We start from the raw sequence: 230,686 nt of genomic DNA on the forward strand, positions 1-230,686 counted from the left end.
GCGAGGTTTCCTTTCACAGATGAAAGAAAGCTCGATTGACTATGCCGCCTCGCTCCAGTCTTTTGAAAACAACGTGTGTTTGCCCGGGGCAAGCCAATAACATGGCCAAGCTTCGTGGAGGGAGTAGCCAAGCGATGCGTCAGGGCTAGACCCGCTTTGCACTCGACCACACGGCGGCGGCACGAGTTCACGTCGGAGCATATTCGCGCGTGCCCGCGACGTCGCGGGCGCACATGCCGCCAGCCTAGATTTGATGGCGCGAGATCGAGGATCACATGCACCACAACATTAGCAAGTCAGAACAGAATGCCCGCGACTGCGGCATATCGCTGCCGAATGCGATAAAGGGTTGTCCAAAGCCCGACACGAATCCTGCGAATGTGGCATTGCACGAGCGCGCGCTAACCGGCATCTTCGAAATATCGAAAGTACTCGCCGATGCCGCCCGGCTCGAACTCAAGTTGGCCAAGGTAGTCGACCTCCTGCACTCGTTTGTGCAGATGCGGCACGGCATCATCGCTCTCTGCGATGCCGAGGGCGGACTGGACATCACAGTGGCCAGCGGCTGCGGCACGAACGGCAATGAGCCCTCCCGGTCGCGCCTGCCGCGCAACGCCATCGATCAGATTGTGACGACCGACACGCCGCTCGTCGCCGACGACATAGCGATGCATCCGACCTTCACTGCCACTGATATCGAGGTGCTTGGGGCCTCCGACACCGTGTCGTTCATCGGCGTTCCCATTCGTGTTGATGGGAACGCCATAGGCGCGCTGACTTTGGACCGGGTTTTGGAAAGCAGGTCAAGCTATGGGCTCGACGATGATGTCCGGCTGCTCACCATGATTGCCAACATGGTGGGACAGACAGTCAAGTTGCATCGCTTCTCCGCGGCCGACAGCGAGCGAGCGCCGGAGCTGGAACATCGGCTGCAAACGAAATTTTCTGATGTTAAGCACCCTGCACCCCGGCGCAAAAAGGTTCACGTCGAGGGGATGATTGGTGACAGTCCGGCGATAAGCGCCCTGCTGGAGAAGATCGCGGTCGTAGCGAAGGCAAAAACCACAGTTCTGTTGCGAGGTGAGTCCGGTACCGGGAAGGAGCTGGCTGCCAAGGCAATTCACGAGTTGTCGCCGCGCTCCAAGCGGCCCTTCGTTAAACTCAATTGTGCAGCGCTCCCAGAGACAGTCCTGGAATCCGAATTGTTCGGTCATGAGAAGGGTGCCTTCACAAGCGCATTCAATTCCCGCAAGGGGCGCTTTGAGCTCGCTGACAAGGGGACGTTGTTTCTGGATGAGATTGGCGAGATCTCGGCCTCGTTCCAGGCAAAGCTACTGCGCGTGCTGCAGGAGCAGGAGTTTGAGCGCGTCGGCAGCAATCAGACCATCAAGGTCGATGTTCGCGTGATTGCCGCCACGAACAGGAACCTGGAAGAGGCGGTTGCAAGGAATGAGTTCCGCGCCGACCTGTACTACCGCATCAACGTGGTTCCCTTGCTGGTACCAGCATTGCGCCAAAGGCGCAGCGATATTCCGCTCCTCGCAGCTGAGTTTCTCAAGAAGTTCAACGACGAGAACGGCTGTACGCTCACCTTCGATCCGCGTGCGATTGAAGTGCTGATGAAATGTGAGTTTCCCGGCAACATTCGCGAGCTTGAAAATTGCGTGCACCGGACAGCGATCCTGGCCGAGGGACTGTCAATCGGGAGAAACGACTTTGCCTGCTCCCAAGGCCAATGCTTTGCCGAGGCGCTGTGGAAGTGCAGATCGGGCAAGGCCGCGCTGCAACCACCGCCGATCCTGCCGGAGTCAGCGAATTTGGCCACGCCCCCGGACGAGGCCGCCAGTTCGGCCGCGACTAACCCGCTTGCCGGCGCAACCCACCCAATTGGCGCGAGGACGCCCGATATAGAGCGCGTCATTGCTGCCATGGAAAGATGTGGCTGGGTGCAGGCAAAGGCAGCGCGCTTGCTTGGGCTGACCCCGCGACAGATTGGCTACGTGCTGAGGAAATACGGCGTCGAGATCAAGCGTCTTTGAAAGCATGACCCTGGGCATGAGCTGAGCCGCTTAGCGCCTTGGCGCCGCGCAGCGATGCAGATCCGCGTGCGCGTCAACTCGATTCGACCGAGGACAGCCTGGCTGAATTCCCATGTCAGCCGGCGCTGCGACCATTGTGTGAAAGGCAACCCTGCCATCGTCAATCCCGTCCGCCATGTTGCTCTCGTTGCGAGCTCATACGGATGCCCCTGTGTGACTGAAACGGAGTTAAATATGTCCGATGCAAAACTGCAAACTGTGCTTTCGGCTCTTTCGCAAGTGACACGACAGTTGGATGCTCTGCCGTCCAACGGACCAGCGCCGGACGCAAATTTTATCAAGCTGAATACGAATGAGAACCCGTTTCCGTTGCCGCCAATCATAATGCAAAGTGCAGTGGCGGCCCTCAAGCGCCAGTATCTATATCCGGATGACGATAACTTCAGATTGAGGGAAGCAGCGTCCAGCACCTATGGCGTTTCCAGGGATCAGGTCATCGCTGGCAACGGGTCGTCTGAACTGCTCGGACTGATCTACAGAGCTTTCCTCGCACCCGGCGACAAGGTTGCGATGATGTCGCCAGGGTTTTCGTTCAACCGCAAACTTGCCATGCTTCAGGGCGCTGAGTTCCTCGAAATCGGATGTCAAGCTCATTCCCTGCCAATGGAGCAATTGCTTTCCGGTCCGGCAAAAGACGCCAAGTTTATTATGTTGGCCAATCCAAACAATCCGACCGGAACATTCCTCCCGATCAGCGATATCGAACGCCTCGTAGCACAATCGGACCGCTTGATTGTCCTTGATGAGGCATACGTCGACTTTGCACCCGATCACGGACTGCGCCTCATCAACCGGTATTCGAACCTTCTGATCTTGAGGTCATTCTCGAAAAGCTATGCCGCCGCCGGCATTCGCGTCGGTTTCGGTTTCGGTCACCCTGAAATTATTGGAAGGCTGCGAAACATCCAGAACGTCTTCAACATGAACGTGATCGGGCATGCCGTTGGTATCAGCGTGCTTGCGCATCGCGGCGCCTACGCAGACAACCACAAGCACATCAAGGATGAACGAGAGCGAGTGACAGTTGCACTATCGCAACTCGGATTTTCCGTAACACCCTCCCGCGCAAATTTCTTGCTGGCCCGTGTGCCCGCGGGACAGGACGGCTCATGGTGGCAAGCAGCATTGGAGAGGCAAAAGATACTTGTCGCGTTTTTTCCGGACAAAGGCTTGGAACACTGTATCCGCGTCAGCATCGGCACAAAAGAGCAGATGGATGAATTTCTTGCTGCCGCTGGCGACATTGCTGGAAGCTTAACGGTGCCAAGCTCCAGGGGCAGGGAAGCGTCAGGCTCTGCTTCTTCGTTACGCTGACGCTAATCGGCGATCACACACATCTCTTCCGACTTGCGGGTGATCCCAGCAAGAAAACAGCCTGCTTTTAAAATCGGGGACTTAAAGAGTGACAAACGTCTTTCCTTCAAACCTGGCTTTCGGCATCTTCGATCATTTGGATGAGGATGGCCGCGATATAGGCCGGCAGTACGAAGATCGCCTGATATTAGCAGAGGCGTGCGATCAGCTAGGGTTCTATGCCTATCACCTCGCAGAACACCACTGTACTCCCCATGGGAGAGGTCCATCGCCGAATCTGTTCTTATCGAGCGTCGCCCAGCGCACCCGGCGCTTGCGTCTCGGACCCTTGGTGATGCTGCTTGCGCTTTATCATCCGCTGCGTGCGTTCGAAGAGATCTGTATGCTGGACCAGTTGAGCGGTGGCAGGCTCGAACTGGGCATAGGGCGCGGTGCTCTCCCGACCGAATTGGGCTACTTCGGGATTGGTGCGGACGCGGTGCCGGGCCGTTATGCCGAAGCCAGCGAAATTCTTATGCAAATACTTGTTAATTCGAGGGAGGTCGGCACGCTATGCTATCAAGGCCGCCATTTTGATCTCAATGACGTTCCTTTGACGCTAAGACCTCATCAGCGTCCACATCCGCCCACATGGGTCGCTGCCAATCGACCCGAGTCCACAGCTTGGGCCGCTGCGAATGGAACAAATATCGCGTGTGTAGGACCTTCCTCTTCTGTTCGCAAAACTACTGATGCGTTCCGCGCCTATCGAGAGGACAACGCAGGCGGGGGGGATCAAGGGAGATTTGTCGGATTGCTCCGCATGGTCGTGATTGGGCGTTGTGACACACATGCCTATTCGCTCGCGGCACCTGCTTACGCACGCTGGCTCAAGAGCTTTCAATTCCTTTACGAGCTTAACGCTATCCCCACTCCACCAAACTTGCCGCTGACCTTCGATGCGGCAGTCGAGAGTGAATTGTGCGTGGTAGGATCAGCAGAGTCTGTGCGAAAAGCTCTGCTAGATCAGTTGGAAGAGGCAGGTGCCAACTACCTGCTTTGTCAAATGGCATTTGGAAATCTGCCGCTAGATGCTTCCCTTTACACCGCGAGGACGATTCAGTCCGAAATCATGGCTCGACTTGGCTGACCATGAAATTCGCGGTCTGAGGTTAAATCGTTGTGCAGCGCTCTCACACTCACGTGATCGAGCGTGCACGTGGTGGGGCGGGCAATCGAGAGGAGGCCAAACTGACGACGAGCAGGCGGCAGGATACCAGCTTGTGCGTTGGCTGGCGTCTGGGCCATCGTGTGAACATCCACGATCCTAAGGAGAGGGTAGCCGAGCGCGTCACGATGCCGGCACGCGTCTGCTCGTCGCGCTGGCGCTAGTCGTTGCCCAGCCAGCCGCAGGAGGTTCTTCTCGCCCGGGGCGGCGTCGGTGCGGCGCCCACTAATCCAGCTTCATCAGCGGCCCGTCGGTGGCAAAGCCGTCACTCGCTACAGCGCTATTGAGGGCGCGCTCGCGAGCGGCTTTGCGACGCCCAGCCAACACCTCCAGCGAGCTCGCCCGATGATGGTGGTGCACCGCGGTCGGATACGATGCTGGAGGAAATCGTTCGCAGCCGGTCTTCACGAATTGCGAGGAGTGCTCGTTCTTGAATGCTGGCTGCTGGCCGGATGCGGTGGCCTGAGTGGTCTGCCGACACGCCCGAAAGTCAACGCCACTACCACAAGGCCGCCAAGATGTCAGGTCTGAGAGCCAGCTTGGACGGTGGTATCGTGTTAGGGAAGGTCGTCGAAGGAGGCGTAGTTGAGATAGTAGAGTTTGGAATACAGGCCGCCCATGGCTATTAGCTCATCGTGGTTGCCAGTCGCAATAACTTGGCCATTCTGAAGCACGATGATGCGGTCGGCCTCCCGGACCGTGGCGAGACGGTGGGCGATGACGAGGCCAGTCCGCCCTTCAAGCAGCTTGATCAGAGCCTTCTGAATCTGCAATTCCGTGTAGCTGTCGATATTGGCGGTAGCTTCGTCGAGCACGAGGATCTTGGCGTCAGCGACGAGGGCGCGGGCGAAACTGATAAGCTGGCGCTGGCCGAGAGATAAGTTGTCGCCGCGTTCGCCAAGTTGGGTCTCATACCCGTCGGCGAGGCTCATGACGAAGTCATGCGCGCCGACAGCCTTGGCCGCCTCGATCACCTTGTCGCGCGTGGCTTCCGTCTTCTGGTATCGAATGTTCTCGAAGACCGTCCCGGTGAACAGGAATGGCTCCTGCAGCACCATGGCGACCTGGCGGCCGAGCGATTCCTGGGTGAGGTCGCGTACATCATGTCCGCCGACCAGCACCTGACCCTGCTGAACATCATAGAAGCGGTGGACCAGGGCCATCGCACTCGATTTGCCTGAACCGCTCGGTCCGACTAGTGCGACCGTCTCGCCCGGATTGACCTTGAACGAGACATTTTTCAGAACCGAACGGTTCGGATCGTAGCCGAAGGTGACGTCCCTAAACTCGACCGAGCCGTCCATTTCGGGCGAAAGCACCTCGGCATTGGGTTTGTCCTTAACATCGATCTTGACGTCGAGCACATCGGTCAGGCGCTTGCCTGAGGCCATGGCGCGCTGCATGACCGAATATTGCAGGGTGAGTGAGCGGATCGGGTCAAAGAAGCGCTGGATGTAAAATAGGTAGGCTACCAACACGCCCACATCTATACGGCTATTCATGACCATCGAGCCGCCGACCACAATAACGGCGGCCAAGGCGAGGCCGGTGATGCCATCGACGATGGGCACCATGACCAGTGCATATCTGGCAGCGATCAGGTGGGTCCTGAGGTTGGCATGGGCCCGATCGTCAAAAAGACTGAAATTCACCTGCTGGCGGTCCATTGACTGTATGGTCCGCACGCCGTGAATGGCTTCGGCCAGCGCGCCATTGACGACGGAATTGGTTTCGTGTGCAGCCATGAAGGCGTCGCGGGCACGCGGCAACCAGACAATGCGGACGATCACCAGGATCGGCAGAACCGATAGCGTCAGGAGGCCGAGGCGAAAGTCGAGCCACAGCATTACGAAAACGATGCCGAAGAGAAGCGCAACATCGCCTAGGGAATATACCGAGGTTTCCAGGAACTCCTGTATGGAGTTAACGTCGCCTTGCAGGCGCGACATCAGGCGTCCGACCTCGGTCTTGTCCATGAAAGAGAGCGAAACCTTTTGCAGATGGCCAAACATGGCGCGGCGGATGTCGAACAGGACAGTTTCGGCCATTTTCCCATCCAAGGCTTCCTGCATGTAGCCGGCGGCGAAATTGACCAAAATCGCCGAAAGGAACGCGCCGACGGCCGCAAGCTGGGCTGAGCGATCGGGCCTTGCCGGGTTCATGCCGAGGTCGATCGCGTAGCGGATGATCAAGGGGATGAGAAGCTGCGTCCCGGTGAAGATCAGCATCGCGACAATCGTGACAACTACCTTTGCCCGGTAGGGATGGACGAAGCCCCAGATGCGACGGAGGATGCTCTTGTCGAAAGCCCGGCCGAACATCTCCTCCTCGATCCGGTGCGAGCCGACGACCGCGCGCGGAGGGCGTCTCCCGTCGTCAGGTTCGGCTTCGAGTTCGCCGCGGCCCTGGTCCATCAGCGGGCGCCCCCATCCTGGCTAATAATGCTATCACCCGGGCACGTCTGGAGATCGTAAAGGGCCCTGTAGCGTCCCCGCTTCGCCAGAAGCTCTTCATGCGTGCCGCGTTCTACGATTTCGCCGTTATCGACAAAAAGGATTTGATCGGCATGCTTAAGCGCACTCAGCCGGTGCGCGATGATGATCGTCACCCGATCCTTTGCGAAGCGCCGCATCGCCGCGCGAATGCGCAGCTCGGTGCCGGCATCGATCGCGGCCATCGAGTCGTCGAAAATGATGACGGAGGGGCGCAGCATCATGGTGCGAGCAATCGTGAGACGCTGGCGCTGGCCGCCAGAGAGAGAAACGCCGCGTTCGCCCACGACCGTCTCATACCCTGCCGGGAGCCCGAGGATGTAGTCGTGGAGCTGGGCGAATTCTCCAGCGCGTTCAATTCGCTGTCTCTTCGCCCAGGGATCGCCATAAGCGATGTTGTTCTCGATCGTTGTGGTGAATAGGAACGCATCCTGCTGTACAACCGCGACCGCCTTGCGAAGGCTCTCGAGGGTGACATTGCGTATGTCCTGGCCGTCCAACGTGATGGCGCCACCGGTCACGTCGTAAAAGCGGGGGACCAGATGAGCCATCGTCGATTTGCCGGAACCCGGCGGACCGACGATCGCGATCGTCTCGCCTCTCCGGGCCTCAAAGCTGAGGTTCTTCAGAATGGCGCGGTTTTCGGCGTTGGGGTAGGCAAATGAGACATTGTGGAAGCGCAGAGTGCCGTCACTTATCTCAAGCGGTCTGGCCTCGAGAGCATCCCTGATGGTGATCTCCTGATCGAGGAGACCGAAAAGCCGCGAACCGCAGCTAGAAGCGCGGGCAAACGCATTGACCATGAGACCGATCTGGCGGACTGGCATTTGCAGCATGGTCATGAAGGTCAGGAAGGTCGCCATGGTTCCGACGCTGATCTCGCCAGCGACGAGCTTGTTGCCACCGATCCCAAGCACCAATCCCATTGCGAAAAAGTAGGACAAGGTCATCGCCGACGTGTTGGGTACGTAGATGTCAACGAGATCGTTGGCGAGGTCGAGCGCGTTCTTGGAAGCGCCGTCGAACTTCAGCATCTCATAGGATTGAGCCGCAAAAGCTCGGACCACACGGATACCTGCGAGATTTTCCTTCATCACGCGGCTTAGTACCGAAAGGCTCTCATAGAGGTCGAGCCAGGTGGCGCGCAGCTTAAGCTGTGTGGTCGATGAGCGCCAAGCGACAAAAGGCACGAAGCTGAGCGCGGCCAAGCCGAGCACGGGATCGGTCGAGATCATCATGTAAGCGCCAATCCCGATCAGCATCGTCAGCAGGAGCACCCGCATGAGCCCGGTGGAAAAATACATCCGCACGCCTTCGAGATCGAGCATTCCGGCGGTTATCAGATCGCCTGAATGGGCCCGGTCGTGAAAGGAAAAGCTGAGACGCTGGATCTTGTCGTAGTAGGCGAGCCGCAATTCGTACGCGACATGATGCCCGACGGCTTCGGCAAAATAGTTCTGCGCCATCGTGAAAACGCCGCGTAGCGCGCTGACGGCGAGCAGCAGGAGAGCCGGGGCCCAGAGCGCTTGTCCTGCCGCAGCCCCCGCGACACCGCCCCCGATAGCTGTCTGGGTCTGGTCGACAGCCCGGCCGAGAAGCTGGGGAATGAGCAACTGGAGGATTGCCGCCATGATCGTCGAGCCCATAGCGAGGGCAACCTGCCACGGATGGCGCAGATTCATACGCGTGATGCGCAACAGCGTACTCAAATCCCGGCCCCAGCGCTCCGCTTCAACATGGGCCAACGAATTCAGTGCGTTCGTTGCGCCGCTGACAGCTTCACTGTTCACGGGTGTATTCCCGACTGCATTTTGCGCCTTCGAGGAAAGCCGAAGTAGACATCATCAAAGGCATCCGCCATTGTTAATCCCGTCCTCAACCTGCAGCCGTGCCCGTTCCCACAAGCCGAGCCGCCGCTTGACTTAGTGGCATGTCGATCACCGTGATTCCGCTTGCCGCAAGAAAACGCGCTTCGTTTCTGGTCAGGGTTTCCGCGTCCATTACGGTGCAATAGGGACCGCGGGAGCGCTTCATGATCTGTCTGGCGTAGGTGCGCAGCATCTGATCGTTGAAGCGGCAGCCAACGAAGAAAAATCCACGGGTGATGCGCCGTTCCTTCACAGCGTCTGGGATCGGTGTCTGGATATCAATTTCGGACAGGACTTCGACGTAGTCGGAATCTGCGACGAGAAAGTTTTGCGCGGGCTTAATACTCCCGTGAGGTGAATAGAGAACCGTCTTGGCCCCCAATCGGGGGTCGAGCTCCCTCCCGGACAAATCGTAGGTTTTCGTCCAAATGTTGCCGATTTCATTCGCGCGCGTGACGCCTTGTATCTCAACGACGTCCGTTCGGCCGGTCTCTACCAGAGCCGTGCGCACCGCGCTGTCATACCAGCTGTCGATGATGAGGGAGAGTGGCAGCCTTGCGAGCCAGGCGTGGAAGGGGGTCGGCCCCACAGGCGCTGCGAATATGTCGGTCATCCAAGCTTGAAGCGTCCGGCGATGCCGGCGCTGTTCGATGAACTGTGCAACCGACCACATATTGGTGCGGATCCTGGAAGGGGCTGGAGCCCGTGCATTGAGTGCCGCGGCAACAACCTCCGGGGTATGCGGCACAGGCGGTTCCACACAGTTCAACTCAAGAAGACCCGGACCGAGATAGGGGATCACCTCATCGGCGGCGAGCGCTCCCTTCGCCAGGTCAAGCAGCTTTTCAGCAAAACTGTCCCGCACAATGACGAGGTGGCCCGATGTCAGGATCGTGTTCATCTCGTTTCCTCGCGACGCACCTAGGGGCAGCATCAGCCCTCTTCGGAAATCTTCCTTGCCTCGACGGTGATCGGCAGACGCGTATCATGTGGGAGATCGGGTAGGAGGAGCCGCCACCCGTTCCTGAGCGTGACCGTTCCGCCCCACAACTCTTCCTTCTCGAGTTTGATGATCGGCTCTTCGAGGTCCTTTTTGGGGACATACGCCGACAAACCAGCATCGGTCCTGCGGATCATGACTTTCATCTGGCCGTCCCTTCATTGGTATTGCTTTCAGCACTGCAGGGCGCCTCGGCCTTGTCGAGGCTCATCAGTTCACGCGCTCGCATACCGACGACGGTGCCACGGTCGATCCACTCGACCGCATAGATGAAGAACTGCTGGAGGAAGGTGCCAATGTCGCGCACATATCCCTCGTCCCCCTTCCGCACGAGATTTTCGCCGATCTCCCTGCCAGGATAGGTGCCGTCATTCTTTATGTGGCGAGTGGCACGTACCCGCTCTCCCGGCATGAATCGTGGAGGCCTGCGGATTTCGATCTCCTCTTCGCGTCCGAGCGACATGTCCGTTCCCTGATTTCTCTTGCGGCTGAGATTGCGAACAAGGCGTTCCAGGCGTCCTGCGTAGGCAGCCCCCAACCATGTCGGCAGTCCAATGTCCGTTACGCAGGAACGCAGGTCTTCGGCACCGGACATACCGAGGCACATTGCTGCGCATCGAAGACCCCCTCGCATTCGGTACACTTCTGTGACTCGATCACGTAGCTCTCGCCTTTGAACTTGATCGCGCCGGAAGGACATTCGAATTCGCAGGCGCCGCATTGGGTGCATTGGGATGCGATGATCTTGAAAGCCATTTTAACTCCTGGTCCGAATGAATGAGACAGCTCAGGCCGTCGCCGCGAGTGTGGGGGTCCCAGATGCGGCGATGTAAATCGCGCTGATTGCTGTCTCGATATAGTCATGGGCACAGGCGTCGGTGGCTCTGATTCCAGCCTCCGCGAGCTGATCCCGCGGGCAATTTCCAATCTTGGCGCACAGCACGATATCTATGCCTTGAAGCGCTGCGATGACGCCATCGAGGGCGGCTTCTGCGCCCCAGCCGCCAAGGCAATACTTGTCCACCTTCCGATGCCCGACGAAGCTGATCCCTTTCAGCGAGGCTTGATAAACCTGGAATTCCTTCGCATGGCCGAAATGCTCATTGACGCGGCCGCCGCCCTTGGTCGCCACCGCGAAGAGAAGGGACTTGCCGGGGCTCGCTGCCTTGACCAATCCGATCGCTTCTCTCCTAGCCTCGACGTGATCACGGCGCTCCTCCGCGACCAGCTCCCGATAGGCCTTGCGTTTGCTGGCATCGTAGGTGACCTCGCCGGGAATCCGGTCGACTGTGAATTCCTGGCCACGATCTTCTCCGAGCAGGCCCACGGCATCTGCCCGGCACTGCCGGCAGTGGCGCATCAACTGGGCGCCGTTTTCGACACGATCCTGAAGAGCCTTCATCTCCATTGCGTTTGGGCCGCGCTGCCCGCTCAGACCGTAGTGCGTGCCGTGGGCCGGGTCCGAAATCAGCGGCATAAGGTTGTGCAGGAACGCGCCTCGCTCCTTAATCCATCTATTCACCTCGATCAGATGCTCATCATTCACGCCCGGGATCACCACCGAGTTGATTTTGGTGAGGATGCCCCGCGCGGTCAGCATCTCCAGGCCCAACATCTGCCGCTGGTGCAGGATCCGGGTGGCTTCAATGCCGATGTAGCGGCGATGATCGTGAAAGATCCAAGGATAGATCTTTGCACCGACCTCAGGGTCGACCATGTTGATCGTGATCGTCACGTGATCGACATTCATGTCAGCAAGCTCATCGACATGGTCGGGCAGCGCCAGCCCATTCGTGGATATGCAAAACTTGATGTCTGGGATTTCCCTGGCGACCCTGGCGAAGGTCGCCTTCGTCTTCTTCCAGTCGTAGCAGGCGTCGCCCGGTCCGGCGATGCCGAGCACGGAAAGCTGCGGCACCTCGTTGGCGACCGCGATCACCTTGCGTAGCGCCTGGTCGGGCGTCAGCTTTTCAGAGGCCACCCCAGGCCGGCTTTCGTTGGCGCAGTCATATTTGCGATTGCAGTAGTTGCACTGGATGTTGCAGCCCGGCGCGACCGCGACGTGCATACGCGCGAAATAGTGATGCGCCTCTTCTGAAAAGCAGGGGTGATCCTTGATCTTCTCCCAGACAGCCGGATCCGTGTCGTCGGGCTTTGTCGACGAGCCGCAGGACGAAGACGCGCAGCCCCCGAGTTTCATGGTGCCAAGCAACTGGTCACCGAATGTCGTGCTGAGGCTCTCAAGCGAAATTGCCGGTGCAGACATGAACGGCTCCGTTGCTGCGTGATGTCGCAGTTCAAAGCGCAAGAGCTATGCCAGCCCAAAGAGCTGTTTCGGTTCATGAATAGGCTTCCCGTGTCACATTCCTTCGGATTGCTCCGACACACCTGTCGGGCTTACGACAGTGGACAGGCAAATAGGGTGGCGAGGCTAGCAGCCTCGGGCGCGCAGAGTGTGAGCGAGACCACTCCGGGCTGCTTACGCTTGACGTCATCACGACGTCCCGAATTTCTTAACCTTGATACCATGCCGGCGCAGGGCGTAGCCGATTATCCAGGGCGTGAGGCCAGGGATACGAGCCGCCCTGGCAAAACCCAACCGGCCTTGTCAATCGCGTCGATCAGCCACTAGCGTTCCGTCAGATGCGGGCGACAAGCGGCATGGTTCGGACGCCGGCCGTAAGGGGAGATACCTTGCTGCGGAGGCGCCGATGCGACTGGCCGGCAGCCGCAATCCGCTCGATCTGGTACAGCCTGTGGTATGAGGCGGCGAGTGCCTGATTGAGGTGCGTGGGTGTTGCCGGCAGTGGCGGCAATCTCCGGCTCTCCTTCAGCGTCCAGACGACGACTTCTCCATCACCCGTCTGCAGAAACGTGGGCAGGACGTTCACGACAATTGCCCAGCGTATGGCGAGCGTAATCTCCAGCTCGCTTGGCGCGGTCAGCACCTTCACATATCGTAGAGTCCCTGAGCACTGTATCTGCTTAGGGCATGCGTGCGCCGGTCATCCGAATTTAAAGAGGATTCCGAAACCGCCGCGTGGATAGTTCCACTCGATCTCACCAGTCGTCCCGCACAAAATCCGGCAGGTGCCGCACTCCATGCAGCCGTCGGCAGTGATCTCCACTTGACCCTTGTCGTTCAACTCATAACATTTCGCCGGGCAGACGTGGGTCAGCGCGAGCAAATTCGCGCTCGGCTTCTGGTGCGGTCGCACTTTGATGTGCGGGCGGCCGGAATCCACCAAGTAGCGGTTCTGGTAAAGCTTGTCCTCGACACGTGACTTCGTCGCTGCGCTGGTCATTTCGTCTCCCCTCAGCGCCACGCCAATGCAAGGCGGACCGCGTCGCTGACCAGCCCCCAGCGCGAGCGCGCCTTGATGAAGGCCGCCGTGGTCGCCTTTTCCTTCTCGATCTTCGGCGTGCCGTCGACACGCATGAAGTTCTGCGCAGCTTGCGACATCAACCGCGGATAAGTCGTGAAATAATTGCATGAATTGGTGTGGAGCAAGGCCGGCATGTCTTTGTATTTCCTCAGGTCCTTGACCACGAAGGACTTGTCCAGCATGGCTTTGTAAAGGGCGAGATTCCGTTTGTTCATCGGACCGTTGCGGCTCTTGACCTCGACGATTGCCTCAGCCGCAATGCGGCCGGAGGTCATGGCGAGGTTCGAACCCTCGCGGTGAATGGCGTTGTTCAGTTGCGCGGCATCGCCGACCACGACCCAACCATCGCCAAAGAGCTGCGGAATAGCCTTGTAGCCGCCTTCGGGAATGAGGTGTGCGGAATATTCTTTCACTTCCGAGCCGGCGATCAGCGGCCGGATCGAAGGATGGCTCTTCAAGGCATCAAGGAGAACGTAGGGGCTCTCGACCATCGCGGCAAAATCGGAGACGAGGCAGCCAATGCCCAGTGAGATGGACTCCTTGTTGGTATAGAGGAAGCCGAGCCCGGCCATGCTGCGGGAGGTCGTGCCCACCGCCTCGATCACGCAGCCCTCATCGCCCTTTACGCCGAACCGCTGCTCAATGACCTCTTCGGGCAAGAAATGCATTTCCTTGACGGCGAGGGCCACGGTTTGCGGCTTTGGCATCTCGCGCAGGCCGGCTCGAGTGCCAAGCAGTCCGCAGACACCTTCTGCGAGAACGACCACGTCCGCGTAGATGGCTCCGCCCGCCCGGTCTGTGCGGACGCCGATCACCCTGTCATTGGCATCACGGATGAGTTCCGTCACGGTCGTCTCGCACAGAACGGTCGCGCCGGCCGCGCGCACCTTACGCGAAAACCATTTATCGAACTGGGCACGGATGATCGTGTACCGGTTGGGCTTCGCCTCATTGAAGTCGTCCGACCTATAGTGAATCCCTGTATGGGATGTGTCGTCCATCACCCAAAGCCGCTGTTCAACCAAATGCCGCTCGAGAGGCGCATCATCCCGGAAATCCGGGATGATCTTCTCCAGCATGTTCGCGTACATGATGGCACCCTGGACATTCTTGGAGCCCGGATATTCACCCCGCTCCAACTGCAGCACCTTCAGGCCATGGCTGGCCATGGTGTAAGCAGCTGCGTTTCCGGACATGCCTGCCCCAACAACAATGGCGTCGAAGTTTTCCTCGATCATGTCCATCCCCTTAGCTCGAAAGCTTATCGCGACTGTGGGGCGACAGCCGCCGGGTGAAGGCTTCCGTCAGTGCGGGCAGGAAGCGGATCGCGTCGGTGACGATTCCGAGGTGAGCGAAATCGAAAATCGGCGCGTTCGGGTCGGTGTTGATGGCCACGATGAGATCCGCCCCCTCCACGCCAACCCGATGCTGGACGGCGCCGGAAATCCCGGCCGCTATGTAAAGCTTCGGCCGGATCGTCTTGCCAGTTTGGCCGATCTGCCGATCAGCTGGCATCCAGCTCTTCTGGACCAACGGACGCGAACAGCCGTGCTCGGCGCCGATTGCTCGTGCGAGGTTCTTCACAAGCTGCAGGTTCTCCGCCGCGCCAAGACCAAGGCCTCCCGCAACCACGACGTCGGCATAGGCAAGGTTTGCCTTCGCCGACTGATTGTCCGGCAGGAAGCCGAGGACTTTGGTAGCGATCTCGTCCTCGGCAAGCGAAAGCTTGTGCCGGATGACACGCCCGACCGGTTTATCCGTCCGCTGCGGCATGGGCATGACCCTCGGCCGCACGGTCGCCATCTGCGGGCGGAAATTGAGCGTATAGATCGTGCACAACAAGGAACCGCCGAAAGTCGGACGCGTGGCGGCGAGCGAACTGTCGGTATCCACATCGAGTTCGGTGCAGTCGGCCGTGAGCCCCGTCTGCAAGGTCGTCGCCACGGAGCCGGCAAGATCCCTGCCCAGTGTGGTGGCACCGAGAAGAAGGATTTCGGGTTTGTGGGTATCGACCAGATCCGTCAGCGCCTTGGTGAAAGGTTCATTCCGATAGTCGGCGAGCAGGGGCGCCTCGGCGATGTAGACAAGGTCAGCGCCATACGCGAATGCTTCGGCAACGGCGTTCCCGACGGCCTCTCCCGGCGGTCCAAGCACGACGCCTGCAAGCTGGACCTGAAGCTTGTCTGCTAAGTTGCGGCCTTCGCCGAGCAGTTCGAATGATACCGGATGGACCTCGCCACGTTCGAGCTCGATGAAAACCCAAACGTGCCGATAGTCCTTGAAACGGGCGGGCAATTCCTTCTTTATGCCGGCGCGGCCGGCGGCAGGGCGAGGGGTTTCTCCGTTCGCGGTCGACATCGTTTTGCTCCTTGCCGTCACGCGCCGCCGTTAAAGGCGAGCTCATGTTCCAGCGCCGGCTGGCGGGTGAAGATTGCGGTGATGAGTTCGTCAGCGACATCGCGCAAGGCCTTCTCGGCGGTGTCGATTTGTGCCGCCTTTTCAGCTCGAGCAGGAGGGGCGAAAACACGTTTGACGACCGTCGGTGAACCGCGCAGACCGCATTTGGTGAGATCCTCAATGCCGGCGTCGGCCGCGCTCCATTTCAAGACCTGGCTGCGCGCGGCGCACAAGGCGTCCTGGATCGAGCCCCGGCGGATCTCGTTTGTGCCTTCCAGCATGGTGATGAGGCAAGGGAGCCTGCTCTTCAGCATCTGTGTGCCGCCTTCGGAACGGCGCTCGACCTTGATCTCGCGTGCAGCAAGGTCGACAGAAGGGATCTTCGCGACATAGGTCAGTTGCAGGAGTCCGAGGCGCTTGGCGATGCCGGGCCCGACCTGGGCGGTGTCGCCATCGATCGTCTGCTTGCCGGTGAAGACGAGGTCTGGCGTGCCGAACGTCTCGCCAATCTTCGCGATTGCCTGGGAAAGGGCGAACGAGGTTGCCAGCGTGTCGGAGCCGGCAAAATAGCGGTCGGTCAAGAGCACCGCTCGGTCGGCGCCGTAACCGAGCGCCTTGCGCAGCGCGTCCTCTGCCATGGGCGGACCCATGGTGAGCACAGTGACTTCGCCGCCATGTGCGTCGCGCAGTCTGAGCGCTTCTTCGAGGGCGAACAGGTCGTAAGGGTTGATGATGGTCGGAACACCCTGGCGCATGATCGTGTTCGTGACCGGATGGACCCTTATCTGTGCCGAGTCCGGCACCTGCTTGATGCAGATTACGATGTGCATTGGCGGTTCTCTAGGCTCCTGTCCGGGTCCGGCATTGCGGTTATCTCCTTTGTCCGCATTATTCGTGCCAAGTCTCTTGCGCTCCCCCTTTCCTACAACTTCGGCTGGTTGCTTCTGACGGCGCTGTGGTGATGACCGCATTTGGCGGCTGCTCGACATTGTCGCGTCGCACCCTTGTCGCCGATCAATCCCGTCCGAACCGCTTCAGTACCGAGTCGAACGGAACAAAGGTGTGACCCGGCGCGGCAGGTTTGTTCGGATCGTGGTCCTTGAGCACCTTGAAAATCCGATGCGTGAGCGGCGAGGAAATCGCAAAGTCCTCGTAAGCTCGTTCGAGCGTCGCGCGCACCCTCGCGGCAATCACCTGGTCGGGCAGACCGGAGAAATCTTCTTCGGCGAGGTATTGGCCCATACGCTTCATGATATGGAGCCGCGAGACATTCAGTACCTTCGGGTCATAGGCGACGCCTAGGACTGAGAAGAATTCCTCTGCAGCCGACAAGCGCTTCAGTCGTGCGAGGATGTCGGTGACATCCATGGGGCGGCTGTCAGCGGAACAATTCATTGCATTCTTCCTGGTCGCAAAACTGTGGCCTCTGTGCGCTCGCGCACGGCTGACTTGGACCCGCACAGCTCGATGAGGGATGCCTCGCTGCACATTCCATCGTAGAGCTCGACCAGTCGAGTTGCAGTGACGGTCGATTTGGTCTCGGCCGCCTCGCGTCGGACGCGGGCCACCATCGCGGCTGCCAGATCCGGGTCGAGATCGCGACCGCTTTCGCTCAGCACATGGGCAATCGCAGTGGCGCCGGAATGCTTGCCGATGACGATCCGCCGGCAGCGGCCCACGAGAGTCGGATCGAGCCCCTGATAAGTACGCGAGTCCTTCAGCAGCCCTGCGACGTGAATGCCGGATTCGTGGGTGAAAACATCGGCGCCGACGACCGGCTTAGTGGCTGCGGTCTGCCGGCGGGCGGCCCAAGCCACCTGGGCGGCGAGGCCGGGCAATGCGGTCAGCTCAATGCCGGTGTCTGCGCCGTCGAAGACTGCCATTGCGGCGGCCACCTCCTCCAGCGCGGCATTGCCCGCACGCTCGCCGAGCCCCAGGACGGTGACGGAGGCATGGCGCGCGCCTGCGCGGATCGCCGCCAGCGTGTTGGCGCCAGCAAGTCCGAGATCGTTGTGCGCATGAAATTCAAGGTCGATTGGAGACTGCACCACGAGCTGGGCGACAAGTTCGAAGGTCGAAAACGGGTCGAGAACACCGACTGTGTCGGCCAGCCTCACGCGGCTTGCGCCGGCGCGTGCGGCCGTCTCGATGACGCGGGCGAGATGATCCCGATTGGCCCGCGAGGCATCCTCGCAGCCCACCGCGACGAAGAAGCCGGCATCGGCGGCGCGCCTGACCATATGATCGATGACCTGGAGCGCTCCCGCCTTGTCGAGGCCGAGCTTGGCGGCAAGTTGGATGTCCGACGCAGGCAGCGACAAATTGACCGCTTGGACGCCGCTCTCGATCGCTGCATCGAGATCCAACGACGTCATCCGGCACCAGGCCATGAGCCGAACCGGAAGACGCCGCGCTACCACGGCGCGAATTGTTTCCATCTCGTCGACGCCCATGACCGGCGTGCCGATCTCGATCTCTGTCACGCCAGCCGCCGCAAGAGACTCAGCGATCTCCAGCTTTTCCGTCGTGGTGAAGGCGACGCCCGGCGCCTGCTCGCCATCGCGCAAGGTCGTATCGTTGAGGGAGACATGACCGGTCATGACAGGCAGCCTGTTCTTCTGCGGCTCACGCATAGACCGGACTACCCGGCCCAGAACCGGAAAAGCTGCGCAGCTTCCCCACGATTCCCGGCATGACCTCGAGCACCCGGTCGATGTCCTCTTCGCTGTTGTCCCGCGCCAAGGAGAAGCGGACTGCCGCGTGTGGCGTTTTCATCGCGCTTAGGACATGGCTTGGTTCCAGAGAGCCGGAGGTGCAGGCCGAGCCAGAGGAACACGCGATGCCAATGCGGCTGAGGAGAAGTGGAATTCCATCACTTTCGACATGTTCGAAGGAGATGTTTGCGGTGTTGGGCAACCGTTGCAAGGGATCACCAGTGACACAGGTGCTTGGGATGCGCTGGAGGATCCCGCCCTCCAGGCGATCGCGGAGCGACTTTACCCGTGTGGTCTCGTCGTCCATGAATTTCAAGGCGAGTTCGGCCGCCGTGCCGAGCCCGGCTATGCCGGGCGTATTCTCGGTGCCAGCACGCCGGTTGTGCTCTTGGTGACCCCCCTTGATCAGCGAATGGAAATCGACGCCACGTTTTACGAAAAGCGCACCGATCCCTTTCGGCCCGTGCAGCTTGTGGCCGGAGAGCGACAGCATGTCGATTGCGGTCGACTTCAGGTCCATCGGAAGCTTGCCGACCGCCTGCACAGCATCGGTATGGAATAGGGCGCCCACTTCCTTGGCCAACTCGGAAAGCCTTGCCACGGGGAAGATCACACCAGTCTCGTTGTTCGCCCACATTATTGACACGATTGCAACCTGTGGGGTGAGGGCGGCCATATAGGCGTCGAGATCGAGCCGACCACGGCAATCCACCGGGATCCTGTGCACCTTGAGGCGGCGGGTCTTCTCAAGATGCGCGCAGAGCGTCAGCACGGCGGGATGCTCGACCGCGGACGTCACGATCTCGGTTCGGTTGGGCGCCGCCTCGAGCGCTGAAAGAAGCGCTGCATTGTCGCTTTCTGTCCCACCCGAGGTGAAAGTGATCTCATCCTCGAACTCCGCGCCGATCAGAGCTTGCAACTGCCTCCGCGCCTTTCTCACCGCCGCACTGACTGAGGCGCCAAGAGCGTGTGCCGACGAAGGGTTGCCGAATTGATCCCTAAAGAACGGCAACATCGCTTGCACGACCTCAGGATCGACCCGTGTGGTTGCGTTGTTGTCGAGGTAGACAGGCTTCATAGGTGCGATCCTCAGTTAAACAGAATGACGCGAGCGCTAGACCGACTCGTTGAGCCTCTGGCGCATGCCGTTGATGATCATTTGAACTGGCAGCGCGCGCAGGCGCCCGAAGTGTTTGACGTAAACCGGATCTCCGTCGATATGGACATGTTCGCAGTGGCCGTAGGTCAGCCCGCAGGTAAGGACGCCCGAACGCGATAACGCTACCGATGAGCCGAATTTGGCGCAGCGGCGCGATTTGTCCGCAAGCAGCTCGGGTGCCACCAGGAACCGAGCTGCTTCGGGAGGCGACGTTCTTTGAATCCTACTGGGAGCGAATGGCGGTCCCGAGATCGGCTTTGACCTTGTCTTGTTTTTTAGGACGGGGACATCTGTTGTGCCGGCCATATAAGTCTCCTCTGCCGCAAAATCACTCTGTCGGCCGCACAGACGCTTCGGGCGTTTAACTGAAGGACTTGCCGCAGCCGCACTTTTCGCGCGCATTGGGGTTATCGAAGACAAAACCGGAAGATTGGAGCCCGGTGAGGAAGTCGACGGTCATGCCGGCTACATGGGGTTGGGAGCCCGCGTCCACGAACAGCTTGACCCCATCTGTGTCAGTGATCGCGTCGCCCTCGCGCGACACGCTCTCCAGGCCCATTAAGTATTTGAAGCCTGCGCAGCCGCCGGCCTCGACCATAATGCGAAAGCCTTCCGCCGGCTCGCTGGCACGGCAAAGAGCAGTCTTGAAGGCGGCAACAGCGTTGTCGGTGAGCGTAATCATGGCTCCATTCTCCTCAGTCCGCGACCTGCTTGCCCATCACGTTGCATGCACCGTGCCAAAGCCAAAAAACGTTTCAACACAGCGCGGCATCTCTCGCACTGGTGCCTCTTGATTGCTGATAAGGTGTCGGCCAATCGACACGTGCTGTCGGGTTTGTCGGGTCCGGCACGAGGGATGTTGGCCTGAGTTCTTGGGTGAACTCACATCACCAAGGACAGAACTTCTTCTGAGCTTGCCTCGGCGCAATTGGCACGGTTTTTGAAGCTCCGTTTGGCGAGACGGCAAGAGCATGCCGATCCACAACCATGCCGTGGGTGCCATCGCGATGGATGGGGCGAAGCAAGGGAGTAACATGTCAGGACCGTGGTCAGATACGCGTTGTTGGCAAAGCAGCGCCGCTCGTGGCATCCGAATGCCCGCTTGGCCGATTGCGACAACATCCATACTGGCTCACCACCGCCCAGTAGCCGCCGACCGGCTCGATGGGATGCCATCGGCATGTGGCTGCTCGCCGGTTTTCGCATCGGTGCGACGCCGTGCGCACGCTGTCCAGCGACACCTTGTTCATGGGCCAGCAGCAGATCAGGATCGAGCATTTCGGCGCGCCTTATCGGCTGAAGGTTCCCGGGCAGGGCAGATGATCCTCACACGTCGTAGAAACAGGGGTAAGCATGGACCAACGCGAGAAACCGTCGCCCGACGAAATCCGGCGGGCGTGCAAAGACAATCCGAAGATCCGGGAGCATGATCTCGCCGCTCGATTGGGCATTTCGGAAGCCGAGTTGGTCGCGGCGCATTGTGGTCACGGCGCGGTGCGCATCGAGCCGCGCGTCGATGATCTGCTGACCGGCCTCGAAGCGGTCGGCGAGGTGATGGCGGTCACCAGCAACGAAAGTGCCGTGCACCAAAAGATTGGCGTCTACGGCAAAGTGGTCACCGGCAACCAGCATGCCATACTGCTCGGCGACGAGATCGACCTGCGCATCTTCCCGAAAGCGTGGGCGTATGGCTTCGCCGTCGAGAAGCGCGAGGGGGCCGAGATCCGCCGCAACCTGCAATTCTTTGATGCCACCGGCGAGGCGATGCACAAAGCTCATCTCACGCCCGCCTCGAACCTGCAGGCCTATCAGGATCTGACGGCAGAGCTTGTATCCCCCGACCAGGAGCCGATCATATCGCTCGAGGCGAGCGGGGCGCGCGATAACGCAGTGAGTCCAGACCACGCCACCACGGTCGACGACCTACGCGAGCACTGGGGCCGGCTAAGCGACGTGCATCAGTTCTACCATATGTTGAAGACACTGAAGCTCAGCCGCTGCCAGGCGATGCGTATGGCCGACGAGGATGACGCCTGGCTACTCGACAATGATGCCATTGGCGCCCTGTTCCAACAGGCGGCCGAAGACGAGATGCCGATCATGTGCTTTGTCGGCAATCGTGGTTGCATTCAGATCCATTCCGGCCCGATCAGGTCGGTCAAGCAGATCGGGCCGCGGATCAATGTGCTCGAAGAGACCTTCCATCTGCATCTTAGGACCCATCGCATCCGCGAGGTCTGGGCCGTGCGCAAGCCGACGAGGGATGGTCACGTTACGTCCATTGAAGCCTATGGCGCGGACGGCAAGATGATCATCCAGTTCTTCGGCACGCGCAAGGAAGGCGAACGCGAGGGCAGCGACTGGCGGTTTCTGGCCGAGAGTCTGCCACGCGTTCCCGGTCCGACCTCCAGGGGTGTGTTGACTGCCGACAGGTCCTCGGATTGAATTGGCCGCGATAGGACTCAGCACCACGTTCCGACAGCGGCTCGCGAGCAAATCTAGGTCCATGAGCGGAAAGGATGCCGTCGTAGCGCATGCGCATGGTCAGGTGATGCACGCCGGAATGGACCGCATCTATACAGTCAAGCTGGTCGCCGGTCGGCACCGGTGCGCACGAGTGCATCGCCGTCTGCCGGAAAAGCCTTGCAGCGCCTGCGAGCGATAAAACGCATACGCCATTAGCGCCGAACCGAAGCGCGGCTTGACCTTTTTGATATTTCCGATCGTCTCGCGCAAGCGCCGTCGGGTCTTCTCGGACCGCACCCGATCCTTGCGCTGGATCGCGTCATTGCTCAATCCGGGCCGTGCGAGCGATCTACTCGCTCGTCGACCGGCAGGCTGTGCAGCAACAGCCAAGCCGAACAGCCCGATGTCGCGGGCTCGACAAAACCGACCACGGATGTCGGTTGTCGGACGTTGTCATAAGAATGATGGACAGGTGATCATCAGCGGCAGACCCAGCGCAGGCTGGCATTGCTTGGTGCACCGCCATGGCTACCCTATCCGGCACGCGACTTGCTTCGACAATTTGATCAGCAGGGCAGAGGTGATTGACCAGTCTCTCAACCCTAACGGGGAAGCGGCCGCTTTGCTTCATGACCGGAGCGCGGCGGAGATGCCCTTCTGATCGACTTCGCAACCCATCTCATCCGCGCTGGTGCAGGTGGGCTGTATCAGGCGACAGAATCTAGAAGGCGCCCGACAAGAGACGTGCCCATGCTGGAAATCGACTTTATGAACAGCGGTGCAATCTCAATTGAGCCATGAACGCCAATGTAGAGAAAACAAAATGGCGACCAACCCCGTTCCAGATCATGTCCCGCCCGAAATGGTGAGGGACTTCAGCCTGTTTACATCGCCAGGGATGCCACCAACACCCAACGGGGATCCACACGCAGCTGTCGCTTGCGTACATGACGGGCCTCCGATCTTTTACTCCCGCTACAACACGCAAGATGGCCGGGGTACCTGGGTCATCACCCGTGCCGCGGACCAGCGGAAGGTGCTGCAGGACGCAGAGACTTTTTCCAGCCATCGCAGCATCTTCTCCTCCATACTGGGTGAGAACTGGCCGACGATCCCGCTTGAGCTCGATCCACCGGCCCATGGCGTCTTTCGCTCACTGCTTAATCCGCTGCTTTCGCCAAAGCGGGTGTTGGCTTTGGAACCGGCTGTCCGCGAACGGGCGGTCGAGCTGATCGAAAGGATCGCCGCGTCGCGCACAAGCTGCGACGTGATGAAGGATTTTGCCTTTCCTTTCGCGGTGAGCACCTTTCTTCGCTTTCTGGGGTTGCCTGATGACCGACTCGATACATTCGTCGGCTGGGGGAAAGATCTGCTCCACGGCGACGATAAGGAACGACCTGTGGCTGCCCGGACGATCGTGGCATTCATCGACGAACTTGCAGCCATGCGCCGCGATGAGGCGGTTGACGATTTCATGACCTTTATAGTGCAGGCACAGGTCGAGGGCCGCCGGCTGACTGACACCCAAGTCCGCGGCATCGGCGTGCTTGTCTTCGTCGCTGGGCTCGACACGGTCGCAGCAGCTATAGGCTTTGACTTGGCGTACCTCGCACGCAACCTCAAAGATCAGCAATTGCTGCGGAGCGAACCGGACCGCATCCCGCTCGCAACCGAAGAATTGCTGCGGGCCTATCCGCCCATTCAGTTGATCCGCGTGGCCACGAAAGATATCGACTTCGAAGGCGCGCCGATCCGGAAGGGGGACTATGTTTCCTGCGCCACGATGATTGCCAATCGTGACCCGGCGGAATTCGAATGCCCCAACACGATTGATTTGGAGCGGGAGGACAACCGCCACGCAGCGTTTGGCTATGGTCCCCACCGTTGCCTTGGCTCACACCTTGCCCGGCGCGAGATTGTCATTGGCCTGGAGGAGTGGCTGGCGCGCATCCCGGCTTTCAGGATCAAGCAGGGTACGGCGCCGATAACTTCTGGCGGCCATGTGTTCGGGATCGAAAATTTGATCCTGGACTGGTCTTAGGCCCGCCCCGAGCCCGGGCACAGACAATGGAGGCAGCGCCATGCGCATCATCGTCCAAAAGGCCAAATGCCAGGGCCACGCGCGATGCGCGGCGCAAGCGCCGGACATCTTTAAACTCGATAATGACGGTTACATCCTGCCTGGTGACATTGAAGTTGCGGAAGGGGAGGAACTGGCTGCATCACGAGGCGCGCGATCCTGTCCTGAACGTGCGCTGGAACTCACTCGCTGACGCTCTGGATGAGACGGCATTCAACCGTGAGTCTGGCGGCTTGAACCATGTGGCCGCACTCAGCACGCGACCTCTGTCCCGCACGGTTCACGTCCAACTCTGCGGGGCAAATTCCGGCGCCAGTGTTCCCCGTGAGGCGCAAACGGCAGGGCCGGGGTTCGCGAACCTCTTCGAATCACAGAATTTGCGCCAGAGCCGATGGACCAGACGAGAATTGCCGAACTACTCGACGCGAGGCGACCCGGAGTGCCGTACCGAAGAACTGCCCGACCCATGTTGCGGCAGGCCGGGTCTCTGCATGATTTGATAGGGCGAAACCAGGAGAACGCACCATATTTGCCCAACATTATGCCCGGCTCAGCACCGGCCAATGGCCGCAGCTGGAGAGAAGGTTCGACCAGCATGTGCTTGCCTGTGTGCTTTCACGTGCGCTCGAGGAGATCGAGGCCGGCGAGGCGACGGCGACGGAGGCAACCGGACTTTCGCGCGCCGAGTTGCGCGATGTCCTGTCCCGCTGTTTCCCTGCTTTTCCTATCAACGCGTTTGCCTTGGAAGAGGGGAGCGAGCCTGAGCCGGATCTGGAAGAAGAACTTCTGCGCGGACTGCTGCTGGCGCATGCCCGGCCCGACGACAAGGCAAGCGCCTGCTTCGCCAAGATCATCGCCCGGCGTGCCATGCGCAATGACCACCTCTGGCAAGACCTTGGCCTTTTTAGTCGAAGCGACCTCGGCCGCCTGCTCGCCTCGCATTTTCCGACGCTGGCGGCCGGCAACACCCAAAACATGAAATGGAAAAAATACTTTTACCGAAAGCTCTGCGAGGCCGAAGGCTTTTCGCTGTGCAGCTCCCCCAGTTGCCGGGACTGCAATGATTTCGAAAGCTGCTTCGGCCCGGAGGAAGGCGAAAGCCGCCTCACACGGACCAAGGACAACGCCCAGGATTGAGAGCCGCTTGCGTCAGTCGTACAGCGTCAGAGCTCGCGCCGCGCCATCTGTCTGTTGTCAAATCTCGACGGACGCCTTGGGGGATTTGAATACTGTGCGCTCGCGATGCTCGCTTCGGCGGGTCGTCGTCATGGCAGGCGCGAGTCGAATGTTTGTTAGATGCCGCCACAACCTAAGCCGGCATCATCAATCGCTACAAGCGCAAGGAGTTGAAGGACACGTTGCGCGATCTTGAGCAGGCCGGACTTGGTGACCAGCTCGTTAGGTTTTCCAAACATGAGTGGCTAGAGCGATGGCTGTACTGGCGTTCGATCTCGTCTATTTTTCCGGCCTGACGGCAGACCAACTGCTAGGCAGCGTCATCTCACTTCTGGCGTGTTTGCTCCTTTATAACGCTCTGGCTCCGGACCGAGTTAATCGATAGGTCGGCGGCCGCTCGGCGTCACTGCTAATGCCCTGATACGATTTTAGGAAACGGGGTCTGCAGTGTTTTCTTCCGCTTCGGCGCCACATAGCTTTCAACCAGGCGAAATGCTCGACGTCGACAGTTACCAGCGGCCGTAGGTTGATGGTCACCGTGTTTGGCGCTCAGAACTTCCTCCGTGCTAGTCAATGGCGAGCATCGGAAGCGATTTTGCAGGTTTTGCGCTGACGGGATTCTGGCTCGGCCCGCCGGTCGGGTTCGTCAAAAGGTGCTAATATAGCGTTGTATGTCCGATCGGCGGTAGTAGCCGCTTACTGATCGCCGGACGGTCATCCCTGAACCTTGTTGCACCGCACCTGGAGTGCTTAGGGAATGATATTATCTGACAAATGGAAAAATCACGTAGGAGCCAAAGTAAAATTTTATTATATATGACTCCTGAGAATTACCAAGTAATGATCCAAGAGCGAATCTTTCGCGGGCCGTTAAGTTGTTTTTCAACTCTAGTGCGTCACTATGGGGTCCGTAGGTCCCAAAAAATGTCCCATCCTTTGCAGGGCAACAAGGAGGCGTACTATGGCAAGAATTTTTGAAATTCTTACGGGCAGTCTGACTGCCGGATGTGTTCTCGTAATTCTTTGCATGCCAGCGACTGCAGCTGGAATTAATGTCGGAGGCGTCGGCGGGGTATCCGTCGGCAGCGGAGGCGCCAGCGCTAATGTGGGCGGCAACAGCGGCGCTACGGCTAGCGTATCCCTAGGCGGTTCTGGGGCAAATGCCGCAGCCTCCGTCGGCGGCACTGGCGGAGCGACTGCTTCCATCGGCACCGGCCGCGCCAATGTCGGTGTCGTCACCGGGGTCGGTGCCGACGTAAATGTCGGCGTTGGAACCAATCCAGCCGCCAACCCCAGCAACCCGACCGCTTCGAGCAACCCGAATCTGGCTAGCGTTGTCGGCGATATGTCGAACGCCCAGGTCACTCGGATGAAGAAGCGCTGCGTCGAAGTGCTTAGCAACGAAGATACCTATGATCGTGAGCTGCGCCGGCTCTGCTTGCTGATCTCGCGCCGCTAACCAGCGACCCCTTTCCGACCTGTCGGGGCTGTCGACATGACACTCTCCAGTTCCGGCAGTGGAAGCCCGCCCGCCGAAAGGTTGGCGGGCTTTTACAGTCAGCGTTTTTCCATCCGCAGCAGGCAGGATGTTTAGGCACTTTCGCGTATGTAAACGTTGACACCTAAGGCGCTTCCGCCTCGTAGGCAAGTTGTGTAACGCCTTGTTCTTGAACAAAAAATGTGAGAACGCCTAGTTGCTTAAGCGAAAAGCGCCTTACCGAGCGGATATCAAAAATAAACATTGTAGCGATCTTGCAACCGCCCGAGGCCGCTTTTACGCGTCCGGAGCAAGTCTAAGGCCGATAAGTCATCGTTTTGCTTATGTTTCTTCACGTCACGGTGGCGGTAGGTGTAGCCGGGAATGTCCTGCAAATGGAACGTATTGCCGGGAGGCGAGTAGCGGTAGATAAATCCGAATTGGTCGGTGATCCCGTTGACGCTCGTATAAGTGATCTCGCCATACAGATACATATGGAAGGGAACCCGCCCCTATGTGAGTATCGGACAGGAAAAGCTCATTCAGCACATTGTTTGTGATAGGGCCGCCGCGATCAAAAGCTGCAGGGCTAAGAGCATCGTCTGCCCCGAGCACCCGTTCAACGTCATTGATTTCTCCGGGATGGTAATGCGGAGTTGGCGGCAAGTTGCAAAGCCGGAGGCTCGCCCGAATCTTGTTTATGATGGCAGGAGTGCGTCCGAAATTCTTGATCGAGTATGCCGCTTCCGGAATTGGTCTTTTGTTGTCGGGCTTGTCAGCCCAATCGTGCGTCACCCCCACCAACGGTTTGGTGGCGGTGACGAACAGATACGGGCGCTCGATATCGAGCAAAGCCTTTTCGGCAATGTCGGCGCTGCGCTGGATGTGCCTAGCAGCCTCTTTGGCGTAGTAAGCAGCGGCCATAGCAGCGGCGAGCGTGAAAGCACCCACGATAGCGCCAATGGTGGTCCAGTTCGCCGACTGTTGGGCAGCGTCGGCAGCGTTCCACTGGGCACACAGATCGGAACTGCGATCATCGTGACCTGCTTGGCATGGGTTAGTGTAACTTGGGGGTTCATTTGCCTGTTGGACTGGCGGAGGGCTTGCCGCAACAGGGTTGCCTATGGTCTCTTGATGCTGTTCGGAATGTTGGGGCTGAGTGCTCTTGCGCTCGTCTGGCGGTAAAGCCGCCCCGAGTAAAACTACTCCGAAAGCCGCAATGAGGATGCCCCCGATAGCGTCTAAGCATTGCAGTAAGAACGCAGCGCTAAAGCCCCCCGGCTTATTTTGTTGTTCAAATTACGCTCGGTTTCGTGAATGTCCATAGTCGCCAATTTTTCGGCGAGTTGGGCATAGGTAACGCCCTTCCGCTTCAACTCTGACTTCAAAAGGTTCTTGGCTTCGTCTCGTATTCGACGGTCTGCGGGTCGTCCTTGCCTGCCATAGCCTCGCCTCAAAAAATATCATCACAGTCGGTGGTACAGGCCCCTGTATTTGGCGATACAAGCCCCGCATATAACCGGATATGATGACAACAGCCCAACACTTCCTCCTTTCCGCCGAAAGCCGCTCCCTTTCTCTGAAAGAGATTTACAAGGGTGGCGAGGAAAAGGCTTACGACGCGTTCAAGCGCCTTCGCTGGGCTTCGACTCAAGGCGAGCCTGTTTGCCGGAAATGCGGGTGCCTGGATCATTACGACATTCCGACCCGTCGCAAGTTCAAGTGCGCCGCTTGCGGGGGCGCAGTTCTCGGTTACGAGGGCACGATCTTCGCCTTGGCGCAAGCTGTCGTTTGTCGATCTGCTCGCCGCGATCTGCCTGTTTGTTAACGGCGCGAAGGGCATGTCGGCGGTCCAGTTCTCTCGCGATCTGGACGTGCAGTACAAGACCGCCTTTGTGCTGGCTCACAAACTGCGCGAAGCCTGTCGGCTGAAACCAAGAACGAAACCCTTGAAGGCGAGGTCGAGATTGACGGCGCTTACTTTGGTGGCGTGGTGCGCGCCGAGGGCGCGCGCTTCTGCTACTGCGCGAACGCCTCTGGAGTCGATTTTTAGCAGCTCATTGGCGTGATCTTCAGTTCCTTCGCCACAAAGCCCGGCGGAGAAGAGTATGCTGCCTGGCCTATTCATTGGCCCAAGTCCGCTTGCCACGGCAGCTATCGTTGTCATTTTTACATCAGACGATCGTCTCGTGAGCAGTGGACCGCAAAGTTGCGAAGACGCAGTTGCCCTTTGCTTCTACTGTGCATAGAAGCCATTTGTGCGGGCAGAGGTACAAAAATGGGTGCGGTGCTGTGGGAATAAAATTCGAAAAGCTAAATAAACTGCGGGAGTCTCTACTAGAGGCAAATCACGATTTCCGCGCCAGCACCCAATTGTTCAATAGCTTGGATGTCGCGAAAATTGATCGCGAAATGGATCTTGAAGGTCGTGGAACGCAGCGAGGCGAGGCTAACCAGCCCCCGAAAACGGCCAAGAATTTCGACGATATAGAGCACACAGTTATCGAGAGGGTCGAGGACGAAAAGAAGGCCGCACATCACACACTCGAAGACAGCCTACAGCTACTCTCCGGCCGATTGGCTGGCCTCGACTTTGAAGAGCAGTTTGGTCTGATCCGTCAGGCGAACGCCGCCAGTGTTTCCGATTTCAAGGCCTCGATCGCGGTGGGCCTGGACGAACTTCACGGATTGCGCAAATCGCTCAACGATGCGGAGAAAGAACACGACTGGTTCAAACAGAAGCACGGGCTTGTCCGGGCTGTGAGGGTTCAACACGGAGCGGCCCATGTTTTCCGAGTGTCCCTGCTAATCTTCCTGTTCCTCATTGAAACGGCGATGAACGGAAATTTCCTCGCAAAGGGAAATGAACAGGGATTCTTTGGCGGGCTCCTCGAAGCCGCCGCTTTCTCGTTTTTGAACATCGGCGCCGCTCTGCTGTTCGCAATATTCTGTGCACGCCTGGTGACTCACAGATCGCTTTTTGTGAAGTTGATCGGCGCGCTGTCGATAGTGGCCTATATCGGCTTGGCATTGACCATAAACCTAGCGCTTGCGCATTACCGCGAGGCTAGCGGGTCCTTTGTGGACGGAGCCGGCGTCGAGGTCGTGCGCAGCATGCTCGCCAATCCGGCTGGCCTTATGGACGTGAAATCCTGGCTTCTGTTCGGCATTGGTCTCATGTTTTCGATCTTTGCGTTTATCGACGGCTGGTTCGTTCTCGACCCATACCCGGGCTATGCGGGTGTCGAAAACAGATTGGTGGCTCGCCGGGAAGACTACATCGAGCGCAAGAGCGAGCTCATCGAGGCTCTGCAAGAGGTGCGCGATGAGCACAACGAGAAGGTGGAGGACATCGTCAAGCGGCTGGGGAGCAGACGCAGGGAGCATCGAGCGATCATCGACCATCGGTCGAGGCTGCTGACGCTCTTTGCGCAGCATCAAGACCAGCTGGAGCGAGCCTGCAACCAGCTTCTCTCAAAGTACAGGGAGGCCAATTTCCAGGCCCGCACAGAGCCAGCGCCAAAACATTTTGCCACACCCTACAAACTTGAGCGCATAAAACCCCTGATATCGTCCGACGATGAATGGAGCGAGAAGGAACTGGGCGCCTCAATTCGTGACGCGCAGGAAGAACTCAACGCTCAGGTGCGGCTCATCGGGCTGGAATGCGAGCGCGGGATCGAACAGTACCGAGATCTCGACAAGCTTCATCCGGATAGCGTGAATGGCTAGGCCGGGTCGCAGAAGAAAGAAAGGCAGTGGCGGCACAATTGTCGCAGCAGCCGGATTGGCCGTGCTGTCGGCTGTGATGCTGGCCGGTTTTGTTTGGATGTGGTCGAGATCCGGGAAGGACCAAATCGACATCAGCACGAATTGCCCACTGAACGGACCTGTGAGCCTGACAGCGGTCTTGATCGACGCCACCGACCCGATTTCGCCGATAACCATGGCGGATCTGAAGAATGAATTCCGCAAGACCATTGGGCGCGTCGAGCCTGGCGGCTATCTCAAGATATTGACGCTGGGCGCGAGGCCCGGCGACCTGACTGTGATGTTTGATGGATGCAATCCGGGCGACGGCTCGACGGTCGACAGCTGGACGAACAATCCGTCTCGGCGGCAGAAGAAATGGGAAGATGCGTTCGAGGACCCTTTGACGAACCTTCCCGACCAGATTCCCAATGGAGAATCCGCGAGCCAATCTCCGATCATGGCCGGAATTCAGAAAATCAAACTGTCGCTATTCGACAGCAGTTTGGCGAAAGAGAAGACCGCTAAGCGAATAATAGTCGCGTCAGATATGATCGAACATACGGCGCTGTACTCACAATATCGTTCGGGTCTCGATTATCAGAAGTACCTTGATAGCGCGGCTGACAGGACTTACGGGACATCGCTCGATGGCGTCGGGTTTACGATACTCTACGTCGATAGGGCGAAGAAGCCATTTGGCTCTTTCGAACATGCAGAGTTCTGGACCCGGTGGGTTCAAAGCCATCATGGTGATTTTGAGAAGCTGGTAGGGTTGGAGGGGTTAAACTAATGGCCAAGAAGCGAGGGGAGTCGTTCTTAGGACATCCGAGCCTGCCCCTTTTCGTCTTTGCGACGCTAACCCTGGGTGGCTGCGTGTTCATCGCAATAGCCAAGCTGTCGGGCGTAGACCCTATAATGGCGGCGAGCGCACCGGTGTGCCTGATGCTCATCTATCTTGCCGCGTCCGTCTTCACCGGCAAGCTACGGCTCCACGATGAGCAAACAGGCGACAATCTCTACTACATGGGTTTCCTGTTTACGTTGACGAGTCTCGGCGTATCGCTGTTTCAGTTTGGTTCCGAAGGATCCACCGACACAATCGTGAGGAACTTTGGTATCGCGGTGACGTCGACGATCACGGGCATTGCTTTGCGGATCTTTTACAATCAGATGCGCCGCGATCCTGCCGACATCGAACGGACGGTCAGGCACGAACTCGCGGATATGACGCGGCGTGTAAGAGCCGAGATGGAAAGTGTAACCAGGGAATTCGCTGACTTTCGCCGCGTAAGCAATCAGATGTTGGAGGAGGGTTTTGCCGAAATCGCCGTTCAAGCGGAGCGGAACGGAGAGCACATAAGATCGGCCCTGGATAAAATCGCGATGGAATCGATCAGACCAGTTCAAGAGGCCTCGGGAAAGCTCAGCAATGCTTTGAGCCACAATTTTGGGCAGATCGAAAGTCAGTTCTCGTCGATCGCACAGCGCGTCGAGGCGGCAGCCGATCTGCTCGACAAAGCCAACAGCTCAATGTCCTCTTCAGTTGGCAGACTGGGTGAACAGGCCGAAAGCGTAGCCACCAAGTTGGAGAAGGTTGTCGTCCCTGATGAGGTCCTTAAGAACGATCTGGCGCCGATGGTGAAACTTCTTGGCAGCGCGGTCGCTCAGTATGCTGTCAAAACAGAGACGGCTTCGCAGGAACAGCAAGCCCGCATGGCGGGCATCGTTGATGCTGTGGCTAAAGTGGCCGCAGGTGTGGAAAAGGCTGTGGCAGCCGCAGAGCAAACAGCGGAGAGCGTCCAAGCGCAACAACGCTTGACCCAGGCGCTTGCCGCAGTGGTGCAAAAGCAAAGCAAGGACACCGGAGACCTTGTCGCAACCTTGGCAGGAAGAACCCTTCACGCGCCGAGGCCTGTTCCCCCTCTCAACGCTCCTATCGCGATTGAACAGCCACTGGCAGATCTGGCCGCAAATGACACCGTCGAGAGCGCACCAATTCGGGTCGAGCCTGAGCCCCAACCAGACGCTTTCCAAACTCTGGGAAGCGAGCCTCCCGCCGAACGAACGGAACCGCCTAAGCGAACCAGTTGGTGGGGCAGGTGAGTGACGCTGGCGGGACTTCGGTCGCCTTCGAGCGCAAGGGTTTTGGCCGCGGTTTGATACTGGGCCTGACCATGGCCGAGACGATGCTGCTTTTGGTGTTCTGCCTGTTGCTAGCAGCCGGTGCTATCATCACGAAAAAGCAGAAAGAGACCGATGAGGCACTGCGAGCCACTCAATCAAACAAGGAAAACGTGCAGAGGCTCGAAGCCGAGAACAAGCGGCTTCTGGCTCAGATAAAAGCGGTGTTTCAGCCCACGAGGGGAGGAACCGTTCCCGACGAACAATGGCGCGAGCTGGTCCTGGCCAAGGATGCTGTTAAGTCGGTCAAGGAAACAGGTATTTCTCTGGAGGAGGTCGTGCGAAATGCCCCTGTCGCGAAAGTCCTTGCGGACAACGACATAAGCATTGATCAGACCAAGGCCATGATAGATGCGGCGAAGGTCTTGAGAGAATTTGGTTACGCCGGCACCGACAAAGGGCTGCAGGATCTGGCTGATGTGCTCAAGGAGGCTGCAGAGCCGACGCAAGCAGCAAAACCTCACGATTGGCCGCCGATCATCAGTCTCAGCGAACTGGATGGCTATAATTTCGATACCGGAAGCGCAGAGCTTTCGAATGCCTTCAAAACAAAGTTGCGCGATCTTGCGAAGACCATCGCCGGGACTGCGACCTCGTACGGTGTCGACGTGATTGAGGTAATTGGACACACGGACGAACAGGCAATGGCGGGCGAATCTTCCAACATGGACAAGGGGCTCCAACCGGTCCTGTCAGGGAAAGTGGAAATCGGCTCACTCCATCCCGCCGACAATGCCGGTCTTGGGCTGGCCCGCGCGATTTCAGTTACAAGTGTGCTCAGTGACATGCCCGCATTAAAGGGGTTTACGATTTTGCCGATGTCTGGTGGTCAGCTCATCCTGCCCGGCGATCATCTCACCGACGGAGCGCAGATTGGCGATGTACGGGCTCGAAGGCGCATCGAGATTAGGGTGAGGCAGCGATCAAAATTGGCGCCGGTTGCTGGCGCCAAGCCATGAATGGGGACGAGAGACTGGCGCCTTAGTCGGTACGGCAGTTGAGTTGGGGGGATTGGGCTATGGGGTTTTACGTTCGAAAATCGATCAGTGCGGGACCATTCCGCTTTAACTTTTCGTCCGGTGGGGTTGGCGCTTCCGTTGGCGTGAAGGGCCTCCGCATCGGCACTGGGCCAAGAGGTCACTACATCCACGCCGGCGTGGGTGGGCTCTACTATCGTGGCACTTTAGGCAAGGCCAGCGCGAAGAAGGTAGTTCAGCTCTCTCAGACCCCATCTGCGCCGCAACCCCGTCCACAATCCTCGCGCCCGGAATACGTCTCTGACGGCGTCGTGATGAGAGAAATCGAGTCCCGCGATGTGGTGGAAATGCGTGACGAGACATTCGCCAATGTGCTCGATGAAATCAATGCCAGGCAATCGCAGACGCGGCTGTCCGTAGCACTCGCGGTTTTGTTCGGGATTGCAGGTTTCCTTGTGGGGACCAAGCTCGGAGGTGCCGCACCGGTGCTGGGCATCGGTGCCTTTGTGCCGGGTATGCTCATTGGCAAATGGTTTGACAGTTACCGCCGGGTGAGCGTGCTCTATTACGATCTGGAAAAAGACGCGGAGGCCGCCTACGGGCGACTTGTCGGCGCGTTCGAAACTCTCACCGGCTGCGCAGGGAGATGGCATGTCGCTGCCGGCGGCAAGATAGAGGATCTGACTGCTTGGAAGCGAAATGCCGGGGCCAGCATGCTGGTCGACAAAAAGCCCACGACACTTACAAGCTCCTTGCCGAAGGTTGTACGCAGCAACGTTACTCCTCCTTCAATCCATGTGGGTCGGCAGGTGCTCTTCTTCATGCCTGACCTAGTGCTGGTGAAGGACGGAAACCGATACGGCGCAGTCGGATATGCCGATCTGCAGACCCAATTCGCCCCGAGTAATTTTATCGAGACCGGCAAAGTTCCATCTGATGCGGAGATCGTGAGCTACACCTGGGCTCACCCAAACAAAAACGGCGGGCCTGACAAGCGCTTCAAAGACAATCGGCAGATCCCTGTATGCCGCTACGAAGCGTTGCGGTTTTCTAGCCCGTCCGGACTTAACGAGCTGGTGGAATTTTCCAAGACAAACGTCAGCCAGCCATTTTGCCAAGCTCTATCGGCACTCGCGCAATTGCATCGAAGCTCCGACCGCCAATTCATAACGCTAAATGCGCACACTAGGGAGTGATGGTTGGGGATGGGTTCAAAGCGTGAGCCCAGGTCAGCAAACGCCTTCGCACGGAATCCCGTCGCTATCTCGATCCAACTTGCTCCCCCATGAGCAGTTGGCGAGATACCAACGTGCTTCTTCGCAAGATGAAATCTGCGTGCACAAGCGGCGAGGTTGGCATGAGTAGCTCTGTGCTACTTGGCGACGGCTGACAAGCCCAAGGGGGCTTTTGGTTGGGCTCGCAGATTCGGCATGTTGTTCGCGCCAATCCCAAGGGTTGTCAAACGTCCCAATCCAGATTCCAACCTTTGCGGTTTCAGCATTAGTTTGCTGTTGCGCATAGGCGCCGTGGCTATAGCGGGGCCAGTCCAAGGCTTGGCCATGTTCGACCATCCAGGACGCGGCGCTGACACCGTCCGCGCGCCGACAATCACCGACGAAGCGACGGTACCGATCCCATGAAACAAATGTGCATTGGACAGGCTGCGAAGCCGCAAGGAAATTCGCCAATGCTTCGGCCGCCCGGCGCCCGCAGGGGTATTGATGTGCGCTAGCGTCTTTGCAGTATTGGCGGCTTTCGGGTGCATCGATGCCGTTGAAGCGGACGCGCTGCCCGTGGATCTCTATCGTGTCTCCATCAATCACCGATGCTATGCCTACTATCGGCGCCCGTCTCGACCCGGCCGAGTTTGCTATATCGAGACCATGTAACTGGTCACCCGAGCCTGTAAAATAGTGGGTCGCGTAAGCAGCCAAGGCCACCACGATCACCAGGATCAGAGGCAAGCGCACATCTGGAGAGAAACGTCTGCGGACGATTGGTTCAGCGCCGCGCCTTGGTCGCGCGCGGCGACGATGAGAATAGCGATTGTTATTCAATTTCCGATCCTTTGCGAAACGCAAGCTGCATGATTTGTAACGTGCCTCTGCACCATTCATAGGCGCCTTTTTCGCTGGCGCTGGTTTGCCTTGTAGTTCGGCGCTTTGAACACCATGGTGCCTTCGCAGATCAGCCCGAAGTCACGACTTTGTAGTTACCTTTTCCGTAAACACGACCATCTTTCCGCGCTGGAGCCTACAAGTTTTCTCGGAATGAAATTAGGAGGCCGATTCAAAAAGAAGTCGGCTTGTGCGCCAGTTGGTCGTGGCCGGCGAGGCGGATGCCAGAGCTGCCAACACCTCGTCCACACGTATGATGGCATTTTGTCTGAAAGGGAACCTCGAGATCAAGGTGGGGATGCGAAGTGTCCGGAACATTAAACAAACATCCGCAATTTTTCCACCAAGCCGCAGTGCTCACAATACTAAACGATTGAAGTGTTGGTGGCAGCCATTCGAGGTTGAAAAACCAGCATTTTATGTTGCGGACAGCCCTTGTCTAGGCTCTATGTGTCCAGCCTATCAGGGGGGTGTGAGTGTCGGAAGTTGAAAAATCGGTCTTCCAAAGCGATCTGCCTTTAAAGGAAAAGCTCGAGCGAGCCAGGATGGAATTGCTCGACCTTTCTGCTCGCAACCGACTTTTGAATGTGCCACGGTTTTCAAAGAGCGCGAAGACGATCGATATTGTCGACGAGAGGTCGTCTGAGATCTATCGATTGCTGGTGAGCGAAGGAAAGGCTTTTACCTTCCTGGCCGGCAAGCCGGATCGGCCGAAGGCAGGCCAGGTTGAAAGCAGCCCTCCAGACGAGGAAATCGACTATTCCCCCGTTGCTCTTGCTCAGCCTGAGGACGAAGGATTCGACGACAGAGGGGTATCTGCGCGACATTCTGACACCAAGCTTCAGACGAGGATGACCCCAACGGGGCTGCAGCGCCGGCTCCTTGATCTCTACCATGATGCCCGCACACTTGAGGAAGAGCAGGGCGTCAATATCCTCTTTCTGGCCCTTGGCATGCTGAAGTGGATTGACCCGAGCAACAAAGAAAACATCCGTCAGGCTCCTCTCATTTTGGTCCCGGTACGGCTGGAGCGAGGGGCCGCTGGAGAAAAGTTTCGGCTGCGAGCTCGTACGGAAGATCTTACCGCAAACCTCTCCTTGGAACTCTATCTCGACCGCATTCACAAGCTCGCCCTGCCGCGTTTTGAAGTAGGAGACGACTTCGACGTCTCGGCCTATCTCGAAGCCGTTGCCGAAGCAGTGTCGACCAAAGAGGGTTGGCAGGTTCTTGCCGATGATATGGTGCTCGGCTTCTTCTCGTTCGCTAAGTTCTTGATGTACCGTGACCTGGATCCGGATCTCTGGCCGGATGGCGCAAAGATTATCGAACAACCGAAGATCCGCTCGCTTCTTTCAGATGGTTTCGAAACACGCGAACCGCTGATGTCGGACAACATTGCGATTGATCCGCATATCGCGCCTGCCGAAATGTTGCATATCGTCGACAGTGACAGTTCTCAGACGCTGGCGATCCATGATGCAAGAAAGGGTCGCGACCTCGTTATCCAAGGTCCTCCCGGGACAGGAAAATCGCAGACGATCGCAAACATTATCGGGTCGGCCGTTGCCGATGGAAAGACCGTGCTGTTCGTTGCGGAAAAAATGGCCGCACTTGAGGTCGTGAAGCGACGGCTTGACACTGCGGGGGTGGGGGACGCCTGCCTTGAGCTCCATAGCAACAAGGCAAACAAGCGCATGATGCTGGAAGAGTTGCGGCGCACCTGGCAACTCGGATCGCCTCGCGGACAGCTTGCTTCTTCCCTTACTGAACGCCTGCTGGAGGCTAGGGACAAACTCAATGCACATGCTACAAGGATGCATGTTCCATTTGGAACGTCCGAACTCACTCCATACCAGGTTCTTGGCCAGCTAACCCGACTAAGGCAGAACGGGCAAAAGCCAGTTGACATTGAACTTGAGGATGCCACCGCTTGGACGAATGACGGTGTCTCGCAACGTCGCAAACTTCTCGATGACGTGTCTCAGCGGATCAACGAGATCGGCTTGCCGATCCACCACCCATGGCGGGGAGTTGGCCTGGATGTCGTCCTACCAACGACCATTGAGAGGCTCGTCCCACGCATTGCGTCGTCGCTGGATCAAGCAAAGGCTCTGCACGCCAAACTGGCCGATATTGCTGAGCGGATCGAGGCGAAGCCTCCGCAAATCCTCAGCGACAGCGGCGAGGTAGAAGATCGCGCTGAGCTTCTCGCGTCCGCACCTGGACTTCCTGCCGAGGCGCTAGTCTCGCCGGTTTGGGATGAGCGTCCAAAGGACATTGCATCGCTTCTCTGGACAGGAACAGATTTCAACCGCAAATCCGAGGAACTGTCGGAGCAGTTGGTGGCGACGGCTATCGACACGCCAATTGAAGGTCTCGAGACAGAGCTTGCTAAGCTTCCTTCAGACTTTCCGAAAGATGGTTTCGTTCGTGCGCGCCAGCTAACCGTGTTGCTCCCACGCTTAAGAGAAGAAGCTGAGCGGCTAAATCAAGAACTGAGGTCTACGGTTTTACCGGACACGCTTGCAGGACTCCTCAGGTTAGTGATGACCGGCGAGAGAGTTGCGGCAGCCCCCGATGCGAGCCCTGAGGCATTCGCAGCCACAGTTTGGGACTCCGGGCTGGAACAGGCTGGTGACCTTGCCGACAGCGTAGCAACGCTAGAGACTGCTAGAGCCGAGCTTCAGGGCAAAGTTGTTGATGCCGCGTGGAGTACCAACGTGGCCGCGGCGCGGCAAGCGCTCGCCGAGCACACGGGAATATTGAAAGCATTGAATGGCGACTACCGTCGTGCCACTGCACTTGTGCGGACTATTTTGGTGGCCCCTAGCGCTCCTGCGGCGGAGATAGTGGGTCTCCTCGACATTCTAATGAAGGGCCAAGCGGCCGCAGCAAAAGTGCGCGAAGGCGACGCCTTTGGCGGTTCCGCCTTCGGAGCCGATTGGCGCGGTGAGAGATCGTCTTCGGCACCACTCCAGGCCTTAGTGGAGTGGATGCGCACGCTGAGGGGACTTGGCTCGGAACCGCGAATTATAGCCGGGCGGATGGCGGAGCGCTCTGAAGCGGGCGCGCGTGCGGTCCGAGTTCGTAAGGTGATCGACATCGGTCAGCCGATTATCGAGGGGTTTTGGAACGATTTAGGCCACCTTGCCTCATCCCTGCAAGGTGACGTGGCTTCCGCCGAGCGGGCCTCGCTGCAAATGATGGAAGCGAAGGCAAGCACTGTAGCTCAAGCCGATGACGCGTCACGACAGGTTCTGACTGACGTTCCAGATCTGATCAGTGAGCGGGTGGAGATACTACGCCGACTAGGCAGACTACAAGCGCTTGATCAAGAGATCGAGGACGGGGAAAGCCTTGGCAAGTTCGCATTCGGCTCGTCGTGGCTCGGTCGAGGATCCGATTGGGCCGCTCTCGCGCAAGCCGAACTTTGGCTGAGAGAAAATGGCTCAATCCGGCATTTGGCTGCGCGGTTGCCTGAAAGAAAAGAGATCGCAAACTTGGCGCGTTCAGCGCGTGAAGCGGCCCAAGCGGCAGCGCGGGAATTGAAGGCGCTTGCAGGGGATTTGAAAGCCGATGCTCCCTCCTTGTTTGGAGTAGACGATTTTCCAGACGTCGCGATAGTCGAGGTTGTTTCTCGACTGGAGGGGTGGCTTGATCATCAGGAACAGCTCTCAAAATGGGTTGCCTATGGAGAGCGATCCGAAACAGCCCGAAAGGCTGGACTGGGACAGTTGATAGACGGCTTGGCCAACGGCCAGATTACAACAGGATCGGCGCGATCAGTCTTCGATATGGCCTACTACGAACGAATGTTTCTAGCGATGGCGACCGATGAGCCGGAGCTGGCAAGGTTCGACGGGGAATTGCATTCCAGGGCTGTACGTGACTTCGCGGATCTGGACCGACAGAGGATCAAGGCCGGTGCCATCGAAGTTGTGACGGCTCATCACCGAAAAATTCCTTCAAGAGACGGCGGAGCTGGACCAGTCGGACTGCTTCGTTCTGAGATGGCGCGCAGACGGGGCCACATGCCTATCCGGCAGTTGATGCAGAAGGCAGGGCCTGCCATCCAGGCACTCAAGCCAGTGTTCATGATGAGCCCGCTTTCGGTGGCCCAATTCCTGTCGCCCGGCAGGATGTCCTTCGATCTTCTTGTGATGGACGAGGCGTCTCAGATACAGCCTGTGGACGCGCTCGGCTCGATCGCCAGGGCCAATCAGGTGGTCGTTGTTGGCGACGAACGCCAACTACCACCCACGACATTCTTCGCCAAGGTGACAGGCTCGCAGTCTGAAGATGACGAGGGTGAGGGCGCGCAGGTCGCCGACATCGAAAGCATCCTCGGCCTGTTCACGGCCCGCGGCTTGCCGCAGCGTATGCTCCGCTGGCATTACCGTAGCCGTCACCAATCTCTGATCGCCGTATCGAACAGCCAGTTCTACGAGAACCGGCTTTTCATCGTGCCAAGCCCCTATACCCAAGAGGCAGGCATGGGGTTGCGGTTTCATCATGTGCCAGAGGGGGTCTTCGATTCCGGTGGCACAGGAACCAATCCGGTAGAGGCGAGAGCAGTAGCCGAAGCGATCATCCGTCATGCGAAGGTGAACCCGCGAGAGACTCTAGGCGTTGCAACATTTTCGGTTAGCCAACGCCGCGCGATCCAGGATGAACTCGAAGGGCTGCGGCGACTAAATCCCGATACGGAGGAGTTCTTTCACGCGCACCTCAGCGAGCCATTCTTCGTCAAGAGCCTTGAAAATGTTCAAGGCGATGAGCGCGACGTGATCATGATCTCAGTGGGGTATGCCAAGAATGCGCAGGGGTACATGGCCATGCGTTTCGGCCCTCTTGGTGCGGAAGGCGGCGAGCGTCGGCTCAACGTCCTCATAAGCCGCGCCAAGCGCAGCTGCGAAGTATTCGCGTCCATCACAGACGAGGACATCGACCTGGAGCGTGGCAAAGGGAAAGGCATCTTCGCCTTCAAGCTCTTCTTGCACTACGCGAGAACAGGACGAATTTCGCTTGCCCAGGCCACGGTTCGCGAAATGGATTCAATCTTTGAAGAGCAGGTAGCCAACGCGCTGATCGGAAAGGGTTACCAGGTTCATGCTCAGGTTGGCATTGCAGGCTTCTTCATCGATCTCGCGGTTGCTGATCCGGAGAGGCCAGGCCGCTATATTCTTGGCATCGAATGTGATGGCGCAGAATATCATTCATCGCGCTCGGCCCGAGATCGAGACCGGCTACGGCAGTCTGTTCTGGAAGACCATGGTTGGATAATCCATCGCATCTGGAACGCTGACTGGTTTCAGAGGCCACGCGAGCAGCTGGAGCGAACCATATTAGCGATTGAGGCTGCGAGAAAAGAGCTCGATGAGCGGGCCGAATTGGGGGTCCAGAGAAATCGTGCTGTAGCCGTGCAGGTTGTTACGGTCGACAGAGGCAACGTGACGGAAATCGGTCTCGAAAGCACAAAGGGATCCGAGATACCCAATCGAGCCTACGAAGAGGCCGAACTAAACCGACCGGGATCGTTCGAACTCCACGAGACGCCCAGCGGAATCATGGCCGGACTGGTCGAGCAGGTGGTGGCTATAGAAACACCAATCCATGTCGACGAAATAGTTTCGCGTATTCGGGGCGCGTGGGGTCTGCAGCGGGCCGGTGGCAGGATTCAGGATGCAATCGAGCGAGGGGTAGGCCTAGCGCAGAGAGGTGGTGCAGTAGCCCGTCGAGGCAGCTTCTGCTTCAAGCCAGGTGCTCCTGTTCGTCTCAGGGATCGCAGCGGCGTCGTGTCCGCTGGATTGCGCAAGCCCGAAATGATTGCGCAGGACGAAGTCGCCCAAGGCGCCATGGAAGTCGTGAAATCCAACCTCGGTGCGACGGAGGAAGAAATCGCAATAACCGTTGCGAGAATGCTGGGCTTCAAAGCCACAAGTGCACAATTGCGGCAGTTGATTTCAGCTGGGGTCGCCGATTTGATTGCCAAGGGCTTGCTGCGGCCCCAAGACGGTTTGTTGGTGGCCGGCGAGTCCGCGAGCGAGGCATTAGCTGAAGTGTGACCGGGCATTGTAGAGCCCTCGTTGCAATCTCTGTTGAAGCTCGGAACACCTCTTTTGCTGGCGGAGGCCGAATGGCATTTCGATTCGTACACACGGCCGATATTCATCTCGACTCGCCGCTGCGTTCGCTCGCGATGCGTAATCCCGATCTTGCCGGGCTCGTGGGCGACGCCAGCCGCCAGGCATTCGTTTCGATAGTGGATCTCTGCCTAGAGGAACGCGTGGATGCGTTGGTAATAGCCGGCGACCTATACGATGGTGATCAAACCTCGATGAAGACGGCGCGGTTCCTGGCAGCGCAGATGACACGCCTGCACCAGGCCGGCATCAGGGTTTTCAAGATCCGCGGCAATCATGACGCCCTGTCGCGGATTTCCAAACAGCTGGTGTTTCCTGACACCGTGACCATTTTTGGCGGTCGTGCTCAGTCGGTATTGCAGACAGCCGGCGGTGTGGACGTCGTTTTCCATGGTTTGAGCTTTGCGAACCCTAAGGCGCCGGACAGCCTGCTGCCCAAATATCCGGCTGCTCGCGAAGGAGCCGTCAATATTGGCATCATGCATACCAGTCTGGCCGGATCGCCCGGTCACGACGTTTACGCGCCCTGCAGCATCGCTGACCTGCACGCCCACGGTTTCGACTATTGGGGGCTTGGCCACATTCATCTTCGCCAAGTCCATTCCGGCGCAAGCACGGTGGTGATGCCGGGAATACCGCAGGGGAGGGATATCAACGAGGCCGGCGAGAAATCAGTCACCCTTGTGACGGTGCGAGACGACCGTTCGGTGGAGATCGAGGAAAGGCTGACCAGCGTTGCGCAGTTCGAAAGGGTCAGCGTCGACCTTACGGGAGCAGTGGAGTGGTCCGAGGCCGTCGCGCGTGTTCGAAACGCACTCGAAGAGATGCGGGCCGCCGTCCGGTCGCGTCATGCTGTGGCCCGCGTTGGCCTAACAGGAACATCACCATTGTTATGGGCGCTGATCCGCGACAGAGATCTCCTTCTTGCCGAAGCCGAACAGGCTGCGGAACAGCTAGGCCATACGTGGGTGGAGAAGCTCGAGCTTGACCTCGCGCCACCTCGGGCGGAGACGGCCGAGGATATTGCTGATCCGATTTTCGAACTCGAGCAATCCATGCGCGCCGATGCCACCTCGGATACCTTCCGCGCCGAGGCGAGGGCGTTCGTCCAAAGGATGGTCGCCGACCTTCCGGCCGACGGACGGGATTTTGCTGGGAAGGACGAAGCCGGGCTGGAACGGTTCCTCGATCAGGTGCTTTCCAAGGGCGCAGACTTGGTGACTTCCCGCCTTAAGTCCGGTGGAGCGTCATGAGGCTGCAGCGCCTTGACCTCATTCGCTATGGAAAGTTCACCGATGGTACGATCGACTTCGGACCCAAACCGGAATCCGGACCTGATCTGCATATCGTGTTTGGCCTGAATGAGGCCGGCAAATCGACAGCGCTTTCCGCCTATCTAGATTTGCTGTTCGGCATCGAGGAACGGAGCCGCTACAACTTCCTGCATGAGTACAGCGCCATGCGCATCGGTGGGGTTCTGGAACTGGCCGGCTCCGAGCACACGTTCACGCGTACGAAACAGCGTACTAATTCGCTATTGAACGCGACGGGCCAATCAATGAGCGAGGTGGCGATCACGGCGCATCTCGCCGGACTGTCGCGTGACGCTTACACGACTATGTTTTCACTCGATGACGAGACGCTGGAAGCCGGCGGAAAATCGATCCTGGAATCGCGGGGCGACCTCGGCAAGCTCCTCTTCACGGCCAGCGCCGGTCTTGGGAACGCAAGCGATACGTTGAACGCCCTCGAGGCCGAAGCAGACGCGCTGTATCGGAAGCAGGCGCATGGCACCGAACTGGCGCTGCTGAAGAAGCGCCTTGTTGACGTGAAGTCGCGCAGGGATGCGATCGACACACTTGCATCGACCTATGAGGGGCTGGAGGCCGAACGTCTCGATGCATCGCAGCAGTACGGCCGAACCATCAGCGATCGGGCGGTGCTGGTGGCCAGGCTGGATACCATTGCTCGTCACGTACGTGCTGCGCCGATGCTGGCGGATATGCGCCGCAAGATTGCCCGGCTGGATCAGCTGCCGGACATCACCTCCCCAGCCCGGACATGGACGGGAAGTGTCACCGAACTAATCGATGACGATGCCAGCCTCAGAACGCGACTGTCCGCAAACATCGATGAGGTCGAGCGGCTGTCGGCAAAAGTCACTGCGGTCGACGAGGACGAACGGATCCTGTCGATTTCCGAACGCATTCGCAGCCTTGCGGAGGGCAAGGTGCGCCATACCGCGGCTGGCTTTGACTTGCCCACTCGCAGGATGGGGCTGCAAATCCTCAACAACACCGTGGCAAGCTGCCTTGCCGCCTTGGGCCGGTCTTCCGAGCCGGATCCTGCCGCACTGCTTCTGCCTGCCGTCACAGTTGGCGTCGTTCGCGCTATGGTCGAGCAGAGGTCCGGTATTGCTACGGGCGCGCGCGCCGCCCGCGACGAGGCGGCGGCAGCACTCGATGCGTTGCAGGTGGCAAGGCAGCGGGTCGGCGAGGAAAGGGCGGTGCCCGAACCCGCCAGGGCAAGGCTGGGCTCGGCTTTGTCGAAAGCGCGAGCAAGCGGACACAAGGCAGAGATCAAGACGGCTCGCGAGGCGGGAGATGCGGGAACAATCCGATGGAAGGCATCGCTGGCTCGCTTGCGTCCATGGAACGGAGATGCCCTCGCTCTCGTCAACGTTGCGGTTCCGAGCGCCGGGCAGATTGCCGCCTGGAAGACAGTAGCGTCAGTACTGGCAAGGAACACCGCGGTGCTTGCCGAACGCCTCGCCGAATACGAGGGCCACCATGCAATGCTCGCCGCACGATTGGATGCCCTTCGAGCCTCGGTCGACGTTGTCGACGATGAAGCGGCTGCCGCCATCCGCCGTCTCCGCGATGATGCGTGGGCAACGCACCGCGCAGTGTTGACTGGTGACACCGCTGACGATTTCGCCGTGGCACTGACGCGCGATGACGTTGCCAGCGCAGGCCGGCTGGCCGGCGCGGCGGATCTGGCCGAGATCCGGGCAATGACGCGTGCCCTGGCCGAGGCCACGGCCAACCTGTCACGAAACGGCATCCAAAGCCAACAGCTCGTCAAGGATGCGGATACCCAATTGTTGGAAATCCGTGTGGCCGCCAGCGACCTCCTCGGAGAAGCCCTGGAACCTTCGTCTGAGCGCCTGATCGAAAGGATCGAGGATCAGATCGAGGCGCGCAGCGATGCGCTCGCTGCCTGGGAGCAGATCGAACTTGCTCGCTTGAAAGCCGAGCGAGCCGCTGACGCCGGCGAGCAGATACACTTGGAAATGAGAGCGGCGCTGGAAAGTGTCGGCATAGTATCAGAGCCCGGCGACACCCTCGAAGCAATCATGGCCATCGCGGAGCTGTTTCTGGACCGGCAGCGCAAGGTGGACGCCGAGTATGCCGAGGCGCTCAGGATGGTGAGTTCCAAAGAAGAGGATCTAGCTGCCCGACGGGTTGCGGTAGGGGTGGCGGAGCGTCGCGAGGAGGAATGGCTGGCCGGCATTACCGAAGCGCTCAAGGGAACGTGGCTCGAAAGCGGTCTGTCCGCGTCAGGCGTTGGCGCTGTGCTCGATCAATTGGCCGAACTGTCAAGAAGCCTGCAGGAACGGGAGGATCTGCAGCTGCGTATCGACAAGATGGAGGCCGACAGGGCCAATTTTCTGGTCGAGGTCATCGCCGTTGCGGTCGAAGCCGACGAGCCGACGAAGGATGGCGAGCCGGAGCAGTTGGCCACCCGCCTTGCCGAGCGCCTGGAGCGTGCCGAGCGGACACGTGAAACGAAGGCAAGCCTCGGCAACGAGCTGAAGCGCCTCAAGGAGGCGCGCGAAATCCTCGACACCGAGATTTCGGCACACGAACGCCGCAAGAATGAAGTGCTGGGCGTCTTTGGCGTCGCCACTCTGTCCGAGGTAGTCGAACGCGACGAGCTGCTGCGTGAGCGCGACGGCTTGCGCACTACCGTCGCCGAACTTGAGGAACGGGTAGTGGCGGAACTCGCAGTCGATGGATTCGACCAGGCACGCTCGATCCTGGACGCGATCGATTTCGACAGCCTCGCGGTCGAGAAGGCTGAGGGCGAGCAGCGGCTTCGCCAGTTCGATGAAATCATCCAGCAACAGCTGATCCGACAGACCCGCGCGGCAGACAAGTTGGACGCCATCGGCGGTGACAGCGCGGTTGCCCGCCTGGATGCCGAACGGCGCACAACCCTGTTGGAAATCGAGGAGAAGGCCGTTCGCTACATTGAGCTGAAACTTGGTATCATGTCGGCTGGAAATGCTTTGCGGATCTACCGTGAGAACCACCGTTCGGGGATGATGGCGCGTGCATCAGACGCATTCAAGCTAATGACCCGTGGCCAGTATTCAGGCCTTACAACCCAGCCCGTCAAAGGCGAGGAGGTTCTCATCGCGGTGCAGCGCGACGGGCAATCCAAGCTCGCTGAAGCGCTTTCGAAGGGCGCGCGCTTTCAGCTCTACCTAGCACTGAGGCTCGCCGGTTATTACGAGTTCGCCCAATTCCGGCCCTCGGTTCCCTTCATCGCCGACGACATCATGGAAACCTTTGACCATATTCGCTCGGAGGAAGTTTTTAGATTGTTTGGGGAGATGGCGAACACAGGTCAGGTCATCTATCTCACGCACCACAAGCACCTATGTGAAATCGCCAAGGCTGTTGTGCCACAATCTACCATTCACCAGCTGGATTAGGCTCGATTAGAATTCGCGTCAAAACGGTTCAACTAACCAACTCGGCTGACATAGGAACCTTCGATCGAATCCATCATGACGTCCCATAGAGGCTGAGAAATGCCTATTTTGTTCTGCAATGTTGCGTGGATGAACGACTACTCCGGGCGGAGCGCGGATGACCCGCCTCTCGGTGGCGGGGCATTTCGAGTAAGCAGGCTTATTGCGCCGAAGAATGCAACTTTGTTGCAGCCAATGACGGGTACGTTTACGTCGCTTCGAGACGATTAAGGGCGAATTGGATCGGCAGGTGCGCCCACAATATGGGTTCAGTTCAAGGGGCGTAACCCGCCCAGCACTACAAGGATAAGATCAGGTCGTTCAGGGCTAGGACGCTCGCCGAAAATGCATTCGTGCTGCCCCGGAGGGATAGGCACCGTGTCAAAGGGTGAGTGGCCAGGCAAGCTGATGGTATGCGAACGATACGACAGATCGATCCGCCAGAGCATTCGTCAAGAGAGTAAAGGCATTATCGAAGGCGAGCCAGTCGCTCCCGTCGGGGCATCGCCCGCAAGCGGAGGATCGCGCCGCGCCGTGCATGCGATTGGACCTCTCGTCCCGCTGCGCTGCTGAGATCTCTCCTGTCAGGCGATCTAGGTTCCGCGCTTCGGGCCGAGCAGGAAAACTATGAGGGCAGCGACGAACGTGGCAACAGCGCTGTAGGCAATGGCGCTGGCGATCCCCGCATTCTCCACCAATAGCCCGCCGAAAATCGCGCCGGCTGCGATTGCCACTTGGAATGCTACGACCATCAGCACACCGGCGCTTTCGGCCTGCTCGGGAACGGCCCGCCGCACCATCCACGTCTGTAATCCCACCGGCACCGCGCCGAAGGCAAAGCCCCACGCGCCAACCGCAATCCCCGAGGCGAAGGCCGATGCTCCCGCCGTCAGTAGCGAAACAGCCGCTATCCCTATGAGCAGCGGTGCAAGGGCCGCGACTGCCTTGAGACTGTACTCGGCCAGAAGCCCGCCGGCCAAATTGCCGAAGAATCCGCCGATGCCAAAAGCAAGCAACACAAGCGAGATCGTCTCGACGTCAAGCGCGGGTATCTTTTCGAGGAAGGCGCGGATATAGGTGATTCCGGCGAAGTGGCCGGAAGCGACCAGCAGGATGACAAAAAGCGCAACCTTGACCATCGGAATCTTTGCCACATCCAGCAGGCTGCGGACGCTAGTCACTCCAATCGGAGGCAGTCTCGGAATGGTTATGAGCTGCACGAGCAGTGTAGCGACACCGCCGGCTGCGGCGAGCATGAAGGCGCTTCGCCATCCCCAGATATCGCTGACATAAGCGCCGATTGGAGCTGCGCAGACGGTAGCTACGGAAACGCCGGTGAGGATGATCGACATAGCGCGAGGCAGGAGGTGGCTTGGAACGAGCCGCATCGCCAGTGCTGCCGACATCGACCAGAAGCCTCCGAGCGCTATGCCGAGCACGACGCGTGCAGTCAGGAGAACCGCCAGCGACCACGCGCCGGCCGCCAGAACGTCCGACAGGATCAGCAGCAGCGTCATGCTCCACATGACGGTCCTGCGGTCCAGGCGCTTTGTGATGATGGCCACCGTCGGCGCCGAGATCGCCCCGACGATAGCTGTCGCCGTCATCGCCTGTCCAGCCGCTCCCTCGCTGATAGCGAGATCATGCGCGAGGGGCGTGAGCAGGCTGACAGGCAGAAACTCTGCCGTGACCAGCCCGAAGGTGCCCAAGGAAAGCGAAATGATTGCACCCCATGCGGGACCAGACGGTGGGACAGGCTTTTCTGGGTCGTGCAGAACAGCGTTCATGACGCCTGCTGCGGATCGGGTCATGAACGAAGCCTCCATTTTGATGCAATGCAAGGTGATGTAGGCTGCCTTGACCCAAATCTAAAAACACAAGCGCATTTCCCGGCGGCGTTGCACTGAGGAGGGGATGTTCATTGCTTCGCGATACTTTGTGACGGTGCGGCGCGCAACATCAATGCCGGTTTCCTTCAGCCGGACAGCGATGTCCTCGTCGGAAAGCACGTCGCCGGGAGATTCTGCGGCAATGATCGCTTTGATCCGATGCCGGACAGCTTCGGCGGAGTGCGCATCGCCGCCTTGGCAGGACGCGATCGCGACGGTGAAAAAATACTTCAGTTCAAAAACGCCGCGCGGGGTAAGCATGTACTTGTTCGAGGTCACCCGGCTTACCGTCGACTCGTGCACGCCGATCGCGTCAGCGACGGTTCTAAGATTGAGAGGCCGCAGGTGGGCGACGCCATGTTCCAAAAAGGCATCCTGCTGACGCACGATTTCAGCCGCAACCTTAACAATCGTCTTGGCGCGCTGATCGAGGCTGCGGATTAGCCAGTTCGCGTTTTGCAAGCATTCTTCGAGAAATGCTTGATCTTTCGAATTTTGGGCAGTCTGACGCGTGACTTCGGCATAGTAGGTTTGGTTGATCAGCAGCTTCGGCAGCGTGGCGGGATCAAGTTCGATCTGCCACCCGCCTTGCGGCGAGGGTGTGACCCAGACGTCGGGTATGATTGATTCAGAGGCACCGGATTGGAATCTGTTCCCAGGCTTTGGATCGAGCGCACGAACCTCATGCATCATGTCGAGAAGGTCTTCTTCATCGACGCCGCAATGCTGCTTCAGCGCCTCAAAATCGCGTCGCGCAAGCATTTCAAGATGGGCAACCAAAGCTGCCATTGCTGGGTCGAGCCGGTTTCGCTGGCGCAACTGAATCTCGAGGCATTCTCTGAGACTTCGCGCAAAAACTCCCGGTGGATCAAATTGTTGCAAGGTTCCGAGAACCCGTTCCACAACAGCCTCATGGACATTTAGGCTCTCGGCCAGCTCCAAAAGGTTTGCCCGAAGGTAGCCAGTGTCTTCCAGATCGGCGGCAAGCTGGCCAGCGATCAGCCGCTCCTGTGGTGTGAACGCAGTGAGGGCGATCTGACGAGCGACATGGTCGTGCAATGTTTCGGCGAGTGTGGCAAACTCGTCGAGGGAAGGGCCATTGCCCGGCGGGTTGTTGGTCGTGTTGCGAAGTGATTTCCATTGCCCGAGCCGTTCAGGCGACCCTGCCCCGGTCGGACCTCCAACGGCGTTTGCCCCAAAGCCGACAGGCTGATCCGCTCCCGAAATCGAAGCATCGTCAAAAGGCCCGCCATCGTTTGACGCAGATTCCAAGAGCGGGTTCTTCTCGATTTCCCCCTCCACGAACTGATGCAGTTCGGTATGCGCCAGTTGCAGCAAGCGAATCGACTCAATGAGTTGAGGCGATGCGACGATGGATTGCTTCTGGCGCTGAAACAGGCTTGCTGAAGATTGCATGGTGTGTGCGATAATCCCGTCGAGGAGCCTCTTGGGGCCTGCAATGGCGCCAGTGAGACGTTTTCTAGGTCATGCGGCGGCTTTCATCGTTTCGAGAACGTTTTGCGGGGATGAGACGCCATACGGGTCGGCCTCGCAGTTGTCGGAGAAACCTTCCTCCTCGAACCAGTGCTCCACCACGCCATTGTTGATCAGGGCGGCGTAGCGCCATGAGCGCATCCCGAATCCGAGATTGTCCTTGGCAACCAGCATGCCCATCTTGCGTGTGAACTCGCCTGAGCCATCGGGGATGAGCTGGACCTGCTTCAGGCCCAAGGACTTCCCCCACGCATTCATGACAAAGGCATCGTTGACTGAGAGGCAGTAAATCGCGTCAATTCCCTGCTTCGCAAACTCATCATAGAGCTCTTCGAACTTGGGCAATTGGTAGGTCGAGCAGGTCGGGGTGAAGGCGCCCGGCAGCGAGAACAGGATGACCCGCTTGCCGGCAAAGTAGTCGTCAGATGTTTTTTCTTGCCAGCGATATGGATTTGGCCCCTGGACTGACTTATCGTGAACACGCGTGAGAAAGGTGACGAAGGGAACTTTGTTTCGAACTGTCATCAAGTTGCTCCTGAAGAAGACTGCGCTGAATTCTGGCAGAGGCTGGCGCAATACCGGGCAAAGGCTCGTATCCCCGGCACGGATGAGGGCCTCGCGGCTCGCAACCTCCTTTTTTTCCCTCCCGACGTATGGGAACGTCTTGGCGGTTGGTCTTGGCCACCCGAACGCAATCGATCTGAGCGAGCTGGACACCGTCGAGCCGGTTGCTTTCCACGGCTATGGCGCCGGAAGCGGGATCGGTCACTAGCGATAGTGCGTTTGGAAAAGGGATAGCGGCCGGAAGGAGCCAATATCGCAAAGCATGTGGGGGCCTGAAATGTCACTTCACGCAACAGACCCGCTTCACTGGATTCCGCGTCACTGGACTGGTTCAGCATGTTGTCGATATGTGGCAGTGACCCGCCGGCTTTGGCTTGGGTGACGACCCTTTGACAAGGCTTTTCGGCACTCACATGCTGAACAGAACCGGCAAACCGCATTTGCGCGCGCGGCCCGTGTTGGCGTGCCGGCATCGGACCAGCCATGCGCAAAGCGGCCATCCAGAACGGACTTCCGGAGGAGACGATGCCCCGATGTTCAGCTGCAAGGGGCACCGTCTCCTCAGGCCACGGTCTAGAGCTTCGCGTATCGGGCATGGCACAAGTCGCTTTCATCGTGATTTGATGGTGCTCTAACCAGGAGCAGCAAGCGGCGTGCCATTTGGAATAGAGGTGCCGTTGGACCGCCCCTCCTTCTCGGAGGCCGTGTCTTGGAAGATCGGGCGCGCGCTTTAACCGCCTCGTCACACAGGCAACAACGATGCTGTGTGGTGCGGATATTCGGCGCTTCGGCCCCGGCTGGGCAAAGAAGACCGGAAGCCGAGCCGATGCACTACCTGAGGCTGGCGGGCACTCCAGTCATTGCGTAGCGTGTGCCGCTAGCATTCATGGGTGCGCAGGCACCGCGAACACGCGCCTGTCGCGGCAACACGAGCGCGCGCTCTTGGGCAAGCGCCTTGGCCCCGTGAGGATCGAATTCCCCAATCGTGTCTGTTTGCCGCCCTCTTATGTTCGAAACTGGACCAGAATGTCGCAAGCCCGACCTAAAGGTCGCCGAGGCGTTCTGTCCGACACTGTTCGGTCGCCTTTGTTGGCCCGCGACACCGGCCTATTTCGCCTAGCTCTTCTCTGGCCTCAGGCTAAGCCCCTAAAAGCATCACAGATTTTTTTCTTCGGTCGGCCAAATTGGCACGAGTTTTGAAGCCTCTTCGTTGCGGGCCGGGAGCCGCCGACCGACTTTCATTTCGTGGATGGCACGAATGGAACGAAGAAAGAAAAGCAAAATGTCAAATCCGCGTCGGATAGCGTCTATGGGCATGGTGTGCTCGGCGAAACCGCCCTTACCCAACTGCTCGCCGCCCTTGTCGACCCTTGCGCAGGAAAGCTTGGCCGGCGGCGGCTCAAATGCCCACCGCGCCGACTTTGTCCTGACCTAGAAGGTGCAAGATAACGTTCCGCATCTCGCCGCGCGATGTGCCTAGACAGTTACGCGTTAGCCGTTCTTGATAATCGGTCTGCCTTCGGAGGACGTCATCTATATGCCGTCTTAGGTCTTCGCTGCCGCAGCGCCCGCCGGTCACCTTCCGCCCTCGCTATTGAGTGAAGTGCCACCATGTCCGAACAACCCTTGCCGACGCTGCCGATGTGGCGCCTCGATCACATTGAGCCATCGCCCGAGATGTTGGCGCTACGCACCAATGGTCCGATCCACCACGTGCGCTTCCCGTCCGGGCACGAAGGCTGGTGGGTCACAGGCTATGACGAGGCCAAGGCGGTGTTGACCGACGCGGCGTTCCGGCCCGCGGGAATGCCGCCGGCGGCATTCACCCCGGATTCGGTGATTCTCGGTTCGCCAGGATGGCTGGTCTCGCACGAGGGGGGCGAGCATACGCGGCTACGCACGATCGTGGCGCCGGCCTTCAGCAACGGCAGGGTGAAGCAGCTCGCGCAGCAGGTGGAGGCGATCGCCGCGCAGTTGTTCGAGACGCTGGCGGCCCAGCCCCAGCCCGCCGATCTGCGGCGCCACCTCTCCTTTCCGCTTCCTGCGATGGTAATTGGCGCGCTGATGGGCGTGCTCTACGAGGATCACGCTTTCTTTGCAGGGCTGTCCGACGAGGTGATGACGCACCAGCATGAAAGCGGCCCGCGAAGCGCGTCGCGCTTGGCCTGGGAAGAACTCCGCGCCTACATTCGCGGCAAGATGCGGGACAAGCGCCAGGATCCGGGCGACAACGTGCTGACGGATCTGCTCGCGGCGGTCGACCAGGGCAAGGCGACCGAGGAAGAGGCGATCGGCCTGGCGGCAGGCATGCTGGTGGCGGGGCACGAGAGCACCGTGGCACAGATCGAATTTGGCCTGCTGGCCATGTTCCGCCATCCGCAACAGCGCGAACGCCTGGTGGGCGATCCATCCCTGGTGGACAAGGCCGTGGAGGAAATCCTGCGCATGTACCCGCCGGGCGCCGGCTGGGACGGCATCATGCGCTATCCGAGGACCGACGTGACCATCGCGGGCGTGCATGTTCCCGCAGAGAGCAAGGTGCTGGTCGGCCTGCCGGCGACGTCGTTCGATCCGCGCCATTTCGACGACCCGGAAATCTTCGACATCGGACGTGACGAAAACCCGCACCTGGCGTTCTCCTACGGGCCGCACAGCTGCATCGGCTTGGCGCTGGCCAGGCTGGAACTAAAAGCGGTGTTCGGTTCGATCTTCCAGTGCTTTCCCGCGCTGCGCCTGGCGGTGGCGCCCGAAGAACTGGAGTTGCGCAAGGAGATCATCACTGGCGGGTTCGTGGAGTTCCCGGTGCTCTGGTGATGCGCGGACGCCACGAGGAATCGCGATGTCCTCGAATTGCCGGCGCCCCTGCCGCGCGCCGATCAGATCAGCCAACCAACAGGTGACCAAGATGGACGTGCAAGAAACCACGGCAGCATGCCGGGACGCCTTCGCCGAACTCGCGTCGCCAGCGTGCATTCAGGACCCGTACCCATTCATGCGGTGGTTGCGCGAGCACGATCCGGTACATCGCGCGGCGTCGGGCCTCTTTCTGTTGAGCCGCCACGCCGACATCTACTGGGCGCTTAAAGCCACTGGCGATGCTTTTCGGGGGCCGGCACCAGGCGAACTGGCGCGCTATTTCCCGCGTGCGGCGACCAGCCTGTCGCTAAGTCTGCTGGCGTCCACTTTGGCGATGAAGGAACCTCCAACGCATACGCGTCTGCGCCGGCTGATCTCGCGCGATTTCACCATCGGCCAGATCGACAAGCTGAGGCCGGCCATCGCTCGCATTGTCGCAGCGCGCCTGGACGGCATGGCGCCCGCACTGGAGCGCGGGGAGGCAGTGGACCTGCATCAGGAATTCGCGCTGGCCTTGCCCATGCTGGTTTTCGGCGAACTGTTCGGCATGCCCCCGGACGACATTCTCGGGCTCGTCACCGGCATCAGCGCCATTCTGGAAGGCCTGAGCCCGCACGCCAGCGATCCCCAGCTCGCCGCGGCGGACTCGGCCAGCGCCAGGGTTCAGGCCTACTTCGGCGACCTCATACAGCGCAAGCGCTCCGATTCCAGCCACGACATCGTGTCAATGCTGGTCGGCGCACACGACGGCGATGCCGAGATGCTGTCGGATACGGAATTGATCAGCATGCTCTGGGGCATGTTGCTGGGCGGCTTCGCCACCACTGCCGCGGCCATCGGCCATGCTGTCCTGGCGATGCTGGCGTATCCCGAACAGCGGCACTGGCTGAAAGGAGATGCCATGGGGGTAAAGGCATTCGTCGAAGAAGCCCTGCGCTACGACGCGCCCGCCATGTTCAGCTCCATTCCGCGTATCGCCCAGCGCGACATCGAACTGGGCGGCGTGGTGATCCCGAAGAACGCGGACGTGCGCGTTCTGATCGCGGCCGGCAATCGTGACCCGGACGCCTTCGCCGATCCGGACCGCTTCGATCCCGTGCGGTTCTACGGCACCAGTCCTGGCATATCGATCGACGGGAAGATCATGCTGGCCTTCGGCCACGGCATCCACTTCTGCCTTGGTGCGCAACTGGCCCGGGTGCAGTTGGCCGAGAGCCTGCCGCGGATCCAGGCGCGCTTCCCCACGCTGGCATTGGCCGAGCAGCCGACCCGGGAGCCTTCCGCGTTCCTTAGGACGTTCCGCGCGCTGCCGGTGCGGCTGCATCGGCAGGAGGGCTGAGATGCGCGTCGTGGTCGATCAGGATCTGTGCGGAACTACCGGGCAGTGCGTGCTGACGCTGCCGGGCGCCTTTCGCCGGCGCGAACCGGACGGGGTGGCCGAAGTGTGCGTGGCGACGGTCCCGCAGGCGCTGCACGCCGCCGTGCGGCTTGCGGCCAACCAGTGCCCGGTCGCCGCCATTCGGGTCATCGAAAGCGATGCTGGCCATGACGAGCGCGCCAGCGCGGACCCTGCGCCTTCTCCGGCGCAGGCCGAGCGGCATGCTGCGAAAGACCAATGCAATTCAGGAGACACGATGGCAAGGTTTGAAGGCAAGGTGGCCGTGGTGACCGGCGCCGGCGCCGGCATCGGCAAGGCATGCGCTCTCGCCATCGCGCGCGGGGGCGGCAGAGTGGTGGTGGCCGACATTGATGGCTCGGCGGCCATCGCCTGCACCGCGCAGATCGCGGCCGAAGCAGGCCACGCGCTGCCCATAGCCATGGATATCGCCGATGAGCAGGCGGTGGCAGCGCTGTTCGAGACGGCGGAGCGGCACTTCGGGGGGGTCGACCTGCTGGTGAACAATGCGAGCGCCATGCATCTGACCCCGCGCGACTGCGCGATCCTCGACCTGGACCTGGCAGTCTGGGACCAGACCATGGCGACCAATCTGCGCGGCACGCTGCTCTGCTGCCGGCAGGCCATCCCACGGATGATCGACCGCGGCGGTGGCGCGATCGTCAACATGTCGTCGTGCCAAGGGCTCAGCGGTGACACGGCGCAGACGTCCTACGGCGCCTCGAAGGCGGCGATGAACATGCTCTCGGCTTCGCTCGCCACCCAGTACGGTCATGCGCAGATTCGCTGCAACGCGGTTGCGCCGGGTCTTATCATGACCGAGCGTCTCCTCGCCAAGCTGGACGAGTGCATGCAACGGCATCTGCGCCGGCACCAGCTCCTGCAGCGCGTCGGCCGCCCCGAGGACGTGGCCGCGCTCGTGGCGTTCCTGCTCTCCGCCGATGCTGCGTTCATCACCGGCCAGGTCGTGTGCATCGATGGCGGCATGCTGGCGCATGTGCCGACATACGCCGACGGTGGCAACAGCTGCGCCGCGCGCCCTGCCGGCGACACCGAATCGGCGACGGCGGCGCGCTGCTGATGGACATACTGCTCAACCCACTCAACCGTCGGCACCGGCTGCGATCCGACATCCCGGTCATGCCCGGCGCTTTCCCCTTGGTCGGGCATCTTCCCGCCATTGTTTGCGACCTGCCGCGCCTGCTGCAACGCGCAGAACGGACGCTGGGCAGCCACTTCTGGCTGGATTTCGGCCCTGCCGGACATCTGATGACCTGTGTGGATCCGGACGCATTCTCTCTGCTCAAGCACAAGGACGTGTCCTCGGCGCTGATCGAAGAGATCGCGCCCGAATTGCTTGGCGGAACGTTGGTTGCCCTGGACGGCGGCGCGCACCGGCAGGCGCGCGATGCCATCAAGGCAGCGTTCTTGCCCAAGGGGCTGACCCAGGCCGGGATCGGCGACCTGTTCGCGCCGGTCATCCAGGCGCGGGTGCAGGCGTGGCGCGCCCGCGGCGAGGTACCTATCCTGCGCGAGACCGGCAACCTGATGCTGAAGCTCATCTTCAGCCTCATGGGAATCCCCGCGCAGGACCTGCCGGGATGGCATCGCAAGTACCGGCAATTGCTGCAGTTGATCATCGCGCCACCGGTCGACCTGCCCGGATTGCCTTTGCGGCGCGGCCGCTCCGCCCGCGACTGGATCGACGCGCAGTTGCGCCGGTTCGTCCGCGATGCGCGCGCGCATGCCGCGCGCACCGGGTTCATCAACGACATGGTGAGCGCTTTTGACAGCAGCGACGGTCCGCTCTCCGATGACGTCCTGGTCGCGAACATTCGCTTGCTGCTGCTTGCCGGTCACGACACCACTGCCTCGACGATGGCCTGGATCGTGATCGAGCTGGCGAGGCAGCCTGTGCTGTGGGACGCCCTGGTCGAGGAGGCGCAACGCGTGGGCGCGGTGCCGACCCGGCACGCGGACCTGGCGCAGTGTCCGGTCGCCGAGGCCCTGTTCCGCGAGACACTGCGCCTGCATCCGGCGACCACGCTCCTGCCGCGTCGCGCGCTGCAGGAATTGCAACTCGGCCAACGGCGTATTCCCGCGGGCACCCACCTATGCATCCCGCTGCTGCATTTCTCGACCTCGGCGCTGCTGCACGAGGCGCCTGATCAGTTCCGCCTGGCGCGGTGGCTGCTACGCACAGAACCGGTCCGGCCCGTGGACATGCTGCAGTTCGGTACCGGCCCACACGTCTGCATCGGCTACCACCTGGTATGGCTGGAAATGGTGCAGTTCTGCATCGCCTTGGCGCTGATCATGCACAAGGCCGGGGTGCGGCCGCAGTTGCTGAGCGACGTCGAAAAAGGCCGGCGCTATTACCCGACCGCACATCCGTCCATGGCAATCCGCATAGGCTTCTCATGAGCTGCCTTCGCACGCCCTGTGTGGCAAGGCAGCGGCGCCGGCGGGGCGCGGCATTGCTGCACTCAGCGCACGCACTCGTGTGACGACTTGCGCTCGCCGTGGCCGTCTCAGCTACAAGGACATGAACAACATGCAAACCGGTTCCACAATACACGATGACCGAACTGGCGTTTCCGCATTCGGCGGGTTGGGCGCGCAGGCGCGTGGCGCATCCGGCGGGCTGCTCCCGGAGATCTGGATGCAGGACGGCGCAAAGCGGGTCGAACAGGCGCTGGCGCGTCTGCTCTGCGCCGAAGACGACGGTAAGACAGAGCTGATGGCAGCCATGCGCTACGCCACCTTGCATGGCGGGAAGCGCACCAGAGCCTTGCTCTGTCTGGCTGCCGGCGCACTGGCGGGCACGCCGGCGCACATGCTCGACGACGTCGGCGCCGCCATCGAGATGATGCACGCCTGTACCCTGGTCCACGACGACCTGCCCGCGATGGACGACGACGTGCTTCGCCGCGGCCTTCCGACCGTGCACGTAAAGTTCGGCGAAGCCACTGCGATCCTGGTCGGCGATGCGCTGCAGGCCCACGCCTTCCTGACCCTGGCGAGCCTGGATGCGCCGGGCGACAATCGTATAGCGCTCGTGCGCGAACTGGCGCATGCGGTGTCCGCCGAGGGTGCCGCAGGCGGGCAGGCCATGGATCTGTCGCTGGTCGGAAAGCACGCCGGGCTGGACAGGGTCCTGGGGATGCACCGGATGAAAACCGGAGCGCTAGTGCGCGCGTCGGTTCGCATGGGCGCGCTATACTCCATCGCGGAGGATGCCGCGCACGCTGCACTGTACTGTGCGCTCGATCGCTACACTGCCTGTTATGGCCTGGCGTTGCAGGTGGCCGACGACATTCTCGACGCGACGGCGGATACCGCGACTCTTGGCAAGACCCCCGGCAAGGACGCGGCCGCGCAGAAGCCGACCTGCGCGTCGATCATGGGGCTGCAGGCAGCGCGCCAGTTCGCGCTGTACTTGTTGCACGAGGCCGGGGAGGCCATCGCCCCTCTGGGGCCGCGTGCGGAAGGGTTGGCGCAGATGCTGCAGCGGGCCAACGTCTATCTGTCCGCGCCATACGCATGAGCGCGCCCATCCGTAAGGACTCGCCCCTGTCCTGGTGCGATCGGCCGGCGGGCGCTGCATGCTGCACTGTGTCCGTGTCGGCGGCGACGTGCGCGGCGTCTGCCCGTTTCTGTTCTCGTTGGCCCTCTGCAGAAGGAACATCCCCCGTGAACGCGCTGTCCGAACAGATCCTTTCCGAATTGCGCCACCTGCTGAGCGAGATGAGCGACGGCGGCAGCGTCGGTCCGTCCGTATACGACACGGCGCGAGCTCTGCAGTTCGACGGCAAAGTCACCGGTCGGCACGAGGCATACGCGTGGCTCATCGCGCAGCAACAGGCCGATGGCGGATGGGGAGGTGCGGACTTCCCGCTGTTTCGCCATGCGCCCACCTGGGCGGCGCTGCTGGCATTGCAGCGTGCCGATCCTCTTCCCGGCGCCGCCGACGCAGTCCAGGCTGCAATCCGGTTCCTCGAGCGCCAGCCCGATCCCTACGCGCATTCGGTGCCGGAAGACGCGCCCATCGGCGCGGAGCTGATCCTGCCGCAGTTGTGCAACGAGGCCGCATCGTTGCTGGGCGGCTTGGCGTTTCCGCGCCACCCGGCGCTGTTGCCGTTGCGGCAAGCACGCCTGGTCAAGCTGGGGGATGTGGCGACGTTGCCGAGCGGCCATCCGTTGCTGCACTCCTGGGAAGCCTGGGGGACGTCGCCGGCCACCGCATGCCCGGACGACGACGGCAGCATCGGCATCAGTCCAGCGGCCACCGCCGCGTGGCGTGCCCACGCCGTGACGCAGGGGAACACGCAGCAGGTCGGGCGCGCCGACGGGTATCTGCAGGCGGCATCGCGGGCGACGCGCAGCGGCATCGAAGGTGTCGTTCCCAACGTCTGGCCGATCAATGTCTTCGAGCCATGCTGGTCGCTGTACACCTTGCATCTGGCCGGTCTGTTCGCGCATCCCGCTTTCGCCGAGGCGGTGCAAGTGATCATCGCCCAGCTCGACGCCCGCCTCGGAGCGCGCGGTCTGGGCCCGGCCTTGCACTTCGCGGCCGATGCGGACGACACCGCCGTTGCGTTGTGCGTCCTTCGCCTTGCAGGCCGCGACCCGGCGGCCGACGCGTTGCGCCATTTCGAAACCGGCGAGCTGTTCGTCACCTTCCCCGGCGAGCGCAATGCCTCGGTGTCGACCAACATCCATGCCCTGCATGCGTTGCGAATGTTGGGAAAACCCGCCGCCGGCACCAGCGCCTACGTCGAGGCCAATCGCAACCCGCACGGTCTATGGGACAACGAAAAATGGCACGTCTCGTGGCTGTATCCCACCGCGCATGCGGTCGCTGCGCTGTCGCAAGGCAAGCCGCAGTGGCGCGACGAGCGCGCGCTGGCAGCGCTGCTGCAGACGCAGCGCGACGACGGCGGCTGGGGCGCCGGTCGCACGTCTACATTCGAGGAAACCGCCTATGCGCTGTTCGCGTTGCACGTGATAGACGGGACCGAAGAGCCGGCAGGGCGACGGCGCATCGCGCAGGCGGTGGCGCGCGCGCTGAAGTGGATGCTCGCCCGCCACGCAGCCCATGCATTGCCCCAGACGCCGCTGTGGATCGGAAAGGAACTGTATTGCCCCACCCGGGTGGTGCGCGTGGCCGAACTAGCCGGGTTGTGGCTGGCGCTTCGTTGGGGGCGGCGCGTCTCGGCCGAGGGAGCAGGAGCCGGGCCATGATCCCGACCGATCGCGCGCTGCAGCAGGTGCTGGAGTGGGGACGTTCCCTGACCGGGTTCGCCGACGAGCATGCCGTGGAAGCAGTCCGGGGCGGCCAGTACATCCTGCAGCGCATCCAGCCGAGCCTGCGCGACACCAGCGCCCGCACCGGCCGCGATCCGCTGGACGAGACGCTGATCGTGGCGTTCTATCGCGAACTGGCGCTGCTGTTCTGGCTGGACGATTGCAACGACCTTGACCTGATCGCGCCGGAGCAGCTCGCCGCGGTGGAGCAGGCGCTGGGGCAGGGCGTGCCGTGCGCGCTCCCCGGATTCGATGGCTGTGCCGTGCTGCGCGCTTCGCTCGCCGCGCTCGCCTACGATCGTCGCGACTATGCCCAGCTTCTCGAGGATACCCGGTGCTACTGCGCGGCGCTGCGTGCCGGACACGCGCAGGCGGCAGGGGCAGAGCGCTGGTCCTACGCCGAGTACTTGCAGAACGGCGTGGAATCGATCGCCTACACGAACGTGTTCTGTTGCCTGTCGTTGCTGTGGGGGCTGGACATGGCGACCTTGCGCGCGCATCCGGCGTTTCGCCAGGTCCTGCGGCTCATCTCCGCGATAGGGCGCTTGCAGAACGATCTGCATGGACGCGAAAAGGATAGATCGGCCGGCGAGGCCGACAACGCGGCGATCCTGCTCCTGCAGCGCTATCCGGCCATGCCTGTGGTGGAGTTCCTCAAGGACGAGTTGGCCGGCCACACACGCATGCTGCACCGGGTGATGGCGGAAGAACGTTTTCCCGCGCCGTGGGGACCGTTGATCGACGCCATGGCGGCAGTCCGCGCGCAGTACTACGAGACCTCGACCAGCCGCTACCGCAGCGACGCTGCAGGCGGAGGTCAGCGTGCGCCGGCCTGAACTCGGGGGAAACGGCGGCGTGCGCGCGCTGCCGTCGGTCCGGCCCGACGCAACGCCGTCGCTCGATGCGGCGGAAGGAGCGAGCATCTGCGACACCAACCTGAGCCGGCGCAAGGACGACCACCTGGACATCGTGCTGGATCGGCGAACGGCACGGGCCAAGGCCGCTGGCTGGGAGTACATTCGTTTCGAACACTGCGCATTGCCCGAGTTGGACCTGACGCAGATCGACCTCAGCGCCTCGCTGCTGGGCAAGACCATGCGTGCGCCTCTGCTGATCAGCTCCATGACCGGCGGCATGCCACGCGCCGAGGCCATTAACCGCCATCTGAGCGAGGCAGCGCAAGCCTTGGGGATCGCCATGTGCGTCGGTTCGCAGCGCGTGAGCCTGCAATCCCGCAACTCCCAGGGGCTGACGCGCGCGCTGCGCCGCCTGGCCCCAGACGTTCCCTTGCTGGCCAATATCGGCGCCGCGCAACTGCGCGAGGCCGACGGCCTGGACCTCGCGCGCCGGGCGGTGGATGCACTGGAGGCCGATGGACTCATCGTCCATCTCAATCCGCTGCAGGAAGCGGTACAGCCGGAAGGCGACCGCGACTGGCGCGGCGTCCTGGCGCAGATCGCTCGCGCCGCGCGCAGCGTGGGCGTGCCGATTGTGGCCAAGGAAGTCGGATCGGGCCTGTCCGCCTCGGTGGCCCGTGCGCTCGTCGAGGCGGGCGTGGCGGTGATCGATGTCGCCGGCGCCGGCGGCACCAGTTGGGCCGCGGTTGAGGGCGAGCGCGCCCCCGATGCCGCCGACCGCGCAGTGGCAATGGCATTCGCGGATTGGGGGATTGCGACCCCGGCCAGCGTGCAGGCGGTCCGTCGGGCGCTGCCAGCGGTGAAGCTGATCGCGTCGGGCGGGATCAGCGACGGCGTCGACGTGGCCAAGGCTATCCGCCTGGGCGCGGACATCGCCGGGCAGGCAGCCGGCGTGCTGCGCGCGGCTACGCAATCCACCGAGGCGGTTGTCGCGCATTTCGAGATCGTCATTCGCCAGTTGGCCGTCGCCTGCTTCTGCACCGGCTCGGCTGATCTGGCGGCGTTGCGTCAGGCGCGCTTGTTGCCCTTGGCTCATCTGCCCGCCGGTTGATGCCGGCGTCGCCCGCACGTCGCGGCGGGCGCCTAGTCTTATCTGGGTCGGAAAGTCTCGGAAGCGGGGGGATTCGCGCTAGTCGCGGATTGTTATGGTGCTGCTGCGTGATCAGGGAAGCGCCCCGCCATGCCCGACTGGCCAGCCGAGAGTGAAGCCGCATTTCGGCGCCTATGTCGATGCTTTGATCGGGGTGATCGGTCACGCCGACCGAGCTGTGCCCCTGAAGGGGTCGAACAAGGTGCGCCGGGAGGCCGGCAAGGAGTAGATGGTAATCCATTGCAATGAAGGAGTAGCGATCCACATTGACCCCGAGTCATGCGCGGTCGGTCGTGAGGAGACCGGTAACTTCTCTGGGGTCAAACACGGGTTGTTAGGCTCGAGCAGTTCATCAGCATCGTTTTGAGACAAAGCGATGGCGGTGGAATGGACGGTTACGATCGAGGGCCGGAACGAATTCGCGACACATGCCGGAAGGAGGTCCGCATAGACAAGACATGGGAGAGCCTGTTGCACGGCGATATCGGCCTGTCGATCGGCGATAGCAAGAAGAACATGGCAGCACTGCAGAACGCGGTCGTGAATCATGAGGCGGCTTAGGGGCACCAAATCGGACCGCCGACAAAGTCCCATTTACCGCTTTGATTGCCGTGACTTAGGCTGGTGCCTCGCAGAGACCAAATTCCGATGTTGTGGACCTCGTGCGATCCCAATGTGGACCGCGCGTCACGCCTCAGGCAATCGATATTGCCGCCCACGGGCAGCGGATCATTTCTGGTTGATGAACCGCAAGGCACCAGTCAAAACTCTTGCCCCCGCCGGTTGCACTGGTCATAACTTCGCTCGCGGAGCGATAGGGGGAAGTCATGGAAAAAATCCAGGTAAACGTCAGCCAACTTCTGTTGGACCTTGAAAATCCCCGAATTGTGAGTGCCGACACGCAACCTGATGCATTGCGCTCCATGATCGAGTTCGATCCGCGCCACTTCAAAACCATGATGGAGAGTATCAAGCACCACGGCCTTGATCCGGGAGATGCGTTCTACGTTATCGCAAGTGAGATCGATCCGGACGAATTTATTGTCGTGGACGGAAACCGGAGGCTCGCGGCCCTTATGGCGCTACGCCAGCCGTCCCTATTACAGGGTATCCCGATTTCTGCAAACTTGCGGCAGAAGTTGGCAGCGGTATCGAACGGGTATGACCCGGCGTCGAATGAGGAAGTGGATGCCGTTTTGTTCGAGGAGCGGGCGGCCGCCGACGAATGGATACTACGGCGGCATGGTCGCGGAATGGAAGGTGAGGCCCGCATATACTGGGGGCCGCTTGAGATACAGCGCTTTCAGAGAGACCGCAGCGTCTTAGATGTCATCGAATTTGTCAAAAAGAACTCGACCTTTGGTGATGATGAATGGGCGCGGATCGAGGAGAAGCTGACGGATAAGGCCAGCGTCCTCCGGCGGTTTCTGGAGGCGAAGCCCATTCGTGAATTGCTCGGCTTAACGGTCAGCAAATCTGGCGATGAGACCATACCCGAGTTCTCCGCCAAGCCGGTGACAGCCATTGAAGTCCTGAGTGCAATTGTGTCTGACGTGGCTGACGGCACTGTGACTACCCGAACGCACAATAGGAAGGAGAACTTTGAAGAGTATGTCGCCGACCTTCCCGACGGCCTGAAGAATAGCAAACCGGGAAGCAAAAAGGTTCGGTTCAGGGATGCAACCGTTTCCGGCGGGGGAACTCGGCCACGACAAAAGGCGAAACCAACCGCAACCCCGCAGCCGGTAAAGCGGTCCAAGGCAAAACCGCCTCGCATCACCCTTGCACCTCGCAGCCATCGTTTTGCGGTGCCCCCATCCGAGAAGGCGGAACGCCTTCTTTTTGAAGCGTCAAAGATCAATTTGAAGCTCACGCCGCTGGCGTGTGCTTATGTACTCCGAGCCTTTATCGAAAATACGATAGACGGCTACATCGCAGACAAGAGGCTTTCCGACTGGAACTCGGCCAAGAACCAGCGCTACGACCTGAAACAGCGATCACAAATCGTGATGGATGATTTGGTGGCGAAGAGGGCTGCGAAAAAGGACGATCTTCGGAGCATTACACGAATTCTAACCAATTCAACCGATCCTGCGTCAATCCAGGCCCTTAACGACTACGTACATGGGAAATATCACGTGCCTTCTGTCGACACGCTGCGAAACGTGTGGGACGTTGCCGAACCCCTTTTCATAGCGGTCTACGGGCCTGCAAAATGAGGGACGGCGGCTCATTGGTCCCGACCGGCCGGTTTTCACCGCTGCGTTATCCAGGAGGCAAAGGAAAACTAGCCTCGTTTGTCGCGGCGATTGTCAGGGACAACGGATTAGTGGACGGCCGCTACGTCGAACCGTATGCCGGAGGCGCTTCCGTCGCGTGGGAGTTGCTTCTGACCGGGCTCGTCCGGCGAGTTGAGATAAACGACATCAGCAGGCCGATTTTTGCCTTCTGGTCCTGCGTCGTCAATGAGACGGAGCACCTTTGCCGGCTGATCCGTGATTGCACCATCGACATTGACACGTGGGATCGGTGCAAATCAGCGTTTCATCGGGCAAATCTGGACGAACTTATTGAACTTGGATTTGCAACTTTCTTTCTCAATCGTACTAACCGATCCGGCATTCTTAATGGCGGCATCATCGGCGGCAGAGACCAGACCGGCCCTTGGAAGATCGATGCGCGGTTCAATAAGGCCGAGCTGATAGAGCGTATCCAGCGGATAGCCCTCCTGCGGTCCCGCATACGGTTGACCAACTTGGATGCCGTGGAATTTTTGCGCACTCGCGCCGAGAGCTGGAATGACAAGACGCTGGTCTATCTCGACCCGCCATATTTCCTCAAAGGAGGCCAGCTCTATTTCAACTCCTACGGGCCGGGAGACCACGATGACGTGTCGAAGTCGGTACGTTCATTGCTGCACGGCATTCACTGGGTTGTGTCCTATGACGATGTGGAGCCGATCCGGGGCCTTTACCGCCACGAGAGGGCGCTTTTTTACTCAATCGGCTACAGCGCGAGAAACAGAGGGCAGGGGAACGAGGCAATGTTCTTTAGCCCTGACTTGACTGTCCCTCCCGTCGCGGGCTCGATGGTCGAACTATCCCGCCGGGACGCATTGCCCGACAATGAAGATGCGACCGCCTCAATTGGGCGGCAAAATCCGAGCGGCCTAACTCGATAATTGTGGCCGCGCGATCCCCATCACCCGCCTCGCCCATTCTCAACAACAAGCGCGGCGGCATCGGTCCCCTGCTTGAAGTCTCCGGCTACACGGACAAGGGCCTCGGCCTCATATCCCGTGCCGAGACGGAGCAGCAGCAGGCCGCGAACGCCAAGAGCTTTACCGCCCGAACTAAGCTCGATGAGGACGCAATGTACGTCGTCTTGCCGAGGAACAGGTCAAGGCGATCCAGAGGGCCAAGGGCAACGAGTGGCTTGCCGATTGCAAGGCGGCCGAGTACCTCGAAAGCTCCAAACGCAGCAAGGCCCAGCTCCTTACGGGGCAAGCCAAGGAGGAGGAGAAGCGCCGCACGGTCTACCGGACAGCGCACCCAAGCCTATGCGAACGCCTATGCCGAGTTGGAGACCCTTGGGGGTGCCCGCCAACTCTTGCGCCGGTCGCTCTGCCATCCGGTGGACTTCCAACGGGGTTGCGGCAGACAGGCCAGAGGCGTGTCGGCGGCGGGCTTCGATCACCAGCCGCTCAAATTCAGAGTGGACCTTCGGGTAGTTTCGTAACGCCTTCCGCTCCGTGGAGCCGAGAAGACGCTTGAACTCTCCCTTCCGAACGAACGTTGCAACCTCTCTAGGAAGTCTTCGCCGGTAATGCCAAGTGCCGGCCTTAGTCTGGACAACGTGCTTCAAAACAAGTCCCAATGTGGACCTCCAGTGTACAGGAATGTGGATCGGAGGGAAAGGTTAAGGCTTGAAATCCTTGAGAAATGGGGACTTCCGGGGAAGGGATGGTGCCCAGAGGCGGAGACGTATGCCCTTCTTCGCTGGGTTTGCCCGGATTGCCATACGTTCCGACCGGTGGGACTATACGACACGCCGGATCCGAACCGTCTTCGGCACCGTTGAGGTTCATCCCGATGGATGCTGTGCCCGGAATGCCATCCAGGGATGGTCGGTGCCTTCGCGCCGCTGAAGGAAATTTGTCCCGATCGAGCGACACCGGAGCTAATGGAACTGACCGCGCGACTAGGAAGCATGCTGCCCTACCGGCAGGCGGAGAAGGTGCTGGCCGATTTCCTGCCCACTGAACCGACTGAGACGCATGCGACCGTGCGGAAGCGTACCATCAGGATCGGCGAGCGGCTCGACGACCAGGTCATGCAACTTGGCGCGCGAGGTCCCAAACGGATGACCGATGCCAGCTTGAGATGCAGCTTCCCGGAGATCGTCGCAAAGAGTTCGTCATCAGCATTGATACGGTGCACGTTCGAAGCGCTGATCAACATTCGGCGCGAAATTTCGAGCTCGTCGTGGCCAGATGCGGCCCCGGGGAAGGGGCGAAAGGGGCGGTCGCTATTTCGTTACCGGCAGCACCGACCAGCAGGCAATCCGCGATCATGCTCTTCACTCTCTCCAGGAAGGATATAGCGGCTTTGGGGATGTGACGGTGATCTCGGACGGCGCCAAATCCTAAAGCGGCTGCCCGCGCCGTGCCCAAACCGACGACCACATCATCCACTGGTTTCATATTGCCATGAAGATCCAGCCCATGCAGCAGATCGCCGATCACATCGTGCGATCCCGATCCGGCCCCTTTTAAGCGCTTCCAACCGTCGACAGGACATCAGAGCCGTGAAGTGGCGTCTGCTGTCCATAGCAGCTGTTCTCGGAGGAACGCCGTTCGTCGCGGCGCTAAAGGCGGGGAGATCATAGAATGAAGGATTGATCTCTTTGCATATCATTTTCTTCATATATGATACGCGAACAGATCATAAAAGTTTTGACTCGCTCGCTGGATGAGATACGTTTGCGTATCATCGCGCATTGGAATAGATCGTATAGGTATCATGATGGACTCTGAATCGGAGATTCTGCGCGAAATCGGTGGGCTTTTCAGGCAGGCGAGGCTGGCCGCTGCGATGACGCAGGAGCAGGTCGCTGATTTGGCGGGTATATCCCGTCCCCGATATCGCGACATCGAAAAGGGAGCCGCAGCAGCGCGTGCAACGACTCTCATGAATATCGCTCGCGCGCTCGGCTTGGAAATGATGCTGGTTCCGCAAGTCATGGTGCCGGCTGTTCAGGCTCTGTTGCGTCCGCATGATGATGACGATCGACCCGCCTTTGTTTCTCAACCTGACGATGACGATCATGCGTCCAGTCTTTCGCGCACCTAAGACGATCCCGTCGCTGGACGTGCTCTTGAACGCAGTGAAGATCGGCACAATCGTCAGGACGCCGGGCGATTTCAATGCATTCAACTTCGATGAGGCCTACCGCGCGACGGGCGGCCTTCCGGTTCTCAGCCTGTCGTTCCGGGCAGCGACGGGAGGATTGCGGAAAGATCCGAAGCCTCTGGCAAGCGCCTTGCCCGCTTTCTTCGCGAACCTCCTGCCGGAGGAGAAATTGCGCGAGGCGATGGAAAGGCACCACGAAGGCAATGTGCGGCCAGGCAATGATTTCGACCTTTTAGCGGCACTGGGCGCCGATCTGCCGGGAGCCGTACGGGCGTTGCCCAGTGACGGTGCGATAGCGGTTTCGCAGGACGCTTCAAAGGATCAGCCCAAGGCACGGTTCTCGCTTGCCGGCGTGCAGATGAAGCTGTCGGTCATGAAGAACATTGGAAAAGGCGGCGGCCTTACCTTGCCGATGGACGACGAGCAGGGCCGGTACATTGCCAAGTTCCCTTCGACGGCCTTTCCGGGCGTTTCCGAGAACGAATTCGCCAACCTGGCGCTGGCAGCAGCAATCGGCATGGACGTTCCTGAATGCGAACTGGTCGAGAAGTCCGATTTTGAGGGCGTTCCCGAAGAATTCAATACGCTGTCGGAGGGCAAGGTCCTTCTCGTCAAACGCTTCGATCGCGGCGCCGGTGGCGAGAGGATACACATCGAGGATTTCGCTCAGGTCTTCGGTGTCTACCCCTCGCGCAAATATGAGGGGGCCGCTTATCACGACATAGCCTTGGCTCTTGGCGTGGCCGTCTCGCCTACGGCGGCTCTCGATTTCGTCCGCCGCCTGGCACTGAGCGTCATCACCGGCAATGGCGACATGCACCTGAAGAACTGGTCTTTGATGTATCCCGGAAACGGCGACAAGCCGGCGCTTGCACCAATCTACGACGTCCTATCCACTGTGCCATATATTCCCGCCGACGCCATGGCGCTGTCGCTTGGAGGAGAGCGCTCGTTCAAGGCGCTAGCAGCACCGCGATGGAAAGCATTTGCGAACCGCGCAAGGCTTCCGGAGCCGGCAGTCCTAAAGGCAGTGGTCGAGACGGTCAAACTCGTCAACGAACACTGGTGGCATCTGCCTGAGCGTGATGTCGTCGCAGCGAAAGTGCTCGAGCGGATCGACGAACATGTGGAGGCGATGACGCCGATACTGAACTCCTGCGCCGAGAAGTAAACCGAGTCCCTCGGGTTGATATAGCGGAACTATTCGCCCGTGCCCCGGATGAGTGGCCGTGGATCGGTGGCATGCTAGGATCGCGCGCAAAGTCGGCGGAGTGTCCACTTGGACACGCGTTGAGCAAGCACGTCAGCTCGCGGGCACAGAAGAGTTCGCAGCATCCCGCAGAGGGTCGAGATGCTGTTCGTCCACCTCAATACAACGATGCGGTTCAACCGAATGCGGTGACTGAGGATCACGATCCGACGCTTTGTGTCGCCAATGTCGCGTCCGCTACACGGGCTGTTCCGACGATCCTTTCTTGGAACTCAAGCTAAACCCCTGAAAAGCAACCGCGAAATTATTCTTCGGTTGGATCAGCCAAATTGGCACGAGTCTTGAGATCCTTAGGTGCGAGGCGGCTACAGCTGCCCGACCGGCATTCAAGTCGCGGCAGCCGCGATGAATGGGAACGAAGGAAGGAAAGCTACATGTCAGGTTTGCGTCAGATCGCCTTTTACGGCAAGGGCGGCATCGGCAAGTCCACCACCTCCCAAAATACGCTCGCCGCCCTGGTCGACCTCGGGCAGAGAATCCTCATCGTCGGCTGCGACCCCAAAGCCGACTCCACCCGCCTGATCCTGAACGCGAAGGCGCAGGATACGGTCCTGCATCTCGCGGCAGAGGAAGGTTCGGTGGAAGACCTGGAACTCGCGGACGTGCTCAAGGTCGGGTACAAAGGCATCAAATGCGTGGAGTCGGGCGGGCCCGAGCCGGGTGTCGGCTGCGCCGGCCGCGGCGTGATCACCTCAATCAACTTCCTCGAGGAGAACGGCGCCTACGACGACGTCGACTATGTCTCCTACGACGTGCTCGGGGATGTGGTGTGTGGCGGTTTCGCGATGCCGATCCGCGAGAACAAGGCCCAGGAAATCTATATCGTCATGTCCGGCGAGATGATGGCGCTCTATGCCGCCAACAACATCGCCAAGGGTATCCTGAAATACGCCCATTCGGGCGGCGTGCGGCTCGGCGGCCTGATCTGCAACGAGCGCCAAACCGACCGCGAACTCGACCTCGCCGAGGCGCTTGCTTCCAGGCTCAATTCCAAACTTATCCACTTCGTGCCGCGCGACAACATCGTCCAGCACGCCGAGCTCAGGAAGATGTCTGTGATCCAGTATGCGCCGGACTCCAAGCAGGCCGGGGAATACAGGGCGCTGGCCGAGAAGATCCATGGGAATTCGGGCCAGGGCACCATCCCGACCCCGATCACCATGGAGGAGCTCGAGGACATGCTGCTCGACTTCGGCATCATGAAGACCGACGAGCAGATGCTTGCCGAGCTTCAGGTCAAGGAAGCGGCTAAGGCGGCCGCACAGTAGCGACCGCTGCGACATAAGGCGCCGCCTGACCTGGTGCGCCTTTCAAAGAACGGCGCCTCGTCGGTGAGGCGTCCCTGAACCTTGAAAGGGGTCCCATGAGCCTGGAATACGAGAATGACGGTGCCCTCCATGCGAAGCTTATCGAGGAAGTGCTGTCGCAATATCCTGACAAGTCGGCGAAGCGCCGCAAAAAGCACCTCAGCGTCGCAAAAAGCGGCGACGAGGCTGGCGAGGAAAGCGAGGTCCTTTCTGAATGCGATGTCAAATCGAACATCAAGTCCATCCCCGGCGTGATGACAATTCGCGGCTGCGCCTATGCCGGCTCGAAAGGCGTGGTGTGGGGTCCAGTCAAGGATATGGTCCATATCTCGCACGGCCCGGTAGGCTGCGGGCAATATTCCTGGTCTCAGCGCCGCAACTACTACATCGGCACGACCGGCATTGACACGTTCGTCACCATGCAGTTCACCTCCGATTTCCAGGAGAAGGACATTGTTTTCGGCGGCGACAAGAAGCTCGAACGGATCATCGACGAGATCGAGGAACTGTTTCCGCTGAACAAGGGCATGACTGTGCAATCCGAATGCCCGATTGGCCTGATTGGCGACGACACCGAAGCTGTGTCCCGCAACAAGGCCAAGGAGCACGAAAAGACAATCGTGCCGGTGCGCTGCGAGGGCTTCCGCGGCGTCTCGCAATCCCTCGGCCACCACATCGCCAACGACGCGATCCGCGACTGGGTGTTCGAGAAGAAGGACCTCGAGTTCGAGGCCGGCCCGTACGATGTCAATGTGGTCGGCGACTACAATATCGGCGGCGACGCCTGGGCTTCGCGCATCCTGCTCGAAGAGATGGGTCTGCGCGTGGTCGGCAACTGGTCGGGCGACGCTACGCTGGCCGAAATAGAGCGGGCGCCAAAGGCGAAACTCAATCTCATCCATTGCTACAGGTCGATGAACTACATCTGCCGGCACATGGAGGAAAAGTATGGCATCGCCTGGATGGAGTACAATTTCTTCGGCCCCTCCCAGACTGAAGCCTCTCTGCGCAAGATAGCCAAGCACTTCGGGCCGGAAATCGAGGCCAAGGCCGAGGTGGTCATCGCCAAATACCGGCCGTTGGTCGATGCCGTAATCGCCAAGTACCGGCCGCGCCTCGAAGGCAGGACGGTGATGCTCTATGTCGGCGGGCTGCGCCCCCGTCACGTCGTCACGGCATATGAGGACCTGGGCATGGTGATCGTCGGCACTGGGTACGAATTTGGCCATAACGACGACTATCAGCGCACCGGCCACTACGTGAAAAAGGGCACGCTGATCTATGACGACGTGACTGGTTACGAGCTGGAGAAGTTCATCGAGGGGATCCGTCCTGATCTCGTGGGCTCCGGCATCAAAGAAAAGTACCCGGTCCAGAAGATGGGCATACCGTTCCGTCAAATGCATTCCTGGGATTATTCCGGCCCGTATCATGGCTACGACGGGTTCGCCATCTTCGCGCGCGATATGGACCTGGCCATCAACAACCCGGTCTGGAACCTCTACGACGCCCCCTGGAAGAAAAAAGCCGAGCCGTCGGCGGCGATCGCAGCCGAATGAAACCCTGGCCTCCCGGAAGCCGGGAGGCCGCGAACGCCTGTGGCCGCTTGTCCGCGGGAGACCTGAAAACGTTTCGACGTCCCTGTGCCGCCGTATGGCGGGCCAGATGGAAAGAGGTAACCACCCATGCCGCAGTCGGCTGAAAAAGTTCTCGACCACGCGCCCCTGTTCCGCGAGCCGGAATACAGGCAGATGCTCGCCGAGAAGAGGCTGAATTTCGAATGTCCTCACCCGGACCAGATCGTTACCGACCAAGGCGAATTCACCAAGACGTGGGAATACCGCGAAAAGAACCTTGCTCGCCAAGCCCTGGTCGTGAACCCCGCCAAGGCCTGCCAGCCGCTCGGCGCGGTGTTCGCGGCCGCAGGCTTCGAGCGAACCATGTCCTTCGTCCATGGCAGCCAAGGCTGCGTGGCATATTACCGCTCGCACCTGTCGCGCCATTTCAAGGAGCCTGCATCGGCGGTTTCCTCCTCGATGACCGAGGACGCGGCAGTGTTCGGCGGCCTGAAGAACCTGGTCGATGGGCTCGCCAACACGTACCAACTCTACGACCCAAAGATGATCGCCGTCTCGACCACTTGTATGGCGGAGGTCATTGGCGACGATCTGCACAGCTTCATCGAGAACGCCAAGGACGAAGGCTCGGTCCCGCGCGACTTCGACGTCCCCTTCGCCCATACGCCGGCCTTCGTCGGCAGTCACGTCGATGGCTACGACGTCACGCTCAAGGGGATTTTGGAGCATTTCTGGAAGGGCGAGGAGCGAACGGAAGCCGAGGGAACCATCAACATCATTCCGGGCTTCGACGGGTTCTGTGTCGGCAACAACCGGGAACTCAAGCGCCTGCTCGATCTGATAGGCGTGTCCTATACTTTCATACAAGACGCCTCTGACCAGTTCGACACGCCGTCCGACGGCGAATACCGCATGTATGACGGCGGCACGAAGATCGAAGACGTGAGCAAGGCACTCAACGCCGAGGCGACACTTTCGCTACAGCATTACAACACCCGAAAAACACTGGAGTATTGCGAGGGGGTGGGGCAGGCGACGGCCTCGTTCCATTACCCGCTCGGAGTCCAGGCAACCGACGACTTCCTCGTGGAGGTCTCCGCGATTTCCGGCAAGCAAATCCCCGAGGCAATCCGCCTGGAGCGCGGCCGACTTGTCGACGCCATGGCGGACAGCCAATCCTGGCTGCACGGTAAGAAATACGCCATCTACGGCGATCCGGACTTTGTCTACGCCATGGCCCGCTTCATCATGGAGACGGGCGGCGAGCCGACCCATTGCCTCTCCACCAACGGCACGTCGGCATGGGAAGCGGAGTTGAAGGAACTGCTTGCATCATCGCCCTTCGGCAAGGATGCTCAAGTCTGGGCGGGCAAGGACCTCTGGGCGATGCGCTCGCTGCTCTTCACCGAGCCGGTGGACCTGCTGATCGGCAACTCCTATGGCAAGTATCTGGAGCGCGACACGGGCACGCCGCTGATCCGGCTGACGTTTCCGATCTTCGATCGCCACCATCACCATCGGTTCGCGCTGATGGGCTACCAAGGCGGGTTGCGCGTGCTGACGACGATCCTCGACAAGATCTTCGACAAACTCGATCGCGAGACAAGCGAGACGGGCGTGACGGACTATTCGTATGACCTCACCCGCTAAACGTGACGGTCGGCTTTGGCCGGTCGTCTTCCCGAGGGACTTTGGAGACCGACGCAATGTCCTTGCTCAGAGCCAAAATCCAGGATGTCTTCAACGAGCCTGGCTGCGAAAAGAACCGCGGCAAGGATGCCAAGGCGCGCAAGGTGGGCTGTTCGAAGCCACTGACCCCCGGGGCGGCGGCCGGTGGCTGTGCCTTCGATGGCGCCAAGATCGTGCTGCAGCCGATCACCGACGTCGCACACCTGGTCCATGGGCCGCTCGCCTGCGAGGGCAATTCCTGGGACAACCGCGGTGCGGCTTCGTCCGGGCCAACGCTGTGGCGCACGAGCTTCACGACCGACCTCACCGAACTCGATGTTGTCATGGGCAGGGCGAGCGGAAGCTCTTCAAAGCGATCCGCGAGATCAAGGAAGGGTATGGGCCGCCGGCGATCTTCGTCTATCCAACCTGCGTGACGGCGCTGATCGGCGACGACATAGAGGCCGTCTGCCAGCGCGCGGCGGAAAAGTTCGGCTTGGCCGTTGTACCGGTCAATGCGCCGGGCTTCGTCGGCTCCAAGAATCTTGGCAACAAGCTTGCCGGCGAGGCATTGCTCGAGCATGTCATCGGCACGGCCGAGCCCGACGATCCCGGCCCTTACGACATCAACATCCTTGGCGAATTCAACCTCTCAGGCGAATTCTGGCTGGTGAAGCCGCTGCTGGATCGGCTCGGGATCCGGGTGCGCGCCTGCATTCCGGGTGACGCGCGTTACTTCGACATTGCCTGCGCGCACCGCGCCCAGGCGGCTATGATGGTGTGCTCGACCGCGCTCATCAATCTCGCCCGCAAGATGGAGCAGCGTTGGGGCATCCCGTTTTTCGAGGGCTCCTTCTACGGCATCACCGACACCTCGGAAGCGCTCCGACAGATCTCTCAGCTGCTCGTGAAGAAGGGTGCCGATCCGGAGATCCTCGGCCGCACCGAGGCATTGATTGCTGAGGAGGAGGCGATCGCTTGGAAGAAGCTCGCGGCCTACCGGCCGAGGCTCGATGGCAAGCGCGTGCTGCTCAACACCGGCGGCGTGAAGTCCTGGTCGGTCGTCCGTGCGCTGATGGAGATCGGGATCGACATCGTCGGCACCTCTGTCAAGAAGTCGACCGTCGAAGACAAGGAACGCATCAAGCAGATTCTCAAGGACGACAACCACATATTCGAGCAGATGGCGCCGCGCGAGCTTTACGCCATGCTCTCAGAACGCAAGGCCGATATCCTGCTGTCGGGCGGCCGCACGCAATTCATCGCGCTGAAGGCCAAGACACCCTGGCTGGATATCAACCAGGAGCGCCAACACCCTTACGCCGGCTATGACGGCATGGTGGAACTCGTACGCCAGATCGACATCGCCATTCACAACCCGATCTGGGGGCAGGTGCGGGAGCCGGCACCATGGGATTGCCAGCGTGCGGTGAGGGAGGAACTGCCGCGCACGAAAAGCGAGACCGTGACCTTGCATGCTGTCCAGGAATTCTCCGGCACGACGGCCGCTGATTTCGGCGAGTGTTGAGGAAGCCAATGGGCCGCATCCTTCCCCAGACCAAAGCGGCGACGGTCAATCCGCTGAAGTCATCGCAGCCATTGGGTGCCGCCTTGGCCTTTCTTGGCGTCGACGGCGCGATGCCGTTGTTCCACGGCAGCCAGGGGTGCACCAGCTTCGCGCTCGTGCTGTTCGTGCGGCATTACAAGGAAGCCATTCCCTTGCAGACAACCGCGATGGACGAGATGGCGACGATCCTCGGCGGGGCAGACCATCTGGAAGAGGCGATCCTCAACCTCAAGGCCCGCACAAAGCCAACGCTGATCGGGGTTTGCACGACCGCGCTGGTGGAAACCCGGGGCGAAGACTGCGCAGGAGATATCGCCAATATCAGGCTGAAGCGCACCAAAGAACTCGCGGGTACGGAGGTGGTGCTGGCCAACACACCAGATTTCGACGGTGCGATCGAAGAGGGCTGGGCCAAAGCTGTCACCGCGATGATCGAAGGGATTACACGGCCCGGCGAGCAGGCGCGGCAATCGAAGAAGATCGTGATCCTGCCTGGCTGGAACCTCACTGTGGCTGACATCGAGCATTTGCGTGAGATGGTTGAGAGCTTTGGACTGAAGCCGGTGATTTTGCCGGACGTCTCCGGCTCGCTCGACGGTACGCTGCCCGACCGCTGGGTCACGACCACCTATGGCGGCACCAGCGTCGAGGATATCCGCGAGCTAGGCACGGCCGAGCGATGCATTGTCATCGGTGAGCATATGCGCCGCCCGGCCGAGGTGCTGCAGAGGTTGACCGGGGTTTCTTACGTGCTGTTCCGGTCGTTGACTGGATTGAGGGACGCCGACCGGTTCGTCTCGCTGTTGTCCGCAGTTTCGGGCGAGGCGGCGCCGGCTGAGGTGCGCCGTCGGCGGGCGCAGTTGCAGGACGCTTTGCTCGACGGACATTTCCACTTTGGAGGTAAGAAAATTGCGATCGCTGCTGAACCAGACCAACTCTACCAACTCGCGAGCTTCTTCATCGGCATGGGCTCCGAGATCGCGGCGGCGGTCACAACGACCGCTATGTCGAAAATTCTGGAGGAAGTTCCGGCGCAGTCGGTTCAAATCGGCGATCTCGGCGATTTGGAAGCGCTTGGCGCCGGCGCTGATCTTCTCGTTACTCATTCCCACGGCCGCCAGGCGGCGCAGCGCCTCGGCATTCCGCTCATGCGGGTCGGCTTCCCGATCTTCGACCGGCTCGGGGCCCAGCACAAGCTCACAATCCTCTACCAAGGGACCCGCGACCTGATCTTCGAGGTTGCCAACATTTTCGAAGCCAACGGGCACGCGCCGACGCCTGAGGCGCTTGATCCACTCCGTAAGCGGGAAATGCCAGATGAGCTCCGTCCGTCGCCTCTCGCTCGTCACTGACCAGGTTCACGCACCGACGCCGGAACGTCAGGCCGGCGCATTGCGCGTGGCGATCGCCACGCAGGACATGAAGAACCTCAACGCACATTTCGGGTCGGCCAGGCGCTTTGCTGTCTACGATGTGATGCGCGAGGAGTGGAATCTCGTGGAAGCCGTGGCCTTCGATGATGTTTCCGACGAGAGCGGGAAGCACCGAACCGAGGGCGACGACCGCATCACCCCGAAGGTGGAGGCGCTAAAGGGCTGTCATCTCCTGTTTTGTCTGGCGATCGGCGGACCTTCGGCAGCCAAACTTGTTTCCGCAAAGATCCATCCGATCAAAGTGCCGCAGCCCCAGACCATCCAAGAGGTGTTGTTGCGCACGCAGATGATGCTCAGGACGTGTCCTCCCCCTTGGCTGCGCAAGGTGCTGGCGCAGGCAGGTGTCGCTGAACAGAAACCCTCCTTCGAGGACGAGGACTGAAATGAGGAGTGGGCGAAATGTTTGAAGCCGCTGTTAGCCCTGCCGCCACCGAGGACGAGGCGGCCCTTGCCACCCCATTCGTCAAATGCCTCGTGCGGCTGATCCGTGCCAATGATTCCCACGGATCATGGGAAGGCAAATCGGACGCCGAGCTGCTGGGCGACTTCATCATCACCAGAGAACAGCGCCGTGCAATTCCAATCATCGGCGATCCCGATCCGGACGTGCTGTGGAGGCTCGACAAGTTCTACACCGCCGTCGGGCTTGCGATTGAGGAACGCTCCGGCCTGATGGCATCCCCGATCATGGAGATGAGCCATGAGGGCTTCGGGCGCGTGCTTTTCACGGCCGGGCGGTTGGTCGTTCTGTCCAAAACCCTGCGCGACGTCCACCGGTTCGGTTTCGAGACGTTCTGGAAACTCGCCGCGGCCGGTACTCAACTGGCCGGCGATGCCACCGCAGCCATTGAGGCTTATCCCGAGGTGGCGCGGGCGTGATGGAACCGATTTTCGATCGAGGGGATCATGTCAGGCTTTGAGGACATGCGAGCCCTCTCAATCGAGGCGGTCGAAGCCGATGTGGTTCTTGGGGTAGCGCTGATGAAGCCAGTGGTACTGATCTGTTCGCAAGATGCGGAGTTGTATCTGTTCCTCAGCCACATTCTGGGGGTGGACGGCTTCACGAGTGAGCCGGCAGGCGGCGTGAAGGAAGCACTTGCATTGGCCCATCAACGGGAGCTCCAGGCGGCAGTCCTGGACTGCGGGCCAGCAAGCGCGGCAGGCTCCACAATCTGCGCCCGGTTGAAGGGGGAGCCCCGGACCGGCCGCCTGCCCGTCATTGCGTTGATCGCGCCCGGCGCCGAGAACCAGCACCTCGATCTCTTGAAGGCAGGTGTTGACGAGAGCTTTGTGCGGCCCTTCGCACCGGCCAAGCTGCTTGACTGTCTACGCACGAAGTTGGCGCTGCCACAGCCGGGTTCAAACGGGATAAAAAACGGCAGCTGGCTCTGTTGCGGCAGCCTTGAGATGAAGCTCGATGCTCACCGCGTTCGAGGTAATGGCCACGACATCCATCTCGGACCTCTCGAATTCAACCTGCTGCGGCAATTTCTTGAGGCTCCCGGCAAGGTCTTCAGCCGAGACGAGCTGATCGACGCGGCCTGGCCGGACAATATCCATGTCGGTGAACGCACTGTCGACGTCCATATCAGCCGGATCAGAAAGGCGCTGAAGGCGGCCTCGCCAGGTAGCGTCATTCATACTGTCAGGTCTGCGGGCTACTCGCTCGAGAAGCTGGACGACTGAATCGCGAACGGACGGTGTGCCACTCTCGATCTTCGTTGGAAGGCAAGTCTTTGCGGTTCGAAACGCGCACGGGCGCGGCATCTCAGGGGGAAGCAGTCAGATGGCCTTCAAGAAAATACTCAGTGTGACGGGAGCTGACCATTCCGATCAGGACGTCGCAATAGCTGCTCGCTTGTGCGCCGAGGTCGGCGCGTATCTTTCCGTATTAATTATATCGCCTCCGCCTCTCCTGATGTCGCCACGGGTTATTGGGTCCCCTCTGCCGTTGGGCGGTGGCATCGCCGAGTGGTCTACACATCGCGCACACCACATTGCCGCACGGGAATTTTCACAGGACATGGCCAACCTGGAAAAGACATCGAGGGAAATTCACAAAGTGCTGAGAGCCACGTGGCGCTGCTATGATGTCGACAACGAACACTGCGTCAAGGCTGGCGTCGGTGACGCGGTGCGACAGCGGGCGCTCTGCACCGACCTGACAATCGTCGGCCCCGCACTTCTCAATGAGACTAGTTTGGGACCGCTTGTTATCAACGGCAGCTTGTTCGATACGGGAAAGCCGGTGCTTGTCGTACCGGAGGGCGCTGGGGCGACTCTGTCCCCACGGCGCGTCCTGGTCGGCTGGGATTCGCGAGTCGAGGCGTCCCGTTCGGTTCGGGAAGCGCTGGATCTGCTATCCGGTGCTGAGGAAGTTCGTGTCGCAGTCGTCGATCCGGAGGCGACCTGCACCGGAAACGGCGCCGAGCCGGGAGCCGATATCGCTGCCTATCTCACTCGGCACGGTGCTAGGGTTTCGGTCGACCGGCTGACGAGCCGCGGCAAACCGGTGGCGACGGTGCTAGCGCAGCACGCAATCGACACGTCTGCCGACGTGATCGTCATGGGCGCTTATGGCAGCCGCCGGCTGCGCGAGCGGCTCTTCGGTAGCGTGACAAGATGGATAGTTGGCAAGCCGCCATTGCCGCTGTTTTTGGCCCGCTGACGGGTTCTGAAGTGGCACCGACGCTGTTCCAAGCTCTACTCCGCTGGTCACCTACCCTGATACCAAGTCGCAGGAAGGTCGCCGCAAACGAGCAGGTTTCGCGAGCAACTTGCGAGCGCCGTCGCGAAGAACATTCCCGGGCGCCTCTAACGCGCTCGGTGTCTGCTCGCCGAGACAACCCGTAACGCCGCATACAAACGGCCGGGCAGAAGCCCAGGCGTCCTCAATGCGCTCAGCGATACTCGAGCCGGCGTCAGGTCGAGAAAGAGAGTCGTTTCAGCGCGGCAGGCCGCGTTCGCACCGTAGCCTCATCGTATTGGCGTTATCGCGATTTCGTTCGCCACTGGCCGGGAACGGAACACGGCAACGACCGTGCCGCGGCCACGGCACCGACCTTCGGGTCCGACGGTCAGGCTCTTGCCGGCCGTCGGCGCGCGAACGGTGGCATCAATCACGTGTCATCGCCCTGGGATGGTAGCCGGGTCAGCGGCGAGGGCGGCCGCATCTTCAGCGTTTTAGTCTGCCCGGCCCACCGCGTGGCGACCGAGCGGCCTTGAGGCTGGTCAAAGTTCCGACAACGCTCACATTCGCACCAGGCGGTCCCTGTAGGACCTGTGCACATGGATACAGAACAACAAAAGCAGGAATCCGGGAGAGTTCACCCGGCCCGGCACATGCCGGCAGATCCCGGCTCTCTTCGGCACGATCATCATCGTCGATCTGGCGTTATTCGCGACACGCAGCCGGACATGACCGGCTTCGTCGTGAAACTCTGGCGTTGCGAGCCAGGAATTCAAGCGCAAAGCGGAAGAGGTAGGGCAGAGGCGATGCTCGGAGGGAGCGGCCCTGCAATCGCAATGGCGTTCCGCTGAGCGACCGGAGCGGCAAGAAGCTCAAGCAAGGCTTGAGGCGGACGATGATGACGTGGCTGGCGCTAGCCAATGCAGTCATGATGTCCATCTGTTCGTCCCTATATGTCGAGACGTCCGTGGCCACGCTTCTTTGCCGACGCGAAGCGGGTGGCGCGTCCAAGAGCTGACAATGGCAGAAAACATGTCGCGACTGATACAACCGGCTATCTGAGCGCCCCGGAAGCTTTTTTAAGTGAAATCAAGCGATTACTGCACGCTGAGCGCGTTGGCATGGCCTTTGCGAATTAAGATTCAGCAACACTGAGTGAAGGCTGACTGCACGCAGATGCGCAAGACAAGCGATGCCTCTCCCTTCATTGAACCCTCGTGCCCCGTCTCAAAAGGGGAACAAGCTTGCGCATGAGGCCACGCAAGCTTTGGCAACAGCTTTGGAGGCCAAGATATGTTGCGGATGGGGTCTCCGGCTCCTTCGATCAAAGTGGGGGACTGGCTGCGTGGCGAGCCCCTTGCGGACTTCCACCCCGGCAAAGTTTATATCGCCCAGTTTTGGGCAACTTGGTGCGAACTATGTGCGGCGGAGATGCTCGAATTGATGCAGCTACAGGAGAAATATAAGGACAGCGGACTTGAGGTCGTCGGGATCGCGGCTGATGAAGACGCTCCAACGGCCGTCGAGGCCCGGACCAAGTTGGACGCGTGGTTGGCCGAAAAGTGCCCGGATCTGAATCATCGGATTGCGTTCGACTTCACAGGCGAAATGAAGAAACTTTGGAGGGAACCCAGCTTTTGCGTCGGGGTTCCGACCTCGTTCGTAGTCGACCGAGACGGCTGCATCGCCTTTATCGGTCATCCGAGCCAACTAGGTGAGGTTTTGCCGAAAGTGCTCAACGGCAGCTGGCGTACCAGCAAGAAAGCGAAAGCCGCCGATCATGAGCGGATCGCCACAAGCGAACCCCTGGCGCGCGAACAAGCGTTGAAGAAGCCGATGGATGACAGGTTCTGGGCGGCGGTGAAGTTGGAAGATTGGAAGACGGCGCTCTGGGCGATCGAACAGGGCATTGCCTTGATGCCGGACGACCAACTTTTCCATCCGGCCAATGACCATTCGCGCCTTCCCCCTGCTGAGCGCTTCGCGATGGGCAAGGAGCTGTCCGAACACATCCTGGCGCTGAATCCCCCGCAAGGCGACAGTCCTAAGTTCCGATCCTATCCCGCGGTCGCCCGGTACTATCACGAGAACGGCAACAATGATCGCGCGATCGAGTTGGTCGAAGTGGCACTGACGTCGCTGGACGGGCCGGAGCCTATCCCGGCCGAATTGAAAGAGCAGCATCTGCCGCATTTGCTGCAGGCGCTCGCCAAGTACAGGGGTGCAAGCCGAGGCCGGTACGAAACTGGTCGACGATTCGACTTCAGCCATCGAAGCCACGTGGCACGGGCGTGAAGAAACCGATTTCGAGGAAGGGTTTATGTCAAAGCTAGACGAGATGGGGAAGAAAGTCCGAAGGCTTCAGCTGCGCGCGGCAGTTGCCAAGATGCGCTTGCGACCTTGCAGAGGATCTCCCGGGAAATGGACTGAGATAGAGGAAGTTGCTCAGGAAACGTCGGCGGTTTTTGCCGAGTTGGATGGTGCCAAGAGAGCGCTCGCTGCAATGAAGAAGTTACGATGACGAACACATTTATCACCCGCGACGGCTCCCGATGGGTGCCGGAATATCTCACCGCTATAGACGTCACGACCTGCATCGGCTGCGGCCGCTGTTTCAAAGTCTGCTCTCGCGAGGTCATGCATCTTTACGGCGTCGATGACGCGGGTGAAATCCTGGGCGCCTGCGACGGCGAAGACGACGATTTCGATGGCGAGCTCAATCGCATGATCATGGTCGTCGATCATGCCGGCCGCTGCATTGGCTGCGGGGCCTGCGACCGCGTCTGCCCGAAGAACTGCCAGACCCATGTTGCGGCCGATCAGGTCGCAGCGTGATCTGAGGAGACAAAACCAGGAGAACGGCGTTGCCCTTTAGAATGTTTTGTCGAGTCCTGGGGGTGGTGCTGTGCAGCACCGCACTGACTGTCTACTTCGCATCTCATTCAATCGGCACAGTAGTCGTCACGACCCTGGCTTGTTCCCTGCTCCTTCAGCTGGCGTTTTTCGCAAGCGTGCTCTTTCTGATCTGGCGGTCTGGCTCCGATAGCCGAGTTGGCCAAAGGGCTGAGCATTTCGGCAGTTGCAAGGAAGTTGGATCCGAGCCGCCAGACCTTGATGAGGTGACGAATGAATCCGCAGATTTGCTCCAGCGCGACAAAATGCTGGCCATATCGCTGCTGCTGCCTTGAGGTGCCATGAAAGGTCAGCGCTCAAGCTGGCACCACTTTGGACCAACCCTAGTATTGAGCAGATATTCGAAGGAACACTTTGCTTGAGAAGTCGATTGGCGATCGCAATCGGGTCATTCTAGTATTCCAGGAGATGCAGTTCTTGAATGCCAAACCATCGTAGCCCTCTCGCAGTACGCCGGCGTGCGGTTGCAACTCTCAATGACGGAAATAGTAATGGGACTCTTCGGCGCCGGATAACGCAGATGACGTCAAACCAAAGACACCTCTAGAATGACTCATGCATGGCTAATTCAGCTCCATCGCGTGTTGCCGGAGAGAACATGCTGGAAAAGTTCGAACGCTCTCCGCTCACCTTTGGGCCCACGCCCACTGAGAAGCTCGACCGCCTCTCCAAGCAGCTGGGGGCAGGGTGGAAATCTACGCCGAGCGCGAGGACGGCAACTCCGGTCTCGCATTCGGCGGAAACAAGCTCCGTCAGCTCGAATACATTATCCCCGACGCGATCGTGTCAGATGCCGATACGCTTATCACAATCGGGGGTGTGCAGTCCAACCACACCGCGCATGGTCGCCGCGGTCGCCGCCAAGATCGGCATGAAATGTCTCCTGGTTCAGGAGAGCTGGGTACCGCATGAGGATGCCGTCTACGACCGCGTCGGCAACATTCTCTTGAGCCGCATCATGGGAGCAGAGGTGCGCCTGGTCGGCGAGGGCTTTGACATCGGTATCCGCCGCAGTTGGGAAAGGCGCTTTATTAGGCCAAGGCAAGGGGCGGCAGACCCTATGCGGTCCCAGCCGGAGCGTCTGTTCACCCGAACGGCGGCCTCGGCTATGTAGGGTTCGCGGAGGAGGTGCGCGCCCAGGAAAAACAGCTTGGGTTTGCCTTCGATTACATCGTTGTTTGCACGGTCACAGGTTCAACGCAATGCCGGCATGCTCGTCGGATTCGCCGAGGACGGTCGACAGCGCAATGTGACGGTATCGATGCCGCCGCCACCCCCGCAAAGACCAAGGCGCAGGTGCTAAAAGATTGCCCAAAATACAGCGGAGCTCCTCAATCGCGGAACGGAACTTGTCGAGGATGATGGTGTTGCTCGAGGACTACGCATACCCGCATTATGGCATTCCGTCCGAGGAAACGAAGGAGGCCATCCGCCTGTGTGCGCGGCTCGAGGGTATGATTACTGAGCCCGTTTAGGAGGGCAAATCGATGCAAGGGATGATCGACCTCGTCCAGAAGGGCTTGTTTCCGGAGGGATCGAGGATTCTCTACGCCCATCTCGGCGGCACGCCGGCTATCAACGGGTAGGGTTACATCTTCCGCAACGGCTGACGCTCGACAAGCTTCAAGGCGAAGTCTTAGTTTTTCATTAGCATGTGGCACTTGGAAATTGTTCCAGCATGCTCATGATTAGGTGCCACGCGATATCAGGCCTGCCGCCCCTGGCCATGGAGCCCAACGCCATTCGGACGCCCGGACCTCCTTGCTATCCTTTTGCGTGTTCGTCGTTTCAGATCGTGAGGCTCACGTTGTAATCGGTCAGGAAATCCTGCAAGGTCAGGATATTCTCTACCCCCCTGAGTTGTCGGTCACATTGAGCAACCCGCGAGAACTGTCGACGGACAACAGCGGTGCCACTGCCGCATTGCGGTCGTTCAGCAGCGCGGTGAACCGCGTGCGCAGCATTCTGTCACAGGAGGGATCCTGGATAGCCGGATACGCACTCTTCACTCGCTGCACCACCGACAGCGGGAGCAGGTCCGCGGTGGCGGCCCGCAGTAGACTCTTCTCGCGCCCGTCGAAAGTCTTGTGGGCCCATGGGTGCCGAACACGTACTCAACAGGGCGGTGGTCGCAGAAAGGGACCCGCACCTCGAGGCCCAAAGCCATGCTCATCCGGTCCTTGCGGTCGAGCAGCGTCGGCAGGTGACGCGTGAGAGAGAGGTAGCAGACCTCGCGCATACGACGCTCGTGCGGATCGGCCGAGGCCGGCCCGGTCAGGGCGGGTACTTCGGCAAGTGCCCTGCGGTACTGCTCGTCCAGGTAGCCGGGGAGGTCGAGTTTTTCGACCAGTCCGGGGTCTAGGGACCGCCGTACGAGATCGTCGCTGTCTTCGTTCCAGAGAAACGTGTCGCGCTGAACATTCGCGGGATCGTGGAAAAACCAGTAGCCGCCGAAAAGCACATCGGCCGACTCGCCAGACAGGGCCACCGTCGAGTGTTGCCGGATGACCCGGAACAGCAGGTAGAGCTCTCTAGGTTGCCTAGGGTCAACGGCAGGTCGCGGGCGTGGAGAGTGGCGGCTCGCACCTTCGGGTCCATGAGTTCGTGCGCGGACAACGTTATGTCCCTGTGGTCGGTACCAACGTATTTCGCGACCCCTGCACGTACGGCCCGTCGGGTGTGGGGCGCCACGGGCCGGAGATAAAGTTGTCAGCGTAGCCGACGAAGTCGACGGCGAAGGACCGGATCCGTTCGTTGCTGAAGTGCGCGGCCAGTGCGGTCATGGCCGAGGAATCAAGCCCGCCCGACAAAAGTGTGCACAGCGGCACGTCCGCGATGAGCTGCCGCTGGATCGTGTCCTCGAGCAACTCGCGGACCGCCGAACGGTGGTAGGCACGTCGTCGGTGTGCCCGCTGTCGGTGAGATGCCAGTAGCTCGTCTCCTTAATGCCGTCGCGGGTCACGCGGACGATGTGGCCGGGCCGTACTCACGCATGCCGCGGAACACGGTGCTCCCCGGGTCGGGTATGAAGGACAGGGTGCGACGAAGCCCGTCGGCGTCCATGGCCAGTTCCGCGAGACTATTGGCGAGGATCGCCTTTGGCTCGGAGCCGAATAACACTCCGTGCTCGGTGGGGTAGTAGTAAAGCGGCTTGATGCCAAGCCAGTCACGTATGAGAAGCAGTTCGCGCTTGGCGGCGTCCCAGAGTGCCTAGGCGAACATCCCGTTGAGTTCGCTCACGGCGCTGCGGGCGTCGCGGTGGCCCCACTCGCGGTGGGCGCGCAGCATCACCTCGGTGTCACTGCTCGTTTCGAACCGATGGCCAAGGGCGGCAAGCCGTTGAAGCAGCTCCCGGTAGTTGTAAGTCTCGCCCGTGTAGACGACCACCAACGCCGGCCGGCCTTCTTCCCGATGTGTCATCGGCTGGCAACCGCCCTGGATATCGATGATCGCCAGGCGGCGGTGTCCCAGTGCCGCAGGCCCGTCGATCCAAGTCCCTCGTCGGCCGGACCACGATAGGCCATGGTGGCCGACATGTCGGCAAGCTCCCTGCGCGCGTCGGGACTTCCTAGGTCACGATCGAAATCAATCTCGATGAGTTCGTGGCGGTGAGCGGCTTTCACCGAAGCATACGATGCGCCTATTGCGCAACGGACCGCAGGTGGGCCGTTCGGGGCCGCGGCCGGAGCGGCGGCTTTATGATGATGCGGTTGGTGAAGCGCTGATCGTGCTGTGGGGGGCCTCGGACCGGATCTGCAGGAAGCGGCTGAAAGCGTTGATGCCGATCCTGGTCGAGGCGATGGATCGTCACGGGCATCTTCAGCTCGCGCCGGACATCCGGACGCGGCTTTCGGCGATGAGTGCGGCAACGATTGATCGTGCGCTTCACGCGGTTCGCGAGACCGCAGTTGGCAGGAAGCGGCGCCGGCCCGCGGCATCCTCGGCGCTGCGGCGGAGCATACCGATCCGCACCTTCTCCGACTGGTAGGATCCGCCGCCCGGCTTTGTGGAGGCCGACCTGGTGGCGCACAGCGGCCCGGTGATGAGCGGCAGCTTTGTGCAGAGGCTGGTCCTTACCGACGTTGCGAGCGGATGGACGGAATGCGCGCCTTTGCTGGTCCGCGAGCAGAAGCTGCTGAGCGAGGTGCTGACGGAATTGCGGCGGCTGCTGCCGTTCGACCTTGTCGGCTTCGACACCCAATGACAGCGTGTTCCTGAACGAGACACTGCGCGATTATTGTCAGGAGGCCGGTATCGCGTTCACGCGCTGCCGGCCGTACCGCAAGAATGATCGGGCTTTGTCGAGCAGAAGAACGGTGCCGTGGTGCGCCGCATCACCGGCTATCGCCGGCTGGCGGGGCTTGAAGCCGCCGCAGCCCTGGCGCAGCTCTATGCGACGGTGCGGCTGTTCGTAAACTTCTTCCAGCCCTCCTTCAAGCTGGCCGCAAAGGAGCGGGACGGCGCCCGCGTGCGCAAGCGCTTTGCCTTCACGCGCCTTTTCGGTGTCTTGTTCCCAGTTGAAGCCCTAAGTCCCTGTAAATCCGACAGGTCCGCTTCATTGTTGATGTCCCAGCCCTCGCGCGTGAGCATCACGTGCACGCGCCGGTAGCCATAACGAACCCGCGTTGCACAGATGTCTTTGATCCGAGCTTCGATGCCGGCCTGATCGCGGCGACGGGACTTGTAGTGGTAGGTTGATGTGTCGAACTCCAGAACCCGGCAGGCTCGCCGGATCGACACGTTCCACTCAGTACAGGTATCCGCCACCAGCTCGCGTTTGCGACCAGCCTCACAGTTTTCGGCGGATCACGTCCTGCAGCATCTCCTTGTCCAGCGACAGGTCGGCGACCAGCTTCCTGAGCTTGCCGTTCTCCTCCTCAAGCTGCTTCAGCCGCTTATCTCCGTCGGCAGCAGCCCGTCATATTTCTTTTTCCAGTTGAAGTAGGTCGCCTGGCTGGTCCCCGCGCGGCGGAATCTCCGCCACCGGGATGCCGTCCGCTCCCTGCTTCAGAATGAACGCCTTCTGTGCGTCCGAAAACTTCGATGCCTTCATTGCTCTCCGCTCCTCTCCCAACCGGGAAATTACAGCGGAAAACTCCAATTCTGAACGGTCCAATTTCCGGGGTTCAGATCAGTATCGGATCAAACCCGCCGAGGCTCCAATTGCCGCTGGAAGAAAATTCGGTGGCAGGTCAGGGGTTGTATATTCAATGGCTACCGGCCGAGTGCGCGTCAGCGCAACAAGGCGCATCGCAAAGTGAACGTCGCACGTAATGCAGCCAGGCCGCTCACGAAGATCATTGGAGTCCCGTCATCAGATGCTGGCCTCCTGTTCCATTAAGGGTGAATGTAGCACGGGCGAAGCCGTTCGAGGTGCGTTTCGCGGCCGGCCATCAGGTGCAGCTGGACTTCGCCCGCTTCGTCAGGACCTCACTGACGAACTGGGCAGGCCTGCTTTGTCGGATGGTCGTTGTGATCCAACAAAGGGATATCCAACCGCCACGTCCTTTTTGCTGAACTTGATGCAGACAAATTAATCAAAGTTGCAACGGATCCGTCAGATTAATTTACAAAAACTTTGCGAACACAAATCTCCGAAATGGGTAGGTTCTCCGCAAAGTCTGAGACCATTCACGGAGAACTAAGCTGATGCCTGTTTCCGCTCGGACTGCCGCACACCACGCGACGGAGGTCGACGCCAATGGCAAGAAGAGCGCTGATTCTAGTTGAAGGTCACAGGGGTAATGGTCCGCGATACGTCCAAGCGGCTCAGCGTCTTGGTCTTCATCCAATTACCCTGGCGGCTGATCCAGCTCAGTACGATTATCTCGCGGTGGAAGGGGTTGAAGCAATCCGCGTGGATACAGAGAATCTCGATGCGCTGATCCACGAATTTTCCCTGCTACGTGGAACGTATGACATTGCTGGCATTACCGGCTTTACGGGCCGCGATGAATCGCTCTATGTGACAGTTAGCAAGCTCTGCCGGCATTTCGATCTACCAGGGCCGAACCCCGCATCCGTTGAACAATGCTGCGACAAATTCAGTCAGCGTCAGCTTCTCGCGCAGGCCGGCGTTCCAATACCTGTTTATCGCTTGGCAGCGAATGCGGCGGAGGTTGCAAGCTCTGCCGCGGAAATCGGCCTGCCGGTGGTTCTTAAGCCAGCCGCAGGCAGCGGCAGCACCAGCGTCCGATTGTGCCGCACCGTCGATGAGTTGGCCGAACATACGACCCATCTCTTGGGCGGGAGGCACATATGGCGGTCTTCGCCGAGGATACTGGTCGAAGAATTCGCACAAGGCCCATTCTATAGCGCCGACACAATGGGAAATGAGGTCATCGGGATCGAGGCCGCAGACTTCGATCGTCCACCGCATTTCGTCATTCGTGAATGCAGCTTTCCTGCCCCGCTAACTGATGAGGAGTATAAACGGATCGCCGATGTTTCGCTGAGCTGTTTACAAGCTCTCGGCCTTGGCTGGGGGCCAACGAACATTGAATTACGGTGGACGAAGCGAGGCCCAGTCGTCATCGAGGTCAATCCGCGTCTTCCGGGTGGGGCCAATCCTAAATTGGTTTGGTTGGCTTACGGTGTCGATCTGATCACAGAGCACATCAAGCTTGTTATCGGCGCGGAATGGGACTTGCGCAGAAGGCGTTCGCAAACTGCGGCCGCACGGTTCCTGCTTCCTGATCGCGACGGCACCCTCGATTGGATCGGTGGTGACAATCAGGCGGCTGATGTAGCAGGCGTCACTGAGATCGAATTGTATGTTAAACCCAAAATGCCGATCCTTAGGAAAGGTGATGACCGAGACTACATCGGACATGTGATTGCCGCTTCACCCAGCTTTGCTCGGACGGAGGCGATACTTCAGCGTGCCGTCGACCTAATCGATTGGTCAATCACGCCATTTCCGGCGCAGGCCGAATAGGAACAATCTGGGACCGGCTAGCTTGCCCCACTAGACGTCATGTTCCGAGGCGGAGAACGGTGGCCCGCCCTTTCGTGAGATTAAAAGACGAGGCTTGCTCGGATGCGCCGAGCAGATCCTCACGCACGGAGGGCGAGCCATGGGAGAGTATAGCGAAGCATTTGTCGCGTTTGATGTAGCCAAGAAGAAGCACGCGGTTGCGATCGCGGAGGGCGGCCGCACGGGCGAGATCCGGTTAGTCGGCGAGGTCGAGAATAGTCCGGCGGCGATAGAGCGGACTATCAAGAAGCTGGGAAAAAAGTATGATCGACTGCACGTCTGCTTCGAGGCTGGGTCGACGGGTTATGGGTTGTGCCGGCAGGTCCGCGATCTTGGTCACGACTGCATGGTGGTTGCGCCGGCCCTGATCCCGAAGCGGCCGGGCGAGCGCGTCAAGACCAACCGGCGGGACGCGGTCACGCTGGCGCGACTGCATCGGGCGGGCGAACTGATCGTGGTGTGCCGGACGTTGGTCCACGAGGCTGTCCGCGATTTGGTCCGGGCCGCGAAGCCGCCGCCGACGACCTGCGCCGCAAACGCCAGCAGCTACTTTCCTTCCTCCTGCGCCATGGGCGGATTTACGAGAACGGCGGTCATTGGACATTGGCGCACCGGGCGCTGGCTTGCCCGCCAGAGCTTCGAGCAACCGCGCAGCAGATCGTGTTCCAGGAGAAGATCGACGCGATCGAGGACGCGGCTCAGCGACTACACCGCCTGGATGAGCAGTTGCGCGCCGTCGCGCCAACCTGGTCCATGGGTCGTCGAGGCCTATCAGCCATGCGCAGCGCCTCGTTCCTGGTCGCAGTGATATTTGCGGCCGAGATTGGGGATGTGCGTCGCTTCGATACGCCGCTGCAGTTGATGGCCTTTCTCGGCCTTGTCCCGGGGGGAGCGCTCGACCGGTGACACGGTTCGCCAGTCGAGCCTTACGCTCGCCGGCAATCGATGCGCCCGCCGCGCCCTGGTCGAAGCGGCATGAACTTACCGCTATCCTGCCAGGGTCAGTGAGACCCTGAGGTGCGGCTCGAGGGGCTGTCCAAGGCTGTCCGCGATATTGCCTGGAAGGGGCAGGTCCGGCTCTGCGCCCGCTATCGTCGCCTCAGCGCCGCCGGCAAGAAGCTGCCGGTGGTCGTGGCTGCGATCGCACGCGAGATGGCCGCCTTCTTGTGGGCCATCGGCCGGGAGGTCGCGCCGTCATAGCCGGTCTCGGCCCAACCCGCTGCACAGTGTTGGCGGTGGGGCCACGGTGGGGAACTCCCGCCGCTAGTTATGTGGCCGAGCCGATGCGCCCGACGCCCGCCCTCTAGACCGAGGACAGCCCCGAGACGAAGACGCGGAAGGCCGGTACCCAACCCGCGGATGAGAGTCTGATCAACTGTCGTCTCTGAGTTCCACCCCCAGCCCTGTGCAGCTTCAGCCGATCCGACTGCTTCGCAAACCTGCCAAGCAGGCGAGCCTTCTTGCCTTCAACTTTGAAAGGGAACATCAGAGACGCAGGTATCGCTAAATAAGAAGTGGGGTCGTTCTGGAATATTGACGCAATTGTATGAGGTAGACGCAGGTTGACGATACACTTACCTTCATTTCTGGCACATCTATGCTATCGCAGAATAGATGCGCTCCAGTCGCGAACGACGATCGTTTTATAGCTATAGCCGCACGATGAACATGCAAGGTAGGATCGGTGCCGCTCAGAAACGCATACTTCCGCTTCGACAGACGGACCATCGAACCACACCCACAATATATGGCCTGGCTCGGCGCGGAGACAGTTCGCACTGCCCGTCCTGACCCAGGCGCACGATTCCAGATTTCCCGTCGCCATCGCCGCCTGGCCAGATTGAAGCGGAGCCGCGGCAGCTTGAGCGGCAGTGGCCGCCGCGACGCGATCGGACGAGCTGTGAAGCGGAAAGAGCACGACGCCAATATGAGGCGACCGAATGGCTACGAACGCTGGCCGCGCGAGGAGCCAGTCGGTCAAGCGAACCGGGGCGCTGCGAAAGTTGGGCAAAGATTTCGGCTGGCATCTGGCCACTCGCCTCGTCAAGGGCGAGGTCGCCTAGTCAGAAGCATTTAATTGCCATGGCTAGTTCCAGACCTTGGCCGAGACGTCCGCTGCTGAGCCAGGAGCTCGATGCCAAGCGTAATTGCAGCATGAAATGGGCTTCAAATTCCATCCTAAAGAGTTGCGTTGCCTTCGCGGAAGGTAGGACGATCCTTACATTCAAAATGCCCGCGTGCTCGAGTTGACGAGCTTGCGCGACATCGGGCCGCGATGGTTGAAGTTTCGCCGCTTTGCACTGGCTTTGTCATGTCAGCCGAGGCCCGGGTCATCGGGGCTGCCCGCCGACGCTCTGCGCCTCGGCCCGTTGGGGTAACGGATTGCGCATATACTTAGTTAGACGAGATCGCAGCGCTGATTTAGGCGGCTGCCTGGCTGAAGCCAGCAGTCACGATCAGGCCTCAAATGTACGAAGGCCCTGTTTACCGCCACCGGCATGCGCATTGCCGGAGCCTTCGCTCTTCAGCCTTATGATGTGACTGCCGATGTCTTGGTCGTCCGACAGATCAACTTCCAAAAAAGTCAATTGTCGCTCCACACTCACGACATGGGTCGCTTTGGACCGATATTGGCAGCACACTGTCGGGTCGGCGCGTTGAAAAGTGCGATGTTCGTCTCCGCCAAGGCGCTCCACCTGCCTGCAGCACCATGATTAATGTTCCTTCGGCTCGCGCGCTCGATCGGCTATGGCGCGACAATCTGGACGAGTCTCACCTTGTTTGTCGCCGCGGACGATCGGCCTACGCGGGAGCTTCGGCCAACTGGTCCCATGCAGTTAAAGCTCTCTCGTGCATGCGAAGGTCGCCATTCGACCTTCGTGTCCGTGTTCAGCCTGTCCGGTTGAAGACTCTATGTTCGAAACCTGACGCATTGAGGCACTAGTATTCCGCCGCTGCGGCGAGAACACATGGTTTTGCCCCTCGTGCTCGCACAACTTCGCGGTGGCACGCCGATTGCGTGGGATACGGTGAAGTGTCCGTTCGTCCCATAGCGCTCTCACGGTCTCCGGCCGAGAAGGTCAACATGAAACTTGCTCCAAGTACCCAAATCAATGCGATAGACGCTGCACTGTTGAGTGCGGTCCCGCCATTTCAAGCTTTGCCGCGACCGGCGCGGGTGCCGCTGTCAATCCCCCAGCAGCGGCTTTGGGTCCTTTCGCATCTAGCGGACGGCAACGAGGTCTGTCACATCCACAAGGGGCTTCGGCTTCGCGGCGAACTGGACGAGGCGGCCCTTCCGTCGGCCTTGGACCGGTTTGTGGCGCGTCATGAGGTCCTCCGCACCACCTTCGGAGTGGAGGACGGCGAGCCGTTCGAGCGGATCGGACCGGCGGATGTCGGCCAGCCGTTGAAACGAGACGATCTGAGGACGACGGATATGGAAGCAACAGTCGGAGATCTAATGCACCATGACGCGCAGGCGACGTTCGACCTGGAAGCCGGGCCGCTGATCCGCACACGACTGGCGCGCTTGGCGATGGACGATCATGTGCTGCTGATCACGACGCACCGCATCGTCTCGGACGACTGGTCGCAAAAGATCCTGCCACGCGAACTCAGCGAGCGCTACGCTGCGGCCCGGGAGGGTCGCGCGGATCGGCTGCCGCCATTGCCTATGCAGTATGCGGACTACGCGGTTTGGCAGCGCCGTTGGCTGACAGGAGAGGTGCTAAAACGTCAGTCGGAATACATGCTCCGCATGCTGGCTGGCGCGCCAACGGTGCTGAAGCTAGCGACGGACCGGCCGCGGCCAGCGCAGCAGAACTACAGCGGCAGCTACGTCAAGTTCGCGTTGTACGAGCCGCTGACCACGCAACTCAAGGCGCTGAGCCGACTTCATGGAACGACACTGTTTGTGACTCTGCTGGCAGGCTGGGCGCTCGTGTTGGCGCGGTTGTCGGGTCAGGACGAGCTGATGATCGGCACGCCGTGCGCCAACAGCACACGCTCTGAGATTCAGAGGCTGTGCGGCCTTTTTGCCAACACCCTGGCGCTGCGGATCGATCTGTCGGGCGATCCGACGACGGCGACATTGCTGGAGCGGGTGAATGCCGCCGCGCTTGGAGCGCAAGAAAACCAGGACCTGCCGTTTGAGCAAGTGGTGGAACTCGTCAATCCGCCCCGCGCCTTGGCTCACCGCCCGATCTTCCAGGTTGTACTTGGATGGCAAATCAACGGCGCGGAGACCACCACGGGGCTGCCAGGGCTTGAGCTTAAGCACGCCGCCTTTGACGACAGTGTCGCGCGACATGATCTTGCGCTTGAGCTTGCTGAGGTCGGCGAGGCCATTCATGGAAGGCTGATCTACGCGACGTTGCCACTTAAGCGGAGCACCGTCGAGCGGTTTACGAGCTATTTGCAGCAGGCGCTAAGCCAGATGGCGGCCAACCCCGGGCAGCGGGTTTGGTCGCTGCGGCTTCGATTGGCGGAGGAACGTCACCGTCTTCTGGTACAGTCGAACCTGACGGAAGCGGCCCATCCGCCGAGGCGCTGCATTCATAAACCAATTGAGGTGCAGGCGGAGCGGGATCCGAAGACGATCACGGTCATCTGCGGAGATCAAGGCATGCGCTGTCTCGAGCCGAGCGCCAGAGCGACTTCGCCGGCGTCTCGCGTTTGCCCGCCTCAATCACCGCCAGCCAACTCGGGCCCGCGGGTCCAGACTGCGGTCATGAATTTCATCGAGGGGACGCGGGTCGTTTCCGCAGGTGAGCTACAAGCGAACAACATCACGCGTTATCACGTTACAAATTCCTATCGTGAACAGATCACCACCAGTGGTTACTACGACCAACTTAAGTACATCGTCGAGCCTTCATTCAACGAGTTCGAGAGCCCCGGCAATCTTGATACGAGCGGCGAGCATGATAATACGGTCGTGCCCGGGTTTCAGCATAAGTACGCCCAGACCGGGCTGATGCTGGTAACGGACCGTTGCGCTTCTTATTGCCGCTATTGTTTTCGCAAACGCATTGTCGGCAAAAACTCCGATGAGATCGCAGCCGATTTCGCTCAGATTGCACAATACATCGTGGACCATCCTGAAATGACGAACGTGCTGCTATCGGGAGGCGACCCGTTCATGCTCAGCACCGCTCAACTCGACAAAATTGTTGATCATCTGCTGCCGATCCCAAATTTGGATTCGATTCGATTCGGCACAAAAGCAGTCGCCTATCAGCCTAAGCGGTTCGAAGATTCCGCTCTCCCTGGCTTGTTCCGACGGATCCAGGAAGCGGGCAAGGCCGCAGTGATCGTCACACATTTCGATCACATCGGCGAAATTTCCGCCGATGCGGAGCACACCATCCGCTTCTTGCGCACACAAGGCGTGCAGTTCCTCAACCAGTCGGTACTTCTCGCGAAAGTCAACGATGATCCCGAGATATTGACTGCGACCTTCGCCAAGTGTCACCAAATGGGAGTCCGTCCTTATTATCTCTTTCAGGGAAGACCAGTGAAAGGCGCATCGCATTTTCAAGTTCCGCTATCCCGCGGACTAGAGATTACGCGCAGCATCACCAAGCATCTTAGCGGCATTCAAAAGACATTCAAATACATCATGTCACATTATACCGGGAAGATCGAGATCCTCGACCTCGCAGGCGATGGGCGCGTGTATATGCGATATCATCAACACAAGGACCTGGAAAAGATCGGAAAGATCTTTTCCCGGCCGCACCGCGAAGGCGCCTGCTGGTTGGACGATTTGCCCGAAGGATGAGATCAAAAGATGCGCAATGCTGATTACCGGCACACAGCCAACGGAAGTACAAAAGCTTAAGCGGCAGCCAAACGCTTTCGTCGGAAGGTGCTTACACTCCATGGCCGATCGAAGCGCCTCGGCATTGAAAAACGGCGGGCGATCGTCTCTCGCGACGTTGAAAACTGCCTCCGGAATCGGCGGACGCTGAAACCGATCCGCATTCGCATCAGCAAGATTTGAGCATCAGACGCATAAGCGCCGGGTGCGACCACCAATGTTGGGTTTCAGGACCTTCCAAACCGCGATCGCTGTCTATCCGGTACCCTCGCTCGGATCGTAGTTCAAGCCAATCGCCGTCTGTATCGTGTCCGATGACGGCGTGCAGCGTGGCAAATCCAGAATTTGAAGCACAACTAGGTGGCATGCCTATGGAACAAGGACCACTCACGGAGGAAATCCTCAACGGTCTCAATGGCATGCCGGAGCAGATGCAGAACGCTGCGCGCTTCGTGCTCGACAGGCCACGTGATGTCGCTCTGCTTTCGATGCGTAAACAGGCGCGGCTGGCCGGCGTACAACCTTCAACAATGACGCGTCTTGCAAAGCATCTTGGCCTAGGGGGGTTCGATAATATCCGCAACATGTATGCTGAAGCCTTGCGGGATGCAGCGGCTGGACGTCCTGGGAGGATAGGAAAGCCCGTTGCAATGCCGAAGCTGAAGGGTGACCTTGCGGTAGTTGCAGAGATGCTCAAGTCAATCGCAAGGCAGGTCACACAGCTTGCGGAGCCACGATCCCTCGAGCGCGTGGTGACAGCAGCGGTATCGCTGGCTAAAGCCCGCAGGATCTACTGCCTTGGACTGCGCTCCAGTCACGCCATAGCCTGGCAGCTGCAGTATATTCTCAGGCTTGTCGGGGAGAAATCGGTATTTCTCGACGGCATTGGAGGCACCGGGAGCGACGCTATCGTGAGCGCTTGTAAGGGTGACGTCCTACTTGTCGCGAGTGTCTACTCCTACACGCGGACGACCGTTCAACTAACGAAGTTCGCGAAATCTCGGGGAATCTCAGTTGTTGCTATAACCGATAGCGAGGTCGCCCCATTGGCGCTGATTGCAGAAACCACCGTCGTGGTTCCGACCAATGGTCTATCGTTCTTCAATACGATGACCCCTGCCTTTGCAATCGCCGAGGTTCTAGGGGCTTTGATTGCAGGTCATGGTGGTGACGAAGCGCTGGAAGCCATTGAGCGCTACGATAAACAACTTGCAGCGCTCAACATCCATTTAAAGCCTCGCATTTCCAACAGACGGCTATGACCTACAGCCTCATTCGCGCCATTCACAACGGCAACGTAGTTGCCGAGAATCAGGAGAGACATGACGAAGCGCACGCGCCGGAATTACACACCGGCTTTGAAGGCCATGGTAGCTTTGACTGCCATCAAGGGCGAAAGACGCTGGCCGAGTTGCCTCAGCTTTTCGATGTTCACTTGGAAGGCGTGCTCATCAAGGCCGGCATGCTGAGCGTAAAGCGATGATCGACCGCAACCACGACCTTCCCATCGTCCGTCAGGCCAAGGATCTGAACATCAGCCGCGCCAGCGCCTACTATAAGCTGCGGTCGGCCGAGGAAGTTTCGCGCTGATACGCCGCATCGATGAACTGCATCTGGAATACCCGTTCGCGGGCAGCCGGATGTTGCGCAACCTTCTCAACCGCGAGGGCGTCGAGATCGGCCACCGCCACGTCGCCACGCTGATGAAGCGCGTGGGCGTCGAGGCGATCTGTGGCCGACCGAACACCTCGAAACCCGCGCCGGGGCAACAAAATCTATTCCTATCTCCTGCGCGACTACAGGTCGGTCGTCCGAACCAGGTCTGGGCGATGGACATCACCTATACCCCGAGGGCGCGCGGCTTTGTCTATCTGGCCGCCTCGTTGACTGGTTCAGCCGGCGCTCCTCACCTATCGCGTGTCGATCACGATGAAGCGGACTTCGAGCTATGTCGAGGCGCTGGAGGAAGCCCTGACAAAATATGGCGCGCCTGGACGCGGTGGCGGAGGCTCGTGCGCGACTAGAGAAGCGCATTGACGTCTCTCACGCCATGATCCTCGTCGCTATGGGCGGCAATCTTATCCGCAGAAACGCCCATCCCTCACAGATGGGGTTCTCTGATCGCGGAGCTGATTGCAAGTTCCTTTTCGGCCTATCCATGTTCCTGCCGGCTCTGTGGTTCTCTTCGCGGTTAACACTCTAGGTCGCCGCCTGTTAGCGTTCGGGACGTGGGTGCCTCAATGTAATCGAATCAGGGCTGCCTCCCCATCTACCAGTTCACCAACGCCATCCTCCCGGCATATGTGGACGGCTCCCTCCTCGCAAGATGTCGAGAGGAAATTTGATCTTATCGCTTGCGTGCATATGTCCGGCCTGTTGTCGCGCTCCCATATCAACACTGGCCAAGATGGGCTCCGCGACGCGTGTTCCAACAGGGACGCAACCTACGAAAGCCACTGCCGGGGACGGATTATCACGCGTCTTGGATCGATCGATTACGTCATCTGCTCTCTTCTTGCAAGTTCACGCATCAGATCAGCGCGGTAGCTTCCCAGCTCACCATGACTGACTGATTCCTTATGCTGCACAAGCCAACGCCGCCGACACAGTATTTTTTCGATAGGGTTCGCCGGTCGCCATCATTTTCCAGGCGGTGCGGGCGATTTTGTTGGCCAGTGCCACTTGCGGCCAGCTTCGGCGACTTGCGCTTGAGCAGCTCAAGAAGATAAGCTGAAGTATTTCTGCGGCGCCTCTCCCGCCGCCCCACTTGGCCGCTTGGCCGGTCGCAGGACAGCAGCCACGAACCGGCCGTCGCCGTCGAACACAACAATCGGCTGGAAGCCGTACTCGTGGTGATGGGCATTGAAGAGGCGGAACTGCTGGTGCCGTGCACGGCGTCAAACGTGTCGTCGATGTCGAGCACGATCCGCTTCGGAATCTGCCGGAAGGAGGCGCAGTAGAGGTCGACCATCGTCCGGCCCATGGCGAGCAGCGAGCGCACATCGGGTAGGTTCTCCAGCCGACACATCGTCGATTGCGACGCCAGATCCCGACCCGAAGGGGGCGCATCCTGGGCCATCTTGAAGACCGGGTCGGAACGCAGCCGGTTGGCGTCGTTGCCATCCTCGTAACCGGCGGCGATCATCTTCATGCGGAAGCCGATCATATCTGTAAAGTTGTGGATGACCTGGTCCGGGCTGCGTGGATCATCGATGCAGCGCGCCAGACGGTCGGCCACCCGCAGTCGTTTCTCCACCTCTGCTAGAGCCAGAACGCCACTGTCCGACGACAGCATGCCGCCGTCGAAACGGGCGACGACGGACTTGCCGCCGACAGATGACAAGCCGCTCAGCGGCAGCGTGGGATCATCATGGCGGGTGTGGTCTCCGGAAATGATTCGGATCGGCCTTAGCAACCAAATTCTACGTCATTTCAACGGCTTGAACCACATCCGCCAACCCACCGTGAATTTTTCAGGCTAGATCATCCCGCCTTTAGCCCACGGGCAGCGGAAAGTCTCACCGTAGGCTGCCTACTATGCTTGGTAGGTTCGTTGCCGTCGGTTCTCACGTAGGTTTGCTCGTCTGTATGGGAGCCGCTTCGGGAGAGGAACGCCGTGAATGCGCGGTATCTGCCTTCCACGACAGTCTAGTAATGCCGCTTCAAAGAAAAGTGCCCACCGCTGAATGCAGTGCGCGAACATAGCTAAATTGATCGGAGGTGCCGTATGGGACGCAGTGATGAAATGGCGCTCGGACTCTATCTCTGTCCGTCGGGATATCATGAAGGTGCATGGCTCGACCCCAGCGTGCCAGCAAATGGCGGAGCTGATATCGACCAACATTCACACGTCGCAGCACTTGCCGAAGGTGCAGCATTTCACTTTGTATTTCTCGCCGACCACCAAGGTGTGATAACCGATCGCGCAGCCATACCTCGTGTGAGTCGCAACTATGGATTCGAGCCAATTTCGCTGTTATCGGCGCTTTCAATGATAACACGGGACATCGGTCTTATTGCGACAGCCTCGACGACGTATTACCAGCCCTATCATCTTGCGCGCATGTTCGCATCACTTGACCACTTATCCAGAGGACGGGCAGCTTGGAACATTGTTACCTCGGCAAGTGATTACGAAGCTAAAAATTTTGGTGAAGAGGAACTCCCAGCTCATGACATGCGCTACGCTCGAGCGAAGGAATTTGTAGAAGTCGTCAAAGGCCTTTGGGATACTTGGGAGGACGATGCTTTCATTTGCGACAAGGAAAGTGGAATTTACGCTGATACGACGAAACTGCATCTGCTTAACCACCAAGGGAACCACTTTTCAGTCAGAGGTCCGCTGAACGTCGCCAGGCCGCCGCAAGGCTACCCAGTCTTGGTTCAGGCTGGCGCATCAGATGCCGGAATTGCGTTTGCCGCGGAAGTGGGCGAGGTCGTATTCACCGCCGAGCCGTCTTTCGACAACGGCAAACGATACTACGCTGCTCTCAAAGAGAGAGCTCGCGCACTTGGACGAGAAGAAGGCCAGGTGTTGGTCATGCCGGGTATTGTCCCAATAGTCGGAAATACAAAAGAAGAAGCATCTGAGAAGCTTCAAAGACTGCAATCGTATACACACTTTGATGTTCTGATTGGGCAGGCCCAGCTCTGGCTGGGGTCTGTGATCGATTTACGATCAGTGAATCTTGACTCATCGGTGCCTGAGACTCTACAGGAGACGAATTTCATTCGCAGCCGTCAGAAACTCCTGCTCGACTTGGCCGCACGCCAAAAATTCACTTGGAGACAGTTGATCCGCTTGGTGTCGGACAGCCGGGGCCATCTGATGGCTGTTGGAACACCGGATGAGATTGCCAACACCATGGTCGACCTATTTGATAATCGTGCGGCTGACGGATTCAACGTATTGCCAGCGACAATTCCTGGCGGACTCACTGATTTTATTGAACTCGTCGTCCCCGAATTGCGGCGACGGGGAAAATTCAGGTCAAGATACTCCTACGGAAAAACCCTAAGAGAGAACCTCGGTCTCAAGCGGCCAATCAATCGATTCACGCAAGCAGACTGACCTGATAGAGTTGTCTAATCGCCGTGGGGACGTCAAGTATCTTCGCGCTTGGAGATGCGTTTGCCGGGCACACGGTTTTCTTCGCGGTCAGCATCGGTCGCCGCATGATGGAGGTTCGCGGGAGGAGCCTTCAATTTGGACGACGCTCTATGCTGGGTCAGCGGTGCAACCCATCAGCAGAATGGCTCGGCCCCAGGTCCCGTTATATGTGGACGGTTCCTCCTCGCTAGATGTCGAGCGGTGATTTGACCGTAAGCGCGCGGTCAAAACCCCGGGGTCTTACCGGCCATCGTTTTGACCGCTGCCGTGGCTTTGTGCTCCCGGATGAAGTCGGTCAGGCTTTCTAGGCCGAAGTCTGTGAAGGCGGGATTTGCTAATCGTCAGGCCCATAGACCCAGGGGCAGCCGTCCTCCGGCTCATTGTCGACATGGACCTCCCACAGCAGATCGACGTCCACGCCGAGCATTTCGGCGGCAAGCGGGAGGATGTAGACTCGGGTGATCGCGGCCAAGGTCAGGCCGCCAGTCTGGAGTCGGATCGGGGGCGCCGGCTCCAGGGGAGAAGTTCGTCGATGCGATTGGCCGGATGATTGCTGATGCGGCCGATCAGGTCGGCGAGATAGGCCTCCGGGTTGATAGCGTTGCTGTTGCAGCCCGCCGGCGTGGCCAAGGGGAATGATCATTGCGAATACTGATCTTCTTCCAGCCACGGTGCGCAAACGCAAAGCCGTGGTCTATGTCGCCAATTACCCCAATCTTGAGAGCCAGCGTTGGCTATATGATCTGGTGGCTGAAGCGCGAGTGGGGGTTTCAAGAAGTCGAGGCGATCGACAATGACCTCGGTCCATCGGCGAGCGGCATGGCCGCGAGACCGGGTTTCGACCGCCTGGTCGCCTGGCTTTGCTCGGGCACCGTCGGAGCGGTGGTTTGCTTTGATGCGTCCCGACTTGCCCACAATGGCCGCGATTCGCATCATTTGCTCGGACTATGCGGTATGGTGAGGCTCGCGTAATCGATCTGGAAGGGGTCTATGTGCAAATTCCGAGGGAATGCCGCCCCCGCGTTCCGAGAAATAGCCGCCCCCTGATTCCAAGATTATTCCGCCCCTGAGGCAGTGTTTGGACTGGGTGCTCTGCCGGTTGAAGGTCCTTTCTTGGGCTTGCCGAGAAAGGACCGAGATGCGGCGGAGAGACTGAGCATGGGGCGTGTCCGCGAGATTTCGAGATATCGTTTTGGGGAGGGACTGGGCCACAAGGCGATCTCCTATCGGGTGGGAGGCGCGCCATCATCAGAGCAGCCTTGATGCGCCGACTTTCGCGCAGGGTAGTTCTTCCACCAGAAGTTCGTCGAACGCCTGGATGCCGTCGATCTCGCCCTGCTCAATGCGCCGCAGGGTCGCGTCAAGCGCTTCGAGCGCCCGCGGCACTCCTTGAGCGCCGTTGCCAAGCCCTTGCGGTCCTTCCAGGACACGAAGTCCATGGAGTTGCGCAGCAGATGGACGATGCAGGTCTGCACGATCGCCTCGGGGAACACGGCGGTGATCGCTTCGGGGAAGCCCTTGAGGCCATCGACGATGGCAAGCAGGATATCTTCCGTGCCGCGGTTGCGGAGTTCGTTCATACCCCGCAGCCAGAACTTGGCGCCTTCATTCTGCTCGAGCCACAGACCCAGAACCTCCTTGGCGTCTGCGCAGCGATAGCGATGGCAATTTGGTCAGGTTAAAATGCCTTCAGGAGGGTTTGGGCGACCAACTCATCTACTGCGGGCGCCCGAACCTCCTGACAGAGAGAGCTGCCGGTCTGGTTGCGGTCCGCCAGGCAGCAGTAAACGGGGCATGCACTGTCGGGGCCGCTGTAGCGCACGGTCATCCGCCGTCTGCATTGGCCGCAGACCGCCAAGCCCTGCAGCAAAGCAATGCCCTTGCGCGGCGCGCCGCGGTGGCCGGCCCGTATCGATTGGTGTTGTCGGCGAGGCGTCGCTGATTGGCCATGAACTCCTCCCAGTTATATAACCAGGGTGTGCGTCTTTGATGCAAATATCCCAGTCGTCAATGGCCACCTTCGGAGGTTGCGCGGTGCGAGCCCGGACCTCGGCGGACCGCATTTAGTCGGCGCCGGCCGTAGACATATGCGCCGGCATAGGCCGGGTTGTGCAAAAATAGGCGATGGTGGCGTCTGGCGACACCAGCTCATGGGGCGCCGGCCCGCGAAGCGGCCGCACCAATACGCGTAGGTCGTGCGTGCGCAGGTAACGCATAACGCGTCGCGCGCTCTGAAGCTCTCTAAATTTGTCGAAGATCAGACGCAGCCGAGCCTGAACCTCTTCATCAGGGTTGAACACGATGTGGCCGGAGCGGTTGTAGGCCAAGCCACCTGGCAGCGGTATGCGAAGCTCGCCCCCGCGCCGCCTTCTGCCGCTCCCCTTGATGCGTCCGACGTTCAAAGTTCGCTTACGTGTATGTGCGCCAATCCTCAATAAACCAGGTTCGCCACCACCAGGAAAGCACCGAACTTCAGTACAGCTTGGTGGACCGCGCCGTCAGATTGGGCTGGCCGGATCGTGTCGTCGTCGTCGACGAGGACCTTGGAAAATCAGGAAACGGCCAAGTCGAGCGCGGCGGCTTCCAACGGCTCATCGCCGAGATCGAGCTCGGCAACGCGGGTCTGGTGGTCAGCCTCGATGCATCTCGATTGGCGCGCAACAACCGGGACTGGCATCAACTCCTCGAGTTGTGTTCGTTGTTCGGCGTTGTCATCGCCGATGGTGAACGTCTATATGATCCCTGCGCTTATCACGACCGGCTGCTGTTAGGGCTCTCGGGGATCATGAGCGAAGCGGAGTTGCACCAGATCCGCATCCGCCTGGCTCTGTACAGGGCGCAGCCGCTGCAATCGGGCCGTGACGGCTCAAACCATATCGACTACATCGCCCAGGGCCTTGTCCACGGTCGGCAAAGCACGGAAGGCCAGCCTTGGCAGATCAGCCTTTCCAGCGACCAGATTGGTCAACTTCAACGCCGACTGCAACGGACCAGGCGATCAAGGAAAGGTGCATCATGAAGCATTCGCGGACCCTACTCGCCGCGCCATTCTCGACAGGATCGTTCACAACGCCTGCCGGATCGTGCTCCAGGGCGATAGCATGCGAATGCAAAAGGCAGCGCCCCTCTTGACCGGCACCGAAAACGGCGAGATCAATCATCGATGAACGCGACAAGGCACCCCAGGACCGTCGCCGCCAAACTGTCCCGACATTAGCGAAACCACTGTCCGGGAATTAGCGGAACCCCTGTCCGGCTTTTGCGAAATGCGAAGTTGCAGATCAAACCCGGCCTCGAAGCCATGGTGGAGGGCAAAAAAGCACGACCGAGATCGAGGCCGCCTATGTGGCGCCTGTTCGATCGCGATATGGAGATCCATGAATTATGTATCGATACCGGGGAATAGATCGTTCCGACCCCAGTTGTTGGATGCTTCACCAGTCATCCGGGCGACAGCTACCGTCACCTCGAAGGCGTCGGGGCACGATCATTGGCGCCGATCAGTTGAATGAAGCGCGGCAATGGGGCAGTTTGCCATCCGGTGGCGCTTTGCGGGGGCACCGCGCCGATCCCCGCATGCGCATCTGGCCCTCACAGAGGCTTCTTACGCGAAGATCCGACATTCTCTTGATGGGGTGCTGCCCGATCTTGCGAACGGCACATGCAATGATTCTAGCTGAGCGCACACTGCATTGCGCATTTATGGGGCCGATGCGCCGGCACTCTGTCGGCGCAGTCTTACGACTTTCGAAGCCATGCATTTGAAGCACAAGTAACATTGTTCCCAAACGCGTCCGTATAATAAGTATCTATTAAGAATCCAGCCTTCTCTATCAGATCAAACCCATCAATTATTTCTCTATTTGCATATACAGGATTGTCTTCTATCACATAGTAGTCTCCTGATACAAGAAAGTTGTTCAGATAGGAAAACACCGAAAATATGTTCACGTGTGCATCGTCGATCACAAGCCATGGGTGAGGCAAATTCATAAGTAGAGTTTCATCGAAGTTGGTGACATCAGAAAGATCAAGTTGATGAAAAGTAAGTAATGGATGCGATATTGCATTTTTATGAACGAGTTTGCTATACAAATCAAAGGAGTGAACCTCGCCGGCATTCTCACAAAGTACTGACATTTTATCGGCGAGCCAAAGTCCGCTGCCACCCTGAGCTGAACCGAGTTCTATAATTGTTCTCGGCTGAATTTCCCAAATTAACCTTGGATACAGAGCAAGATCAAAAGGACTCTTGTAAATTATCAGCCCTCTGTAAGTCATCGCCAAAGCTCCAATTTTTGTGAAGCGCTGGTCAGCAATAAATGGATAAATTGACGATATCCAATCTCGATCGGATGGCTTTGCAAAACGGTCAGAGTCCGTTTTGAAATTCACGGATGAGCGTTTCGGCGGATGAGATTGCCGCCCATAGCGACAAGGATCATGGCTTGCGAGACGTCGATGCGCTGCTCGTAGTCGCGCACGAGGCGGCGCCATCTTGTCATCCAGCCGAAGGTCCGCTCGACGACCCAGCGGCGGGGCAGGATCTGGAAGCCCTTCTGGTCGTCGGATCGACGGATGATCTCGACCACGAAGTCGAGATAGGTGGCTTTGTCCATGAGCTTCAGCCGGTCATAGGCGCCGTCGGCGAACAGATGCTTCACCCAGGGCCAGCGCCTGCGGATACCATCCAGGATCGCCTGAGCGCCGGCACTGTCGGAGATGTCGGCGGTGGTGAGATTGACCATCAACAGCCGCCCATCCGTATCCACGGCAATGTGTCGCTTGCGGCCGACAATCTTCTTGCCGGCGTCATAACCCCTTGTTTCAGCTTGCGGAGCCTTGACCGACTGGCTGTCGATCACACCAGCCGTGGGACTGGCCTCGCGCCCGGCTCGTTCGCGATCCAGCATCAGCGCCACGTCGTGGATGGTCTGGAACAGAAAGCGCCGAGCCAACTCGCGGAACCAGCCGTAGACCGTTTGCCAGGGTCCGAAATGGATCGGCAGCATCCGCCAACCGCAACCCGAGCGGACCAGGTAGCGCACGGCGTTGACCACCTCCCGGAAATCAACCTCGCGCGGACGGCCGCGACGCCCAGGTTTGGGCATCAGCGGTGCGAACTGCTCCCACTCCTCGTCCGTCAAATCAGACGGGTAGCGCTTGGTCTTCTTGGCGATCTGGGCCATCCGGCCACGGCTCTGCTTTGTCCACATCTAAAGCTTGAATCATAACCCAGCCTCAGACGAAACCCCCGGCAAGCCGATTTTCAAAACGGTCTCTCAGAATGATCAGCGTTCAGGACGGCGTTTATTCCTGCATTCGTCCTCTGGCCAAGAAGTTGTCCGCCAAATCCGCCAGGCCTCATCTCATCGGGGTAGTTCTTGTGACAGGCGTCCCAAAAAGCCTTGTGTTCGGAAGCCAGTTTCATAGGTCGATCTCCATGCTGCGTCTGCCTTCTTGTCGAAGCAAGCGGCGTGCCAAGGTGCGCGATTCGCAGAACGAGAGTGAGAAACGCCTCAGTGCCAGCATTCCCACAGGAATGGTCGGCCGCTTTGTCGGGTTCGGCACATCGGTGTCATCAATCGGACATGGACGATACAACAAAGCTGGTACTTAAGACGGTGCTGGTCGTTGGTCGTCATCATAGCCCAGATGATCCGAGCCACCCGCACGGTCGCGCTCGGCGGCAAGGCGCTCGCCGATCTCGGCAAGCGTGATGTCCGGCGCGTCCTAGATGAGGCCAGAAATGAAGGCCTCATACGCATCCAGCTCTGAACGCGACGGCTGGCCCTGCTTGCCGATCCGCAGGCTTCCAATCCGACGAGGCATGGCTCGAGGCGGCCGAGGAATAAAAGAACCTCTTTCCGACGCAGCCGGCGCCGGACAGTGGCGTTCGCCTCAGCATCGACACCGTGAACCTGAGACGTTCTTGGCCAAATCCAAGCCGATCGTGGTAATCTTCATATGGATGGCTCCTCTCGACTGTGGGTCTGTGGTCACTACACAACCTACCATCTGGCACCTTGATGCCGGGGAGCAGGAGCCATCCACATGGGGTATTCGCGGGAGCGCATCGCCCAGAGAACCAATCATATCCTTGGAAGGTGGCTGTTCCCCGATAAGATGGAAATACGGGATCGTGTCCCGCGGCGTGGTGTAGCTGGCGGCATTAGTCGCCGTGCTCTCCGGCATGGGCCGGGCTGATCAGCGCGCCACGGCTGGCAGGCTGATCAGGGGATCATCGCTCATCTGGCTGATCGTTTCCAGAGTCATATATCTGGCCCGCTGCACTGCCCATTCATCGTTCTGTTCGAGCAGGATTGCGCCGACGAGGCGCACGATCGCACCGTCGTTCGGAAGATTCCGACGACCTCGGTGCGCCGCTTGATCTCGCCGTTGAGACGTTCGATCGGATTGGTCGAGTGGAGCTTGGCGCGATGTTCCTTGGGGAAGGTCATGTAGGCCAGCACGTCGGGCTCGGCGTCGTCCATGATTGTCGCCAGCTTCGGCACCTTCGGCCGGATCTGGTCGGCGACGGCGCGCCATTGTACGGACGCGGCCTCGGGCGTTTCCTGGGCGAAAGCGGTGGCGATGAAGGCTGAGACGACCCTGCGGCCGCTCTTGCCGGCATGGGCCAGCACGTTCCTCATGAAGTGGACGCGGCACCTCTGCCATGTCGCGCACAGCACCTTGGTGACGGCCGCCTTGAGGCCTTCGTGAGCATCGGAGACAACGAGCTTGACGCCGCGCAGGCCGCGACGTGTCAGCTTGCGCAGGAACTCTGTCCAGATCGGCTCGGCCTCCGAGGTGCCAATCTCCATGCCCAGTACCTCGCGCCGGCCGTCCGCGTTGACGCCGACGGCGATGATAACGGCGACCGAGACGATCCGCCCACCGCGGCGGACCTTCAGGTAAGTGGCGTCGATCCACAGGTATGGCCAATCGCCCTCGATCGGCCGCTCGAGGAAGGCCTTCACCTACCCGTCGATCTCCTCGCACAGCGGCGAGACCTGGCTCTTGGATATGCCGCTCATACCCATGGCCTTGACCAGGTCGTCAACCGACCGGGTCGAGATGCCTTGCACATAAGCTTCCTGGATGACGGCGGTTAGCGCCTTCTCGGCCATGCGGCGCGGTTCGAGGAAACCTGGGAAGTAGCTTCCCTTCCTGAGCTTCGGGATGCGCAGCTCGACCGTGCCGGCCCGCGTCTCCCAGTCCCGGTCGCGGTAGCCATTGCGCTGGGCGAGCCGCAGCGGGTTCTCTCGCCATAGCTGGCGCCGGTGGCCGCGCCCACCTCCATTTCCATCAGTCGCTCGGCGGCAAAGCCGATCATCTCCCGCAGCAGATCGGCATCCGGGGTCTTCTCCACGAGCGTGCGCAGGTTCATCATGTCGTCGGTCATCGGTGGTCCTTCCGAAATGGGTTGGCGTCAACAACCAAACCCTACCGGGAAAGCGCCGATGACCACCCACACTACTAACGGCGCGCTCGTGAGCGGCTTCGCTACCGCCGAGCTACACCACCTGATGGGACACGACCAAATACCGGGCTCACGACCTACGCCCGGCCCAACCATATGATGGAGAACAGCCATGGAAGAATGTATCGGTCTCGACGTTTCGATGAAAGAGACAGCGTTGTCGATTCTCACGTGAAGGCAAGCGCGTCTGGCGCGGGAAGTGCGCCTCTGTCCCAAAGATCATTGCCGAGCTTATCCATAAGCGGGCGCCGGTCGCCAAACGCATGGTGTTCGAGACTGGACCCTTTCCGTCTGGTTCTATCACGCGCTACGCGCGGAAAGGGTGCCAGCGATCTGCATCGATGCTCGCCATGCCAAAGCTGCGCTCGATATGGCGCCGAATAAGACCGACGCGAACGACGCCGACGGTTGGCGCATCTTGCAGAGGTGGGGTTCTTCCGCGAGGTGCGGGTGAAAGGATTTGACAGTATGCTGACCCGCACGCTCGTGGCGGCACGCACCCGGCTGGTCCGGATCACCACCGATCTGGGACTGTCAGGATTTCCGTGTGCGGGCGGGCATAATGGGTAAGAAGGAGTCCCACTATGTCGCGACGCAAAAGAACCTGCGATACCGAATGAGCTTCTCGACCAGTTGCTGGCGGGCGGTGCCGCCAGCGCTGCCTTTGAACAAGGTGGCCTGCTGGATTCGCTGAAGAAGGCGCTGACCGAACGCGCCTTGAACGCGGAGATGGATCATCACCTGGCTGGCGACGAGAGCGTCGGCAACACGCGCAACGGCTATGGTCGAAAGACCGTAACCACCGAGACCGGCAAGCTGCAGATCGACGTCCCGCGCGACCGCCAGTCGAGCCTCGACCCGCAACTGATGTATCAGCGCCGCTTCCCTGGATTCGATGACAAGATTGTGTCGATGTACGCGCCAGGGATGAGCACCCGCGAGATCACCGGGCATATGCACGATCTGTATGGCCTCGACGTGTCGCCAGATCTGATCTCAACAGTGACGGACGCCGTGCTCGAAGAGGTCGCCACCTGGCAGCAGCGGCCGCTCGATCCGGTATACCCGCTCATTTTCTTCGATGCGATCCGGGTCAAGATCCGCGACGAGGGGATGGTCCGCAACAAGGCGATACACATCGCGCTGGGCGTGCGCGCCGATGGCGCCAAGGAGGTTCTGGGTCTGTGGCTCGAGCAGAATGAAGGCGCCAAGTTCTGGCTGCGGGGTATGAACGAACTCCGCAACCGCGGCACGGAAGATATCCTGCTTGCCATCGTCGATGGCCTCAAGGGCTTCCCCGAAGCGATCACCGCCGTGTTCCCCGAGGCGATCGTGCAGACCTGCATCGTCCATCTGCTGCGCAACTCCATGGACTTCGTGTCCTGGAAGGACCGCAAGGGCTTGGCAACGGCGCTCAAGGAGATCTACCGCGCGCAAAGCGCCGACGCCGCCGAACAGGCACTGACCGCGTTCGAAGCCGGCTCCTGGGGCCAGCGTTACCCCGCTATCGGGCAGAGCTGGCGGCGCGCATGGAGCGAGGTGATCCCGTTCTTCGCCTTCCCCGAAGCGGTGCGCAGGATCGTCTACACGACGAATGCCATCGAGGCGCTGAACTCGAAGCTCAGGCGGGCAGTCAGGGCCAGGGGCCACTTCCCGAGCGACGATGCCGCCACAAAACTGCTCTATCTGATCTTGAACCGATCCGAGAAAGAGTGGAAAATGCCGCCACGCGAATGGTCCATGGCAAAGGCTCAGTTCGCCGTAATCTTCGGTGAGCGCTTCATCAGGGCCATGGCGGCATAATGTTCAACCGCCCGCTCGCACATGGAAATCCTGACAGTACCCACCGAACTTTCCAACCAGATTCGTGGAATCATGAAAACGTTCGGCCTGCTCGTTCGTGCAGGTAAGGGAACCACCTTCGAGAAGAACGCTAGGAGCCTTCTTATCGACCACGAGGAACTTACTCTCATCGTGCTGCCGATGTTGGAGGCCTGGCGCGGCATTCGCATCCGTGCCGCCGAGCTTGGGCGCCAGCTCGTCGCAGATGCACGTCAGAGCCAGGCATGCCGCATGCTCATGTCGATCCCTGGCATCGGCGCCATCACAGCAACCTCGTTCGCCACTGCCATTGAAGATCCGGGCAACTTCAAGACGTCCCGATCTGGTGGCGCCTGGATAGGCCGGACGACGCGCCGCTACCAATCCGAGAAGTCGATTATGGCGGCCATATATCCCGACGCGGCGACCGCCATTTGTGAGAGACCGTTTTGAAAATCGGCTTGCCGGGGGTTTCGTCTGAGGCTGGGTTATGATTCAAGCTTTAGATGTGGACAAAGCAGAGCCGTGGCCGGATGGCCCAGATCGCCAAGAAGACCAAGCGCTACCCGTCTGATTTGACGGACGAGGAGTGGGAGCAGTTCGCACCGCTGATGCCCAAACCTGGGCGTCGCGGCCGTCCGCGCGAGGTTGATTTCCGGGAGGTGGTCAACGCCGTGCGCTACCTGGTCCGCTCGGGTTGCGGTTGGCGGATGCTGCCGATCCATTTCGGACCCTGGCAAACGGTCTACGGCTGGTTCCGCGAGTTGGCTCGGCGCTTTCTGTTCCAGACCATCCACGACGTGGCGCTGATGCTGGATCGCGAACGAGCCGGGCGCGAGGCCAGTCCCACGGCTGGTGTGATCGACAGCCAGTCGGTCAAGGCTCCGCAAGCTGAAACAAGGGGTTATGACGCCGGCAAGAAGATTGTCGGCCGCAAGCGACACATTGCCGTGGATACGGATGGGCGGCTGTTGATGGTCAATCTCACCACCGCCGACATCTCCGACAGTGCCGGCGCTCAGGCGATCCTGGATGGTATCCGCAGGCGCTGGCCCTGGGTGAAGCATCTGTTCGCCGACGGCGCCTATGACCGGCTGAAGCTCATGGACAAAGCCACCTATCTCGACTTCGTGGTCGAGATCATCCGTCGATCCGACGACCAGAAGGGCTTCCAGATCCTGCCCCGCCGCTGGGTCGTCGAGCGGACCTTCGGCTGGATGACAAGATGGCGCCGCCTCGTGCGCGACTACGAGCAGCGCATCGACGTCTCGCAAGCCATGATCCTTGTCGCTATGGGCGGCAATCTCATCCGCCGAAACGCTCATCCGTGAATTTCAAAACGGACTCTGAGAGCTTCTCTACGAAGCGGCGTCGGTTATTCTGACGGGTAGCTCATTCGAGAGCACCCTGCGGACATGGAGTCTCCAGCTCCGGGAGAGGATCGGCTTCAAACGAGCTGCCGTGGCTGTGGCGCGCAAACTGGCGGTGATTATGCATTCAATGCTTAAAACCGGTGAGCTCTTTAATCCGAATGCAGGAGCCACATCGTAAATCCGGATAGCGTTCAGAATCTGAACGCCTGAGGCGTCCCTGCCGGGACCTGAGCCGAGCCATTCCGCTGATGGGGTGCGTCGTCCACATTGAAGGCTCGTCCCGCGATCTCCATTATGCGGCGACCGATGTTGACCGCGAAGACAACCGTGTACCCGGCCAACGCATCTCCGAGCGCGAAGATACTTGACGTCACCACCGCGATTAGACAACTCCATCATTATTGCAGCCCGCAGATCATCGACTGGTGCCGCGCCAACGACGTCGACGGCCTCGCGTTCACCACGACCTTGCGCAAGCATCCAGCACGACGCGCATTGAAGCGTCACCGAAGACGAACAAGGTCCGCAGGTTCAAGGAGTTCCTGGATGGGACTGCGTCGAGCGCATCATAGCGCGGGTCGAGGCCGGCGCCCAAGGTGCTGACACCCGCTTCATCGTCACCAACCTCGCCGGTGGAAAGGCCAAGGCGCTCTACGAGGATGTCTACTGCCGGCGCGGAGCGGCCGAGAACCACATCAAGTCCTGGAAGACGCATCTCGCCGCCGACCGAACGTCCTGCACAAGAGCGACGGCCAACCAGTTCCGGCTGTTCCTGCATGCCGGCGCCTACTGGCTCATGTGGTGCCTGCGCGCTGCGATGCCGAAACGCGCCGCGCAATTCGACACGCTGCGTTTGCCCCTCATCAAGATCGCTGCGCGGGTGGTCGAGATGAAGACGCAAATCCGCCTGCACCTGCCGACATCCTGCCCCGACCAACGCATCCTGCGCATCGTCCTCGATCGCATTCCGCGGCTCGCGACATTACCATGGGGCGCAGACGCCCCGAAACGAACCCGCCGACCGCAACCTGAAAACCCCACCTGCCATCACGACGGGTCACCGCCGGCGCCTGACGAGGTTCGCGGAAAAGCGCCCAACAGCGGCCACATCGCCGCTTCAGGCCGCCAAAACCTCATCGCCGTGCATCAAGGCGGCTGGGTGCTGGCGAGTGGTTACAGTGTAGGCCATCTGATTCTCCGTCGTCTTCGCAACCACTGTCAAATAAGTGTTCTGAACACGCCACACTTAACCTTCCTTACGGCCGATTTACAGTTCGTTTTACAATTCAATAATTCTAAATTTTACTGCTTTTAGGGCAGCGAGCGTTCTACTGCGAGCGTCCAATTTCCGCATCACGTTTTTGACGTGGAAATTTACAGTATTCACTGAGATCCCCAGAATAATTCCTATTTCCCACGATGACTTCCCTCTAGCTGTCCATAGAATACACTCCCTTTCTCTTGTAGAAAGGTCGGGTGCCTCTTCGGCGTCGTACGATTTCGCGAAATTCGCGACTCCTGTATGGAAATGTAAGGCGCCCAATTGTAAGTAAGTGAGAGCTTTATTTTGGAACTGGCGGTCCCAGGGGCGAGCAAAGCTCATAATCGCAAAGCTGCCATCGGGGCCGTGCAATGGAACGCTAATGCCTGACCTTAGGCCGAACGTCGCAGCTTCATCGAAAACGCGCCGTTCACCTTCCGTCGTGCTAGCTTCATTGTACACCTCACTCCATCGAAAAGCGCATGCCCGTTTTCTGCTCGTTTTAACGAGGGGGTCTATCTTGTCATAACCCATTTCGAAGCAGCGCTGCTGCCATTCATTAGGATAATTCAACATGGCCGGTGGATCGCGTCGGACCGGCGTTAAAATCCTTTGGTCGGATGTAAGAGAGCCATAGGCGATCCAACGGCAATCAAAATTCAGGGCAAAAGCTGATAACAGGTCGAACAGCCGCTTGGATTGAGTTACACCAACGGTCTGGTCGAGAAATCGACCGAACTCGGCCGCAAACGTCTCCCTGGGTGCCGGGAAATGCATCGACGGGACCAAAGAAAACTGGTGGGACAGTCTGGTTTCCAGTCTTCGAAATTGTGAGACCGCAGTCATCGGGGGTGGGGCCATAGTTCTCCTCCGCCGCCATTACGTGGGACATGGTCATAAGTGCACAGAGCAGCGGGCTGTAGGCTTTAGCTCTGAGCCCGCCAGCGTCGCCAGGATTATCACGTCAGCTTAGAGAGAACCGTTATTTTATTTTAAATGATTTTTGCTAGATGGTCACGAAACTGCAAACCAAGCCATCAATATGCAATGCGTATGACATTCGTCCGGCGGAAGTCGGAGATTATATTTAGATTAGTTGTTTTAGACACTCTTTCTTTGTTGATTGTTGACTGGTCGCCATTGCGTCACTTTACTAGGCTCCAAGTCCGCGCAATGTCGTAGTGCGTTTCTTTCAACAAGTGTGCTTCATCTGGATGGATGACGGGCTGGCGCCAATTCTCACCTGAAAATCCCTTTAGAACGTCAAAATCGCGCCAAACCATCACCATCGAAAATTCTGTCGGTGATGTTTCGTGGGGCAATCCAACAGAAACCGACTCGAGGCCAGTGTGCGAGCGCACTACCGGCAATGCTGCGCCGTGGAAAAATTAGCGAAATTCGGATTGTTTGCCCTCATGCTCTATAGCTCGGAAAAAGCGAAGTATCATGGCTGCCTTCTTGATTGAGATGCATACTCATAACCAATAGCCCACTATTGCAGCTAAGCAGACGGCGGCGAGGAGGTTATGGGCTAGGCGGTCGTATCGGGTTGCGATTCTGCGAGAATTCTTGAGGCGTCCGAACATGCGCTCAATGGCGTTGCGCTCACGGTAGAGGTAGGGCGAGAAGCAGTTCTTCCAGCGTCGGTTGACCTTGGGTGGAACATTCGGGGCGGCGCCCTTGCTTTCGATCTTGCGGCGGACGGCGTCGCTGTCATACCCTTTGTCGCCGTGCAGGATCACAGCCGCAGGCATTTGGTCGAGCAGAGTGTCGGCGGCAGTGCAATCCGCCACTTGGCCGCCGGTGAGCAGGAACGCGATGGGGCGGCAGAAGCGATCGGTCAGAGCGTAAATTTTGGTGGTTCGCCCACCGCGAGAGCGGCCGATCGCCTGGGTAAGTTCCCCCCTTTTGCGCCCGAGGCGCAGCGATGAGCCTTCACCGCCGAAGAGTCGATCAGCACCTGCTCCGGCGGACCACCCGCGATGCCAAGGCATGGAGATGTCCTCCCAAATGCCTTTGGCTGCCCAGCGCACGAAGCGATTGTAGAGAGTTTTACGCGGGCCGTAGACGGAAGGGGCATCGACCCAGCGACAGCCGGACTTCAAAACATGGACAATCCCACTGACGACGCGGCAATGGTCGCCCCTTGGCTTGCCGCGCGTATCGCTCGGAAGATGCGACTCAAGCCGTTCGAACTGTTCCTTGCTCAGCCAGAAATAATCCCGATACATCAACAGTGTCCCTTCGGAGACCTTGAATCACGAAACGTCTCGATTGGGAATCCTGTTTATGGGTCCGGAGCCTAGTACTGCTGCGTCATAAATTGGGAGCCTGACGCGGACTGTCCATTGCCCTTATGCAGCCGGACATTGTTGCAGACGGTTGGCCAGGGCCGCAGTCAGGCGTCGCCTGAGGGTTGGGATCGAGGTCGGGACGTGCCGCTCGGAAGTGAGGCAGCGTCATTTGCGATGGACAGGCTAACCGCAATCTGACAGTTGTCCTGCTTGCCCCAAAAGGGCAAGCACTCGGTGCGCGTAGCGCGCCAGTATTCGGCCAGTTGGGGAAAGCCGGTGTCGTCGACCATCCACGCCCGGATCGGTCCACTCTGCTCGATCTGTGGGAAGAACCCAGTGTACCCATCCGGTCTCGCTCCCGATTACCCACATCGTCGGCTTGATCCAATGGAGATGCCGAAGGCGATCTCGTGCAAGCGGGTCATGCCGCGCCAGACGACCATGTTGCCGGGAGGCGGATCATGTTTGCGGGCGAGATAGCCGCCAAGCATGGCGATTTGCAGCAGGTAGACGGCGAGCGTGGGCCGTTGGAGGCGTGGCCGCGTTCGGGATGCGTCGATCTGGTCGAGCGCAGTGATCTCGGCGAAGGTGAGAACGCTGTCGGGCGCGGCGTCTGGCTTGGCGCGCGCCGACATAGCGACGAAGAATATGCGCCAACTGACCACTGCGATGAGGGCGAGGAACTTCGCCAGCCTCTCGGCGGTCTCCAGTCTCGCCTCTTCGGCACGGCATCCGGACTTCATGACCTTGTGGAACACCTCCGCCTTCCAGCGCAGGGCGTACCAGCCGAGCTTCTCGACCGCCGCGGAGAGATCGTCGACCGGCAAGTTGGTCACCAGCTTCCAGTCGATCGGATCGCGTCCGGGCGGCGGATCCTCTTCGAGAGCGTGGATGTATGTCAGAACCTGCGGACTCTAGCGCTTTTGCTTGCCCACGGGCGGCAAGGTGTTGATGCGGCGAACTTCACCTGCAGCCGGGCCGTCTCGTTCTGATCGACCGTAATGCGATGACGCGTCGCCGCACGTTGGGCAAAGACGCGATGAGCAGGATCGTGTGGGGCAGCATCGGCAGGTCGCTCGGCCGGCTTGTTCGTCTGCACCCGCACGATGAAGCTTGTACCAAGGTCTTGCGCCGTGCAATAGAGCTCGTGGATATCGCTCTCCCGGGCACCCACATGCGCAGCGCTCGGGCGCGCCGACGAGCGCGATGAATTGGCGCAGGTTCTCCAGCCAGCGGTAGCTCTCTTTCGTCTCGATCGGCACGCGCGTGGGATTGATGTGCCGCTTGAGCGCGAGCGTTCCCTTGTATTTCGTTCGTGTCCAGAACTTCACTGCCGTCAGACTGAGGGTGTGCCGGTCAGGGTGACGGCCAGGCTCGAATGCATCAGCATCCCGCATAAGGTCAGCACGTTCGGCTGCCCAGCCTTGTAGCGCCCGGCGTTGATGGTCTTGGTGAAGCCGATTTTGCCCGGCTGCGCGGGGCTGTAGATAAATTCGGTCGTGTGCTGCAGGATAAGGATCGGACCTTCGCTCGCCGCGACGCGCGCCGCGGTCGCGGCGAAATGGCACGGCCAGAACGCTGTGTTCGGTCACACGCGGGTTGTCAAAGAAGCGGTAGGCCGCCTTCGCCGCCGCCCAGTCGCCACAGCCCGCCGGGATTGGCTTGCCCGGCGCAGCTGACATCTGATCCAGCAACCGTCGCAGCCGCCGGGCCAGACGCTTGTCGGGAAGGGCCGCAGCGGAAAGCTCCTCCTCCTGCCAAGCGGCTTCGCTGCTGCTGGTCTTGTCTCGCATCCGTGACGCCTCCATGATTCGGCGTCACGGACAGAATCACGGCAGATTGATATGGGACAATAGGCCCGCGGACGACGTGGGTAATCGGAAGCCTCGCCGAATGGGTACGGTCTAAGTAGCATTTCCTTAACAACAAAGGGATGGGCGACCGACCAGCTCTCCCATGACGGGCCAAAAAAGCAACGCCCGCGAAACGAATAAAAGCAATGGGTCCAAAGGTCATCGCGGGTGAACTGTTCGCTCAATAAGAGAATCCTCCAGGGAGCTACGGTTCTCGCGCTTGCGGCGCTATAGAGCCCCGATCGCTTTAGGTGCTTGCGTGGATAGAGCTATCAAGAATGTCCAGACCACGTTGAAGCGTCTGCTCGTCAATCGTCAAAGGAGGAAGAAGCTTGACAACCTGGTCCTCCGCGCCGCACCGCTCTATCACAAGCCCATCTTCAAAGGCTTTGCGGACGATTCTTTCAGCGAGGTCACCTGTACCGCAATCGAGCCCCAGAATCATGCCCCTTCCGCGGACGGAAAGGTTAAGATTTGGGCTCCTTTGAGCGACCTGCCGAAGGCGCGCGCTCAGGATGCGCCCTGTTTTCGCAACGCCTTCAGACAGCTTTTCATTCGTCCAGTATTTTCGCAATGCAGCAGTTCCCGTCACGAACGCAAGGTTGTTACCTCTGAAAGTGCCATTGTGTTCACCCGGCCGCCAAACGTCCAGTTCGGGTTTGAGCAGCAGGAGGGACAGCGGCAGCCCAGAGCCGCTAAGAGACTTGGACAAAACAATTATGTCTGGGGATAAATCTGCGAATTCGAAACTAAAGAAACTGCCCGTTCGCCCGCAACCTGCTTGAATGTCATCAACAATGAGGAGGATGCCATTCTTGCTGCAAAGCTTCTGGAGCGACTGTAGCCAACCCTTACTCGCAGCGTTGATGCCCCCCTCGCCTTGTACGGTTTCCAGAATGATGGCTGCCGGGAAGTCGACGCCGCTGCTTGCGTCACCAAGCACCCTCTCCAGGTATCGCGTAGTGTCGTTGTCCACTCCCCAATACCCGTCATAGGGCATGAACGCTGCGCCGGCAGGAGGAAGGCCTGCCGCATCCCGGTAGTATCGATTAGCCGTAACCGCAAGCGCCCCCAAGCTCACTCCGTGAAAGCTATTGGTAAATGCAATTATTCCATGCCGACCGGTGACCTTGCGTGCAAGTTTCAAAGCCGCTTCCACCGCATTGGCGCCGGTGGGACCTGGAAACTGAAATTTGAATGTTAGGCCGCGTGGACGCAGTATTATCGCGTCAAAATACTCCATAAAATCTCGTTTTGCCGACGTAGCCATGTCCAACGCGTGGATGATTCCGTTTGTCGTCAAGTATTGTATCGCTTCGTTTTTGATATCGGGATCATTGTGACCATAGTTAAGAGCCCCCGCGCCGGAAAGAAAATCGACAAACTCGAAGCCACTCTCATCCTCGATAATGGCTCCTGCGGCCTTCCTGAACACAACCGGAAAGGTTCGCGAATATGACCGCACGTTCGATTCGAGGTTTTCGAAGGCGATTAGCGAGTTGAAGCTATTCTCTTGAAGCATGGTTTTTCCTAAATCAGACGATAACTAGCACCGCGCCATCTTCTTCAATTGGTCGCCCCGAGCTTCCAAGTGCGCCTTTCAGTGTCAGATTTCTGGCGATGGCTCTGCCGTTTTTAAACGGCAACCTCGGCCAATGCGCCTACCCAAGATGGTAGTTTCGCGACGGGCTGTTCCGAGTAGCATAAGAAACAGCACGTTGGACGTTGTAGCTCATGTCCGGTGTGAAAGTCCCTGCGCTTGCGGTGATGTGCAATCCATTGAAGTGACCCAGGATTTGGTTGTGCTTAGACTGGCCGATCTGCACTATGTCTCGGAGACCACACACGCCAAAATTGATCCTACGCTGCCGCTGACGGGTTTGGCATCTGTTTGCAGCAAGTCTGTCGTCGCCCGTTTCGACGGTCCTGCTGTCGTCCAACAGCGGCGTTCTGGCTCTGGCCGAGGCGGAAACTGGCTCTGGCCGAGGCGGAAAGCGGCTGCGTGGCGCCGAGCGTCTGGCGCGCTGCATCGACGCTTCGCGCTGTGCGGACCAGACCGTCCACAGCTTGGCCGACATGATCGGCTTTCGCATAAAGGATGATCGCCTATGACGAGGATGGCAATGACGCCAACCGGCCCCCCTACGACCGGCTGTTTAAGATGGCCTGGGATGCGCTGCCGTCAGTTCGGGATCTGACCTCGCAATCGACGAGGTGGAGGCCAAAGAAGCTACCCGGCGTGCGCGAGCTGGTCGCCGTTGGGCGGGCGGTGGTCGACCTCTGGGTAGGTGCCGAAGCGGATCGTGCTCGACATGATACCCTCGTGCATGAAGACCAGCAGCTCCGCCTCTTCAATGCCCATTACGACGAATACCAGTTCCAGCCGATTGGTGTATTCGATGACGCCGGCCGGTTCGTTGGGGCGCTCCTACGACCGGCTAAGCGGGCAGAGATCGCCCCATCTGTGCCGCCCGGTGCGGGTGATCCAGAGCAATTGCCCGGGTCGTGTCCCGCGAGGTGGTGAAGCTCGGCGGTAGCGAAGCCGCTCGCGAGCGCGCCCTCAACAGCGGCGCAGCGGCGGCCATCGATGTTCTTCCGTTTGGGTCGGGTTGCTGACACCAACCTGATTCGAGGGAACCACCGATGACCGACGACATGATGAACCTGCGCGCTCGTGGAGAACACCCCCCGATGTCGATCTCCTGCGCGAGATGATCGGTTTTGCCGCCGAGGCTGATGGAGCTTGAGGTGGGCGCCGCGACGGGCGCTGGCTATGGCCAAAAGAGCGCGCTGCGGACCGTCCCGCGCAACGGCTACCGCGACCGGGATTGGGAGACACGGGCCGGAACGGTGAAGCTGCGCATCCCCAAGCTGAGGAAGGGCTCCTACTTCCCCAGCTTCCTAGAGCCGCGCCGCATGGCCGGGAAGGCACTGACGGCCGCTATCCAGGAGGCCAACGTCCAAGGTATCTCGACCCGCTCGGTCGACGACCTGGTTAAGGCGATGGGCATGAGCGGCATCTGCAAGAGCCAGGCGTCGCGGCTGTGCGAAGAGATCGACGGGAAGGTGAAGGCCTTCCTCGAACGGCCGATCGAAGGTGATTGGCCGTATCTGTGGATTGATGCCGACCTATCTCAAGGTGCGCCGCGGCGGGCGCATCGTCTCGGTCGCCGTCATGGTCAAGGAGGCCCGCAGGTGCACTGCTCAGCAGCTCGAAGCGTCCTTGACGGCCCTGAGTACGGCGCTTGAATCTCGGGTCGAGCGGGCCGAGGCGATCAGAGGCGGAGCAGGTTTGCGGGGCGCACAAGGTGCGCTGCGCCTTGTATTCGGTTAAGCTCGATCATAATGCAGTCATCCGCATCGACAACCAAGCTCCGGGCGGCGGTCCCCTATCTCGAAAGCGGTGTTGGAACCATGTCATGTAACGGCGCCCGCCACCTCGGACTCGCTAACACACCGACGGAACTCTTGGCCGCCGTCCTGTTCGCAACTATGCGTCGCTGCTTGTGGCATGCGGTTTGACGCGCACGCCCTCAGCACCTCGCCGGTCTTCACCATTCGCCACAGCGTCAGCAGCTTGCGGGCAAGGGCAACGATCATCGCCATTCGCGTGCGGGTCCGACCGTCGTTGCGCTCCCGGCACCACGTCACGAAGGCGCTCTCCTGAAGACAAAAAATCGCCAAGCCAGTTGGACCATGCCCGTGCAGACCCGGGCGTTACCGGCACGAGATAGCCCGCGCTCGCGTCGGCGAGCCCCGCTCTCGTCAGGTGACACAGTAAGTCCGGCGTAACGAGCAACAGCTCGACGATCGCGCAGATTGCGAAGTAGGATCTCATGTATCAGCATGTCGGCCATTTTCCACGCCGAGGCCCACGGCGCGCGAAAGCATATGGACCATGACGGGGGCGAGGCTGCGCTCCGGATTGGCCTCCGCGAGCCGCTGCAGGCGCTCGCGCTCGGTCTCGGCGATCTCCTCTTCAACGAGCCGCAGCCGCGTGATATCGCGGCGCATCTCCGCCAGCGCATTGCCAGAATCCCGGCACCCTCCGGAGTGTATAGCGCCTGGAGATGACCCGCCGTCTTGCGCAAGGCCGGGCTGACGTCACGAATGCCGGAAGCGCTGCCTTTCCGGTTCATCAGACGGGTGCGCTCGGCGACGAGGTTCTCGCGTTCTCTTGTCTGGCGCTTGGCATTCTCCTCGTTGATTCCCAGTACGGCGGCCATCGTACCCCGACACCTCTCCTCGAAGCCAACCGAGAAGAACACGCATCAGAACGGCGGTGTCGAGCCGATCAGTCTTGGCGCGGCGGCGGTCACGTGACACGGTGACACTGGTTGCGTAATCACGTGGCCCTCGATGCCGCGGGCCCGCAGCCATTGGGCAAGCCCAAAGCCGACCCATCCCGATTCGTAGGCCACCAACACACCCGCGATCGTGCGACAATAGCAAGAGCTTCTTGGCGCCAGCTTTCCAGCAGGCGCATCAGATCATTCTCATCTAGCTTGAGCTTCTTCAGAGAACGCGGTCGACGCCGGGAAGGAGTCCGGCGACGAGCCAGGTGAACGACTCATCTCTATGACAAAGACGAGGGTCTCATCCGAAGCGAAGGGACCGTCGAGCGGCCGACGTCGGGTTGCTGCAACATGGCGGGTCTCCATAAGCTATTGAAAGGCAACTAGCATGCAACGACTCTGGTGCTCCTCATAGCATCTGGAAACCATCAGCCAGATGAGCGATGATCCGCTCATCAGCCTGCCAGCCGTGGCGCGCTGATCAACCCTGCTTCCCGCCGGAGAGCGCGGCGACCAATGCCGTCAGCTACACCACTTCCTGAGACACGATCATTGGCCGAACACGCGAATCCTGATCCGGGCCGACAGTTGTAGTCCGCCGGTCATCGACTGGTGCCTGCCAGCGATGTCGTCTCGACTGGCACCCCCGACTCTGCGCAAACATGTCGCGTACGTGGAGCGCTCGGTGGCGCGCTTTGAAGCATCGAAGACGAACAGGTTGCTCGCGGGTCTCTGCGGCTCATCCTATCAACTTACATAGCTCAGGTAGGGTCTGTACAATGGAAAGGTCACAAGCTCAGGTATTTTGGCGATTACCGCCAACGCCGTGATCGCGTTATAATGGATGACTTCTCTCGGCATTCCTTTTTCTGCCTGTGCCAGTGCACTCAATACGCTCTGGTTTGTGTGAAAATCGATATTGAAGGAAATCGAGGTCGATAAGCTGCGTACGTGGTGGAGGGTGCCGGGCGGCATATACAGGATGTCTCCAGCACCTACAGTGATGACCACGGGTGTCGCTTGCTCATACTGCGGATAGAGCACATGGTCGGGTTGCTCGGGGTCCACGTCAAACCACCTCCAACCGCGGCGTCCACATCGCCCAGCTTGGCTAGGTGGAAGAATGGTGAACTGCTTGGCGCCGTAAATTTGGAAGAAGAGGTTGTGACTCAACAAGGTGTCGAAGTGGAGCGGGGTAACGGTGCCTGCCGGGCCCATGAAGAACTGCGAGTAGCGCCACCAATGCGAGCGATACGACGGCTCAAGAAAATTTGCCGGAAAAGGCTGACAATCGCCCGCCAGATTTTCCATTAGGCCGAGTAGGGGAATGTCATGGCAGTACGGAGTTCCTCTCGCGTCATATGAGGCATTCTCCCCCGGCTGCGCCATGACAAACCGAGCATAATCTGCGAGCAGCCAAGACGAAACCTTGATCTCCCTCCTATTAAGCGTCTTGACGGGCACAGTGAGTGAACCGGCGACCTTCACAAAATACTGCGGCGACCAGCGCTCGCAGGCGCTCCATGCTGCACAGCCGCGACGAAGGACAACCGGCCGCATAGCATCTCGGTAATTCGTCGCAAATTCCCCGTCAGATAGCTCTGTTACGGCGGGAACCCCCGACCAGCCAGAGTCTTCTAGGGTCCAGAATGAGTGATCACGTGACGCGGACGTCGCCTTGGGTTCAGCCATTTTTGCTTTCCTTTACTACGTGACTACGTTGAACGGCGCTTTCGACGGCAAGCGAATCGATTTCGCTGGTCGGCAGCAATTCGGCAGCATGCGCCACGTTCAGCGCTGCGACCGGGTCATGTAGACCAAGCGAGCTCGCCACCGCGAAAGTCGCGGCACGGCAGACCCGCCGCAGCGAGTTCCGTGCTCTCGTAGGGTTTGTACCCATAGTCTCAACTCTCGCGGAAGTGCGTATGCATAGGCGTCACCCGGTATTTCCAACGGGAGGGTACTATAGTCATAAAATGGCGTTTCACCGTTCTCAACTATCGGTTTTGGTAGTTGTCGAAGTCCATGCTCATCGTCAACGGCGTCGCGTTGTGAGCGTGACGATATCTGTGAGCTGTTTCGTCCCACCTCAGCGTCAGCGCAGTCCGGGCAGGATCGCGGCCGAAATGTCGGTGCTCCTGGCGGCGATCTGCGATTCTTCCGCATATTTGCTGCAGGACTACTTTTTCGGGTGTACCTTTGTCCGGTTGGGTCAAGTGGCTGCCAGCAGTCGGCTCCGGAGGATTGGATAGGCGGCGCGCCCGTACATCTGGAGCTTGATGGTTTTGAGGCGGTTGATATGGCCTTCGACCGGGCTCGTATACTCCAGGGCTGAGTGATTGCCGCCGGAGCCCGGCTCGCCACCCACCGCAAAGCCGATCTCCATCTGGCTTTCGCCGAGCCGCACCGTGCGCCGAGCTTTCGGTCGAACCCTCTGATCGTGTCCCGCGGCGTGGTGTAGCTGGCGGCATTAGTCGCCGTGCTCTCCGGCATGGGCCGGGCTGATCAGCGCGCCACGGCCGGCGACGAGCCGATCATACTGGCGCGGCTTTCAGACGGTTTGCCAAGGTCGGATTCCAAGGCACGGGCCAGGATGTTAAGGCTCTCGTAAGTTTGGGTGTTCTGGGCGCCGCGCCACCCCTTGACGTCCAACTTCGGCAAATGCGCTTACCGGCTCATATTTTCCGCCGTGGAATGGAGGTAGCGTATGTGTTCATCGCAGAAAGATGCCGGTCGGCGCGCTGGAGTTCTTCCAGAGCCTCTGCACGGTCGTGGCTTGCCAGCAGGCCACATAAGACCTCCGAGGCGGCGAGAGCCGGCGCCAAGGTATGAAAGAAGGTCTGGCTCTCCGTTGGGCACAGGACCACGTGCTCGGCGATCGCAACCAAAGGGGAAACTTCGCTGTCGGTAATCGCAACAATTCCCATTCCTTTCTCGCGGGCGGTCTCGGCAAGCTCGAGCGTGTAACGCGAGTAAGGGCTTATCGAAATTGCCAGTAGAATATCTTCGGCGCTGGCGCGAATGAGCGCATCTCCGCTTGTGCCGGCTGGAGCATCGAGATGAACGGTCTTTTCGCCAAGCAATGTCATGACATAATGGAAATGCCAGCCCACCGAATGGCAGGAACGTAGCCCGAGAACATAAATCCTTCGCGCTTTGTTCAATCGGTCCGCCATCGTGCAAAGATGCGAGAGCGTATCGGGTTCGCACATGCGGGCAATCTGTGCGGAAAGGCTCTGGAGCATGCGTCGCGCCAGTCCCTCGCCGTCCGTCTCACCTTCGTCTCTCTGCAATGCCCGGGCGGCAAACCCATCGGCGCTGACCCGTATGACGTCTGCATGGTGACCACGAAAATCCTCATAGCCGGAGAATTCGAGGAACTTCGCCAAACGTGTCATCGTAGAAGGCTGCACGCCTGCATTGCGCGCCAACTCTCGCATCGAAACGAGCGCCACCTCCTGAGGATGTTCCAAGATGTGGCGAGCTGCCTGCTGCAACTGCTGAGGCATGTCGTCGAACCGTTCGACGATATGAGCGTGCAGGGGCCCCTTTTGCAACACTTGCCTCACGTAGCGCGCCATGGATCATTCGAACTATCTCTAGCGGATGGAAAAGTCAAGCTTAAACGGGACTAATAGAACTCCTGCGCGGCACCAGCCTTGGCTCGATCGTTCCAGGCATAGAAAACAGATGCGTCAAAAATCATGTTATCAAACAGTTGTTGCATTTTCTCGTCGGACCTGCGAATTAATGGCGCGACGCGCGGAACGCCGGCGACCCAGACAGACCGAGACATCACAATGACCAAAATCCTCCATCGATCCATCGGTACAGATCTGCCAAGAGCCGTAGCAGGAGAAGGCATCTTTATCTCGGACAGCGAAGGTCGGAACTACATAGATGGATCGGGCGGCGCAGCAGTAAGCTGCTTAGGCCATAATCATCCAGAAGTTTTGGAAGCAATGAAGGCGCAGATGGGACGTATCAGCTACGCTCATACGTCATTCTTCACCACCGACGTGGCTGAGCAGCTTGCTGAGCAACTGGTTGAACTAGCGCCCAAAGGCCTTGACTATGTCTACCTGGTTTCAGGCGGGTCCGAAGCTGTCGAGGCCGCGCTCAAGATGGCGCGCCAGTATTTCGTCGAAATTGGCCAGCCGCAGCGACGCCACATCATTGCACGCCGACAGAGCTATCACGGAAATACCATTGGCGCACTGGCGGCCGGTGGGAATGCATGGCGGCGCGCGCAATTCAAACCAATCTTGCCCGAAACCCACCATGTTTCGCCCTGCTATGCTTATCGCGACATGCAGGATGGCGAAACGCCGGACGCCTACGCCGAGCGTCTCGCCGCTGAGTTGGAGGCCAAGATCATAGAGCTGGGGACGGATCAGGTCATGGCTTTCGTGGCGGAACCGGTGGTGGGTGCGACGCTCGGTGCAGTTGGGCCCGTCGCCCACTACTTCAAGCGGGTTCGGCAGGTCTGTGATAAGTACGGCATCTTGTTGATCCTCGATGAAGTGATGTGCGGCATGGGGCGCACCGGCACAATTTTCGCAGTGGAGCAGGAAGGGATCGTCCCTGACCTGGTAACCATTGCAAAGGGGCTGGGCGGAGGCTTCCAACCAATCGGCGCTGTGATCCTGTCTGAGAAAATTTATCGTGCGTTTGCCGAAGGTTCAGGCCTTTTCCAGCATGGCCATACCTATATTGGCCATCCAATCGCTGCAGCGGCGGCCAACAAGGTCGTCGAAATCCTGAGGCGACCGGAGCTTATGCAAAACGTAGTCAAAATGGGCGAACGCCTCCAGACGGCTCTCGATGCAGCACTGGGGCAATCGCCCTATGTCGGCGACATCCGCGGCCGAGGCCTGTTCCGCGGTATCGAAATTGTGGCGGATAGGGACACAAAGGTACCATTCGATCCGGCCCGGAAAATCAACTCCAAGATCAAGAAGGAGGCGATGCAGCGTGGCCTGATGTGCTACCCGATGGGTGGCACGCTCGACGGTTTGCACGGCGACCATGTGCTGCTGGCGCCTCCGTACATCATTCAGCCCGAACAGATCGACCTGATCGTAGAACGGCTCGCCGCAGCGATAAATGCCGCGGTTAAGAGCTGAGGCTTTGGATCTGCATGAAAGTCTCTCCTAAGACGACATCTCCCTGTCAGCCCATAACCGACGAACACTGGCCCGCCGAAATCGCGGATATGAAGAGCGGCTTTGCCGGCGCACTTAACGTCTATCGCACAATGGCCCATCATCCGGCATTGCTGAAGGCCTGGGCTCCACTGCGCGAACATATCGTCAAAGACAGCGCTCTGGGGGCTGTCCGGTCAGAGCTCGTTATCCTGCGGGCAGCCCATCGGATGGGTTCGGCCTATGAGTGGGCTCATCATGTCAGCCGCGCCCGGGTTCTAGGTATTTCGGACGTGCGCATTCAGGCAATGCGTGGCATGCCAGGTGGAGAGGACGGGCTGATTGCCCGAGCTGTCGACGCACTTTTCGATGGATCGTGCTTGCCTTCAGATATCGAAGGCGCGGTTTCTGCCACCATGGGGAAGCAAGCCGTACTCGACCTCATGGCGACAGTCGGCTTCTATTCCGTACTGGGCTTCATATTGATGACCTTTGATACGCCCATAGATGAAGCCGTCGCGGGCGAGATCGCAAATCATCCTATCTAGGCAATTGCATAGCAATGTTGAGTTGCATTGGAACGCGTGTACCTAGACTCTGCATCCTCTGCGACACGTGTGTGTCACGAATCTATTAGTAAAACATTTGTTGCAATGCAAGTTCGGTTGAGATAGCATAGTTTCGGAACTAGCGTTGCTCAGCTGAGTGGTCGGTCCGGGTTCCAAATTGGATCTGTGGTGCGGGAGCAAGCCGTATCCATGGTCGAGAAGCACAAACAAAGGGGAACATCGCATGAATAAGATGATGACAACGCTTGCAGCAGCATCGTTTGCAATGGCGTCAGCCGCTCTCTCAACGGCGAGTCATGCCGGCGAGGTGCTTGATCGTGTGCTGTCGGCGAAGACGTTGACAGTGGCGGTGGGAACGGATTGGGGTCCCATTTCACACCTCAACGAGAAGCACGAACTCGACGGCTATGATGTGGAGCTCGTCAAGGGCATTGCAAAGTCCCTCGGGGTAGAGGTCAAGTTCGTGACGCCAGGCTGGGACATCATTACAGCCGGCAAGTGGGAGGGCCGTTGGGACATCGCCATGGGCCAGATGGTGCCGACCAAGGCCAGAGCAGAAGTATTTGATTTCCCATCCCTCTATCTTTGGGGGCCGAATGTCGCCGTCGTTCACAAGGATAGTAAAGCAACCAAGCCTTCTGACCTTGAGGGTAAAGTTGTCGGCGCCGCGGGAGGCACGGCGGCAGAGTCCTATGCCAATCACAAACTGACGCCGGCCTGGGAAAACGCAAAGCCAATAGAATATCAATTCAAGCCGGGCGAGGTGAAGACCTACACAAGCACTAATATTGGACTCGATGATCTTCGCCTAGGCGATGGCGTTCGCCTTGATGCGGTCCTCACTGACGATTCGATCGCTCGTGATGCGATCAAGGCCGGGTATGCCTTGCGGATCCTGGAGCCTGCGTTGTTCTTCTCGCCGGGAGCTATCGCGATTTTGCCTGGCGACAAGGATTTCCATGACAAAGTTGCGGCGGCCGTCCAGAAAATGAAGGATGATGGCACGCTCGCGAAGCTGTCGATCAAGTGGTACGGCGTGGATTATACCGAGGAAAAGTAAGATCAGACGCGTTAAGGCGGCTCGGGGTAGCCGGGCCGCCTATGTCGTAGAGGATTCGCCATGCTCTATTTGGATACAGTTGAATCCGAGGTGCTCGTTCACAAGCCTTGGTTTGTTGCCTCAATCTTTGCCGTCGTGCTCGTGGTTTTTCTCGTGGTCAACCTTACTGGCACCACGTTTGGCGAGCTCATGCGGCCGGTCATCGGCGACCCGATGCAAAGCGGCATCTATGGGCGCGTCGCGATCGCCTTTGTGACTGCAGTCATGTTCTGCCTCAATATCGTGCTGATCGGTTTTGCTCCTTTGAAGCTACAGATCTGCATAGTTTGGATTGAGCTGCTGGCCCTGTTCCTTACCTTCTTCAAGGCATTTAACCTAAGCATGCCCTTCATTTGGGAGAATCTGCCATATTTGATCACGCAGGGGGTAGTGACAACGATTTATGTTTCGGCGGCTTCACTTATTTTCGCATCGATCATTGCGATTGTTGCGGCGATTGCAAAGCTTTCAAGCAATGGTTTCGCCTACGCCATCGCCAGCTTTTACACCTCTTTTTTTCGCGGTCTGCCGCTTCTCATACAGATTTACCTGATTTACCTCGGGCTTCCGCAACTTGGTATCATCATCAATGCCGTTCCTTCAGGTATATTGGCATTGTCGCTTTGTGTCGGTGCCTATATGACGGAAATCTTCCGCTCGGGGATCCAGAGCATCGACCGCGGCCAATGGGAAGCTTCACGATCCATAGGTTTCGGCTTCGGCCTCACCATGCGCAAGATCATCCTGCCGCAGGCGCTTCCGGTAATTATTCCCCCGATGGGAAACACGTTCATTGCAATGCTGAAGGACAGCTCGCTCATCTCTGTCCTCGGCGTGTGGGAACTGACGTTCCTTGCTCGCACAATCGGCCAGCCGACCTTCCATCACATGGAGATGCTGATCACAGCCGCAATGATCTACTGGATCATGTCGGCTTGTCTTGAAGTAGGTCAATCACGGCTCGAGCGTCATTTCGCAAGGAGTAAAGCTCGATGACTGCTACCAGCATAGATCACTTGAAAGGCCTCGATGGCGCCGATCCCTCGCAGGCGATTGGCAATGTGCTGCGCGTACCACTTTCATGCCAGGAGTCCAGTCAGAAGCAGGTACCAATGAGTGCGGACAAAATTATCGAAGCGACGAACGTCTCCAAATGGTACAGCACCTTCAGAGCATTGACTGACGTCAACCTCACCGTCCGCAAAGGCGAACGCATCGTAATCTGCGGCCCCTCCGGATCCGGAAAATCGACGCTGATCCGCTGCTTCAACCGGCTTGAGGCGCATCAGGAGGGAGAGATAACCGTCAACGGGATTAGGTTGCACAACAAAATGCGCGATGTGACTGCAGTTCGCAAGAATGTCGGCATGGTATTCCAGCACTTCAATCTTTTCCCGCACATGACCGTGCTGATGAACTGCATGGCCGGTCCAATGTGGATCAAGGGCGTGCCCGAAACCGAGGCCAAGAAGACCGCGCTAAAGTTCCTCGAGCGCGTGCGAATACCGGAGCAGGCCAACAAGTTTCCCGGTCAGCTCTCCGGAGGCCAGCAGCAGCGTGTCGCAATTGCTCGGTCCTTGTGTATGGCACCTGCGGTCATGCTGTTCGACGAGCCGACCTCGTCACTCGATCCGGAGATGGTCGCCGAAGTGCTCGAGACGATGACCAGTCTGGCGCGCGACGGCATGACCATGGTCTGTGTCACCCACGAGATGGGCTTCGCGCGCGCCGTTGCCGACCGGGTTATCTTTATGGATTGGGGCCAGATCGTTGAAGAGGGTAAGCCGAACGACTTCTTTACCAATCCCCAGCACGACAGAACAAAGCTCTTCCTCAGCCAGATTCTGAAAAGCTGAGGGACGCCTTCATGGGATGGTTGTTGTAGGCGCTCACGCCTTCTCAGGACCGCAAACGGTAGCAATCGACAGAATGTAGGACTTACCATAATGATAAAGCTTCCGAGCAACTTCCCGGACTTTGGTCTGACTCCCGAGGAAAGGCGGTTCGCCACCCGGAGCCACTTTTACGAATGGCCAGGCATGGATGGCGCGCGTGGAGAGATCTGGTGCTACAGCGACCGGATTTCCTACCGTTCGGGCGAAACGGTGCGGCTGCAGGTGAGTTCAACTGCGCCAAGTTTTACCATTGAGATCATGCGCGATGGTGCGACCGAGACGAAAGCGTTTGAGCAAAGCGGCATCGCGGCGCGCTGGCAGGAAACACCGGACCAATGCTCGGTCGAGGGCTGCGGCTGGGAAACAGCGTTCGAGTTCAAGGTTAGCGAGGACTGGCCGTCCGGCGGCTATCGCGTCAAGTTGACGGCGGAAGGTCGCGACGGTAGACCGATACATTGTCATCACGTCGTGATCGTGCTGCCTCAAGCCGGACGCAAGCCTGGCCGCGTCCTGCAGGTGGCAGCGACCGGCACATGGCGTGCTTACAATACCTGGGGTGGTTCAAACCATTACGAGGGCATCACAGGGCCGGATCGCAATCAGTGGTCCCCTATCGTTTCCACGCAACGACCATGGGGGCGGGGCTTTGTCGTTCTGCCGCCGGATGCGCCTCGTGTGCCGCTCGAAATGATGATGCCACCCAAGTCCGTACCGCGTCATCCACACAAGGAATGGGCCTACGCTACCGGCCATTCGAAAAAATACGCCTCGGCCGGTTGGGCGACCTACGACTGCCACTTTTTCCATTTCGCCGAGCGCGCCGGGTATAACGTGGATCTCGTCAGCCAAGATGAACTGCACTTCTCTTCCGAGATCCTGCTTGATTATGACTGTGTGACCTTCGTGGGCCACGATGAGTATTGGACATGGGAGATGCGCGATGCCGTCGACGCATATGTCGACCAGGGAGGTCGTGTGGCACGGCTTGCCGGCAACTTTTGTTTACAGACCAGGCTTGAGGACGAAGGGCGTCGGCAGGTGTGTTATAAGACTCGTGCCCGCGCAGAGGATCCAATCTATAAAAGCGGCGACACAAGCCGCACGACTACGCTTTGGGAGGCACCTGAGGTCGGCCGCCCAGAGGCACAGACTTTTGGTCTAAACTCTACCAGAGGCGTTTATGCAGGCTGGCTTGGCTGTGCACCACGGGGAGCCCGCGGCTTCCCTATCTACAGACCAGAGCACTGGGCTTTTGCCGACACCGGTCTTTTCTATGGTGATGTGCTCGGTGCCGAGAGCCACATATTCGGCTACGAGGTGGACGGGCTGGACTATGAAATTCGCGATGGCCTGCCATACCCTTCGGCTACGAGCAACGCGCCGGAAGGAACCGAGATCCTTGCGATCGGAATGGCTGCCCAGATGGAGTGGAGTGCCGATCTGGCGCCGGAAGACCTCGTGCTGCACGACGAAGTTCGCGAGACTGCCGAGGCGGTGTTCGGTGAGGCAAACAGCGAAAATGTGGAAAAGCTCAAGCGGGGAAATGGTATGATTGTCAATTTCAGCCGCGGCAAGGGCGAGGTGTTCCATGCCGGAAGTTGCGAGTGGGTAGCAGGCTTGCTGAGGCATGATGCGATGGTGGAGCAGGTAACCTGCAATGTGCTCAACCGGTATCTTAGTCGCGGATAATATCTTAGCCGCGCGATCTTTAACTCGCTTTTGAAACAATTGTCGCTAGCGGAGCACGGCGGAACGTGTCCGATTGGTCATCCGAGCCATGGCTATCTAGTTTTATACGGAGACAAGATGATAAGAGAACTGCATTTCGGACTAAGCGAGTTTCAAGCCCGTCTTGCCGCCGTTAAGAAGGAAATGACAAAGAGAGGACTAGACATCCTCCTTCTTTCGGAGCCGCCCAATCAAAATTACCTCACCGGCTACAATGCGTATTCATACTATACGCCTCAAATGGTGATTGTGGCCCAGGACCACGAAGAACCCATCTGGATTGGCCGTTTCATGGACCGTGTTTCGGCCTCCATGACCACTTATCTCACTGAGGAGAACATCCGAGCTTACCCCGACACGTATGTTCAATCCACGACACTTTCGGCCTACGCCTTCATGGCCGATGTCGTGAAGGAAGTAGGAGGTGAAAAGGCGCGCATTGGCGTGGAGATGGGCGGTTATTATTATCCCGCCCGTGCGCACGCCGATCTCACCCGCGCGTTGCCCTATGCCGAGTTCGTGGATGCCGACCTCCTTGTGGGCTGGCTCCGGCTCGTGAAGAGCCGGGCTGAAGTCGCTGTCATGCGTCAAGCTGGTCAACTTGCAGATGTCGCCATGAAGCGTGTCATCGAAACGGTGGAAGCCGGCGTCCGTGAATGCGATATCGCGGCTGCAATCTATCACCAACAAATATCGGGCACTGCTGAGTTCGGTGGTGACTACCCTTGTTGCCCCCCTGATCTTTGTATTGGTGAGCGGTCAATCGCTCCGCACGCTGCATGGACTGACGACCCGTTGCCAAGTTCCACGGTGGTCAATTTGGAGCTGTCGGGATGCCGGCACCGTTACCAAGTCAACCTGGCTCGTACAATTGTCCTCGGCAAGCCGTCACCCGCTTTCCAAGACCTATCGGAAATTGCTGTCGAAGCTTTGAATGTCGGCCTTGACGCAGTCCGTCCTGGTCGGACTTGCTCTGAGGTAGATAGCGAATTTCGGAAAGCTCTTGCCCGCCACGGAATTGAGAAAGAGTCTCGCATCGGATACCCGACTGGCATCGGGTTCCCCCCCGCCTCGGGGGAACGCACGGCAAGTATTCGCAAGGGTGATGAAACCGTCCTTCAGCCAGGTATGGTGTTCCATATGATGCCCGGCCTATGGCTTGACAACGTTGGGATCACGATCACACAGAGCTTCGCAGTCTCTGATACTGGTTTTGAGCCTCTAACGATGACTCCGCGCAAACTATTCGTCAAATAGAGATCGAAACCTGTGCACAATCATCTGATGCCAGCGTGTCTTGTTCGCTTTCGAAATGGCGTGGCTGGGTCGGGTGAGTATCTGCGCCAGCAGCTAACGAGCGATGGGAATTTGCGGCGCCTTGTTCGGCCCTGCATGTGCTTTCCGAGCGTTTTCGCAACATGGCGGCTTTTGGAGGGTTAAGCGATGACCGAACTCGATCGGGCGGACATCGCGCTTCTCCAAGCCGTTCAAAAGAACAACCGACTGACCTCAGAGGAACTTTCAGACGTAGTCCACCTTTCGCCGACCGCATGCCAGCGGCGTTTGAGACGGTTACGCAACGAGGGCGTAATTCAGGCGGATGTTTCCATCGTCTCGCCCAAAGCAGTTGGACGACATATCACCATGATCGTTCTGGTCTCCCTCGAACGAGAAAGAGCTGACATCGTCGATCGGTTCAAGGCCGCGATACGAAATACGCGTGAGGTAATGATGGGATATTACGTAACGGGGGATGCCGACTTTATGCTCGTCGTTACCGCAAAAGACATGGAGGACTACGAGCACTTTACGCGGCGCTTCTTCTACGAGAACCACGATATCAAGGGGTTCAAGACAATGGTGGTGATGGATCGCCTGAAGGCGAGCTTCGCTATTCCTATCGAGGCGTAGCACCCCTGGCGGTGAGGGATACTCCGGACGGGTCGAGGTGATCTAGGTACTGGCGCCAGAGAGAGCGCTGGATCGCCAGGTCGGCGAGGTTAAGTGCACGGCGCCTGGTGTTTTGCAGAGACACCTGCATAACGAGCGTCCAAGTCGGCGCTTCTTTCCGCCCAGCCGCTGCTAGCGTCTGTATCAGGCATCGTTGATGAACGAGCTCGGTCAAGCTGCCGTCGGAGCCCTTGCCGACGCATAACAGTAACCAGATCACGATCTGGCGAGACAAGCATTCAAGAGACCGCCATTTCCAGCCTCGGCTTTCACAGGATACTTTAAGCAAAGGTTGGAACCGACGTCCAGATTTGATTAGGCAGCTAAGATGCAGTCCCACAATCCGCCACACTTTGTTGGCTCCTGGAGCGGAGACTTTGGAATCTCGACTCACCACCCAGCTGCCACAGCGGCGGCGAATGCTATCCGCCTTCAAGGCGGGAACGTGTTTGACATCGCAGCGCTGGCCTGCGCTTGGGTAACTGATCCCGCTAACTGTAGCCCTTTCGGACGCATGCAAGGCATCTACTCTCTCGCCGGTGTGGTCGGTTGCCTGGGCGCCGCTACTCGCATGCGGTCTGTCACAGACTCTACAATTCCCGTACCAGGCAACATCGCCGCCTGGTTCTGGTTTCGAGACAGCGGTCGTTTGCGCCTTTCGTTTCGCGATCTCGTCGCACCAGCAATCGTTGTAGCAAGGCAGGGCTTCACCCTTTCTCCCGCCTTGGCTACCGCCTTGCACCTCTCATCATCGGATCTGACGCAAGACCTTCGCACGATATATTTGGGCGATAGCGCATCCCTTCGTGCGCTGGTTCGAAATCCCGCACTCTCTGAACTTCTTCGAGTTCTTGCGGAATCGACCTGCGAAGATCAGTTCTGGCGCATCCTCCGGAGCAGCGACCCGGGTCCTTGGCAGGCGGAAGAAGGTCTGGAAAATCCCGTCCGCGATGTAACTCCACGCTCGCTCGATGCTATTCTCGGGCCGAACGGGGAAGTCGAGCGTCTTTTTTGTACAGGAAACTTGGAGACTTGGGGAACGTGGACACTTGTTGGCGCTGCGGTAGCCGTCGAACTCCGCAAGTGCCGGGCGCTGGATGATTTCGGACGGGCCATGGAGGCGTACGTCCTTGCGACAATACTCGATCGGACCTTGGTTCGGCTCAAGGAATCATGGTGGCGCGCCGCGCTCGGCTTCAGTTACGCCATGCAATCGCGTGTAGTGTTTGAGGGCCAAAAACACGACGTCACCGAGATGTCGCCGCTCATTCTTGAAACGACCAATCGCCCGCGCCTCGCGATCGGCGCCGCGGGTAGCGAGCGGATCTTGGGCGCGCTAACTTATCTGCTTTTTCTACGGTTTGGGCTTGGGCTTCGAGAAGACATGACGCGTCTTATGTCACAGCCCACGCTCTTTCCGAAGGACGGCGGCATCCGAGTTCATCGGGAATTCTGTCAAGCTGCGCGCTCACATTTGGAGAGTCGTGGGTTTACGCTCACGCTGGCAGACTACAGCGTGGAGCATCACTTGGGGATTGTTAATCTTGTCGAGCGGCTCGACAGCGGTAGCTACAAGAGCGGAACTGATCTTTCAGGTGATGGCTGGGCAGTTTGATGACTCTGCAAGACGCGTCCGAAGAGGAGGATAGACGTGAGTGAAAAGGAAGCGCTGCTTGCAGCCATCGACAAAGATCGCGACGAGATTATAGAATTTCTACGTGCGTTCATCCGGGTCAGGAGTCCTAATCCTCCCGGGGATACACAAGAGGCAGCGCGTTACGTCGGCGAGTTCCTGGAGGCTGAAGGACTGGACTACCGCGTTGTCGCACCGAACAAGCTATTCCCGAATATCGTTGCCAGTTTTGCAGCGCCGCAACCTCGGCGTCACCTAGTGCTTAACGGCCACATCGATGTTTTCCCGGTAGACCCAGTCGGCTGGACCAAGGATCCTTGGGGCGGGGAGTTGGTTGACGGCAAGATTTTCGGACGTGGCGCATGCGACATGAAAGCTGGCACCTCCGCCTCAATCTTCACGTATCGCTATCTACATCGCATACGCGACAAACTGAAGGGCCGGCTGACGCTGACCTGTGTATCTGACGAGGAAACGTTCGGTCCTTGGGGTTCGCGCTACCTAGTTGATAACTGCCCGGAGGTTCTCGGCGACTGTATGCTCAGCGGGGAACCCAGCGGCCACAGCGCTATTCGCTTCGGCGAGAAGGGGCTACTCTGGGTTACCCTCAACGTGAGGAGTCCTGGCGCACACGGGGCTTACACCCACGCATCTGAGAGCGCCATCAAGATTGCCTGTCGGATAATCGCGGATCTCGAGATTTTAACCAATATCCCTGCTACCCTGCCACATGACGTCGAACAAGCAATTAGGAAGGCAGCGGCGGCGGTCGATCAGGTGTGGGGCAAAGGCGCCGCCGATATTGTGCCGAAGGTAACCTTGAATATCGGCGTGATAGCCGGCGGATTGAAAATCAACATGATACCCACTCATTGCAGATTTGAGGCCGACATTCGCGTCCCGCTCGGGGTCGATAAAGACACGATTGTTAAAGAACTAGGCCAGATTGTTGGGCGCTATCCACTGGCAACGTTCGAAGAAAACCACTTCACTCCGCCGGCTTATTGTGACCCGTACGGCGACCTGTCCGAGTTGCTTCGGCGAAACGTCGCTCAATTATCCGGTATCTCGACAACACCGATTGTTAGCCTGGCTGGGACAGACGCACGGCTTTGGCGATATCGCAATGTTCCCGCCTACATCTACGGGCCGCCGCCCATTGGAATAGCCTCCCACGACGAATATGTGTCGATCGACGATTACTTGCATGTGGTTCGCGCGCACGTGATGTCGTCCTACGACTATTTGTCATAAAATTGGAGCACTGAGAAAACGCAAGCCCGTGCCCTGCTCAGGTCCATAGCCCCGGCCAGGAGCGACTAGGCGCACCGATGCCCTGTTGCCGATCCTCAATCTCAGTTCCCATGGGCGTACCCGGCCGACGACGATGCAGCAAGTACGCTTAAATCGCCGGGTCGCCCGGGACCACATGAGCCGAATTCCTCAGCCGCGAAAAATCACGGGATCGGGGCGCAACGGTATCGGGATCCACCCCCAAATACGGTTGCAGGTCACGCGGCGTGAGCGGATGGCCTTTTCGTAAATTCGGACGCAGACGAGTGCGTTATTTTCAATAACCCAGAGTTAGATCGACTTCTCGAGTTATTGGCTTGCCACCGACAAAATCCGCAACGCTCTGCGTTCCCCAGCGGAGGTCCCGCTCCAGAACGTCGTCTGCGTTTGCAGCTTGGTCATTGGAACAGATTACATTCGGAAGCTTATGCACTTCCAACCTGGGTAAGAAGCTAGTGGGAAAGCTTCTTCCGAACTCATATCGATTCCAAACGTCGGCGGCATAGCCCCGCAAACGCCCAGAGGTCAGCGCCTCGTAAAGTGGCTTTTCCTGGATTAGGCCGCTGCGAGAGACGTTAATGAGAAAGGCAGTTCGCTTCATCGCGGAAAACTCTGGAACACCGAACATTTGCGTAGTTTCGTTCGTATCTGGCATCGTCAATACAACGTAATCGCATTGCCCGAGGACGGAGTGCAATTCATCGACCCCATGCATGGAATCGACATGTTCTGCCGGCCGATCCTTATTGCGGCGTACGCCTAGCACCCGCATGTCAAAGCCTTTCGCATGCTTCGCGATGCGGCTCCCGATGCTGCCCACGCCCATAATGCCCATCGTGCGACCGTCAAGCATCGCGGAGCGGTACTCATCATCAAAGAGGGGAAACAATCGCCGGCCCTCTAATGTCACTTTGTGTTTGAATAAGGTCTTCTTTGCCAACGCCAAGGCGAACATCATGGCTTGCTCGGCAACTGCGTGCGCATTTGCACCGCGAATATTTGCGAGCTTGGTGCCATGCTGTCGAAAGTGCGAGAGAGCGCCAATGTGTTCGAGATCGTCACAGCCTGAATGGACCCAGCAAAAGAACTTAAGATTGTTTGCCATCTCTAAAATGCGCTTGGGAAGGGCAAATCCGATGAACACATCGGCGTCAACCGCATGAGCTGCCAAATCCGAATAGCTGGCCTCAAAGCGAGAGAAGTATTCTCCTTTGGGTGCCACGACCTCTGTGCCATCTGGAAGGGCGTTTCTGAGATTGCCGAGTTCGTCGTCCGTCGCATGCCACAGGCAAAGAACTTTCATAGTGTTAAATCTCCTCCTTCTATCGGTGACTGATGGGGTCTCAACCCCGGGGATGACGCGAGTTCAAGCTTAAGCGGTTCCCCGAGTTGGCGGCTTCAAAACCTGCCTGCCGTCCAGCGGAATCCTGCGAAAACAGGGCATTCATGCAGGATTTCAGCAGAAGTGGATTTGCGCTTCTCTGCCGATCCTCTCGTCGAGCGGTCGTCCGCTGGCCGGCACACGCAGATGGTTGCAGTGGCACGCTCTGCACTCGGTTCATTGGTAAACGCAAACAGGAATGGTCGCCGGTGGCGACTGACTTTCTATTGATCAAGAAGATGTGGTGCGGCGCGCTATTTCGCTCACGCTGTTCCAGCCATGTTAAAAATAGAGGCCGTGACGAGAAAGACATGGCGCCCCCATCCCGAGGTGATGCTGCGCGCCCCACATAGCTCGACGCGCGCCTGGATCAGACGCTCGACCAGCGAGCGGGTTGTTATTCGAAGCGATGGCCTTCACCGCACAGAGCCACGCCGCGAAGGCCAGTTTCGAAGGTCACCCCTCTTGTTTGTCGTAAGCTGCTACGTGTCCGCGCATTATGCCTTCGGCGTCAACGTAAATGAACGTCATTGTCAGGACCTTCCCATCAGACGAGACCGTGCGGGTTCCCGCTCCGACGACTTTATCCGCCTTCTTCGCCGTAAGGACGAGGGTGTTGGCGTTGACCCGCTCCTGGGACATCGTGTCCATCATGGAGTTGCCGGTGTGGGAGTAGTATTCGCCGTCTTGTTTGGAGATTAGCTGCTCGGAGAACGGTGACCCATCGGGCAGAACCGCGTGGACTGTGCCAGTGATGGTGCCATCTGGGTTCTGCGTATATGTGCGCGTCGCAGATTTGTAACTGAACGGTGTTGGCTCGTTGATAAATTTTGACTTCGCCAGATTCAACTTCCATTCGCCTATGGCCGGATCTATCGATTCCATGTACGTTTACCTCCCTTGCTGTAGTGAAGAAGCTGGTTTCACTCTGCTGCTGCAAAATATTCTCAGAACAGCATCAGGACACGGATCCTATGCGCTGTAGGGTGACAGTTTACGTCGTATTGGGTGGTCTACGGGTTCATTTCCTGCAAAAGATCGCGTGTCGGCGCTCTGTTAGAACACGCGATAGATCGATACGAATGAGTCAACCTAATGATCCTACAACATTTGTTGCAAATCAAGCTAGGTTGGGGTAGAGTCAGCGCCTGCAGGACTGATGAGGTCCGATCTGCCCCGAGAGGTACCGACAGACAAATCTAGCCGTGGGACACTCGTGAGAAGATGCCATCGCTCGCGCATAAAAACGGGCCAGCATTGGGACCTGCGCTCGAGTCTGCGAAATACCTCGTTTTGAAGGGTTACGCGATGATCCAACTCGATCAGGTAGACCTCGCGCTTCTCCAAGCCGTTTCAAGAACAGCCAACTGAGGAGAGGGTCGCTCTCGCTCGACCGCATCCAAGGGCGTTCAACGTGGATATGCAGCGAGAGGCAGGAAAGACGCACAATCATGGGCTCGAGATCGACCTCGCTCCAGATCCTGAAAAGTGCACCTCGAACCCTTGTTTTGCAGAAACCCTGCATAGCGAACGTCCAAATCGGCGCTTCTTGCCACCAGGCAGCTGCTAGGGTTGATATCAGGCATTGATGATGAATGACCGTGGGATCAGAATGAAAGCAATCACCAACAATTTACTCTCTGAAGTCGAGCGTGAAGCCGTGGTCGGAATGCGGCACGCGATGCATCGCGAGCCCGAACTTTCGAACAACGAGTGGAAGACTCAGAAGCGGATTATCGAGACCCTGGCCGGCTTCGGTTTGAACGAAGCGAAGACGTTCCACAAGACCGGTGTCTATATCGATATCCAGGGCTCGGCTTCTGGTGCAAATCGCTCGATCGCGCTACGCGGAGACATTGACGCCCTTCCTATCGAGGAAGCCCGTGAGGACCTATCGTACAGGTCGCAGGTGCCGGGAGTGATGCACGCGTGCGGTCACGACATGCACGGCTCAATCGCTTTGGGCACGGCCCTTGCGTTTCATCGCATGCGAGATCGATTCTCCGGGATGGTACGTGTATTCTTTCAGCCGGCGGAAGAAGAAGAGCCGCTTGGTGGCCGATCCGTGGCAGAGGGAAATCTGCTGGATGGCTTTGACGCTGCAGTCGGTTTTCATGTTCGCACCGATATCCCGGTCGGCTCCTATGGGGCTCGCGCAGGGGCGGTAACAAATTCATCAGACCAGTTTACCCTGGTAGTTCAAGGAACCATGGCCCATGGCGCGAAGCCTCATCTTGGGGTGGATACGATCGCAATCGCTGCGGCCTTCATCAATGAGGTTCAGAAGGTCGTCTCCCGCGAAATGCCGGTCGACGATCGGGTGATTGTAACGATCGGCACCATCCACGGCGGAGACGCGAGAAACATCATTTGCCCAGAGGTCACGCTGGAAGGCACCATTCGGACCGCCAGTCCTGAGCGGCGGGCTCAGTTGGTACGACGCGTGCGCGAGGTCGCCGAGGGAGTTGCTACAATGCATCGTGGAAGTGCGGAGTTTCGCTCCCAATTCGGTGACCCGCCTGTTATCAACGATCACGCTATGGTCGAACAGTTCCGTCGGCTTGTTTGTCAGTCGGTGGGTGATGGCAAATATATTGAAGGATCGGCCAGTACCGGTAGCGATGACTTTGGCTTCTACTCAAGTTGTGTTCCGTCAATATATTTCTGGTTTGGAAGCAAGGAGCCTGGTTATGAGGCGGGCGTTCACACGTCCACATTCGGCGTGTCCGACAAAGTTCTAATCCCGACAACCGAACTGGCGATTCAATACTGCTGGGATCTTCTGCACCCCTCATCGTCCTAAGTAGGTACATTCTATACAAGACACCGTCGTCGCCCATGATCCGCTTGGCAATGGAGTGGTGTAGGTGGCACTGGAGGCCGGCTAGTCGGGTAAAAATGATCGAGCTCAAACATATCGAAGGTGCGCGTAATCGGATCGGAGATCGGATACTCCGTACGCCGATCGTGCTTTCATCTCCGCTATCTGCCATCTGTGACGTTCCTGTATATCTTAAACTCGAACATCAACAGACGACGGGTAGCTTCAAACTTCGCGGCGCCTTCAACGCGGTTCTCCAGTTGTCTAGAGATGAGCGGTCACGAGGTGTTGTTGCTGTCTCAACCGGAAATCACGGCAGAGCACTTTCGTTCGCAGCCAATACATGTGGTGTGAAGGCAACGATTTGTATGTCGGCTTTGGTGCCAGAAAATAAGGTATCCGAGATCCGGCGCCTCGGTGCAGAGGTCCGCATTATTGGAAGATCGCAGGATGAGGCCCAGGAAGAAGCCGAGCGGTTGGCTAGCAACGAAGGGCTGTGCTTGCTACCCCCGTTCGATCATCCGGCGATCATCGCAGGTCAAGGCACGCTTGGGCTGGAGATCGCCGAGGCGCTGCCGGATGTCGCGACCGTGCTGATTGGACTGTCGGGCGGGGGCTTGGCGTCGGGTGTCGCGCTCGCAATCAAAGGTTGGCGGCCGAAGGCGCGAGTCATTGGCCTCACGATGGATCGCGGCGCCGCGATGAAGGCCAGTCTTGATGCCCGCCGCCCGGTCCAAGTGGCAGAATTCGAAAGTCTCGCGGACTCACTCGGCGGCGGTATAGGACTCGCCAACAAGTGGACGTTTGCCATGTGCCGGGACCTGCTGGACGACGTTGTCTTGCTTAGCGAGACGGAAATCGCGGCTGGTATGCAGCACGCATACATGGAGGAGCGCGAGGTTGTGGAGGGCGCTGGAGCGGTTGGGATTGCAGCTCTCTTGGCAAACAAAGTGGCCAACCTGCGTGGCCCGGTCGTGACAGTCTTGTCGGGCCGAAATGTTGACATGCACTTACATCGTCGGGTCGTGAGCGGCGCGACAGTTAATTTTCGAGGATGACGTCATGAGAACGACCACGATATTGACTGAAGATCAACTGAGAAATCTGGTGCGCCTGGATGTGAAGGCAGTCGCTTGCGTGGAAGGAGCGTTTCGCACCCTCGCGACAGAAAAAGTCGTTATGCCGTCAATTCTGCGGCTCGATATTCCCGAATACCGCGGCGAAGTGGACGTCAAGACGGCTTATGTGCCCGGCCTCGATGGCTTTTGCGTAAAGATTAGCCCTGGATTTTTCGGCAACCCCGAAGTCGGCTTGCCCAGTACCAACGGCCTGATGATATTGCTGTCCAGCAAAACGGGCTTGTTACAGGCGCTGTTGCTGGACAACGGCTATCTGACGAATGTGCGTACAGCCGCCGCTGGCGCGGTATCTGCGAAGTACCTTGCCCGCGAAGATGCGTCGGTCGCTGCCGTTTTCGGTGCCGGGGGGCAAGCGCGTCTGCAGTTGAAGGCTCTTATGTTGGTGCGGCCAATTCGTGCGGCCCGTATATGGGCTCGTGATATAGCCAAGGCTGAAATGGCTTCACGAGAGTTGACCGATGATTTGGGCATCACCGTCACTGCATGCGCAACTCAGGAACAGGCGGTCGCCGGCGCGCATGTGATCATTACTACGACACCAGCTGATAGTCCCATCCTAAAGGGCCAATGGCTCGAACCCGGGCAGCACATCACCGCCATGGGTTCAGATGCAGAACACAAGAACGAAATCGAACCGCAGGCCATTGTCCGTGCTGACCTCTATGTGGCGGACAGTCTCACGCAAACTCGCCGCCTTGGTGAGTTACACCACGCAATTGCGGCAGGTGCGGTTGCTGAAGGTCTACCTTTACCTGAGCTCGGTCAAATTGTTGCAGGCGCGATCGCCGGCCGCACCGACAACAAACAGATTACGATAGCTGATCTAACCGGGACAGGCATTCAGGACACCGCCATTGCTAACCTGGCTTTCGCAAGAGCGGTTGCCGCGAAAGTCGGAACTAAGATCGAGGGATGACTTGGCGCAAAGCTTGGGTGCCCAAGCCGAAATGAATGCAGGTCACGGTGTTGAGGTCCCCAGTCGTCACTTTGCTGCACGCGATTCAATTGAACACGTTCATATTCACGAGCAAAGCCAGACGAAGTTTGGGAAATCTTCTGCACCGCGGTAACTGCCGTTTGAAATCAAGGAGCCACATTCATGTCTTCGCAAAGCAGCACCATTCTTGGAGTACTTGAGCTAGATGAAGGCCTGTCCCCTGACAGCCCGGCTCTTGCTCCGCGCGAAGGATCCCTCTTGCATTCGGCGACCTTTAATCGACCCGTAATCACAGAAATGGTGGAAGGTGCCTTGGCAGATGTTGTCATTCGAGGTGACGCTTCACTCGAAGGCGCCTGTGTGACAGCTGCTCGGCGGCTGGTCGATCGAGGTGCCGGCGTAATTGCCGCTGACTGCGGCTTTTTCATTCGTCACCAGGCAGCGATCTCCGCAGCAGTCAATGTCCCGGTTGTAACGTCGAGCCTCCTCCTCATTCCGGCTCTCATGCGTCAGCTTGCGCCTGCAAAAAAACTCGCCGTATTAACAGCCGACTCACGACATTGCAGTGAAGACCTGTTGGGCATCCAGCACCCGGCCGATCGGAAGCGCGTTGTCATCGGAGGGATCGAAGGTGGCGTATACGTACGCAACGCTTTGGCACGCCCATTGGTGCGAACTGACGTTGATCAGATTGAACGGGAGGTTGGCGACCGCATCGCGCGACTTCGCGCCGAGCATCCCGAGATCGCGATCACACTCTTCGAGTGCACGGGGTTTCCTGTTGTAACAAGTGCAATTCGACGCCAAACGGGGCTGCCCATCTACGACATAACTGACCTTTGCAAGCTGACGCTCGCGGCGGTGTCTAGCCTGCGCTCGGCATAAGTTTCACGGAACTATCGAAGTATTTGAAATGAGCGACGAAACGTTGCGGTTCGAGTTGTCCGAATACAAGATACGCCTCGAAAAGCTCGCAAGGCAATGGAGCAGGCAGGCGTCGACATATTGGTCGTAACTGATCCAGCCAACATGGGATGGCTAGCCGGGTACGATGATTGCTCCTATTACGTTCAGCAATGTGTAGTGGTTTCCAAGGACAAAGAGCCTCTTTGGTTCGGCCGGCGCATGGACGCCAATGGCTGCCGCCGGACGGCCTATATTAGCGAGGATCGCATTAAGTGGTATGCAGACGAATACGTACAGTCCGACACGCTGCACGCAACGTCGGTGCTGGGGCAGATCGTCATAGACGAGGGACATGGCTCGGCGACGATTGGCGTCGAGAAGGATAGCGCCTGCCTTTCGGCCCGATCATTTGAAGCGCTTTCGGCGTCACTCCCGAATGCAAAGTTCAAGAAGGCCGATAGACTGATCAATTGGCCTCCCAAGTAGGCATCCGCGCCGCGGGTGCCGACATAAGAGAGCTCGGCAATGACGTCGGATTGCCTAACTCCGGGGCGCAGCATCTCGGTGACGCCCTGATACATGGCTTCGACGATCTTGCCGGCGCCGCGCATATACTCGATTTCTCGCGGCGATTTAACCAGGCGCTATCGGCTTGCGTGCCGAATCTCGGCGCTGGCGCGGATGCCTCAGCTGCCCATCTCACCTGGACCGGTCGACCAATTCGAAGCGACGAGAGCATTTTCTTCGAGCTCGCCGGCCTTCACAAACGTTATCACTGCCCCTTGTCGCGCACCTATTACCTCGGGAAACCCACGCAGCCATCCTGGATGCCGAGAAGGCCGTTCTCGATGGCATGCAGGCCGGCCTCGCGGAAAAAGCTGTGGCTGGTGACCGTTGCGAGGATATCGCTAAAGCTTATTCCGGTGCTTTGGCACGATATGGCTTCGAGAAGACGAGCCGCTCGGGCCGTCCGATAGGAATGGGCTATCCGCCGGCATGGGCGAGAATTCCGATAGCTTCCGGGAAGGTGACAAGACCGAGTTACGCCCGGGAATGACTTTTCATTTCATGTCTGGCCTGTGGTATGGCGACTGGGGCATCGAAATCACCGAAAGCATTCTCATCACCGACGGCCAGGTTGAATTCCTCTCCAATGTTCCCCGAAAACTGCTCGTAATCGAGTAAGAAGGCTAAAACTTGCTGATGTAGATCAGGCAACGTTTCCGCATCGAGCACGCCATACTCCCTGGAAGGGCTGCCTACTCGCTGTGATGCGACAGAACCAAATCCTGCGATTCCAAGAGGCGGCTCCGCCTGACCTAACGTGTCGTGGTGTCGTGGTGTGGGCGCATCCCCGGGTTGATCGTCGCGCAATGTGTCCGAGTGTGAAGCGGTCTGACGTAGTCGAGGATACTGATCATACCGGCCTTCTGTAAACTTGCTGCCGTTCAGGGCATTACTATTGATCATGTTGCTTGGGGAAACCACAGCAAACTTTCTCCGATCCTAGAGCAGAATCTGATCACTCAGGCTCGTATCCTGCGGCGCAGAAGTAGTTTGAGCACTCCTCGGCGGTGAAGCGTGGCAAGGCGTCGCGGATTGCGTCCCAAAGCTCGGGGATGTTGCGTGCGGCGGCTTTCCTGAGGATCGACTTCAGCTTGGAGAAGGCATTCTCGATCGGGTTAAAGTCGGGGCTGTAAGGCGGTAGGAAGAGCATTCGCGCGCCGGCCGCTTCGATCGCTTGGCGGGCGGCGGCGACTTTGTGAGCGGGCAGGTTGTCGAGGATGACGATGTCACCAACTCGAAGCGTAGGCGCCAATACATGCTCGGCATAAGCGGCGAACCATTCACCCGTCATCGGTCCGTCGAGGACCATCGGCGCAGTCATGCCCGTCAGGCGCAATGCGCCTGTAAAAGTAGTCGTTTTCCAGTGCCCGTGCGGGATCGGAGATCGGCACCGCATGCCCCGCTTTGCCCGTCCACGCAGGCGAGCCATCTTCGTCGATGCGCCGGTCTCGTCGATAAAGACCAACCGTTCGGGATCGAGATCAGGCTGGGCCTTGAACCAGGCGCGTCGCCGCGCGAGCACGTCGGGCCGATCCTGCTCGCTGGCGTGCGCTGTTTTTTTTGAAGGTCATCGAGTGACGGTCGAGAAAGCGCCAGATCGTGCTCGGCGCGAACACGACCGCATGCTCCGCCCTGAGAAATTCAGCCAACTCGACCAATGTGATGTCGTCCTGACCTTCGATCACCGCCAGGATCGTATCCCGGTAGGCTTCGATCCGCTGGGAGCGCTTGTCTCCGCCTTGGGGCTTTGCCCGCGTCGCGCCGCTCTCTCGCCATTCGCGGACCCAGCGGACCGCGCTTGCCGCGGCAACACCGAAACGATCCGCCGCAGCCCGCCGCGACAGGCCACTCTCAACCGCTGCGATCACTCGCGAACGCAAATCCTCCGATATGGCTCTAACCATGCCTGCTGGCCTCCATACCCAGCCGACATGATGAATCAGCTATTCTCCCCGATGGGAATCCCTCGCGATTCCATCAGGTCAGATTATGCTCTAGGAAGATCCATTCTTAAGGCGTAAAGGTGTCCCACAGTGAGAGCCGCCTTGTGAACTGCGGAATCTTGAAAGAGGTCTTATGGATATTTTGTGAAGCGTCAGCGGTAACAGTGACAAAACAGCGTCGTCGATTTTGTCCTCGTCGATCTCCATGAAGCAGCAATAGAACGTCTGTCATTCGGACTCCTGCGGTCTATGCCGGATGCGTGTGCTAACGCACCGCGTTAAACGAACCAGGTGCTCGACACAGAATCACAAGGGATTCTGTCGATTGAAGATTTCTAGTAAACTTTCCGTAAGGGAGTCGTGGTAATTGGTTGCTTGAACTCCTCTGTCCGAATGATGGATCAAACTGCAGGGAACCGGATCACGTGCGGAGATCGCCAGTTTATGGCATCGACAGCAAGGCCGGCCCGCAAGTGGAGTTCGAGCTCCCACCGATGACCTTGCAACTGAATGCATCCGGGCACAATGGCAGATTGGCGAACTGCTCGGCTAGGTGGAATACGAGACGCCGGACCCGAAGTTGATTGAAGCCTGTCAGTTCCAGGCCTCTCGCAAGGTTTGGCACTACCCGCCCGCTGTGCCGGGAATCCGTTGTGCGCGGCACAAACACTAGAGATTACGCCCCCACATTACCCGCAACACATGTTTATGGTTTATTTGCCAACCTCGAGGCAAAGAAGGGCGCCAATTTGGGCACGGGTGTTCAGTGCCGCACTCGATCAAAGTCTTTAAGACCTTGGTATCCGCTTGCGGACCGCAGATACTGTTCGGCCGGCTTCGTCCACGTTCGCGCATCAAGGGCAGCCACAATGCCGCGCTGTCGGGCGCGATGGCGGCAGATCGCATTGCAGCGGCGCTCGCCGTCGGCCGTGCCAATGACGAAGTGATCAAGATCGAAGCCTAGGCGCGCCAGCGATATTGGCAGGATCTGAAACGCGTCCGCAACGTCAAGCTGCTCTGGTCGAAGTTCGGCACGGCGGTCGGCGTAGCGCTCGGCGGCCTCGATATTTGGACGAATACGCCCCTTGGTTTCTCCTTCTTCGGCACGCTGAAACACGGCAAGACCGACGCACAGTCGCTGGAGCCGGCCTCCTAGCAGAAGCCGATGCCTATCCAAAACCCGACGGGGGTCTAACCTACGACCGCCTCTCCTCGGTGTTTCTTTCGAACACCAACCATCAGGAGAACCAGCGGTGCATCTGCAGGTGAAGAACCTAGGCTGCAGAAGTCGTCCGAGCACAATATCTATGCCGGGTCCTCGACCCGCGGCAGGGAACGGCGACAAGGAGACCTACGTCATCAACGTCCCAAACAGCGTCCACTGCAAGACCTGGGACATCAAGGACCCCAACCAGAACATTAACTGGGTGCCGCCCCAGGGCAGCGAGGGGCCGGTCTACCCGACTATGTAAGAGCATTTTGATACGCCGCCGCAGATACGCGATGTTGCAGTTCAACATCGTCAGTTCTGCTGATGTGAACCAAATCCTTAATTGTGACCTAACCTTATGCCCACAACTTTTGGAACTGCACACTCGCCCCGACAGCCGCGGTTACTTCGGCCGAGACCATGCTTCCGTAAGGTTGTCCACGGCCGTCACGAGCAAGATCCCAGAGGCATATTCGGGAAGAGCGGAATGCTGCAGAAAGAAGAAAAGATTGCAGGATCACTGCGCAATGGCACAACGAAACGGTGCCAATTAGCTCGCACCTGAAGGCAGTATCATCTGAGCAAGTCAGATAAGCGAAAGCTGTCCTAAGCTCCAGATGTGCAGGCTGCCGCTCAATTTGGCCCAGTTCACACGTAGAGATTTCGCAGCCGAGAAAATCGGCAGCCGAAGGAGTTATGATGACGATCAATATCAAAGACATCAGCGAGAAAGACCGCAACAGTGTCCTGCATCCATTCACGCAGCTCAAGGACTTCGCTACGGGTAAGCTTGGCGAACCGACAATCGTCGAGACGGGAAAAGGCATCCGCATCCAGGATGCCCATGGGAACCAGCTTATCGACGGGTTCGCCGGTCTATACTGCGTCAATGTGGGCTATGGTCGCACGGAGGTCGCCGAGGCGATCTCGCGCCAGGCCTATCGGCTGGCCTACTATCACTCCTACGCCGCCCACACGACCGATGAGCTTGCGATCCTTTCCGATCGTCTGGTGAAGATGGCGCCCGGCAACATGAGCAAGGTGTTCTACGGCATGTCCGGCTCCGACGCCAACGAGACCCAGGCCAAGCTCGTCTGGTACTACAACAACCTGCGTGGCAAGCCGAACAAGAAGAAGATCATCTCGCGCGAACGGGGCTATCATGGCTGTAGCGTGGTCTCCGGCTCGATGACCGGCATGAGCTTCTATCACGACCATATGGACCTGCCGCTGCCGCAGATCGTCCATACCGGCGTGCCGCATCATTATTGGGGCGCTAATCCCGGCGAGACCGAGTGGGAATTCTCTGCCCGCCGGGCCGCCGAGCTCAACCAGTTGATCGAACGGCTTGGTCCCGACAATGTCGGCGCTTTCATCGCCGAACCTGTGCTGGGCACCGGCGGTATCACGCCTCCGCCGGAAGGCTATTGGGAAGCGATCCAGACGGTACTCAAGAAGCACGACGTGCTCCTGATTGCTGACGAAGTGATCACCGGCTTCGGCCGCACCGGCTCGATGTTCGGCTCGCAGCATTACGGCATCGAACCGGATCTGATCACGGTCGCCAAGGGTCTGACGTCCGCATACTTCCCGCTTTCCGCCTCGATCGTCGGTGAGAAGGTCTACAAGGTGCTGGAGGATGGCGCTGACAAGGCCGGCGCGTTCTCGCACGGCTACACCTATTCCGGTCACCCGATCGGTGCGGCTGCGGCAAACGCGGTCCTCGACATTGTCGACAGGGAGAACCTGCCCGGAAATGCGCGCGGAGTCGGCGCTTACTTCCAGGCTCAGCTTAAGGAGAAGTTCGCGCAACTGCCGATCGTCGGTGAAGTGCGCGGCGTTGGTCTCATGGGTGCCGTCGAGTTCGTTGGTGATCGCGAGAACAAGCAGCGCTTCGACCCGTCGCTGAAGGTCGGCGCTCGCGTCTCCAAGGCCGCCCGCGACCGCGGTCTCATCGCCCGCGCCATGCCGCATGGGGACATCCTTGGCTTTGCACCTCCGCTTGTCACCACCAAGGCGGAAATTGATGAGATCGTCTCCATCGCTGAGAAGGCGGTTCGCTCCGTTATGGATGAGCTCGTTCGCGACGGTCAGAAAATCTAGTCCGCGTGAATCGCGGCCGCCACGTAGACACTCACGTCTCATTCGACCGCCGCATTAAATTGAGGACGGCGGTGGTCAATGGAATATGTCTTGACCAAGAAACTTCACCGCCGCGCATGCCGGCGCATCATCAGGAAGGAAAGCTGGCTATGTCCGCTGCCAAACTTCATATCACCAGAGGCTTGTCGCCCATTTCCGTGTACAGCCCCTATGATGGGGCTCACGTGGGATCGGTCGACGCAACGGACGCGAGCGAAATCGGTGAACTCGTTACTCGCGCCCGGCGCGGAGCCGAGCTTTCTCGTAACCTGCCAAGGCACGGGCGTGCGAGCATCCTCGAATCCGCTGCGCAAATTGTCGAGTGCCGTCGCGATATATTCGCTGGAACCATTGTTCGGGAATCCGGAAAAACGATTGTGCAGGCACGGAAAGAGGTGCTTCGTTGCGTCAACACGCTAAAGCTCTCCGCCGAAGAGGCAAAGCGCAACGCGGGTGAGATCGTGCCCTTCGATGCCTATGCAGGATCAGAACAGCGCCAGGGCTGGTTCACGCGAGAGCCGCTCGGCATCATCACCGCCATCACGCCCTATAACGACCCGCTGAACCTTGTGGCCCATAAGCTCGGTCCCGCCATCGCCGGAGGTAACGCCGTGCTCCTGAAACCGTCAAATTTGACACCGTTTTCCACGATCAATCTTGTCGAAGCACTTTTCGAAGCGGGCTTGCCTCCGGAGGTCATTACCCTCGTTCACGGTGACAGAGAGTTGGTCACAGCGCTGATTTCAGCACGTGACGTACGCATGGTTTCGTTCACCGGCGGCTTCGCCACTGGAGAAGCTATCAGCCGATCCGCCGGGCTCAAGAAGCTTGCGATGGAACTTGGCGGCAATGCTCCGGTCATTGTAATGAACGATTGCGAGTTCGGCAAAGCAGTTGAAGCCTGCGTATCTGGTGCCTTTTGCGCAGCAGGCCAGAATTGCATCGGCGCCCAGCGCATCCTCGTGCAAGCCGAACTTTATGAGCGTTTCCGCGATGCCTTCGTCGCGGCAACAAAAAAGCTCAAGGCGGGCGATCCGTCGCGCGAGGAGACGGATGTCGGTCCGATGATCTCGCAGCAGGTAGCAGAACGAACCGAAGCAGCGGTCAGTGAGGCCATTGCCGCGGGCGCGAAATTGCTGTGTGGCCACCACCGCGACGGGTCCTTGTATCACCCGACCGCGCTTGAAGGCACGCCTACGACTTGCCGCCTATGGCACGAAGAGGTGTTTGCGCCCGTGGTCATGCTTGCTTCTTTCGACACGCTCGATGAAGCCATCGAAATGGCCAATGAACCGGAATACAGCCTGCACGCCGGCATCTTCACCAACAATCTGTCTGTCGCACTTGAGGCTGCAAATAAGATCGAGGCTGGCGGGGTAATGATCAACGACTCCTCGGACTATCGGTTTGATGCCATGCCGTTTGGTGGTTTCAAATACGGCAGCATGGGAAGGGAAGGCGTTCGATTTGCCTACGAAGAAATGACCCAGCCAAAGCTCGTTTGCATCAATCGCGGGTGAACGTGACTACGCAGTTCAACAGGATCTGCTGCGAGTGTTATGAAGCGAAGGGAATGAACTTTGGGGCGGCGTCTGGACGCCGCAACGGGAGAGCCTATGGGGAGTTTATGAACAAAGTTTACGACGATCCGAATTCGGCGCTTGAAGGTCTATTGTTGGACGGAATGTTCATTGCAGCGGGAGGGTTTGGCCTCTGCGGCATACCGGAACTGTTGATCAGCGCCATTCGCGAGGCGGGCACCAAGGAGCTAACCATCGCCTCGAACAACTGCGGTGTCGATGATTTTGGCCTCGGCGTGCTACTGAAGACGAGGCAGATCAGGAAGATGATTTCGTCTTATGTCGGCGAGAATGCCGAGTTCATGCGGCAGTACCTGAGCGGCGAGGTGGAGCTTGAGTTCAACCCTCAGGGGACGCTGGCCGAGCGGATGCGTGCGGGCGGCGCTGGCATTGCCGGCTTCTATACAAAAACCGGTGTCGGCACCGTGGTCGCCGAGGGCAAGGATCACAAGGTCTTCAACGGTGATACCCATGTGCTCGAGACCGGCATCGTCGCCGACCTATCGATCGTCAAGGCCTGGAAAGGCGACACGTCAGGCAATCTCGTCTTCCGCAAGACGGCCCGCAACTTCAATCCGCCGGCCGCCACCTGTGGCAAGATCTGCGTGGCCGAGGTCGAGGAGATCGTGCCGGTCGGCAGTCTCGACCCCGATCAGGTCCACCTGCCGGGGATCTACGTGCATCGCCTGATCCACGGCGAGCATGAGAGCGCGTCGAACAGCGCACCACGCGCCCGGCGGCTTGAGGGGAGGGAGAACAGACATGGCCTGGGACAGGAACCATATGGCGGCGCGCGCCGCGCGCGAGTTGCAGGACGGCACCTATGTCAATCTCGGCATCGGCATTCCGACGCTTGTCGCCAACCATATTCCCGAGGGCGTGCATGTGACGTTGCAGTCCGAGAACGGCCTGCTCGGCATCGGTCCATTCCCGACCGAGGACGAGATCGATGCCGACCTCATCAATGCCGGCAAGCAGACGGTGACGGCGCTGCCGCATTCGGCATTCTTCGACTCCGCTCAGAGCTTTGCCATGATCCGCGGCGGCAAGATCGCCATGGCAATCCTGGGGGCCATGGAAGTGGCCGAGAACGGCGATCTCGCTAACTGGATGATCCCCGGCAAGCTGGTCAAGGGCATGGGCGGCGCCATGGACCTGGTGGCCGGGGTCAAGCGGGTGGTGGTCGTCATGGATCACACCAACAAGGCCGGGGAATCGAAGGTGCTGAAAGCCTGCACGCTGCCGCTCACCGGTCAGGGTGTCGTCGACCGCATCATCACCAATCTCGGCGTGCTCGACGTCGTGGAAGGCGGATTGAAGCTGGTGGAGCTCGCCGACGGCGTCAATGATGATGAGTTCCGCAGCGCCACCGAAGCAGCGATCGTCAACTGACGAAGGGGGCACCTCGGCGGGCATGCCGATCTACCAATTTTGAACCAACGGAGGAAACGTCATGAGCACCCCATCCATCGTCGTTGCCAGCGCCGCACGCACGGCTGTCGGCTCCTTCAACGGCGCCTTCGCCGCCACCCCGGCGCATGAACTTGGCGCCGTCGTCATCAGGGAGCTTTTGGCGCGCGCCGGCGTCGAGCCGGGCGAAGTCGACGAGGTCATTCTCGGCCAGGTGCTGACCGCCGCGCAGGGCCAGAACCCCGCCCGCCAGGCGTCGATCAATGCCGGCCTGCCCAAGGAGACCACCGCCTGGGGCCTCAACCAGGTTTGCGGCTCGGGCCTGCGCGCCATCGCGCTCGGCATGCAGCAGATCGCCGCCGGCGACGCCACGGTGATCATCGCCGGTGGCCAGGAATCGATGTCGCTGTCGCCGCACGCCGAGCACCTGCGCGCCGGCGTCAAGATGGGCGACTACAAGATGATCGATACCATGATCAAGGACGGGTTGTGGGACGCCTTCAACGGCTACCACATGGGCAACACCGCCGAGAACGTCGCCCGCCAGTTCCAGATCACCCGCGACGACCAGGACCAGTTTGCGCTGGCCTCGCAAAACAAGGCCGAGGCCGCGCAGAAGGCACGGCAAGTTCAAGGACGAGATCGTCGCCTTCACGATCAAGGGCAGGAAGGGCGACACTGTCGTCGACCAGGACGAGTACATCCGCCACGGCGCCACCATCGACGCCATGTCCAAGCTGAAGCCGGCTTTCGACAAGGACGGCACCGTGACCGCCGCCAACGCGTCGGGCATCAATGACGGCGCCGCCGGCGCGCTGCTGATGAGCGAGGCTGAAGCCACAAGGCGCGGCATCACCCCGCTGGTGCGCATCGCGTCCTGGGCGACGGCCGGCGTCGATCCGGCGATCATGGGCACCGGACCTATTCCCGCTTCGAAGCGGGCGCTGGAAAAAGCCGGCTGGTCGGTCAAGGACCTCGACCTTGTCGAGGCCAACGAAGCCTTCGCCGCGCAGGCCTGCGCCGTCAACAAGGGCATGGGCTGGGATACGTCGATCGTCAACGTCAATGGCGGCGCCATCGCCATCGGCCATCCGATCGGCGCGTCCGGCTCGCGCGTTTTCAACACGCTGGTCTTCGAGATGCGTCGCCGCGGCGCCAAGAAGGGCCTTGCCACGCTGTGCATCGGCGGCGGCATGGGCGTCGCCTTGTGCGTGGAGGCGACGTGAGGCCGAGGACCGTGTGATGACCGCGGAGAATTGCGCCTCTACGATGTTTCGCTTGACCGATCTTTCAGCGGTCGAGATGCGCAGATAGATCGTGAGCACGACCTTGCGATAGCTGCTCTGCTGGCAAGCAATACGTTCATTCCTGCCGGACACAGCGGCGGTCCTTATAGTCTTAAGCTCGAAGTGACGGACACACGCCTGGCACTGCATATCTCCGACGAAAACGGCGGACATGTCGCAAGTCACCATCTCTCGCTTAGTCCCTTCCGCCGGCTGGTTAGAGACTACACTCGCATTTGCGAGAACTACTAGAGGCCGTCTGCCATCCCGGTCCGGAACGGTTGGAGGCAATCGATATGGGCCTGCGCGGCATCCACAACGAGGCCTCCAAGCTTCTGAAAGAGCGTCTGGCAGCGAAAGTGAGCGTCGACAAAGACACCGCTCGGCGGCTGTTCAGGCTGATCTGCGCTTGCTCACGCGGAATACATCTCAGCAAATTCCGTCGAGCTGAAGGTGATGCACGAAAACGCCACGATCAAAGAATTGCCGAGAGTTGGTTTACGCCCTTACGGCTTCGAAACTCCGGACTGGATCAAGAGGGGTGAGCTGACACTCGTTCCCCGAAACACGAACAGAAGGAAAACGTTCGTTGCCTGCAAAGTCAAAACTCCAAACTGAAATCCCGGATGAAAATCCTCTCCGGTCGCTTGCCACGAGCATCGCAAGACGAACTGCGGCAGCACGCGCATGAATGCGAACGCCTACGGTCTGGCGGCGAGGTCTCAGTGATGCAGGACAATTCTGCTGGCTTTCTGGAGAGTGTCGACCAGAACTTCCGTCATGCCATGACGTTCCTCGATCTGCCCGAAGGATTGGCCGACCGGATCATTCAGTGCAACTCGACCTACACCGTGCGCTTCGGTGTCAGGCTGCGCGGCCGCATGTACAGCTTCATCGGCTGGCGATCGGTCCACTCCGAGCACTGCGAGCCGGTGAAAGGCGGCATTCGCTACGCACCAGATGCCGATGCCCAGGAGGTGGAGGCGCTTGCAGCGCTGATGACGCTCAAATGCTCGCTCGTCGACGTGCCGTTCGGCGGCTCGAAGGGCGCGCTCAAGATCGACCCGCGTGAGTGGACGCCGCAGGAACTCGAGCGCATCACCCGCCGGTTCACTCAGGAACTGAACAAGCGTGGCCTGATCGGCCCCGGCGTCAACGTTCCAGCCCCCGATATCGGCACCGGTGAGCGGGAAATGGCCTGGATGATGGACGAGTTCCGTCGCGCCAATCCGACCGATGTGATCAATGCGCGTGCGTGCGTGACCGGCAAGCCACTGTCGAAGGGCGGCATCGCCGGCCGCACGGAGGCCACGGGCCGAGGCGTGCAGTTCGCCGTCCAGAGCTTCCTTCGCGATTCACGTACCGAGGGACTGAAAGGCCGGCGCGATCTCAAAGATGCGTCGGTCATCGTCCAGGGTTTTGGTAATGTCGGCTATCATGCAGCCAAGTTCCTGTCGGAAGGCGATGGTGCTCGCGTGACGGTTGTGGCTGAACGGAATGGCTGTCTCTCCAATCCGGGAGGCCTGGCCATCGAGGCGCTCAAGCAGCATCAAATCCGGACCGGCAGCATACTTGGTTTTGAGGGAGGCAAGTCGCACGCCAACGACATGGTCGGCATCGAACAGCCATGCGACGTTCTCATTCCCGCGGCAATGGAAAATGCCATCAATTCAGGAAATGCAGAGCGCATCAAAGCCCATCTTGTTGTGGAAGCTGCAAACGGTCCTATCACGTTTGAGGCGGACAAAATCCTCCGTTCGCGCGGCGTGACGATCCTTCCCGATCTCTATGTCAATGCCGGCGGCGTCGTGGTGAGCTATTTCGAGTGGGTCAAGAACCTGACGCACATCCCATTCGGCCTGATGGAAAGACGCCGGCGCGAACGGCGCAACCAGACGATTGCCGCAGCACTCGAACGGATGACCGGCAAGGAATTCCCCGCCGATATCCGCGACGAGTTCGTCGAAGGCGGCGCGGAAATCGATCTGGTTCGTTCCGGACTGGAAGACGTCATGCGTAGCACCTGGGGACGCATCGCCGATCTGATCGAAGGGCAACCGGATCTGGGTGACTACCGGACAGCCGCCTATGTGGCGTCCATTCGGCAAGTTGCTGACGCCTACGAGGCGATCGGCATCTGAGCCCTGGGCTGAGACATGCAATCCGCGCAGCAGAACTTATGGAGCGATCGGAATACGGGTAGTGTGCTGAGAGTTCTGCAAATTCGCTGAGAGGGGGCGGTCATGGCAGGCTGGTGATTGTTCACGTCACCTGATTCCCGCGAAGGAACGCCGCCATGACCAAGACTGAAGTTAAGACCGCCAGCGCTGCCGTCAAAGACATTTTGCTTTCGAACCCGGATGGATTGCACGAAGTGCTCCGTGCGGTGATGCAGGAGGTGCTTGAGGCCGAGATGGACGAGGCGCTGGGTGCCTCGAAGAGCGAGCGCACGCCCGAACGGCTTGGCTATCGCTCGGGCTATTACGGCCGTACCCTTGTGACGCGGGTCGGCAAGCTCGAGCTGCGGGTTCCGCAGGACCGGGCCGGGCGCTTCTCCACCGAGCTGTTCGAGCGCTACCAGCGTTCCGAGCGGGCCTTGGTGGCGACACTGGCGGAGATGTATGTGCAGGGCGTGTCGACCCGCAAGGTGAAGGCGATCACGGAAGAACTGTGCGGCCATGCCTTCTCGGCCTCGTCGATCTCGGCCATCAACAAGCGGCTGGACGAGAGCCTCGCTGCCTTTGCCAGGCGCCCCCTTCAAGAGCCGTTTCCTTACCTCATCCTCGATGCGACCTACGAGAAGGTGCGTGAAGCCGGTGTTGTCATGAGCCAGGCGGTGCTGATCGCGGTCGGTATCGACTGGGACGGAAGGCGCCAGATCCTGGCCGTGGAGATGGCCAATCGCGAGAGCCGCTCGGCCTGGAGGGACTTCCTCGTCGGCCTCAAGGCGCGCGGCCTCAAGGGCGTCGAGTTGGTTGTGTCCGACGATCACGCCGGCCTGGTGGCAGCGATCGGCGAGGTGATCCCCGAAGCCGCCTGGCAACGCTGCTACGTGCACTTCCTCAGGAACGCGCTCGATCATCTGCCGAGGAAGCACGGCGACGACTGCCTGCAGGAATTGCGCTGGCTCTACGACCGGCGCGATCTCGCAGAGGCCAGGGCTGATCTTGCCGCATGGCTTGCCAAATGGTCGGCACGCTATCCGCGCCTGACAGGCTGGGCCGAGGATGCCATCGAACAAACCCTGACCTTCTTCAGGCTGCCGAGACAGCACCACAAGCATCTCAAATCCACCAACATGCTGGAGCGGCTCAACGAGGAAATCCGCCGGCGCACCTATGTCGTGCGCATCTTCCCCAACACCGAAAGCTGCCTGCGCCTGGTCAGGGCGTTGGCCGTCGAGACCAATGAAAACTGGATGGAGGCCAACCGATACATCAACATGGACGACCTGCGCGAGCACAAGAAGCTCGCTCTGCGCCAAGCCGCATGACCAGCATCATGGCCGCCCCATTTTGCAGAACTTGACGCACACAACCGGAATACGTCAACAGTTCGACACAGAAGCACAGCCTGCCGCTGCTGTCCGGTGTCCCATCGAGGCACATTTGAGGGATATACGGATGGCATCGCCACATGAGCCTGTGCATCCGCCCTGGCATTCCTCTCGGCCTATCAGCTGATCTTCGCCACAGCGCATGTGCAAACCGAACGAAACAAGTCCAAAGGAGCCAATCACCGCCTGGATGGCTGCGCTCGTCCCGAGCGTCCCCGAGATCCGTTATCTCCTCGCGCGGATCCTCATCTTCCCACCGACACAAAAGCCCTTCATCATCGCCTGGCCGCTATGGCGACGACGACATCAAGCTGCGTCTACTACCTGTCACTACAAAAGGCATCGACATCCGCAGCTGTAGTACTAAGCACTTCCATTCCAGGCGCCAGCGGAGATCCGAAGAACGGGAATGATCTGCTGTTTCGCTGGCGAGGCTGGCTCCAACAACGGTTTCTTCGTGGTTCCAACGGCTGTTATGAGGCGGATGGTCATTCGTAAAACTGATCAGAGGGTTCCTCGGACTTCGACTTCCTCGCCTGCGAGCAACAACAAAGCGTTTTCGAATGATCCGGCGACCAATTTGCCTGTGCAGGGCTGAGGGTAAAAGGGCGCACGAGGCGCCCTTGTCGGCGTGTCCGAGTGTGTGCGACCGCCGTCACGACGCGCATCTGACGCCTCACGAGCGCGCGACGAGGATCCGCCGGACGGAATCGGCTGCAGGCGCGGGCGCTGACCGCGATGCGATTCTCGGCCAAGGCCAAGAGGGCCACTGCGATTCTCGTCCGCACCTACTCAGCAGCACCAAGGCGTTGGGCCTCGATCGCTAGCAGATGTGCCGGTCGATATCTCCCATAGGGATATCCAGTGGTTCCCAGATTTATCATTGTTTGTTCAAAGCTAAATCACGCACGGTGGACCTGATTACCTCGAAGTGAAACAGGGCAGACTGCTATACTTACATGCGGCTCGGGTGATCAGGCTTGCCTCCGTAATCGACGTACGGCTAGCCAAGTCAATACCCATTCGGCCTGGTATTAAAGCGGATGTCATAGGAATCGCCCGCAGGTAATTCCCTGCAGAGGGTTTTGGTTAGGTGCAGCCGCAAGCATCCGTTGGTAGGGGCGTCCGTAGCTCAGCACAGTCGAACCCAAAAAAGCGCCGCAGCACCGGGTAGAGTCCTTTGAAAAGTGTTTCCTTTGCCGAAAAGCGCAGCGTTGCCAGCCGATCTGGAGGGAGCGCCGTCTGTCGTGCAATCAAGGCACGTTCACGCTGGTTAGCCGTCATGCTCAGGATCGATTCCAAGGCGTGGCCGCTGGATATTGCCTCAATGTCGACACCGGCTTGCCAGCTTGGATCGCCTTTGGCGAAACAGGCACAATGCCCCCGCGCGTGGGTGATTGAACCAACTGAGCCTTTTGGCCAGACTGGGGCGCGGTCGGGACCGATGGGAATCTCAGTAGTGTGTTGGCCCAGTGCCTGCAACGCCGCCTCCGCCATCGCGCGGCCGGCCAGAAATTCGGCACGGCGTAACGGTAGTGCCGTGCACAAGCTGGGAGGTAAGGCCAACGCGAGCTTATGAAACAGGATCCCCCGTGTAGCACTCGAAATCGAACCGGCCATGCACAAGAACCGCATCGACGTATCCCGTGTGGTGCAAGGTCACGTCTTTAAGAAATCCAAGCGAACGGGCAGAAAGAGCAATGAGGTGCTTGGCGGCTGAGGCGCGCATGGCGGAGGCCGCGCTCACCGCCAAAGGGCCCAGCCGAGACCCCATCGCCGTAGACAAACGCAAGGTTCTCCTTCGGCTCGTGAAAGCTCAGTTTTCGCGGTGGCGACCGCATCTCCGGCGAGCGTGATCATGGATGATTTCTCCTCAGTCTGTGCCGCTGCGCGTTTGGGGATAGCCCGAGCATGGGTCGTGCCAACTAGGAAAATCGTTTCAGAACAGTGCGATCATTCTGATAGCATTATATCATGTCCGACATCGTCGAAGGTGCGACGACGAGGACTTTGAACCGAAGCCCTGAAACATGCGCGCCACCCGCAGCCGTTCTTGGATCGGGCGCTGCGGTCAGTCAATCTTGCTCGTAACAGGGCGGTGAGAGAGGCGCGACAAGCAACCTTCCATGCGCCTGGATTTGGCCCGGCGCCGGCGTGTTCCGAGTGTGTGACCGCCGTTGCGGTCGTGTCGTTCTCGTTGATAATGGGTACGGTGCCACTTTGGGAAGTTGTTTAAAGGTTGAACCGCATTGAGGCGGCGATGCTGATCGTCAAGCAGCCGGTCGCGATTGTGGGTGAAAACCGTCGCATGCCACGCCGGCGCGTCAAGCGGCAGGCCAACGACCAGCGGAACAGCAGATTGTAATCAATCTGCTCCATCAGTTGCCGTTCCGAACGAACCGAGAAGAACGCTTGCAGCAGTGTCGCCCGCAGCAACATCTCCGGTGGGATCGACGGCCGGCCCATGCCCGAATAGAGCGCCTCGAAGCGACCATCCAGACGACCAAGCACTTCATCGCACAACTGCCGGATCGCCCGCAGAGGATGATCCAACGGAATGCGCTTCTCTAACGGAACATAGCTGAAAAGGCTTCCCGGTCCTTCACTACGACCCCGCATCGCAAATCACTCCCGTTGTCAGACGAAAGTGAATCATAAAACAAAGCCAAATGCGACTTTTGCAGCAGCCTGCTAAGTGGGTCCTCGACAGCCTTATCAGATGCTAAGAGCATTTCAAATGAACGAAAAGGGCCTCACCGACCATTTGATTAAGTCCACGGCACGCCGAAGTATAGCCTCTGTCTCAGTAAAAGTGGATGAAACAGCGATGACGTATCCTATTCGGTCTCGTGAGTCACGTTTCCTGACGATTGGCGTCTTGGGTCCAACATACAACTTGACCTCGGCGACACCTGGCAGAGCAGCCGCCTGATCGCCGCCTCTAATCCAATCGAGGATGCCATCGCAATCAGGGACTAGGAACCGTACTGCCGCAGTCTGCGAATGCCTTGTGCGCAAATTGCGTCCGTCGCCGGTAACCAACTGGATGTGTTCGGTGACGAGATCGACTCCGTAAGCTAGCTGAACCAGTTGAGGAGTGCCCCCACCAGCAAGACGCGGATTGACTTCAATGACGACTGGGCCAAACCTCGTCCATCGGAATTCAATGTTCGCTGGCCCCCAGCCAAGGCCAAGAGCTCGCAAGCAGCTAATCGAAACATCGGCGATGCGCTCCTGCTCGAGATCGCTCAGCGGGGCCGGAAAGGTGAACTGACGATAGGCGAAATGCGGTAGAGGGCCAAACTCACCGGTACTCATCCCGATGACCTCATTTCCCATTGTTTCAGCGGTATAGTAGGGGCCTTGTGCAAATTCTTCGACCAATATCCGGGGCGAAGATCGCCCTAAATCATTTCCGCCCAACAGATAGGTCGTATGTTCGGTCACTTCATCAAGGCTGCGGCACAATCGGACACCGATGCTGCCGGTTCCCACGGCTGGCTTAACAATCACAGGCAGGCCGATCTCGGCGGCAGCGCTTTCAACCTCCGAAGCATCCGCTACCAAGCGATAAGCAGGTACTGGAACGCCGGCTTCTGCGAGAAGCTGACGTTGACTGAATTTGTCGCAACATCGTTCAATGGATGTAGGGTCCGGTCCCGGCAGATCGAAAACCCGGCAGAGTTTGCCAACTGTGGCACAGAGCGTGTCCCAGTCGCTCGTAATCCCGGCAATGTCATAGGTCGCACGCAGCCGAGAAAATTCGCGGATCAGCGCATCGAGATTGTCTGTATCGACACGAATGGCCTCAAACCCCCCCGCCGCAATATAGTCGTACTGAGCTGGATCAGCCGACAGGGTAATTGGATGAAGACCAAGACGCAGGGCCACTTTGACGTAAAGCGGACCATTGTTCCTAGAACCTTCAAGCAGGATAAGCGCTCTTCTTGCCATTGGCTGTTGACTCCAACGAGGCGGGCTGTGAGGCGGTCCGAGCGTTCATCGGCATAAGATTTTTCAGCCGTGCCTGACGCCACTCCTTGTGGTGAACCTACCATTATCCACGAATTGCGTCGCAAAGAGTCTGCAAATTTACTTGAAGGAACTGTTGCGACAGGGGCGCAGTGTTAAAATGCATGCAGCGCGTCCGCCCGTCGTCCGGCTTGAGAAAAAGTGATCGGCACATCTGCATGGGACATCGTACGCTAACCAGCTCCTGCTACCCAGGGTCCGGCGCGGCCGAGGCACTTCGCATCAACCAGTTGATGCGGACGCCGCGGGTGTTTCGCTGGTTCTTCCAAGCGGCGATTTCGGCAAGAAGGCTGTCGCGGCTTTCATGCGGCGGTTGTGGCTGCGCAGAACGCCCGATCTCAATCTCGCCATGTTGAGCCATAGCGGAACTCCCGCCGTCGCAGGATGCGTCGCGCCTATGATGGCGACACGGCCTGATAGCGCACGGCGGGTGAGTGGATCGGCAGATTATCGAGCACCACGCGGTGCGCTGGCCATCGGGATAATGCTATCCACGAGCCGTTGCTCCTGTACTCGCAGTCGTAGCGCTTGAGTCTTCCCGGTACGGGCGGGATCGGCTAGGCGCACTTGGCCGATCAGTTGGGTCGGGCTTTCGTCGAAACACGCCACGGCCGGTAGGTCAGGCCTCTCAGCACGTCCTCCATGCGCGCGAGAACCTCGCATCGACCTTAGGAATGCACAACATGTCCTCGCGCCGCCGGCTAGAGATCGTGCTCGGTCAGGCGCCGGCACACCGTTCACGCGACCTGTGGCCAGCAGTTCCAGCGTCCAGGAGCTGCGGCCTGGCCACCAGCAAGGCTTCCTCCTCGCCGCTCCAGATTGCGTTCTGCCCGGGGTCGCGGCACCTCGCTGAGCGCCGCTCCTAGGCCAATGCTTCATCAAGCGGCGTTTGGTGCGGTAGACGTGGAGCCCCTACCACTGTGCTGGCGATGATCTCGTCGATCTGGTCCGCGTCGGCGGCGAGCAGGATCGGCGTTTTTGCGCCCCGGATACTTGGCGCAGTATCGCTGTGAGTTCGTTCTTGTTGGAGTTTGTCGAGGTCGGACGAATTAATTGGCGTCCACCCGCCAGCTCGCCCTCCGCTTTACCGAAAAGCAGTGCCAGTATCTCGCGCCTTGATCTAGACCTACGGCCTGCTCAACGGTCGCCCGCCGGGCGAACGCGACATGCAACGTTTCTTCGGCACCGCACCTTCTGTCCATCAGATGGTGCTCACCCTCAAGCGCGCCGGATTGATCCGCAGGCAACCGGCATCGCGCGCAGCAGTGAACTGCTTCGAACCCGAAAAACGGAACCGGTTCGAACCCGAAAGCCTACCCAGGCTAACCAGCGAACCCATCAAATCTTCGGGGCAGAGGTACTCGTGCACCCCTGAGCCTCTGTATTGCGCGGATGGAAAACCGCCTTGGGATTACGCCGTGCGAACGCTTCATCGATGGCGTGCGACTGCCAACCTAGCCGATCCAGCAGCCTATCCGCAGACCGGCGAGGGATCGTGCGTCGTCCCTCTCAGTTCAAGCATGCCGGACGGTGTGCACGCAAGTACCCGCCTCCGCTGTTCCGTGCAGTTCAGACGGATTCGCACAAACGAACGATTGTTTGTTGACAAACAAACATATGTACTATAGCAGTTGTGAGTTACCACCAGCGGCCTCTCGCCGAACGGAGTTCGCTTTTTAATAAAAAAGGGGAACCATCATGCATCATGTCATAGGCAATGTGAGCCGCCGGGCTTTGCTCAAAACGGGCGCTGCGGTTGCTGGGGGAATCATAGTTGCGGGCTTGCCGCTATCCCAGGCCATTTGGGCAGCCGAGGGCAAGGTGCTGAAAGCGCGGGCCACCGGCGACATCGACAAGCTGGATCCGGGGTTCTACAACAATTCTTATAATGTCGATGTGATGAACTGTATTTATTCGAAGCTCACGCGCTACAAGGCGGGCTCCGAATGGGGGTGGGAGCTCGAGGGGGCAGAAAAGATCGAGCAGGTGGACTCGACGCATATCCGCTTCCGCGTAAAGAAAGGGATCACGTTTACCGGTGGTCACGGCGAGATGACCGCCCGGGATGTAAAGTTCTCCTTCGAACGTATCATCAAGCACAATTCGCCGGTGAAGCTCGATTGGGGGCCGCTCGATCATGTTGAGGTAGAGGATGACTATACTGGCGTGATCGTGCTCAAGGCACCGTTCGTGCCGCTCTGGAACATCACGCTTCCCTATGGCTGCGGCCATATTGTTTCCGAGGATGCGGTGATGAAGGCGAACAAGGACGGCGGTGATTTCGGTATGAATCCGCCCGCCTTTTCTGGGCCCTATGTGCTCGCGGATTGGAAGCCGAACCAGTATGTGCTTCTGACTCGCAATTCCAACTGGTCAGGCCCGAAGCCGGGCTTTGACGAAATCCGCATCGTTCCGATTTCGGATGACAAGGCTGCGGAACGCGCCTACCGAGCCGGCGATGTCGATTTCTCTAAAATCAGTGTTGATTCTCTTGCGGGCTTCAAAAGCAGCCCCCCCGCCAACACCAAGGTCGAGGAAAAGCCCTCGCTCTGGTATCATTGGATCGGGATGAACATGGACCATCCGAAGCTGAAGGACGTCAATGTCCGCAAGGCGATCCAATGGGCGATCAACGTGCCGCAGATCCTAGATGCCGCCTTTTCTGGCCAGGCAAACGTCGCGACAGGCCCGATTGCGCCAGGCCTCGTCGGGCACCGCGAGAAGTCGCTCATACCGCCGGAAGGTGATCTGGCACGCGCCAAGGAGTTTCTGGAAACGGCCGGTGTTAGCGATCTAACCTTGATCGTCGATTGTCCTAGTGGAAGCGAATACTCGACAGTTGCCCAAGTGGTGCAGGCACAATTGTCTCAGATTGGCATCACGGTCGAGGTCCGTCTCAACGAATCGTGGACGATCGGCATGGAATCGGAAGGCGAACGTTGGAAGGATTTGCAGCTAATCGTCAATGCATACTCTAGTGTGCCGGATCCGTATTATGCAACCACCTACTTCGTGCAGGAGCAAGTGGGCGTCTGGAACTGGGAGCGCTTCCGCAGCGTGCGTTTCGACGAGCTCAATGCTAAGGCGGTTACCATCAGTGATCCGGAGGAGCGTGCCAAGGTATATTACGAGATGCAGGATCTCATGGAAGACTCCGGTGCCTATCGCTTCCTCACAAACGGAGGATCGCCGATCATGTATCGCTCCACGAAACTTGAAGCGGCAACCCGTCCGGACGGGTTGCCGCTGTTTCTCGAGTTCAAGCCGATTTAAGCTCGATCGATGTGATTGGACCCGGAACCGTGTGGCTCTATCTCTTGACACGAATTGTCCTCGCAGCCGTAATCATTGTGACCGCGGTTACGCTTGTATTCCTTATGATTCATGCGGTGCCGGGCGACCCCGCCGCGGCTCTACTTGGCCCACGCGCGACGCCAGAGATGAAAGCGCAGATCCATCAGCAGATGGGGTTGGATAAACCGTTGATCGTTCAGATTGCTACCTTCTTCGGTGGGCTGCTACACGGCAATCTTGGCTTTGACGTGTTCAGCCAGAGATCTGTCGCTGACATCGTCTTCGAACAATTGCCTTACACGATCGAACTGGTCGTGGTCTCGATCTTGTGGGCGGGCTTGGTTGGCGTGCCGCTGGGCTGTTACTCGGCCATGAAGCGTAACGCTCTGATGGATCAGGTAGTTGGCGTCGTTGGGGTCGCGACGATCGCCATTCCTTCATTTGTCATGGCAGTATACGGACTTCTGATATTCGCTGTCGTGCTGGGGTGGCTGCCAGCGATCGGGGCTGGCGAAGGTTTGTCGGACAGCATCCTCCATCTGGTTCTGCCGGCCTTCGCCATTGGGATTGGCTGGGTTGGCTATATCTCCCGACTCGTACGAGCATCCATGCTCGAGGTTTTGGGGGAAAACCATGTACGAATGGTTCGCTCCTTCGGAATTTCGGAATGGCGTATCGTTACACGCTACGCGCTGCCTTTGGCAATCCTACCGACGGTAACCATCGTCGGCGTAGGGATAGCGTGGCTTCTCTCATCTGCCGTATTTATAGAAATGGTTTTCGCAAGACCTGGAATAGGCGCGTTGGTAATTAACGCAGTCAATACCCGCAACTATCCGGTCGTAATGGGAGTTGTGCTGGTCACCGCTCTTCTCACAGTCGTCGCAACAACGGTTTCGGACCTGATCGCTGCAGTGCTTGATCCTCGAACCCGCGAGACCCTTTAACATGGCGAGCGTTGAAGCAATCCGCGGCGAAGCGAATGGAGAGCAGGATCCCGGCGTTCTTCGTAAATGTTTTCGACGATTGTGCCAGAACCGTATGGGCGTGCTTGGAGCCGCACTCGTCGTGCTCGTGTTCGCGAGCGCGCTCTTTGCTCCGCTGATCATTACTCATGATCCAATCCGCATCATGGTCGGTCCGCGTTTGGCCGACCCTTCGCTAAATTTTCTGTTGGGCACCGATCAACTGGGCCGCGATACATTCTCGCGCGTTATCATCGGCGGCCGCATCCCCCTGCTGGTCGCGTTCGCCTCCCTCGGCAGTTCACTGGCAGCCGGCCTGGTCCTTGGTCTTATAGCAGGCTTCGGGCCGCGCTGGCTTGACAACTTGCTTCTGGTGCTCTTCGATACAATCCGCTCCTTTCCCGGCATCATTTTCGCGTTGGCCGTCATTGGGCTACTTGGACCCAGTCTGGGCAGCGTCATTTTGGTCATCGCGATAACGTCCATGCCTATTTATGCGCGCGTCGTCTGCACGCAGACAAAGGCCCTTCGCAACAGCGAATATATTGCAGCGGAGCGAAGCATGGGGGCCGGTAGCACGCGCATTCTTGCCGTGCACGTACTGCCCAACGTCATCGGCCCGCTCCTCATTCTCGTGAGCATGGACGTGCCGGCCGTCATCGCCGTAGAGGCGGGTCTCAGCTTTCTCGGCTTGGGCGTGCGACCACCGACGCCCGATTGGGGAGCTATCCTCAACGATGGATATAGCTACATCAATGCGACGCCCTGGCTGGTTATCGCCGGCGGCATTCCGATCATCCTCGCAACGTTAGGTTTCACATTCTTGGGTGAGGCGTTGCGCGACATGTTCGATCCCAAGCTGCGGAAAGACCTATGAGACGCGGGGATTGGATATCCCATACCTCCACCCGGCCGCTTCTTGAGATTCGCGGACTCGATCTGGATTTCGGCACATCGCGTGGGCGCGTCCACGCCCTTCGCAATGTTTCGCTTGATGTGCCAGCCGGACAGGTGGTTGGAATCGTCGGCGAAAGCGGATCCGGTAAGTCGACGCTAGCCTATACGGTGATGGGCCTCCTTCCTGAAAATGCAGCTGTCACAGCCGGCAGCATTGTTTTCGAGGGTCGAGACCTGCTCAAAATGCCCCCTCCTGCGCGTCGGAGTTTGCTCGGCGATCGTCAATCGATGATTTTCCAGGACCCGATGACCGCACTCAATCCGGTGCGGAGAATCGAGAGTCAAATGATCGATATCCAGCACCACCTGAAACTAAGCTGGGGTCAGAAACGCGGTCATGCGATCGACATGCTTCACCGGGTCGGAATTCCGGATCCGCAAACTCGGATCGCTGCCTATCCGCATCACTTCTCAGGTGGCATGCGCCAGCGCATCTGCATAGCCATGGCGCTTCTTGTGAAGCCGACGCTCCTCATCGCCGACGAGCCGACCACTGCGCTCGATGCAACGCTAGAAGTGCAGATCATTCATTTGCTCAAGGATCTGCAAAAAGAAATTGGTTGCTCGATTCTCTTCGTTTCCCACCACCTCGGCGCGGTGGCTGAGTTGTGCGACCGAGTCGCCGTCATGTATGCGGGAGAAGTGGTGGAACAGGGCGCCGTTCGGGACATCTTCCACAATCCTGCTCATCCCTACACGCGCGCGCTGCTTGAGTGCGATCCCGGGCGTATCAAAAAAAGCACGCGCACTTTGCGGACCATACCCGGCGAGGTACCCAGTCTCCTGGGCACCAAGGTAGGATGCATGTTTCGGACACGTTGTGCACATGCGTCCAACCGCTGTCTGCAAGAGGACCCGGTTGAGTACCGCATCGCAGTGGGCCAAGTAGCCCGGTGCCATCTCCTCGACGAAGTGCGGTTGATTTCGGCATGAGCGCGCTGCTTCAGGTTAAGGCCCTGCGCGTCAGCTTCCGCACTATGGGTCCGCTGAAGGCGCTCGCGACCGGGACGAAAGCCCCTTTCATTGACGCTGTATGCGGTGTGTCCTTTCAAGTCCGCAAGGGCGAGACACTCGCCCTTGTCGGTGAAAGCGGCTCAGGCAAATCTACCATCGCGCGCACGATAGTGGGCTTGCAGCGGGCCGTGAGCGGCAGCATCAGCTTCGGCGGGCAGGAAATAGAGGAACTCAGCGGGGCTGAACGCAAGCCCTCTTTGCGGCGCATGGCGATGGTGTTCCAGGACCCCGTCGGATCACTCTCGCCCAGGCTGACGGTTGGATCGCTCCTGACAGAGCCTTTTCGCATCCATGGATTAAAGAACCGCGATGCCGGAGCCGAAGCGGCGCGCCTACTAAGTATGGTCGGCCTGCCGGTTGATCTTGTTCGTCGCTATCCCCATCAGCTTTCCGGCGGTCAGGCCAGGCGTGTGGGAATCGCGCGAGCCCTTGCGCTCGAACCCGATTTGATCATCGCCGATGAGCCGACTGCAGGCCTCGACGTCTCGGTGCAGGGCGAGGTGCTAAACCTGCTCGCACGGCTTCAGGACGAACTCGGCATGGCGATCCTGATCATCTCACACAATCTCAATGTCGTGCGCCATATGACCGATCGCATGGCGATCATGTATCTAGGCCGCTTCATTGAGGTCGGCTCGACTGAGCATATCTTTGATCACGCGCGTCACCCCTACACGCAGGCGCTGCTTGCGGCCAATCCTGAGCCTGACCCGGATGCTGTGCTGAACAGGATCGAGCTTAAGGGCGAGGTCCCGAGCATGATGAGGCGGCCATTGGGCTGCGAGTTCCACACCCGCTGTCGCTACGCGCAGGATATCTGCAGCCGCGTTTTCCCAGAACCCTCAACAAACCCGGATGATACGGAGCACAGCTTCAGATGCCATTTTCCACTGGAGCGCGAAAGCGCGCTGCTGCTGCAGCAAAGACAGCTTTCTCCAGTTGGAACCCAAACCGATGACGAGTCATGATGCGCGCTCGCCCCAGACCATAGGGACAAGAAGAGGATTGCTGAAATGAGACTGGGCGAAGGTGAACTTCGGCGCGGCGGAGGACACGGGCGCCTACATTGCCGTTCTCCGACCGGGCGACGTGCTCAATTCACCCCGATCTCAAAACGGGGTCCCGCCCAGCGGCCTCCCCTGATCCATCATCCCGTGTTTTGCTTGGACGGCTAAAAGGCCGCTGAAAAGCCAAGCACAATGTGCTCGATCACAATTCGCACGTCCCAACAGGACCGATCAGATGACACTAGCCTCAATTGAGAATCTTGACCTCGCTATCCTGTTCGACAATAAGCCGCGCTGGAGCGTTCCCGACCACCGCCGTCATGGCTTTCACAACTTGCACAGGATCGCCCGCTACAGCATCACCTTCCGTGCCCCGTCGTTTCTGCCCTTTCGCAAGCAGGTCGACTGGACAATCGGCGAGCGCCCGGAGGTCGCCCGCTTCCTCGCCATGCCGCATTTCTCCGCCTTCGTCGTGGTGCAGGGCAACCACATCCTTTACGAGGCCTATGCGCCGGACTTTGGACCCGACAAGACGCAGAGCATTCAGTCTATCACCAAGACGACGCTGAACCTCATGCTCGGCCGCGCGGTGGCCGATGGCCTGGTAGACCTCGACCGCAGGGTTAGGGACTATTTGCCCGAGATCGGGACAGGTTATGCGGAGGCCACCATACGCGACGTCGCCGACATGAACGTTGCCAACCACTTCTCCGAGGATCTGAGCGAGCCCAACACAATGTGGTGGACCATGGAGCGCCACATCGGATGGCGCTTGCCACCTGAGGGTGAGAAGGAGGGTGCACTTCGCTCCTTCCTCTGTGGGATTACTAGCAACGATGTTGTAAACCGCACCGGCAAAGCGATCTACAAGTCAACCAACAGCGAAATTATCGGGTGGGTCATTGAACGCGCCAGCGGCCGAGCATTGCGCGAATGGTTGATTGAGATCGTGGAGGCAGCGGGCCTCGAGGGATGCTTTCACATCACCTGCGACCGCGAGGGCGTACCGCTGCTCAACGGCGGCGCGTGCCTCTCCGTCCGCGATCTCGCGCGCTATGGCCTGCTCTTTGCACGCAAGGGCGAGGGTGTTGACGGCCGGCGCGTAGGCGATGCCGTGTTTATCGAAGAGACACGTCGTAATCCCGGACCTCCCCTCGACTGGCAGTCGCATAACTGTATGTGGTATAGCCGACAGACGTACACCGATGGCACCTTTGTCTCTCACGGAGGTTGGGGCGGCAGTCACATGCTCGCGAACCCCGACACAGGCACCGTCGTCGTCTACTTAGGCGTGCTCGAGAATTGGAGCGCCAGCTCCGGCGACTTCAGCGGTCAGTTGGTGAAGATGATGGCCGAGCTGGCTGCAGAATGTTGAATTTTAGAGGTAGACGGCTGCATTGTGCATTGAGGCGGAGCGCATTTTGCTCGCTTGCGCCGTGCGTCCGGCTAAAATAAACATCACCTGGTTCTCACCGCTGCCGGCATTCCGATCCTCCTCGCCACGACCGCTGCGATCAGAACTTGGCTGGTGCGCCGGCTGCACTATCATCCATCATCTCCACTCACGCCGAGAGCGGCATTGACCTGAGACCCTGAAGCTCCTGCAGTTTTATTCCGTACCGCTCAATCAAGTGCTCCGCTACCATTGTTTGGACCGCCGGAAGGTGGAGTTTCCCGGCTGCTTCACGATGACGGGCTGGTGGCGCCATCGGGATGGATCAACGAGATCGGGACCTTGTGTCCGATTGCGCCATGTGGGCGCACGTCGTTATAGTATCTGCACCAATCCTCCAACTTTTTGGCCGCGTCGGCAAGCGTCAGGAACCAGTGGGCATTGAGGCCGAGCCGATCTGGACAGAGTTCCTGCGCAAGCTGACACGTCGCGGCCTGCGCGGCGTCAAGCTCGTTGTCTCCGATGCTCACGAAGGCCTCAAGGCGGCCGTCACCAAGGTGCTGTGCGCGACATGGCAGAGGTGCCGCGTCCACTTCATGAGGAACGTGCTGGCCCATGCCGGCAAGAGCGGCCGCAGGGTCGTCTCAGCCTTCATCGCCACCGCTTTCGCCCAGGAAACGCCCGAGGCCGCGTCCGTACAATGGCGCGCCGTCGCCGACCAGATCCGGCCGAAGGTGCCGAAGCTGGCGACAATCATGGACGACGCCGAGCCCGACGTGCTGGCCTACATGACCTTCCCCAAGGAACATCGCGCCAAGCTCCACTCGACCAATCCGATCGAACGTCTCAACGGCGAGATCAAGCGGCGCACCGAGGTCGTCGGAATCTTCCGAACGACGGTGCGATCGTGCGCCTCGTCGGCGCAATCCTGCTCGAACAGAACGATGAATGGGCAGTGCAGCGGGCCAGATATATGACTCTGGAAACGATCAGCCAGATGAGCGATGATCCCCTGATCAGCCTGCCAGCCGTGGCGCGCTGATCAGCCCGGCCCATGCCGGAGAGCACGGCGACTAATGCCGCCAGCTACACCACGCCGCGGGACACGATCCATGTCGCGATCTTAGGAGCAGGAGCGGGAATTAAGACCCGCGGATGTATGCCGCAACCTTGGGATCTCGGAAGGGACTTCCATAAATGCAGCCAAGTCGGTGGCATGGATGTTCCGTTGCGCAGCGGAAGGCTGATGAAAGGAGAACGCCAAGCTGAAGAAGCTGCTGGCCCCAGCAGATGCCGGATAATGCCATCGTGAAGGATGTCGCTGCAAAAACATGACGCCCGATGCCAAGTGGCACACTTGTGGCCCACGGCAGCGAGCTACAAGGGCCATGCAAGGCTTTCGTGGATTGCTCAACGTCGCTAAGCTTTGATGCCGTCTCCGCTGCGATGAAGACGGTGGCTGCAGGCGAACGACGCCGGTTCGGCTATCGGCGCATCCACATCATGCTTCAAGGGCAGGAACCCTGAACCCGCCGACCATTTGTGAAGGGGGAGCTGACCAAACCAGGCTCCAGCGCCCGTTTTTCCGTTTGTCGATCATCAACTTGCCCTGGACCTGTCCATGGCCGTCGAAGGCCCTTAGATGCAAGCGACTGCAAATGCCGCGAAATCCCGACGTTGACCGAATTAGTCTTTTGCTGCTTAGTCAATAACTACCCTCGATTGACCAAGGACGTCAGGGTCAGGATTGACGCCGATCCCTGGTCCGTCGGGCGGCGAAATCTCGCCGCCAATGCGCGCGGGTGCGCCGGCGTCCAGGCGTGGCGCAACATACCCTGACAGGTCGCACGTGTTCAAAAGCCGACTTACGGGTGTGGCGGCGGCCAAGTGAAGCAAAGCGCCAGTGGTGACGTCGGATCCCCACGTATCCTCGATGCACATCTTGGCACCGAGGTGCAAGCATAGATCGCGAAGACGCCGAAGTGCGCTAAGTCCGCCAGATTTGGAGAGCTTCAATGCGACGGCATCCATACAGCCGAGATTGTAGGCCTTCAGCAAGGAGCCACTGTCATAGCCGTTTTCATCGATTTTCATGGGTAGGCCTGTGGCAGCCCGGACTGCAGCGCACTCTTCCAAGGTCGCGCAAGGCTGTTCCAGCATGATGTCGAGTGATGCAACGGCTTTGCCGACGCGGGTCGCGTCCAACCGGGTCGCACCGCAATTCCAGTCTCCGTAGACGAGAGGACCAGGGCCAACCGCCTCGCGCACTTGCTGAAGCCGCGCTACGTCGGATTCCCAATTGTTGTCCGTACCCAGCTTGACCTGGAACTGCCGCATCCCTTCAGCGAATGCTTCCCGTGCGATACGCGCCATTTCGTCCGGTGCAGTACAGGTAATCGAATGATACAGCGGCATTCGCAGCGCCTGACGTCCGCCGAGAAGGGCGTAGAGAGGCAATTTTGCAGCTTTGCCTGTAATGTCCCAAAGCGCTAAGTCTAGTGCGGATTTCGCGTAAACGTGCCCCTGCAGCCATGCGTCGAGCTTGGTCATCAAGGCTTCGGGTCCGATAGGGTCGGCCCCAATAATAACTGGCGCCATATATTCGAGCGCTGGGCGGACACCTTCTGCATACGCGGGTAGATAGTGGGGGATGGGGCAAACCTCGCCCCACCCCGAGATGTCTTCGTCGGTATCAACGCGAACCATTACCGATGTCACGGTATCGCAGGTTTTTCCGCCGGCCATGTGATAAGCAACATGGCTGGTCAGGGCAACCTCCCAGACCACGAGCCTCGTTATTTTCATGCTAGTCCTCGCCCATGTCTAAGAACATTCAACTAATTGGTTCAATGCCGTGGTAAATACACAGTGCACCCGGGGGAGGGTGCGGTGGAAAGACGTGTCACCCGCGGGGTGATCTCATGCTGGCTTTTTTTTACTCCGTGAACCAAGCGCGCTCGGCCAAACGCGCGCCCGCCATTGAGCGAACGAGATCAGGCCCGACGCCATCGACCTTGGTGCTGTAGCCGTCTAAAGTAGCAGGGAACGCGAAGATGCAATTGCCGCCGTCCTGGCTGCAGATCGCCTGCATTTCCTGATACATCGATCGGCGTTTGTCCACGTCGAGCTCCGTGCGGGCGCTTTGCAGCATTTGGCTGAACCGGTCGTTACACCACCGCGATTCATTCCAGGGAGCGTCGCACTTGAAAGCAAGCGAGAACATCATTCCGGGCGTGGGCCGTGTACCCCAATAGGTCGTGAAGTACGGCCGCTTCATCCAGATGTTGGACCAATATCCATCGTCTGGTTCTCGCTTGACGGCGAGATTGATTCCGGCGGCTCGCGCTTGCTCGGCCATCAGAACGGCAGAATCGACGGCGCCCCCAAAGGCGGCGTCCGCAGCACTAAGTTCCACATTAAGCGACGAGAGCCCGGCCTGCTTCAAATGCCACTTCGCCTTGTCCGGATCGTATTTGCGATGCGGCAAGGACTTATTGAAAAACGGGTCGTTGCTCGCGATCGGCTGGTCATTGCCGACTTCCGCAAACCCCGAGAAGACGCTGGCAACCAGCCTTTCGCGGTCAATTGCGTATTTAATTGCCTCGCGGACATTGTTGTCCGAATAGGGCTTGTTGCTGATGTCCATGGCGCTACCGACGTAGGTGCCGCCCACCGTCTCCACGATTTTTAGTTGCTGGTTTCGCTTTACCAACTGAACGATCTTCGGCTCGATCCGATCAACCGCGTCGACAGCGCCTGTCGTTAGGGCATTAGCCCGAGCTGTAGCGTCATTGATATAAGTGAATTCCACGCCATCGAACCAGGCGCGATCGGCTTTCCAGTAGTTCGGATTGCGATGGGCACTAAGCGTTACACCCGGCTGGAATTTATCGAGGACATAGGGTCCCGTCCCAATAAAGGTGATCCAGTCTTTGAAGCCCTCGGGTACGATCTGAAGGTGGAAATCGCCAAGGATAACAGGGACGTCAACGTCACCGGTTTTGTGTTCAATGACAACGACGTTGTCCCCGTCGGTGCGAATGTCCGCAAAATCCTCAAGCAGGCCCTTTGCCGCCGATTTGGAGTCAGCTGCGGTATGCCTTTTCAGGGAGTAAACCACATCGGCTGAAGTCAGCTTCTTGCCGTTCGTGAATTCCACGCCCTTGCGCAGCTTGAACCTCCAGGTCTTGGCGTCTTTGCTGGCCTCCCAGCTCTCAGCTAACTCCGGAACTGGGCTCTTGTCCGGCGCGAGCTCTACTAGATTGTTTCCGAAAAGCCACCCACAGGCATAGTGGGGATCGGAAAAGTAGGACATGGGATCAAGGCTGTCGACCGTTGCGCCTTGGGAGTAGCCTATGCGTAAAGTTCCCCCTCGCCTGGGCGTCGAGGCCAAAGCCGGGCCGCCGCGCAAGCTGGCGCCTGCAATCGCCGCGGCGCCAGCGACGAGCAAGGTTCGCCGGGTTGGACGCCATGACAGGTGACCATTCATGGAAATTCTCCCATTTTACCCCAGTCAGTTTCACCGCTGTTATGGGGCGAAGAACAGCAGCGCTTTGACGAGCATGCCATGGAGGTCCTTCCCGACTTATTTGTTTTGTCCGACCGTCCGTTGGTTGACGAAGGTACGATTGTTTTATTAGGCTGTCCATACAAAAACATTTGTGCCATGACTGTTCGCGGAGGGACCGTTGGGAAACATTTCAAAGCTGATCATCACGCGCCTCGCCCTGGGGATTTTTGTCCTATGGGTGGTGTCGCTTTTTATCTTCCTCGGGGTGTCCCTGCTTCCCGGAGATGTGGCGACCGAAATACTGGGCCAGTCCGCCCTCCCTGAAACGGTCGCGGCCTTTCGACACGAACTGGGGCTCGATCTGCCCCTTCACATCAGATATGTGCACTGGCTCGGTGGTTTGCTTACCGGGGATCTCGGACACTCCCTCGCAAACGGGCGTGCCGTCTCACAGTTGATAGGCGAGCGTCTGGGCAATACCTTGTTCCTGGCCGGCGTTGCGGCCTGCTTCTCTGTACCGGTGTCGTTGCTCTTGGGGTTGCTCACTGCGCTTTATCGCGGGTCGGTCTTCGACCGCTTAGCGAACGCGGTCACACTCACCTGGATCTCATTTCCTGAGTTCTTCGTGGCCTACATCCTGATCATGTTCTTCTCCGTCCAGGCGGGCTGGTTTCCCAGCCTGTCGACGATCAGAGACAGCGACAGCTTTACGCATTCCCTCTACTTGGTGACGTTGCCGGCAATGACGCTCACTCTGGTCGTTGCCGCGCATATGATGCGCATGACGCGTGCGGCAATTATTAGCGTTCTGGGCAGTCCGTTTATAGAGATGGCAAAGCTCAAGGGCATTGGCCAGCGGCGGGTCATTGTGTGGCATGCGCTACCCAATGCCCTGGCACCGATTATCAACGTCGTGGTGATCGACCTCGCCTACCTGATTGTAGGCGTTGTCGTGGTTGAAGTTGTGTTCGTATATCCAGGACTCGGGCAGCTCATGATCGACTCCGTTCAGCGCCGCGATATTACGGTCGTTCAAGCCTGCAGCCTAATATTTGCAGCGACTTACATCTTGCTGAACATGTTCGCTGATGTGTTGGCGATTGCAACGAATCCGAGGCTTATGTACCCCAAATGAGCACTTCCGCTGATCTTTCCCCGCGCCCGAGCATAGGCCCGACCGGTGAGCCTCATCACCGGGATCCCGGCCGCCTTAGGGCACTACTCGAAGGCCTTCGCGTGGCGCCTCTAAGCGTCTGGTTCGGTCTTGTCATCGTGGTCATCTACGTCGTGGTTGCGCTATTTGCGTCCGTGATTGCCCCATACGGGGAAGGCCAGGTGGTTGGATCACAGTTTGATCCGTGGACTGCCCAGCATCTATTGGGTACCGACAATCTTGGTCGGGACACGCTGTCGCGATTAATATACGGTGCACGAAACACCGTCGGCATCGCGTTTTTGACGACATCGCTTGCCTTTCTTATTGGCGGCAGCGCCGGGCTTGTTGCGGCTGTCGTCGGCGGTTGGGTCGATCAGGTCCTGGCGCGACTGGTAGACATCCTGATGGCAGTCCCGCAGCTGATTTTTGCCTTGCTGCTGCTTACGATTTTCGGTGCGTCGGTCACTTCGTTGGTTTCGATTATTGCCGTGCTCGACGCGACGCGCGTCTTTCGCCTGGCGCGCGCGGCTGGAATGAACATCGCGGTGATGGATTATGTCGAGGTAGCGCGCCTGCGGGGGGAGGGACTGATCTGGATACTCTGGCGTGAGGTGTTACCGAACATTTTGCCTCCGCTCGTGGCCGAATTCGGTTTGCGTTTTTGCTTCGTTTTTCTCCTGATCAGCTCCCTTTCGTTTTTGGGCATCGGCCTGCAGCCACCTACGGCAGACTGGGGCTCCATGGTGAGGGACAACGCAATTCTTATCACCTACGGTGATATCACCCCACTGTTGCCCGCCGCCGCCATTGCCCTTCTGACGGTCGGGATAAATTTTCTGGTGGATTGGTTTCTGCACGAATCGAGCGGTTTAGATGACGAAACTTGATAGCATCCGTGGCACCAAAGGCGATCTCATACTGGATGTGAGAGGCCTTCGAATCGGTGCCAAGAGCAAAGCCGGTTGGGCCCAAATCGTCAAAGGGATTGATCTCACGCTGCGACGCGGTGAGATACTTGGTCTTATCGGCGAATCCGGCGCCGGCAAGTCGACGATAGGGCTAGCCGCCCTTGGGTATGTTAAACCTGGTTGCCGGATCACGGATGGGACCATCCTTTTCGCTGGAGGAGATTTAAGCGAGCTTTCCGAGGCAGAGTTGCGGCGTCTCCGAGGCGTTAGGATCGCTTACGTCGCTCAGTCGGCGGCAGCTGCCTTCAATCCAGCGCATAGGCTTATCGATCAATACAGCGAAGTTGCCGTCGTTCACGGTGTTAGCGATGCTGCGTCCGCGCGCGCTCAGGCGGTCGAGCTTTATCGAAAGCTGCATCTGCCTGATCCGGACACTTTCGGCGAGCGCTTCCCGCACCAGGTCTCCGGTGGCGAGTTGCAAAGGGCGATGGTGGCGATGGCGTTGGCTTGCAAGCCGGATATCATAGTCTTCGACGAGCCAACGACCGCTCTTGATGTGACCACTCAAATCGAGGTGCTGGCAGCGATCAAGGATGTTGTCCGCGACTTCCACACCGCGGCGATCTATATCACCCATGATCTGGCGGTTGTCGCCCAGCTCGCTGATCGCATCATGGTGCTCCGGCACGGCGAGCTGGTAGAAGAAGGCAACACCCGGCAGATCTTGGAGCAGCCGTCGGCCGACTATACGCGCCAGCTACTGAGGCGTGATCCTCCAAAAAGCGATACAGCGACCGCAAGTCGAAAGATCCTAACCGTCTCCTCCGTGGATGCTGCTTACGGCTCGATCAAGGTACTCCATGACGTCAGCCTCTCCGTAGGGGAGGGCACCACGGTAGCGGTGGTAGGTGAATCAGGCTCAGGGAAATCAACGCTCGCACGCGTCGTCACCGGCCTGCTGCCGTGCAGCAAAGGCACTCTTTTGTTCGATGGCAGAGCGATTCATCCCTCGCTTAGACGCCGCAGCCTGGATTTACGGCGGCGCATCCAGCTTGTTCACCAAATGCCCGACACATCGTTGAATCCGCGCCACCGCGTGCGGGAGGTACTTGGGCGGCCATTGACCTTTTATCACGGGCTCACAGGCCGGCTTCGCACGGCACGCATGATTCAGCTGCTTGAGCAGATCGAGCTCGATCCCACTTTTCTGGATCGCTTTCCCGAAGAGCTCTCAGGTGGCCAGAAGCAGCGCTTGTGCATCGCGCGGGCGTTAGCCGCGAAGCCGGATTTGATCATTTGTGACGAGGTAACATCGGCCCTCGATCAATCGGTGGCGCAGGGCATCCTTAGGCTGCTGATGGAGCTACAAAGGAATCTGCGGGTTTCATATCTGTTCATCACCCACGACTTGCAGACCGTTAGAGCTATCGCAGACGAAGTCGTTGTGATGAATCAAGGGCGCATCGTTGAGCAAGGCCCGAAGGATGAGTTCTTCGCCCCTCCACATCATCCTTACACGCAACTCCTGCTAACCTCGGTTCCGCAGATGGACCCGGACTGGTTGGACACGATCCGAGAAACCCGTGCAGCGCTCGCCAGAGCGGTCAGCCTGGCCTGACAGGCTTCAGGCGCGGCTGAAGTTACAGGGGCCGTTAGCCTCCGTTGGAGACTGACGGCCAGTGCGTGGTGACTACGATGTTCCCGACGTGCTGTTTATCCATAAACGCCTGCTGCGCTTGGGGGAGCTCTCGCAGAGGATACTGCGCTGCCAGAAGTGGCTTCAGCAGTCCCTGCTCAATGAGGCCTACAAGTCGCTTGGCCGTACCAGGCGGTACAATTGTTGCGCCGGTGAGCTGCAGATCCTTGTAGATGAGCTGTCGCAAATCGAACTCGACTGTAGGCCCTGAAATGGCGCCGGAGCTGGAATACCGTCCTCCCTGGCGTAAAGCGTCAATGAGATGACTGAAAATCTTGCCTCCGACGACATCGATCGCGACATCGACCTGGCCGCCTACCGCTGACCGGATTGCGTCAGACAGGGCAGGTGTGTTTCGATCGACGACCGCATATGCGCCGAGTTCTCTAAGGCTGGCCACCTTCGACGGGCTCGCTATAGCAACGACACGCGCTCCGCGCAGCCGACACAGTTGCACCGCGGCCGACCCGACACCGCCGGACGCTCCCGCGATCACCACTGTTTCACCGGGACGAAGATCCGTCCGCGCGACCAGGTTCTCAGCCGTGGTGTACGCGCAGGGGAATGTTGCAAGCTCGGCATCGGAAAGGTCGGTGTCGATACGCAGCGCATTGCCGGAGCGTATGACCGTATATTCGGCAAAGCCGCCGTCGCACTCCGATCCGAAATAGATCGCATTGGCAAGGTCCATCCAATCACCGGTGCCAAGCAACCAGGGATCCACAATAACCCGCTCACCAACACGCGCGGGATCCACCCCCTCACCGACACCGACGATGGTGCCAGCGACATCAGCGCCCTGGATCAAAGGGAACCGAACCGGCGCACCCCCCCAGCTTCCTTCCTCCGATCGAGCGTTGGCAAAGCCATCGCTGCCGGTCGATGGGGTAATGCCGTCTGTCACCGATTTGGAATACCAGGCCGTGCGAGTGTTGATGTCCGTGTTGTTCAAACCACAGGCACCGACTCTGATCAGAACCTGACGCGCGGCCGGCGCCGGAATTGGCCAATCTTCGCGATAGTGGAGTTTATCCAGGCCGCCGTGGCCAGTAAGTACAACGGCACGCATTACGGATTGTGAGCTCACGTAGGTCTCCCGGATCAATGGAACGTCGATACCGGTGTCCCAAGCCGGTCGGCGTCAGGGCTCACTCCTAAGCCAGGCGCCGAGGGGGGCGTGGCATAGCCTTTGACGTTCCGCGCCCCTTGACCTGGAACAGGATCGACGGCCAGATGGTGATGACAAAGCCAGCTCGCCAGCCTGTTTTCGCGCGGGGTGGAGGACGCAAGGTGTATGGCTGCCGTGTCGGCTAGGGCAGATCCCCCAAGATCCTCCAAATGCATCTGCCAGCCGACAGACACGCCGAAGTCGCGAATTTGCCTTGCCTTGGTCAGCCCGCCAACCCGATTGGGCTTCACCTTGACGCCCTCGCACGCACCGAGCTTCCACGCATCAAGATGATCCTGGAAGGTATGCAGACACTCATCGAGCATAATAGGCTGTTTCACCCGGCTTGCCACTTGCGCGCATTGCGCAAGGGTTTCGCAAGGCTGCTCGACCCATCCACGCAAGGCGACATTATTCAGGACTTGAACCGCGACCGCAGGAACCCAGGCGCGGTTCACGTCATAGGTGACAGTCTCGTCGGGGCGCAAAGCCGCTTCGATTGCCTCGATTCTCGAGATGTCAACGACAGGATCACTGCCACCAACCTTCGCCGAATGCGTCCGATATCCATGCTCGTAGGCCTGACGGATAAGCGCGATCATCTCGTCGTTCGATCCGGTGGAAATAGACGAGTTGACGGCAACCAGATCGGCTTTGTCGCCTCCAAGCAACCGCCAAAGAGGCATTCCAGAAACGCGCCCCAGTATGTCCCAGCACGCCATGTCGAGTGCCGATTTGACGTAGAGGTGGCCAGGCAAGGCAACGTCCATCGTTCGATTAATGGCGTCGAGAGCGCAAGGATCCTGGCCCAATAGAGAGGGCGCCAGCGTTCCAATTCCAGCGCGAATACCGGGCCCATGGGCGGGTAGATAGGTATTGCCCCAGGGGCATCCTTCACCCCACCCCGAGATGCCCTCATCGGTGTCGATCCGGACGAACGTGCTGTCGAGCTTGTCAAAGCGAAGTCGTCCTCCCGACAGCCAATATGGTTTCGAGAGAGGCAGGTCTACCTGCCAGACGGTTATACCGGTGATCTTCATAGCATCCCTTGCTCCTGCAGCACTTTGCGGGCAACGCGAAAGCACTCGAGCGCTTGGGGAACGCCGCAATAGATGCCGACAACGTGGATAACAGCGCGGATTTCGTCCGTTGAGACGCCATTGGTAATGGCGCCGCGGCAATGGGTTTCCCATTCATGCATTTTGCCCAAAGCGCCGATCATGGCGAGGTTCATCAGCGAGCGCGTTTTCGCGTCGATCGTCTCATCTCCCCAACCAAAACCCCAACACCATGCTGTCATCGCCTCTTGAAAGGGCCGGGTGAAATCATCAGCCGCAGCGAGATTGGCTTCGACGTACTTTGCTCCTAACGTCGCCTTGCGCTTGGCAAGGCCGACGTCAAACAAATGCTGTTGCACTGGAGTTCTCCTTTCAGCGAATGGCAATCGCGATGTTTTTGGTTTGCAGGTAGTTCCAAAGTGCCTCTCGGCCTTTTTCGCGGCCGTAGCCCGATTTCCCGTAGCCGCCAAAAGGTGTCTCGACGCCCCCGGCGTACCACTCATTGACGAACACCTGTCCGGCTCTTAAGCGCCGCGCGGTCTTCATTGCGCGATCGACATCTGCCGTGAAGATGCCGGAGACCAAGCCGTAATCGGTGCCGTTCGCCAGACGCAGCGCCTCATCGTCACTGCCGAACTTCAAAACCGAGAGAACAGGCCCAAAGACCTCCTCCCGTGCGATCGTCATATCCGGTGTTATGTTGTCGAAGACGGTCGGCTCCAAGAAAAATCCTGGACGGTTGAGGCGCCTGCCACCGACAACCGCACGCCCTCCCTGCCGCTCGGCTTGCTGGCACATGGATTCAGCTCGATTGCGCTGCGAGTCCGAAATCATGGCGCCCATGTTGGGACCGAATTCGGGCCTATCGGCGCCAGGCCCCGCTGAAATGGAGCGCGCCATGTCCGCAACGCGCTCAACAACTTCGTCGTGCACATCCTCATGCACGATCAGGCGGGACATAGCAGAGCACACTTGGCCGGCGTTGAAGAAGATCCCCCAACGAACATTCGACACAAGGTTGTCCAGGTTCGCGTCCGGCCAAGCGATCGCGGCGGATTTGCCGCCCAGTTCAAGCACGCACGGAACCACATTTTTTGCGGCGGCCGACGCGATACTGACCCCTGTGGGAACCGATCCGGTGAAAACGATCTGATTTACGTCGGGGTGGCTGACGAGGGTCCCGCCCGCCTCGCTGCCCAAGCCGCAGAGAATGTTCACCGCCCCCCGCGGCAGCCCCGCGTACTCGGCGGCGCTTGCGATGAACGAATTGGTCAGAGGGTCGAGTTCAGGCGTCTTTACGACGCACGCGTTGCCTGCTGTCAGAGCCGCCGACAACGAGCGTGCGGTCATCTCGAGTGGATAGTTCCAGGGGACGACATGGGCGGAGACGCCGAACGGTTCGTAGACCGTGAAATCGTAGTAGCTATCTCCGAGGGGTATGGAACGACCTTCGATCGTTTCGCACTGATTGCCGTAGTACTCGAAATATCGAGCCGCCCCTTCGACCTCGATGTGGGCCTCCCAAAGCGGTTTGCCCGCTTCGCGGCATAGGACATAGGCAATCTCATCGATATGATCGAGCAGATAGGTGCCCATCGCCCGCACCATTCGCCCCCGCTTGACGGGGCGCATTTCTGTCAACGCGCCGGACTCATGACAGGCCTTGGCGGCCTTTACGGCGCGATCAACGTCTTGCGCGCTCGCCAGGGCTTGCTGCGCAAGCGCCTCTCCGGTTGCAGGATCATCAACGGTGAGATTTCCGGCACCGCCGTCGACCCACTCACCATCTATGTAGTTCTTCCAATAGGCCTTGATCTCAGACATCGACACCTTCACGCATCCACTGCTGCAACATTCGTACCGAGTGCTCGGAGTTCACGCCGCAGTTCGGATCGATAACGAGCGGACCCGGTCTGTATCCGCGACTATGCAAGCCGCGCTGGACGGCCTCGACGATATGGATATCCTCTTCGACGGTTGTCGCCCTGTCCTGGACCGCCAATTTTCGGATGATGTCGGACTCGGCTCCGTCGATCGTATACCAACCACGCCAGACGACGACTTCGTCGACATTCTTGATGCGCCAGTGATAGGTGTTGAGAACGTTGCCGGGATAAACCTGAAAGGAAAATGTCGGCCAAAGAAACCAGGAAGAATATTCCCCAGCGTGCGCATTGGCGTTGAGGTCAATGGGATAACTCATTCGGTCGAGGTTCTGGCATTCGGTAGTATGACGCAAGCAATAGCCCTGAGGCTGGATGTCATACGTCTCGGGCTTTATGACCCCTGTAGCGAACGTCTTATGGTTCAGAGCACAGTGGTAGCACTCGGAATAGTTCTCGATCGATACCTTCCAGTTGCAGCTTTCCGGAATCTCAACCCATTCCAGTGGCTTCAGCTGATCGATGTGAGGGACAAATTCGGTCAGCTCCTTCCGAACCTTTGGGAACCATTCGTCCATCGGTTTGGCGTTCGGGTCGAGATTGATAAAAACGAATCCGCAAAACAGTTCGACTTTCACGCTCGTCAGACAGATGTCGTTGCGATCGAACCCCGGGACGGCGTTAATATTGGGACCGCCTCGCAGCTTGCCCGTGAGTTCATAGGTCCAGGCGTGGTAGGGGCATACCAGAAGCCGAGCGTTCCCGCTTCCCCTTACCAGTTCGTGCGCGCGGTGCTGGCATACATTGTAAAAAGCGCGGACCTGGCTATCTCTGTCGCGAATGCAAAACAGGCTTTGCCCTGCTAACTCGAAGGTGAAGTAGTCGCCAGGTTTCTCGACCAAAGAGGAGTGGCCTGCGAATTGCCACGTCCGGCTCAGAAGTCCGTCTTCTTCCTTGGCGAAGATGGTCGGGTCGGTATAGTACCGCGCTTCCAGCGATCGCAGGGGTTTCGGCGGCTCGGACGAAACGTTCATCGTGGTTCCTCTTTCCAATAGACACCAAGCTCGTAGCGGCGCTTATGAAACCGCTCGATATTACTGACTGCATCGGCCGCCGCTTCAGCCACCACGAAAGCAACGATCGTTTCAAAAAGCGCCGTCAAGGCAACGGTCGACGGGAAAAACTGTGGGGTGTCGGTCGGGATGACGAAACGTTGGTCGGCGCGGGCCAGGATAGGCGACGCGGGACTGTCGGAGATACCAACGACCTTGATGCCATAGGCGCGAGCCAACTCTACGGCCTCGACGACCTCGCGCCGGTACGGCTTGAACGTCATCGCTATCAGGAGATCTCCCTTCTCGGCGCGAACCAACCCGTCCACAGGAAGGGATCCCTCGCGTGGAATCGCAACGACGCTGTCCACTGCCATGCTTGCCAGATAGGCGAAATTTCGCGCAACCGAACTCGCAAAACCCAAGCCCAAGACGTAGGTGATGCGCGCTTTTACAATGGAATCCGCGAGTTTCTTGATCTCGGACGCGCTTGTTCCCGAAAACAGACCTTCGATATTTTCGATCGATGTGGATGCCATCTGGCTATAGAGGCTGGCTAGTTTTCCGCCTTTGGATAGCGACTGCAGCCAGCGGGCCCGGTCGGGAAAGTCCTCACGTCCGCGCATCACTTGCTCGCGAAAGGGTTTGCGAAAATCCTCGTAGCCCTCAAAACCAAGCGCGCGCGCCATTCGCACCAGCGTGTTGGGCTTTACGTCTGCGCCTTGCGCCATGCTTCTAATCGACGTGATGCTGATCATGTTCGAATTCTCGAGCACGTGGGCAGCTGCCTTCTGCAACTCGGGAGTGAATGTAGATAGGCGGCTCGTCAGATCGTCGAGAACCGTTGTGGCTGTTTTTCCGTTTGGTACAGGCATGTGTTTCATCCTTGACAATCGTACACTTGTTCGGTAGCCCTGTCTACAGGCAGTTTTCTTGGAGAGACGACAATGAGCATATCTCACGCGCGGGTAGTAATCATAGGCGGGGGCATCATGGGATGCGGCCTCGCCTATCACCTCGCGCATGAAGGCTGGACCGACATCGTTTTGTTGGAGAAGGCCGAATTAACGTCGGGATCGACGTGGCATGCCGCTGGGCAGATCACGCATTCGACGTCGAGTTTTTCGCTCGGAAAATGCGTCGGCTACAACATCGATCTCTATTCCAAGGTGCTCGAAAAGGAGACCGGACAATCCGTAACCTGGCACGGCTGCGGGTCCCTACGGCTGGCTTACACGGATGATGAACTCGACTGGCTCCGTCAGACCCTGAGCGTCGGAAAGGCGCTGGGCTTCACCATGGAATTGGTAGATCTGGAGCGCATCAGACAGCTTCATCCCTTTTACAATCTCGAAGGCGTGCAGGCGGCGCTGTACACACCGGATGACGGCCATGTTGACCCTTCCGGCGCCACCTTCGCACTCGCGCAAGGTGCGCGTCAGCTCGGGGCTAAGATCGTTCGCCAATGTCGGGTCTTGGACGTAAAGCCAGAGCCCAATGGCGAATGGCGCGTCTTTACGGAACAGGGCGAGATCGTTTGCGAGCATGTCGTTAACGCGGGCGGCACTTACGCGCGCCAGGTTGGCAAATGGGTTGGGCTCGATGTCCCCACCACCTCCATGACGCACCATTACCTGATAACGGACACGGTTCCGGAATTCATGACGCTAGAGAAGGAGCTTCCTGTCGTTCGGGATGATCGGTTGGTATCCGGCTACATCCGGATGGAGCAGAAATCTGGCCTGATCGGCATCTACGAGAAGGCGAAGCCCAATGCTGTTTGGATCGAAGGCTGTCCATGGGAAGCCGAGCATGAGCTGTTCGAGCCTGATTACGATCGCATCATGCCTTGGCTTGAAAATGCGATAGGTCGGATGCCCGTGCTTTCCCAGCTCGGCATCAAGCGGGCTGTGCATGGTGCCATTTCTCACCCCCCGGACGGGAACCCACTGATCGGTCCTGCGCCCGGACTTAAGAATTTTTGGCTCAATTGCGGCTGTCAGATTGGTATCGGATGGGGGCCAGGGCTGACGCGCGAACTGGCCCGTTGGATGGTCCACGGCGCCGCCGACATCAACATGCGCGACTACGACCCACGGCGTTTTGGCAAGTTTGCCGAACCAGACTATCAGGTCACCAAGGCAAAAGAAGATTACCTTCTGCGCCATGAAATACCCTTCCCGCACCTCAACCGTCATGATGGGCGGCCGGTCAAGCCAAGCGCACTTTACGACCGCCTGCAGAAGCGCGGCGCTGTGTTCGAAGAGGTCTATGGTTGGGAGCGCCCTCGCTGGTTCGCGAGGGACGGTCTTGAGCAGAAAGACCATTACTCGTTTCGACGGCCCGCCTGGTTTCCGCTCGTTCAGAAGGAAGTCAATGCGGTGCGCGAATGTGCCGGCCTGATGGATATCTCCGCCTTCTCGAAGGTTCAGGTGTCCGGCCCGGATGCTGCCGGGTTCATTGATCGACTCATACCGAACCGGCTCCCGTCGAAAACCGGCCGAATTGCTCTTACGCATTTGCTCAACGATAGAGGGCGCATCGAGCTGGAAACAACGATCGTTCGCTTGGCGGATGACAGCTTCTACTTCACCTGCGCTGCCTTTTTCGAACAGCGCCTCCTGGACCACCTGACGTTTGCGCGTACGGCGAACGAATCCGTAACCATCACCAATCTTTCGGACCGTTGGGGGGCGCTTGCGCTTAACGGGCCGCGGTCACGTGACATTCTGGGACCGAATACCGAGGCTGCTCTTACAAACGCTGCTTTTCCCTGGCTGACGGCTCAAGAAATCGAAGTCGCCGGGCAGAAGGTTTGGGCGTTTCGCATGTCCTATGCGGGCGAATTGGGTTGGGAATTCCATGCCTCTAGAGAAAGCCTGCCGGCTATCTATGACGCCCTGCATGCCACTGGCAGTGCCTTCGGCTTAGTCGACTATGGCTCATTCGCAATGAACGTCATGCGCCTGGAAAAAATGTTCAAGGGGGCAGGTGAATTGACCAATGAAGTGACGCTTCCAGAGGCCGATGTCATGCGTTTCGTTAAATTGGACAAGCCTCATTTTACCGGGAAGCAAGCGACGTTGGAAGCAACGGACAGAGGACCGAACTGGATTTGCGCTTATCTCGCGATCGAAGCCGACGGCGTGTCCGATGGAAATGGAGGCGAAGCTGTCTTGCTGGGTGATCGGCAGGTCGGCTCCGTTAGCTCCATTGCTTATTCCCCGACTGCCGGGAAAATCCTGGCCTTTGCCTACGTCGCTCCCGAAGCTGCGCAGGCAGGAACGAATTTGCAGGTCATGGTGCTCGGCGAGCCTCGAGCGGCGACGGTTCTGGGCGACGCCGCCTTCGATCCCAACAATGAACATCCACGGGTTGACGCGGAAAGCTCAAGCCCGACCAAGAAGGTTGCTGCACATGCTTGACACCGTCGTGAATGCTAGCGCCACACAAAGCGATTGGGTGAGCAGAGCGAAGGCGGTCTTACCCGGCGGTGGATTTGGAAATTTTGATCCTTCGATCGTCATCCGAGAAGGCCATGGCGCTCATGTCTGGGACGAGAATGGCAAGGAGTATATCGACTTTTTGATAGGCTCGGGACCTATGATCCTAGGTCATGATAATGCCGAGGTCATCGAGGCCATTCGCGAGCAAGCCACGAGAGGGCTCACCTTTTTCGCCAGCAACAGGCATGCGATCGAACTTGCGGAAGTCATTTGCGAGGCGGTGCCGTGTGCAGAACAGCTTCGATATGTTTCGACAGGCGGCGAGGCGGATATGTACGCCATGCGTCTCGCACGAGCGCATACTGGTCGCGATAAAATACTGAAGTTTGAGGGCGGCTATCACGGGATGTCGTCTGAAGCGCTGATCAGTGTTTTTCCGGACCGAATTGAGAATTATCCCAACGGCGTTCCAGACTCGGCCGGAATTCCGGAGCAAGTCCGGGACGGCGTCTTCGTCGCGCCCTTCAATGACGTTGAATTCCTGCGTCAATTCCTGGCCGAGCATGGCTCGAAGATTGCCGGGATCATCGTAGAGCCGCTCCAGCGCTTGATCCCGCCGGCGCCAGGGTTCCTGGAGACCTTGCGCGAGGAATCGTCGAAGCGAGGCATCGTTCTAATCTTCGACGAAGTTGTCACCGGATTCCGCCTGGCCTACGGCGGCGCTCAGGAGCGATATGGCGTGGTCCCCGATTTATGCACCCTGGGCAAGATCATCGGAGGCGGCCTTCCGCTTGCAGCGGTTGCGGGGAAGACGGAGATCATGGCCCACTTCGACAAAGCAGCTGTTGGGAAGGACGGGTTCACCCTTCAGATCGGGACGCTGAGTGGTAATCCACTTGCCGCTGTGGCCGGACTCAAAACCTTGGAGATCCTACGTCGACCCGGCAGCTACGACCGACTTCGCGGATATGGCGTAGCGGTCATGCGCATGCTCGGCAACGCGCTCGACCAAACCTCTATCGCTTACCGGATCGTTGGCGATCCAGTGCTGTTTGACGTAGTCTTCACCGGGCAAACCGTGAAATCGTATCAAGACGTCGCAAAAGGCAATTCCGCGGCGGCCGGTAGATTTAACACCGCCCTGCGTGAGAAGGGGATCTTCAAGTCTCCGGGTAAGATCTACCCATCCCTTGCCCTGACCGATAGTGATCTGGCCTGGACGAAAGAAGCAATCGATCACGCTGCGACTAGACTAGTGGCAGCATAGAGCAAAAAAGCACTCCCTGAGGAACATATGCAGGACAATGCTGTCATTGTCGGCACGGGGCAGGCTGCGCTCTCGTGTGCCGTAAAGTTACGCGACTCCGGCTACGAGGGCACCGTTACCATGCTTGGCGATGAGCCATGGCTGCCTTATCAAAGGCCACCGCTGTCCAAAGCCTACCTGAAGGGCGAGACAACAGCGGAGCGATTGGAATTTCGTCCGCAGGAGTTCTACGCTAAAGCCGGAATTATGGTCGAGCGAGGGAGTTCCGTTGCCACCTTCGATCGCAACAGCCGAAGTGTTAGGACATCTGACGGCAGAAGTTATTCTTATAGCAAGCTCGTTTTGACCACAGGCTCTCGGGCACGGACCCTTCCGGAAGCGATGACGCACGGCCTGGACGGGATTCTGACCCTGAGGACCATCGCGGACGCCGATCGCCTTAGGAGCGCGTTAGCAAGCGCAAAACGCATCGTCGTCGTTGGCGGCGGTTATGTGGGGCTGGAAGTTGCTTCGGTTGCTGTTCGAATGGGCAATGCGGTCACCATTGTCGAAATGGCTGACCGGGTCCTCAAGCGCGTCGCGGGCGCTCCAACAGCTCAAGCGATCGAAGAACTCCATGTGCGCCACGGTGCGACCATCCTAACCAATGAGCAGCTGTCAGGATTTTCCGGCGACAGCGGCAAAGTCTCGAGCGTATCTTTGCAAAGCGGGAGGATGCTCCCTGCCGATTTGGTGCTGGTTGCGATTGGTGGCATGGCGAATGTTGAGCTCGCCGCGCAAGCCGGCCTGATAGTCGAAAATGGCATCGTTGTTGACAGATTCGGACAGACCTCCGACGCCGACATCTATGCGGCTGGTGATTGTGCCGCTTTTCCTTTTGGCGGCGGGCTAATCCGCCTCGAATCGGTACAAAACGCCATCGAGCAGGGCGTCGCGGTCGCCAATGCCATTTTGGGTAGGCCGGTGGCATATGAGCCTGTCCCTTGGTTTTGGAGCGACCAATACGACACCAAGTTGCAAACGGCCGGTCTGGCGGTTGACTACGATGACATCCTCGCGGTGTTCGTGGAACCGGGCTGTTCGGCGTTTTGGTACTTTCGCGATGGCTTGGCCGTGGCCGTCGATACGATGAATGATGCAAGAACGCATATGGCAGCGCGCCGACTCTTCGGAGCTCGTGTCGAGCTTCGGCGGGAACTGCTCCTAAAACCCGACTTCAACCTCATGCAGTACGTTCGTACAGCCGCCGCGCCGTCTGGGTGAATAAAGGAAAAATCAATGAAAGTGCTTGTGCCCGTGAAGCGGGTTGTGGATGCGAACGTCAAGGTTCGCGTGAAGGCTGATGGTTCGGCGGTGGAACTCGCCAACGTCAAGATGGCGATGAACCCGTTCGACGAGATCGCGGTCGAAGAGGCGATCCGGCTCAAGGAAGCCGGCAAGGCCGAAGAGATCATCGTCGTTTCGATCGGCCCGCAGCAGGCGCAGGAAACGCTCCGCACCGCGCTCGCCATGGGCGCCGACCGCGCCATCCTGGTCAAGACAGACGAACAGACCGAGCCGCTCGGCGTCGCCAAGGTGCTGAAGGGCGTCGTCGCCGCCGAGCAGCCCGGCCTGGTCATTCTCGGCAAGCAGGCGATCGACGACGATTCCAACCAGACCGGCCAGATGCTGGCCGCTCTGCTCGGCTGGGCACAGGGCACTTTCGCCTCCAAGGTCGTGCTCGACGGCGACAAGGCCAAGGTGACGCGCGAAGTCGACGGCGGCCTGCAGACGGTGGAACTGAAGATGCCGGCGATCATCACCGCCGACCTTCGCCTCAACCAGCCGCGCTACGCCTCGCTGCCCAACATCATGAAGGCCAAGAAGAAGCCGCTCGACGAAAAGAGCCCGGCCGATTACGGCGCCGACGTCAAGCCGCGCCTGAAGGTGATCAAGACCGAGGAGCCCAGCGGCCGCAAGGCAGGCGTCAAGGTCAAGAGCGTCGCCGAGCTGGTCGACAAGCTCAAGAACGAAGCCAGCGTGCTCTAGGCGATCGGGAAAGGACAAAGAAGATGGCTATTCTCCTCATCGCGGAACACGACAACGCGACCCTCTCCGATCAGACCGCCAAGGCCCTTTCGGCGGCCCTGCAGATCGGCTCGGATGTCGATGTGCTGGTTGCCGGCAAGGGCGCTAAGGCTGCTGCCGATGCCGCCGCCAAGCTGAAGGGCGTCAGCAAGGTGCTGCTCGCCGAAGCCGACGAGCTTGCCGAGCGCCTCGCCGAACCGACAGCGGCACTCGTTGTATCGCTTGCCGGGTCCTATGACACGATCATCGCGCCGGCGGCCTCGTCGGGCAAGAATGTAGCACCGCGCGTGGCGGCACTGCTCGACGTCGCACAGGTCTCCGAGATCATCGAAGTGGTGTCGCCCGACACCTTCAAGCGTCCGATCTATGCCGGCAACGCCATCCAGACCGTGCAGTCGACCGACGCCAAGAAGGTCATCACCGTGCGCACTGCTTCATTTCCCGTCGCCTCCCAAGGCAATGCGGCTGCCGTCGAAATTATCTCGGCGGCAGCCGACCCCGGGTTATCGTCCTTCATCGAGAACAAGCTTTCCGAAACTGATCGTCCGGAACTGACCTCGGCCAGGATCATCATTTCCGGTGGCCGTGCGCTGGGCTCCTCGGAGAAGTTCCAGGAGGTCATCCTGCCGGCCGCCAATAAGCTGGGCGCCGCGGTTGGTGCTTCGCGCGCCGCGGTCGATGCCGGCTATGCGCCCAACGACTGGCAGGTCGGCCAGACCGGCAAGGTCGTCGCTCCCGATCTCTACATCGCGGTCGGCATCTCCGGCGCCATCCAGCACCTTGCCGGCATGAAGGATTCGAAGGTCATCGTCGCCATCAACAAGGACGAGGAGGCGCCGATCTTCCAGGTTGCCGACTACGGCCTGGTCGGCGATCTCTTCCTCATCCTGCCGGAGTTGGAAAAGGCGCTCGCAGGCGGCTGAAGCGGGAAAGGATAGCGATCGTTCCTCTCGCTAGAGGATAAGACGGCGTCCTCTGGTCAAGCGGTGACAGAATGAACGTAATAAACAACCGACTTGTCGGCGAGCGGAGATTGGGTCGCGGAAACTTAGATTCCACGGCCTTCATGCCTTTGGCTGATGGAGTCACGGAGTTCTTGATAGTCCTTGTTCCGGGATTTTCACAACTGTGTATGTCGTCGTTCATCGATCCATTGCGGTACGCAAACAGATTGTCCGGGCGCGAGCGGTTTCGATGGAGGTTGATAAGCGACGACGGCAGCCCTGTTATATGTGCCAGTGGGATCCAAGTGTGCGTGAATGCAAGTCTTAACGAGCAAGCCAAGCTTCTGAAATCGGAGCGTTTGCCCGATGGCATCGTGGTTTGCGCGGGCGCGGGAGTCGAACACTATCCCTCAGCACCACTGTTGTCACTTCTACGCTTCTGTGCGCGTCGCAATGTGAGGCTTTACGGACTCGGCACCGGCGCATGGGTCTTTGCTGCGGCCGGTCTGTTGTCAGACACGCGCTGTACCATCCACTGGGACACGATGGCAGCCTTCTCGGAGTCATTTGAAGGTCTCAAGCTGACCAACGCCCTATTTGTCGAGCAGAAAGGAATCGTCACCTGCGCCGGTGAATTTGCTGCCTTTGATCTTGCGATTAGCTCAGTAGAACACCGATGTGGTTCCGACGTGGCGCGATCAGTCTGCCGCTTCCTCACAGCCGATCGATGGCGCGATGGGGAAAGCTGCCAATCTGCTCCCCTTGGGCTTCGCTTTAGCGGCGCGAGCGAAAAGCTGATCCATATCATTCGAATAATGGAAAATTCCCTAGATGAGCCATTGACGATCCGCGCTATTGCTCAACAGCAAGGCCTTTCTTGCCGGCAAATCCAGCGCCTCTTTCTTCAGCATCTCAAGGCGACGCCGGTGCGATACTATCTTTTGCTAAGAATGGCGCGGGCGCGGCAACTAATCGAATCTACCGATATGTCCGTGCTGCAGGTGGCAGTCGCTTGCGGTTTCGTCTCATCATCGCATTTTTCAAAATGTTTTCGTGATCACTTCGGTGAAGCACCAAGCAATCTGCGACACGGTTAAGTAGATCTCCGGCCATTCTCAACCGAACGGACCTCGCCGTTGCCGAGAAGATGGCCAGCGCCGTGGCTGCAGACCGCTCGAGCAGTTGAGTTCATGAACCCTCAGGTCACAGCTTACGGCGCCCTGCGCGAGGATGATCCAAGATGTTATAAATCGGTTGTTCCGCAGCAACTCATAGGCTAGCATTGGGCAGTCCAGAACCCGCGGCTTCTGCGCAACCAAGAAGATAAAACGGTAATCGGATTTTCCGGCCGCGGCTTCGCTCATCGCTTGTGCCACACTATTGGCTCTTTGGGCGTTCATCATTTCCGTAGCGTTCTGAATGTCGCGCACCTCTTTGTTGGATTTTCCAATCAAGCTGGTGATTTCGATCCCCAAAGTCGCGATCGCTTTGATCATAGTTTCGATGAAATCCTTCGGCGCGTCACCCATCTTCCACTGGCCGGCTGCGCATATGTGTGAGCTTCGCGACGTTTGCGACATACGTAGCGCTCCATGATCCTTGATGCGCCCATGGGCGTGGACAACGAGATAGTTCCACGCCGGTACCTGCCGAACTTGAGCGGTGCAAGGTTCGGCAAAACCGAACGACCTATTGCAACTCTCGCGCCCGTCCGGCTCCATCCCGGGTTTCCCAGATTGACTCAAAGTTGCGCAGCATCACTTCCGCCACACTGAAGGTCTGCTTTCCTTGCCGGGAAGTCAGGCAAGCGTCGATGTCGGGATAGATAAAGAAGGGCAGGGAAATTCGGTCAGTCGGACCGGTATGCACGACCTGATGGGGTGTGCTCTTGAATCGGTTATCGCTCAAAGCCTGAAGCATGTCGCCCAGATTGACCACGAGAGTGTCGGGCAAGCTCGGCGCCGGCACCCAGCGCTCCCCGAACCACACCTGCAAGGAGCGCGTGGGAAGTTCCTCCTGCAGCAGAAGCGTGAAGAACCCATTGTCGGTATGCTTTCCGGCCGTGCCGCCACTAGATGGATACCGGATCACGCGTTGCAGGACCGTCGGCGCGCTGAAATGACGTCGGAACCAGCTCTCTTCCAATTCGAGCAGGTCGGCCAGTGCCATTCCAAGCTGTGGCACAACCTCGTTGATCACAGTAGCCTGCAAAGCAAGCAGGCTTCGAGCGAAACCAGGAGCCACCGCGTCATCCGGAAGGCGTGTGCAACCAGCAAATGGACGCCGGTCGCCTTCCTTCTCGATTCCGAGGTCGAACATTTCCTTCGGATCGGGGCCAGCCTCGGGATGTAGCACCTCGCCGTACAACGGACTGTACCCACGGGCGGTAGCAGGGTATACGTCTTGGGTGGCGTGACCGTAACGTTCCTTTGTCGACTGTGGCAACGTGAAGAAACGCCGGGAAGCCTGGATCGCTTCTGCGATCTGTTTCTTCGGGATTCCGTGCTCAAGGTAGAAGAACCCGTACTCCTCGCAGGCCAGGCGTAGGCGCTCGCGCTCTTCGTGTCGGGTTGCATCGGCTGCCAGTTTTGCCAGTGAGATTTGCGGTAGTGTGGTCATAGCTGCTCCTCCGTTGGTGCGTTGGCTTTGTCGGTGACTTTGAAAACCCAATAGTGTGCGTCCTCCTCCGCGATGTATCTGCCGTCTTTTAGACAGTGTGCTGTCACAAGCACGCCCGCATCCTGCAGACGCCGCACCTCATCTTCAAAGGATGTGGCCTCCGCATAGCTCTTGCGGGTGCTTACGATGACGAATCCGTTGGGGCGCGTGACGCGAGCAAGTTCGCGCAGTGCGTCCGGTCGGATGTGACCGAGCGTGAAGACACCGCAGCAGACCGTAATATCGTAGGTCGCACTGGAGTATTCGGGGAGCGGCCCGTTAAGATCGACATCGCCTTGGACATCGCGGTAGACGCCCGTTTGCCGGGCTTGTTCGGCCATCGCCTCGGAGAGGTCGATCCCATCGATCAACCGGAAGCCAAGGCGTTCCAGTTCGACGCCGACGAGGCCCGTTCCGCAGCCAGCGTCCAGGATTGCGATGGCTGCTCGCTCATTGGCCAAATAGGCCGTCTGAACCGTGCCCGCCAATTCCGCCACGATCATCGGCCCGCAGTACCGGTCCTGGCCAACATCCAACTCGTAGGAACTGGCCCATCCGCGATAGAAGCGGGTCAAGCGATCGACGTCGCCGTCGAGGTCATGGGAATCCTTGATGCGTTTTCGCGCAGCTTGCTCCAGTGTCGTCTGCTGATCGCGGGTGTTCATGACAGGTTCCTCCGTACAGGGACAGATGAGATTCGGTATAGTCGTCGGCTTCGCAAGCGCCACGGCTGGATATACAAGCTGTTTGTTGTCGTACTGCCCATTTTGGCTGTCCGACCAAGCGGAAGCGCCTACGCTCCAGGTGATAACCTCGTGTATCAGGGGATCGCTCAGGCCCATTCCGCGCCCAAGATCAAACGCCTCGTCAAGAATCAGCCGATTGACCTGGGTGAGCTCACCGACCAGAGACTTGAGCAGCCGTATCTGGATGCCACTGAGCGGGATGTCGTCGAGCGGAAACACATGCTCAAGCTTGGGTTTGATCCGTCCGACGGGATCGGTCAGGAATTCTTGGTCTGGCGGATGCGTGGGGTTGGCACCGTACTTGGATGGCGCGTGATAACCCGGCACTTGCAGTCGAACGCCGAAGACCACCTCCGCCAGTTCGATGACTCTCAGGTGGCTGTCGTATCGGTCGAACTTCCGTCCCGCCAAGCTAAAACGCTTTTCGACCGCCCGTCCGAGCGGCAGTCCCACGCGCAGTTGGTTGGCCAGCTGGACGGTCAAGCCCATATCCTTCACCGTGATCTCCAGGGTGCAGGAGCGGTCGTAGCTGCCATCCAGGAGAAACGGGGCGAATTGCTCGATTGCAACGGAGTTCGCCGAAGAACCGGCAAAATTCCGCCACGCCTGCTGCGCTGGAACGCCGGCCCGCACGCTTCGGCAGAGCGCGTTGCCGCTCGCAACGGCTGCAGTGTAGAAAAGTAGATTCGTCAGTAATTTAACTGATTGGCCTTGACCGATGTCTCCGACATGGAAGGAGACGGCTCCCATGATTTGCAACACCGCCTCGCAACGCACATAGGCCTCCGATGACCCGCCGACGAAAAAGCTGACATTGGCAAAATCGACCCCCATGTGGGACAGGTTGCTTACGGGCGCTTCTAGCGAATGCACGCCAATTGCTGCCGCCAGACGGGCGATCTCGAGCGTGTTGTGGTAGTCGGTGGTGGACGTGTCGATCCAAATGCTCTCCGGGGGCATTCCGGCCAAAGCGCCCCGCTCGCCCACCATATTGTCGAAGACGTCGCGTGGCAGCGGCAGGCAGGTAATGACAATGCCGCAGTCGCGGGCCGCGTCGCGCGGTGCATTATGCCACCGGGCGCCCTTTTTCAGCACGTCTGTCGCAGCCGCGGGATCGATGTCGTAGACATTCACCGAGTAGCCGGCTTGCAGGAGCTTGGCGATCATCGGCCGGCCCATCATGCCGGTACCGATGAATCCAATGCGATCGACGTTGCGAGAACGATCGGCGCGGACGCTGCTTACACCGCCTACAGCAGACATTTAACTTCCTTCGAGGCAAACGAACGGTTGCACGACAATTCCGAATAAAATAATTAGCGACGTTCGATAGAGTAGTAAATGATTTTGAGCATAAAGCAATCGAGAGCATAATAAGAAAAGATATAACACCTTAACGCGACTATCATATTTGGTCGTCAGATAGAATTTATGTCACATTTGCGAAGCCGTAAGCAGACATATAGATAATTTATCTCATTGTTTGAGCGCAATCGCTTGACAAAAATGAGCCTAAACTCGTCGGAATTTCATGCTGATGGTAATCGGCTGGACATTTCCGACACGATCTCAGCCCTATCCGGCGCAGTCACCACGCTTTGACAACCGGACGGCCTCAAATCCACGATCATAGCGTCTTCACCTGAACGGATGGGCTTCAGAGCGAAGCCGCGAGAGATCGGCACGCAACCAAGTGCAGCCAGCGTGCCTCAAATGGGCGGAGCGGGCGCGCGCGGGGTCAAAACTCTGTTCATAGGCACGCATGAGTTGAAACCTGACCGATAGCGGCCGCCGTTTGTTTCTCCTCAACTGGCAGAGATCTGTCCAGATGGTTGAAGTGACTTGAGCCGACCGCGGCGGCACCAGAGGTGACGATGATCATCTGATGCCCGAGTGCGGAAAATCGGACGACATCCCCTATCAGCGTCTCGCCGATCAGTGCTGAGCCGATCTTCACCATAACCGACGAGCCGAAGCCAATCGGATCGAGCTTGTTGGTGCTGCCGTTCAATGTTGCTGCACTACTCTAGATGTGAAGACACGCCCTCCAATCCCACCTTTCCTAAGCGTCGCGGCCTAAGCTCGCACGATGCGCCCTTCATTTCAGGTCGGCTGCCCAAGGGGGCGCTTACTTCGTGGTCCAGATTTTCAACAAGCCTTCTTCGCCTTTCGCTATCAGAACCGGTAGGTGACACCTGCGCCTATTAACCAGGGATCGAGCTCGGCCTTGCCCGTCAGCTTCGCGCCGTCCACCGTGACGTCGAAGTCTGGCTTCAGGAAAAGCTTCTTCACGTCGAAGTTGACGCCCCAGTGCTGATCCACCATGTAGTCGAACCCGACCTGCAGCGCTGTGCCGAACGTGTTCTTAACCTTGAGAGTGTTGGCGCTGGCGGCATCCTGGTTATAGAAAATCGTGTAGTTCACGCCGGCGCCAACATAGGGCTTGAAAGCGCCGAGATCGGCAAAATGATACTGCAATGTGAGCGTAGGCGGCAGCAGCCAAACCTTGCCGATATCGCCAAGCCCTCCGATCGTTCCTTGACCGTTGATGTTTGCATAGGTGGTGCCGAGAATGAGCTCGGCAGCGATGTTGTCCGTGAAGAAATAGGAGATATCGAGTTCCGGCGTCACTGTGTCCGAATATGAAAGACCAGAGCCGGGCACCGCATTGACGTAACCCGAATCCTCAGTGATGACCCCCAACGCACGCAGCCGGATCTGCCAAGGGCTTGGCGCTTCCGTGACCGAGGCTCCTGCCTTCGGGACGCTAGCCGCTTGCGCAAGGTCCGCCGCGACGGCCTGCTGTCTCATCACGATGAGGACAACGGCCGCTGTTACTCCCCGCGCGATGCGGATTTTGTTTCTCGCCATGATATCGTCTCCTTGCTCTTCAGAAATGATGCACTGAACTACGACAAGTCTTGCTCGAGTTGCGACAGATTGGCGGAGCGCTCATGCGCAGTGTGCGTGGGACCGCACGCTCTATTTGCGCCGTGCTCGCAATCATCGAGCTGTACTCACTTAGAAGTAAGCGGGATAACCAAAGGCCTGCAGCTTCGCGGCCGTCTTTCGCGCCTGGCCCGGGTGGGCGCGTTCGGCCCGCTTCGTGGTGGCGAGCAGGATCGGCGTAGCGGCAATGGTGGTGCCGGCCCCACGGTGCGCGCGGATTTCCGGCCTTCTTGCCAGAACTGTAGAGGTACTGACAGCGACGCATGAACACGGGAACCTTGTCGGGACAGTCGGAGATCGCTATCAGGGCGTCGCCTCGCGATCGACTGTGTTCCACCGAAGTGCCCCAGCGTTCTAACCGGCTGGCTGGCGGCCCAGGCAAGTGTCCGTTCTCGTCCTAGATCTTCGAGCCAAAGATAGGAATCCTTGTCTGGGGCATTCGACTGGAAAACAATATCAAGGTTCTCCTTAGGCTCGGGAGAGCTTTGTTTTTTTGCCGCTGCGCCCGCATGTTCGGTGAGCTTGATCATGGCATGATTTCTCCTCAGTCCTTGCCGCAGCGCGTTTTGCTGACAGCATCGCAGGACTCGTGCCACATGAGAAAATCGTTTCATAACAATGTGATCCCCTGATGGCGCTATATCTTATGTCCGACATCGTCGAAGATCCGACAAGGAATGCAGCCATGACCGCCTGATAAGAACTCCTGTGCGAACTCGGTGGGCACTGCGGAATAAGCAGTGAAGCTCACCGCGAGACTGGCCGAGCTTCGGATCGACATCGGCGACGGGGCGCTCGACGACCACTACGGTCGCCGGCGTCGGGCGCGGCACAGCCTGAGGACTCCGCGGCGGCGATGATCAATAACTGAGTTACAATGGCTCCATCTTGGCCCACCGGCCGGCGCGCAAAAGACTGCTTTGCGGCCCTATCCCTCCGCCTGGATTGAGTCTCAGGGACCGAATGGCGCACGTGCTTTTGGAACCGGCAGAGTGGTCATACGCAATTCTTCCGGGTGTCGGTCCCATATCGCGCAATCATTGTGCGCTTAGGTCTGGGCATGCGCCCATCCGCAACCACCTAATTAAGAGCATCGATCCTTCACCAATATAGAGATTTGCTTCCCCATGAGAGCGGCCTAGCGGCGGACATGAGATTGCGTCACTTTTGATGATCACGGCCTCCGAGGATGTCGGGATCGGGCAAGTGCAACGGCGTTGATAGGGCGAAGGATCTGGCAGCTTTTGCAACTGCCGATCTCGATGGGAGAAGGCATATCGCAATCCGGCAGAGACACCAGCTTGGGGATCGTGTCCCGCGGCGTGGTGTAGCTGGCGGCATTAGTCGCCGTGCTCTCCGGCATGGGCCGGGCTGATCAGCGCGCCACGGCTGGCAGGCTGATCAGGGGATCATCGCTCATCTGGCTGATCGTTTCCAGAGTCATATATCTGGCCCGCTGCACTGCCCATTCATCGTTCTGTTCGAGCAGGATTGCGCCGACGAGGCGCACGATCGCACCGTCGTTCGGAAGATTCCGACGACCTCGGTGCGCCGCTTGATCTCGCCGTTGAGACGTTCGATCGGATTGGTCGAGTGGAGCTTGGCGCGATGTTCCTTGGGGAAGGTCATGTAGGCCAGCACGTCGGGCTCGGCGTCGTCCATGATTGTCGCCAGCTTCGGCACCTTCGGCCGGATCTGGTCGGCGACGGCGCGCCATTGTACGGACGCGGCCTCGGGCGTTTCCTGGGCGAAAGCGGTGGCGATGAAGGCTGAGACGACCCTGCGGCCGCTCTTGCCGGCATGGGCCAGCACGTTCCTCATGAAGTGGACGCGGCACCTCTGCCATGTCGCGCACAGCACCTTGGTGACGGCCGCCTTGAGGCCTTCGTGAGCATCGGAGACAACGAGCTTGACGCCGCGCAGGCCGCGACGTGTCAGCTTGCGCAGGAACTCTGTCCAGATCGGCTCGGCCTCCGAGGTGCCAATCTCCATGCCCAGTACCTCGCGCCGGCCGTCCGCGTTGACGCCGACGGCGATGATAACGGCGACCGAGACGATCCGCCCACCGCGGCGGACCTTCAGGTAAGTGGCGTCGATCCACAGGTATGGCCAATCGCCCTCGATCGGCCGCTCGAGGAAGGCCTTCACCTTCCCGTCGATCTCCTCGCACAGCCGCGAGACCTGGCTCTTGGATATGCCGCTCATACCCATGGCCTTGACCAGGTCGTCAACCGACCGGGTCGAGATGCCTTGCACATAAGCTTCCTGGATGACGGCGGTTAGCGCCTTCTCGGCCATGCGGCGCGGTTCGAGGAAACCTGGGAAGTAGCTTCCCTTCCTGAGCTTCGGGATGCGCAGCTCGACCGTGCCGGCCCGCGTCTCCCAGTCCCGGTCGCGGTAGCCATTGCGCTGGGCGAGCCGCAGCGGGTTCTTCTCGCCATAGCTGGCGCCGGTGGCCGCGCCCACCTCCATTTCCATCAGTCGCTCGGCGGCAAAGCCGATCATCTCCCGCAGCAGATCGGCATCCGGGGTCTTCTCCACGAGCGTGCGCAGGTTCATCATGTCGTCGGTCATCGGTGGTCCTTCCGAAATGGGTTGGCGTCAACAACCAAACCCTACCGGGAAAGCGCCGATGACCACCCACACTACTAACGGCGCGCTCGTGAGCGGCTTCGCTACCGCCGAGCTACACCACCTGATGGGACACGACCCCAGATTGTGACTGTCCGTTCATGAAGGCTTCGTGCTGGTCTCCATAAGAGAAGTATTCTGGTGCAGAAGGTGCCCGATTAGCTATTTCGGAAAAGGCGACATCGACTTGCAATCGGGCGCCGCCGGTAGGCGTCCCCCTCAATGTCAGATTTCCGACAGGATTGTAGACCGCCAACCCATTGTTTAATAAAGTTTTCTTCTCTGGCACGGCCCATGCATGGGACTCTGCGAAGGCATCAGCGAGACGTCGTCCATGATCATGCGCACCGAAAATGCCGTCGCCGTAGTGAACACCGCGCTCTCGCCTGCCATCAAGCCGCCGAAAGGCCGGCGCGTCATGGTCGGGCCGGCGATTGCGCCGGCTTCAAACACCTTAATCGGCCCGCAAAGCGTCTCGCGTGACGGCGACGCGGGCATCCAGACGAACGGAAAGACATACTTCGTTGCCCCACGTCGCCGGCCTGACCCCTCGATTTCACCGCGCTGGAATGCTCCGGCCTACATTCGACGACGCGAACGCGCTGGACAAATTCTCGCAAACCCGGTCGGGACCGGTGCTCCGAACGTCCGCGAGGGGGTCCAGTGACTGCGGCCGATATTCGCCGCCAACAAGCCGCTTAGTGGGAAGACTCTATAGGAGGAAGCAGTGGAGTTATCTTGCGTTGGGATCGGTGCTGGCCCGTCCAATTTGAGCCTTGCGTGTCAGCTACACGAGCAAGTTGGGAAAGGGGCGGTGTTCCTGGATCGGCAGGTCGACTTCCGCTGGCATCCAGGCAGTGCATTCGATTCCTCGGAGCTCCAGGTCAGCCACTTCAAGGACCTGGTTACTCTAGTGAATCCGCGATCAGCCTACACTTTCGTAAACTTCCTGCACGAGAACGGGCGTCTGTATCACTTCCTGAACGCACAGTTCGAAGCCGTGCTCAGAGTGGAGTTCGAACAATACCTGAACTGGGTCTTCCACAGGAACCCACTTGTGCGAGGCGGCGAGACAGTGCGCGAAACCCGCTTTGACGGCGAGTTTCGGGTGCGGACGGATAAAGCGGTTCTCGGCGCCAGAGACGTCGTGGTCGGCATTGGCAAGCAGGCGCAAATTCCGCCTCAGTTCCAGGGCTGGACTGGACGCAACCTGTTCCACTCATCTGTTTTACTGCACATCCACCCTGAGGTGCGGAGAAAGCATGTCTGCGTGGTCGGCGGAGGACAATCGGGAGCCGAGGTGATGTTGCATCTTATCGGCCTGCCGAAAGAACGGCGGCCTGCCTCGATCACTTGGGTCTCGCAGCGCGAAAACTATCTGCCTCTGGACAACAGCCCGTTCACAAACGAGTTGTTCATGCCCTGCTTTTCGGATCGTTTCGCGGCGATGAGCGAGTCGCAACGCAAGCTGCTCCTGCGGCGTTTCGTGCTTGCCTCGGACGGCATTTCTGAAAGCACGTTGCGCGCGATCTATCAGGCGCTCTACCGCCACGCATTTTTCGAGCCAAACCGATCCGACATCACACTGCGGCCGGGCTGCACCGTCTCGCGCTGCATCAACGCCGGCGCCGGTCACAGGCTGACCCTCCAGCACGGCATGATCGAGGTCGAAGAAGTCACGGCTGACATCGTCATCCTGGCCACCGGTTACGAGAACGCGATGCCAGACTTCTTGGAACCCATCGAGCACCGGCTGGAGCATATCGACAATGAATTAGCTATTCGCGACGATTTTTCGGTGAGCTGGGACGGACCGCGTGACAGACGCATCTTCGTACAAAACGCGAGCATCGGGCAGCGCGGCCTGGCCGATCCGAACCTAAGCCTGCTGGCCTGGCGCGCGCGCCGCATCCTCGATAGCCTTCTTGGGCGCGCGCCATGGGCAAACCCCGAGCATCCTGGCTTCATCAGCCATACCTCGATCGAGAGCTGGCCCGCCCCCGTAGCCGAAGAAATGGGCAGCGGGATATGACTCGTAAACTTCTGATCATCGGCGGTGGCATCCTGGGAATTATGTCCGCCTCCGCTGCGAAGGCCGGAGGCTTCTCCGAAATCATCGTGACCGAACAAGTTCTTGGACCAAGCGGCGCATCGCATTATTCTGGGGGCGTGCATTTCCCCTACCGTTGTCAAGGCCGTACCAGGTCGCGCACTCGAAAGAGCGCCGTGGTCTTGGCGGCTATGGCTGGGTCGGCGGTCAGCGGATGGTGCCAGCCTTTAGCGATGCGTGTCGTGGCTGGACCGGGTGAAGCGGTTGATCCGGCCCAGTTTACCGAAGCCCTGGACCCGGCCGAGCATGACATAGGCAGTCTCGCGCCGAGCTTCTCCGGACAAAATCCGTCGGAGCGGAACGCACTTAGCATCGCCGTCCCATGCGTGGGCGTCTCCGTGGACCGCAACTAGCCAGCGCCCGACTGCCCTAATTGGGGTCCGACCAACCAGTCTTTCCAACAGGAGGCTTTTCGCATGTTGACTGATACACAAAGAGACAAGTGGCAGAAAGACGGATACGTCAGGCTCGAAAGTTTCTTTGCGCCAGCGGCTCAGGAAGATATCTCTGATTTTGTCGAAGATGTGTCACGCTGGGACGTCAGCGATGATAAATGGCTCATGTGGTTCGAGAAGACGACGGACAATCGAAAGATCATATCCAAGATCGAGAATTTTCTCGACTACCATGATCCATTGCGTCGTTTGCTATTAGCAGATCAGCGCATAAAGTCAGCAGTCGATGATTTGCTTGGAGAAGATTCGCGCAGGCTCAAGGAGTTGCTTATTTTCCACTACCCCGACAGCGGCGGCTATCTCCCGCATCAGGACATTTATCACATTCCACACAAACTCCCCGACCGGATGGTCCATGCGGTGGTTGCCATAGGCATCGACGACTCCGACCCGGAAAACGGCGGGCTTTTCTTCAGCCCCGGCAACCACAAGAAGGGGGTGTTCCCCATGGATGCCGGTGGGGTGATCGATCCTCAAGTCGCCGAAACGTTCTCCTGGGAACCCGTAGTATGGAAGGCTGGCGACATCTTCATCTTCGACGATTACGCACCGCACTACTCACGACCGAACAAAAGCAATCGTTCTCGGCGCACACTCTACTTGGTGTTCCAGCGTGCCTCAACCGGTGGGCCGACCCGCGCTGAATATAACGTGCTTAAGCGCGCCCTTAACCCGCCCGAGGGCAAAGTGGCCGATCTCGACAATCTCAAGCCCCCAAATGGCATCTTCTATCGCGATTGAGCTCACGCAGCCAGGCGGAGGCATGCACACGAAACTGATCGACCGCTCACGAAATGCGCGGACGGTATGGCGGTCTGATTTGCGGGCTAGCGGAGCATCGGACGCTTTGGCACGTGGATTGTGGAGGGGTCACAGGCGGCCTTCTGTGTGCCTACAGCCCGACCTAGCGCCCCCCTTGGTCGCCCGCCTGCCGGCCCAGAGCTGCACTATCCTGGCCGGGCCGCCAACGGGTCGGGCTGCCGTTTCTCTCCATGAAGTGCACTTGAGGCTGTTCGTTGGCAGCCGAAGGTCCGTCCCACTCTTCAACAGCTTAGGTTCGTTGTCATGCGCAAATACACGTTTTCTCGAACGGAGCTGTCGCGAGCGTTCGGTATCGACACGGCCACGCTTGGAACGGGCAGTGCTCGCACGGGGTTTTCGTTCGGAAAGGTTGGACCCGGGGTCACATCCGAGCCCCATCGGCACGACGAAATCGAGGCCTTCGTGATCCTGTCTGGTGCGGGCAAGGTCAGGACCGACCTTGGGGAAATCTCGGTCGAGGCCGGCGATGTCGTTCTGTTCCACCCTTTTGAAGCGCATGTGCTGCGCAACGACGGGAACAAAGACCTAGATTTCGTCGATGTCTACTGGCGTGATGGCGAGGCCGCCCTTCATGTCGCTGCAAAGATCACGGCACCACGCGGGCCGACCTTCGTCTTCTCAGCGCCGCCAACGCCAAATGGCGATCTGCATCTGGGGCATCTTTCTGGCCCCTATTTCGGCGCTGACGTCTATACTCGTTTCCTGCGCATGAAAGGAGCCGAGGCCTATCACCTGACCGGAAGCGACGATCACCAGAGCTACGTCGCGACACGCGCCGATGCCAATCAATCGACGCCTGCAAACGTGGCGCGCTACTACGCCGACGAGATTCGCGCCACGCTTGCACTTCTCGATTGTGACGTCCACAGCTTCCAAGCCACAATGGGCGATGACGGTTACGGCGAGTTCCAAGCCGCGTGTTTCCGGAGTCTTCTGAGCAGCGCGGCGGTAGATTTGCGCCAGAGCCCTGCGCTTTTCGATGCTGTGACAGGCCACTATCTTTACGAGCCGGATGTTGGCGGCCTCTGCCCCGATTGCGGCGGCTCCGCCGCTGGCAACATCTGCGAGGAATGCGGTGCCCCAAACCTTTGCCACGACTTAGGTGCAGCGCGGTCACGGCAGTCTGCCGAGGCGCCGCTGGTCGGCTCCCTCCGCCGTCCGGAACTTGCCATGGACCAATGCTACGACAATATCGATCGGCATCTAAGGGCGTCGGGCATCCCGCTACGGATCTTGGATCTCTTCGCGCGCCTACGCGAACGCGGCGACTTTTCAGTGCCCATTACCCACCCCTCGGACTGGGGCCTGCCGGCCGAGGGGTTCCCGGGCCAAGTGATCTGGGCGTGGCCGGAGATGGCATTCGGTTTTCTGTACAACATCCAGGCGCTCGGCCGCTCGATGGGTCGCGACTGGAAGGCGGAGATGCCCGGCAACGACTGGCAGATTGTCCATTTCTTCGGCTTCGACAATTCGTTCTACCACGCGCTACTCTACCCCGCTCTTTACGCCGAGGTCTTCTCCCACTGGGCGCCACGCATCCGCTATCACGTCAACGAGTTCTACCTGCTCGACGGCAAGAAGTTTTCAACCAGCTGCCGCCATGCGGTCTGGGGCAAGGAGGTTCTGAGCCCAAAGACAGTCGACGTCGTGCGCCTCCATTTGGGCCTGACACGCCCAGAAGGTGAGCGGACGGATTTCACGCTGGACGCGCTGCGCCGCACCGAGAACGAGGTGTTCCAAAGGATCTGGCTGAAGTGGCTTGAGGCGTTGAACCAGGAAATCAAACAGGATTTTGCCGGCCATGTACCCGATGCAGGCGACTGGAGCCCGGTTGACCGCGCCTTCTTTGCTCGGATAGAGACCTATCGCGCTGCGATGGAGCGCGCCTATTCGGACGAAGGCTTCTCGGTTCGGCGCGCGGCCGCTCAGGTCTGTGATTTCGTGCGCGATTGTGTGATCTACCGTGGGGCGCGAGACTATACGGCGGCCCGACGTTTCTATCCCGCCCGCAATCGGACTTCGCTGGCCCTTCAGACGACGGCCGCTGCGATCCTGGCACCGACACTCGCTCCGCTGATGCCCCGCTTCGCCAGAACGCTGGCGCGAGGCATCGATGGCGTCTCGACCGAAACATGGCCCCGGTCCGTCCAGCGCCTTGCGCCCGGGGCCCGCTTTGATCTTAGACCCGTGTTGGTGTTCTACGCCAAATCCGGCAATCCTCATCTCGATGAGGAGGTAGCACTATGAGCCCGAAGGTGCACCAGTGAGCTATCCCAATCTCGACCAGATCTGCGCGGCAACCAAAGCCGACAATGCCAAATATGCTGTCACTGGGGCGACCAAGCCGCTATCAAACGGTAGAGACCAGATTAGCGGACCTGAACCAACGTGTCGTCGACAACCCTGGCCCGCGGCTTCGAGGACCGCTCGGCCGATCGCTTCCAGCCCTTGCTGTTCGTGCCGCAATGCCGTGTGGGCTCGACTGCGCTGACTAACCTCTGCGGCATCGGGATTCCGTCCTCCAGCCGGTCAAGGCTGTCATGCGATTCGACCCGCTTGGTCAACCTGGCGCCCTGGAACGTGCGCCGATCACCAATGTGAATGCGAATGCCTGCGTGATGTTATCTTCTATTCTGTCCGAGACTGTACCGACGCGGCATTCAGCCGAAGAACAACTGAGCTACTGACAATCGGAATGTAGCAGGTTCAAATTCGGGTCCGGATATTGCTCACAACCAGCGTTCAGGATCCGGCATGGTGCACAAGCTTCCAATCAGACCCGCGCAACGCACAGCCCTTCGTCTGAAGTTATTCGGCTAGGGCCGCCAAATCGCAAGCGTATCCTCCTTAACATTCACGAGGTCTTCGCCGAAATGCAGACGCTTGTCGCAGGAGAGATAGATCCCTAAATTATTAGGGTGCTCCTCAGGATTGCGTGTTTGCTCGGGTATGGACCGCCCTAATTGAGGAGCGATTCTACAATTCACATGTTGGAGATCGCTCGCTAGGTAGCCCGCCTGTGCAAGCCGATGCTTCAGATGCCGCCCATGCAGAGATATTTCATTTCGAGGTAATCCTCGAGCCCATGGCGGGATCCCTCCCGCCCGATGCCGGACTGTTTTATCCCACCGAACGGCGCCGCTTCCGAAGACATCCGGCCGGTATTTACCCCCACCATTCCGTATTCCAAGGCCTCGGCGACACGCCAAACACGCTTCAGGTTGGAGGCATAAAAATAGGCCGCGAGGCCGTAGATCGTTTCATTGGCATCACGCACGACCTGATCCGCATCTTTGAAGCGAATAATCGGTGCGAGCGGCCCGAATGTCTCTTCGCGCGCGACGGTCATCTCGCTGGTGACACCGGTCAGGACCGTTGGTTGGAAAAACGTGCCATTCGTGCCGATGCGTTTGCCCCCGCATCGAATCGCGCCGCCTTTAGCTACGGCATCGGCAATATGGGATTCAATCTTGGCCAAAGCCTTCTTGTCGATGAGGGGTCCTATGTCCACTCCGAGCGCGAAACCGTCACCAACTTGAAGTTGGCGAGCCCGTTCAACGAATTTCTCGACGAACTCGTCGTGAACGCCCGACTGGACGTAAAGGCGGTTCGCTGAAACGCAGGTCTGGCCGGCATTGCGGTACTTCGCCTGGATCGCACCGTTAACCGCGGCATCGATATCGGCGTCATCGAAGACGATGAAAGGTGCATTGCCGCCGAGCTCTAGGCTGACTTTTTTGATCTGGGCCGAGCACTGGCGCATGAGTAGGCGCCCGATCTCAGTAGACCCGGTGAAGCTGATCTTGCGGACCTTGGGATTTGTGCAAAGTTCGCGGCCGACCGCGTCAGCTTCGGATGCATAGATCAGATTGACGACGCCTTCGGGAAAGCCTGCCTGATGGGCGAGGGCGAACATTGCTCCAGCCACGAGCGGCGTCTGTTCAGCGGGCTTGAGGACGATCGTGCAGCCCGCCGCCAAGGCTGGGGAGATTTTGCGCGCCACCATCGAGGCCGGGAAATTCCATGGCGTTATCGTGCCGACGACCCCGATGGGCTGCTTGATCACCAACATTCGGCGGTCGGCCGATGGTGCGGAGATCGTCTCGCCATAGACCCGATTTGCCTCCTCGGCATACCATTGCAGATACGCCGCAGCATGCGATATCTCCGATTTGGCTTCCGCAAGCGGCTTGCCCATCTCCGCAGTGAGAATTGCAGCGAGATCGTCGGCGTGGTCGATGATCAACTGATGCCATCGCCATAGAACGTCGCTGCGCTCACGTGCGGTAAACCCTGCCCATCCAGGCTGCGCGACATAGGCCTTGTCGATCGCAGCGCATGTCTCCTCGACACCCATATCGGGTAGTTCTGCCAGCACTTCGCCGGTCGACGGGTTGAGAACCTCAAATGTCCGCTCGCCCATCCGCGTGCCAAGTGCCGGCAGGCGATCGATGGGTCCAAACAGGTCAGGGGATCGCAGGTGACGGATCATCGGCGGGCACAGGGCAATACCGGATTCCTCCTCAACGCAGCAGGTGTATATAGCAGGCGGGGTGTGTATTCCGGACGTAAAGGTTCCTTATAGGGCCTCGGCCATACAGCTAGCAGACCACGGTACCCAAGTGGGAGGGAGAATACGCTACAAGACGCTTAGCGGTTCTACTAGTCGGGCTCGACGGTCGGTTGCGCGGTGGCAGGTCCGGCCCGCGCGCAACTTGCCATAGGTCTTCGCTGCCAGCGCCTTCACCGTCTCAGGCTCTGCGTCGCCGGCCACCACCAGCACGGCGTTGTTCGGTCGGCGGTATTCGTTGGAGATCGTGAATGCGTCGGTGCCGTCCAGCTTCTCCATCTCCTGCCTCCAGCCGTTGACCCGAATGCGGTAGGGCTGATTGGCCGCAACGTCGCGTTGACCTCCTCGTCCACCAGACCTGAGGGTCCGTCTCTCTGCGCCAACGGCGCTCCTCCAGGATCACGTTTCGCTCGGTCTCGATATCATCGTCGTTGAGAATGAGGTTGAACATGCGATCGGCCTCGAAGCCCATCATCTCGCCCAAAGCGATTTATAGTCGGTGAGGGCGGTATTGTGGCCGCTGACTGAGACGGCTCCGTCGAACTCGCTGTCGGCCCGGTTGGGCGTCCCCCTGAAGATCAGACGCTCGAGGGAAGGGGCAAGTTCGGGTTTGCCCGGTGGCTCGTCGGCGCTGCGGACCTTGTGCCAGATCATATCAGTGACGATTTGCGCGGGGTCATGTCGACCGTTCCATGCCATCATCGAGCAGGAAATCCGTAATCTTGCCGCCGTCGGTGGCGGCCAGAGCCGGAGCGGTCGTCGCCAGGCCAGGGCGGTGGCAGTGAACGGCTTGCGCAGCCAGGGGGTGATCGATGGCTCCGGTTGGAAAGGCAAGTTTCGAGGCAGTGATTTGTTCCTCATTTTCATGAACGGGCTGCGTCTTCGATCCCGTGGGAGGATCGCGGGCAGGTCGAGCCAGATGAATCATGCGGCCAGGGCTCACTCGAGCCTCATCTTGGGATGAGCCCAGGAGACCGGCGGCGGTGTTCTTGGGGGATGGTCATTGGAGGGATTTTCCTTGATCCGCGACGCCTTGCGGACGACCACGCATGCACCGTGCCAGATCAGAAAACATTCGAGGCATGTGGACAAGTCAGTCTGACATGTTGTGCATCCGACATTGTGGGCCATCGAACAGGGCTGAAGGCGACGCGAGCACGGCTGAGAATACTCTTCTTCATTGGAAGACGATTGGGCGCGCTGCTGGGGAAGGGGGACGGGATGCGCTTCGAAGGCCGCTGCACCGACGGTCAGAATTGAAATGTTGTCGCTCCAGCGGACCGATGTCCTCGACAGTCAGACCGGGCGGTGCTGAAGGGTAGAGGCGTGAGCAGCGTAGCTAAGTGGGCGCGGACCCAGCTCGCGCGCGAAGACGGACCTGAAAAAAAACGGCGGGTGGCGACATTCGCGAGGCGCTGGAAAACGAGGTCGTAGGACTGGGCGGGAAAAGCGATGCCGTTGCTGTCTTCTGGCGTGATGGCCTGCCGCGAGGCGGTTGAACAGTGATGAGTTGCTGCGGAAAGGGGAGTGTTTTCGCGGGACCTTGGTCAACGTAAGAAACAAACGTCGAGCTCGCCTTGGATGGGGGCATGCAGCACATTTGCCGCTGCAGGACAGCAGCACGGAAGCTGTCCGCGCTTGCCGTCGTCCATGGGAACCAAACAGCAGAATTTAGCGGTCGCGATGATTTCATGTGCATAAAATACCGCCTGGTGCGCTCGGCTGCAAATGCACCCTGGCGAGTGGTCGCTTAGGTCAAGAGCATCGCGTGAGTAACAGCCTTACCTTGCTCAACCTGATGCGCGCTAACCGCCTCGCCGGATTGTGGAACTGCTCGCGGGTGGCTTCTACCACAAACAGCAAGGTCATGAAATCAAGCAGGAAGTCGTCAATCGCTTGGGCGATTGTTTCTGACTTGCCCTTGAACTGGTCCAGCAAAACGCGCGCGCTATCGATCGCTTCCACGCTGGTCGCATCGATCAACCCCTCGACCCTCTTGAAACAGTCCAACTCGAAACTCCTTAAAGCGCTTCCAAGCCGTTATGCACGAAGGCAGCTCCGTGAACTACCCGGCCTTTTACCTGACGGCACGAGCAGCAGTCGGCCTTACGTCTCGTGCCAAAGCACGAGCTATAGACCTGGGCGCTGAGGAGCGTTGGAAGATCGAGCGCTTCCGGCCTGGTCGAGCGGTAGTGTGGACAGTGCTTGCTGGCGGCTACGCCAACAATGGAGTGCGCCAGCTGATTGGGGCTTAACAATTTTTCGCTTTTTGCTGCGCCCAAGTCTCGGCTATGACTCGGACAGGCCCAATGGCCTGCCCCACGTTGCAATTGTAAAAGAGGAATAATTATATGCCGACTGGAACGGTAAAGTGGTTCAACAGCACCAAAGGGTTTGGATTTATCCAGCCCGACAATGGCGGTCCGGATGTTTTCGTCCACATTTCCGCTGTCGAACGCGCGGGCCTCTCGACCCTCGCTGACGGCCAGAAGATCAACTATGAGATCGAGCAGGACCGCCGCACTGGCAAGTCCTCAGCTGGCAGCCTGAGCAAAGCTGGTTGAAATTTTCTCCTGCGAAGTCGCAAGAGTGGGCGTGTAGGCCCGGAAGTGCTCACTGCCGCTCGATAGGGACGAGCAAAAGTGAGGGCAGCAGATTGCTGCATGGGTTGCGAATTCCTCATGAAACAAGTTGTTGGAAAGGAAGGCGGGGTTGGCCCCGCCTTTTTTATGCGACGCCCAGATTAAGCCGACGGCTGCAACGCTGCAGAAGGAATTTCAATTGCCGCAATCAAGCCGCGACCTTCTTGCGAGTTCGCTTCGTCGGCACCGGCGCTTCCGGCTCTTTCGGCGCTTTCGGTTTGCGGCCGAGCCCCATCGTTTTCGCCAGTGACGAACGCTTCGCGGCGTAGTTCGGCGCCACCATGGGATAATCCACCGGCAGGCCCCATTTGGCCCGATATTCACCCGGCGTCAGCCCATAGTGGGTCGACAGATGGCGCTTTAAAGATTTGAATTTCTTCCCGTCTTCAAGGGAGATGATGTAGTCCGGTGTCACCGACTTCCTGATCGGGACTGCAGGCGTAAGGGCAACCGGCTCTAGTGCAGAGATACCTCCGGCCGTCGCTCTCAGAGCCGCATGCACTTGGCCGATGAGGGCAGGGAGATCCCCCACCGGGATCGGATTGTTGGACACGTAGGCCGACACGACGTCGGCGGCAAGCTCAATGAGGGTGTCGACGTTTTTTCCGGCTTCTTCTGTCATGAAACTCTCCAGGGGTGAAACATAGTCAGCGAAGCGTCGCTTCATAGGGCCGGTTGCCGCTGAAAGCAACAATGTCTCTGACTGCGTTATTGCCAATGCTCGTCCAGAAGCGACATCGATGCGCCATATTTCGCGGCGTGACCGCTGAGCCACTCGTTGTTGGCGACCCTGCCGAGGTGCGTGGCGCGTGCCGCTCTAACTTAGCGCCGAAGTCGCTAGTAGCCTCGAGGCTAAGCGCGCTGTTTTTGTCTCGCTTTGCTTCTTTGGACTGTGAAATCGAGCGATAGTGGTCGCTTGATGGTGGGCGTCAGGGACGATGGAACAAACGTTCATTGGCAATGGCCAAAGTGATGTAAGTTCATCGCCGGTGAGCCGCTCTTGCAAAGGGGCTGGGAACCGCCGCTGATAAACCTAGGACATCAATGTATTTCGAGGCGTTTCTTAGCCGGTCCTGGAGAGGCGGCAATGGCTGCGGATGACACCTGTTCCAGGATATCAAACAGCGCGGCGACCGGCAGCTTCTCGAATCTGGAGCGGCTTCTCGCAAGTTGGCGCCGCGCCGAGAGGCCGGGCAAGGACAGTGAGCCGCCTGCATCAATGATATGCATCAACCAGCCAGCGACGCGTCCTAATACAGAATGCCGCGACCGGCCGTGTGATCTCGCCGGTAGTCGCCGAGGCCCTCTGCATGAAGCCTCGTGATGTGCTGACGATCAACCAGGCCAGAAAGGTCGACGTCCTGAAGCAGGGATGACATGAGTTTGCCACTATGCGCAGGCTTGCAATGCCCTTCCGCGGCATTTTGCGGGGCCTGTGAGTTGGGCAAGCTCGGCACTTCGATCGACTTGGCGTCACCCGGCTCATCGCCAACACGCGTTTCGGTCTGGTCCTACGCCGTGACCTTGACTCCGTTCGCGATGCCATTGAACTGCCGTGGAGAGCGGCCGAGGCGGAAGGGCTGATCAACCGCCTGAAGACGATCAAACGTACCATTAGGCAGCGCCGGCTGCGAACTCCTTAGGCACGCATGCTGCCACTCAGCCGGCCTGATCACCACACGAAGCGAGGAAGAACCTGGTCAAGTGCAAAGCGACAATTGCCTCGACAGCAGGTCCCGGAAGGTTTATGCTGCCCGATGTTACCGCAATCCTGAATGGCGATTGAGTACCTTCACGACTGAAGGGAGTGGAACTGCTTTGTCGGCCAAATTGTTGACGGAACGCCCGGCGCCCATTGTTGCTACATGTCTAGATTCTTGGGGCGTTTTGGATGATGCAATCCACCATCTCACTCCAAAGGGCAGTGGAATCTGGAACAACGTCGCTTTTGTACGCACTACATCCTTCGTGCCCGATTGGCATATTGTCTTTAACTCTGCTTCTCTTTTTGGGCTCCCTGTTGATATCGAGGCGAGCCCAAACAGGACAATCTTTGCAATCGGCGAACCGCCGACGAAAGCTCATCGTGCATTTCATGAAGGGCAGGGGAAGAATACTATCGTCCTGACGTCTGACGAAGAGCTGGCTGCTCGGCAGAATGCAGCGCGCCGATTCGTTTTGTCTCCGCCTATCACTCGGTCTTGGTCTGTAAACAAGACATATGACCAACTTCTGGTCAGCGAAGTGGTGGATAAACCGCTTCGGCTCTCATGGATTACCAGTAACATCGCCCTGCTAAAAGGACATCGATATCGGCTGGCGTTTCTGGAACGGCTGAGAAAGGAGCTCGATTTTGACCTGTTCGGCCGAGGTTTTCGGCTGATTGGAGATAAATGGAACGCACTCGCACCTTACCGTTACAGTATAGCGTTCGAGAATACTCGTGCTGACTACTATTTTACAGAGAAGCTTATGGACTGCTTCGTTGCTGAAACAATGCCGATCTATTACGGCAGCCCAGCAATCACGAGGTTCTTCCCTTCGGACTCTATGGTTCTGATTGACCCAGAGGACAAGAACGTAACCCAAAAAATTCAAGAAATCATCAACTCAGACCTCTGGAAGGAACGTCGCGGCGCAATAAGAGAGGCGAAGCGGCTAGTCCTCGAGAAATACAATACGTTTGCTTATCTCGCGGGCTTCATCGAAAGCGTTCAGGATAAACCCTTACCGCCAGAAATTATACACATCGAATCGCCTGAAGTTGATTTTGCAACAGACGAATGAATTAATCCAACGCTCGCTTCGCGTGCCCGGCGGTTGGTGGTCTGGCGAGATCGGTGCGGAGCGCTCGGCGGAGAATGCCTGCTGCGCAGACGGGCCGGCACGGGCGCACAAGGTCATGCGCCCGCGGCTGCCGCTGATCAGACGAACTGGGGAAGGCCAGGAACGGAATTGAGGACCTCGTCCACGAGTTCGTCGCCGGCATGTTCCTTGGCGCAGGCGATCGTCTCGTTGGCGAGGGCGGCGATCTTTGCCATGCTGAGACCCTCACCCATCAATTGCTGCCCGAGCCCCATAAGGCCGCCACCCTCTGGGTCGTCGCCATGATACTTCGCTACTAATTCCGAAGCTCCCGGAATGGCCTCGATCATGCGCGCGCCGGGACCGTCGGCCGCGTGGCTCCGCAGGAAACCCAGCATTAACCCAACGGCCTTCTCTGCGAGAGCCGGGCCGATGCCGGCACCAGTGGCGATGCGCGGTAAGATTTCTTCCATGCAGGGTCTCTCTCTCTTTGATTAGGTTTACAAGTGGCCGGTCCGGCGCCCCGCGCCCTTGGCCGAACCACAATGGAACTCCACTAAATAGGCCAGCGGAAGTGCTATTGCGCCTAAAACCGCCTCTGTCAACGCAAGCTGCGTCGGAAGTGCGTGTTTCGCAAACCGAAGATCATTGCAATTCACTTCAGTAGCATTGGCAACCGCACAGTTTGCGTTGGCTCGCTTATGGGCCAATGCCCCGCGCCCGTCAAATGATGACGACAACGTGGTCGGCGCCTAGGATCTGTGGATCAAGGTGAGGCAGTTACAGCGGGTGGACCTGCTCAAGCGCGGCGCCTTCGACACAAAGGGCTAGATTGGCGATACTGCGCGTGTTGGCCATGTCTTTCCTGGCGTGATGGGATGTTCGTAGAAGCGGAGCTATATGCCGGTGTGACGGTCCACCAAGGCGGAACGCCTATTCCGATACGAGATCCATACTGTCGTATAGACCGTCGCTGCTTAGGTGTTGAAACCGCCATCGCTGGTGACATCACAATGTGCAGTCGGCGGGTGTCGACAAGGCCGATTGCGTAATCAGCAGGTCAGGAGGAACGAATGAACCCTGACGTTTCAGAAGCTCACTTTTCGCAAGGCGTGCAGCGCACATCGTGCAAGAGATTGCCAGTCTTGCGGATGCTGTCGACTTTCTCAACCTTGGCTGGAAGATCGCAGTGACCGAATCTACGAAGCCGCCCTCAGGGCGTGCTTTGATGCATACAACCGGTTGCCGACCAGGGATACCCCTCCTCCCTGAAGTCCAATCGAGAAGAGCGATCCTTCCAAGAGGGTCCCAGCTCAGCTGCGAAAACAGGTGTGAGATCCCGTCCTCTCCCTCAAGCTGATCTAGCTCAGGGCGTTCATGAGCCGCAGATCGCATAATGGCTGCGTGGACGACGCAGGAAGACCAATTATGAAAATCCTATTCAGTACGATGGCTGTCACCTTGCTGGCACCCACCGCCTTTGCTGCGGATTCGATCCCCACCGACCTCAGAGATACGGCATTGGCCACCTTCACGGCTTTGCCATCCACCACGCCGACAGTCGCCAACAACCCGATCACCCCGGAAAAGATCGCTCTCGGCAAGGCACTGTTCTTCGATCCACGCGTCTCGGCGTCAGGCGTCTTGTCGTGCAATTCATGCCACAACCTGGCCACCGGCGGCGACGACAATCACGAAACCTCGATTGGCCATGGTTGGCAGAAGGGACAGCGCAACGCGCCGACTGTACTGAACGCTGTCTTCAACATCGCCCAGTTCTGGGATGGTCGTGCCGAAGACCTGAAGGCTCAGGCGAAGGGACCGGTCCAAGCCGGGATCGAAATGGCCAATACACCGGGCCAACTCATCGCCACTCTCAAGTCCATGCCGCAATATGTCGAGTGGTTCGATGCAGCTTTTCCGGCTGAAGCCGATCGGGTCACCTTCGACAACTTCGCCAAGGCGATCGAAGCCTTCGAGGCGACACTGGTCACACCTGCCCCGTTCGACAGCTTCCTGAATGGTGATGAGGTTGCCATGACTTCCGAACAGAAACAGGGCCTGGTGCTTTTCATGGACAAAGGCTGCTCGTCCTGCCATGCCGGCATCAACGTTGGTGGGCAAGCCTATTACCCATTCGGCCTCGTGGAACGGCCCAGCGCCGAAGTCCTGCCGGACAAAGACAAGGGCCGATTTGAGGTCACCAATGCAGCCGACGATTCCTATGTCTTCCGCGTGGCGCCGCTGCGCAACGTTGCACTCACCGCGCCATACTTTCATACGGGCAAGGTTTGGGATCTGAAACAGGCCGTCGCCATTATGGGGACCACCCAGCTCGGCGTAGTACTGGCGGACGAAGAAGTTGACCTGCTTGTTGCCTTCCTCAACTCGCTGACCGGAGAGGCACCTGACGTCGCCTATCCCATCTTACCCTCAGAAACGGCGACAACGCCCCGGCCTGTAACGCAGATCTCAGGAAAATAAGGGCCAACTGGCTGCGGACTCGCAATCGAAAATGATTGGCGATTTTTACTTGGCGACACGAATTGCGACGTCCATCTCCGAATTGGCGGGACGCTAGCGATACCCGGACCCTGCCACCTCGCCCGTAGTCTGCGCGATCAACTGGGGGCGGACAGACGCAGCACCATATATTGTCGCTGCCTGAGCGAACGCGCCAAGCAGTCTACTTTGAGAAACGACGCGTGTCCGATTTGTTCGAGGCGCGGGGCCTGTATGTCCCCAAGGAACCAATATTATAGCGTAGTGCCACATTTATATTTCTGCGGGATTAAGACACGTGCCGTAGGGAAATTGCACATTTGCGCCGAGTGGCTCATTTCCAAGAGTGTGCCGGTTTGGCATGTTCACGGCCGACAGGAGCCAGCCGGTAGCTCACCACACGGTGAGGAAGGAGAAGCCTCAGGCCACTTTCTCCCGGAGCGCGCGCGCTGCAGCGACCATGTTAATGAGGGCAGGGCGGACCTCCTCCCACTTGCGTGTTTTGAGGCCACAGTCCGGGTTTACCCACAGTTGGCCGTCGGACAGTCGCTCGCGGGCAAGCATGATTAGGTCCGAAATCTCGCAGACCTCCGGCACACGTGGTGAGTGAATGTCATAGACGCCGGGACCGATCTCGTTCGGATATTTGGAGCTCGTGAAGGCGTCCAGCAGTTCCATCTTGGAGCGCGACGTCTCAATCGAAATGACATCCGCATCCATTCCAGCGATCGCGTCGATGATCTCGTTGAACTCCGAATAGCACATGTGGGTATGGAGTCGAGTCGCGTCCTTTACACCCGTTGAAGCGATCCGGAAGCATTCGACAGCCCAGTCGAGATAGGCTTTCCAGTCAGATTGGCGCAGTGGCAATCCTTCGCGAAACGCGGCCTCATCGATCTGGATCATCCTTGCGCCGGACCTTTCGAGATCCGTCACTTCGTCGCGGATGGCGAGCGCGATCTGGCGGCAGGCTTCGGAGCGGGGTACGTCGTCTCGAACAAAGGACCAGTTGAGAATGGTCACTGGGCCTGTGAGCATTCCCTTCACAGGCTTTTCCGTAAGCGACTGGGCGAATTGCCACCAGCGCACCGTCATCGGATTGCGCCTCGATACGTCCCCGAAGATGATGGGGGGACGCACGTAGCGCGACCCATAGCTTTGCACCCAGGCATGCTGAGTGAAGGCGAAGCCGGACAGCTGCTCGCCGAAATGCTGTACCATATCGTTTCGTTCGAACTCACCGTGCACCAGCACGTCCAGCCCGATCTCTTCCTGCCAACGAATTGCTGACTCGATCTCCTTCTTCAGGAAAATCTCGTAGTCGACATAACTGAGCTGGCCCTTCGCATGAGCGGACCGCGCGCGGCGTACCTGCGGCGTCTGCGGGAAGGACCCGATTGTCGTCGTCGGGAACGGCGGCAGCCCGAGCGTGCCGGCCTGGACTCTGGAGCGCTCGCCAAAAGCGCTCTCTCGTCGTTTCATGCTATGGTCAATGCTGGCGATCCGCCCCTCAACAAGCGGGTCATGGATCTTCGTGGACGTCAAGCGAGTGGCGGCAGCCTCGGCAGAAGCTTTCAACGCGGCTGCCACCGCATCCCTGCCTTTGGAAAGGGCCCGGGCCAGCAAGACCAGCTCGTCGGTCTTCTGGGCCGCGAAGGCGAGCCACGACCTGATGTCGGCCTCGAGTTCCGTCTCCATGCGCAGGTCAATCGGCACATGCAGCATCGAGCAAGAAGGCGCGATTTCGACGCGGTCCAAGGGCCAGCCGGCGACGATCGGTTTGATGCGGTCGAGAATGGCGGGCAGGTTCGCACGCCAGACGTTGCGGCCATCGATCAAGCCGAGCGAGAGCACCAGATCCTTCGGAGCGAGCCGACCCACCGTTTCCAGCTGCTCGGGAGCGCGCACGAGATCAATATGCAGGCCGGCCAGGGGCAGAGAAACCGCGGTTTCGAGATTGTCTCCCAGCGACCCGAAATACGTAGCCAGCATGATCTTCAGCTCGGGCGCGGCTTTCGACAGCTGGCCATAGGCGAATTCGAACGCAGCTCGTTCGTTCGGGTTCAGATCGAGGACAAGCGCTGGCTCATCGATCTGCACCCAGTCGGCTCCCGACAGCTTCAGCCTCTGCAGGACTTGCTCGTAAACGGGCAGCAGCCGCGGTAGGAGCGCGATGGGACCGAACCCTTCGGCACGCGATTTCGCCAGCTTGAGGAAGGTGATGGGTCCAAGGATGACTGGGCGTGTGTGAATGCCGAGAGCTTTAGCCTCGAGGAAGTAATCGACCGGCTTCGATGACGAGAGGGCGAACGTCTGATCATCATCGAGTTCCGGCACAATGTAGTGGTAGTTGGTGTCAAACCACTTGGTCATTTCCATCGCGGTTACACCAGGTCCATGAGCCTCCTCCTGGTGACCAGCGTGTCCACAATCCTCCGTCTGACCCTGGTTGCCGCGCGCCATTGCGAAGTAGATGTCAAGTGGGACCTCGCCGCTATTCCAGCCGTACCGGGATGGAATGGCCCCGACCATGGCTGCGGTGTCGAGCACATGGTCGTAAAGCGAGAAGTCGTTCGACGGGATTTTCGACACGCCGCGATCGCGCTGCTCTTCCCAGCTAGCGGCTCGGAGCGCCTTCGACGTCGCAAGAAGGTCGCCAGCGGACGATGTTCCGGACCAGTAGCTTTCGAGGGCGAATTTCAGTTCTCGCCGACGACCGAAGCGCGGCACGCCGAGCGTTGCTACAGGAATTTGCTGAGAGACAGTCATGTCATACCCCGATGGTTGGGGGCGTCGGTGACAAGGAAGGCGCTAGCAGGCCGGCACGCCGGTTGCAGCGGCCACCGAGACACCCCGCCCGTGGACGTAATTCGCCGTGGCAGGTCTCTGGCTCGCGGGGTCATAGCCTCTACCCGTCTTCCCGAGGGTATTCGCCTCAGTGACATGAGTGGATTGGCTCGCCGCTAACAGTTGCGGGGGCAGCGCCGGCATCGCACCGGCTTCCCTCTTAGCTCCGCTGCGGCAGCACCGTACGCGAGAACCACAACAGCAGACAATCACAGCAACCCGCTCTTTGTCAATGACGCATAATGAAATGTTTATGTCGTTATATGGTCGCGTTTTACGCCTTTGTCTAGCATTGTGAAATATTCAGTCTGCTGCCCGCATTCGGCATCGTGGGACGTGATCGCAAGTCAAGTCCGACGGACGCCGCGAGTTCTCCGTTACCTCAGGAACCTTACTGGCCTTCCCCAAGCTGAGCTTCTGGAAAATGCTGGTGACGATCTGGATGACGGTGAATGCCGTCATGGCAAGCACGCCTTGCACCGCTCCTCCAGCGAGCTTCACGGCAGCAGCATGGGTCAGTTCTCCGAAGCGAATGGCTGTCGCTATCAGCGAGCTTTGACACAGTTCCGCCACTGCGGTCATCGCGTCAGTAGGGCGGGTGGTTAGTTGCCCGCGCATCTACAGCAACCCAGCCCCTTCCGCCTCGCGGCGCAAATTCTGCCTTGGCCTTGGGCCGATCTGCTGGATCACCAGGCCGGCCGCCAGCGAGCCAAGGTCGCCGCAGGTCTTGAGGTTGCGGCCCTGCGTGTAGCCATGCAGGAAACCGGCGGCGTAGAGGTCGCCGGCGCCGGTGGTGTCGACCAACTCCTTGATGGCGGTCGCCTCGATGACCACGGTCTCGTCGCCGCGCACGATCACCGAGCCTTTTTCGGAACGGGTGACGGCGGCAATCTTGCAGTCCTTGCGGATCTGAGCCAGCGCCTCGTCGAAGGATTTTGTCTGGTAGAGCGACTTGATCTCGTGGCTGTTGGCAAAGACGATGTCGACAGTGCCCGAGCGCATCAGCTCGAGGAACTCGTCGCGGTAGCGGTCGACGCAGAACGAATCAGACAACGTCATCGACACTTCGCGTCCGGCCTCGTGTGCGAGCTTCGCCGTCTGCCGGATCGCCTCCTTGGCGCGCGGCGGATCCCACAGATAGCCCTCGAAATAGCTAACCTTGGCGCCGGATGCCTTGTCGGCCTCGACATCGTCAGGGCCAAGCTCGACGCAGGCGCCGAGATAGGTGTTCATCGAGCGCTCGCCGTCGGGCGTGACGAAGATCATAGAGCGCGCCGTCGGCGGCTGGCCCTTGAGCGGCCTGGTGTCGAAGGCGACACCCTGTGCATGGATATCGTGCGCATAGATTTCGCCCAGCGCATCGTTGGAGACCTTGCCGAAGAAGGCGGCGCGTCCGCCGAAGCTGGCTACGCCGGCCGCCGTGTTGCCGGCACTGCCGCCGGAGGCCTCGATCGCCGGGCCCATGCGGCTGTAGAGCAGTTCGGCGCGGCGCGTGTCGATCAGGTTCATCGCGCCCTTGATGATGCCGTTGATCTCGAGGAATGCCTCGTCGCACTGGGCGATGATGTCGACAATGGCATTGCCGATGCAAAGCACGTCATAATCCGGCATCAATGTCTCCGCCAAAAAACCCGAGCCGGCTTCTCGCCACGCCTGCCAGGCGCGGGTCTGCCCGGTGGAAATGGGCTTTCCGCTTGCCAATCCGTTCGCCGGCGGCTCTCACGGGGCGGCGAGTCCTGCCTCGCGACGCAATTCGTCCGCCCTGTCTGTCTTCTCCCAGGTGAAATCAGGCTCTTCACGGCCGAAATGGCCATAGGTCGCTGTATTGCGATATATAGGGCGTAAGAGATCAAGCATCTTGATAATGCCTTTCGGTCTGAGATCGAACAACTCAAGAATGAGGCGCTCGATCCTGCTTTCCTCAACCCTGGCTGTCCCGAACGTGTTGACCATGACGGAAACCGGACTGGCCACGCCGATTGCGTAAGCAAGCTGCACCTCGCACACGTCCGCAAGTCCGCTAGCGACGATGTTCTTTGCGACATAGCGGGCTGCATAGGCAGCCGAGCGGTCAACCTTGGACGGGTCCTTGCCCGAGAAGGCGCCGCCGCCATGACGACCCATCCCGCCATAGGAATCGACGATGATCTTGCGTCCAGTGAGACCGCAGTCGCCGCGCGGCCCGCCGACTACGAACCGCCCCGTCGGGTTGACCAGAATTCTGATGCCTTCCGTCTCCAGGTGGGTCGGCAGGACAGGCTTTATGATTTCCTCAATGACGCCCTCGCGGACAGTCTCTTGCGAGACCTGCTCGTCATGTTGCGTCGACACGACGATGGTATCCAGGGCGACCGGGCGCAACCCCTCATAGCGCACTGAGACTTGGGATTTCATGTCAGGACGCAACCAGCCAAGCTGTTGTGCCTTCCGGACATACGCCTGCCGTTTCGTCAAGCGATGAGCGAGTTGGATCGGCAAAGGCATCAGGGTATCGGTTTCGCGGCATGCGTAGCCGAACATGAGGCCCTGATCTCCCGCTCCCTGCTGGAGGTCTTGCCCTCTTCCCTCGTCAACGCCTTGGCTGATGTCGGGCGACTGCTCGGTGAGGGCATGAACGACGGAGCAACGCCGGCCGTCAAAGCCGACGGCCTCGTCGTCGTACCCAATGTCGAGAATCGTATCGCGCGCAACTTGGCTGTAATCCACCTGGGCATCGCTGGTGATCTCGCCAGCCAGAACGACTATCCCTGATTTTACCAACGCTTCACAGGCGACGCGCGCCTTGGGATCTGTGCGGAGGATGGCATCGAGGATGGCATCCGAGATGTTGTCGGCCAACTTATCCGGGTGCCCCGCGCCAACCGATTCGGAAGAGAACACGAACTGCCTAGCCATGAATACCTCGCTTCGGATGTTGGATGTGGTATGGGCATTTTGCTTGGCCCACCTTACCTGTCGGAGATGCCCGGGACCTCGAACGCAGCGCACAAGTCGGCAACGTCTCTTCGCACGCAGGCATGGAGATCTTCGTCGTCTGGCCGCTGGAGGACGGAGTCAATGAAGCCAGCAATTTGCACCATTTCCACATCGCGCATGCCCATTGACGTCACTGCTGGCGCCCCCAGGCGAATTCCGCTTGTGACCGCCGGATGCCGCGGGTCGCCAGGCACCATATTAAAGTTTGTGATGATTCCTGCCTTTGCTAGTCGCTCGGCATAGGCCTTGCCCGATAGTGGCCGATCTCGAAGATCAAGGATCAGCATGTGATTGTCCGTCCCCCCGGTAACCAGGTCATAACCTCGCTCAAGCAGTGCATGTGCCAGAGCCTTGGCATTCTTGACCGTCTGTTGGCCGTAGCCTCGGAAGGACGGGTTCGCGGCTTCGTGCAAGGCAACCGCTAGCGCAGCGATGGCATTCATGTGAGGTCCGCCTTGCAGGTGAGGGAAGACCGCCCGGTCTATTCGTCTGGCGAGATTGTATTTGCTCTTTGTATGATACAGGGCCTGATAGCGATCTTCGTTCCTTGACAAAATGAAGCCACCGCGGGGACCGCGGATCGACTTGTGGGACGTGCTGCTGACCACGTCGCAATGGCCCACGGGATTCGGGTGCGCTCCCGCGGCAATCAGGCCGCTGATGTGCGCAATGTCGGCTACGAGATAGGAGTTCGCTTCCAGGGCAATTTCTGCCATTGCCGCGTAGTCAAAGACACGCGGGTAAGCGGTTCCGCCGACCCAAATGAGCCGCGGCCGTTCCCGCTTGGCTGTCTCGCGCAAGCGGTCATAGTCAATCTGCTGTGTCTTTTCATCTAGTCCATAGGGCACGCGTTGATAGTCAGTTCCGGAAAAGTTGATGGCCCAACCATGAGTCAGATGGCCCCCTTCCGGAAGGGGCAAGCCCATGACTTTGTCACCGGGACTCAAAAGCGCACGATAGACAGCCTGGTTGGCCGGCGAGCCGGAATAAGGCTGGACGTTGGCATGCTCGCTGCCAAATAGCGTTTTCAGGCGCCCAATGGCCAGATTCTCAAGCTCATCAACGATCTCGTTTCCAGCGTAGTAGCGCGCGCCGGGGTACCCCTCGGCGTACTTGTTCGTGAAAATCGAGCCGTTCGCTTCCAGCACGGCCGAGGACGCAAAGTTCTCTGAGGCGATGAGCTTGAGGGTCGTCCGCTCCTGCCGCTCCTGTCTCAGAACCAGCTCGTGGACGCGGCAATCAACCGCGGCCAAGGAAGACCGCCCGTGGGTGTCCGGCTGTGCGATTGCGCCGTCTGCGGAGTTGTCCATGGTAGCTTCGCGCTCCAATTGGATTGACCTATTTCACGATCAAGCACGCGGTCCCTTTCGGCCGCGTGTCTCGTACCGCTTCGAGCCGCTGCAGGTCCTGTTTATGATAGCCGTCGCGATGGGGCAGGAGATCGACCAATAATTGAACCAGCCCGCCGTCGTTGGATCCTGCGTTGAGATGGTACGAGCGCCACGGAGGCTGTTCGTTGCAGCAAAGAAAGTCGGCTCTGGCGAGCAGCCGGACGTGTCGCGCAACCCGCTCTCGACACCGCTCAGAATCTCCGCTAGCTCGCAGACAGTTAGGTCCGCATGCGCACAAAGGCCCAGGATTCGAAGGCGGTCAGGATGCGCTGCCATGCGTAGGCGACTAACCAGTGTCATCATGGCTCAGGACCAAGTCCTACCGAATTTCTCATTTCGCGTTCTCCGCAGAAGTTGCGATTTCGAAGGGTTGTCCAACGACCGGACAAATCTCGGTGGCCGTGACGACCGTCGATATCCTGTGTCGAACAAACAAATGGGCGCTCTTCTTGCCTTTAGCCGAAATTGCAAGCAGTTCGGCCAGTCGAAGACAAGCGGGGCCACGGTTTGGAACCACTGACCTCAGACGTTGCAATAAGCCTACCATTCACAGCGAGCCGGAGTTGCTAAGAGTCTATGAATTTCCTTGAAGGATCTGTTGCAACGTTTGCCCAGCCTGGCCTGCTCCCGGTTTGCAGCGGTCATGGTCAGGCGATCCATCGCCTCTGCGAGCACGATCAGGAATTTGCCCTGCATCGCATCGCTGATCAGCTCCTGAAGGCCGGGACGCAACAGCGACCCGCCGCAGATCGCGCGGTGGGTATTGCTGTCGACGACTGTCCAGCCTTGCTTTTCAGCACGCAAGCAGCAGAGCCGCAACTGTTCCTCGATCGAGGCGTCTCGGTGATTGTCAGTTGAGTAGCGAGCGCCAAGCGCGACCTTCATGAGGCGGCCCCTTACTCCGGGACGCGGTCTCGCGTCTGGCTATCCGTTTCGGCTTGAACGAAATCCCGTGCGGCCTGTCGCGCCAGCAGCCGGACCAGATTGACGAAGCGTCGATCGGGCGTCGGCGACGCAGGCACGCCGATTCGCGGGCCGCGCCGGCGACCACACGAAGCTTTTCGGCTGTTGCCGTTTCGGCGCGCTATGATCGCGTTCCTGTCCTGACGCGAAATACTCCGTTTCGCGACAATGATGCCAAGTCACAGTGCTTCGACAAGCTGGAATTCTATCAATAACGCGCGTCGCGCAGGAGCCAGTGCTGGCCGATGACGGGGCACATTGTGCTCCGAAGAAGCCATGGCTATATATCCGGATAGAGAACGGAGGCACGCGATGGGCAACACTGCACAGAAGAGAGCCATCGAGAATTATCGCTCTCGCCTGGCTGAGCGCGGCATCGCGCGGTTCGAGATCCAGGCCTTCGACGCAGACCGCGATCTACTGCGAACTCTTGCCCGAAAATTAACGGAGAGCGGGCCGGATGCCCGACAGCTTCGTCGGACCATACAGCAAGCCGTGGCGGGTGAGCCACCGAAAGCGGGCAGCATTCTCGCCGCGTTGCGTCGCTCGCCTCTGGTTGGCTCCAATCTCGACCTCAGCCGGCCGCGCGAAGAGGGGCGCAAGATCGACCTGTGACGCGCTACCTTCTTCATACCAATATCATCAGCAACGTCATAAAGCCGGAGCCTTCGGGCTCGTTGCTGGCCTGGATGGGCGCGCAGAAGGACGAAGACCTCTTCATTGCTTCGCTTACTGTCGCCGAAATTCGCCGAGGCATCCTAGAGAAGCCGAAGGGGAAAAAGCGCAGCAGCCTTGAAACTTGGTTCGAGGGCTCCGAAGGCCCGCAAGCGCTGTTCGCTGGCCGCGTGCTATCGTTCGACGAGAAAGCTGGCCTCGTGTGGGCGCGGCTGATGGCCAACGGCAAAGCCAGAGGCCGTTCGCGGAGCGCCCTAGACACAATCATTGCCGCTGTAGCCGAAGCCAACGAGTGTGTCGTAGTGACCGACAATGAAAAGGACTTCGAGGACGTTCAGATAATCAACCCGCTCCGTAGCTCTGGAAGCCAAGCGGGTGATGATAGCTCCAACGGTCCGGCCGATTTAATTTGAGGATTTCAGCGGCACGGAGTCCGAACGTCTCATGTTCGCCTACCTCTAGCGATGGCTGGATTGATCTTGCTTAGTTCGGCCAGGGACGTCTCTTCCAGTTCCGCTTTAATGCCATCCCGGTTCATCTAGTCAGCTCGATCTACCAACAGTTCGCACGCACGAGCGCCGCGGACAAGGCGCGATCGCAGGAACTGCGCGATACGCGTGTCGAGCTCGTCCATCTTACACTCGATCTTGTCTTCGAAGGCCTCTCGCCAAACGCCACTGTAGTCGATCCCGCGTGCGGCTCGGGGGCCTTCTCATCGAGGCTTTCTCGCGACTGGTCTGGCGCGCTACCAATAGCAAGTTCGCCCGCCGGGTACTCGTCGGTCTGTACTCTCTGGGCGTCCACATCAACTGCGGAGCTCTTGGCATCGCCGTGTTCTGCCTTTGGCTGGCAGCTCTCGAGCTCGACGAGCAGCCGATCAGCGACACCCGCGACCTCAAGTTCGACCCGGTTGACTCGATAACTCTATTGGCAGATTCAGTCGGGGAGGATCTGCCCACTCCGATCACAAGCCGATCTGTCGACCCCGTGGTCGGGAATTCTCCATGGACCTTCGTGAAGAAGGAATGCAGCGCCGAAAGCCGAAGCGCTTCCGATACATCGACGCCCCTTCCGAGACGGAGCCCCGATTAGGCATTCCTGCCACTCTATCTAGCCGACCCCCGTGGCCGCGTTGCCGATCGGTGCGCACTGGTCGCCTACATCGCCCCGGCACGTGAAGATCGTCTCTGCTGACGCTCGTTGAGCAATTCAGGCCGCCTCCGGTTGGCGTTTGATCAGCGTCAGCGTCAACCAGCGCGCGGTCAGCGCCGGCTTTTTCGAGCCCTCGATCTCAATCGTCACGCCCAGCGCCGTCTGCACCCAGCCCGACGGCCTGACCTTGATGTCGGCCAGTACGAAACGGGTGCGGATGCGCGATCCGGTTTTCACCGGCGCCAGGAAGCGCAGCGATTCGAAGCCATAGTTGACACCCATCTTGCAGTTTTCGAGCGGCCGCATGGTCTCGAAAGTCATCGCCGACAAAAGCGAAAGCGACAGGAAGCCATGTGCGATGGTGCCGCCGAACGGCGTCTCGCGCTTGGCGCGCTCCGGATCGCAGTGGATGAACTGGTGGTCATCGGTGGACTCGGCGAACTGGTCGATCATCCGCTGCGAGACCACCCGCCACGGCGACACGCCGACTTCCTTGCCGACGCTGGCCAGAAGCTCGTCGAGACTGATCGGTTCCAAGCTAATGTCCTCCATTTCAAACGTCCGAAGCGCGAGCGGCTTCATTCCGTGAACAGTGTCAGCCCATGCTGCACCGACTGCGGGCCATCCATCGGCAGGATGGCCCCGGTGAGATGACTGCCGTCACAGCTGCACGAATAGAGCGTTCCGCCGGCAATCCCGCACCGATGCGGGCCGATCCGAACATGGCTGCAGACGAGCTGGCTTGTACCTCGGTCGCGGTGCGCGTCCTGCAGGCCACTGAAAACAGCTCGTCTTGCTACCGGTGATCATTCCGCCGGCGCCGCTATGCGGTATTGTCGCAGATTGATAAAATCAATTGTCTGGATAGGAACCATCCGTGTCTCGAATGGTGGAGGAGTAGTCCAGCAGACGGGATGGCTTGTGGTCCTTCTTGAAGCGCGCCGACCTCATTGGCCGCTAGCTGTGAGCCGGCAAGCAGCGCCAGTTCAATGACATTGGGTGTCGACACGGCAAGCGGCATCAGATGCTACTTCATGATGCGGGATGGCGCTTGCTTCAAGAAGCGCTCGCCTGACGTGGAAGCCAGCACCGGATCTGGACTGTCGATATGCGCCCGATATTCGCGCAGCACAGCGGCAACCGCAGCGACGATGATCTCAGCTGTTGCGAGCATGCCAACCTTGGTGCCGGCCACTCTGTTAGCCTGAAGCGCAGCGCGCATCTGATCCGCCACCAGACCGGGTTGCGTAACTTGGATTTCCAAGGCGTCTTCCTGGGTTTGCACCGTCAGCGCGCTGACAGCAAGGCAGGTGCGCACGTCAAGGCAAGCGATCGTCTCGATCTCGCGGGCAATTCCAGCCCCACCGCGGGAATCAGAACCTACAACAACGAGCACATGCGGTTCTCGCCCCAGTGCTATTGTTCTGTCTTTCGATCCATTCTCGCGTGCGCGCTTCTGGGGCGTCGTTCAGCGCAAGGTCGGTGACCACGGCTGCGCTTTCGGCGCCAGCCTCGAAAAACGCCTTCGAGCCGGTCAGGTTGAGGCCGTCGATGGAGACCAATGGGATCGGCGCGACCTGGTGCTTCCACTCGCTGACCGCTCGAGCCCTTGCGACGCCCATTCATCTTCTTGACTGGGCCGAGCGCCACATACTCCGGCTCGGCCACTGGCGCAGTTCGGTGTGATCGTGGATCGAAAGGCCGAGCTTCAATCCGGCGTCAGCATCGGCGGCAGCCAAATCCTTTTGACCAAGATGGACGAGTCGCAGCCTTCCTCGATTGCCGTGCGCCAATAGTCGTTGACGCTCACTTGGCAACCATGGACCGCGCAGGCGTCGTTCGCGCGGCGGATTTCCGTCTGCTTCCTTTCTCGTCCATATCCTTTATCCGGAGCTGCAGCAGACAACGCCGAGCGGCGCCAGCCGGTCAACCCAGCCGGCACGTCGAAATTCAGATAGAAGCGATCGAGCTTCATGAGAAGACAGCCCTGCCAACGGTCGGTGAGTAGCGCGGTTCGAGCATTCCAGTGCTAGCTTCACGAATGGCATCGACCGCCCTTGCCGAACTCACAAGCCATGCCGACCGGATCGGCCGCCCTCGGGACCGCCGTGTTCAGGAGCACGGCGTCAAACCTGAGCTCCATGATGTCGCCGCGTACGACGGCCGTCCGAGCCACGCATCCACAATCAAACGGAATGTAGGGGAAATGTCCGCGCATCAACTGGACCTCGGAGCTCAACGCTTCATCGCATTAGAATGAGCGTTCGAAACGCAGGATACCGCCGACACTGCTCTTCTTGTTGGCATTGGCCCAGTTCACTTCGGAAGCTTTCACCTTTCCGACGGCGGAGCCTCCGTAGCGGTCATAGTCGAGTTCAGCCGTAACTGTGAAATCTGAAAGAAGCGCATAGGCGACGTTCGCAGCGACACCATAGTTCTTGAGCTGATCACCCGAGAGCTGAAGGTTGAACGAAGTTGTCTCGTTGACCTCGTAAGCGGCGCCAGCCCAGAAAGCCCAGTTCCCGCCCCAAATCTTATAGAAGCCGCGACCATGAGCGTCGATCGCGTTCATGGAGTCGTCGTTGAGCTTGCCATTGGAACCGTAGCCGAACATTCCGAACAGCAACAGTTCGTCGGTGACATTGATGTCGACACGGACCTTGGCGGCTACCGATTCGTAGTTGCTATCATAAGCAGCAACGCCGGTGATCGCTCCCCAGCCATGTGTGTATTTCAAGCCGCCGACTATGTGCGGAGCGTAGTTGTCGATTGCGCCCACCACGCCTGAGCCTTCTTCGAGCGAAACCGCGGCGGAAAAGCCGTTCGCGGCGTCGAAGTAGTACTGGACCACATTGGTATCCAAAGCGCCGTACGGAACCGGCGTCTGGTTGAGGACGTCACCCGCGCCGCCAATAAACTTGTCGAAGGCCGACCAGTCCTTACCAACTCGGAGGCCACCAAGCTGAATCCAGGCGAAAGTCAAGATGCTGTCTCCGTTGAAGGCATAGGACCGAGAACTGTCCGAAACCGAAGTGTGGCGGTTACCGAAATTCACGCGGGTTTCGGTGTAGGTCTTCAACGTGCCGAGTTCGGTCTCCTGGCCGGTCCAAGCTTTCAGTGTGAAGCGCGTGTTGTTTTGCCATGTACCCTGATCCTCACCAGTCCTCACATCTGAGGTTCTTGCGTGGTAAAACAATCCGACATCGCCCAAGCCCACGTAGTAGCTAAGATAGCCGCCGATGCGCAGGCAGGTCTCGGTGCCTGAAATATAGACGTAGCTGGAGCCGTAGACGTCGCAGATCTTGAGGTACTCAGTGGGATCAGGCTCGGGGACGATGATCACGGCGCGAGCGTCCGAAGCGGCGATCAGTGCCGCAGTTGAGCCGAGGAGGAGGCTCCCAATGGTCATTGTTGATCTCCGTCTAAATGGTAAAAGGAATCGAGACCGATAAATGATTTTTTGTTAAGCAAACGATTGATAGCGAATCAAGATTAATTCTAGGAGTGTTGCTGCAACTGCCGTGCTAATGCTTAGGAGAATTCAGAATGTGGTTGAGACTTGCTGTCACATTTATTAAGCATTTATCACTCCAGACGATCATACAACATTTTTGTACAATTACCCTTTTCACCTCCGCGGCGGGCCTCACAAAGGGTGCTACTGCAAATGACGTGCCACCCTGACGACCCAGCTGCGGCTGAAGCTCAAATTTGCGGGCGGACCTTGGTTCGCGCTTCCGTTCTTTTTGCCTTGCGGATCCACCCAAGCACGAACGGCAAACGTTTCGGCTAGGGTTCGTCTGTTCGCTTCGCGACAGTTTGGCTTAATGGCGACGGCATTGTTTGCTGTGAGCCCCGCCGTTGAGGCATCATGCGGCGGCCACCGCTCGGTACGAGTCGGTAGGCGCCAGCCTTGGCATTGCGGCGGACCTGACGGTCGCGTCGAGCAGGTTTTCGTGCTGAAGCGGCGCGCCACAGCTAATGCTTCTTGCCAGCAATTCACACAACGAGCTCATCGAGACGGCAGAGATCATTATGGGCGGCGCTAGCTGGCGTGCAAAGTCTGGACCCAACACCGTATTGTCTCATCGGATGCGGCATCTGCGCTCAGAAGAGTCTCCCACGCGCAGATGAAGGGAAGGGACGTCGAACAAAACGGTGCGCGTGAGGGTTTCGGCGGGAACACCATCGTCAGTCGCTGACCGAGTGCGCTCAGACCATCGCTGTCCAGCCAAGACTGAACGGCGCCCATTGCTAAAAAATTTCGAGCCCAAAGCGGAACGGACTGACATAGCGCAAAGACGCAGGCGAGCGCAGCGGTAAGGTTGGATGTTATCAGCATGGGACGGTGACCGTTGCAGACCACGAAATTTCGAGAGGCCCGGCTGCCTTGGTACACTATCTATCCGGCTGTGTCGGAGTTCTCTGGGGCGGTCGGCGCCGAGGCTTATAAGGAATGGCTCAGGAACCTGCCGGCTGATGATCCGGTGTCACTCTACCTGCACGTTCCGTTCTGCCGATCAGCCTGCTGGTATTGCGGCTTCCCAACCACCATCACCCGCCGTGATGCGCCCATCCTCAACTATCTGGCGGCGCTGCGAGACGAGATCCGTCTGGTTTCGGAGCGAGTGCCGAAGACGTTGCCCGTGAGCGACATACATTTCGGCGGCGGAACGCCGTCTCTCATCGGACCAGCCGAGTTCCTCGCCCTGATGGACTTCCTGCGATGCCGCTTCGCCATCTCGAAAACAGCTACGGTCGCCATCGAGATCGATCCACGAACACTCACGCCCGAGATGGCGGAAGGCTTGGGAGCGGCCGGCGTGAACCGCGCGAGCCTGGGCGTGCAGAGCTTCGATCCCATTGTTCAAAAAGCGATCAACCGAATCCAGAGCGAGGCCCAGACGTCGGCTGCCGTGGAAGTGCTGCGCCGGCATGGAGTAAGCCGCATCAACTTCGACCTCATCTACGGCCTGCCGCGTCAAACGGTGGAGTCGTGCGTCGAAACAGTGAGGGCGGCGGTCGCCATGCGCCCCGACCGGCTTGCCTTGTTCGGCTACTCGCACATCCCATCCCAAGTAAAGAATCAGCGCCTCATCGAGGCGGAATTTCTTCCCGACAGCGCTGCCCGCGCTGAACAGTATGCGGCTGTCGCCGTGACGCTGATTGCCGCCGGCTACCGACAGATCGGGCTCGACCATTTCGCCTTGCCGGACGACGAGCTCGCGCTGGCACAGGAAACAGGTCGCCTGCGACGTAACTCGTTGGGCTACTCGGCCGATACCTGCAGAACCCTGATCGGTTTCGGCGCGTCGGCTATCGGCCGCATCGGCCAGGGATACGTTCAAAACGAAGTTACACGGGATTCCTACATCCAGCACAT

Annotated in this window: 170 protein-coding genes, 34 pseudogenes and 1 riboswitch (1 of these 205 running past the window's edge); of the genes and pseudogenes, 118 read left to right on the top strand and 86 right to left on the bottom strand. The window is 59.1% G+C overall.

What is annotated here, in order from left to right; translation table 11 throughout:
* The first annotated feature begins 275 nt into the window (after positions 1–275).
* The 3 genes from nifA (at position 276) to NLY37_RS27520 (ending at position 4,542) form a co-directional block, all read left to right on the top strand.
* Positions 276–2,039, top strand: coding sequence for a nif-specific transcriptional activator NifA (gene nifA, locus NLY37_RS27510; RefSeq protein ID WP_023741905.1), 1,764 nt, complete (start codon positions 276–278; stop codon positions 2,037–2,039).
* A gap of 234 nt (positions 2,040–2,273) precedes the next feature.
* Positions 2,274–3,413: a histidinol-phosphate transaminase gene (gene hisC, locus NLY37_RS27515; RefSeq protein WP_031239385.1), complete on the top strand. Its 1,140-nt coding sequence runs from the start codon at positions 2,274–2,276 to the stop codon at positions 3,411–3,413.
* Positions 3,414–3,501: 88 nt separating this feature from the next.
* Positions 3,502–4,542, top strand: a complete 1,041-nt coding sequence (locus NLY37_RS27520; protein WP_031194208.1) for an LLM class flavin-dependent oxidoreductase — start codon at positions 3,502–3,504, stop codon at positions 4,540–4,542.
* Positions 4,543–5,177: 635 nt separating this feature from the next.
* Here NLY37_RS27520 and NLY37_RS27525 read toward each other — a convergent pair.
* The 17 genes from NLY37_RS27525 to NLY37_RS27605 all read right to left on the bottom strand — a co-directional run bounded on the left by NLY37_RS27525 (position 5,178) and on the right by NLY37_RS27605 (position 20,318).
* Positions 5,178–7,034, bottom strand: a complete 1,857-nt coding sequence (locus NLY37_RS27525) for an ABC transporter ATP-binding protein (protein ID WP_286440866.1) — start codon at positions 7,032–7,034, stop codon at positions 5,178–5,180.
* Positions 7,034–8,902 carry an ABC transporter ATP-binding protein gene (locus tag NLY37_RS27530; protein WP_031246202.1) on the bottom strand — a complete coding sequence of 623 codons (1,869 nt, stop codon included), beginning with the start codon at positions 8,900–8,902 and terminating at the stop codon, positions 7,034–7,036. Before NLY37_RS27530 ends, NLY37_RS27525 begins: the two co-directional genes overlap by 1 nt.
* Before the next feature lie 85 nt (positions 8,903–8,987).
* Positions 8,988–9,881, bottom strand: coding sequence for an SIR2 family NAD-dependent protein deacylase (locus tag NLY37_RS27535; RefSeq protein ID WP_031246203.1), 894 nt, complete (start codon positions 9,879–9,881; stop codon positions 8,988–8,990).
* A 32-nt stretch (positions 9,882–9,913) separates the two neighbouring features.
* Positions 9,914–10,126: a putative nitrogen fixation protein NifT gene (gene nifT, locus NLY37_RS27540; protein ID WP_023672220.1), complete on the bottom strand. Its 213-nt coding sequence runs from the start codon at positions 10,124–10,126 to the stop codon at positions 9,914–9,916.
* Positions 10,123–10,443 carry a nitrogen fixation protein NifZ gene (locus NLY37_RS27545; protein WP_023687354.1) on the bottom strand — a complete coding sequence of 107 codons (321 nt, stop codon included), beginning with the start codon at positions 10,441–10,443 and terminating at the stop codon, positions 10,123–10,125. The genes nifT and NLY37_RS27545 overlap by 4 nt, the downstream gene beginning before the upstream one ends.
* Before the next feature lie 98 nt (positions 10,444–10,541).
* Positions 10,542–10,736, bottom strand: a complete 195-nt coding sequence (locus NLY37_RS27550) for a 4Fe-4S dicluster domain-containing protein (RefSeq protein WP_023672218.1) — start codon at positions 10,734–10,736, stop codon at positions 10,542–10,544.
* 31 nt (positions 10,737–10,767) lie between these two features.
* Complete coding sequence (nifB, locus tag NLY37_RS27555; protein ID WP_031246204.1) at positions 10,768–12,246, bottom strand: nitrogenase cofactor biosynthesis protein NifB; 1,479 nt, start codon at positions 12,244–12,246, stop codon at positions 10,768–10,770.
* 373 nt (positions 12,247–12,619) lie between these two features.
* Positions 12,620–12,934, bottom strand: a complete 315-nt coding sequence (locus NLY37_RS27560) for a hypothetical protein (RefSeq protein ID WP_023672216.1) — start codon at positions 12,932–12,934, stop codon at positions 12,620–12,622.
* Positions 12,935–12,985: 51 nt separating this feature from the next.
* Entirely contained in the window at positions 12,986–13,285 is a 300-nt protein-coding gene (locus NLY37_RS27565; RefSeq protein ID WP_023806340.1) for a ferredoxin family protein, read from the bottom strand.
* An 11-nt stretch (positions 13,286–13,296) separates the two neighbouring features.
* Positions 13,297–14,604, bottom strand: a complete 1,308-nt coding sequence (locus NLY37_RS27570; protein WP_023712672.1) for an FAD-binding protein — start codon at positions 14,602–14,604, stop codon at positions 13,297–13,299.
* Positions 14,605–14,614: 10 nt separating this feature from the next.
* Entirely contained in the window at positions 14,615–15,724 is a 1,110-nt protein-coding gene (locus tag NLY37_RS27575) for an electron transfer flavoprotein subunit alpha/FixB family protein (protein WP_023724582.1), read from the bottom strand.
* Positions 15,725–15,741: 17 nt separating this feature from the next.
* The gene (locus NLY37_RS27580; protein ID WP_023672212.1) at positions 15,742–16,593 is read right to left on the bottom strand and encodes an electron transfer flavoprotein subunit beta/FixA family protein; all 852 of its coding nucleotides are present in this window, start codon (positions 16,591–16,593) and stop codon (positions 15,742–15,744) included.
* Between the two features lie 184 nt (positions 16,594–16,777).
* Entirely contained in the window at positions 16,778–17,158 is a 381-nt protein-coding gene (nifW, locus tag NLY37_RS27585) for a nitrogenase stabilizing/protective protein NifW (RefSeq protein ID WP_031246205.1), read from the bottom strand.
* Positions 17,155–18,363, bottom strand: a complete 1,209-nt coding sequence (gene nifV / locus NLY37_RS27590; protein WP_023727119.1) for a homocitrate synthase — start codon at positions 18,361–18,363, stop codon at positions 17,155–17,157. The genes nifW and nifV overlap by 4 nt, the downstream gene beginning before the upstream one ends.
* A 25-nt stretch (positions 18,364–18,388) precedes the next feature.
* Positions 18,389–19,555, bottom strand: a complete 1,167-nt coding sequence (gene nifS, locus NLY37_RS27595; protein WP_023685015.1) for a cysteine desulfurase NifS — start codon at positions 19,553–19,555, stop codon at positions 18,389–18,391.
* Positions 19,556–19,591: 36 nt separating this feature from the next.
* The gene (locus tag NLY37_RS27600; RefSeq protein WP_155923619.1) at positions 19,592–19,942 is read right to left on the bottom strand and encodes a hypothetical protein; all 351 of its coding nucleotides are present in this window, start codon (positions 19,940–19,942) and stop codon (positions 19,592–19,594) included.
* A 55-nt stretch (positions 19,943–19,997) separates the two neighbouring features.
* Positions 19,998–20,318, bottom strand: coding sequence for a HesB/IscA family protein (locus NLY37_RS27605; RefSeq protein ID WP_023672207.1), 321 nt, complete (start codon positions 20,316–20,318; stop codon positions 19,998–20,000).
* A 536-nt stretch (positions 20,319–20,854) separates the two neighbouring features.
* On the opposite strand from NLY37_RS27605, the gene hemP reads away from it, so the two are divergent.
* From hemP to NLY37_RS27640, 6 genes are all read left to right on the top strand, one after another.
* Positions 20,855–20,959 carry a hemin uptake protein HemP gene (hemP, locus tag NLY37_RS27610; RefSeq protein ID WP_023672206.1) on the top strand — a complete coding sequence of 35 codons (105 nt, stop codon included), beginning with the start codon at positions 20,855–20,857 and terminating at the stop codon, positions 20,957–20,959.
* Positions 20,960–20,989: 30 nt separating this feature from the next.
* Entirely contained in the window at positions 20,990–22,081 is a 1,092-nt protein-coding gene (locus NLY37_RS27615) for a hemin-degrading factor (protein ID WP_023685011.1), read from the top strand.
* 844 nt (positions 22,082–22,925) lie between these two features.
* Positions 22,926–24,143: a cytochrome P450 gene (locus NLY37_RS27625; protein ID WP_023727121.1), complete on the top strand. Its 1,218-nt coding sequence runs from the start codon at positions 22,926–22,928 to the stop codon at positions 24,141–24,143.
* Positions 24,144–24,183: 40 nt separating this feature from the next.
* Entirely contained in the window at positions 24,184–24,375 is a 192-nt protein-coding gene (locus NLY37_RS27630) for a ferredoxin (protein ID WP_084558962.1), read from the top strand.
* A 332-nt stretch (positions 24,376–24,707) separates the two neighbouring features.
* Positions 24,708–25,319, top strand: coding sequence for a nitrogen fixation protein NifQ (locus NLY37_RS27635; RefSeq protein ID WP_033001942.1), 612 nt, complete (start codon positions 24,708–24,710; stop codon positions 25,317–25,319).
* Positions 25,320–26,319: 1,000 nt separating this feature from the next.
* Positions 26,320–26,817, top strand: coding sequence for a hypothetical protein (locus NLY37_RS27640; protein ID WP_031215328.1), 498 nt, complete (start codon positions 26,320–26,322; stop codon positions 26,815–26,817).
* Between the two features lie 269 nt (positions 26,818–27,086).
* Here the strand turns inward: NLY37_RS27640 and NLY37_RS27645 are convergent, their stop codons facing one another.
* On the bottom strand, positions 27,087–27,329 hold the full coding sequence (locus tag NLY37_RS27645; protein WP_023672198.1) for a hypothetical protein: 243 nt from the start codon (positions 27,327–27,329) through the stop codon (positions 27,087–27,089).
* 22 nt (positions 27,330–27,351) lie between these two features.
* On the opposite strand from NLY37_RS27645, the gene NLY37_RS27650 reads away from it, so the two are divergent.
* Complete coding sequence (locus NLY37_RS27650; protein WP_023672197.1) at positions 27,352–28,020, top strand: hypothetical protein; 669 nt, start codon at positions 27,352–27,354, stop codon at positions 28,018–28,020.
* 56 nt (positions 28,021–28,076) lie between these two features.
* Here the strand turns inward: NLY37_RS27650 and NLY37_RS30830 are convergent, their stop codons facing one another.
* Complete coding sequence (locus NLY37_RS30830; protein ID WP_348626555.1) at positions 28,077–28,292, bottom strand: DUF6471 domain-containing protein; 216 nt, start codon at positions 28,290–28,292, stop codon at positions 28,077–28,079.
* Positions 28,293–28,363: 71 nt separating this feature from the next.
* Between NLY37_RS30830 and NLY37_RS27660 the strand changes: the two are divergent.
* The 6 genes and pseudogenes from NLY37_RS27660 to NLY37_RS27685 all read left to right on the top strand — a co-directional run.
* A pseudogene (locus tag NLY37_RS27660) lies at positions 28,364–28,849 on the top strand (transposase); the annotation flags it as partial.
* A gap of 284 nt (positions 28,850–29,133) precedes the next feature.
* Positions 29,134–30,567, top strand: coding sequence for a hypothetical protein (locus NLY37_RS27665; RefSeq protein ID WP_031215327.1), 1,434 nt, complete (start codon positions 29,134–29,136; stop codon positions 30,565–30,567).
* Positions 30,560–31,378 (top strand): hypothetical protein, encoded by an 819-nt coding sequence (locus NLY37_RS27670; protein WP_031215325.1) that lies wholly within the window; start codon positions 30,560–30,562, stop codon positions 31,376–31,378. Before NLY37_RS27665 ends, NLY37_RS27670 begins: the two co-directional genes overlap by 8 nt.
* A complete protein-coding gene (locus NLY37_RS27675; RefSeq protein ID WP_023672193.1) occupies positions 31,378–32,691 on the top strand; it encodes a hypothetical protein in 1,314 nt (437 codons plus the stop codon). The genes NLY37_RS27670 and NLY37_RS27675 overlap by 1 nt, the downstream gene beginning before the upstream one ends.
* Positions 32,688–33,728, top strand: a complete 1,041-nt coding sequence (locus NLY37_RS27680) for an OmpA family protein (RefSeq protein WP_031215323.1) — start codon at positions 32,688–32,690, stop codon at positions 33,726–33,728. Before NLY37_RS27675 ends, NLY37_RS27680 begins: the two co-directional genes overlap by 4 nt.
* A 59-nt stretch (positions 33,729–33,787) precedes the next feature.
* Positions 33,788–34,942, top strand: coding sequence for a DUF4236 domain-containing protein (locus NLY37_RS27685; RefSeq protein ID WP_023672191.1), 1,155 nt, complete (start codon positions 33,788–33,790; stop codon positions 34,940–34,942).
* A gap of 33 nt (positions 34,943–34,975) precedes the next feature.
* Here the strand turns inward: NLY37_RS27685 and NLY37_RS27690 are convergent, their stop codons facing one another.
* Positions 34,976–35,863 carry a thermonuclease family protein gene (locus NLY37_RS27690; protein WP_156932630.1) on the bottom strand — a complete coding sequence of 296 codons (888 nt, stop codon included), beginning with the start codon at positions 35,861–35,863 and terminating at the stop codon, positions 34,976–34,978.
* A gap of 476 nt (positions 35,864–36,339) precedes the next feature.
* Here NLY37_RS27690 and NLY37_RS27695 point away from each other — a divergent pair, with 476 nt between their 5' ends.
* From NLY37_RS27695 to NLY37_RS27705, 3 genes are all read left to right on the top strand, one after another.
* Positions 36,340–41,928 (top strand): DUF3320 domain-containing protein, encoded by a 5,589-nt coding sequence (locus NLY37_RS27695; RefSeq protein WP_031246207.1) that lies wholly within the window; start codon positions 36,340–36,342, stop codon positions 41,926–41,928.
* 71 nt (positions 41,929–41,999) lie between these two features.
* Complete coding sequence (locus NLY37_RS27700; protein WP_023672189.1) at positions 42,000–43,259, top strand: metallophosphoesterase family protein; 1,260 nt, start codon at positions 42,000–42,002, stop codon at positions 43,257–43,259.
* Positions 43,256–46,726: an ATP-binding protein gene (locus NLY37_RS27705; protein WP_023741918.1), complete on the top strand. Its 3,471-nt coding sequence runs from the start codon at positions 43,256–43,258 to the stop codon at positions 46,724–46,726. Before NLY37_RS27700 ends, NLY37_RS27705 begins: the two co-directional genes overlap by 4 nt.
* A gap of 632 nt (positions 46,727–47,358) precedes the next feature.
* Here NLY37_RS27705 and NLY37_RS27710 read toward each other — a convergent pair.
* The 3 genes from NLY37_RS27710 to NLY37_RS27720 form a co-directional block, all read right to left on the bottom strand.
* A complete protein-coding gene (locus tag NLY37_RS27710) occupies positions 47,359–48,576 on the bottom strand; it encodes an MFS transporter (RefSeq protein WP_286440891.1) in 1,218 nt (405 codons plus the stop codon).
* A 57-nt stretch (positions 48,577–48,633) separates the two neighbouring features.
* A complete protein-coding gene (rpoN, locus tag NLY37_RS27715; RefSeq protein ID WP_023829758.1) occupies positions 48,634–50,070 on the bottom strand; it encodes an RNA polymerase factor sigma-54 in 1,437 nt (478 codons plus the stop codon).
* A gap of 69 nt (positions 50,071–50,139) precedes the next feature.
* The gene (locus NLY37_RS27720) at positions 50,140–50,673 is read right to left on the bottom strand and encodes a peroxiredoxin (protein ID WP_023741921.1); all 534 of its coding nucleotides are present in this window, start codon (positions 50,671–50,673) and stop codon (positions 50,140–50,142) included.
* A gap of 1,650 nt (positions 50,674–52,323) precedes the next feature.
* Between NLY37_RS27720 and NLY37_RS27725 the strand changes: the two genes are divergently transcribed.
* The 11 genes and pseudogenes from NLY37_RS27725 to NLY37_RS27770 all read left to right on the top strand — a co-directional run bounded on the left by NLY37_RS27725 (position 52,324) and on the right by NLY37_RS27770 (position 65,459).
* Positions 52,324–53,526, top strand: a complete 1,203-nt coding sequence (locus tag NLY37_RS27725; protein WP_023687324.1) for a cytochrome P450 — start codon at positions 52,324–52,326, stop codon at positions 53,524–53,526.
* A 91-nt stretch (positions 53,527–53,617) separates the two neighbouring features.
* Positions 53,618–54,907 carry a cytochrome P450 gene (locus tag NLY37_RS27730; RefSeq protein ID WP_023829755.1) on the top strand — a complete coding sequence of 430 codons (1,290 nt, stop codon included), beginning with the start codon at positions 53,618–53,620 and terminating at the stop codon, positions 54,905–54,907.
* A 1-nt stretch (position 54,908) separates the two neighbouring features.
* Positions 54,909–55,034: pseudogene (locus NLY37_RS30835) on the top strand (ferredoxin); the annotation flags it as partial.
* 168 nt (positions 55,035–55,202) lie between these two features.
* Positions 55,203–56,045, top strand: a complete 843-nt coding sequence (locus NLY37_RS27735) for a glucose 1-dehydrogenase (protein ID WP_031246208.1) — start codon at positions 55,203–55,205, stop codon at positions 56,043–56,045.
* A complete protein-coding gene (locus NLY37_RS27740) occupies positions 56,045–57,388 on the top strand; it encodes a cytochrome P450 (RefSeq protein WP_023741924.1) in 1,344 nt (447 codons plus the stop codon). Before NLY37_RS27735 ends, NLY37_RS27740 begins: the two co-directional genes overlap by 1 nt.
* A 130-nt stretch (positions 57,389–57,518) precedes the next feature.
* Positions 57,519–58,511, top strand: a complete 993-nt coding sequence (locus NLY37_RS27745; protein ID WP_031246209.1) for a polyprenyl synthetase family protein — start codon at positions 57,519–57,521, stop codon at positions 58,509–58,511.
* 146 nt (positions 58,512–58,657) lie between these two features.
* Positions 58,658–60,208 carry a hypothetical protein gene (locus tag NLY37_RS27750; protein ID WP_023741926.1) on the top strand — a complete coding sequence of 517 codons (1,551 nt, stop codon included), beginning with the start codon at positions 58,658–58,660 and terminating at the stop codon, positions 60,206–60,208.
* On the top strand, positions 60,205–61,107 hold the full coding sequence (locus NLY37_RS27755) for a terpene synthase family protein (RefSeq protein ID WP_023741927.1): 903 nt from the start codon (positions 60,205–60,207) through the stop codon (positions 61,105–61,107). Before NLY37_RS27750 ends, NLY37_RS27755 begins: the two co-directional genes overlap by 4 nt.
* A gap of 85 nt (positions 61,108–61,192) precedes the next feature.
* On the top strand, positions 61,193–62,239 hold the full coding sequence (gene fni, locus NLY37_RS27760) for a type 2 isopentenyl-diphosphate Delta-isomerase (RefSeq protein WP_031246211.1): 1,047 nt from the start codon (positions 61,193–61,195) through the stop codon (positions 62,237–62,239).
* An 866-nt stretch (positions 62,240–63,105) separates the two neighbouring features.
* On the top strand, positions 63,106–64,497 hold the full coding sequence (locus tag NLY37_RS27765; protein WP_023741931.1) for a ParB/RepB/Spo0J family partition protein: 1,392 nt from the start codon (positions 63,106–63,108) through the stop codon (positions 64,495–64,497).
* On the top strand, positions 64,494–65,459 hold the full coding sequence (locus NLY37_RS27770) for a DNA adenine methylase (protein WP_023741932.1): 966 nt from the start codon (positions 64,494–64,496) through the stop codon (positions 65,457–65,459). Before NLY37_RS27765 ends, NLY37_RS27770 begins: the two co-directional genes overlap by 4 nt.
* A gap of 314 nt (positions 65,460–65,773) precedes the next feature.
* Here NLY37_RS27770 and NLY37_RS30965 read toward each other — a convergent pair whose 3' ends face one another.
* Positions 65,774–66,154, bottom strand: coding sequence for a DUF6538 domain-containing protein (locus tag NLY37_RS30965; RefSeq protein ID WP_502882087.1), 381 nt, complete (start codon positions 66,152–66,154; stop codon positions 65,774–65,776).
* A 577-nt stretch (positions 66,155–66,731) separates the two neighbouring features.
* The gene (locus tag NLY37_RS27780; protein WP_156933936.1) at positions 66,732–67,022 is read right to left on the bottom strand and encodes a hypothetical protein; all 291 of its coding nucleotides are present in this window, start codon (positions 67,020–67,022) and stop codon (positions 66,732–66,734) included.
* 280 nt (positions 67,023–67,302) lie between these two features.
* Between NLY37_RS27780 and NLY37_RS27785 the strand changes: the two genes are divergently transcribed.
* From NLY37_RS27785 to NLY37_RS27860, 16 genes and pseudogenes are all read left to right on the top strand, one after another.
* Entirely contained in the window at positions 67,303–67,629 is a 327-nt protein-coding gene (locus tag NLY37_RS27785) for a helix-turn-helix domain-containing protein (protein WP_084558967.1), read from the top strand.
* Positions 67,604–68,860 (top strand): type II toxin-antitoxin system HipA family toxin, encoded by a 1,257-nt coding sequence (locus NLY37_RS27790; RefSeq protein ID WP_031246217.1) that lies wholly within the window; start codon positions 67,604–67,606, stop codon positions 68,858–68,860. Before NLY37_RS27785 ends, NLY37_RS27790 begins: the two co-directional genes overlap by 26 nt.
* 473 nt (positions 68,861–69,333) lie before the next feature.
* The gene (nifH, locus tag NLY37_RS27795; protein WP_023706403.1) at positions 69,334–70,227 is read left to right on the top strand and encodes a nitrogenase iron protein; all 894 of its coding nucleotides are present in this window, start codon (positions 69,334–69,336) and stop codon (positions 70,225–70,227) included.
* 95 nt (positions 70,228–70,322) lie between these two features.
* Positions 70,323–71,825, top strand: a complete 1,503-nt coding sequence (gene nifD / locus NLY37_RS27800) for a nitrogenase molybdenum-iron protein alpha chain (protein ID WP_023741939.1) — start codon at positions 70,323–70,325, stop codon at positions 71,823–71,825.
* Between the two features lie 126 nt (positions 71,826–71,951).
* Entirely contained in the window at positions 71,952–73,493 is a 1,542-nt protein-coding gene (gene nifK / locus NLY37_RS27805; RefSeq protein WP_023741940.1) for a nitrogenase molybdenum-iron protein subunit beta, read from the top strand.
* A 56-nt stretch (positions 73,494–73,549) separates the two neighbouring features.
* A pseudogene (gene nifE, locus NLY37_RS27810) lies at positions 73,550–75,039 on the top strand (nitrogenase iron-molybdenum cofactor biosynthesis protein NifE).
* A gap of 8 nt (positions 75,040–75,047) precedes the next feature.
* Positions 75,048–76,430, top strand: coding sequence for a nitrogenase iron-molybdenum cofactor biosynthesis protein NifN (gene nifN / locus NLY37_RS27815; protein ID WP_023741942.1), 1,383 nt, complete (start codon positions 75,048–75,050; stop codon positions 76,428–76,430).
* On the top strand, positions 76,396–76,893 hold the full coding sequence (gene nifX / locus NLY37_RS27820) for a nitrogen fixation protein NifX (RefSeq protein WP_031246219.1): 498 nt from the start codon (positions 76,396–76,398) through the stop codon (positions 76,891–76,893). The genes nifN and nifX overlap by 35 nt, the downstream gene beginning before the upstream one ends.
* A 17-nt stretch (positions 76,894–76,910) precedes the next feature.
* Positions 76,911–77,390, top strand: coding sequence for a NifX-associated nitrogen fixation protein (locus NLY37_RS27825; RefSeq protein WP_023741944.1), 480 nt, complete (start codon positions 76,911–76,913; stop codon positions 77,388–77,390).
* A gap of 27 nt (positions 77,391–77,417) precedes the next feature.
* A complete protein-coding gene (locus NLY37_RS27830) occupies positions 77,418–78,197 on the top strand; it encodes a winged helix-turn-helix transcriptional regulator (protein WP_023741945.1) in 780 nt (259 codons plus the stop codon).
* A 100-nt stretch (positions 78,198–78,297) separates the two neighbouring features.
* Entirely contained in the window at positions 78,298–79,179 is an 882-nt protein-coding gene (locus NLY37_RS27835) for a universal stress protein (protein ID WP_023741946.1), read from the top strand.
* 1,314 nt (positions 79,180–80,493) lie between these two features.
* Complete coding sequence (locus NLY37_RS27840; protein ID WP_023741947.1) at positions 80,494–81,495, top strand: TlpA disulfide reductase family protein; 1,002 nt, start codon at positions 80,494–80,496, stop codon at positions 81,493–81,495.
* 91 nt (positions 81,496–81,586) lie between these two features.
* Complete coding sequence (locus NLY37_RS27845) at positions 81,587–81,721, top strand: CCE_0567 family metalloprotein (protein ID WP_245270968.1); 135 nt, start codon at positions 81,587–81,589, stop codon at positions 81,719–81,721.
* Positions 81,718–82,035: a ferredoxin III, nif-specific gene (gene fdxB / locus NLY37_RS27850; protein ID WP_023741949.1), complete on the top strand. Its 318-nt coding sequence runs from the start codon at positions 81,718–81,720 to the stop codon at positions 82,033–82,035. Before NLY37_RS27845 ends, fdxB begins: the two co-directional genes overlap by 4 nt.
* Positions 82,036–82,076: 41 nt before the next feature.
* Positions 82,077–82,388 (top strand): exopolysaccharide production repressor protein, encoded by a 312-nt coding sequence (locus NLY37_RS27855; RefSeq protein ID WP_023741950.1) that lies wholly within the window; start codon positions 82,077–82,079, stop codon positions 82,386–82,388.
* A 323-nt stretch (positions 82,389–82,711) separates the two neighbouring features.
* Positions 82,712–83,699, top strand: a pseudogene (locus tag NLY37_RS27860) (1-aminocyclopropane-1-carboxylate deaminase).
* A gap of 261 nt (positions 83,700–83,960) precedes the next feature.
* On the opposite strand, the pseudogene NLY37_RS27865 reads toward NLY37_RS27860, so the two are convergent.
* The 3 genes and pseudogenes from NLY37_RS27865 to NLY37_RS27875 all read right to left on the bottom strand — a co-directional run.
* A pseudogene (locus NLY37_RS27865) lies at positions 83,961–84,601 on the bottom strand (asparagine synthase-related protein).
* A 130-nt stretch (positions 84,602–84,731) separates the two neighbouring features.
* A complete protein-coding gene (locus NLY37_RS27870) occupies positions 84,732–84,980 on the bottom strand; it encodes an asparagine synthase-related protein (protein WP_023741956.1) in 249 nt (82 codons plus the stop codon).
* 91 nt (positions 84,981–85,071) lie between these two features.
* Positions 85,072–85,641: pseudogene (locus tag NLY37_RS27875) on the bottom strand (hypothetical protein); the annotation flags it as partial.
* Between the two features lie 62 nt (positions 85,642–85,703).
* Here NLY37_RS27875 and NLY37_RS27880 point away from each other — a divergent pair.
* A pseudogene (locus tag NLY37_RS27880) lies at positions 85,704–86,599 on the top strand (transposase); the annotation flags it as partial.
* On the opposite strand, the pseudogene NLY37_RS27885 reads toward NLY37_RS27880, so the two are convergent.
* Positions 86,593–87,166 (bottom strand): annotated as a pseudogene (locus NLY37_RS27885) (transposase); the annotation flags it as partial. The pseudogenes NLY37_RS27880 and NLY37_RS27885 overlap by 7 nt on opposite strands.
* 648 nt (positions 87,167–87,814) lie before the next feature.
* On the opposite strand from NLY37_RS27885, the gene NLY37_RS27890 reads away from it, so the two are divergent.
* The 7 genes and pseudogenes from NLY37_RS27890 to NLY37_RS27920 form a co-directional block, all read left to right on the top strand.
* Entirely contained in the window at positions 87,815–89,050 is a 1,236-nt protein-coding gene (locus tag NLY37_RS27890; protein ID WP_031246223.1) for an ATP-grasp domain-containing protein, read from the top strand.
* 139 nt (positions 89,051–89,189) lie between these two features.
* A pseudogene (locus tag NLY37_RS27895) lies at positions 89,190–90,289 on the top strand (IS110 family RNA-guided transposase).
* Positions 90,290–92,174: 1,885 nt separating this feature from the next.
* Positions 92,175–93,584, top strand: a pseudogene (locus NLY37_RS27900) (condensation domain-containing protein); the annotation flags it as partial.
* A gap of 237 nt (positions 93,585–93,821) precedes the next feature.
* Positions 93,822–94,874 (top strand): KamA family radical SAM protein, encoded by a 1,053-nt coding sequence (locus NLY37_RS27905; RefSeq protein ID WP_031246227.1) that lies wholly within the window; start codon positions 93,822–93,824, stop codon positions 94,872–94,874.
* Between the two features lie 410 nt (positions 94,875–95,284).
* Positions 95,285–96,175, top strand: a complete 891-nt coding sequence (locus tag NLY37_RS27910) for a MurR/RpiR family transcriptional regulator (RefSeq protein ID WP_023741972.1) — start codon at positions 95,285–95,287, stop codon at positions 96,173–96,175.
* 60 nt (positions 96,176–96,235) lie between these two features.
* A pseudogene (locus NLY37_RS27915) lies at positions 96,236–96,905 on the top strand (DDE-type integrase/transposase/recombinase); the annotation flags it as partial.
* Positions 96,906–96,907: 2 nt separating this feature from the next.
* A pseudogene (locus NLY37_RS27920) lies at positions 96,908–97,014 on the top strand (IS5/IS1182 family transposase); the annotation flags it as partial.
* A gap of 661 nt (positions 97,015–97,675) precedes the next feature.
* Here the strand turns inward: NLY37_RS27920 and NLY37_RS27925 are convergent.
* Positions 97,676–98,307: pseudogene (locus tag NLY37_RS27925) on the bottom strand (transposase); the annotation flags it as partial.
* Between the two features lie 333 nt (positions 98,308–98,640).
* On the opposite strand from NLY37_RS27925, the gene NLY37_RS27930 reads away from it, so the two are divergent.
* A complete protein-coding gene (locus tag NLY37_RS27930) occupies positions 98,641–99,984 on the top strand; it encodes an LLM class flavin-dependent oxidoreductase (protein WP_031246224.1) in 1,344 nt (447 codons plus the stop codon).
* 373 nt (positions 99,985–100,357) lie between these two features.
* Here the strand turns inward: NLY37_RS27930 and NLY37_RS27935 are convergent, their stop codons facing one another.
* Positions 100,358–100,495, bottom strand: coding sequence for a hypothetical protein (locus tag NLY37_RS27935; protein WP_023741979.1), 138 nt, complete (start codon positions 100,493–100,495; stop codon positions 100,358–100,360).
* 2 nt (positions 100,496–100,497) lie between these two features.
* A pseudogene (locus NLY37_RS27940) lies at positions 100,498–100,626 on the bottom strand (transposase domain-containing protein); the annotation flags it as partial.
* 32 nt (positions 100,627–100,658) lie between these two features.
* On the opposite strand from NLY37_RS27940, the pseudogene NLY37_RS27945 reads away from it, so the two are divergent.
* Positions 100,659–101,015: pseudogene (locus tag NLY37_RS27945) on the top strand (recombinase family protein); the annotation flags it as partial.
* A gap of 256 nt (positions 101,016–101,271) precedes the next feature.
* On the opposite strand, the gene NLY37_RS30970 reads toward NLY37_RS27945, so the two are convergent.
* From NLY37_RS30970 to NLY37_RS27955, 3 genes and pseudogenes are all read right to left on the bottom strand, one after another.
* The gene (locus NLY37_RS30970) at positions 101,272–101,409 is read right to left on the bottom strand and encodes a hypothetical protein (protein WP_023741982.1); all 138 of its coding nucleotides are present in this window, start codon (positions 101,407–101,409) and stop codon (positions 101,272–101,274) included.
* A pseudogene (locus NLY37_RS27950) lies at positions 101,409–101,672 on the bottom strand (transposase); the annotation flags it as partial. The gene NLY37_RS30970 and the pseudogene NLY37_RS27950, both read right to left, overlap by 1 nt.
* Before the next feature lie 29 nt (positions 101,673–101,701).
* Positions 101,702–101,851 (bottom strand): hypothetical protein, encoded by a 150-nt coding sequence (locus NLY37_RS27955; protein WP_084559082.1) that lies wholly within the window; start codon positions 101,849–101,851, stop codon positions 101,702–101,704.
* Between the two features lie 591 nt (positions 101,852–102,442).
* On the opposite strand from NLY37_RS27955, the gene NLY37_RS27960 reads away from it, so the two are divergent.
* On the top strand, positions 102,443–103,042 hold the full coding sequence (locus NLY37_RS27960; RefSeq protein WP_286442969.1) for a recombinase family protein: 600 nt from the start codon (positions 102,443–102,445) through the stop codon (positions 103,040–103,042).
* Positions 103,043–103,761: 719 nt separating this feature from the next.
* Here NLY37_RS27960 and NLY37_RS27970 read toward each other — a convergent pair.
* Both NLY37_RS27970 and NLY37_RS27975 read right to left on the bottom strand, forming a co-directional pair.
* On the bottom strand, positions 103,762–104,418 hold the full coding sequence (locus NLY37_RS27970; RefSeq protein ID WP_084559083.1) for a CmcI family methyltransferase: 657 nt from the start codon (positions 104,416–104,418) through the stop codon (positions 103,762–103,764).
* Entirely contained in the window at positions 104,415–105,239 is an 825-nt protein-coding gene (locus NLY37_RS27975; RefSeq protein WP_084559015.1) for an IS5 family transposase, read from the bottom strand. The genes NLY37_RS27970 and NLY37_RS27975 overlap by 4 nt, the downstream gene beginning before the upstream one ends.
* Positions 105,240–105,678: 439 nt before the next feature.
* On the opposite strand from NLY37_RS27975, the gene NLY37_RS27980 reads away from it, so the two are divergent.
* A complete protein-coding gene (locus NLY37_RS27980; RefSeq protein WP_280938699.1) occupies positions 105,679–105,801 on the top strand; it encodes a hypothetical protein in 123 nt (40 codons plus the stop codon).
* A 429-nt stretch (positions 105,802–106,230) separates the two neighbouring features.
* Here the strand turns inward: NLY37_RS27980 and NLY37_RS27990 are convergent.
* Positions 106,231–107,428 (bottom strand): annotated as a pseudogene (locus tag NLY37_RS27990) (IS256 family transposase).
* A gap of 190 nt (positions 107,429–107,618) precedes the next feature.
* On the opposite strand from NLY37_RS27990, the pseudogene NLY37_RS27995 reads away from it, so the two are divergent.
* From NLY37_RS27995 to NLY37_RS28020, 6 genes and pseudogenes are all read left to right on the top strand, one after another.
* A pseudogene (locus NLY37_RS27995) lies at positions 107,619–108,034 on the top strand (IS110 family transposase); the annotation flags it as partial.
* 56 nt (positions 108,035–108,090) lie between these two features.
* A pseudogene (locus NLY37_RS28000) lies at positions 108,091–109,309 on the top strand (IS256 family transposase).
* Between the two features lie 24 nt (positions 109,310–109,333).
* Positions 109,334–109,764: pseudogene (locus NLY37_RS28005) on the top strand (transposase); the annotation flags it as partial.
* Between the two features lie 69 nt (positions 109,765–109,833).
* Positions 109,834–110,658, top strand: a complete 825-nt coding sequence (locus NLY37_RS28010) for an IS5 family transposase (RefSeq protein WP_084559015.1) — start codon at positions 109,834–109,836, stop codon at positions 110,656–110,658.
* Positions 110,659–110,680: 22 nt separating this feature from the next.
* Positions 110,681–110,878 (top strand): annotated as a pseudogene (locus NLY37_RS28015) (IS110 family transposase); the annotation flags it as partial.
* Positions 110,879–111,096: 218 nt separating this feature from the next.
* Positions 111,097–111,682, top strand: a pseudogene (locus tag NLY37_RS28020) (transposase); the annotation flags it as partial.
* Positions 111,683–111,979: 297 nt separating this feature from the next.
* Here the strand turns inward: NLY37_RS28020 and NLY37_RS28025 are convergent.
* The 5 genes from NLY37_RS28025 to ectB all read right to left on the bottom strand — a co-directional run bounded on the left by NLY37_RS28025 (position 111,980) and on the right by ectB (position 117,630).
* Positions 111,980–112,738 carry a LuxR family transcriptional regulator gene (locus NLY37_RS28025; protein ID WP_031246767.1) on the bottom strand — a complete coding sequence of 253 codons (759 nt, stop codon included), beginning with the start codon at positions 112,736–112,738 and terminating at the stop codon, positions 111,980–111,982.
* Positions 112,739–113,436: 698 nt separating this feature from the next.
* Positions 113,437–114,192 carry an IS5 family transposase gene (locus NLY37_RS28030; protein WP_023743547.1) on the bottom strand — a complete coding sequence of 252 codons (756 nt, stop codon included), beginning with the start codon at positions 114,190–114,192 and terminating at the stop codon, positions 113,437–113,439.
* Positions 114,193–114,617: 425 nt separating this feature from the next.
* Complete coding sequence (locus NLY37_RS28035) at positions 114,618–115,157, bottom strand: IS4 family transposase (protein WP_353621655.1); 540 nt, start codon at positions 115,155–115,157, stop codon at positions 114,618–114,620.
* A 12-nt stretch (positions 115,158–115,169) separates the two neighbouring features.
* Positions 115,170–116,048 carry an IS4/Tn5 family transposase DNA-binding protein gene (locus NLY37_RS28040; protein WP_245271021.1) on the bottom strand — a complete coding sequence of 293 codons (879 nt, stop codon included), beginning with the start codon at positions 116,046–116,048 and terminating at the stop codon, positions 115,170–115,172.
* A 307-nt stretch (positions 116,049–116,355) separates the two neighbouring features.
* Positions 116,356–117,630, bottom strand: a complete 1,275-nt coding sequence (gene ectB, locus NLY37_RS28045; RefSeq protein ID WP_023743243.1) for a diaminobutyrate--2-oxoglutarate transaminase — start codon at positions 117,628–117,630, stop codon at positions 116,356–116,358.
* Between the two features lie 331 nt (positions 117,631–117,961).
* Here ectB and NLY37_RS30975 point away from each other — a divergent pair.
* Positions 117,962–118,609: pseudogene (locus NLY37_RS30975) on the top strand (transposase); the annotation flags it as partial.
* A 142-nt stretch (positions 118,610–118,751) separates the two neighbouring features.
* Positions 118,752–119,289, top strand: a pseudogene (locus NLY37_RS28055) (transposase); the annotation flags it as partial.
* 466 nt (positions 119,290–119,755) lie between these two features.
* Here NLY37_RS28055 and NLY37_RS28060 read toward each other — a convergent pair.
* Positions 119,756–119,965 (bottom strand): transposase, encoded by a 210-nt coding sequence (locus NLY37_RS28060; protein ID WP_348626576.1) that lies wholly within the window; start codon positions 119,963–119,965, stop codon positions 119,756–119,758.
* Complete coding sequence (locus NLY37_RS28065) at positions 119,943–120,122, bottom strand: hypothetical protein (protein ID WP_023743247.1); 180 nt, start codon at positions 120,120–120,122, stop codon at positions 119,943–119,945. Before NLY37_RS28065 ends, NLY37_RS28060 begins: the two co-directional genes overlap by 23 nt.
* 96 nt (positions 120,123–120,218) lie before the next feature.
* On the opposite strand from NLY37_RS28065, the gene NLY37_RS28070 reads away from it, so the two are divergent.
* Complete coding sequence (locus NLY37_RS28070) at positions 120,219–120,431, top strand: hypothetical protein (RefSeq protein ID WP_023743248.1); 213 nt, start codon at positions 120,219–120,221, stop codon at positions 120,429–120,431.
* A 719-nt stretch (positions 120,432–121,150) separates the two neighbouring features.
* Here NLY37_RS28070 and NLY37_RS28075 read toward each other — a convergent pair.
* The 3 genes from NLY37_RS28075 to NLY37_RS28085 all read right to left on the bottom strand — a co-directional run bounded on the left by NLY37_RS28075 (position 121,151) and on the right by NLY37_RS28085 (position 123,984).
* Positions 121,151–122,095, bottom strand: a complete 945-nt coding sequence (locus NLY37_RS28075; protein WP_084559050.1) for a cupin-like domain-containing protein — start codon at positions 122,093–122,095, stop codon at positions 121,151–121,153.
* 520 nt (positions 122,096–122,615) lie between these two features.
* A complete protein-coding gene (locus NLY37_RS28080; RefSeq protein ID WP_198024963.1) occupies positions 122,616–122,789 on the bottom strand; it encodes a transposase in 174 nt (57 codons plus the stop codon).
* A 289-nt stretch (positions 122,790–123,078) separates the two neighbouring features.
* Positions 123,079–123,984 (bottom strand): MurR/RpiR family transcriptional regulator, encoded by a 906-nt coding sequence (locus tag NLY37_RS28085; protein ID WP_023743253.1) that lies wholly within the window; start codon positions 123,982–123,984, stop codon positions 123,079–123,081.
* 219 nt (positions 123,985–124,203) lie between these two features.
* Between NLY37_RS28085 and NLY37_RS28090 the strand changes: the two genes are divergently transcribed.
* The 10 genes from NLY37_RS28090 (at position 124,204) to NLY37_RS28135 (ending at position 135,675) form a co-directional block, all read left to right on the top strand.
* Positions 124,204–125,529: an aspartate aminotransferase family protein gene (locus NLY37_RS28090; protein ID WP_031246607.1), complete on the top strand. Its 1,326-nt coding sequence runs from the start codon at positions 124,204–124,206 to the stop codon at positions 125,527–125,529.
* Positions 125,530–125,543: 14 nt separating this feature from the next.
* Positions 125,544–126,095, top strand: coding sequence for a carboxymuconolactone decarboxylase family protein (locus tag NLY37_RS28095; protein ID WP_023743256.1), 552 nt, complete (start codon positions 125,544–125,546; stop codon positions 126,093–126,095).
* Positions 126,096–126,339: 244 nt separating this feature from the next.
* Entirely contained in the window at positions 126,340–127,176 is an 837-nt protein-coding gene (locus tag NLY37_RS28100; RefSeq protein WP_023743257.1) for a transporter substrate-binding domain-containing protein, read from the top strand.
* Positions 127,177–127,236: 60 nt separating this feature from the next.
* Positions 127,237–128,211, top strand: a complete 975-nt coding sequence (locus NLY37_RS28105) for an amino acid ABC transporter permease (protein WP_023743258.1) — start codon at positions 127,237–127,239, stop codon at positions 128,209–128,211.
* Between the two features lie 116 nt (positions 128,212–128,327).
* On the top strand, positions 128,328–129,071 hold the full coding sequence (locus NLY37_RS28110; protein ID WP_031246609.1) for an amino acid ABC transporter ATP-binding protein: 744 nt from the start codon (positions 128,328–128,330) through the stop codon (positions 129,069–129,071).
* Positions 129,072–129,161: 90 nt separating this feature from the next.
* Positions 129,162–130,799: a N,N-dimethylformamidase beta subunit family domain-containing protein gene (locus NLY37_RS28115; protein ID WP_023743260.1), complete on the top strand. Its 1,638-nt coding sequence runs from the start codon at positions 129,162–129,164 to the stop codon at positions 130,797–130,799.
* Positions 130,800–130,916: 117 nt separating this feature from the next.
* Complete coding sequence (locus NLY37_RS28120; protein ID WP_023743261.1) at positions 130,917–132,095, top strand: M24 family metallopeptidase; 1,179 nt, start codon at positions 130,917–130,919, stop codon at positions 132,093–132,095.
* A 186-nt stretch (positions 132,096–132,281) separates the two neighbouring features.
* Complete coding sequence (locus NLY37_RS28125; protein WP_023743262.1) at positions 132,282–132,749, top strand: Lrp/AsnC family transcriptional regulator; 468 nt, start codon at positions 132,282–132,284, stop codon at positions 132,747–132,749.
* A 553-nt stretch (positions 132,750–133,302) separates the two neighbouring features.
* Positions 133,303–134,403: a gamma-glutamyltransferase gene (locus NLY37_RS28130; RefSeq protein ID WP_286440916.1), complete on the top strand. Its 1,101-nt coding sequence runs from the start codon at positions 133,303–133,305 to the stop codon at positions 134,401–134,403.
* 36 nt (positions 134,404–134,439) lie between these two features.
* Entirely contained in the window at positions 134,440–135,675 is a 1,236-nt protein-coding gene (locus tag NLY37_RS28135) for a M20/M25/M40 family metallo-hydrolase (protein ID WP_023743264.1), read from the top strand.
* Positions 135,676–135,991: 316 nt separating this feature from the next.
* Here NLY37_RS28135 and NLY37_RS28140 read toward each other — a convergent pair whose 3' ends face one another.
* Together NLY37_RS28140 and NLY37_RS28145 are read right to left on the bottom strand one after the other, a co-directional pair.
* Positions 135,992–137,017, bottom strand: a complete 1,026-nt coding sequence (locus tag NLY37_RS28140; protein WP_023743265.1) for an NAD(P)-dependent oxidoreductase — start codon at positions 137,015–137,017, stop codon at positions 135,992–135,994.
* A gap of 534 nt (positions 137,018–137,551) precedes the next feature.
* Positions 137,552–137,980 carry a hypothetical protein gene (locus tag NLY37_RS28145; RefSeq protein ID WP_023743266.1) on the bottom strand — a complete coding sequence of 143 codons (429 nt, stop codon included), beginning with the start codon at positions 137,978–137,980 and terminating at the stop codon, positions 137,552–137,554.
* A gap of 727 nt (positions 137,981–138,707) precedes the next feature.
* Between NLY37_RS28145 and NLY37_RS28150 the strand changes: the two genes are divergently transcribed.
* From NLY37_RS28150 to NLY37_RS30980, 5 genes and pseudogenes are all read left to right on the top strand, one after another.
* Complete coding sequence (locus tag NLY37_RS28150; RefSeq protein WP_031246613.1) at positions 138,708–139,898, top strand: M20 family metallopeptidase; 1,191 nt, start codon at positions 138,708–138,710, stop codon at positions 139,896–139,898.
* A gap of 95 nt (positions 139,899–139,993) precedes the next feature.
* Positions 139,994–140,974 carry a hydroxyectoine utilization dehydratase EutB gene (gene eutB / locus NLY37_RS28155; RefSeq protein ID WP_031246614.1) on the top strand — a complete coding sequence of 327 codons (981 nt, stop codon included), beginning with the start codon at positions 139,994–139,996 and terminating at the stop codon, positions 140,972–140,974.
* 4 nt (positions 140,975–140,978) lie between these two features.
* Positions 140,979–141,971, top strand: coding sequence for an ectoine utilization protein EutC (gene eutC, locus NLY37_RS28160; RefSeq protein WP_023743269.1), 993 nt, complete (start codon positions 140,979–140,981; stop codon positions 141,969–141,971).
* A 183-nt stretch (positions 141,972–142,154) separates the two neighbouring features.
* Entirely contained in the window at positions 142,155–142,877 is a 723-nt protein-coding gene (locus NLY37_RS28165; RefSeq protein ID WP_084559052.1) for an aspartate/glutamate racemase family protein, read from the top strand.
* A gap of 28 nt (positions 142,878–142,905) precedes the next feature.
* Positions 142,906–144,083 (top strand): annotated as a pseudogene (locus NLY37_RS30980) (M24 family metallopeptidase).
* A 337-nt stretch (positions 144,084–144,420) separates the two neighbouring features.
* On the opposite strand, the gene NLY37_RS28180 reads toward NLY37_RS30980, so the two are convergent.
* A protein-coding gene (locus NLY37_RS28180) for an IS630 family transposase (protein ID WP_245262801.1) occupies positions 144,421–145,369 on the bottom strand; the annotation gives its coding sequence in 2 pieces (ribosomal slippage) (positions 144,421–145,027 and positions 145,026–145,369; 951 coding nt in all).
* Between the two features lie 863 nt (positions 145,370–146,232).
* Here NLY37_RS28180 and NLY37_RS28185 point away from each other — a divergent pair.
* From NLY37_RS28185 to NLY37_RS28225, 9 genes and pseudogenes are all read left to right on the top strand, one after another.
* Positions 146,233–146,880: pseudogene (locus NLY37_RS28185) on the top strand (4Fe-4S dicluster domain-containing protein); the annotation flags it as partial.
* Positions 146,881–147,317: 437 nt separating this feature from the next.
* A complete protein-coding gene (locus NLY37_RS28190; RefSeq protein ID WP_031246617.1) occupies positions 147,318–148,721 on the top strand; it encodes an aspartate aminotransferase family protein in 1,404 nt (467 codons plus the stop codon).
* 149 nt (positions 148,722–148,870) lie between these two features.
* Positions 148,871–150,280: an aldehyde dehydrogenase family protein gene (locus NLY37_RS28195; RefSeq protein WP_031246618.1), complete on the top strand. Its 1,410-nt coding sequence runs from the start codon at positions 148,871–148,873 to the stop codon at positions 150,278–150,280.
* Positions 150,281–150,387: 107 nt separating this feature from the next.
* Positions 150,388–151,085, top strand: a pseudogene (locus tag NLY37_RS28200) (CoA transferase subunit A).
* A 17-nt stretch (positions 151,086–151,102) separates the two neighbouring features.
* The gene (locus tag NLY37_RS28205) at positions 151,103–151,732 is read left to right on the top strand and encodes a 3-oxoacid CoA-transferase subunit B (RefSeq protein WP_031246620.1); all 630 of its coding nucleotides are present in this window, start codon (positions 151,103–151,105) and stop codon (positions 151,730–151,732) included.
* A gap of 61 nt (positions 151,733–151,793) precedes the next feature.
* Positions 151,794–152,976, top strand: a pseudogene (locus NLY37_RS28210) (acetyl-CoA C-acetyltransferase).
* A gap of 30 nt (positions 152,977–153,006) precedes the next feature.
* Positions 153,007–153,443, top strand: a pseudogene (locus NLY37_RS30985) (UPF0262 family protein); the annotation flags it as partial.
* Positions 153,444–153,821: 378 nt separating this feature from the next.
* On the top strand, positions 153,822–155,177 hold the full coding sequence (locus NLY37_RS28220) for a Glu/Leu/Phe/Val family dehydrogenase (RefSeq protein ID WP_286442977.1): 1,356 nt from the start codon (positions 153,822–153,824) through the stop codon (positions 155,175–155,177).
* A 155-nt stretch (positions 155,178–155,332) separates the two neighbouring features.
* Positions 155,333–156,529 (top strand): IS256 family transposase, encoded by a 1,197-nt coding sequence (locus tag NLY37_RS28225; protein ID WP_286440923.1) that lies wholly within the window; start codon positions 155,333–155,335, stop codon positions 156,527–156,529.
* Between the two features lie 1,152 nt (positions 156,530–157,681).
* Here the strand turns inward: NLY37_RS28225 and NLY37_RS28230 are convergent.
* From NLY37_RS28230 to NLY37_RS28240, 3 genes and pseudogenes are all read right to left on the bottom strand, one after another.
* Entirely contained in the window at positions 157,682–158,212 is a 531-nt protein-coding gene (locus NLY37_RS28230; RefSeq protein WP_198024967.1) for a 4'-phosphopantetheinyl transferase family protein, read from the bottom strand.
* 649 nt (positions 158,213–158,861) lie between these two features.
* Positions 158,862–159,211, bottom strand: a pseudogene (locus NLY37_RS28235) (transposase); the annotation flags it as partial.
* A 114-nt stretch (positions 159,212–159,325) separates the two neighbouring features.
* On the bottom strand, positions 159,326–160,546 hold the full coding sequence (locus NLY37_RS28240; protein ID WP_031246716.1) for an ATP-grasp domain-containing protein: 1,221 nt from the start codon (positions 160,544–160,546) through the stop codon (positions 159,326–159,328).
* Positions 160,547–162,322: 1,776 nt separating this feature from the next.
* Here NLY37_RS28240 and NLY37_RS28250 point away from each other — a divergent pair.
* The 6 genes from NLY37_RS28250 (at position 162,323) to NLY37_RS28275 (ending at position 169,236) form a co-directional block, all read left to right on the top strand.
* The gene (locus NLY37_RS28250) at positions 162,323–163,897 is read left to right on the top strand and encodes an ABC transporter substrate-binding protein (RefSeq protein WP_023743450.1); all 1,575 of its coding nucleotides are present in this window, start codon (positions 162,323–162,325) and stop codon (positions 163,895–163,897) included.
* Between the two features lie 29 nt (positions 163,898–163,926).
* A complete protein-coding gene (locus tag NLY37_RS28255; RefSeq protein ID WP_023743449.1) occupies positions 163,927–164,865 on the top strand; it encodes an ABC transporter permease in 939 nt (312 codons plus the stop codon).
* 1 nt (position 164,866) lies between these two features.
* A complete protein-coding gene (locus tag NLY37_RS28260) occupies positions 164,867–165,760 on the top strand; it encodes an ABC transporter permease (protein ID WP_031246714.1) in 894 nt (297 codons plus the stop codon).
* Positions 165,757–166,773, top strand: a complete 1,017-nt coding sequence (locus NLY37_RS28265) for an ABC transporter ATP-binding protein (protein ID WP_023743447.1) — start codon at positions 165,757–165,759, stop codon at positions 166,771–166,773. The genes NLY37_RS28260 and NLY37_RS28265 overlap by 4 nt, the downstream gene beginning before the upstream one ends.
* Entirely contained in the window at positions 166,770–167,822 is a 1,053-nt protein-coding gene (locus NLY37_RS28270) for an ABC transporter ATP-binding protein (protein ID WP_023743446.1), read from the top strand. The genes NLY37_RS28265 and NLY37_RS28270 overlap by 4 nt, the downstream gene beginning before the upstream one ends.
* 274 nt (positions 167,823–168,096) lie before the next feature.
* Positions 168,097–169,236, top strand: a complete 1,140-nt coding sequence (locus NLY37_RS28275; protein ID WP_023743445.1) for a serine hydrolase domain-containing protein — start codon at positions 168,097–168,099, stop codon at positions 169,234–169,236.
* Positions 169,237–169,544: 308 nt separating this feature from the next.
* Here the strand turns inward: NLY37_RS28275 and NLY37_RS28280 are convergent, their stop codons facing one another.
* Positions 169,545–169,784 carry an integrase core domain-containing protein gene (locus NLY37_RS28280; protein WP_502882115.1) on the bottom strand — a complete coding sequence of 80 codons (240 nt, stop codon included), beginning with the start codon at positions 169,782–169,784 and terminating at the stop codon, positions 169,545–169,547.
* On the opposite strand from NLY37_RS28280, the pseudogene NLY37_RS28285 reads away from it, so the two are divergent.
* Positions 169,671–170,296: pseudogene (locus tag NLY37_RS28285) on the top strand (IS256 family transposase); the annotation flags it as partial. The gene NLY37_RS28280 and the pseudogene NLY37_RS28285 overlap by 114 nt on opposite strands.
* A 659-nt stretch (positions 170,297–170,955) precedes the next feature.
* On the opposite strand, the gene NLY37_RS28290 reads toward NLY37_RS28285, so the two are convergent.
* Both NLY37_RS28290 and NLY37_RS28295 read right to left on the bottom strand, forming a co-directional pair.
* Positions 170,956–172,059 carry a mandelate racemase/muconate lactonizing enzyme family protein gene (locus NLY37_RS28290; RefSeq protein WP_023743385.1) on the bottom strand — a complete coding sequence of 368 codons (1,104 nt, stop codon included), beginning with the start codon at positions 172,057–172,059 and terminating at the stop codon, positions 170,956–170,958.
* Positions 172,060–172,189: 130 nt separating this feature from the next.
* Positions 172,190–173,743, bottom strand: coding sequence for an ABC transporter substrate-binding protein (locus NLY37_RS28295; protein ID WP_023743386.1), 1,554 nt, complete (start codon positions 173,741–173,743; stop codon positions 172,190–172,192).
* 199 nt (positions 173,744–173,942) lie between these two features.
* Between NLY37_RS28295 and NLY37_RS28300 the strand changes: the two genes are divergently transcribed.
* The 3 genes from NLY37_RS28300 to NLY37_RS28310 all read left to right on the top strand — a co-directional run bounded on the left by NLY37_RS28300 (position 173,943) and on the right by NLY37_RS28310 (position 177,446).
* Positions 173,943–174,899, top strand: coding sequence for an ABC transporter permease (locus NLY37_RS28300; RefSeq protein WP_023743387.1), 957 nt, complete (start codon positions 173,943–173,945; stop codon positions 174,897–174,899).
* A 101-nt stretch (positions 174,900–175,000) separates the two neighbouring features.
* The gene (locus NLY37_RS28305) at positions 175,001–175,807 is read left to right on the top strand and encodes an ABC transporter permease (RefSeq protein ID WP_031246676.1); all 807 of its coding nucleotides are present in this window, start codon (positions 175,001–175,003) and stop codon (positions 175,805–175,807) included.
* A complete protein-coding gene (locus NLY37_RS28310; protein ID WP_023743389.1) occupies positions 175,794–177,446 on the top strand; it encodes an ABC transporter ATP-binding protein in 1,653 nt (550 codons plus the stop codon). The genes NLY37_RS28305 and NLY37_RS28310 overlap by 14 nt, the downstream gene beginning before the upstream one ends.
* 34 nt (positions 177,447–177,480) lie before the next feature.
* On the opposite strand, the gene NLY37_RS28315 is transcribed toward NLY37_RS28310, so the two are convergent.
* The 6 genes from NLY37_RS28315 to NLY37_RS28340 are packed head-to-tail and all read right to left on the bottom strand — an operon-like array spanning position 177,481 to position 183,560.
* A complete protein-coding gene (locus NLY37_RS28315; protein ID WP_031246679.1) occupies positions 177,481–178,611 on the bottom strand; it encodes an alcohol dehydrogenase family protein in 1,131 nt (376 codons plus the stop codon).
* A 14-nt stretch (positions 178,612–178,625) separates the two neighbouring features.
* A complete protein-coding gene (locus tag NLY37_RS28320; protein ID WP_023743391.1) occupies positions 178,626–179,732 on the bottom strand; it encodes a mandelate racemase/muconate lactonizing enzyme family protein in 1,107 nt (368 codons plus the stop codon).
* Positions 179,729–180,109: a carboxymuconolactone decarboxylase family protein gene (locus NLY37_RS28325; RefSeq protein ID WP_023743392.1), complete on the bottom strand. Its 381-nt coding sequence runs from the start codon at positions 180,107–180,109 to the stop codon at positions 179,729–179,731. Before NLY37_RS28325 ends, NLY37_RS28320 begins: the two co-directional genes overlap by 4 nt.
* A 13-nt stretch (positions 180,110–180,122) precedes the next feature.
* Entirely contained in the window at positions 180,123–181,574 is a 1,452-nt protein-coding gene (locus tag NLY37_RS28330; RefSeq protein ID WP_023743393.1) for an aldehyde dehydrogenase family protein, read from the bottom strand.
* The gene (locus tag NLY37_RS28335; RefSeq protein WP_023743394.1) at positions 181,567–182,667 is read right to left on the bottom strand and encodes an aromatic ring-hydroxylating oxygenase subunit alpha; all 1,101 of its coding nucleotides are present in this window, start codon (positions 182,665–182,667) and stop codon (positions 181,567–181,569) included. The genes NLY37_RS28330 and NLY37_RS28335 overlap by 8 nt, the downstream gene beginning before the upstream one ends.
* On the bottom strand, positions 182,664–183,560 hold the full coding sequence (locus tag NLY37_RS28340) for a MurR/RpiR family transcriptional regulator (RefSeq protein WP_245271031.1): 897 nt from the start codon (positions 183,558–183,560) through the stop codon (positions 182,664–182,666). Before NLY37_RS28340 ends, NLY37_RS28335 begins: the two co-directional genes overlap by 4 nt.
* A 72-nt stretch (positions 183,561–183,632) precedes the next feature.
* Here NLY37_RS28340 and NLY37_RS28345 point away from each other — a divergent pair, with 72 nt between their 5' ends.
* The 6 genes from NLY37_RS28345 to NLY37_RS28370 all read left to right on the top strand — a co-directional run bounded on the left by NLY37_RS28345 (position 183,633) and on the right by NLY37_RS28370 (position 191,506).
* Positions 183,633–186,110, top strand: coding sequence for an FAD-dependent oxidoreductase (locus NLY37_RS28345; RefSeq protein WP_031246681.1), 2,478 nt, complete (start codon positions 183,633–183,635; stop codon positions 186,108–186,110).
* Entirely contained in the window at positions 186,103–187,398 is a 1,296-nt protein-coding gene (locus NLY37_RS28350; RefSeq protein WP_023743397.1) for an aspartate aminotransferase family protein, read from the top strand. The genes NLY37_RS28345 and NLY37_RS28350 overlap by 8 nt, the downstream gene beginning before the upstream one ends.
* Positions 187,399–187,425: 27 nt before the next feature.
* The gene (locus tag NLY37_RS28355) at positions 187,426–188,661 is read left to right on the top strand and encodes an NAD(P)/FAD-dependent oxidoreductase (RefSeq protein WP_023743398.1); all 1,236 of its coding nucleotides are present in this window, start codon (positions 187,426–187,428) and stop codon (positions 188,659–188,661) included.
* Between the two features lie 15 nt (positions 188,662–188,676).
* A complete protein-coding gene (locus NLY37_RS28360) occupies positions 188,677–189,426 on the top strand; it encodes an electron transfer flavoprotein subunit beta/FixA family protein (RefSeq protein WP_286440937.1) in 750 nt (249 codons plus the stop codon).
* Between the two features lie 23 nt (positions 189,427–189,449).
* A complete protein-coding gene (locus tag NLY37_RS28365; protein ID WP_023743401.1) occupies positions 189,450–190,388 on the top strand; it encodes an electron transfer flavoprotein subunit alpha/FixB family protein in 939 nt (312 codons plus the stop codon).
* 209 nt (positions 190,389–190,597) lie between these two features.
* Positions 190,598–191,506, top strand: a complete 909-nt coding sequence (locus NLY37_RS28370; protein ID WP_245271032.1) for a GlxA family transcriptional regulator — start codon at positions 190,598–190,600, stop codon at positions 191,504–191,506.
* A gap of 18 nt (positions 191,507–191,524) precedes the next feature.
* Here the strand turns inward: NLY37_RS28370 and NLY37_RS28375 are convergent, their stop codons facing one another.
* From NLY37_RS28375 to NLY37_RS28400, 6 genes and pseudogenes are all read right to left on the bottom strand, one after another.
* Positions 191,525–192,130: an FMN-binding negative transcriptional regulator gene (locus tag NLY37_RS28375; protein ID WP_050588478.1), complete on the bottom strand. Its 606-nt coding sequence runs from the start codon at positions 192,128–192,130 to the stop codon at positions 191,525–191,527.
* Positions 192,099–193,028 carry an isopenicillin N synthase family dioxygenase gene (locus NLY37_RS28380; RefSeq protein ID WP_023743403.1) on the bottom strand — a complete coding sequence of 310 codons (930 nt, stop codon included), beginning with the start codon at positions 193,026–193,028 and terminating at the stop codon, positions 192,099–192,101. Before NLY37_RS28380 ends, NLY37_RS28375 begins: the two co-directional genes overlap by 32 nt.
* Positions 193,025–195,076, bottom strand: coding sequence for an NAD(P)-binding domain-containing protein (locus NLY37_RS28385; protein ID WP_023743404.1), 2,052 nt, complete (start codon positions 195,074–195,076; stop codon positions 193,025–193,027). Before NLY37_RS28385 ends, NLY37_RS28380 begins: the two co-directional genes overlap by 4 nt.
* A 487-nt stretch (positions 195,077–195,563) precedes the next feature.
* Positions 195,564–195,824: an amino acid kinase family protein gene (locus NLY37_RS28390; RefSeq protein WP_023743405.1), complete on the bottom strand. Its 261-nt coding sequence runs from the start codon at positions 195,822–195,824 to the stop codon at positions 195,564–195,566.
* Positions 195,825–195,988: 164 nt separating this feature from the next.
* Entirely contained in the window at positions 195,989–196,624 is a 636-nt protein-coding gene (locus tag NLY37_RS28395) for an OmpW/AlkL family protein (RefSeq protein WP_280938697.1), read from the bottom strand.
* A 1,513-nt stretch (positions 196,625–198,137) separates the two neighbouring features.
* A pseudogene (locus NLY37_RS28400) lies at positions 198,138–199,336 on the bottom strand (IS256 family transposase).
* 391 nt (positions 199,337–199,727) lie between these two features.
* On the opposite strand from NLY37_RS28400, the gene NLY37_RS28405 reads away from it, so the two are divergent.
* From NLY37_RS28405 to NLY37_RS28425, 5 genes are all read left to right on the top strand, one after another.
* Positions 199,728–200,060 (top strand): hypothetical protein, encoded by a 333-nt coding sequence (locus NLY37_RS28405; protein WP_156933994.1) that lies wholly within the window; start codon positions 199,728–199,730, stop codon positions 200,058–200,060.
* 60 nt (positions 200,061–200,120) lie between these two features.
* Entirely contained in the window at positions 200,121–201,425 is a 1,305-nt protein-coding gene (locus tag NLY37_RS28410) for a lysine N(6)-hydroxylase/L-ornithine N(5)-oxygenase family protein (protein ID WP_023743349.1), read from the top strand.
* Positions 201,422–201,856 (top strand): hypothetical protein, encoded by a 435-nt coding sequence (locus NLY37_RS28415; protein ID WP_031246658.1) that lies wholly within the window; start codon positions 201,422–201,424, stop codon positions 201,854–201,856. The genes NLY37_RS28410 and NLY37_RS28415 overlap by 4 nt, the downstream gene beginning before the upstream one ends.
* 63 nt (positions 201,857–201,919) lie before the next feature.
* Entirely contained in the window at positions 201,920–202,699 is a 780-nt protein-coding gene (locus tag NLY37_RS28420; RefSeq protein ID WP_023743348.1) for a phytanoyl-CoA dioxygenase family protein, read from the top strand.
* Between the two features lie 324 nt (positions 202,700–203,023).
* Positions 203,024–205,027 (top strand): class I tRNA ligase family protein, encoded by a 2,004-nt coding sequence (locus tag NLY37_RS28425; RefSeq protein WP_023743347.1) that lies wholly within the window; start codon positions 203,024–203,026, stop codon positions 205,025–205,027.
* Positions 205,028–205,814: 787 nt separating this feature from the next.
* Here the strand turns inward: NLY37_RS28425 and NLY37_RS28430 are convergent.
* The 4 genes from NLY37_RS28430 to NLY37_RS28440 form a co-directional block, all read right to left on the bottom strand.
* Positions 205,815–207,272, bottom strand: coding sequence for an NAD-dependent succinate-semialdehyde dehydrogenase (locus tag NLY37_RS28430; protein WP_198024966.1), 1,458 nt, complete (start codon positions 207,270–207,272; stop codon positions 205,815–205,817).
* Positions 207,273–207,419: 147 nt separating this feature from the next.
* The gene (locus NLY37_RS30855) at positions 207,420–207,629 is read right to left on the bottom strand and encodes an insulinase family protein (RefSeq protein WP_023743344.1); all 210 of its coding nucleotides are present in this window, start codon (positions 207,627–207,629) and stop codon (positions 207,420–207,422) included.
* 397 nt (positions 207,630–208,026) lie between these two features.
* Positions 208,027–208,278 carry a hypothetical protein gene (locus NLY37_RS30860; RefSeq protein WP_353621607.1) on the bottom strand — a complete coding sequence of 84 codons (252 nt, stop codon included), beginning with the start codon at positions 208,276–208,278 and terminating at the stop codon, positions 208,027–208,029.
* Positions 208,279–209,105: 827 nt separating this feature from the next.
* Entirely contained in the window at positions 209,106–209,360 is a 255-nt protein-coding gene (locus NLY37_RS28440) for a hypothetical protein (RefSeq protein ID WP_023671853.1), read from the bottom strand.
* A gap of 341 nt (positions 209,361–209,701) precedes the next feature.
* Here NLY37_RS28440 and NLY37_RS28445 point away from each other — a divergent pair, with 341 nt between their 5' ends.
* Positions 209,702–209,914, top strand: a complete 213-nt coding sequence (locus tag NLY37_RS28445) for a cold-shock protein (RefSeq protein WP_023679670.1) — start codon at positions 209,702–209,704, stop codon at positions 209,912–209,914.
* A 226-nt stretch (positions 209,915–210,140) separates the two neighbouring features.
* On the opposite strand, the gene NLY37_RS28450 is transcribed toward NLY37_RS28445, so the two are convergent.
* Positions 210,141–210,614 carry a Ros/MucR family transcriptional regulator gene (locus tag NLY37_RS28450; protein WP_023743342.1) on the bottom strand — a complete coding sequence of 158 codons (474 nt, stop codon included), beginning with the start codon at positions 210,612–210,614 and terminating at the stop codon, positions 210,141–210,143.
* A 419-nt stretch (positions 210,615–211,033) separates the two neighbouring features.
* Positions 211,034–211,222 carry a hypothetical protein gene (locus NLY37_RS28455; RefSeq protein ID WP_023707827.1) on the bottom strand — a complete coding sequence of 63 codons (189 nt, stop codon included), beginning with the start codon at positions 211,220–211,222 and terminating at the stop codon, positions 211,034–211,036.
* A gap of 552 nt (positions 211,223–211,774) precedes the next feature.
* Here NLY37_RS28455 and NLY37_RS28460 point away from each other — a divergent pair.
* Entirely contained in the window at positions 211,775–212,779 is a 1,005-nt protein-coding gene (locus NLY37_RS28460; RefSeq protein ID WP_196815046.1) for a glycosyltransferase family 10 domain-containing protein, read from the top strand.
* A 137-nt stretch (positions 212,780–212,916) separates the two neighbouring features.
* Here the strand turns inward: NLY37_RS28460 and NLY37_RS28465 are convergent, their stop codons facing one another.
* Positions 212,917–213,270 (bottom strand): hypothetical protein, encoded by a 354-nt coding sequence (locus tag NLY37_RS28465; RefSeq protein WP_023690586.1) that lies wholly within the window; start codon positions 213,268–213,270, stop codon positions 212,917–212,919.
* A 955-nt stretch (positions 213,271–214,225) separates the two neighbouring features.
* On the opposite strand from NLY37_RS28465, the gene NLY37_RS28470 reads away from it, so the two are divergent.
* Complete coding sequence (locus tag NLY37_RS28470) at positions 214,226–215,281, top strand: cytochrome-c peroxidase (RefSeq protein WP_023724684.1); 1,056 nt, start codon at positions 214,226–214,228, stop codon at positions 215,279–215,281.
* A gap of 438 nt (positions 215,282–215,719) precedes the next feature.
* On the opposite strand, the gene metE is transcribed toward NLY37_RS28470, so the two are convergent.
* From metE to NLY37_RS28495, 5 genes are all read right to left on the bottom strand, one after another.
* Positions 215,720–218,068 (bottom strand): 5-methyltetrahydropteroyltriglutamate--homocysteine S-methyltransferase, encoded by a 2,349-nt coding sequence (metE, locus tag NLY37_RS28475; RefSeq protein ID WP_031246657.1) that lies wholly within the window; start codon positions 218,066–218,068, stop codon positions 215,720–215,722.
* A gap of 91 nt (positions 218,069–218,159) precedes the next feature.
* A riboswitch (cobalamin riboswitch) is annotated at positions 218,160–218,359 on the bottom strand.
* Between the two features lie 405 nt (positions 218,360–218,764).
* Positions 218,765–219,757: an adenosine kinase gene (locus tag NLY37_RS28480; protein ID WP_286440958.1), complete on the bottom strand. Its 993-nt coding sequence runs from the start codon at positions 219,755–219,757 to the stop codon at positions 218,765–218,767.
* Positions 219,758–219,865: 108 nt separating this feature from the next.
* The gene (gene metK / locus NLY37_RS28485) at positions 219,866–221,041 is read right to left on the bottom strand and encodes a methionine adenosyltransferase (RefSeq protein WP_023693516.1); all 1,176 of its coding nucleotides are present in this window, start codon (positions 221,039–221,041) and stop codon (positions 219,866–219,868) included.
* A gap of 53 nt (positions 221,042–221,094) precedes the next feature.
* A complete protein-coding gene (glyA, locus tag NLY37_RS28490) occupies positions 221,095–222,432 on the bottom strand; it encodes a serine hydroxymethyltransferase (RefSeq protein WP_023743337.1) in 1,338 nt (445 codons plus the stop codon).
* A 621-nt stretch (positions 222,433–223,053) separates the two neighbouring features.
* Positions 223,054–223,398 carry a recombinase family protein gene (locus tag NLY37_RS28495; protein WP_023743336.1) on the bottom strand — a complete coding sequence of 115 codons (345 nt, stop codon included), beginning with the start codon at positions 223,396–223,398 and terminating at the stop codon, positions 223,054–223,056.
* A 390-nt stretch (positions 223,399–223,788) separates the two neighbouring features.
* Between NLY37_RS28495 and NLY37_RS28500 the strand changes: the two genes are divergently transcribed.
* Both NLY37_RS28500 and NLY37_RS28505 read left to right on the top strand, forming a co-directional pair.
* Complete coding sequence (locus tag NLY37_RS28500) at positions 223,789–224,091, top strand: hypothetical protein (RefSeq protein ID WP_023671839.1); 303 nt, start codon at positions 223,789–223,791, stop codon at positions 224,089–224,091.
* Positions 224,088–224,564 (top strand): type II toxin-antitoxin system VapC family toxin, encoded by a 477-nt coding sequence (locus tag NLY37_RS28505; RefSeq protein ID WP_023743334.1) that lies wholly within the window; start codon positions 224,088–224,090, stop codon positions 224,562–224,564. The genes NLY37_RS28500 and NLY37_RS28505 overlap by 4 nt, the downstream gene beginning before the upstream one ends.
* Before the next feature lie 796 nt (positions 224,565–225,360).
* Here the strand turns inward: NLY37_RS28505 and NLY37_RS28510 are convergent.
* The 5 genes and pseudogenes from NLY37_RS28510 to NLY37_RS28530 all read right to left on the bottom strand — a co-directional run bounded on the left by NLY37_RS28510 (position 225,361) and on the right by NLY37_RS28530 (position 228,712).
* Positions 225,361–225,855: a MaoC family dehydratase gene (locus NLY37_RS28510; protein ID WP_031246656.1), complete on the bottom strand. Its 495-nt coding sequence runs from the start codon at positions 225,853–225,855 to the stop codon at positions 225,361–225,363.
* Between the two features lie 475 nt (positions 225,856–226,330).
* Positions 226,331–226,699, bottom strand: coding sequence for a bifunctional hydroxymethylpyrimidine kinase/phosphomethylpyrimidine kinase (locus NLY37_RS28515; protein ID WP_245271027.1), 369 nt, complete (start codon positions 226,697–226,699; stop codon positions 226,331–226,333).
* Positions 226,677–227,278: pseudogene (locus NLY37_RS28520) on the bottom strand (thiamine phosphate synthase). The gene NLY37_RS28515 and the pseudogene NLY37_RS28520 overlap by 23 nt, the downstream one beginning before the upstream one ends.
* Positions 227,275–227,521, bottom strand: a pseudogene (locus NLY37_RS28525) (thiazole synthase); the annotation flags it as partial. The pseudogenes NLY37_RS28520 and NLY37_RS28525, both read right to left, overlap by 4 nt.
* Positions 227,522–227,554: 33 nt before the next feature.
* Positions 227,555–228,712, bottom strand: coding sequence for a porin (locus tag NLY37_RS28530; RefSeq protein ID WP_023743331.1), 1,158 nt, complete (start codon positions 228,710–228,712; stop codon positions 227,555–227,557).
* A gap of 946 nt (positions 228,713–229,658) precedes the next feature.
* On the opposite strand from NLY37_RS28530, the gene hemN reads away from it, so the two are divergent.
* Positions 229,659–230,686 carry the 5' portion of an oxygen-independent coproporphyrinogen III oxidase gene (hemN, locus tag NLY37_RS28535; RefSeq protein WP_023743330.1) on the top strand. Its footprint extends 334 nt past the window's final position, so the window shows 1,028 of its 1,362 coding nt (coding positions 1–1,028); its start codon is at positions 229,659–229,661; its stop codon lies beyond the right edge, outside the window.

The organism is Mesorhizobium sp. C395A, from assembly GCF_030323205.1.
GTDB lineage: Bacteria > Pseudomonadota > Alphaproteobacteria > Rhizobiales > Rhizobiaceae > Mesorhizobium.

Coding starts and splice junctions, on each gene's coding strand:
- nifA (WP_023741905.1), top strand. CDS start 276: ATGCACCACAACATTAGCAAGTCAGAACAGAATGCCCGCGACTGCGGC.
- hisC (WP_031239385.1), top strand. CDS start 2,274: ATGTCCGATGCAAAACTGCAAACTGTGCTTTCGGCTCTTTCGCAAGTG.
- NLY37_RS27525 (WP_286440866.1), bottom strand. CDS start 7,034: ATGGACCAGGGCCGCGGCGAACTCGAAGCCGAACCTGACGACGGGAGA.
- NLY37_RS27535 (WP_031246203.1), bottom strand. CDS start 9,881: ATGAACACGATCCTGACATCGGGCCACCTCGTCATTGTGCGGGACAGT.
- nifT (WP_023672220.1), bottom strand. CDS start 10,126: ATGAAAGTCATGATCCGCAGGACCGATGCTGGTTTGTCGGCGTATGTC.
- NLY37_RS27545 (WP_023687354.1), bottom strand. CDS start 10,443: ATGTCGCTCGGACGCGAAGAGGAGATCGAAATCCGCAGGCCTCCACGA.
- NLY37_RS27550 (WP_023672218.1), bottom strand. CDS start 10,736: ATGGCTTTCAAGATCATCGCATCCCAATGCACCCAATGCGGCGCCTGC.
- nifB (WP_031246204.1), bottom strand. CDS start 12,246: ATGTCTGCACCGGCAATTTCGCTTGAGAGCCTCAGCACGACATTCGGT.
- NLY37_RS27565 (WP_023806340.1), bottom strand. CDS start 13,285: ATGACCAGCGCAGCGACGAAGTCACGTGTCGAGGACAAGCTTTACCAG.
- NLY37_RS27570 (WP_023712672.1), bottom strand. CDS start 14,604: ATGATCGAGGAAAACTTCGACGCCATTGTTGTTGGGGCAGGCATGTCC.
- NLY37_RS27575 (WP_023724582.1), bottom strand. CDS start 15,724: ATGTCGACCGCGAACGGAGAAACCCCTCGCCCTGCCGCCGGCCGCGCC.
- NLY37_RS27580 (WP_023672212.1), bottom strand. CDS start 16,593: ATGCACATCGTAATCTGCATCAAGCAGGTGCCGGACTCGGCACAGATA.
- nifW (WP_031246205.1), bottom strand. CDS start 17,158: ATGAATTGTTCCGCTGACAGCCGCCCCATGGATGTCACCGACATCCTC.
- nifV (WP_023727119.1), bottom strand. CDS start 18,363: ATGACCGGTCATGTCTCCCTCAACGATACGACCTTGCGCGATGGCGAG.
- nifS (WP_023685015.1), bottom strand. CDS start 19,555: ATGAAGCCTGTCTACCTCGACAACAACGCAACCACACGGGTCGATCCT.
- NLY37_RS27600 (WP_155923619.1), bottom strand. CDS start 19,942: ATGGCCGGCACAACAGATGTCCCCGTCCTAAAAAACAAGACAAGGTCA.
- NLY37_RS27605 (WP_023672207.1), bottom strand. CDS start 20,318: ATGATTACGCTCACCGACAACGCTGTTGCCGCCTTCAAGACTGCTCTT.
- NLY37_RS27615 (WP_023685011.1), top strand. CDS start 20,990: ATGGACCAACGCGAGAAACCGTCGCCCGACGAAATCCGGCGGGCGTGC.
- NLY37_RS27625 (WP_023727121.1), top strand. CDS start 22,926: ATGGCGACCAACCCCGTTCCAGATCATGTCCCGCCCGAAATGGTGAGG.
- NLY37_RS27630 (WP_084558962.1), top strand. CDS start 24,184: ATGCGCATCATCGTCCAAAAGGCCAAATGCCAGGGCCACGCGCGATGC.
- NLY37_RS27640 (WP_031215328.1), top strand. CDS start 26,320: ATGGCAAGAATTTTTGAAATTCTTACGGGCAGTCTGACTGCCGGATGT.
- NLY37_RS27645 (WP_023672198.1), bottom strand. CDS start 27,329: ATGTATCTGTATGGCGAGATCACTTATACGAGCGTCAACGGGATCACC.
- NLY37_RS27670 (WP_031215325.1), top strand. CDS start 30,560: ATGGCTAGGCCGGGTCGCAGAAGAAAGAAAGGCAGTGGCGGCACAATT.
- NLY37_RS27675 (WP_023672193.1), top strand. CDS start 31,378: ATGGCCAAGAAGCGAGGGGAGTCGTTCTTAGGACATCCGAGCCTGCCC.
- NLY37_RS27685 (WP_023672191.1), top strand. CDS start 33,788: ATGGGGTTTTACGTTCGAAAATCGATCAGTGCGGGACCATTCCGCTTT.
- NLY37_RS27690 (WP_156932630.1), bottom strand. CDS start 35,863: ATGAATGGTGCAGAGGCACGTTACAAATCATGCAGCTTGCGTTTCGCA.
- NLY37_RS27700 (WP_023672189.1), top strand. CDS start 42,000: ATGGCATTTCGATTCGTACACACGGCCGATATTCATCTCGACTCGCCG.
- NLY37_RS27705 (WP_023741918.1), top strand. CDS start 43,256: ATGAGGCTGCAGCGCCTTGACCTCATTCGCTATGGAAAGTTCACCGAT.
- NLY37_RS27710 (WP_286440891.1), bottom strand. CDS start 48,576: ATGACCCGATCCGCAGCAGGCGTCATGAACGCTGTTCTGCACGACCCA.
- rpoN (WP_023829758.1), bottom strand. CDS start 50,070: ATGCAATCTTCAGCAAGCCTGTTTCAGCGCCAGAAGCAATCCATCGTC.
- NLY37_RS27720 (WP_023741921.1), bottom strand. CDS start 50,673: ATGACAGTTCGAAACAAAGTTCCCTTCGTCACCTTTCTCACGCGTGTT.
- NLY37_RS27725 (WP_023687324.1), top strand. CDS start 52,324: ATGTCCGAACAACCCTTGCCGACGCTGCCGATGTGGCGCCTCGATCAC.
- NLY37_RS27730 (WP_023829755.1), top strand. CDS start 53,618: ATGGACGTGCAAGAAACCACGGCAGCATGCCGGGACGCCTTCGCCGAA.
- NLY37_RS27735 (WP_031246208.1), top strand. CDS start 55,203: ATGGCAAGGTTTGAAGGCAAGGTGGCCGTGGTGACCGGCGCCGGCGCC.
- NLY37_RS27740 (WP_023741924.1), top strand. CDS start 56,045: ATGGACATACTGCTCAACCCACTCAACCGTCGGCACCGGCTGCGATCC.
- NLY37_RS27745 (WP_031246209.1), top strand. CDS start 57,519: ATGCAAACCGGTTCCACAATACACGATGACCGAACTGGCGTTTCCGCA.
- NLY37_RS27755 (WP_023741927.1), top strand. CDS start 60,205: ATGATCCCGACCGATCGCGCGCTGCAGCAGGTGCTGGAGTGGGGACGT.
- NLY37_RS27765 (WP_023741931.1), top strand. CDS start 63,106: ATGGAAAAAATCCAGGTAAACGTCAGCCAACTTCTGTTGGACCTTGAA.
- NLY37_RS27770 (WP_023741932.1), top strand. CDS start 64,494: ATGAGGGACGGCGGCTCATTGGTCCCGACCGGCCGGTTTTCACCGCTG.
- NLY37_RS27785 (WP_084558967.1), top strand. CDS start 67,303: ATGGACTCTGAATCGGAGATTCTGCGCGAAATCGGTGGGCTTTTCAGG.
- NLY37_RS27790 (WP_031246217.1), top strand. CDS start 67,604: ATGCGTCCAGTCTTTCGCGCACCTAAGACGATCCCGTCGCTGGACGTG.
- nifH (WP_023706403.1), top strand. CDS start 69,334: ATGTCAGGTTTGCGTCAGATCGCCTTTTACGGCAAGGGCGGCATCGGC.
- nifD (WP_023741939.1), top strand. CDS start 70,323: ATGAGCCTGGAATACGAGAATGACGGTGCCCTCCATGCGAAGCTTATC.
- nifK (WP_023741940.1), top strand. CDS start 71,952: ATGCCGCAGTCGGCTGAAAAAGTTCTCGACCACGCGCCCCTGTTCCGC.
- nifN (WP_023741942.1), top strand. CDS start 75,048: ATGGGCCGCATCCTTCCCCAGACCAAAGCGGCGACGGTCAATCCGCTG.
- nifX (WP_031246219.1), top strand. CDS start 76,396: ATGAGCTCCGTCCGTCGCCTCTCGCTCGTCACTGACCAGGTTCACGCA.
- NLY37_RS27825 (WP_023741944.1), top strand. CDS start 76,911: ATGTTTGAAGCCGCTGTTAGCCCTGCCGCCACCGAGGACGAGGCGGCC.
- NLY37_RS27830 (WP_023741945.1), top strand. CDS start 77,418: ATGTCAGGCTTTGAGGACATGCGAGCCCTCTCAATCGAGGCGGTCGAA.
- NLY37_RS27835 (WP_023741946.1), top strand. CDS start 78,298: ATGGCCTTCAAGAAAATACTCAGTGTGACGGGAGCTGACCATTCCGAT.
- NLY37_RS27840 (WP_023741947.1), top strand. CDS start 80,494: ATGTTGCGGATGGGGTCTCCGGCTCCTTCGATCAAAGTGGGGGACTGG.
- NLY37_RS27845 (WP_245270968.1), top strand. CDS start 81,587: ATGCGCTTGCGACCTTGCAGAGGATCTCCCGGGAAATGGACTGAGATA.
- fdxB (WP_023741949.1), top strand. CDS start 81,718: ATGACGAACACATTTATCACCCGCGACGGCTCCCGATGGGTGCCGGAA.
- NLY37_RS27855 (WP_023741950.1), top strand. CDS start 82,077: ATGTTTTGTCGAGTCCTGGGGGTGGTGCTGTGCAGCACCGCACTGACT.
- NLY37_RS27890 (WP_031246223.1), top strand. CDS start 87,815: ATGGCAAGAAGAGCGCTGATTCTAGTTGAAGGTCACAGGGGTAATGGT.
- NLY37_RS27905 (WP_031246227.1), top strand. CDS start 93,822: ATGAATTTCATCGAGGGGACGCGGGTCGTTTCCGCAGGTGAGCTACAA.
- NLY37_RS27910 (WP_023741972.1), top strand. CDS start 95,285: ATGGAACAAGGACCACTCACGGAGGAAATCCTCAACGGTCTCAATGGC.
- NLY37_RS27930 (WP_031246224.1), top strand. CDS start 98,641: ATGGGACGCAGTGATGAAATGGCGCTCGGACTCTATCTCTGTCCGTCG.
- NLY37_RS27955 (WP_084559082.1), bottom strand. CDS start 101,851: ATGACCGTGCGCTACAGCGGCCCCGACAGTGCATGCCCCGTTTACTGC.
- NLY37_RS27975 (WP_084559015.1), bottom strand. CDS start 105,239: ATGTGGACAAAGCAGAGCCGTGGCCGGATGGCCCAGATCGCCAAGAAG.
- NLY37_RS27980 (WP_280938699.1), top strand. CDS start 105,679: ATGATCCGAGCCACCCGCACGGTCGCGCTCGGCGGCAAGGCGCTCGCC.
- NLY37_RS28010 (WP_084559015.1), top strand. CDS start 109,834: ATGTGGACAAAGCAGAGCCGTGGCCGGATGGCCCAGATCGCCAAGAAG.
- NLY37_RS28025 (WP_031246767.1), bottom strand. CDS start 112,738: ATGCATTTCCCGGCACCCAGGGAGACGTTTGCGGCCGAGTTCGGTCGA.
- NLY37_RS28030 (WP_023743547.1), bottom strand. CDS start 114,192: ATGTATCGGGATTATTTCTGGCTGAGCAAGGAACAGTTCGAACGGCTT.
- NLY37_RS28040 (WP_245271021.1), bottom strand. CDS start 116,048: ATGCGAGACAAGACCAGCAGCAGCGAAGCCGCTTGGCAGGAGGAGGAG.
- ectB (WP_023743243.1), bottom strand. CDS start 117,630: ATGCTTCAAGAGAATAGCTTCAACTCGCTAATCGCCTTCGAAAACCTC.
- NLY37_RS28060 (WP_348626576.1), bottom strand. CDS start 119,965: ATGGCCGACATGCTGATACATGAGATCCTACTTCGCAATCTGCGCGAT.
- NLY37_RS28065 (WP_023743247.1), bottom strand. CDS start 120,122: ATGCGCCGCGATATCACGCGGCTGCGGCTCGTTGAAGAGGAGATCGCC.
- NLY37_RS28070 (WP_023743248.1), top strand. CDS start 120,219: ATGCCGGAAGCGCTGCCTTTCCGGTTCATCAGACGGGTGCGCTCGGCG.
- NLY37_RS28075 (WP_084559050.1), bottom strand. CDS start 122,095: ATGGCTGAACCCAAGGCGACGTCCGCGTCACGTGATCACTCATTCTGG.
- NLY37_RS28080 (WP_198024963.1), bottom strand. CDS start 122,789: ATGGAGATCGGCTTTGCGGTGGGTGGCGAGCCGGGCTCCGGCGGCAAT.
- NLY37_RS28085 (WP_023743253.1), bottom strand. CDS start 123,984: ATGGCGCGCTACGTGAGGCAAGTGTTGCAAAAGGGGCCCCTGCACGCT.
- NLY37_RS28090 (WP_031246607.1), top strand. CDS start 124,204: ATGACCAAAATCCTCCATCGATCCATCGGTACAGATCTGCCAAGAGCC.
- NLY37_RS28095 (WP_023743256.1), top strand. CDS start 125,544: ATGAAAGTCTCTCCTAAGACGACATCTCCCTGTCAGCCCATAACCGAC.
- NLY37_RS28100 (WP_023743257.1), top strand. CDS start 126,340: ATGAATAAGATGATGACAACGCTTGCAGCAGCATCGTTTGCAATGGCG.
- NLY37_RS28105 (WP_023743258.1), top strand. CDS start 127,237: ATGCTCTATTTGGATACAGTTGAATCCGAGGTGCTCGTTCACAAGCCT.
- NLY37_RS28110 (WP_031246609.1), top strand. CDS start 128,328: ATGAGTGCGGACAAAATTATCGAAGCGACGAACGTCTCCAAATGGTAC.
- NLY37_RS28115 (WP_023743260.1), top strand. CDS start 129,162: ATGATAAAGCTTCCGAGCAACTTCCCGGACTTTGGTCTGACTCCCGAG.
- NLY37_RS28120 (WP_023743261.1), top strand. CDS start 130,917: ATGATAAGAGAACTGCATTTCGGACTAAGCGAGTTTCAAGCCCGTCTT.
- NLY37_RS28125 (WP_023743262.1), top strand. CDS start 132,282: ATGACCGAACTCGATCGGGCGGACATCGCGCTTCTCCAAGCCGTTCAA.
- NLY37_RS28130 (WP_286440916.1), top strand. CDS start 133,303: ATGCAAGGCATCTACTCTCTCGCCGGTGTGGTCGGTTGCCTGGGCGCC.
- NLY37_RS28140 (WP_023743265.1), bottom strand. CDS start 137,017: ATGAAAGTTCTTTGCCTGTGGCATGCGACGGACGACGAACTCGGCAAT.
- NLY37_RS28145 (WP_023743266.1), bottom strand. CDS start 137,980: ATGGAATCGATAGATCCGGCCATAGGCGAATGGAAGTTGAATCTGGCG.
- NLY37_RS28150 (WP_031246613.1), top strand. CDS start 138,708: ATGAAAGCAATCACCAACAATTTACTCTCTGAAGTCGAGCGTGAAGCC.
- eutB (WP_031246614.1), top strand. CDS start 139,994: ATGATCGAGCTCAAACATATCGAAGGTGCGCGTAATCGGATCGGAGAT.
- eutC (WP_023743269.1), top strand. CDS start 140,979: ATGAGAACGACCACGATATTGACTGAAGATCAACTGAGAAATCTGGTG.
- NLY37_RS28165 (WP_084559052.1), top strand. CDS start 142,155: ATGTCTTCGCAAAGCAGCACCATTCTTGGAGTACTTGAGCTAGATGAA.
- NLY37_RS28190 (WP_031246617.1), top strand. CDS start 147,318: ATGACGATCAATATCAAAGACATCAGCGAGAAAGACCGCAACAGTGTC.
- NLY37_RS28195 (WP_031246618.1), top strand. CDS start 148,871: ATGTCCGCTGCCAAACTTCATATCACCAGAGGCTTGTCGCCCATTTCC.
- NLY37_RS28205 (WP_031246620.1), top strand. CDS start 151,103: ATGGCCTGGGACAGGAACCATATGGCGGCGCGCGCCGCGCGCGAGTTG.
- NLY37_RS28220 (WP_286442977.1), top strand. CDS start 153,822: ATGACGTTCCTCGATCTGCCCGAAGGATTGGCCGACCGGATCATTCAG.
- NLY37_RS28225 (WP_286440923.1), top strand. CDS start 155,333: ATGACCAAGACTGAAGTTAAGACCGCCAGCGCTGCCGTCAAAGACATT.
- NLY37_RS28230 (WP_198024967.1), bottom strand. CDS start 158,212: ATGGCCGGTTCGATTTCGAGTGCTACACGGGGGATCCTGTTTCATAAG.
- NLY37_RS28240 (WP_031246716.1), bottom strand. CDS start 160,546: ATGGCAAGAAGAGCGCTTATCCTGCTTGAAGGTTCTAGGAACAATGGT.
- NLY37_RS28250 (WP_023743450.1), top strand. CDS start 162,323: ATGCATCATGTCATAGGCAATGTGAGCCGCCGGGCTTTGCTCAAAACG.
- NLY37_RS28260 (WP_031246714.1), top strand. CDS start 164,867: ATGGCGAGCGTTGAAGCAATCCGCGGCGAAGCGAATGGAGAGCAGGAT.
- NLY37_RS28265 (WP_023743447.1), top strand. CDS start 165,757: ATGAGACGCGGGGATTGGATATCCCATACCTCCACCCGGCCGCTTCTT.
- NLY37_RS28270 (WP_023743446.1), top strand. CDS start 166,770: ATGAGCGCGCTGCTTCAGGTTAAGGCCCTGCGCGTCAGCTTCCGCACT.
- NLY37_RS28275 (WP_023743445.1), top strand. CDS start 168,097: ATGACACTAGCCTCAATTGAGAATCTTGACCTCGCTATCCTGTTCGAC.
- NLY37_RS28290 (WP_023743385.1), bottom strand. CDS start 172,059: ATGAAAATAACGAGGCTCGTGGTCTGGGAGGTTGCCCTGACCAGCCAT.
- NLY37_RS28295 (WP_023743386.1), bottom strand. CDS start 173,743: ATGAATGGTCACCTGTCATGGCGTCCAACCCGGCGAACCTTGCTCGTC.
- NLY37_RS28310 (WP_023743389.1), top strand. CDS start 175,794: ATGACGAAACTTGATAGCATCCGTGGCACCAAAGGCGATCTCATACTG.
- NLY37_RS28320 (WP_023743391.1), bottom strand. CDS start 179,732: ATGAAGATCACCGGTATAACCGTCTGGCAGGTAGACCTGCCTCTCTCG.
- NLY37_RS28330 (WP_023743393.1), bottom strand. CDS start 181,574: ATGTCTGAGATCAAGGCCTATTGGAAGAACTACATAGATGGTGAGTGG.
- NLY37_RS28335 (WP_023743394.1), bottom strand. CDS start 182,667: ATGAACGTTTCGTCCGAGCCGCCGAAACCCCTGCGATCGCTGGAAGCG.
- NLY37_RS28340 (WP_245271031.1), bottom strand. CDS start 183,560: ATGCCTGTACCAAACGGAAAAACAGCCACAACGGTTCTCGACGATCTG.
- NLY37_RS28345 (WP_031246681.1), top strand. CDS start 183,633: ATGAGCATATCTCACGCGCGGGTAGTAATCATAGGCGGGGGCATCATG.
- NLY37_RS28350 (WP_023743397.1), top strand. CDS start 186,103: ATGCTTGACACCGTCGTGAATGCTAGCGCCACACAAAGCGATTGGGTG.
- NLY37_RS28355 (WP_023743398.1), top strand. CDS start 187,426: ATGCAGGACAATGCTGTCATTGTCGGCACGGGGCAGGCTGCGCTCTCG.
- NLY37_RS28360 (WP_286440937.1), top strand. CDS start 188,677: ATGAAAGTGCTTGTGCCCGTGAAGCGGGTTGTGGATGCGAACGTCAAG.
- NLY37_RS28365 (WP_023743401.1), top strand. CDS start 189,450: ATGGCTATTCTCCTCATCGCGGAACACGACAACGCGACCCTCTCCGAT.
- NLY37_RS28370 (WP_245271032.1), top strand. CDS start 190,598: ATGTCGTCGTTCATCGATCCATTGCGGTACGCAAACAGATTGTCCGGG.
- NLY37_RS28375 (WP_050588478.1), bottom strand. CDS start 192,130: ATGGAGCCGGACGGGCGCGAGAGTTGCAATAGGTCGTTCGGTTTTGCC.
- NLY37_RS28380 (WP_023743403.1), bottom strand. CDS start 193,028: ATGACCACACTACCGCAAATCTCACTGGCAAAACTGGCAGCCGATGCA.
- NLY37_RS28385 (WP_023743404.1), bottom strand. CDS start 195,076: ATGTCTGCTGTAGGCGGTGTAAGCAGCGTCCGCGCCGATCGTTCTCGC.
- NLY37_RS28395 (WP_280938697.1), bottom strand. CDS start 196,624: ATGAGACAGCAGGCCGTCGCGGCGGACCTTGCGCAAGCGGCTAGCGTC.
- NLY37_RS28405 (WP_156933994.1), top strand. CDS start 199,728: ATGATCATGCGCACCGAAAATGCCGTCGCCGTAGTGAACACCGCGCTC.
- NLY37_RS28415 (WP_031246658.1), top strand. CDS start 201,422: ATGACTCGTAAACTTCTGATCATCGGCGGTGGCATCCTGGGAATTATG.
- NLY37_RS28420 (WP_023743348.1), top strand. CDS start 201,920: ATGTTGACTGATACACAAAGAGACAAGTGGCAGAAAGACGGATACGTC.
- NLY37_RS28425 (WP_023743347.1), top strand. CDS start 203,024: ATGCGCAAATACACGTTTTCTCGAACGGAGCTGTCGCGAGCGTTCGGT.
- NLY37_RS28430 (WP_198024966.1), bottom strand. CDS start 207,272: ATGATCCGTCACCTGCGATCCCCTGACCTGTTTGGACCCATCGATCGC.
- NLY37_RS30855 (WP_023743344.1), bottom strand. CDS start 207,629: ATGGAGAAGCTGGACGGCACCGACGCATTCACGATCTCCAACGAATAC.
- NLY37_RS30860 (WP_353621607.1), bottom strand. CDS start 208,278: ATGATTCATCTGGCTCGACCTGCCCGCGATCCTCCCACGGGATCGAAG.
- NLY37_RS28445 (WP_023679670.1), top strand. CDS start 209,702: ATGCCGACTGGAACGGTAAAGTGGTTCAACAGCACCAAAGGGTTTGGA.
- NLY37_RS28450 (WP_023743342.1), bottom strand. CDS start 210,614: ATGACAGAAGAAGCCGGAAAAAACGTCGACACCCTCATTGAGCTTGCC.
- NLY37_RS28455 (WP_023707827.1), bottom strand. CDS start 211,222: ATGCATATCATTGATGCAGGCGGCTCACTGTCCTTGCCCGGCCTCTCG.
- NLY37_RS28465 (WP_023690586.1), bottom strand. CDS start 213,270: ATGGAAGAAATCTTACCGCGCATCGCCACTGGTGCCGGCATCGGCCCG.
- NLY37_RS28470 (WP_023724684.1), top strand. CDS start 214,226: ATGAAAATCCTATTCAGTACGATGGCTGTCACCTTGCTGGCACCCACC.
- metE (WP_031246657.1), bottom strand. CDS start 218,068: ATGACTGTCTCTCAGCAAATTCCTGTAGCAACGCTCGGCGTGCCGCGC.
- NLY37_RS28480 (WP_286440958.1), bottom strand. CDS start 219,757: ATGCCGGATTATGACGTGCTTTGCATCGGCAATGCCATTGTCGACATC.
- metK (WP_023693516.1), bottom strand. CDS start 221,041: ATGGCTAGGCAGTTCGTGTTCTCTTCCGAATCGGTTGGCGCGGGGCAC.
- glyA (WP_023743337.1), bottom strand. CDS start 222,432: ATGGACAACTCCGCAGACGGCGCAATCGCACAGCCGGACACCCACGGG.
- NLY37_RS28495 (WP_023743336.1), bottom strand. CDS start 223,398: ATGAAGGTCGCGCTTGGCGCTCGCTACTCAACTGACAATCACCGAGAC.
- NLY37_RS28500 (WP_023671839.1), top strand. CDS start 223,789: ATGGGCAACACTGCACAGAAGAGAGCCATCGAGAATTATCGCTCTCGC.
- NLY37_RS28510 (WP_031246656.1), bottom strand. CDS start 225,855: ATGGAGGACATTAGCTTGGAACCGATCAGTCTCGACGAGCTTCTGGCC.
- NLY37_RS28530 (WP_023743331.1), bottom strand. CDS start 228,712: ATGACCATTGGGAGCCTCCTCCTCGGCTCAACTGCGGCACTGATCGCC.